Source organism: Nocardia salmonicida (assembly GCF_036142455.1).
Taxonomy (GTDB): domain Bacteria; phylum Actinomycetota; class Actinomycetes; order Mycobacteriales; family Mycobacteriaceae; genus Nocardia; species Nocardia salmonicida.
In genome coordinates, this window is sequence record NZ_CP108014.1 from 1,433,745 (window position 1) to 1,662,887 (window position 229,143).

Genomic DNA, 229,143 nt, shown 5'->3' on the forward strand with positions numbered 1-229,143 from the left:
TCTTCGACTGGTCCTACGCTTTCGACTTCGCCGACAACGGCTGCAGGATTCTCGATGCCGACTACGCCACCGAGCTGACCGACGAGGACGTGTTCTCCGTCGGCGCCGATGGCGGCGGCAACCTCTATGTCGTGCTCACCTCCGGTCAGGTCGCGGTGTGGTTCCACGAGGAGGAGGTGCTCGAGGGCGGCACCCGCTTCGACAACCTCGACGTCTTCCTCTGGTCATATGTGCGCTACCGAGCGGTGCGCGCGGGCAAGCTCGCTCTCTCCGACGTCGAGGCCGACTTCGCCGCGCTCGGCCAGGACGGCGCGCTGGCCGAGGACCTGGGGTTGCTGAGTCTGATGGCCTAGGGCACGGTTGACCCTGACGTAGGGTAAACCCCGCAGCATGGTCGGCATGACTACGACAACCGATCACTTCACGGTCCGCCACGACGGCATCACGATCCCGGTGTCTCGCGGTGGCGAAGGGCGACCCTTGGTTCTGTGTCCTGGTCTGGCTTCGACACAGGCCGACCTACACGAACTCATCGACCTGTTGCGGCGCGACTTCGACGTGGTGACCTTCGACCTACGGGGCCACGGCCTTTCCTCCGCCGGGGACCGCTATTCCTTCGAGGCGTTCTTCGGCGATTTCGTCGCCGTGATGGCGGAGCTGGGCCGCCGCGGCCTGCCCGCTGCGCCCGTGCTCGCCGGTCACTCGTACGGTGCGGATCTGGTCGTGCACTACGCCGGCGAATATCCCGACGCTGTCAGCGAACTCGTTGTCATCGACGGGGCGAATCCGATCCCCGAACCGTTCATCACCGAGATCGACCTGCCGGAATTTCGCGTGCTCTGGGAGGACCTGGCGGCCTGGCTGGAGACCGTCGAAGGCACTGCGCGCCAAGTGCTGCTCACGGCACAGGAAATCCTCGACCTCAATCTCGAGCTCGATGTGATCCGGTCCGGAATTCTCGACCGGTACCGCCGGATCGACCGTCCGATCCGCGTGATCATGTCGACCTCGATGGCCGGTGACAGCGTCGAGGGGCGAGCGCCGCGGCACAATCTGCTCTGGCGGACAGGCATCGACCGGCTGGTCCGCGAGCGGCCGGACATCACCCCATCCTGGCTCGATGCCGGTCACGCGCTGGTCCTCACGCACGCTCCGGACATCGCCCGGATCATCCGGAGCGGGCGAACTCCCGCCGACCGGGCGGCTACTTGAACTGCTGCGTGCCGAGGAGACTGGTCCGATGCTGACGATCGGCGAGCTCGCATCGTATGCCGGAGTGACCGTGCGTGCTGTGCGGCACTATCACGCCAAAGGGCTACTGCCGGAGCCTGAACGAGACCACTCCGGATATCGCAGGTACGACGCGGGCACCGTGGTGGAGCTGATAAGAATCCGGACCCTCGCCGGGGCGGGGGTTCCGTTGGCGCGCGTGCGACAACTGCTCCAGGCCGACGCCGAAGAATTCGCGGCGGCGATCGCGGACATCGATACGCGGTTGCGGGCGGAGATCTGGCAGCGGCAGCGACACCGCGAACGGATCGCCCGCCTCGCCGCGGGGGACAGCCTGGCATTGCCGCCGGAGGTAGTGGAGTTTCTCGATCACCTGCGGGCACTCGGTGTCGACGAGCGGATCGTCGAGGTCGAACGCGACGGCTGGATCCCGCTGGTCGCGCACTCACCCGAGCGAGTTCCGGAGTTGATGGCACGCAAGCGGGCGCAAATCGCCCATCCGCAGCTCGTCGACTTCTACCGCACCCTGGGCGAAGTCCTCGACCGAACCGACAACGACCCGATGCTGATCGAACTGGTCGACAATATGGCCGCCTACCTCACGCAGCTCGCTGATGAGCAGGGCGAGGACTACGTCGGCGGCGGCTTCGAGCCGTCCCTGGTCGACTTGCTCGACGCGCTGGCGCTCGACGCCGCGACGCCGACCCGTCGACTGATCGAGTTGCTGAAGCAGCGGGGCTGGACCGGTTGGACCAAGCTCGAGCGCGTGGATCCGAGACGGAGCGGTGTTCCAGTCACTGAGAGCGCTCGATAGGCGGCCGTACAGCGCATCGGAGCCGGTCCGGGCGAAGCTGCCTGTGCCACTTGTGATTGCGCTGGCGCGGCTCCCGTGTTCGAGCCCCTGAAGCGCCTAGAGTGAACCTTGCCCCGCGACGTGGCGGCGGAGTGTGGGTGCATGGGGAAGGGTTCGCCTCGGTCGGCTGGCCGGTCGAGGCGAACCGCATCGCCATGCGCGACCGAGCCCGATCATGTCGGCGGTCTGGTCGATTACCGCGTCGCGGTCCATGCCCTCTTGTTCCATCTTGACCGAGCGCAGCGCGGTGGAGAAGCCCGCGTTGAGCACGATGTAGGCCATCGTGTCGACGTCGAGACCCATGGGTCGGGCCGAGGGACTGGATCAGGTAGAGCTTGATGAGCATGCGCAGCCGCGGTTCGAATTCGGGGATACCGCTGCCGTAGAACTGCAGATCGGCCACCAGAGCCCGCACGAACAGGCTGTCGGTGAGCTCGGCGTGGATCGGCATCAGGCGGGAACTCGATACATCATCATCACGCCGACACCGAATCGGTCAATCCCCCATTGTCGCGAGAGTCCCGGGCGGATCGACGCGTCGGCGAAGTGCATGTCGTGACAGATGTCATGCCGCATCTGTGGCGTTGTCACTCGAAACGGTGTTCAGGCGCACTGTTTTCCGGCCTCTGCAGCGACGAACGTTGGAAGTGCGCCTCGCGCAACACCTTTCTCTCGCAACAGCTTGGAGAACACCATGCTTCAGCCCGAATCCCACCGCACACTCGGCAGCGTCGACGAGACCGCAGCCCCGCGCGTAGCGACGACCGATCCGACGCAGAGCCTGATCGACCAACTCGGCGGTACGACAGGCATGATCTACACTGCCATCCCAGTCGTTGCCTTCGTCGTGGCGAACGCGTTGGTGGCACTACCGATTGCCATCGGGTCGGCTATAGCGATCGCCCTCGGCATCATGGGGCTCAGGATCGCTCGCGGTGAGCCGGTGGTGCAGGCGAGCGGCGGGCTCGCCGGGGTCGTCGTCGCGGGCGGGGTCGCCGCGTGGACCGGCTCGGCGGGCGGGTTCTTCCTGGTCGGCATCTGGGCCAGTCTGGCCGGTGCCGTTGTCACACTCGTCTCGCTGCTGGTACGTCGGCCGCTGACCGGGTTGCTGTGGAACATATTGCACGGCAACAAGTTCGACTGGCGACACGACCGTCCGTCACTGCGCGGGCACGATCTTGCCACGCTCGCTCTCACCGTGATGTTCGCGGCACGCTACTTCATCCAGGACTGGCTCTACGACATCGAAGCCACCGGCCGACTGGCCACCGCCAGGATCGTCATGGGAACCCCACTGCTGGCGCTGGCTCTAGTGGTTGTCGTCTGGGCGTTTCGTCGCTCGACCAAACGACTGGCCGCATGAGCGATGCGAACGGTTGACATCACTCCGATTGTAGTACTACGTTCTTGTCACTACGACCGCAGTGGTTTGGTTGACAGCTAGGAGACGCAATGCGAGCCGTGACTATCTGGAGTGAAGAGTTCGGACTGGAAACGGACGCGCCGGTCCTGTTGATCATGGGGTCGATGTCCCAGGGAGTCCTGTGGCCGGACGAGTTCGTGGACCTGATGGTGGCCGGGGGTCGCCGGGTGGTGCGTTACGACCATCGCGACACCGGAGAATCGGAGACCGTCGACTTCGCGGCGCAGCCGTACACCTGGCACGACATCAAGGACGACGTCTACCGCGTGCTCGACGCGCACGGCATGGGGAGCGCGCACCTGGTGTGTCATTCGGCGGGCGGGTTGCTCGGCCAGTTCGTCGCGGTGGAGCGACCTGAGCGGGTGCGCTCACTGACCGTCATCGGATCTTCGCCGCTGGGTGGCGGCGAGGGGCAGGTGCTCATGCGGGCACTGCTGGGTCAGCCGCAACCGGAAGGCAGTCTGCCCGAACCGACACCGGAATTCGTGGCCTTCTATCGCACGCTGATGGCCGCCGCTCCGCCGACGGAGCGAGAAGCACGCATCGAGGGCATGATCGCCGAACAGCGTTTGCTGCACGGTGCCGAGTTGCCGTTCGACGAGGACTCGGCACGCGCGCTGCAGGAGCGGATCCACGATCGGGCCCGCGACCTGTCGGCGGTGGTCAACCACCGACTGGCCGCGGCGGCCGACCCCGACTTCGAACCGGTGGGCGTCCTGTCTCGGATCCAGGCGCCCACGCTGGTCATCGAAGGCACTCAGGAGCCCGTCAAGCGTGGCCACGGTGTGTTCATCGCCGAACAGATCCCCGACGCGCGCTTGAGGATGGTGGCGGGCATGGGTCACACGCTCCCGAGCGAAGTGCTCGCGGAACTGTCCGCCGCCGTCCTCGCGCACACTGCCGGATGATCCTTGCTTCGGGCGGCACCAGCGGATCGTTAGGGTCAGTAGCGGGTAGGGGAGCAGGGATCCGGAAGGGCCGAGAACGTGGCCAGATCGCAGATGCCGCCGGTCAGCATGTGGATCGGGGTGATACCGAGCAGGACTATCAACCCGATGATGTCGCCGCGCTCGACGAAACTGCCGGCCGACTGCACTGCCGACGAGCCGTAATCGACTGCCGCCGAGCCGGTTTGCCCTTCGGCGACAGCGGTAGCGGTGCCGACAAGCGCCGCTGCCGCGACAGTGACGGCGGCGATATTCAAGGTGGTACGCATCATGTGGTCCTTGGTTACAGTGGGTGAGGCGAACGGTGGATGGGGTCCTCGGTCACGGGCCCGAGCAGATGTCGTCGGCTAGCGGTGACACCACGTCAAGGATCTGGGCCAGCAACTCCGACCGGACTCCGGCGACAGTCATGGCCTCGGCGAGGTGCCCTGCGACGAGGTCGAAGTGAGCCTTCGTGATGCCGCGGCCACGGTGTACCTGCTTCATCGCAGCGCCGATGTAGGGGTCAGGACCACCGAGGGCGGCGGAGAAGAACTCGACCTGACGACCTTTCATGCGAGTCATGTTGGTGCCGGCGAAGAATGGGCCGAGCGCCTCGTCGGCGAGTACTCGCGTGTAGAACGCGTCGACGACAGCCTGTAATGCTTCATAGCCGCCGACCTGCTCGTAGATCGACGAGGCCTCGCACGGTTCGGGGGTTTCGGATGGTAGCGGGTAGAACATCATTGCAGCGCCTGCCGTAGTTCAGCGGTGGGGTTGGTTCATGTCGCGGTTCATCGTCGGAATCTCGATGCTGATCGGCATCCGCAGTTCGGCCAGATAGACCAGGGCGGCCTTGCGCAGGAATTCGTCGAGGAGCCAGTAAGGGTCGCCCAGGGGCGGGACCGCGGTCAGCAGACCCTCGCGAACGGCGATGAACGGACCCCAACTGAACCGCAGTAGCGGGTCCCAGACCGGTTCCCGCGGAATCGCGAGTCCGTCGGCGATGGCGTCGCCGAGCAGGAAGCGGGTGAACGCGCCGAGGATCGGCTTGCTCAGCAGCGCGAAGTCGATATTGGCGCCCAATCCCAGCAGTCGGTCGGCGAGCTTCGCCCCTTCCGGCGTTGCCTCGATGATGGGGTCGAGGACCTGTGCCGCTTGGGAATTCGCGTCGGGCCACGTCTTGGGGATGTATTCGTTGCGGACACCGAGCAGATGCGCGGCCACCTGCCACGAATGCAGGAACGCCGCCGATTCGTGCGCCGGGATCGGCACGTTCCAGGCGGTCAGGTGCTTCATGACGGTGGTGGGCAGGCTGTGCCAGGTGACCATGATGTCGTTCTGGCTGATCGGGATGTCCTCGGTGGCCGACTGCACCCAGTGCGGTGACTGCGGCAGCAGGTGGCGCACCGCGGCATGAACGAGCCGGGTCTTGACGCAGGTGACGATCATTTCCCCGTCGGCGGCATAGGCATTCGCGCTACCGATGTCATAACCGAGTTTCGCGGTCTTGGTAATACGGTCTTTGAGGTCGTGGCCGCCCTTGGAGTAGTAGACCGCTCGCGCTTCCTTCGGGATGACGGTGCTCATCATGCCGCTGGCGAACCCGTAGAGGACACCGAGATACAGTCCGCGCTTCTTGTTGAACTCGATCGCGGTCCCCAGTGCGCCCAGATCGGTCCATTGCGGCAGTTGGCGGGCGTACTCCATGAAGTCGCGCAGCTCCGTCGGTAAACCGTCCGGCAACGATTGACCGTTCCTGGTCCAGGTCCGCAACAGTTCGTTGACCCTCGGCACTTCCCCGCGATCGATCAGTCCGGCGACGAGCTCGTCGGCTTCGGGATCCCACACGGTCATCGGGTCGACGCCGGACCCGCTCCCGGCCACCGACCCCTGTGGCGACCAGGTCCACGGCTCGGCTCGCACGGGCGTCACGATCGACAGCGCACCGATCGCGCCCAGGATTCCGCCGGTTTTCAACGCGTTGCGTCTATTCAGGCCTTCCATGAAATTACTCCTCATTGAGTATGCGCAGGCCCGGCGGTGTGATGAAACTATCCCGTGTCTCAGCTGGTCGAGCCTCAGAATAGCTAGTAACTTAGCAAGTTTCCATGGATGCGGTCGAGGTTTTTGCCGAACCCGCTGGGCTTCGCTGCTCATGCTGGCGGCATCGTCGCTGGTTGGCAGGAAACTGACTGGACAGCGTATTATTCAGTCCCCTTGTCGTCCGCTGTCCTGCGCTCACATACGCGGCGCGCGTGTGACCATCGAAGCGATTCGTTGGAGAGAATCGTCAAAATTATGAGTAACTTACGAGCTGGCCGCCGCGTGGTTGTGGACGGCGAAGCGTGTCCGTTTGTTGTTGCTACAGAGGTCGCCAGTGGGTCGCGACGAGCTCGCCCGCCGTGGAGCGATCGGCGTCAGCGCTTGTTCGAGGTCACGATGCGCACCCTCGGTCGCGCGCTGTCAGTGCTTTCCGAACGTCGGCGGCTGTATCCGTTCGAGTCGTACCTGGCGGGAATGCGCCGCCGCCGTGCCCTCGGTCGGTCGCTGGTGTGATGACCGTGCCAGCTCGAAAGCGCGGGCGATCACCGCGGACTTCAGCTGCCACAGGCCGGAAGCGTGCATCGCGTCGAGCCCGGTCAAGCTCGCGATGCGGTGCAGTCGGTAGATGATGGTGTTCGTATGGATGTGCAGGAGTCGGGCGGTGCGCTGGCGGTTCATGTCATTGGCGATGAGGATCTGCAGTGTCTGATAGAGATCGGGATGGTTGTCCAGCGGCGCGAGTAGCTCGCCGAGCTTGGTCAGGCCGGGGCCGGGCCGCGTGAGCTGGTATTCGAGCGCCAGGTCTTCGAATCGATAGAGGCGCGGGGCGTAGCCGAGCCGCGCGATGATGTCGAGAAGGTCATGAGCGACCTGCGCGGTGTCCGGGATCTGGCCCGTTGTGGTCGTTATCAGGGTCGCCGTGATGTCGACCCTGGCGGCGCGGGAGAGCGCCTCGATCAGGATGTCGAGTCGGGTGACGTCGGTATCGGCACCGGGAATCAGGATGGTCCCGCCGTCGACCGACAGCATGGCGAGAGCGTCGTCGCGGTGCTCCGCGAGTGCGGTGTGGACTCTGCGGAGCTTTCGCCGTGCGACGATGTCGTCGTCGATCCGTGGGTCTTGATCGTCGGGGTCTCGGGGGATCGACACCGCCAGCACCGCATAGGTATCGGCGACGCTGACGCCGCAGTCGCGGGCCATGCTGGTCGTGGCTCGGCCTGCGAGGAGGGCCGCGGTCAATGCGCGCGTCGCGGTGAGGTGTTCGCTGACCACCCCGCGGTACTCGCGGAGGTAGGCATTGATCATCGTGGTGGACATGAGGTTCGAAATCGCCATGGTCGTGCGGAGTCTGTCGATCAGCGCGTCGCGATCGTAGGCCGCGTCGGAAGTGCAGATCCGGTCGACGCTCACGCGCAGCGATTCGTAGAAGGCATCCAAGATGGTGTCGATCGGCACGGCTTCGCGCGCCCAGCCCGCTGCGGCAGCCGAGAACCAGTCCAGTTGTTCGGAGACGTTGCGGCCGGCGATGACACCGTCGCCGATCTCCAGGCACTTCTTCGTCACCGTGGCGATGTCTTCGTGGATCGCGTCGCCCAATTGGGTGTCGCGGGTGGCCACATTGTCGATGAAGTGGCTGACGAGCTGGCCTGCGAGGCTTGCCGTATCGGGCAACGGCGACCGCATCGGCGAGTAGTCCAGTTCGATCGACATCGTGGCTCCTTCGGGTCGCAACCCACACGGCATCGGTCGTCGACCGCCTGCGTCGAGCGAGGACGTCCGCAGCATCCTTCTTCGTCGAGAGCCCACGGACCCCGATCGTGCGGTCGACGACCTCGTAGGCCGTTGTGCGTGGATCTAGAATTAATAGTAACTTATCAAGCCCGCTTGCGAGTTGTCCCCGGTTCGCCCATCTGAGTACGGCTCATATCGAGGGGATAGACCGGTCAGTGCTCGCCATGCCTGCTGGCTGCTAGCCTTTGCGAAGAAGAACCACAAGTAACTTCTGTTCGTCCTGCAGTGTAACCTCAGCGGCCCGTAGTGGTCGGTCCGGCAGGGCTGGTGGGCGAGGTCGTCGCGCCGGTGCTCGGTGCGGCGGGATTGCCCGGCACCGCCTCGGGACCGTAGAAGGTCGGCAGCATGCCCTTGACCAGTACCAGCGCCGACCCCTCGCCCGACGGCACCGTCGCGAGGTTCGTGGCGACCACGATCGTGAGGTCCGAGGCGGGGTCATGTCCCATGAAGGTCATGAATCCCGGCATCTGACCGTCGTGCCCGAACAGATGCAGACCGAATCGGACGATGCCCAAACCGTATCCGGCGACATCGGGAGCGGCGGGATCGATCGGCTGGATGCTGTCCATGCGAACCCGCTGCAGCTCGTCATCCAGGAGGTCGCCCTCGACGAGTGCGCGCACATACGTGGCCACATCATCGACTGTCGATATCGCGGCGCCCGCGGTCCAGGTCCACGACGGGCTCTGGTCGGTCGCGTTGCTGGGTTGGAGCGTGCCCGCGAGTGCGGCCGCCTGTTCTTCGGGCGGCAGGGCGTAGGTGTCGATGGTGGAGACATTGGTGCCGAACGCGTACCCCTGCGGGTGCGGATCGGGGATCGAGGGGTCCGCCGCCGCGGGCAGCGAGGTGTGCTTCAGGCCCAGCGGCTCGAAGATCCGCTTCTGGAAATTCTCGGCCGCCGACATCTTGGTGATCTTCTCGATGACGAGGCCGAGCAGGATGATGTTGGTATTGCAGTAATCGAATTTCTCACCCGGCGCGAAATCGACAGGGTGCGAGAAGGCGATCGCGAGCAATTCCTCCGGCGTCCACACCTTGTTCGGGTCACTGTCGAGCAAGGCGTTGAATTGCGGGTCGAACGTGTAACTGTATAGACCGCTTCGCATTTCGGACAGCTGAGCGATGGTGATGCGATCGCCGTTCGGAACTCCGGGCCAGTATTTGTCGATCGTGTCATCGAGCGCGAGCTTGCCCTCCTGCACCAACTGCAGGATCACCGTCGACGTCATGGTCTTGGTGTTACTCGCGATGCGGAAATAATCGTCCACCGACATAGGGTCGTCGGTCCCGATGACGCGAGTGCCGAATGTCTCGGTCCAGTTCCCCTTCGTCGGCGATTTGACGACCACGACGGCGCCGGGAATGACATTGTCCTTCATCAGCTGGGTGATCACCGGCCGGAGAGTGGCGGCGTACGCGGGCTCGGCCTGCGAGGGGGCCGGGGTGCTCGTGGCGCTGCCGCCGGAGTCCGACGACGTGCCGCAGCCCGTGGCGATCAACAAACCCGCGGTCGCGACCAACACTGCGATACTCGTCCGGTGTCCCATGATTCTCCGATCGGCGTTTGCTCAGGAGGGGAAATGCCGCGCGGTGCAACTCTAACCCGGCTCATGGGAATTCAGAGGTAATGGCTGAGGTGAAAAAGTGCGCTTCACCGGTCTTTACTGTCGGCCCTCGCGTCCACGTACCCGCCCTCGGTGAGATCGGCGAGCCGTGACAACGACTCGCGATTACGTGGCGCGAGTAGCAGCGCCTGCGCCGCATGCGGAATGAATCGACTCGGTCCGCGAACGGCTCGCTCGGTCATCACGACCTCACACGAAGTAGGGCCGAGGGTGCGTAGTTCCAGCCGAACAACTGCGCTGCCGAATGGCCAGAGTCTGGCATCGAGTTCGATGCTGTGCGGCGAATCGACGGCGCGAACCGCGGTCGTGTCCTGGATCGTGCCCGGCCACGGCCCGACGCTGTGATGAATGCGAGCTCCCGCGGCCGGCCACGCGTCGTCCACTCCGCGGATATGGGAGGCACCGACGACCCAACTCGCATAGGACCATCCGTCGGCGAGCACAGCGAACACTTCGTCCACCGGGGCCTCGATCGTGCGCGTCACCTGAACCATGTCGTGGATCGTCTCCTCGGTTCGGTCATCCTCGCTGGTCACATCGGCGCTTACCCGGTCCCGCGACTCCGAACCGGCAATCGATCACTGACCTCGCACAGTGGGGGCTCGCCACGGATCACGGCTGTCCGCGGGCGCGGCCCATCGCGCACCCTATTCCGGGTCGTTTTCCCTTGACGACGGACGGTCCGGCGGCTTTTTGGTGCGGTTGCTTCTCAGCAGGACAACCGCGACGAACACGACCAGGGCGACGATCACGAGGAGTTCCATACGGCGCGCGTACCCACGCTGGGGGAGGTCAATCTCGCGTAGTCCGCGGAAGACGACAGAACCGTACGAGCGCTGCGGTGTATCGAGCGCTCGTACGGTTCTGTGGCAGATACCGAGGTCAGGCGGTGGGGGTCAGCAGCTGGTCGAAGAACGCGCGGTAGCTGCGCAGCGCGCGCCGCAACGACTCGGTGTCCGGGCTCTCCGACCACCGGCCCGCGATGATCTTCTGGCGTTCGGCGTAGGTGCTGGTCAGCTCGTGGATCAGTTCGGCGACCAGAGTGTCGGCCTGGGACACGGCATCACGGGGATCGTCGACGAAGGAGCCCTGCAGATCGCGCCAGCGACCGCGCAGCTGTTCCAGGGACTTTTCGTCGAACAGCGGAACGACGTCGTCCTCCACCTCGGTAGCCGGGCTTTTCTGCGCTACTGCCGGCTCGTGCCCCGCGTGAACGGAGTCGGTCTCATCGGCGATCGCGTCGCGTTCGGTGCCGACCTCTGGCCGGGTACCGGTGAGATCCGCATCGGCCTCGCCTGAGGTGGAGGCCGCCACGGGAGCGTGCTTGCCGTCTGCGCGCTTCCCGGCGGCGGTTTCGTCGGGACGGCGATCCGGCCGCGTCTCGTCCACGGTGCCGGAGGCCTTCGGATCCCGTCCGGAATCCGGATCGATGACCTCGGCGTCGATCACCTGGTGATCGACGTGCTTGCCTGCCGTGAGGCGATCGCGTTCGCCGAGAGGGGCGTGCTCGACATCGTCGGTGCGCGCATCGGTCTTGATTCGGTCGTTTTCGGTGCTCATGACACTGTGTCCTTCTTGTGCGTGGTGTGGCCGTTCGTCAGATCGAGGAACAGCGCGCGGTAATGCACGAGGGCGGTCCGAAGGTCTTCGGTGCTCGCCTTTCCGTCCGCGTGCTTGATCGCGATGTCGTGGGCGTCGCGGTAGTGACCGAGGGTCGCGGCATGCTCGACGGAGAGGTCGGCGGCCTGCTGGTCGAAACCCTCGGTGGGATAGCCGCGTTCGGCCATCACGGTCGTGACGAGCCGGTCGGCCTCGCTGACAGCGTCGGCGGGCTTGTCGACGAAGCGTTCCTGCACGTTCGTCCAGGCCGCGGTGAGCTCTTGCTTGCGTTCGGAGGTCAGTTCACGCAGCTCGAGCGAGTGGTGCCTGCGCTCACGTTCCACCAGTTCGCGTTCGGCGGCGCGACGATCGTCGGTCTGTTCGAGCGCCCGGTCGTATTCGGACCCGAAGCGGCCTCGCAGACGCCTCCGGCGTAGGTACGGCTGGGCCAGAAAAGCCGCACCGGCGAGTACGACCACGATGACAATGACAGCTACCAGAATTCCGGAAGTCACAAGTTCTCCTTCTACGAGCCTCTTGTCCCGGAATGCCTCGACAATCGATTCTCAAACAGGCCGAGCACCCGGATGATCAAGGAGAGCAGCAGATTCGGGCTCGCCGCCGCGATACCCGTGGGCCGGAATCCCGATCTCGCGGCGGCGTGCGGCGCGCTGCGTATCCTGGTCGAAACCCTTTCGAGCGGAGGATAATTCGTGATCAGCGCGCAGGTCGGATCGTCGCCGGAGTCGGGCGAACAGGAGATCCTGGATCGGGTGACCGAACTGGCGGCGGGTTTCGCCGCCGACGCGGCCGACTACGACGAGCGGGCCGAGATTCCGGTAGAGGAGCTGACCGCCCTGCATGATGCTCAGGTCGATCGGGCGGTGCTGCCTCGCCGACTGGGTGGGCTCGGATTGAGCTATCAGTCGTTCGGGACAGTGGTCCGGATACTGGCGAAGGCCGATCCGTCCATCGCCACGATCTGGGTGATGCATGCTGGTGCGGGCGTCGCGTTGGCGGAGTTGACCGGCGATTCGGCGGGGTCGTTTTTCGCCGACGAGTTCCTCGCGGGTAAACGGTTCGCCAATGCCTTGTCCGAACCGGGCAGCGGGAACCGCTTTCTGCAGCCGCAGCAGGTGGCCGAACCCGCGGTGGGCGGCTGGTCGCTCTCCGGTGCGAAACGGTTTGTCTCCGGTAGCGAGATCGCGGACTACTTGCTGGTGAACGCGCTGGTCTCGGGAGTGCCGACGTTCTTCGGGGTGATACCGGACGAGTCCGTATCGATCATCCCGATCTGGGACACCCTCGGTTTGCGAGCGACCCGTAGTCAGCTGCTGGCCTTCGACAACACCGTGTTGCGCGCCGAATATCGCGGTCGCGCACCCGGACCTGGCGATTTCGCCGTGATCCCGGCCGGGTTGCCTGCCATTTCCCTCGGTATCGCCGACGCGGCGCTTGCCGCGTTGGTCGCGCACGCGCGCTCGCGACTGATCCTCGGCAATCCGCTGGCCGACCAACAGTGGGTGCAGCACGAGGTCGCCGACGTGCAGATCCGGCTCGCCGCCGCGCACGCCCTCTACGACCAGGGTCTGCGCGAAGCCGACAGCGCCAACCCCGCCTTTTTCGCCACTCTGTCGCGGGCGAAGTACCTGGCGAACAAGGTGGCCGTGGACGTCGCGCAATTGGGCGTGCGCGTGGGTGGAGCGTCGGGCTATCTGCGCGGGTCGCCGATCCAGCGACACCTACGCGACGCCGAGGCCGGGCAGCTCATGGCGTACTCGACGGAGGTACTGGCCGGCGAGATCGGCCGGGAGGTGCTCGGCGTCGCTTCGCCGCCGCCGAGCCCTTGATCGACGTCGAGCTGTCGGCGGTCACCAGCCCGCCATCGCATCCCTGCGCCGTGCGGTGCGGTAGGCGGCGGGGGTTACCCCGTACTTGGCGCGGAAGGCTCGCGAGAGTTGGTCGACCGTGCGGAAACCGCAGCTGTCGGCGATATCGCGGAGCCCGCGGGTGTCGTCACTGAGCGCGCTCGCCGCGGCAGCCAGTCTGCGGGTGCGGATGAGCCGCCCGACGGACATGCCCTGGAGTTCGAACGCCCGGAACAGGGTTCGTCTGCTCACGTGCAACCGAACCGCGACCGCATCCGGGTTCACGGCCGGGTCGGCGAAGTTGCGGTCGATGAAGTCGGCCGCGCGGCGGCGCAGCACATCCTCGGCGGTGAGTTCCTTTGTCGCATCGGCGAGATCCCGTTCCAGCAGAGCTACTACCGCCGCCCGGAACAGGATCTCGTCGATGCGCGCGACTATCCGCAAGCTGCCGGGAATCGTTGCGCCACAGGCTATATCGCGAGCAACCATCAGGGCAGACACTGCCGCCCGCGACAGCGGCCACGACCGGCCGCCCGCCGCGGCGGCGTTCAGACCCCACGCGGTCAGCGAATCCACCGGGAGGTAGAGGTAGAGCACGTCGGTGGCGGGGGTTTCGCATCGGGCGAGAGTCGAGCGGAACGGGCTGTCGAGGCACAGCGCGAAAGCCTCCCCGGCGACCGCGGTCGATCGATGGCCCCGTTGCTCGAGCGTGGCTCGTCCGGCCAGCACCACACCCAGTTGTAGGTACTGGCTGTAGTGGTCGTCGTCGACACCGATACCGCGCTCGGCGGTGATGTCCGAGGACCGCAGCCGGGCGACCAACACCGACCCGGTGCTCGAGGTCCACAGCGTGGCAGCGAAGTCCTCCCGGGCGCGCAGGTCGCAGCCGAACCCCACCCGCTGGAGATCGCGCGATCCGCGCAGGGGCACACCCTGGTCATCGGCGGGGCCGGGGCGTTCCAGCGGACAATTTGTTTCCGGTCGGATCAATTCGCTCGTCGATTGCCCCAATCCGAACAAAGCGGACTTCTCTCGGGTCGAGGTCTTCGGATCGACCTTGGCCCGGGCTGGGCGCTGTCCGCCGGGCTCGGTCCGCCGTCCGGCCTCGATCTCGTGCGCGTCCATCTCGCTGTGCATATCCCACCTCCGCGCAGGGGTGCGCGGTCGCCGGGAACGGGTAGGACGCGGATCCGTCACCGGTTGCCTGCACCTGTCGACAATCTGGAATCGCTCTCGAAAGGTCAAGGATAACAGCGTAATTCGGTGCCTCTGTGCGGTCGGGTCGATCTCGGTATCGACGCGTGGACGACACTCGCATTCCGTGCCAGGTTCGCCGGGATGTCGTGCCAGGACCGTCTGCGAGAGTCGCGCGGTCGACTGCCTCGAAGGAGGGTCCCGCCTGCCGATTTCGGTCCTGCGGTGGTCGGTGCGGGAGCTCGTCGACGGTTTGCTTGGTCATTGCGGCACTCGTGCCCGCGGCCTAATCTCGACACCGTTGGCCCCCTTGCTATTCCGTGGTTGTCGGTCGCAGGATTCCTCATCGTGTCCTCCCTTCCTCGGAGGTGGTCCACACAAATCTTCAGTGATTTCCGGCGCGCATCATCGCCCACCTCGACGACGAAGGACTACCGAGACATGCTCTGGGAAGCACTGCTGTGGGTAATCGTGGCCGCCGGATCGGCCGGGACCGCCGCCTACTTGCTGCGCAGGCGCGGCAAGGGCCGCGACGGCGAGGCCACCAACGAGTCGGTGGGGCAGGTCTTCACCCTCGTCGGCGGTCTGCAGGTGGTGCTGGCGTCGTTCCTGCTCATCGGCGTGCTCGATACCAACGCGAGCGCGGCGAAGGCCGCGTCCGACGAAGCGGACCGATTGCTCGCCCTGCAGTGGGCGGGCGACGCGTTGTCCGAACCTGCCCGCGGCACCGTCACCAGGGCCGTCCATGCCTACACCGGCCAGGTGATCGAGGTCGAGTGGCCCGCCATGACCTCCGGCGAAGATGTCGACGACAAGGCGTGGAACCAGCTGTCGACGGTGCGCGCCGCCATTGCCGCCACCCCCGCCGCCGACGAATGGCAACGTTCGCGCCAGATCGCGGCAGCCGATCGGCTGTGGGAGGTCTACGAGGCCAGGCAGTCCAGGATCGAGGCCGCGGGCAGCGCGTTGTCGCCGATGATGTGGCTGGCGCTGGCGCTCGGTGCGATTCTGTCGGTGGGTTTGTCACTGCTGTTCTCCGGCACCAGCGCGCGCATTCATGTCGTCGTGGTGGCCAGTTTCGCGGCGGTGGTGACGTTCATGATCTTCACCATCTTCGAACTGCAGAATCCCTACGGCCGGGCCGCTGCGGTGGCACCGACGGCCTTCGACGCCGTGCTGGCGCAGCTGAGGTGAAAATGACTGTGCGGAGGGGGATCTGGGCTGCTCTGCTGTCGGGGGTCGGTCTGTTCGCGCCGGGGTCGGTCGGTGCGACTCCGATGTCCCCGTCGAACGAGCCGCCGAGTGTCGTCCTACCCCGAAGCACGCCGCGAGCTGGAACGCTCACCACCGCCCCGGCGGAACCCGTTGATACGCCTCGCGTGCCACCCGGCGCCACGACCGTGCAACCGACACCGGGCGGGATTCCTCGATCGGTGCCTCGGTTCGAGGAACCGGATGCCCCTGACACCCGGCGACCGTTCGCGGAACCCCTGCTCCCCGGTCAGAGTGAACGGCCCGATCGACCGGAGACAACCACGCCGAGAAGGGCATTCGAGAAGCCGGTCGTTCCCCCGTTCGGCGGGCTGGAGATTCCTGTTCCTGAACGCTCGTACGAGGTGCCGGTTGCTCCGGAGCGGGTACCGCCCTTCGGGGGTCTGGAGTTACCGGCTCCGGCCCGCCCGTTCGATGGACCGGAAGTGCATGTTCCGGCGCCCCGACCTCCGCTCCCGCTGCCTGTTCCGGCGCCCCCACCCTTTCCGTTGCCTTCTCCCGCGCCGCCCCCGCTGCCCGTACCGATGCCATTGCCCTCGGCCCCGCCGCCGATAGTGCCGCCTGCACCTGAACCGTCACCGGTCCGAGAACCACCCCCGGCACCACCGCCGAGCGTGTCGGTCGGTCCCGCGCCGCCGCTTCCGTCACCCGCGCAGGAGGCGCCAAGCACACCCGTCCCGGTCTCCATGCCGATGAGGTTTCTTGCGCCCCCCGAGCAGGAACCGGAGGCGGTGGTTGCCCAGCCGGTGGCCGTCGAACAGCGGCGCTGGGCGCTGACCGCCTTGGTGCTCATCATGGGAAGCGCGGGTGCGGCCAGGGCGGCATTGCGACGTTCGTGAGCAGTGGCAGCAACTATTTCGCAGCCCTCGTGGCAGTGCCACGAGGGCTGCTCCGACCCGGGTTGCCGCATGCCGCGAATCAGTCCATGGCTTTGAATCTTGTTAGCGCACAACAGAATTCAGCTCAATTTCCCTCGAACACCGCACGCTTTCCGCTACAGTCGTTTTGCCGCTATTGATAGCCGGTGGATAACTGATTCGTTCGTTCCCCCGTGGTGTGTCATCTCGTTTCTCCCATGTCTCTAGAAGCAGGAAGAACTCATGACTGAACTGGCTGAACCTTTCTCTGGAACCATTGCCGCCGCCCAGCTGAGCCTCAGCACTGTGGCCGCGCGAAACCTGGCAACCACCACCAAATCCGTGCCGCAGATGCAGGGCATCACCTCTCGGTGGCTGCTGAAACTGCTGCCGTGGGTGCAGGCCGACGGTGGTGTGTACCGCGTCAACCGTCGCCTCACCTACACGGTCGGCGACGGCTTGATCACCTGCTACGACACCGCGGGCCAGGCCCGGGTTCTCGCACCCGATCTGCGTGAGCTGCGCCATCTGCGCCAGTACTCCGATGACGCTGCCTTGCAGGTGCTTGCGGACTCCTTCGTCGAACGGCAGTACGCGCCCGGCGACATCATCGCCGAAGCCGGTCAGCCGGCCGAAGAGCTGGTGGTGCTCGCCCACGGCAAGGCCGACAAGCTCGGCACCGGCGCCTACGACGAGTCGACCGTTCTCGAGATCATGACCGACGGCCGGTTCATCGGAGAACGGATCCTCGGTGCCGACGCACAGCCGTGGGACTTCACCGTCAAAGCCGTCACCGCGTGCACCTGCCTGGTCCTCACCTCCCGCGCTCTGGCCGAGGTCAGCGCACGGATCGAAGGATTGCGCGAGCACGTGCGGGTGGCCCAGCTCGACGATGCCGTCGCCGATGAGCGGGCAAACCCCCACGGCGAGAGTTCGATCGAGCTCGCCTCCGGCCACGACGGCGAGCCGCAGTTGCAGGGCACCTTCGTCGACTACGACCTGTCACCGCGCGAATACGAATTGAGCATCGCGCAGACCGTGCTGCGGGTCCACAGCCGAGTCGCCGACCTCTACAACAAGCCGATGGACCAGATCGAACAGCAGCTGCGGCTGACCATCGAGGCCCTGCGCGAGCGCCAAGAAGACGAGATGGTCAACAACCGCGACTTCGGTCTGCTGCACAACGCGGCACCACGTCAGCGGATCAGCACCCGCACCGGCCCGCCGACACCGGACGACCTGGACGAATTGCTGGCCCTGGTCTGGAAGGAACCCACGTTCTTCCTGGCCAATCCGAAGGCCATCGCCGCCTTCGGCGCCGAGTGCAGCCGGCGCGGCATCTACCCGACGAGCACCGAGCTGAACGGGCATCGGGTGCCGTCGTGGCGCGGCATACCGATCCTGCCGTGCAACAAGATCGGCACCTCGGCCAGCCGCACCACCTCGATCATGCTGATGCGCACCGGTGAAGCGGCCCAGGGCGTGATCGGCCTGCGCCAGATCGGGATTCCCGACGAGTACGAGCCCGGACTGAATGTGCGCTTCATGGGCATCGACGACAAGGCGATCATCTCCTACCTGGTCAGCACCTACTACTCGGGCGCCGTGCTGGTGCCCGATGCCCTCGCCATTCTCGAGAACGTGCAGCTCGGCGCCGAGGGCTGACATCGTGCAGCCCTTCGAGCTGCCCGAGTTCTACGTCGCTCATCCCGCGCGGCTGAACGCGCACGTGGAACAAGCACGGGCACATACCAAACAGTGGGCCTACGAGATGGGAATGCTCGGCGACACCGTCGGTGGCGATGTGGTGTGGGAGGAGGCGAGTTTCGACGGCATGGACTATGCCGGCCTGTGCGCCTATACCCATCCGGAGGCGAGCGCACCGGTGCTCGACACCGTCACCGACTGGTACACCTGGGTTTTCTACTTCGACGACCACTTCCTCGACGCCTTCAAACGCACCGGCGACATGGACGGCGCACGGCGATATCTCGACCGCCTGGCCACGTTCATGCCGCCCGACGGTGCCGCGATGCCCGAACCGACCAACCCCGATGAACGTGGTCTCGCCGACCTGTGGACGCGGACAGTGCCGTCGATGTCGCAGGGCTGGCAGGAACGGTTCCGCGAAAGCACCCGGAACCTGCTGCTCGACTGCGTCTGGGAGATCGGCAACATCAATACCGCCCGGATTCCGAACCCCATCGACTACATCGAGATGCGGCGCAGGGTCGGCGGCGCACCGTGGTCGGCCGATCTGGTGGAGTACGCCCGCGGCACCGAGATCCCCGAAGCCGTCGTCGGCACCCGGCCGATGCGCGTGCTCAAGGACACCTTCTCCGACGCGGTGCACCTGCGCAACGACATCTTCTCGTATCAGCGCGAGACCGAGGAAGAAGGTGAGGTGAACAACGGAGTCCTGGTAATGGAGCGGTTCTTCGACTGTTCGCCGCAGCAGGCCGCCGACATCGTCAACGACCAGCTCACCTCGAGGATCCACCAGTTCGAGAACACCGTGCTCACCGAGCTGCCCCTGCTGTTCGACGAGCACAGGCTGGACGCGGTGCAGTGCGCGGCGACGCTGTCATATGCGCAAGGTCTGCAGGACTGGCAGTCGGGTGGCCACGAATGGCATCTGCGGTCCAATCGGTACATGAACGGCTCCGCGGCGGCGGGACCGATGTCGTTCGGTCCCGCGGGGCTCGGCACCGAGCTGGCCAGACCCGGGTTCTGGAAGGGTCTGGCCGGGCCGGGCGGAGCGCGTAGTCACCGCCAGATTCCGTTGCGCCGCACCGGGCAATTGCCGTTGCCCGACTTCGACGTGCCATTCGAACTGAGTCTGTCACCGCATTTGCCCGTAGCGCGCGCGGCCAGTATCGAGTGGGCGCAACAGGTCGGATTCCACGACCCGCTGCCCGAGCTCGGTGGGCGGCAGTTGTGGGCTCGCGAGGATACGGTCGGATTCGATTTCGCGCTGTGCTCAGCCGGTTTGGATCCCGACGCCGATATCGAGGCGCTGACACTGTCGGCCGAATGGCTCACCTGGGGGACCTGGGGCGACGACTACTTTCCCACCGTCTTCCCGCCCACCCAGGGTGCCGCCGCGATGGCCGGGGCGAAAGCCTGCAACGCCAGACTGTCGACGTTCATGCCGTTGGACCTGAAAGCCGTTGGTGCACCGGCTAATCCGTTGGAACGGTCGCTGGTTGACCTGTGGTCGCGCACCGCGCGGCCGATGTCGCCGGCCGCTCGGCGTACGTTCCGGCAGGCGGTGGAATCCATGACCGAAAGCTGGTTGTGGGAGCTGGCCAACCACATCCAGCATCGGGTCCCCGACCCGGTCGACTACCTGGAGATGCGCCGTCGCACCTTCGGCTCGGATCTGACGATCGCGCTGTCGAAGATCGCCCGTGGCGGCCTGATACCCGATGCGGTGTTCGAGTCCACCACCATGCGCGGCATCGAACACGCCGCGCAGGACTACGGCTGTTTGATCAACGACTTCTTCTCCTATCAGAAGGAGATCGAATACGAAGCCGAGTTGCACAACGCGATCCTGGTGGTCGAGTCGTTCTTCGATTGCGACCGCGACATCGCCGCCAAGGTCGTCGACGACCTGATGCGGGCCAGAATGCGACAGTTCCAACGACTCGTCGACGACGAATTGCCAGTCCTGTTCGAACACCACGGGCTCGACGCCACCGCTCGCGCGGCGCTGACCAGCTACATCGACGAACTGCGTGATTGGATCGCGGGCATCCTGCACTGGCATCGCGGCACCAGCCGCTACAGCCCGGAGAACCTGCACTACCCGGTCGGCAGGCAACCACACACTGCCGCCCGCCCGGTCCACACGTGGGGACCCTCGGGTATCGGCACCGCCGCCGCCCGCATTCGTCCGCGCGTCGCCACCCATGCCACCTCGCCGGGAAGGACTTCCTTGTGACCAACACCGCCCAGAACCCACCGACCGCCTTCGGTGTCGCCGCCGCCCGCACACTGGCGACCACCACCAAATCTGTTCCGCAGATGCAAGGAATCACGCCCCGCTGGCTGCTGCGCATGCTGCCCTGGGTCGAGGTCGACGGCGGAACCTACCGGGTCAACCGGCGCCTGACCTACACCGTCGGGGACGGCTACGTCACCTGCACGCTGGCCAACGGCCGCTATCAGGTGATCCCGGCCGAACTGCGCGAATTGCGGGCGCTGCGCGATTTCGACGACGACGACACCCTGGTCGAGCTCGCCCGCCTGTTCACTCAGCAGGAGTTCGCGGCGGGGGAGACGATCTGCGAGTTCGGCAACGAAATCGATGCGGCCTATGTGCTCGCCCACGGCCGGGTCGTGCTGACCGGCCCCGGCGAATACGGCCAGCAGGTACAGCTCGACGTGCTCGACGACGGCAGCCACCTCGGCGCCGCCACTCTTCTCGGTGGACAGGCCATTTGGGAATACACGGCGACCGCGAACACCGCCTGCACGGTATTGGCGTTGCCGCGCGCGGTGTTCGACGCGTTGTGTGCCCGTGAACCCCGTCTGGCCGCCCACGTCGCCGACCTCGGAACCGCGGTCGCCGCCGAACGGACCGGTGCCGACAAATACGGTCAGGCGGCGATCGGACTGCTGTCGGGTCAGCAGGGCGAGCCGACCCTGCCCGGAACCTACGTCGACTACGACCAGCAACCGCGCGAACTCGAGCTCAGCATCGCGCAACTGCTGCTGCGCGTGCACACCCGGGTCACCGACCTCTACAACAAGCCGATGAACCAGCTCGACCAGCAGCTGCGCCTGTCGATAGCAGCGCTGCGGGAACGCCAGGAACTCGACCTGCTGACCCACCACGACTACGGCCTGCTGCACAACGTCGACCCGAGTCAGCGGTTGTGCTCTGCCACCGGCCGCCCGACACCCGACGACCTCGATCGCCTGCTGGCTCGCCGTCGTAAGACCGCGTTCTTCCTCGCCCACCCCCGCGTGATCGCCCAGTTCGGCCACGAGTGCACGGCCCGAGGCATCTACCCGGATCCCATCGAAATCGAGGGAAAGCTGGTGCACGCGTGGCGCAATGTGCCGCTCCTGCCCTCGGACAAGATCCCGATTTCGCCGAGCGGGACCAGCACGATATTGGCGATGCGGATCGGTGAATCCGACGACGGGGTGATCGGCCTGCGCCAGACCGGCCTGCCCGACGAAGTCGAGCCGGGCATCAACGTCCGCTTCACCGGCATCGACGATCGGGCGATCGCCTCCTACCTCATCAGCGCCAATCACGCTGCGGCCGTTCTTGTTCCGGACGCCCTTGGTGCACTGACCGAAGTGCAGGTGAATCGATGAGCACTCCGCAGGCCGCGAGCACGCCGATCCTGGCGCAGACACCCGTGACAGCACCCGCGGTGTCACCGAGCCCACGCACGGCCGCCGACGTACTCGATCAATGTCGCGAGGCCTGCTCCGCCACCCTGCACGCCGCCGTGCAGATGATGCCCGCCACGGTTCGCACTATCGTCGGGTACCACTTCGGCTGGTGGGACCCGACAGGGCGGCCGGAAAAGCACGACGGTGGCAAGGCGATCCGCCCCGCGCTTGTTCTGTCGGCCGCCCGGTTGACCGGCGGTGACGTGGCAGCTGCCGTGCGCGCGGCCGTCGCGGTCGAACTGGTGCACAACTTCTCGTTGCTCCACGACGATGTGATGGACCGAGACACCACCCGACGGCACCGCCCGACCGCGTGGACCGCTTTCGGTATCGGTCCTGCCATCCTCGCCGGCGACGCGCTGGTCGCCCAGGCCTATTCCCTGCTCGCGGCGGAGCCGACCACACCGATCGTGGAAGCGACGAACCTGATGAGCCGCTCGGTGCTGCACCTCGTCGAGGGCCAGTGCGCCGACCTGGGATTCGAGCGGCGCACCGATGTCGAGGTCGACGAATGCCTCACCATGGTCGACCAGAAAACCGGGGCGCTGTTCGGATGTTCGGCCGCCCTCGGTGGCCTGTTCGGAAACGCGGACTCCGGTGAGCTCCTGCACCTGCAAGAGTTCGGCAGGCGCCTCGGCCGTGCCTTCCAGCACACCGACGACCTGCTCGGCATCTGGGGCGACCCGCACGTCACCGGCAAATCGGTGTTCTCCGACCTGCGCAGTCGCAAGAAGTCGCTGCCGGTGGTGTTCGCACTGCGCTCGAACACCCCCGAAGCGGGCGCGCTCGCTGACCTCTACCTCCGCGAAAAGCCGCTCGACGACAGCGAATTGGTTCACGCCGCCGAGCTGATCGAAGCCGCAGGCGGGCGGGAATGGAGCCGCCTGCAGGCGAGACAGCTGTACGAGGAAGCGATGTCGGCGATCTCGCAGGTCGGGTCCGACGCAGAAGCCCTGGCAGATCTTGACCTGCTCGCGGCACTGGCCGCGGACCGAGACTGCTGACGCCGCGCACGATCGGGTTGCATGCCACCGCCCGGCCACGGCTACGGCCCCGGCCGGGCCGTGGCCGGTCTGGCGGACCGTCAGACCGCCGTAGAGCTGACGGAAGTCTTCGAGGGTGCCCGTGTAGTACTCATAGTCTCGGGCCCTGAGGCGGCTGCGTGTCTGTGACGGTTGTGTCCGGGAAAGAATGGTGTTCGTGGGCGACAACCCAGCGTCCGTGGTCCTTGCGAAGGCCCAGAGTAAGGCGCAAGCGCGTATCCGGTTGTGCGGCAAAGTCTTCTGGGGTGCCGCAGCGCAGCAGAGCGTTCGCGTAAGCGACATCGGCTCCTGCGGTCACGTCGAGTTCGACGATGTCGAACTCCGCGCCGCGCGCCAGCCATTGAAAGAAGGGCGGCCAGGTTTCCCGGTAGGCGTCGATACCGCGGACCCCGTTCTGTGGCGGCGGAACATCGAACATGACGATGTCAGCGGTGTGGTCGGCCAGCACGCGGTCGAGGTCGCGGTCACGGACGGCGCTCGCCCATGCATGCACCAGTGTGCGGATCTCGGCATGGTCTTCCGACATGTCGGTCTCCCTTCGATGTGCCGAGGCTCTCGGGTCTCGGCCGGTGGGAACGTCCCACTGCCGATATGACCCTGCGGTGGGTGTCGAAATAATCGTCGGGCGGGAAATCAGTCGGACACAGTGCTCGGAAGTGCGAAACGGGGGAAGAGCGTCGGATCGAGGAACGACACCACGTCGGTGATCGCGCCGTCGCGCACCACCAGCACATCGAGTGCCATGGCAGTGAAAACGTGGCTCTCGGTATCCCACGAATAGGTGCCGAAGGCTGGTTGGCCATTGGCCACGGTGGGCAGGAAACGCCAGCGCCAGCGCAAGGGCTGGGCCACCAGGAAGTCTCGGATGGCTGCCTGCCCGGCATACCATTGGGGCAGCGGTGGCATGGCGTACCTGGCATCGGCGGCGAGCAGTTCGATGATGCCGTCCACGTCGGCAGCCTCCCACGCGGCCGCGTAGCGCTGGGCGAGGTGACGAGTCCGCGGATCACCCGGGTCTTGTGACGGAGTGGAAGCGTTTTGTTCGGCGTGCGCTCGAGCGCGTTGCAGGGCGCTGTTGGCCGACGCGACAGTCACGTCGAGCAATTCGGCTGTCTCGTGTGCTGTGAAGCCGAGGACATCGCGCAGGATCAAGACACCGCGCTGGAGTCCTGGCAGCTGCTGGATCATGGCTACAAAAGCTAATTCCACGGCCTCCCTCGCCGTGTAGCGAGCTTCCGGTCCCGGCTCGCCCGCGCGCCGAGACCGGGAAAGGGATCGAGCCAGATCCGTTCGGCCGCAGGCTCATTCGGTGCGCTGTCCATCGGCAGTTCGCGGCGTCCGCGCTGCTCGAGCATGGTCAGGCACCGGTTCGTAGCGATCTTGTACAGCCACGGCCGGAACTTCTGCGGGTCGGTGAGATTCGCACGGGAACGCCAGGCGCGCAGCATCGCCTCTTGCAGGGCGTCGTCGGCGTCGTGCACCGAGCCGAGGAGTCGATAGCAGTGCATGTGCAACTCCGCGCGCAACGAGCCGACGAGCTGATCGAACTCGGCTCGATCGAATGCGGAATCGCCCACATTGTTCACCCTGCCGATCATGGCACACGGCCGCCACCTCGACAGTCCCCGAACGCGGGCTCGGAACAGGAGGCAGTACCGGCTCAGGCGTGGGGCGCTTCGGGGTCGGTCAACAGCGAGCGGGTCCATGCGTCGACAATCCAGTCGCGGAAGCGCTCTGCCGTCCAACGGCGTTCGCCGACAAGGAGCACCCAGTATTCGGTCGCGTTCATACTCCAGAGGATGTCGGCTACCTCGTCGTCGGACAGATCCTCGCGCAGCTGCCCCGTGCTGCGCAGATCGGCCGCGAACTCACGCATGTTGGCGGCCCGCCGATCGCCGATTTCGGCCCACACCCGGGCGCAGGACGCGTCGGTCGTCGCGGCATCGCGCAGGGCGAGGAAGATCGGCGCGAGCCGTTGCTGGATCGCGGCCAGCGCGTGGGCGTAGATCGCGATCTTGTCTTCGGCCGATGTCGCCTCGCCGATCGCGCGAACGTACTCCCGCTGCCGGGCCGGAATCGCTTGGTCCGTGCCGGAGAGCGCGGTCTCGACGAGTTCTCGGAGCAGCACGGGCTTGCGACCGATGGACGCATAGACAGTGTCGACGGAAACGCCGGCGTCCGTGGCGATCTCGCTCACGGTGGTGGCGGCGTACCCGTTCTGAACGAACAAGCGCCGCGCGGCGTCGAGGATCGCATGACGCGTATCCGCCGCCTGCGCGGCGCGCCGCGGAGCGTTGTATCGACGCTTGCCGACCTTGACGTTCTCGTCCATGGGCGCTTATCCTACCCAATATTGATCCGAACCTTATTCGGATCAATTCAGAAGGGATACGGCCATGGTCTACGCCTACATTCAAGACGTCCCTATCGGTGAGGAGCTCTACCGCCGGATCATCGAAGAGCTCGGCCCCGAGCCGCTCGACGGCTCGCTCCTCCATCTATGCGTGCGCCGCGCCGACGGCGGGCTGCGCTACATCGACGTGTGGGAATCCGAGGCGCACTGCTCTCGTGCCTTCGAAGATCGCATCCATCCCGCCGTCGACACCGCCTTCGCCGGTCACCGCCCGGGCGAGCCGGTGGTAGAGCATCTCGATGTCGTACACGCGACCGGCACGCTCATCGACGCGCAGACCATGTGATGAGCAGTCCCTACGATGCGTTGCGATGGTTCGTTGTCTGTGCGGCACTGGGCATGTCGGCCGCGTGCGCGAGCACATCGGACACCTCGACCGGGGTACCGGCATCTACCGCGAGTCTCCAGCCGACCGGCGACGGGTGCGGCGACGTCGATCAGATCAGGAACGCAGTCTCCGAGTTCGCCATCACCGGAGTCTCGATAACCGGCCAATGTACCGCCGTCACCATCGAGACTAATCTGGCCGACGATCCGACCAGTGCTCAGACCGCACTCCGAATCTGTACTGCGGCAGCGACTGTCGCCTACACCGAGGACGTGAACAGCGTCTCCGTTGTCTCCGCCGACGGGTCCGAACTCGCCGTCGGTATCAAAGGAGCACGCTGCATCGGAGATTGATCAGCCCATCGAGCAATGAGTTTTGCCGACCCTCGACGATCTTCGTGTAGAGGGCAAGCGGCTCGTACGGGTCGCGAGCCTGATCTCTGACATTCAGCATTTCCTGAAGTCGTTGTCAGCGAGTTATCTCATCCATGAGCATTCGTAGTGTGAGCGAATGCTTTTCGGGTGGCAGAGCGTCCAGCGCTGTCTGTGCGTAGACCACCCCGGCTTCGTGATCGCCAGCGCGGACGAGCATCAATCCGCGATGCATCTCCAGGTGGGTTTGAAAGCGTGGGAGGGTGGTCGGAAGCTCTCGCCGGGCTTCGTCCTGTGCGTTGACGGCTTCGGTCTCGTCACCGAGACGAGCGCGCAACAGGGATCGGAAAACACCTAGCCGCCAATGCGGCACGGCGTAGTCGGAGGCTTCGCCGTCTTCTGAACCGGCTCGGTCGAAGACCCTGCGACCCTCGAGGTCGAGGGCTCGCGCTGTGTCGGCGTCGCCCATGATGGCGGCGGCGTGAGCCTTGCCGTACAACGCGTTCAGCCGTCCCAGTGACGGCTGGTCGGAGATGGCTAGGGCTTGGTCGGCGAACATGTCAGCGCCGGGAAGCGACGCACCTTCGTAGCCCAGAGCGATAGCGGCCCGACCTCGGACCCAAACCCGAGTGTCGACGTCGCCGGAATGGTCGGCGGACTCAGCCGCCATCCGATACCAAGTCACCGCTTTCGATCCGTCCGAACCCGGAAAGGTTTTGGCGAACAACGTCATCAGCCGTGCGGCATGAGTCCACATCTGCGGGGTATCGCACTGCTGCTGAATCACCGCAAGGTCAATCGCTAGCCGCTGTTGAATCTCGGCTGCCCCGGATGTCATGTAGTCAGCTCCGTACCCGGTGAGCGTGTGGGCCCACCGGTCGACCGAGGGACCCGCGCCCCTCAGGCGTGCCGAGAACCCCTCGGCGAGCAAGTCGGAGGCGACAAGGGGGGCCACCGCGGTAGCGGCCATCGTGGATAGGAACTGTCGGCGTTGCACGGTATCGGACTCCATTACAGCAAGGGGCACATCTAAGACGGCGGCTAGGTGCCTGAGCCAGAACGGCGACGGCACCGACTTACACGACTCCCACCGACGCGAAATGTATTCCCGCGTAATCGGTTGCCCCGAGTGCTGCCCGAGTTCGTACGCAAGCAGGCTTTGCGACCACCCGCGCGCGTCTCGCAGATCGCGAATGAGCTTGCCCGTGTGCATGAACTCATGATGCCCCGGTACGGATCGGTTCGCTTGTGTGCCACTAGGAATGCCACCCCGTGGCACCAGCAATGCCACTGCCGCAAAACATCACTGAGCGGAACTCTGGACATCGGAGCGGGGAGAGGTCCCGTAGCCAACGGGCCGCCCAGGTAACTCGATCCCAGCCGGTTACCTGGGCAGGCTCGCCACCGAGCAGGAGGGGAATCGTGCTCCCACAGCGACAGCCCGATACGACGCGCCTACGCCCAGCCGAGGTAGCACCCCCGGCCGTGATCCGGCGGTTGCTCGAAGCGCTGGAACGGTTCGAGTGCCGGGAGCGGAAGTCGTCATGACGGAGCCAGTTCGACCTACGGTCGAGTCGTTGAACGAACGAGCCGCGCTCCGCTCTATGCGTGTTCGCTCATCCCCTGGAGGGTTCCAGCTGGAAAGCCCGTGGCGGGTTGTGGTCACGGGGACGTTGGACAACCTGGACGCCTATCTGACAGCCGAAGAGGAACGTGACGTTCAGAGCGTCGCACCTCCGGCTGTCGGTTTCAGTGCGGACCTTTGATGACGGTCGGCCTGGCGATCGCCTTCGCCGTTCCTGCGATTGTGCTCATAGCGGCAATCTTCTGGCCTGGCGACTAGCTGCGGTGTTTTTGCGCGCATCGAGGGCACCGACAAAACCATCGATTGCACGGAGTACGAGGACTCCGTCGCACTCGATACCTACGTCGACAGCCGGGTGGTCAGGTCGTCGATGTAGGTGCGGAAGAGCTCTGCCATGTCGACGCGCTCGGGGTCGAGGAGCCATTGCAGTTGGAGGCCGTCCATCATGGCCGAGATCTGGCGGGCTACGGCGCGGGTATCGATGTCGGGGCGGAAAGTGCCGTCGGTAACACCGCCATCGAGGGCGCCGGCCAGGTAGGTCTCCAGGATGCGGTAGCGATTGACTACCCAGGCGCGGGCGGGGTGGTCGCTGGTGACTGCTTCGCTGGTGACGACCGTGAAGAGTTGGACAAGGCCGGGGACGTGCATGTTGTGCTCGACCAGCTGGACCAGTTGTTGCAAGGCTTCTTTGCCGCGCAGTTGGCGGTTCATGCCGAGGCGGTCGTAGTCGAGGCGATCGCGGTAATCCAGGACCGCGGCGAGGAGGGCCGCCTTGTTCGGGAAGTAGTGCAGCAGGCCGGGCTGGGAAAGTCCGCAGCGCGTGGCGATGTCGGCGATGGAGGAGTTGTGGTAGCCGTTCTCGGCGAAGCTCCCGAGGGCCTGGTCGATGATCTGCGCGCGGCGGTCCTCGCCCCGTCTCCGGCGTTGGGGATGCGGCGTCATGAGCAGCGACAGTAGTCGAACGGGGGGACCAGCAAAACCGGCAAGATAACGAACAGATCACAGTACCGAGTGACCACTCGGTAGACTGGTTGTCCGCTGGCACACTCGTGCCAGCCGTACCGAGACGGGACGTGCGAGGAAGGACAGCCGATGACTCAGGGCACCGAGATGCCGATCGAATCGATCACGCTGCGAGGGGGTGCGGGTGCGCTCGCCGGATGGGAGGTCAACCCGCCCCTGGGTACGCCGAACCTCGGCACCGTGGTGCTGGTGCCGGGCTTCACCGGTTCCAAGGAAGACTTCGAACTCATGCTCCCGCTGCTCGCGGCCGCCGGTTATCGCGCGGTCGCCTACGACCAGCGCGGCCAATGGCAGTCCGAGGGGCCCGACGATATCGCCGGCTACACGATGGCCGATTTCGTCGCCGACCTGCGCGGTGTTGTCGATCAGGTCTCGCCGGACGCGCCCGTGCACCTGGTGGGGCACTCCTTCGGCGGCTACGTCTCCCGTGTCAGCGTGGTCGACGAGCCCACGCGATTCCGCAGCCTCACGCTGCTGGCCTCGGGCCCCTCCTCGGTCGAGGACATCAAGTTCTCGCCGCCACAGCTCGTGGCGCAGGTGGTGGAGTCCGCCGGCCAGGAGTTTCTCTGGCAGCAGATGAGCGATGCCATGGACGCCGCCGGGCAGACGCCGTCGCCCGAGCGCGCCGAATTCCTGCACAACCGGCTCGTGCAGACCAAGAAGGCGAACATCCTCGGCATTCTGAAATGCATGGAGACCCCGCCGCTGGCTGATCCCACCGCGCTGCGCGATGCCGGCCTGCCGTTGCTCATCGCCTACGGCGACACGAACGATCTGTGGGACCCCGAGGTCCACGAAAACTTCGCTCGCCAGCTGCGGGCCAAGACCGCGGTGTACCCGGGTATCGGACATGTGCCGAACGAGGATGTCCCCGCACAGGTAGCCGCCGATCTGGTGAACTTCTGGAAAGAGCTGGCATGAGCGACAACATCGAAGAGCTGCTGGAAAAGCTGGACCTGGAGGCCAAGATCCGGCTCATCTCCGGATCCAATGTCTTCCGCTTCGCCGGTGACGAGAGCATCGGCCTGACCGAGATGCCTGTCTCCGACGGACCCTCCGGTGTGCGCGGCGAGACCTGGGACGAGCGCGACCCCTCGGTGAGCCTGCCGTCCGGTTCGGCGCTGGGCGCCACCTGGGATCGCGAGCTGCTCGCCGAGATCGGTGGGCTCATCGCCGCCGAGGCGCGCCGCAAGAATGTGTACGCAGTGCTCGGCCCGACCATCAACCTGCACCGATCCCCGCTCGGCGGAAGGCATTTCGAATGCTTCTCCGAGGATCCGATGCTCACCGGTGAGATGGCAGCTGCCTATGTGACCGGCGTCCAGGATCACGGCGTCAGCGCGTGCCCGAAGCATTACGTGGCCAACGACTCCGAAACCGAGCGCTTCACCGCCGACGTGATCGTCGACGATCGCACCCTGCGCGAGCTGTACCTCTACCCGTTCGAACGATCCGTGGACGCGGGCGCGTGGATGATCATGGACGGGTACAACTCCGTCAACGGCGCCACCATGACCGAAAACCCGTTGCTGGACGAGCCTTTGAAGGGCGAGTGGGGCTTCGACGGCGTGGTGGTCTCGGACTGGACCGCCGTGCGCTCGACCGAGGGCGCCGCCAAAGGCACCGACCTGGCCATGCCCGGCCCGTGGGAACTCTGGGCCGCGCCACTGATCGAAGCGGTCCGTCAGGGTGAGGTTCCCGAGGCGGCCATCGACGAAAAAGTGCGCCGCATACTGCGATTCGCGCGGCGCGTGGGTGCGCTGAACGGGACCCCGCAGCAGCCACCGGCTTTCACCGAGGAGACCGCGCGTCGGCTCGTGCGTGACGCCGCAGCCAAGGCAATGGTGCTCGCCACCAACGACGGCGTGCTGCCGCTGGGCAAGCCCACCCAGGTCGCCCTGCTGGGCGCGGCCGCCGCGGAGCCGCGCTTCGGCGGCGGTGGCAGCTCGACAGTCGTTCCATCGCATACGAGTTCGCCGCTGCAGGGCCTGCGCGAGGTGCTGCCGGTGGTGTACACGCCGGGCGTTCACCTCAACGAGAACATGATCGCGGTGCCGCTGGATCTGGTCACCGATCCGGAGACCGGGACGGCGGGCGTGAACCTGCGCTTCCTCGACGGTGGGACGGTCCTGAATTCCGAGCACCGCACCGCGGGCAATCTCATGCTCTTCGGCACGCCCTTCGCCGTGCAGGCCAAGTCTTTCGAGATCCGTGGTCGCCTGCGCGCCGATGTGGCGGGGGAGTGGCGGATCGGCTATGCGGGTGTCGGCACGCTGCGTCTGGAGCTCGACGGTGAGACCGTGCACAACGAGACCGTCTTTCCCGAGGGCGGCGATCCGGTCGAGATGTTGCTGAATCCGCCGCAGCGCTGGGTCAGCCGCACCCTCGCCGAGGGCGAAGAAGTTGATGTGCTCATCGAACTGGTTCCCGCGCTCGATAAGGGTCTGCCCGCCATGGGCCTCACCTTCGGCATCGGTCGCCCGCGCCGCTCCGCCGACGAAGAGTACGCTGCCGCAGTGGAACTGGCGCGCACCTCCGAAGTCGCTGTGGTCGTGGTCGGAACCACCGAGGCGATCGAATCCGAGGGTTACGACCGCAAGGATCTGTCGCTGCCCGGCCGCCAGAACGAACTGGTGGCGGCGGTGGCCGCGGTGAACCCGCGCACGGTCGTTGTCGTCAATGCCGGTGCGCCGGTAGAGATGCCGTGGCGCGACGATGTCGCCGCCGTTCTGCTTTCGTGGTTCCCGGGCCAGGAATTCGGTGATGCGCTCGCCGATGTCCTCACCGGTGCGACCGAGCCCGGCGGCCGTCTGCCCACCACCTGGCCCAAGGTCATGACCGACGTGCCGGTTCTGGACACCAAGCCCGCCGCCGACAACTCCCTGCCCTACACCGAGGGCATTCACATCGGCTATCGCGCCTGGCTGAAATCCGGGGTGGCTCCGGCCTATCCGTTCGGGCACGGGCTCGGCTACACCAGTTGGGAACTGGTGGACCTGACCGTGAGCGGTCACACCGCCACCGTCATCGTCCGCAATATCGGCGAGCGTTCGGGCCGCCAGGTGGTGCAGGCGTACCTGTCGCGCGCGGACAGCGCCATCGACCGTCCGGTGCGGTGGCTCGCGGGCTTCGCCGCGGTCGAGGCCGGTGCGGGCGAAACCGTCACCGCCACCGTCGAATTGCCGCAGCGCGCCTTCGAGCACTGGACCGACCAGGGCTGGGACATCGAACCGGGCGCGTTCACCCTGCACGTCGGCACGTCGGTATCCGCACTCCCGCTCACCGCTGAAATCAGCTGATACACCCCCTCGTCTCTGTGGCGAGCCACCTCGTCGTCCCGGCCACGCAGTCCCGGGATGACGAGGTGGGCTGAGGCGAGGGACCTTCGCGTCGATCGTTCTCGATGAAGCCGCGGCGAACTTCCTGTTCACGCTTTCTCTCACACCCTGGATTTCACCGTGGCGAACACTGATGCCAATTTCTCTGTCGACGAAACACCTTCTACTGCAAACGCTCCCACCAAGGGCTTGCTGCCTCTTCTCTTCGTCGGCAATGCCGCGATGTACGCGCTGTACTCCGGTGTCGGTGGTGTGCTGCTGCCCCTGCAGATCGAGCACATCGACCCGGCGAACAAGATCGCCAACCTCGGACTAATCGCCGGTGTCGCCGCGGTCTTCGCCACCGTGTTCAACCCGGTCGCGGGTGCGCTGTCGGATCGCTCCGGCCGGCGCAATCCGTGGATTCTCGCCGGTGGCCTCGGCACGACCGCCGCTATGGCACTGCTCGGCAACATGCACACCGTGCTGCTGGTAGCCATCGCCTGGTGCGTGGGGCAGGCGGTGATGAATGTCTATCAGGCCGCCATCACCTCGGTCGTCCCGGATCGAGTGCCCCTCGAACGCCGTGGAACGGCCTCGGCGGCAGTCGGTCTCGGCGTCCCGCTGGGGTCGGTGATCGGCGTGGTGCTGGCCTCTGTCGTCGCCGACCGTTACAGCGCCGGTTATCTCGCCCTCGGCGTGCTGGTCGCCGTGGCGGCGGTGATCTTCACCGCCGGTGCGCGCGAACAACGAATGGCACCCAAACAGTCTGCGCCCCTGCGTGATCAGGCAACTGCCTTCTTGAGCGTGTTGCGCGAGCACGACTTCCGCTGGGCGTTCATCGGCCGTGCGCTGCTCGTCCTCGGTTACTTCTGCGTGGTCGGCTACCAGCTCTACATTCTGCAGGACCACATCCGGCTGCCGGAGGGCATGAGACCCGCTACCGCGGTAGCCATCCTCACGCCCATTTCCGCGGTGGGAATGACGCTGTCGACGATCGTCGGTGGCGTGCTGTCCGACCGGCTGGACCGGCGCAAACCCTTCGTGGCGATCTCCTCGCTGCTGGCGGCGGTGGCGCTGCTCATTCCGGTGTTCAGTCCGACCTGGGGCGGCATGCTCGCTTTCTCCGTGCTCAACGGCGTGGCCTTCGGCTGCTTCATGGCCGTTGACACCGCCCTGGTCACCATGGTGCTGCCCAAGGCCGAGGATGCCGCTCGCGACATGGGCGTGCTGAATATCGCGAGCGCGGGCCCGCAGATTCTCGGGCCGTTCGTGGCGTCGGCGGTGGTCAGCCTGGTCGGCTACGCACCGCTGTTCGTTCTGGGTGGTGTGCTCTCGGTGCTGGGGGCGCTCGCCGTCGCTCCGATTCGCTCCGTGCGGTGATCTGCGCACGGGCTTTCCGCCGACACTGCACGGCCCCGACCTCGTGGTGGGCGCGTTCGGCGGCGTCGAACAGCTCGCGAGTCTGAGCCGATTGAGCTCCGTGGAGGCGTAGATTCGGCATCGCTGCTGATCGTGAGCGTTCCTCGACGAAGGGATCTCTGTCATGAGCAAGTCGCCCCGGCATCGCCGATGCCGCAGAGCAGGTGCGGTGCTCGCGGTCGTGCTCGCCATCGCCGCGGGCGGCTGCTCTACGCAGGAGAAGTCCGACGGCTCCTCGCCGGTCGACAGTGCCGAAGCGGCGAAGATCGCCGACATCGTGCGCGCCAAGATGAGCGAACTCGACCTCAGTTCCGTGGTCTACGGCGCATGGCGAGGCGAGGATCGGATCGCTTTCGGGGCGCTGGGCGGATCACCGCTCGGTGTGCCCGCGACCACGGATATGCGATTGCGGGTCGGCCAGCCGATGGAACCCATGCTGTCCACGGTCCTGTGGCGACTCGACGGACAGGGCGTGCTGAAACTCGACGAACCCATCGCTCGCTGGCTACCCGATTTCCCCCGCGCCGACAAGATCACCCCGCGGATGCTCGCCGACAGCACCTCCGGGATCTCCGACTATGTGACCGAACCGGAGTTCCTGAAGATCTTCGGCGAGAACCCGATCCGCGAATGGACCGCACCGCAGCTGCTGGAGCGCGCCAACGCCCGCCCACCACTGTTCGAGCCCGGCACCAGCTTCGGCTACGCCCACAGCGATCTGGTCGTGCTCGGCGAAGTCCTGCAGAAGGCGGCAGGCAAGCCGCTGGGTGAGCTGATCGCCGAACACATCACCATCCCGCTGGGGATGCACGCCAGCACAGTAGTACTCAACCCGCAGATCGACGAACCGATCCTGCACGGCTACACCAACGAACGAAACTTCTTCGAAGACTCCACCTTCTGGAACCCCACCGCCTTCCTGCACAGCGGCAACATGAACTCCACCGTCGCCGATGTCGGGCGCTGGGTCCGTGCCCTCGGCACGGGCGAACGACTCACCCCCGACCAGTTCCAGCAGATGATGGGCCCGTCGACCGCGGGCCTCGGCCCCTTCACCACAGAGAAATACTTCGCCTTCGGCGTGGTCCATCTCGCCGACTGGCTGTTCATGAACCCGTCCTACGGCGGCTACGACGGCGTCGCCTTCTACGACACGAAAACCGAGACGACCGTCGTCGTCTACGCCACCCTGGGCCCGACGTCCAACTCGAACCAGAACAACGCCGTCGGCATCGGCACGGCGATCAGCACCCTCCTGGTCCCCGAGCGCCCACCGGCGGTTCCCTGAGCAGTCACCTGCTCGGATCCGCGCGCACGGTGGCCAGAACCTTCCACGCCTGCAACGCCGCACCGAGGTCGCGCACCGCGGCGGGATCGGTGAGGGAGCGGCCGGTGAGTTTCTCGATATGGCGAAGGCGATAGCGCACAGTATTCGGGTGCAGATAGAGGCGTTCGCCGGTGGCGGCCGCCGAACCTCCTGCGGCGAACCAGGTTTCGAGGGTTTCCAGCAGTCGGAGGCGGTCGTCGTGGGGGAGGGCGAGTAGCTCGCGAAGGCGCATGTCGACCATGTGCGCCGCCTCCAGTGGCGCGGCGGCGACCACCATGCCCAGCGGGTTGTCGTCGAATCGGGCGACACCGGCGGTGCGATCACCGAGACCGACCACCGCCAGCCGGGCGAAGTGCAGCGCCTGCGGGGTGTCGGTGAGCGACTCGTACGGTGGGCTCATACCGATGCGCGCCTGGTATTTGCGCAGCGCGGCCAGCGTGGTGGACTCCCGATTCGCCGGGAGCGCGAGGACGCCGATCTGCTGATCCGGCCGGAGCCGCCAGGCGGAGGTGATCTGCGCACGACGCAGCGTGGTCTCGATGCCGGGCAGTGCCTCCCGCCCCGCGACGCTGACCTCGGCGGCGACCACCACGTAGCGCCCACGCGGCGGCAACCCGAGGACGCGCGTGGCCTCACCGAGCGTGGTCGGATCGGCGATGACGCCGGTGAACAACGCCTCGACCAGCACCGACCGCTCGTGCTCACGCTGCAGCATGAGCTCCGAGCTCATCTCCCGGTACGCGGCCGCGACAGCGACGGAGTACTCGCCCGCCAACGCCCACACCTCGGCCGCCAGGTCGACCAGGACCGCGTCGGTGACCGCCGGATGACGTCTGGCCTCGGCGACCAGCTCCGACCACAGGAATTCGAACCCGATCCGGAAGGCGTGCAGGGTCTCGGCCAGTGGCACGCCCTGCTGGGCGCGCAACCTACCGGTCTCTTTCGGCGGCTCGGGATCCACCGGTTCGGCGGTGGTGAAGTGCTGCACCATCAGCGTCAGATTCCGGGTGCAGGAGGTGCGGATCGTGTCGAACGGCACCTGATTCTCGTTGCGGTAGGTCTCGAGTTCGTCGAGGAAGCGCTCGGCCAGCTGGAGCCCGAGTTCGTCGATGCGCGCGAGCAGCGCCGCGGCGACGTCGACGATCGGGCCTGGCGGCGACTTTCGAACCATTTCCGCAGCTTACCGGGGGTGCGATTGTTCCCGGGGACAATGCTCTCGCGGCGATGCTGTCCGGCGATCCATGGGATCGGCGTCACAGCGGTGCGACGATTTTCGCGATGTCGACCGCTATCGTCCCGAGGATCTGCCGATGCCCGCTCTGAGCGAGAACCTGCTGCACTCCGCGCTGCGCCACCCCCACCGGCCCGCGCTTCGCTCGGACACCACCGTGCTGAGCTACGACGAGCTCGAGGAGCGCACCGCGCGGGTCGCCGCGTTCCTGCACGACCGTGGCATCGAGCCGGGGGATCGGGTGGCACTGATGCTGCCGAACGTGCCGGAATTCGTCGTGCTGTACTACGGCATCCTGCGCTCCGGTGCGGTGGTGGTGCCGATGAACCCGCTGCTCAAATCCCGCGAAGTTGCCTATTACCTGCGGGATTCGGCGGCGGTGCTGCTGTTCGACTGGGTCGACGGACCCGGCGAGGGTCCGCATGGCGCGCGGGAAGCCGGGACGAAAGCGCTCACGATCGACGTCGACCTCCTGGCCGAACTGCTTGCCGGACACGACCCCCGCCGTGCCGATCACTCGAGCACCGCCGAGGAACCGGCCGTCATCCTCTACACCTCCGGCACCACCGGCACGCCCAAGGGCGCCGCGCTGTCGCACGCCGGATTGGTCCACAACGCCGACACCTACTCCACGACCGTGCTCGATATCGGCACCGACGACGTGATCCTGGGCTGTCTGCCGCTGTTCCACACTTTCGGCCAGACCTGCGCCATGAACGCGGCGATTCGCAGCGGCGCCTGCCTGACCCTGGTGCCGCGCTTCGAGCCCGCGGCGGTCTTCGAGGCGATCGCGCGCGATGGTGTCACCGTGTTCGCCGGTGTGCCGACGATGTATTCGGCGCTGCTGCACGACCCGGGCGCCGCCGAGGCCGATGTCTCGACGCTGCGCCGCTGTGTCTCCGGCGGCGCCTCGCTACCGGTGGAGCTGTTGCACGGCTTCGAAAAGCGTTTCAGCTGTGAGATTCTCGAAGGATACGGGTTATCGGAGACCAGTCCGGTGGTCGCGTTCAACCACGCGGGCAGGCCACGCAAGCCGGGCTCGATCGGCACACCGATCCGTGACGTCGAGGTCGAACTCGTCGACAGCATCGACGGAATCGGCGAGATCGCGGTGCGCGGCCCCAACGTGATGCTGGGGTACTGGCGCCGTCCCGCCGACACCACCGCGGCAATCCCCGACGGCTGGTTTCGCACCGGTGACCTCGCCCGCCGCGACGAGGACGGCTACCTCTACATCGTCGACCGCAAGAAGGACATGATCATCCGCGGCGGCTACAACGTGTACCCCCGCGAGATCGAGGAGGTGCTCTACGAGCACCGCGAGATCGCCCAGGCCGCCGTCATCGGGATCGCCGACGCGCATCTGGGCGAGGAGATCGTGGCCGCCGTCGCCCTCCGTGTCGGCGCGACCACGACCGGCGAGCAGATCCAGGAATTCGTCCGCGACCGGGTCGCCGCTTACAAGTACCCGCGGCAGGTGTGGGTTCTCGACGCCCTGCCGACCGGGCCGACCGGCAAGATTCTCAAACGCGCCATCAGCCAGCGCATCACAGAGGAGTGATTCATGTTCTGCTATCTCAGCAGTGACGGCACGACCATCCACGTCCGGTCCTGGCTGCCCACCGGCGACGATGTCACCGGCGTGGTCCAGATCGCGCACGGCATGGGCGAACACAGCGCGCGCTACAGCCATCTCGCCGAACGGCTCGTAGCGCTGGGCTACGCCGTCTACGCCGCCGACCATCGCGGACACGGTCACAGCATGGCCGGCGCGCCCGGCGACCTGGGCGACAACGGCTGGAATCTGCTCGTCGAGGACATGGCCGCGCTCACCACGATCCTGCGCGAAATCCACCCCGAGCGGCGAGTGCTGTTGTTCGGGCACAGCCTCGGCTCGTTCGCGGTCCAGCAGTACCTGCTCGATCACGACGCGCTGGTCGACGCCGCGGTCCTGTGTGGCACCACCGCGGTGGACGAACTGTTCGTCGAGATCGCCGCCGCCGAAGGTGATCTGCTCGGCCTGTTCAACCGTCGGTTCCAGCCGACCCGCACCCCCGCCGACTGGCTCAGTCGCGACGAGGCTCAGGTCGATGCCTATCTGGCCCACCCATGGTGCGGATTCGAGATCGATGCGGTCAATATGGCCTTGTTGGCGAAGCTGGGCAACGAACGGCTCGCCCGGCCTCGCGGCATCAGGACAGACCTGCCGCTGTATGTCATGGTCGGCGGCAGCGACCCGCTCAACGACGGTGCGCGACTGAGTGATCTGCAGGTCCAGCGCTACCGCGATGCCGGGCTCACCGACATCACCTACCGCATCTACCTGAACGCGCGCCACGAGATCCTCAACGAGACCAACCGCGACGAGGTGGAGAACGAACTCCTCGCGTGGATCTCACGGGACTCTGTGCAGGCGGTCTAGGCGTCACGCCGGCCGGTGATGTGCCTCGATCCGCACCGCTACGGCACCTCGGTGTCGATACCGGAGTGCCGTAGCCGGTCACGATCGCTTTCGTCGCGGAACTCAGTGCACAGCAGCGACTTCCGGCGCGGAAACCAGGCTGAGCAGTGCGTCGACGAGGGTGTCGATCAAGGCGTCCGCGCGTTCGGACGACAGCAGTCCCTCGATATAGCCGAGGTTCAGCGACAATTCGTCGGTGCCGTGGCCGACGGTCAGCATCATCAGGCCGCTGATCGACATGCCGGAGACGACCTCGGCGCCGGAGACCTCCCACTCACCGATGCGGGCGGGAAAGTCGCGGGTGTCGACGAAGGTCAGGCACAGGTTGCCCGGTCCACGAGCGTCCAGCAGGCCCACGACCTTGTCCGGTTGCGCCGGTGTTTTGGGCAGCATGAAGCCGATTCCACCCAGGTTGGCCAGGTGCTGACGCTGTTCGATACGACTCGCGAAGTCGGTGGCGAAGTCGGTGGCGGTCTTCCAGAGCGGCTGTCCTGCCGGTGTCGGCAGCGCGATCATCGCCTGGTAGGCGCCGGTGTGGGTGGCGTCGAGCGGTCGCTCGAGTTGCTCGCGGAACAGCACCGAGACACCGACCGGGAAGTGGGCGTCCGGCGCGCCGGCATCGTTTCCCGCCGCGCGGGCGAGTGCGGCGGCGACCACACTCGACAGCGGTACGTCGTGTTCATCGCAGGCGGTCAGGAGCGCTCGGTACTGGCTTCCGTCCACTACCCGCCGCGTGAGCGAGGTGAAACGCTGCGTGGGTGCGACTTCGGCACCGGCACCGACCCGCACCGGCTTGACCCGCAGATCGCGCAACCCATCGGCCGCCAGCCGGGCGATGGCCTTGCGCTTGCCCCGCCAACCTTGGAAAGGCCGGGGGAACAGGGCTTCTGGGGAGGGTGGCGCGGGCACCTCGGCGACCCAGCCATCAGCTTCGGCGGCGAGTTCGAGCACCTGCCGGGCGAACGACAGCACGGTTACCGCGTCGGCGATGGTGTAGGTGGAGGTCAGCACCAGGTCGTGGACGCCGGGCGCGGCGGTGACCAAGGTGGCGCGCAGCAGCGGTGCCGCCGGGTCGAATCGTGTCCGCAACTCGGTGTCTGCCTCGGCGGTCCAGTCCCCGGATGTCACTTCGCGCAACGGAATCGGTCGCATCGCGACCGGAACGAAGCGTGGCCGGCGGCCGTCCTCGCTGCGCACCACGGCGCGCAGCATCGGATGCCGCCGAGTCAGGGCGGCCAGCCCGGTGCGGACCGCGTCCGCGTCGAGATCGCCGGTGACGCGCACCCGCGACACGATGTGCAGCGGCGCCACCTGGTCCACGGTCCAATGCCAGCGTTCGAGGGTGGACAACGGCCGGGGCAGCGTGGCGACCGGTTCGGGATCGCCCAGGCCGGGCCAGGTCATCGGTTCGGCCAGACTGGCCTGCAGCTTCGCCTCGTTGCCCTTGGCGATGAAGCCGTCGCGAACGACGATCAGCGCGCGATTGCGGGTCTGTTCGAGGCGGCCCAGCTTGCGGGATCCGTCGACGAGCATCGTGGTGCGCGGAATCCGCCGCTGTTCGTAGACCCGCAGCGCGGTGCGGGCGTCGTCGTGGGTGGCCAGCGCGTGCGCGAGCACCACCGCGTCCTCGATCGCCGAGTTCGCGCCTTGGCCCAGGCTGGGCAGCATCGGGTGGGCGGCGTCGCCGAGCAGGGTCACCCGACCGCTGCCCCACTCGGTCAGCGGCGGCCGGTCCTGAGCGGGCAGCGCGAGAATGTCGGATTCCGGCGTGGCGGTGATGATGTCGATGATCTCCGGTGCCCAGCCCGCGAATCTGCTGAGCAGATCGTCCTTGCCGTGCTGCCAGTCGGCGGCTTGCTCGGCGGTGGTGGTCAGGGTGGCCCACCAGTAGACATTGCCGTGCCCGATGTCGTGGATGCCGAAGCGCATGCCCCTGCCCCAGTAGTGGATCGAGGCGCCCGGCTCGATCGCCGGGTGTGCGAACGGCACCAGCGCCAGCCAGCACACGAACTTGCCCGGCCGTGGCGCCTCGGTGCCGTGCAGCTGGGCGCGGATCGCGGAGTTGATGCCGTCGGCGCCGATGAGTACATCGGCGCTGAGGGTGCGGCCGTCGGCGAACTCGACCTGCACCGCGTCGGCGGTCTCGGTGAAGCCGACCGCCTCGGCGCCGAGTTCGACCCGTAGATCGTCGCCGCATGCCGCCAGCAGCACATCGTGGAGGTCCTTGCGGGCGAGTGCGACTGCGGGAGCGCCCAATTCGGCGTCGATCGCGGTTACGTCGACCCGTCGCATGTCCGAACCGTCGGGTCGGCGGAAGGTGAACGATCGAGCCTGTCCGCCGACGCGCAACAGCTCCTCGTCGATGCCGAGGTCGAGCGTGCGCAGTGCGTTCATGGCGTTGGACTGCACCGACAGGCCGAATCCGGCCGCGCGCAGTTCCGGGCCGCGCTCGCACAACACGACATCGATTCCGGCCCTGCGCAGGGCCGCGACGGCCGTGAGACCGCCGATGCCTGCGCCGACCACCAGTGCCGATTTCACGGGAGAGTTCACTGAAATTCCTTGCTGTGTAGCGGGATTCGACAGGGTCATGATGCGGTCGCCGCCGCTTGTTCGAGCAATCGAGTGAGTCGGTCGGCTACCTCGGCGACATGAGGGGACTGGATCAACGTCAGGTGATCACCCGGCACCTCGATCACCTCGAGATGGCCTGTCGCGTAGGCCTCCCAGCCGTTGGTGGGATCGCGATGCAGGGTGCCCGCCCGGTCGTGGGCGGGACGGAGCACCTGCGGCAGCGGCTCCGCGGCGCGGAGCAGGGTGATGTCACCGTCGTAGGCCTGTGGCCGGTAGGCGTCGATCGCTCGCCACCCTGCCACGAACACCTCGAACAATCGTCGGACCAGCGCACGGGACCCGGTCGGCGGTAGCACGCCTGCTTCGACGGCGGTGGCGAGGATGAAATCGAAGACGGCGTCGTCGGTGTCGAGCTCCTGCGGGATCTCGATCACGGCGGTGTCGGCGCCGCGCGCCAGCCACAGCAACTCCCACAGGAAGAACTCGTAGAGCGCGTGCTCGGGCACCGGCATGCCGTCGCCGTGGCGCACGGTCATCGTGTCGATGAGTGCCAGCGTGCCCACCTCGTGACCGGCCTCGGCCAGTTGGCGGGCCATTTCGAAGGCGACCATCCCGCCCAGTGACCAGCCGCCCAGGTGGTAAGGCCCCGACGGTTGGACGCGGCGCAGCGCGGCGATGTAGTTGCTCGCCATCTCCGCGATGGACTCGGCCGGGGTGCTTCCCGTCTCCAGACCCGCGGCCTGGAGGCCGTACAGCGGCTGGTCATCGGGCAGGTATCTGCTCAATTCGAGGTAGCAGAGCACATTTCCGCCGATCGGGTGCACGAGGAACAGCGGCGTCCCGGTACCCGGTCGCAGGGGCACCAGCGGATCGAATCCCACCTCGGCCCGTTCGTCGAGCTGCGCGGCCAGCGCGGCCACCGTGGGACCGGTGGCCAGGGTGGAGACCGGCAGGGACACTCCGTAGCGCTGTTCGATGGACACGATCAGCCGCATGGCGGTGAGGGAGGTGCCCCCGAGAGCGAAGAAGTCGTCGTGCACGCCGATCTCGGGCAGGCCGAGCGCTTCGGCCATCAGTGCCGCCAGCCCTGATTCGGCGGGTGTGCGCGGGCGAACCCGACCCGCCGAGGTAGCGGCGGGCAGTGCCATGCCTGCCAGGACGGCGTCGGCGCGCTTGCCGCTCGGTGTCAGCGGCATCGCGTCGAGCCAGACCAGACGATTGGGAATCATGTAGTCCGGCAACCATTCCCGCAGCGCGGCAGCGATCTCCGATTCGTCGATATCGCCGCGGGAGCCGACCAGGAAAGCCACCAGCAGCGTCTGTGCGCTGGAAGTCCCCGCAGCGGTGTGCGCCACTACGGCGACCTCGCTGACGCCGGGTAATTCCGCGGTGACGCGGTGCAGCGCCAGCTCTACCTCCATCGGCTCCACCCGATGGCCGCGAATCTTGACCTGGCCGCCGCGCCGGCCGTCGCTGATCACCGCACCGCTGGGCAGCCTGCGGCCGATATCGCCGGTGCGATAGAGCCGACTCCCCGGCGCGAACGGGTGTGGCACGAAGGCTGCCTCGGTGAGATCGGGCCGGTGCTCGTAGCCGTCGGCGAGTGCGGCTCCACCGAGATAGATCTCGCCGGGCACGTTGTCGGGCACCGGGCGCAGCCGGTCGTCGAGGACGAGGATCTCCACCCCGTCGATGGCGGTGCCGATCGGTGGCAGCGCCGGGAACAGCGCCGGGTCGCCCGTCATGGTGTATCGGGTGGCGACATGGGTTTCGGTGGGACCGTACTGGTTCTCCAGCAGCACGTCGGTACCAGCCGCGCACAGCGCCCGGATCTCGTCGGTGACGCGCAGTTGCTCGCCGGCGGAGATGATCACCCGCAGCCCGGCCGGTGCCGTGCCGAGCCGGATCGCGGCCTCGGCCAGCTGCTGCAGGGCCACGTAGGGCAGGAAGATCCGTTCGGCGCCGGTGCTCGCCAGCAGTCGTGTCAGCGCGGGCAGATCGCGGCGCTGCTCCTCGCTCAGCAAGATGAGGCGTCCGCCGCCACACAGCGTCGAATAGATCTCCTGAAACGACACATCGAACGACAACGGGGCGAATTGTGTTGTCGCCGGTGCGGGCAGAGAGCCGCTGGCGGTCGAGAGCTGCCAGCGGATCAGATTGGCCAGCGCGCGATGTGGCATGGCCACGCCCTTCGGCGTCCCGGTGGAGCCGGAGGTGAACAACACGTACGCGGTGGCGTCGAGATCGCCCGTCGGCAGTGCGACGGTGTCACCCGGAGTGATCAGTTCGTCGACGGTGAGTCGCGAATACCGTGGTGGCACCAGGGTTTCGTGGCCCGCGCCGGTGATCACCGCGAACGGCCGCGCCTGTTCGAGCATCGCGTGCAGACGCGAGGGCGGATATCTGACATCGAGCGGTACGCAGGCCGCGCCCGCCTTGGCGATGCCGAGCAGCGTCGCGATCTGTTCGGGCGATCGGTCCAGTGCTATCGCGATGCGATCGCCCCGGCGTGCCCCGCGTGCCACCAGGCTCGCCGCGACGCGGTCGGCAACCGACAGCAATTCCGCGTAAGTCATGGTCCAGCCGCAGAATTCGACGGCGACCGCATCAGGGGTGCGGGCCGCGCAGGCATCGAACAGTTCGATCACCGTGCCGGGTGCGGGCGCGGCGACCAGTGGTTGCGGGGCAGGGCCCAGCGAGCCGAAGTCCACCGTGGCCGAGGGTTCGCCGGTGAGCAGGTCGAGGACCCGCAGGTAGGTCTCGCCGATGCTGACCAGTTGATCGCGGGTATAGGACGCGGGGTCGCCGTCGACGCGCAGCGCCAGCGTTCCGTCGAGCGGGTTGCGGACGGCGTTGATCAGCAGGGCGAAATTGGTGTCCTCGCGAATGTCGATGCCGAGCAGGGTCACGTCCAGCGCGTCAATGGCCGCGCCCGCGGCATGGAAATGCACGTAGTTGAAGGCGGTGTCGAGGACGACGCCCACCTCTCGCTGGATGTCGGTGAGCGGGAACCGCTTGTGCTGTGCGCTGTTGCGCTCGCGCTCGAAGACACCGGTCAGCACCTCGCGCCCACTGCGGCCGGTGAAGTTCAGCCGCAGTGGCATCGTGTTCAGGAACAGCCCGGCCATGCGCTCGGCATCGATGCGCTCGGGCCGCCCGTGGGTGACGACGCCGGTGGTCACATCCGTGCGACCGGACAGCAGGCCCACGGTGCACAGGTGCGCGGCCAGCAGGACCGCCTTGACCGGGATATGCGCGGCGGCGGCCACCGCGTCGGCGCGGGCCAGCAGATCGGCGCCGACCGGAACCGACACCGAAACACGCGCCTGCGGCGGACCCACGGGCGGCGTCGCATCGACGGGAACGTGGGGACGCGATCCGGGGACGCGGATCGTCTCCGCGCCCTCCAGTTCCCTTGCCCAGTATTCCCGGTCGGCCGGATCGCCCAGCGAATCACGCTCGGCACGAACGTATTCGGCGAAGGAAGGGAGTTCGGCGGGGAAGGTGCCCGCGCCCCGATAGTCCGCCAGCAGTTCCGAGATCAGCGTCGCCACACTCCAGCCGTCGAGGATGGCGTGGTGGAACGAGAGCACCAGCTCGACCCGGTCGGCGAGCCGGAACACCGCGAGATCGAATAGGCCCGGCTGCTCGAAGACGTACCGGCGCAGGCGTCGTTGCTCGACATGGTCGCGAATCGAGGCGCCGGCCTCGTCGGCGTCGGTCGTGCGCAGGTCGATGATCGTCAGTGGCGGATCGAGGTGGGCGTGCACGAGTTGCAGTGGCTCGGAGTAGTCGGCGAGCTCGAAGGAGGTGCGCAGCATCGGGTGCCGGGCGACCGATCGCCGCAGTGCGGCGCACAAGGCGGCCTCGTCCCACGGCATCCGTAGCGAATACCGGAAGACATCGTGGTAGAGCGATGATTCGGCGCGTTCGCGGCTGTGGAACAGCATGCCGAGCTGCAATCTGGTCAACGGGTACGCGTCCACCACGTGCGGTAAGCGGGCCCGGTCGATACCGGCCACCAACTCGAACGGTGCGAGGGCCGCGGCGGCGACAGCGCCGGTGCCCGCCCGCTCGGCCAGTTCGGCGATGGTGGGGCATTCGGCGATGTCACGGGCGCTGATCACCAGCCCCCTGGCCTCGGCCCTGGCTCGCACGCGCAGCAGCAGGATCGAGTCGCCGCCGAGGTCGTAGAAGTTGTCGAACACCGAGACCGACTCTCGGTCGAGCACCTCGCGCCAGATGAGCGCCAACTGTTCCTCGACCGGTGTCCGTGGCGCGGTGTGCCCGCCGGTCGGGTTCTCGGCGGTGATCGCGGCGAGTGCGGCGCGGTCGGCCTTCCCGCTCGGGGTCAGCGGAATCGCGTCGACCCGAACGAACAGCGACGGAATCATGAACTCCGGCAAGGTCTTCGCCAAGGCCGCACGCAGCGCGGCGGGCTCCGGTGCGGAGGCCGCCACACAATAGGCGGCCAGATAGGTGGCACGCTCCGGCGACTGACGGTCGATGACCGTGGCCGCGGTGATGCCGGGCAGTGCGGCCAGCGCGTTCTCGACCTCGCCCAGCTCGACCCGGTTCCCGCGGATCTTCACCTGCCGGTCGATGCGGCCCAGATACTCCAGTTCTCCGTCGGCGAGGCGGCGAGCCAGATCGCCGGTGCGATACATCCGCTCGCCCGGATGGAAGGGGTCGGCGACGAACTTCTCCGCCGTCAGTTCCGGGCGGTCGCGGTAGCCGCGCGCCAGACCGGCTCCGGCGATGCACAATTCGCCCGCGACGCCGACCGGCTGGGGCTGGTCGGCGGGGCCGAGCACATACAGGCGGGTGTTGTCGATCGGTCGGCCGATCGGCACCCGGGTCACCGTGTGGGCCGGGTCGACGGGGCAGTCGTAGTAGGACACGTCCACGGTGGCCTCGGTCGGGCCGTACAGGTTGACCAGCCGGGGCGCGGTGGCACCCAGTCCGGCGAAAGTCTGATTCCACCGGTTGACCTGATGGGGGAGTAGCGCTTCACCGCTGCAGAACACCGTCCGCAGTCCGGCGGCCCTGTCCACCGCGGTCGGGTCGGATTCCAGCAGATCCAGAAACGGCGTCAGCATCGACGGCACGAAATGCATGACCGTGACGCCGAAGTCGGCGACAGCGGCGAGTAGTTCGCGGGGATCCTTCTCGCCACCGGGCCGCAGCAACGCCACCTGAGCGCCCTCGACCGCCCACCAGAACAGCTCCCACACCGACACGTCGAACGAGGACGGCGTCTTCTGCAAGATCACATCCGTGGGGCCGAGCGGATACTGCCGCTGCATCCAGCCGATGCGATTGAGCACCGAATGATGCTCGACTACAACACCTTTGGGTTTACCGGTGGAGCCGGACGTGTAGATCACGTAGGCCGGGTCCGAGCCGGTGGGGACCGGAGTCCGCGCCGGTGTGTCCGTCGACCAGTTCTCCGGTGACAGCACGACTGCTCCGCTGGACAGCTCGGCGTCGGTCAGCACCACCTTGGCGGCGCTGTCGGCCAACAGGTAGGCGATCCGGTCGGCGGGGTAGCCGGGATCGATCGGGACGTAAGCGGCTCCGGCGTGCAGGGCGGCCAGGATCGCGACGAGCATGTCCGGACCGCGCTCGAGCAGCACCGCGACCAGATCGCCCGCCTCGACGCCGGAATCGCGGAGCACGCCGGACAGGGCGGCGACACGCTCGGTGAGAGCGCGATAGGTGATCGTGGCACCGGTCGCGGTGTGTACCGCGACCGCGTCCGGCGTGCGCTCGGCCTGAGCGGTGATCCGGGCGATGACGGTGCTCTTGTCCGCGTAGGGGCGCGCCGTCGCGCGAGCGCGGTCGACCAGCAGGTCGTGCTCGGGCGCCGACACCATCGGCAGCAGCGACGGATCGGTGTCGATGGCGTCGATCCCGGCCTCCAACAACGCGATCAGGTGATCGGCGACCGACTCGATCGGGTAGTCGACATCGAAGATGTCGGCGGCGTGATCGAGCCGGATCAGCAGCGGCCCGTCGTCATCGATCTCGGAGATCGTCCAGGCCATGGCCAGTGGGCTGTACCCCTGCGAGGGTGTCCGCACCTCCTCGAGCCCGTCGATCAAACCGGCGGCCGAGGGCAGGCGCGGATAGGCGACCGTCACATCGAACAGCTGTCTCGCCGGGTTGCCGAGGCGACGCAACTCGCCCATGAGATCGCCGAGCGGATAACGCTCGTGCTGCTTCAGTCGGCGCACATCGGCTTTCACCGTGGACACCAATTCGCGCAGGGTGCGATGGCCCGCTGTGCGGATGGGCAGCGGAAGAGTGTTGGCGAAGTTACCGATGGTGGCCTGCTCGGTGGGGTTGACACGATTGCCGAAGGGGATGCCGATGGCGATCTCTTCGGCGCGCAGGGTCCGCGACAGGTAGAGGCCGAGCATCGCACAGAAATACGGGTACAGCGACAGGCCGGCCTCGCGAATTCGGTTGACCAGCGAGCGATCCAACGTGAACTCGTAGGCTGTGACCGGTGCCAGCCCATCGGTGGCGCGGGGCCGGTCGAACAGTGCGGGGGTGACGGTGTTCAGCCCACCGACCACAGCGTCGCGGTCGAGGAGGTACTGATCGCTCGCCCGATAGTCACGTTCGAACGGTAGGCACCCCAGAAACGACGACCCCGGCAGTTCGATCGGATTGCCCGCCATCGTGGTGGCGTAGTCGGTGAGGATCTGGGCGCCGATGTGGAACAGCCCGGTCGCGTCGGCGGCGACGTGGTGGGTGGTCAAGACGAGGTAGGAGGACTCCGCGCCGGCGCGGATGACGTGCGCCCGGAAGGGCACCGCCCCGGTGAGGTCGATCGCCGAACCGGTGAGGAGCTCGATTCGACGCTGCGCCTCGGCCCGCGGATCGGGGGCGTCGCCGACGTCGATCACCTGGACCGGCGGCATCGGTTCGGTCGAGAGTTCCTGGTAGGGAACACCGTCGAGGACGCGGTACCGCAACCGGAGGCCGTCGTTGCGTGCCCAGGTCCGCTCGATCGCGGCGACCATCGCGGCGACATCGACGGCGAGGGAGAAGCGGCCGACCACGTTGGAGAGATAGCTGGGCAGACCGGGAAAATGTTCCACGATCGTCCAGATGTCGCGCTGATAGGCGGTGAGCGGATAGCGCATGGAAACGGACATGGATGTACCCCTGAGGTGAAGAGCTGAAATGTGCTCGATCGCGCGGCGCTGCTGCGATCCGAATTCCGTCCGGTGGCGATCTTCGCCCGGCTGATCGGGCGATTTCACGAGTGGTCCGTGCGCCCAAACGGCGCTCCGATCACTGTGTCATTCGGGCTATTCGATAGCCAATGTTGTTGTGCCGTAACGGAAGTCACTTACACGCATAATCGACCGGCCCGACGTCGAATTGTCCGGAAAATTGGTTCCGTGAAACGAATGCGACGACGAAAAACTGCATCGGGAACCAAACCGTCGCGCAGGCGATGAGTCAGTTCTCACGCACCGCGATGTGACGGTGGACTCGTCGCAGGAATGCCGGTGCCCACCAGTTCGCGGTTCCCAGTAGGCGCATGAAGGCGGGTACCAACACGCCACGGACCACCGTGGCATCCATCAGCACCGCCAGCGTCAGGCCCACGCCCATCAATTTGGTGAAGGCGACCTCTGAAAATGCCAGTCCCACACAGACAATCGCCATCAGCGCGGCCGCGGCGGTGACGATGCGGCCGGTGCGCTCCAGCCCGTAGGCGACCGCGTCGGCCGTCACGCCCCGCGCCCGGTGCTCCTCGGCGATCCGGGACAACAGGAACACCTCGTAGTCCATCGACAGCCCGAAGGCCAAGCAGAAGACGAGCACCGGCACCGGGGCGGCCAGATAGCCGGTTTCGGTGAAATCGCCGACCAGCCATTTCAGGTGCCCGTCCTGGAAGATGTAGACCATCGCGCCGAAGGTCGCCGACAAGCTCAACGTGTTGAGCAGCACCGCCTTCAGCGGGATCGCCACGCTGCCGGTGAACGCGAACAACAGCACGAGGATCGCGATCACGATGAGTGCTACGACCAACGGAAGTCGCCCCGCCAAGCCGGATTTGGTATCGGCGTTCTCGGCCGTGGCGCCGCCGACCAGCAGTGGAGCGGGCGAGTCCGTTCGCCGGATGTCGTCGAGCAAGGTTTCGGCGGCCAGCGAGTACGGGTCGAGGTCCGGGATCACCGTCAGATGCGCGCCCTCGGGCCCGGGCAAGCTACGAACCAGCCGTACGTGGTCCAGGTGTTGGATGCGCTGTGTCAGGTCGGCCAGTTCGGTCGTGGTGATCGGCCCGTCGACGATCACGTCGAACCGGCCCGCCGCGGTCGCGGGGAACTCGGCGCGCAGGACGTCACCGACCTGACGGCTCTCCACCGTCACAGGCAATGCCCGGTCGTCGGTCAGTCCCAATCTCAACCCGGCGAACGGCACGCCCAGCAAGATCACCACCAGCAACGCGGCACCACCGAAGGCCCAGGGGCGCGCGGTGACTCGCCGGGCGGTGCGATACCAGAACCCCTCTTCGGGCCGGTGGGGTGCGGGATCGGGTCGGCCACGCAGCCGTCGCACGCCTCGGCGTAGGTCGAGCGCGTCGATGCGGTGCCCGAACAACATCAGCAGAGCCGGCAGCAGTGTCACGGTGGCGAGCGCGGCCAAGAGCGTCACCGAGAGGCAGGCCGCGGCGAGGGAACGCAGGAACGGCATCGGGAACAGCAGCATCGCCAGCATCGCGATGAGGATCGTCGCGGCGGAGAACAGCACGGTGCGCCCGGCGGTCGTCACCGTCACCCGCACCGCGGTCGGCACGTCGCGGCCCCCGCGCCGTTCCTCCCGGAATCGGCTGACCAGGAACAAGCTGTAGTCGATGCCGAGACCGAGACCGAGCACGGTGGTCAGATTCAGCGCATAGCTGGAAACCTGGGTGAACTCGGTGAGCAATCGAAGGATTCCGAGCGTGCCGATGATCGAGACCAGGCCGAGCACCAGCGGCAGTCCCGCGGCGACCAGACTGCCGAAGACCAACACCAGCAGCACCAGCAGGATCGGAATCGTCACCGCCTCACTGACTTTCATGTCGTACGAGAGTTGTTCGGTCACGTCGTGATAGCTCACCGCGGCCCCACCCAGGCGCAGGTGGAGCTCGGCGTAGTCCCGATCCCGGTAGCTGTCGACCAGTCGCGACACCACCGCGTCCACCGTGATCTCGTCACCGGGAACATCCACGGCGACCAGCGCCTTGCCTCGATCGGCACTGCGCAGGAACTCCGGTGATCCGGTGGACCAGTACGAGCTCACCGAACGCACGCCCGCCACCGCGGCCAGTTCGGTGGTCAGCCGCAGGCCGGTCGTGGCGACCGCGGGCGTATCGACGGTTCCCGACGCGGCCGCGACATCCACCAGCACAATGACGTTCGGTGTTCCGGTGGTGTATTTCTCCGCCAGTACTCGGGCGGCGCGCGCGGATTCGGCGTCCGCGTTCCAGAACCCGCCGCCGGAGAGTCGCTGCTGCAGCGAGGCCCCGCCCGCGCCCGCGAGGACGAGCACCAGCGCAATCACCGCGACCACGGTTTTCGGTCGACCCACAGCCATCCGCGCGAGTACTCGCACCGTCCCTCGTTTCATTGCGGGCACCGCACGTGGACTCCGGCGCCGTTTCGGCGCGACGGACATCTCCACCGCCGCGGCTCGGGCAGGTAGGGTCGGCGCCGGTGCCATCCCGCAACCCGGGTCGGTGCAAGTATCGACGCAACGAATGGCTTGTGTCACTGCATCATTCGGAGAATTTTTCCCTTCCAATTTGTCTCGCGGACAGAACGCCTCGGCCTGTCGGACGGCGTGATCACCGGTGGCGCCGGACCTCGAGCCGACCGTTGACCGGTACCAGGCTGCACCCGGCCCTGCTACCGAGCAGCAGGACGTTGGCGACTTGGAGCAGCAGAACGAGGTACGGCTTGCCCGGATGGGCCTCTCGGGGCCATTCGTGCCAGTAATGCGGTGGGTCGAGGCGGCTGTCGGGTCCGGTGGGGAGCCGTAGCCGATCGCCGGGCGCGAGGACGGTGACGTGGAGATCGGCGAGGACTCCGGTGGCTTCGTCGGACAGGGGCGCGGTCCTGGTGAGCATTGCCCACCGGTGCAGCGGAACATACGGTGGCGCCGTGGCGAGGGTGGGGACCGCCAACGCGTTGTGGTCGTAGGTCGCGGCGGCGAGTCCGGCGGGGACGAGCAAAGCGGTGACGGTGTCGTCGCATACCAGCTCGACCCCGGACCCGTCGGCGGTGATGTCGGTAGGTAGACCTCGCTGTCGATAGGCATCCATCCAGTCCCGGGGGTTCTGGAGGTGGGGTGCGTGCGGCCACGGGATGCCACGGGATCCGGTCAGGACCTCCCACGCGGCGGCGCCGAGATCGCAATCGTGGCGGCTGTGCGCGGACCGATACCGGCGGGCCTGGTCGGGGGAGATCGCCAATGGTGGGCTGTCACAATCGAACTCCTCGTTGTCGAAACCCATCGGTGTTCCTTCGGTGTCGGGCCGAGCGGCTAGGCGAGCGTCGACTACACGGTAAGCGTGCGGATCAGCGGCGCGCCCGGGCGTAGCGTCTGGCGTTATGGCTGCGAGAACCAAGCACACCCCGATCTCGGCGGGTACGAGGCGGTTGGTGGCTGCGTGCCGAACCGATATCCCGGTGCTGACTCGGCAGCTGATCGCCGCGATCTTCACCGACATCCCGGAGTGGACGGATTACTCGCCGGTCAGCCGGGATGACCTGCACACCGCGTGTTGCCGCTATTTGACCAGGGTGCTGGACCTGGTGGCCGGTGAGGTGAGCGTCCCCGGTCGCGATGATGTCGCCGCTGCCATCGGCCGCAATCGTGCGGCGCAGGGCGTGCCGCTGGAGGTGATGTTGCGGACGTTCCGGCTCGGCGGTCAGATCGTGTGGGAGGCGCTACTCGACAAGGCAGGCGAACTCCCGCCCGCCGAGGTCCGCAAGATCGGTGTGGCCACATGGTCGGCTATCGACGGCATGTCGTCGGCGCTGGTCACCTCCTATCGCAGCACCGAATTGGAGCAGGTACGCCGTGACGAGCGTCGCAGGCACGGCTTGATCGAGGATCTGCTGGCGGGCAGTGCCCGCGACGCGACATTCGCCGCGCGTGCCGCGCGCGAGCTGAACGTGCCCGCCCACGGCGGGTATCTGGTGGTCGCGGTACGCGGAGAGCGCCCGAACGTGGAGATAGGCACCGAGGCCGCGTTGGCGGCCTTGGGCATCAGGTCGGTCTGGCACGACCGCGTCGAGACCGTGGTGGGACTGGTCTCGCTCGAGCAGCGCGACGGTGCCGCGGTACTGGACCAGGTACGGAATCGCATCCGAGGTCGAGCAGCGGCGTCACCCGTGGTGCAGGGACTGGCGCAGATCGAGACCGGCCACGCGCTGGCGATGCTCGGCTTGGAGACCTTGCCGGACACAGAGCGGGGTCTGGTGTCGTTGGAGCAGCGCTACCCGGAAGCGCTGTTGCTGCGCTCGCCCGACCTCACCGCACTGATGGTCGCTCGCACCCTCGGCCCCGTGCTGGAACTGCCGACGAAGGAGCACCAGATCTTGTTGCGCACGCTGGCGATCTGGCTGGAGGAGAACTGTTCGGCGGCGAATGCCGCGCCCCGACTGCACTGCCATCGCAACACCGTGATCAACCGGCTACAGCGGATCTCGGCCCTGTTGGGTCGACGACTGGAAGGACAGCGGTCCTACCTGGAGCTTTCCCTCGCCTTGGCCGCGCTGGAGATGGGCGCGCGGACACCGGTCTGAGTGCACACCGCCAGGACCGATTGGGCGCTGCGCCCATTTTCGAGCCCATAATTCTGGGCTGTCGGTAGATTGTTTGTGCAATTGTGGACCGTGAGACTCGACAGATGATCCAACCCACGACCGTGGATGGGTCGATCGTCGAGCTGAGGAGCACCACGAGTGCCGGAATTCGATCTATTGGTGATCGGTGGTGGACCGGGCGGATATGTGGCCGCCATCCGCGCCGCGCAACGTGGCCTGAAGGTCTGCGTTGTGGAGAAGGAGCGCCCCGGCGGTGTCTGCCTGAACTGGGGTTGTATCCCCACCAAGGCGATGCTCCGCTCGGCGGAGGTTTTCCACACCCTCGCGAGCGCAGCTGAATTCGGGGTATACGCCGACAATGTGCGCTACGACTTCGCCGCGGTCAGGCAGCGCAAGGACGCCATCGTCAAAGAGCTGACCGACGGTGTGGCGGGTCTGCTGAAGGCCAACGGGGTCACGGTGATCGAGGGTCACGCTCGGTTCCTCGAGCCGACCGTGGTGGAGGTGCACGAGGTCGGCGCCTCGCCGATCTTCGACGGCGGCCCCCGCTACGCGGCCGCCGCGGGAACCGCGATTCGCCGGGTGAGCGCACGCGACGTGATCATCGCGACCGGTTCGGTGCCGGTTCAGGTGCCGATTCCGGGCGCGGGATTGCCCGGCGTCGTCACCTCCGACGGCGCGTTCGGGCTGACCGAGGTGCCGCAACGGTTGGTCATCATCGGCGGTAGCGCGGTCGGGGCGGAGTGGGCCAGCCTGTTCGCCACGTTCGGCAGTCAGGTCACCGTCGTGGAGATGCAGGATCGCCTGGTTCCGTTGGAGGACAAGGAGATCGGCGACGCGCTCGGGCGCTCGTTCCGCAAGCGCGGCATCACCGTCCTGACCGGGGCCACGGTCACCGCTATCACCGAGGGCGACGTACTGCGGGTATCGGTCGGCGGTTCGGCGGCAGCCGACCTGGATGCCGACGTGGTGCTCGTCGGAGTCGGGCGAGCACCCAATACCGCGGAGCTCGGGCTCGATATAGCCGGAATCGCCACGGACGCACGCGGTTTCATCGAAGTCGACGATCGACTGCGGACCGGGGTCGAGCACGTGTACGCCATCGGCGACGTGACCGGTCGGGCGTTGCTCGCCCACGTCGCCTCGCACCAGGGCATCACCGCGGCCGAGGTGATCGCCGGGCACGAGGCCCACATCGATTACTCGGTCATCCCGGCCGCGACCTTCACCCACCCGGAGATCGCGAGCGTCGGGCTCACCGAAGAAGCCGCCCGCGCGGCCGGACACGAGGTGATCACCGCCAAGTTCCCGTTCGCGGCGCTCGGCCGGGCCAAGACCTTCGGCGAGACCGACGGCTTCATCAAAATCGTTGCGGGACAAGCACATCAGGAAGTGCTCGGCGTGCACATCATCGGCCCGTCCGCCAGCGATCTGATCGCCGAGGGCGCACTCGCGATCTCGCTGGAAGCCACGCTCGACGAGCTGGCCGACACCATTCACGCCCACCCCACACTCGGCGAGATCGGTATGGAGGCGGCCATGGCCGGACTCGGACTGCCGGTGCACATCGCGCCACGCAAGCGTTGAGGAGCTAGACCATGACCACGACCACCGCGCGGAGCGCGCCCGCCCGCGAGCAGACCGAGACCGCTTCGGACATCGACTCCGCTGTCGCGGCCGAGAATCCCGAGATCCTGCGTGGTCTCTACCGCGACATGCTGTTCATCCGGCGCTTCGAGGAGCGCACCGCGCAGAGCTACCAGCAGGCCAAGATCGGCGGCTACTGCCATCTCAACCTCGGCGAAGAAGCCACCGTGGTCGGCCTCGGCGCCGCGATGCGTCCCACCGACTACCTGTTCACCAACTATCGCGAACACGGCTACGCACTGGCCAAGGGCATCGAACCCGGTCGAGTGATGGCCGAGCTCTACGGCCGCTCCACCGGCACCTCGAAGGGCTGGGGCGGCTCGATGCACATGTACGACACCGCGACCCGGCTGCTGGGCGGCTACGCCATCGTGGGCGGACAGGTTCCGCTGGCCATCGGTGCGGCGCTGGCCATCGACTACCGCGACGGTGACGACGTCGTGGTGTGTCAGATGGGGGAGGGCACCACCAACATCGGCGCCTTCCACGAGTCGCTCAATATCGCGGCGCTGTGGCGGCTGCCGGTGGTGTTCCTGGTGATCAACAACCAGACCGGCATGGGCACCACAGTCGAGAAGTCCTCGGCCGAACCGGATCTGTGGAAGCGCGCCGCCGCGTACCGCATGCGGGGCGAGCGGGTCGACGGCACCGATGTGCTGGCCGTGCGCGACCTGGCGAGCGAGCTCATCGAAGACGCCCGCCGCGATGGCAAACCCGCGCTGCTCGAAGCGGTGAGCTACCGACTCAAGGGCCACTCGGTGGTCGACCCGGCGAAGTACCGCAGCACCGATACCGTCGCCGCGGCACGCGAGCACGATCCGATCGAGCTGTGGCAGCGGCGATTGCTCGCCGCCGGGGTGCTGACCGAACAGGCGCTGGCCGATGTCGACCGCGAGGTGGCCGACGGAGTCGCCGCCGCCGTCGAATTCGCCGATTCGAGCCCGCATCCGGAGCCGTCGAGCCTGTTCGACTACACCTACGCCACTCCCGTGCCGGGCGATTCCCGCCGTCTGCCCGCCGATCCGCTCTTCACCCACTGAGGACTTCCACTGTGCCTGTCATGACCTATCGCGAAGCGCTGCGCGAAACCCTGCGCGAAGAAATGCGCCGCGATGACGATGTTTTTCTGATCGGTGAGGAGATCGGCGTCTTCGAAGGCTCCTACAAGATCACCGCCGGTCTGCTCGAGGAGTTCGGCGAGAAGCGGGTGCGCGACACCCCCATCGCCGAGGAAGGGTTCGTCGGTGCGGCGATCGGCGCCGCGATGCTCGGTTTGCGCCCGGTCGTGGAGATCATGACGATCAACTTCTCGCTGCTGGCGCTGGATCAGATCGTCAACCATGCCGCGAAGATCTACGGCATGTTCGGCGGGCAGACCAATGTGCCGATGGTGATCCGGACGCCCGGTGGCGGCGGCCAGCAACTCGGGGCGACGCATTCGCAGAATATCGAGTTGTACTACGCCTTCGTGCCCGGTCTGAAAGTCGTGGCGCCCAGCACTCCCGCCGATGCGCGGGCGTTGCTCAAGGCCGCGATCTCCGACGACGATCCGGTGTTGTTCCTGGAAAACCTGTCGCTGTACAACACCAAAGGCGAAGTCCCCGAGGATCTTCCACCTGTCCAGATCGGCAAAGCGGCGGTCACCCGAGAGGGCACCGACATCACGCTGATCGGCTACTCGCGGATGGCCACTGTCGCGACCGAGGTCGCGCAACGTCTTGCCGGCGAGGGCATTTCGGTGGAGGTGATCGACCTGCGCAGCCTGCGCCCGCTGGACCGCGACACCATCGTGGCATCGGTGCGCAAGACCGGTTGCGCGGTGATCGGCGAGGACGACTGGCTCACCTACGGCATCGGCGCGGAGATCGCGGCGTCGATCTCCGACGGCGCGTTCGACTACCTCGACGCGCCGGTCCGTCGCGTCGCCATGGCCGAGGTTCCGCTGCCCTACGCCAAGCCGCTCGAGAAGCTCGCCTTGCCGTCCGCGGAATCGCTGTACACCGCGGTGACGGAAACTCTGGCGGCCGTCGGCCGGCGGCGCTGAGAACCAGGAACAGGACGGACGCAATCATGCCCGAAATCGTCATGCCCCGGCTCTCCGACACCATGGAGGACGGCGTCGTCTCCGCCTGGCTCAAGCAGGTCGGCGACCAGATCACCCGCGGCGAGATCGTCGCCGAAATCGAGACCGACAAAGCCCTGATGGAACTCGAGGCCTACGACGACGGGGTTCTCGAGAAGATCCTCGCCGAGCCGGGTGTTCGTGTCCCGATCGGCGAACCGATCGCGATCGTCGGCGATGGCACCACATCGACTGCGGCACCAACGGATCCGAAAAGTGTTGCGGTGACCCCCTCGACTGCCCCGACCGCTGCGCCACAGCCCGGTGCGCACGCGGGCCTGCGCCGGACCGGGGTGGTCAAGTCCTCGCCGTTGGCCCGCAAGATCGCACGCGAGATGCGGGTCGATATCGACGCTGTCGTCGGCACCGGTCCGGGTGGGCGGATCACCAAACGTGACGTGGAGGCGGCCCACAGCGCCGTCACCACTGCGCCCGCTGAGATCGTGACGCCGTCACGTGACGCGAGCGTGGCTGCTGTGCAACCTGTTCCGGCGTCAGGGGAGTTCGAGGAGGTTGCGCTGACGAACATCCAGCGCGTCTCCGCGATTCGGCTCACCGAGAGCAAGCAGCAGGCGCCGCACTTCTATCTGACCAGCGCGATCGATGTGACCGAGTTGTTCGCCTTCCGGGCGCAGATCAACGCGACGTTGGACGCGGCGGGCGAGAGCAAGGTCAGCGTGAACGACCTGCTCGTCAAAGCGGTCGCCGTCGCGCTGCGAAAGGACGGCTCGGTCAATGTCAGCTTCGCGGGCGACAAGCTGTTGCGGCACAAGGGAATCCACCTCGGTGTCGCGGTAGCGACCCCGGCCGGGCTGCTCGTTCCGGTGATCAGGGACGCGGACCGCAAGAGCGTGTCCGAGATCGCGACCGAGAGCCGTGACAAGGCGACCCGCGCCCGTGATCGCAAGCTGCGCGCAGAGGAGATGTCGGGCGGCACCTTCACCATCTCCAACCTCGGCATGTTCGGCATCGAGCAATTCACCGCGGTCATCAACTCGCCCGAGTCCGCGATCCTCGCGGTCGGGGCGGCGGCCGACGAGCTACGCCTCGACGGCGAGAAGGTGGTTGCCCGCAAGATTCTGCGCGTGACCCTGTCCGCGGACCACCGCGCCATCGACGGCGCGGTGGCAGCCCAATTCCTGGCGAACCTGAAGATCCTTCTCGAGAGCCCGCTCAGAATTGTGGCGTAAGCGGCTGGGGAGCGATGGTCAATGGTGTTCCGGTGGCGCGGCGTACCTGCTCGACGCTCACACCGGGTGCGGTCTCGCGCAGGATCACCTGGTGGTCGGCGATGTCGAGGACAGCGAGGTCGGTGATCACCCGCTGCACCACGGCTTGGCCGGTGAGCGGCAGGGTGCACGCATCGACGATCTTGGGTGCGCCGTCGCGGGTGGTGTGCTCCATGAGCACGATCACCCGGCGGGCGCCGTGGACGAGGTCCATCGCGCCGCCCATGCCTTTGACCATCGCACCGGGCACCATCCAGTTCGCCAGGTCACCGTGACGTGAGACCTGCATCCCGCCCAGGACCGCAGTGTCGATGTGTCCGCCTCTGATCATGCCGAACGAGAGCGCCGAGTCGAAGAACGAGGCACCGGGTTCGACCGTCACGGTCTCTTTGCCCGCGTTGATCAGATCGGGGTCGACGTCGTCGTCGTAGGGGTAGGGGCCGGTGCCGAGGATGCCGTTCTCGCTGTGCAGCACCACCGCTACGCCGTCGGGCAGGTGGTTCGGGATCAGGGTGGGCAGGCCGATGCCGAGGTTGACGTACTCCCCGGGCGAGAGTTCCTGCGCCGCGCGGGCGGCCATCTCGGTGCGTGTCCAGCTCATCGGGTGCTCTCCTGTCGAACGGTCCGCTTCTCGATGCGTTTGTCCTGGGCGCCGGTGTGCACGACGCGCTGGACGAACACCCCCGGCAGATGAACGTGTGCCGGGTCGAGTTCACCGGCTGGGACGAGCCGCTCGACCTGGGCGATGGTGATCCGACCGGCCATCGCGACCAGGGGGTTGAAGTTCAAGGCCGACTTCTCGAAGACCAGGTTTCCCTCGGTGTCGCCGACGGCGGCGTGCACGAGGGCGAAATCGGCGACGATGCTTTCTTCGAGGACGTAGTGGCGGTGTCCGAACTGCCGGACTTCTTTCGGTGGTGAGGCCAGCGCGACCGACCCGTCCGGTGCGTAGCGCCACGGGAGGCCGCCGTCGCTGATCGGAGTCCCGACCCCGGCGGGGGTGTAGAAGGCGGGGATGCCCGCGCCGCCGGCCCGCAGTCGTTCGGCGAGGGTTCCCTGCGGGATCAGTTCCACCTCGAGTTCTCCGCCGAGATACTGGCGCGCGAACTCTTTGTTCTCACCCACATAGGAGGCGGTCACCCGTGCGATCCGTCCGGCTGACAACAAGATTCCCAGGCCGTAGTCGTCGACGCCGCAGTTGTTGGAGAACACTGCGAGGTCGGTGGCTCCGCTCTCGGTGATCGCCGCGATCAGCGCGTCCGGGACACCGCACAACCCGAATCCGCCGACTGCCAACGTCGCCCCCGAGCCGATATCGGCGACGGCGGCGACTGCCGTATCCACCACTTTCGAGTTCATTCGATGACATGCCTTTCGTGGAACCGTTCATTATTTGGACGCTTGTTTTCGTCGTGCTCACAGAACACTCCAGCGGCTCTTACTGGCAAGATAGAAATCCATGGGAAGCTGAAATTGCTCGGCGAGTGGACAGGTTGGCGTCATGTCGTCCACTGAGTGGACGTAGGATGCGGGCGTGAGTGGAGAGCCGAATCCATCTGTGCTCGGGCGCGCGGCGTCACTATTGCGTGCGGTTGCCGCCGGTGGCGATGTGGGCGTGTCGACCAGTGATCTGGCACGTCGGGCCGATCTCGCGCGGCCTACCGCGCATCGGTTGCTCTCGTCGCTGGCCGAGGAGGGCTTTCTCGACCGCGACGCGGGCTCGGGTCTGTGGTTTCTCGGACCGGAACTGTTCCTCATGGGTTCGCTCGCGGCCGAGCGCTACGACATCACCGATGTGGCGCGTCCCGTGCTGCGCGAGCTCGCCCGTGAGACCGGGGAGAGTGTGTTCCTGTCCGCCCGGCGTGGCGACGAGACAGTGTGCCTGGCGGGCGAGGAAGGCAGCTTTCCCCTGCGCTCGCACGTGCTGCACGTCGGTATCCGCTTCCCGCTCGGTGTCGCCTCGGCAGGCCTGGCGATCCTCGCCCACCTACCCGACCGCGATATCGAGGACTATCTCGGCCGCACCGATCTGAGTGTGCAGTGGGGTGCGAGTCATACCCGTGCCGAGCTCGTGCCGCGTATGGACGCGACCCGAGAAACAGGCTGGTGCGTGAATCCGGGCCTGCTGGTCGAGGGAAGCTGGGGAATGGCAGCGGCGGTGTTCGACCGCCGCGACGAGCCACGGTGGGCCTTGAGCCTGAACGGGGTCGAGAGCCGTTTCCGCGCCGAGCGTCACGAGGTGCTGGGTACGCTGTTGCTCCGCCACGCTCACAAACTCTCTCTGACGCTGAAACGCCGTGGCTCCGGACCCTTCAATCGATGAACGCATGTCATGCCATTCTGCGACCGGATAAGCGGGCTCGGACCCGGGTGTTCGTTGTGATGCGCTGCGCTTCGTTCGGCCCGCCGTTGTGATCGAAAACAGGCGCGGGCCTATTCCTGTCACCTCACAGTGGGACAGGGTTCGATATCGATGACCGTGAATGAAGGAATGTTCGTATGCGACTTCGGCGAAACAGCGTCTCGGCATTGGTGACAGCAGTGGTGATGGCTGCGATCGGGGTGTCTGCCGCGACACCGGTCGCGAGTGGTGAGGTGCCCGGCCGCACGGAAACGGTGTACCCGACTTCGTCGCCGGTAACGTCGGTCGTCGCATCGAAAGTCACTCTCGCGGTGCCGTTGCCGCCGGGCAGCCTGCCGCATCCGCAGGCGTGCGACACCCTGTCGTATCTGCGATGGCGAGCGGTCGACGGACCGCGGTCCTCGGCCGAGGCCGAGCGTGTCCTGGTCGCGCAACCTGGTGTCTTCGAGGGTGCGGGTGCCTTCGACAGCGTGGCGCGAAACACCGTCGCGCTGGCCGCCGACTCGGGACGATATATCGAATTCTGGGCACTGGATCGTCGGTCCAACTGTTTGGAGGACCACACCGGGGTCGCCGCGGCCTTGCGGACCGGATCGTTCGATACCGCGGCGGACTACTATTTCGGCGGCGCCGAGGCCGACGGTCGCCGGTTCGGCGGGTACGCCGAGGGCGCGGAGACAGCGTGGTTGCGCGATCAGGGACTCGCGCAAACCCTGCGCGACGAATACGACGTGCTGCGGATCGAATTCCCCGACCAAGCGGTGCGCCAGCGAAAGGTACTGTGCGGCGGGCATTCGCTGGGCGGCTTCGTCACCGGCTATTTCGCGGAGTGGGACTTCGACGGGAATCCGGCAACCACCGAGGACGCCGGATACAACCAGTGCTCCGGCTATTTCGCGCTCGACACCACCATTCAAGCCGGACTGAGCCTGCGTGGCCTCCAGGTCCCCGAGCTTCCCGCACCGATCGCCGGAGTGGTGGAAGCCGGTTCACTGCAACTCGATACCGCGCTGCCGGTCTTACGCCTGCCCGCGGTGATCAACCCCGAAACCACCAACCTCCTCGCCCTGGCGGGCCTCGCGGCCAGACTGAGTCCCGACGGCGTCAACGACCTCGTCCGACGACTGCCCGACAACCCCAACGTCGCCGCGACCCTGCGAACCCTGCTCTCCCAGGACGCCGCGATGTTCGTCACCGGACAACCGGATGTGCGGGATCTGAACGCCACCAACGAAGCCGTGCTCGGCGCGATCCTCGACGACAATTCCCAACCACTCGGATTCCTCCAAGCGAGTGTGGGTTTCCCCACCGGCGGCCCGATCGGCCCGAAAACCTTTCCGCTCCCGGACTCGATCGCGCTGAGTCCACTGGCGATGGGCATGTTCGGCGACGCACCGAAGGTCTCGCCGACCGTCTACCACCCCGACACCCTCTACCGCTGGGCGGATTACGACGACACAGCGGAACTGACCGCCCCCTACACATCCCCGACCAGCGAAGTGACCGCCATCGGTGAACTGGCCCGCAGTCTCTGCGAACCGCCCCTCGACTTCACCGAATGGTATTTCCCCACCCGGCTCAGCCTCGACCTCCAACAGACGACAGCACCGTCGTTCGCCGGTCAGCACATCCGTCTCGACGGCGTGGATCGCAACCCCATCCTGACTTTCCGTAGCAGCGGCGGTATCCCGGTCGCCGACTCGGGAAGCCCCCGCGACGAAGTGATCCACCTCCCGGGCTACAACCACATCGACGTCCTCACCGCCGCGGCTCATCAGAACGACGGCCGACCCGAGGTGGTCTCCACTCGTCTCGCCGAATTCGCCACCGGGGCTTCCTAGTACAGGTGCGGTGAGGGCGCTGTCGATCGACGGGGGGTCGACGGCGCGGTTCAGCCGTGCCAGCGCCGGTAGACCTCGACCGCGCCCGGATGTAGCGGGACGGTTCCGGTGCCGATCAGGGATCGACCGTCGAGGAACTGGGTGCCCGCGGCCTCGTCGGGGACGAGGGTGTCCGCGTGCCGGACCAGCAGTTCGACGATGGCGGCCGCTGTCTCGTCGGGCAGGGTCGCGGCGGCGAGGAGCAGGTTGGCGACGCCGATGGTGTGGATCGCCGGACCGGCGGGATAGGCGTCGGCGGGGACGGCGACCCGGTCGTAGACGGGTCCGTACTGTTCTCGCATCGGTGCGGCGAGGGCGCCCAGGTCGATCAGTCGCATCGGGTCGGGCACGGTGAGTGCGGCGGTCGGCACGCCACCGGCCCACAGCAACGCATCGATGGTGCCGTCCGTCAGTGCCTGCGCGGCCTCGCGCAGGGGACGATGCTCGACCACGACATCGACGGCGGGATCGAGGCCGGCCGTCGCCAGCAGTCGCCGACCGGTGACCGCGGCTCCCGAGCCCGCGGCTCCGAGATTGACGCGACGTCCGCGCAAGTCGGCGACCTCGTTGACCGGGCTCTCGGTGCGGACCGCCAACTGCAGGTAGTTCTCGTACACGCGGCCGAGCGCTACCACTCGACCCCCGAAGTCGCTCGCCGAATCCGCCAGCGCCAGCGCGGTTTCGACATCACCGTCGGCGACCATTCGCAGATTCTGTTGCGAGCCTGCGGTTTCCACCGTTTCGACGCGCAGGGTGTCGGTTTCGCGCGCGGCCGCCGCGGCCAGTAGTCGACCGAAAGCGAAGTAGAAGCCGCCGTCCTCGCCCGAGGCCAGCCGCACCGTCGCCGAGCCGTTCGTGCCACATCCGAATACGCCCGCCGACACGAGCGCGGCCAAGGTCAGCATCCGGCGACGCGACATCGGCGCACCGCCCCTCATCGCGACACCGTGGGCACCCGGACCGCCACCGCGAGGCCGTGCGGCGGTATTGCCTCGACCGTCAATGTCGCACCCCACGCCGTGGCCAATGCCTGCGCGATCGACAGTCCCAGCCCTGTGCCGCCAGAGGCCGCGGTCGACCCGCGGAAGAACCGGGCGGTGAGTTTGTCGAGTTCATCCGGTGGGACGCCTGTCCCGTCATCGGCGACGCGGACCGTCACCCATCTCGGCTCGACCGTCACACCGACCACCGTGCATGCGCCGGATCCCGCATACCGGCACGAATTGCTCAGCGCCACATCGAGAATCTGGGCGAGAGCCGCCGAGCTGATCGCGGCCTGGGCGCGAGGGCCGGAAACCGCACCTTCGCCGGGCGGGGGAGTGCGAATACGCGTCGCCGAGCCGCCCTCGCCGGACCGCGGTGTGTGGTCGGTGGGCGCTGCGGTCAGCTGTACTCCTGCCTCGTCGAACGCCGATGCCCAGGCATCGATCCGGTCGGCCGCGACCTGCGTCGGGTCACAGTGTTCCTCGGCGGATGCCGCGGCACCGAAGGATGCGGGTGCTTGTGCCACGGCCAGCTCGAGCAGATCGTCGAGGAGAGCGGTCAGCCGCTCCACTTCCGCGCTCGCACCGCGGAAGGTCGCCGATGCACTCTCGGAGACGGCCGATTCCAGGGAGTCGAGTCGAATCGTCAAGGCGGCGAGGGGATTGCGCATGGCGTGCGCGGTATCGGCGACGAGTTGATGTTGTGCGTCGGTGGAATCGGCGACGGCCGTCGCCATGGCGTCGACGGATTCGGCGAGGGCTCGGATTTCGGGTGGCCCGCCGTATTTTCGGGTGATCGCCGCCGGGGTACGGCCCCGTGGCTTCGGCAGTGTGGCGGTGAGTTCGGCGACCGCGCCCGACATCGCGGCCAGTGGGCGCAGCACCCATCGGCTGAGGACCAGTGCCAACAGCATGAAGACGACCATCGCAGCGAGCGCGCCCAGCACGATCACCGCCCACGTCCTAGCGATCGCCGAGCGTGCCTCCGTGGTCGACGCCTCGATCACGACCGCGCCGTTCACCTGCACGCCGGTGCCGACAGGGCGCGCGATGAGCATGATCGGGTCGCTCCACGGCGTCAGCCGATCCACCTGCTGCGGGCGCTGGTTGCGGCGAGCCGCGGCCACCGCGGCCCTGATCCGCGGATCGCTCACCTCGACCCCGGCATTGACGATCGGCGCCCCGCGAGCATCGACGACCAGGACGTTCTCCCCGTACAGCTCGTGATAGCGGCCGACCTCGTCGGCCAGTGCCCGCACGCCGCTCGCCGACCCGGCCGCGTCGGCGAGGGTCGCGAAGCGGTCGGCGTCACCGGAACGGCCTAGCACGAACTGCTGCGTACGGCTGGTGGCGGCGGTCAGCGACAACGGAACCGCGAAGGCCAGCACCGCGAGTGCCGCGAAGACGGTGAGCGCTGTCAGCAGTCTGCGGCGCATGCCCGTGCTCCGGCCCTCACGCGCCCCACCGATATCCGTAGCCGCGGATGGTGGTGATGAGTCCGGGCCGGTTCAGTTTGGCGCGCAGCCCGGTCATGTGGACATCGAGCGATCGCGAGACCGCCACGAACGCGTCGCCCCAGATGCGGTCCATGAGCTGTTGCCTGCTCACGGCGGCGCCGGGCCGTTCCACCAGCACCTCGACGAGCTCGAATTCCTTCTGGGTGAGCGAGATCGGGCTGCCTGCCACCTCGACGGACCGGGCGCGCAGATCCACCCGGACATCACCGGTGACGACTTCGGTCCGCGCCTGCTCGGCGGCGGCCGCCGAGCGGCGTAGCACGGTCTCCAGCCGTGCCATCAGCTCGGCGATTCGTGGTGGCTTCACCACATAGTCGTCGGCTCCGCCACGCAGGCCGCGCACGATGGAGCGTTCGTCACTGCGGGCGGTCAGGATCAGCACCGGGATGGTGCTGATCTCGCGCAGCTGTCGCAGGATCTGCAGCCCGTCGGCATCGGGCAGGCCGAGGTCGAGAAGCACGGCGTCGAAGTCGCGGTGGGCGATGAGCAAGTCGGCCCCACGGCGGAAGCGCTCGGCTCGGTAGCCGCGCGCGGTGAGCGCCTCTACCAGGGCGTCGCCCACTCCGTCGTCGTCCTCGACCACCGCCAGCCGCACGCGCCGATCCTCCCATAGCCCGAGGACCGGCGCGTGCTCCGGACGGTCAGCCACGCACGGTGGCCATCGTCGGCTCCGGCTCGACCGCATCGACGACGGCTTCGGCATCGATGGTCGACTCGGCCGACGTCTCCCGCATGAAGTAGTAGGTGACCAGCGAGACGGCGATACATCCGGCGACGTAGAAGAAGTACAGGGACTCCAGGTCGGCCTTCTTCAGAGCGAGGGCGATCATCTCGGCGGTACCACCGAACACGGCGACGGTCAGCGCGTACGGCAGGCCCACACCGAGCGCACGGATCTTGGTGGGGAACAGCTCGGCTTTCACGATCGAGTTGATCGAGGTGTAGCCGGTGACGATCACCAGCGCGACCATCATCAGGCCGAAGGCCGCGAGCGCGTTGGAGGTATGCGCGAGGGCGGTCATGATCGGCACCGTCAGCAGCGTGCCCGCGACACCGAAGAAGATGAGCAGTTTGCGGCGCCCGATCCGGTCCGACAGACCTCCCGCGATCGGCTGGAGCACTACGAACACCAGCAGCGCGACGAAGTTGATCCAGGCCACGGTGTCCTTGGAGATGCCCGCGGTATTGATCATGAACTTCTGCATGTAGGTCGTGTAGGTGTAGAAGGCCACGGTTCCGCCCATGGTCAGGCCCACCACCAGCAGACATTCCCTGGGGTATTGCAGCAGCACCCGCAGCGAACCGCGGGAGCTGCTCGCGGTCGCCTCGCCGGTCGTACTCGTGTTCTCCATGGCCTTGAACGAGTCCGATTCGTCCATGCCGCGCCGCAGCAGCATCACCACGATCGCGCCACCGGAGCCGATCAGGAACGGAATGCGCCAACCCCAGCTGTACATCTGCTCGGACGAGAGCACCTGCTGCAGCACGATCTGCACCCCGAGCGCGACGAGCTGGCCCGCGACCAGCGTCACGTACTGGAAGCTCGAGTAGAAACCACGTCGACCCGGCGACGCGACCTCGGACAGATACGTCGCGCTGGTGGCGTATTCGCCACCCACGGACAGTCCCTGCAGCAGCCGGGCCATGAGCAGCAACACCGGCGCCGCGATGCCGATGGTCTGGAATCCGGGTGTCACCGCGATCATCAGCGAACCCGCGGCCATCACCGTCACCGAGAGCGTGAGGGCGGCGCGGCGGCCGAACCGGTCGGCGTAGCGCCCGAGCGCCCAACCGCCGATCGGGCGCATGATGAACCCGACCGCGAACACCGCCGCGGTCGACAGCAGTTGCGCCGTGGGGTCGCCGTCGGGGAAGAACGCCTTCGCGAAGTACACGCTGAACGCGGCATAGACGTACCAGTCGTACCATTCGACGAGATTGCCGATCGAGCCGCGCAGCACGTTCGCCACTACTCGCCGTTCACCACCGGCCTGTGTCGTTGTCACCTTGGACCCTCCTCTATCGGCGCGGCATTGCGCCGTCGGAGACCACTGTGTCGGCTGTCACAAGTCGAAGGAAGCCACACGGGCGGTTCCTAACCTTCCCTTAGGACGATCGCCGCGCCGGAGACTCGGGCTGGTGCGGACCACACACGGCGGCGGTGCGTTAACGTCGGCGCTGACCTGGCAAGCCGTATCAGGGAGGAATCGTGGACATTACCGAGCTGATCCTCGACGACCACCGCGAGCAGCGCCGACTGTTCGCGATCTTGGAACAGATCAACCGCACGGACACCGGCGCGCTGTCGGCGATCTGGGACAGGCTCGCGGCCTTTCTGGAGCTCCACGCGCAGGCAGAGGAGGAGATCTTCTACCCCGCGTTGCTGCAAACGGGGATCGCGGCGAAACGCACGAGCGCGGTGGAGGACGAGACGCTCGACGCCATCCATGACCACAACGACATCAGGGACGCGGTGGCCGACGTAGCGCGTCATGGAGTCGGTACCGACGACTGGTACGCCGCCGTGGCGGCAGCCAACCTCGCCAACAGCGACCACATGGCCGAGGAGGAACGCGAGGGCCTCACCGACTTCCGGCGCCTGGCCGGACTGTCGCAGCGCCATCAGCTCGCCGTCACCTTCGCCACCTACGAAGCCCGCAACTATGCCGGCGTGCGGGCTGTCGACAAGGATCCCGACAGCTACGTCCGCGCGGCGGAGAAGGGGCAAACCCCGGCGAGCGGATCGCTCACGGTGGGCAGCCTGAAACAGAACTGACCATCGGTGCGGGCGGCCGGTCCGAACCGGCCATTCCGTGATGCAAAGAGAGAGTTAGCGATACATTGCATCAATGGTGGATGCACATGACCCTCGTCGGTTCGTCGTCATCGGGGGAGGCCTGGCGGGCCTGGCCGCCGCGGTGTGGCTGGCGGAGGCAGGCAAACAAGTGACCCTGCTGGAGCGGCGCGCCCGATTGGGTGGACGCACGCAGGCCATGCACGTCGCCGAGGTGAACGATCTCCCCGACAACGGCCAGCACGTGGTGGCCAGCGGATATCGCAGCCTGTGGCGGTACCTCGACAGCGTCGGCACCCGCCAGTACGTGGAGTTTCCCGGCGCGGGGAGTCTGCGCTGGCCGGGTGGGCGCGCGGTGATGTTGTACACCAAGGGGTTCGGGGCCTGGCGCACGCTGATGGGCGCCCATCCCGACGCGAGCCCGCTCGAGAAGCTGCGTGCGTTGCGGTCGGCGCTGCAGTTGGTTCGTCAGGCGCTGTGGCAGCCGAAGGACCTCGCCGACATCACCACCGAACAGTGGTTCCAGCGCGTCGGCATGCCCGCGAAAGCCCGTGAGGCCCTGTGGGATTGGCTCGCACTCGGCATCGCGGCGGAGCCGGTGCACATCGAGTCGGCGAAGGTGTTCGCCGATGTGCTCGCTACCGGGGTTCGGATCGGGATGCAGGACCGGTCGGGGGTCACGATCGGCTATCCCACCGTGGACCTGGACACCCTCTATATCGACGGGGCGAAGAAGGTCTTCGAGCGCTATGGGGTCGACGTGCGCTATCGGGCGGTGGCCCGCAAGGTCGTGATCGTCGACGGTAAGGCGACCGGTGTGCAGCTGGCGGACGGCTCGGTGATCGAGGCCGACGCGGTGATCTGTGCCGTCCCGAACTCCACTATCGGCGGCCTCCTCGACGACCTGCCCGAGCATGCCGACATCTATGCCGCCGCAGACAAACTGGGCGTCACTCCGATCGTGAGCACGAACCTGTATCTGGACCGGCCGCTGAAGACGAAGTCGGCCATGGAGGCGCTCATCGGCGGCACCGGTGTGATCGATCAGGTCTTCGACCGTCAGCGCATGCACAACCGCACCCCCGACGGAACCTGGCTGTACTGCCTGACCACCAGTGGCGCCTACGAGCAGATCCACAAGAGCAACGACGAGATCGTCACCGAGCAGATGGATCTCATCCGCCGCTACTACCCGGAAGCCGCCGACGCGAAAGTCGTGACCGGCCATGTGGTGAAGATGCCGAAGGCGACCTTCTCGCAGGTTCTCGGCACCGACGATCTGCGCCCCGGGCAGCGCACCTCGGTCCCGAATCTGATGCTCGCCGGCGACTGGACTCGCACCGACTGGTCGGCCACGATGGAAAGCGCCGTCCAGAGCGCCGAGCGTGCCGTCGAAGCGCTTCTGGGGCCGTCGAAGTAGACCCTGTGGGCGTCGGGGGAGGGGTGTGCGGCGGCGGGTGACCGCCCCGTGGCGGTTTCTACGGCGTCTTGTGGCGCGGGTGCCCGTACTCTGTTGAGTGCGTGCATGTTTGGTGACCGTAGACCGTAGGATGGAGCCTGATGGACCACACGGACCCTTTCCCCCGCCCTATTCCAGTCACGGTGCCGAAGCTGCTAGTGGGCTTAGGGTCAGCGTTGGTTGTCGCTGCCGCGATCGCATCCTTCACCTTCACCTCCACCCTCGCGCGGGTGGCGGGCGTCGCCGAGCACCTGACCTGGTTGTGGCCGGTGGTGGTCGGTCTCACCGTCGCGCTGGTCGCCTGCACCTTCATCACGCTGGTAGGTATCCGCGACGAGAAGGCCACCTCCCTGGTGCGGGTCTACGAGTTGCTGCTCGTCGCCGCCGTGCTGTCCAGTATCTGCGGAAACCTCCTCGCCATCTCCCGCGATCCGATCGAGATGGGAACCCTCGGGACCGCGATCGTGGTGTCCATTCCGCCGATCTGTCTGATGATCTGCGTGGGTAACTACCTGCTGCTCACGGCAGTTGTTCCCGTCCGGATCGTGGCCGCGATCCGTGAGGACGACTGGCGACTGCGGGTCCTGGGCATACCGAGCACGTCGATGCCGCCGAAGGACCCGATCCCCTCCCACGATGACGGCCCCTCCTGGTGGGACCAGCATCGCAGCGAAGCACGGACTCCGTCGGCGACACCCACGGCACCGAGAACCCGGCAATAGCGGAACGGCCCGTTCAGCTCGCAGAGGTGGCCGGGCGGCGGGTCCAGCCCGCGTCGAGGGCGGCGGTGTAGAGCGCGTCGAGGCCGAACGCGTCGACCGGGCCCAGCGCGCCGGAGCGGAGCAGGCCGCCACCCAGCGCCGTATCGGCCGCCCAGGCCAGGATCGCCGCGGTGAAATCATAGGGGTCGCCACCCTCCAGGGTGACGCTCGCCAGAGTCTTTCCGGCGTCGTCGCGCGCTTCGGCGACGACCCAGGTGCGGTTGCGGCCGCGAGTCTCGGTGCCGGGACCGCCGGTGGAGCCCTTGACGATTCGGGCCAGGGCTTCGTCGAGTCCTCGCTTGAGTGGCGGCACCTTCGCGACGACCGCGGTCAGTCGCGAGCTCGCGCGCAACCCCTGTGCGGCAAGCGGAGGCAGGCCGAGGAAGACGTCGACCTCACGCAGGTTCGGGTAGGAGCGAGTCAGCGCGAAATGCTCCGAGCCCGGGATCGAGGTACCGGTCAGGCTCTTTCCCGCCACATCGAAGGAACGCAGACGTGCGCCGGTGCGCTGCGCGACGACCTGACCGGCGCGCAGGGCGAAGCCGGGTTCGAACAACATTCCCGCCATGGACGCGCGGGTCCCGCCACTGGTACTCGGCTTCTCCATGAAGTAGCCGACGTCGACACGAACAGCGGTCGGCGCCTCACGCAAGGCCAGCCCGGCGGCCAGATTGCCCGGCACGTAGTCGAACCCGAACGCGCTCAGCAGACCTGACCCGACCGCGCGGGCTTGCTCGTCGTGCTCGAACACGGTGCGGATGAAGGGACCTTCGCCGGTGGAGTCGACGTAGTGCGCGCCGGCGGCGATCGCCGCGTCCAGCGCTGGACGGCCGTGGCGCAGGAACGGGCCGACCGTCGTCACCAGAACATCGCCGCGACCGAGCAGAGCCCGCACGGAAGCAGGGTCGGTGACGTCGGCGACCGCGGTCTGCGCCCCGCCGAGGTCGGCGGCGAGCTTGTCGAGCGCGGCCCCGTTGCGTCCCGCCAGCACCGGCGAAGCGCCGCGTGCGGTGAGGACTTCGGCTGTCAGGCGTCCGGTGTACCCGGTTGCCCCGAACAAAACAATCTTCGGCATCGCCGTCGTCTCCTCGTAGTTGGCCACTTGCCAACGTTACCGACCTACCCGTGTCGATGGGAGTTTCCAGCCGACCGAAAATGCGCCCGCGTCCAGTTCAGCCCACCAGGGACGGAAGGACCAGATCTCGGTAGCGCTGTTTCATCGTCTCGATCACTTCGTGGCCGTCGGCGGCCCAGACCGCGGCATTGAAGATTTCGACCTCGACGTCGCCGCGGTACCCGGCGCTGCGAACCCACCGACCGATAGTCGCGAAGTCGATGACGCCCTCGCCCATCATGCCCCGCGACAACAGCGGATCGGCGGTCATCGGGTTCAACCAGTCACACACCTGATACGAGCTGATCCGCCCGGACGCGCCGGCGTGGGCGATCTGTTGTTCCAGGGTCGGATCCCACCAGAGATGGAAGGTGTCGACCACGACACCCACGGTCTGCGCCGAATACCGCTGCGCCATCGACAATGCCTGTGCCAGTGTGGAAATCACCGCACGGTCCGCGCAGAACATCGGGTGCAGCGGCTCCAGGGCGATGCGCACGCCGCGTTCGGCGGCATACGGAACCAGCACGGCGAGCCGCTCTTCGACCCGTGCCCGCGCGGCGGCGAGGTCGCGGTCGGGAATGCCGCCCATCACCATGACCAGTTCGCGCGTGGCCAGTGTCGCGGCGTCGTCGATGGCGCGGCGGTTGTCGTCGAGTGCCGCCCGGCCGTCGCCCGGCTCGGTCAGGAAGCCGCCGCGGCACAGACTGGACACCCGCAACCCCGCGTCGGCGACGATCTTCGCCGCCGCGGCGACCCCGATCTCGTCGACCCGGTCGCGCCACAGTCCGACCGCGCCCAGCCCGGCGCGGGCTGCCCCGTCCACCGCCTCGGCCAGGGTCCACCTCTTGGTCGTCGCCGTGTTCAACGACAACGACCGATACGGATCGGCCAGGTCGTATGGCATGTGCTGTGCCGCAACCGATGTCATGAGCCGAGTCCGTTCAGTTCGAGGTAGATCCGCATGCGGTGCGCGGCCAGTTCCGGGTCCGACAGCAGCCCGGCCTTGTCCGCGAGCCGGAACAATTCGGCCAGATGCGGCACGGATCGACCGGTGGACAGCCCCGCCACCATCGAGAAGCCCGCTTGCTTACCGTTGAGCCACGACAGGAACGCGATCCCCGTCTTGTAGTAGTACGTCGGTGCGGCGAAGATATGGCGCCCGAGTTCCTGTGTGGCGCCGAGGATCTGCGACGCGCGCGCCGCATTGCCGTTGTCGAGTTCCTGCAACGCGGTGGACGCGACCGGGTAGATCGCCGCGAAGATGCCGAGCAGGGCATCCGAATGTCCCTGTGCGTCACCGATGATCAGCTCGGGGTAGTTGAAATCGTCGCCGGTGTAGAGCCGGACCCCGTCGGGCAGCGCGCGTCGCAGTGCGATCTCGTGCTCCGCGTCGAGCAGGGAGACCTTGACTCCGTCGATCTTCGACCTGTTGTTCTCGATGAGCGTGCGGAAGGTCTCGGTGGCGGTGTCGATATCAGCGCTGCCCCAATAGCCGTGCAGCGCGGGATCGAACATGGTGCCGAGCCAGTGCAGGATCACCGGACGATCGACACCGGCCAGCAGTTTCTCGTAGACCTGGAGGTAGTCGGCCCTCGACTGCGCGACCTGCACGAGTGCCCGCGAGGCCATCAGGATCACCTGCGCGCCCGCCTCGGTCACCACGTCGATCTGCTCGCGGTAGGCATCGACGATCCTGGCCAGCCCCGCCGATCCGGACGGGAGTCCGGCGAGGTCGAGTTGATCGGTTCCCGCACCGCAGGCGAGTCTGCCGCCCACCGAGGCCGCCTCGCCGCCCGATCGGCGGATCAATTCCGCGGTCGCCCGCCAGTCCAGGCCCATCCCGCGCTGTGCGGTGTCCATCGCATCGGCCACACCGAGTCCGTAGGACCACAATTCGTGCCGGTAGGCCAGCGTCGCTTCCCAGTCGACGGCAGCGGGCGCGCCCGGCGTGTTGTCGCCTGTCGCACGCGGAATCACATGCGCGGCAGCGAAAGCCACGCGCGAGGTGATCGGTCGTTGCGGTCGCGTCCACACACCTGGCGCCCCGAGAACGTACGGTTCGAGCCTGCCGTCGATGGGCAGCACCACCGACACACCCGTGGATGTCGCGGTCACAGCGTGACCTCCGGGATCTCGATCCGACGGCCTTCGGCGGAGCTGCGCAGTCCCAGTTCGGCCAGCTGAACCCCGCGTGCGGCCGACAGCAGCCCGTAGCGGTGCGGCCGTTCGTTCACCACGTCGGCGAGGAACTCCTCCCACTGCAGCTTGAAGCCGTTGTCGAGCTCCGCGTTCGCGGGGACCTCCAGCCATTGATCGCGGAACGGCTCGGTGACCGGGAGATCGGGATTCCAGACCGGCTTGGGCGTATGCGAGCGGTGCTGGGCAACGCACTTGCGCAGCCCGGCGACGGCGGAGCCGTGTGTTCCGTCGATCTGGAACTCGACGAGCTCATCGCGGTACACGCGCACCGCCCACGACGAATTGATCTGGGCGACAACGCCGTTCTCCATCTCGAAGATCCCGTAGGCGGCATCGTCGGCGGTGGCCGGATAGGGCTTGCGCTGTTCGTCCCAGCGGGTGGGGATGTGGGTCGTCGCCTTCGCGGTGACCGCCTCGATCTTGCCGAGCAGGCCCTCGAGCACGTAGTTCCAGTGACAGAACATGTCCACGACGATGCCGCCGCCGTCTTCGGCCCGATAGTTCCAGCTGGGTCGCTGGGCAGGTTGACCGTCGCCCTCGAAGACCCAGTAACCGAATTCGCCGCGCAGCGAGAGGATTCGACCGAAGAAGCCTTCGTCGACGAGCCTGCGCAATTTCACCAGGCCGGGTAGGTAGAGCTTGTCGTGCACGACCCCCGCGGTGATGCCCGCGTTCGCGGCGACCCTGGCGAGTTCGACGGCCTCGGCCAGTGTTTCGGCGGTCGGCTTCTCGGTGAAGACGTGCTTGCCCGCCTTCATCGCCGCGGTAAGTGCCTCGGCGCGACGCGAGGTGACCTGCGCGTCGAAGTAGATATCGATCGACGGGTCGGCGATCACCGCGGCGGCGTCGGTGCTCCATTCGGCGATGCCGTGTTCTTCGGCGAGTTCGGCCAGCTTGGCGGCATTGCGGCCGACCAGGATCGGCTCGACCTGGACGCGGGTGCCGTCCGCGAGCAGCAGGCCACCGCCGTCGCGGATCGGCAGGATCGACCGCATCAGGTGCTGGCGGTAGCCCATGCGACCGGTGACGCCGTTCATGGCGATGCGGAGCGTGCGCGGGGGAGTGGTGGAATCGGGCATTGGTATGTGCCTCTTCTGATTTGCGTGGCTGACGACCGCAGAATGGGTCGTGGACGGTGCGGATGGACCCGCACACATCGAGTGGACAAGTCAGCGTCGGAATGCGCTTTCCAAGCTATGCTAGTCACGAAGTTCGGTCAACCCCCGCGCACCGAGAGAACGAGGCACCAAGCCATGGCGGCTGTGAGATTGCAAGACGTCGCGACCCGGGCCGGCGTCTCCCAGGCGACCGCGTCCCGCGTGCTCAACGGATCGTCGCGGGTGCCCGGCGAAGGCGTCGCCGACCGGGTTCGCGCGGCCGCCGCCGAATTGGGTTATGTGGCAAACGCGCAGGCCCAGGCGCTCGCGCGGTCGTCGACCGGGCTCATCGGACTGGTCGTGCACGATATCGCCGATCCCTACTTCTCCTCGATCGTGCAGGGTGTGCAGACGGCGGCGCGCCGGGCGGGCAAGCTCGTCCTGCTGGCCAGCACGCAACGCGATTTCGATATCGAACGCGAATCCGTGAGCACCTTCATCTCGCACCGCGCCGATGCGATCATCCTGGCCGGTTCACGCCAGAGCGGCGATCTCGACCGCGATCTCGAGAAGGAATGCGCGCGGTATCTGGACAACTGCGGCAAGGTGGTCGTGATCGGCCAGCCGCTGTCCTTCGGTGCGGCCGTGGAGCCCGAAAACCGGGTGGCATCAGCGGAATTGGCGCATGCGCTACTCGCGCAGGGGCACCGGGACTTCGCCCTCATCGGCGGGCCCGGCCACATCAGAACCGCTGTCGACCGGCGCAACGGCTTCGTCGAAGCGCTCGCGACGCAGGGCGTGACGCCGCTGGTGGAGATCGCGGGCGACTTCTCCCGTGACGGTGGTTTCAGCGCCGCTCGGCGCCTCTCCGCGGCGTTGGAACTGCGTCCCGGCCAGGTCGACACCGCCGCGCCCTGTGTCTTCGCCGTGAGCGACGTGATGGCGATCGGGGCGATCGCGGCATGGCGTGAGCTCGGCCTCGCGGTCCCCGACGACGTCTGCGTTGCCGGGTTCGACGATATCCCGACGCTGCGTGACCACGTGCCCGGCCTGTCGACCGTCGCGCTGTCGCTGGTCGACATCGGCGAGCGCGCCGTCGCGCTCGCGCTCGACGACTCGGCAACGGCCTCGCAGGCACACGAATTCGCGCCCGGTCGCGTGATCCTGCGCGACAGCACCGTTTTTCGGCCTGCCTGACCTGCGACAATTCGAAACCCTTGACACTGTGTGGCCGGTCACACTAGCCTCGGTCCCAGCTTCGGAAAGCGCATTCCCAGCGGGTGCAGTTCGAACCCCGCTCCACTACTAGCTTTAGGACTCCAGATGGCGGTAATCACGTCCGTCGAGGCCAGTTCCTCCGCGCCGAAAGCGACGCAACCCGTCCGCACTCGGCGCCGAAAGCTCCCATCCCTCGCCACTCTGTGGTCGACCGTGTGGCGGCCGCTCGCTCTGGTGGTAGCGCTCATCGCCGCATGGTGGGCCGTCACGAAGTTCGAGCTCGTCGAGCCCTACATCCTGCCGTCGCCGGCGGATACCTGGCGCACCACCGTCGACAACTCGACCTACCTGCTCGAGAACACCTGGGTCACCACCTACGAGACCGTGGTCGGGTTCGTCATCGCCGCGCTGATCGGCGAAGCCGTCGCCCTGGTGATGATCTACTCACGCGGCATCGAGCGAACGATGTATCCGCTCATCCTCTTCGCCCAGGTGATCCCGAAAATCGCGATCGCACCTCTGTTCATCGTCTGGCTCGGCTTCGGCACCAGTCCCAAGATCCTGGTGGCCGTGCTGATGGCGTTCTTCCCGATCGTCATCTCCGGCATGGCCGGGCTTCGCTCGGTGGATCCGGAAATCCTCGAACTCACCTCCACCATGGGCGCGAGCAATTGGAAGACCTTCGTGAAGGTGCGCTTTCCCGCATCGCTGCCGCAACTGATGTCCGGGCTCAAGATCGCCGCCACCCTCGCGGTCACCGGCGCCGTCGTCGGCGAATTCGTCGGCGCCAACGAGGGACTCGGCTACGTGATCCTGCAAGCCAACGGAAATATCGACACGGCGATGCTGTTCGCCGCCCTGATCATCATGTCCATGCTGGGCATCATCCTGTTCGCGATCATCGAAATCGCCGAGCAGTTCCTCATCCCATGGCACGCCTCCCGTCGATCCACGGCCTCGGTCGTCGGTGGCGCATGAGCAACTGGAGAACTCGCATGAAATTCCGAACTCGCACACTCACGATGATCGGCGCCGCCGCGGTGGCCTCGATGGTGGTATCGACCGGCTGCGGAGGCGGCGGCAACGAGGCCAAGGATCCCGGGACCGACGGGAAGACCACCGCGGTGTCGCTGATGCTCAACTGGTACCCCTACGGCGAGCACGCCCCGTTCTATTACGGGGTGCAAGAAGGCATCTTCGCCAAGCACGGCATCGACCTGAAGATCTCGGCCGGGCAGGGCTCGACCAAGACCGCGCAGGCCACCGGTTCCAAGCAGACCGACTTCGGCTGGGCCGATACCCCGGCCGTCCTCAGCAATATCGACAAGGGCGTCAAGATCAAGAGCGTCGGCGTCTTCCTGCAGACCACGCCGTCGGCGGTGCAGGTGTTCGCCGATTCGAATATTCGGACGCCGGCCGATCTGGCGGGCAAGACCATCGCCGTCTCCGCGGGCGACGCGCCGACCACCACCTTCCCGGTCTATCTGGACAAGGCGGGCGTCCCGGCTGATCAGGTGACCCAGCAGAGCCTCGACTCGGCGGGCAATGTCGGCGATGCTCTCGGGTCGCGTCGACGGGCTGATCGGCTTCGCGCACGACCAGGGCCCCACCATCGCGAACAAGAGCGGCAAAGAGGTTCGCTACCTTCGGTATTCGGACCAGGGGCTGAACTTCTTCAGCAACGGCCTGATCGCCAACCAGGCCACCATCGAGTCCTCGCCCAAGCTGGTACAGGCCATGGTGGACGCGACGAGTGAGGCCTTCGCCGCCGCGGTCGCCAAGCCTGAGGCCGCCGTCGCGGCGATGGAAGGCAAGGATCCGCAACTGCCGCCGCAGCAGGTACTGCTGCAGCAGTGGCAGCAGACCATCCCGCTGCTGAGCACCCCGGAAACCGCGGGAAAGGCGCCGGGAACCAATGTCGAAGCGAATTGGCGCGCCACGGTCGCGGTTCTCAGCCAGGCGAAGCTCCTCGACAAAGCCGAGGACCCGGCCAAGTATTGGGACTCGAAATTCACGCCGACCAGCAAGCCGTGACCGGAACAGGTGACGATATGAGCACACCCACCATCGCCCACACCGATACCGCAGTCGCGGTCGATGATCTGACCGTACGGTTCGCGTCCAAACGCGGCGAGGTCACCGCCCTGCACAATGTGGATCTCCAGGTCCGCCCCGGCGAATTCGTGTCGATTGTCGGCCCGTCGGGCTGCGGCAAGTCGACGCTGCTGAAAGTCGTTGCCGGTCTTACCGAAGCGAGCGGGGGCAGCGTCGAACTCCGCGGCGCCCCCGTGCGCGGGCCGCAGCGCAATATCGGCTACGTCTTCCAGCGAGCCGCACTGCTGGAATGGCGGACCGTCCGCAAGAACATCCTGCTCCAAGCCGAGATGCGGGGCATGAACAAGCGAGCCGCCGAGGCCGAATGCGCGCGTCTGATCGAGATGACCGGACTCAGCGGGTTCGAGAACGCCCTACCGCACGAACTCTCCGGTGGTATGCAGCAACGGGTTTCGCTGTGCCGGGCCCTGCTGCACGAACCGGAAGTGCTGCTGATGGACGAGCCGTTCGGCGCACTCGACGCGCTCACCAGGGAACGGATGAACGTCGAGCTGCATCGGATCTGGCGGGAAACGGGCACCACGGTACTGCTGGTCACCCATTCGGTGGCCGAGGCCGTGTATCTCGCCAATCGCGTGGTGGTGATGAGTCCGCGGCCGGGCCGGATCATCGAATTGCTCGACGTCGACCTGCCCGCGCACCGGGACTACGCCACGACGATGGAGACGCCGGAATTCATCACGGTCGCCAACCGGGTCCGGGATCTGCTCGGCTCGGTGGCGCAAGCGGACTGATAGGAAGTCATTCGCGTGAGGGTTCTGGTTGCCCCGGACAAATTCAAAGGAAGCCTGACCGCCGCCGAGGTGGCCGACCGGTTGGCGGAGGGCTTGGCGTCGGCGGGCGTCGACAGTCATCGAATGCCGCTGGCCGACGGCGGTGACGGGAGCGTAGACGCCGCGATAGCGGCCGGTTTCGCTGCTCATCCGGTGACGGTGGCCGGGGCCGCTGGTACCCCGAGGTACGGGCGGATCGCGGTCGCCGGCGGCACCGCCGTGGTCGAGGTCGCCGGTACCTGCGGCTTCGCCACCCTGCCGAGCGGTCGCCTGCTGCCGCTGGATGCGAGCAGTCTCGGGATGGGACAGGCCATCTCGCAAGCTTTGCGGTTTCGGCCGCGGCGGCTGGTGCTGGCCCTCGGTGGCAGTGCCAGCACCGACGGTGGAATGGGACTGCTCGCCGCGCTCGGCTTCACCTTCGTCGATGCCAACGGTCGGCAACTGCGCGCGTGCGGACGGAATGCGGCCCGCGTCCACACCGTCGACTGTTCCCGGGCGGTGAGGCTGACCGGGGTCGACATCGTGATCGCCAGTGATGTCACCAATCCCTTGCTCGGACCGGACGGTGCGGCGGCCGTATACGGGCCGCAGAAGGGGGCGACCGACGCCGAGGTGGCGTTCCTCGACGCCGCTCTGAAGAATCTCGTCCGAGCGTTCGGCCGTAGTGGCTACCCGGACGCGATGGCTGTCGCGGCCGCCGCCGGGGCGGGCAGCGCGGGTGGGATCGGTTTCGCCGCGCTCTTGCTCGGCGGCACGATCGTGTCCGGCGCCGAGTTCTTCCTCGAATTGTTCGAGTTCGATCGGCACCTGCCCGGTTTCGACCTGGTGATCACCGGGGAGGGAAGTATCGATGAGCAGACAGCGAACGGAAAACTGCCTGCGGTTCTGGCCCGGCGCGCCCACCCTGTTCCGGTGGTCGCCGTAGCGGGTCGGAGCACGTTGTCCCCGGATCGATGGGACGCGGCGGGATTCACCGGCATCTATTCCCTCGGTGACTACACCATCAGGGATACCGCCGGTGACCCCGAACTGACTCGACAGCTGCTGACCCGGATCGGCCGCCAGATCGGCCGCGCCACAGCCGTGTCGGCGGTTCCCGTTGCGCGCCCCAGCAATTCGGGGCGTGCGCGGCGCGAGGACGCACGGCACGGTTGAGCCATGAACAAGCTCGTGGCGTCGTCCGCCCTCGCTCTCTTCTTGCTCGCATCCGCCGTCGGCGCGAGCTCCGCGCATGCCCAGCAGCCGGTGGCAGACAGCGGCTCGTCGAGTCTGGACGTGCTCTGCAGCCCGGTCGGCGGCCTGTTGGTCGCGGCGGGCAGTGCCGAGAATCGGTATGGTCCGCTGCTCGTCATGGTGTGCCTGAACCGATAACCCGGACTCGGTGACGGCGCGGCCGGCTATCCGCCGAGCTGTCCGACGACGAATGCCGCGGCGTGGTCGCGGGTGTCGTTGAGGAAGTACGCGACATGGCCGTAGCTCGCGGCATTTCCGAACCCGGCGGCCGGGTCGCCGCCCTGGCAGACGCGGTCACCGGCATTGCAGAAGTCGCGCAGGCGGTCGGCGAATTCGGTGAGCGCGCCGCCGCGCAGCGCACCGGTCCCGGACAGGGCCGGATCGAAGTTGCCACGGTTGTAGGGCTCTGCGCCGTTGAACAGAGGGCTACCGAACAGTGCGATGGCGTCGATTCGCGCGGCCGCCTGGTCTGTCAACGCGGTTCGCGCGGCGAGGGAGTTGCCGATAACGCGCGCACCTTGGGAGTAGCCGAGTAGGACGAGCCGCTGGTCAGGGCACGCGGCGGCGGTCTCGTTCAGCAGCGCGGTCAGATTCTCGACACCGCGCACGGCGCTGTCGGGGGCCGTCGAGGCCGGATACTCGAGTTCGGTCACTGTGGTGCGGCGGCCGGATTCCTGGGCGATCCGCCCGCCCAGTGGAGTGAGCAGGAGGCTGCCGAACTGCGGTTCGAGGGTGCCCCGCACGGTGACGACCCGGACCTCCGCGCAGCCGTCGGGCTGGGGGGCCGGCTCGGCTGCCGCAATCGGGAGGGTAGGCAGCGCTAGTGCTGCGGTGACTGCTGCGGTCGAACACAGCAGAATTCGACATTGTCCACGCACCCGGCCACTGTATTGCGCCCACAGGCCGCATTCAGCGGTTTCGAACTGTTCGGTCAGGACGCGGTTCCGCCGACGTCGTCGAGCCTTTTCGGATCGGGGTGATCGGTAGCAGGCATCACGACCAACCCCTCGGCGATCTCATCCCAAAGGGGTGAGGACTTTCGGTTATTGCGGGTTGAGACTCGAATCGAGCACCGCTGGGGTCAAGGACGGGCTGCACCTGACGGGGTTCGTCGGCACGACGGTTCAGCGCTCACCGAAGGTCCTCGGCATCGCGGTCTGAAGCGGAGTACCCCCGAAATCTACCGAGCAGAACCAGGAGCCGACCATGGCGGAAGAACCGAAGGCAGGTCGGACGAACTTACCGATACCCGATCGCCAACACCTGGGTTTGGTGACCTATGACGCCAAAGATCCCCAGACGTCCTTTCCGCCGATCGAGACGTTGCTGCCGCCAGAAGGTGCACCGAATGTGCTGGTGATCCTGCTCGACGATGTCGGGTACGGTGCCAGCAGCGCCTTCGGCGGGCCCGCGGCGACACCGACAGCCGAACGCCTGCAGCGCGGTGGCTTGACCTACAACCGCTTCCACACGACAGCGCTGTGTGCCCCGACCCGCGCGGCGCTGCTCAGTGGCCGCAACCATCATTCGGTCGGCATGGGGATGATCACCGAGACCGCGACCGCGGCACCCGGGTCCTCCGGCCTGCGACCGAACACCAAGGCCGCGCTGCCGATGACGTTGAAACTCAACGGTTACTCGACTGCGCAGTTCGGCAAGTGTCACGAGGTGCCGCCATGGCAGACCTCACCGGTCGGCCCCTTCGACTCGTGGCCGACCGGCGGTGGAGGCTTCGAGCACTTCTACGGATTCATCGGCGGTGAGAACAACCAGTACTACCCAGCCCTCTATGAGGGAGTCACCCCGGTTGAAGCGGCCAAGACGCCAGAAGAGGGCTACCACCTCACCGAAGACCTCGCCGATCGCACCGTCGACTGGATACGAACCCAGAAAGCGCTGGCACCGGAGAAGCCGTTCTTCGTGTACTTCGCACCGGGCGCCACGCATGCGCCCCACCATGTCCCTGCCGAATGGGCCGACAAATACGTCGGCAAATTCGCCGACGGCTGGGATGCCCAGCGCGAAGCGATCATTGCCCGGCAGAAGGAACTCGGGGTGGTACCGACTGATGCCGAGTTGACGCCCCGACCAGACGTGATCCCGTCGTGGGCGGAGATGAGCGACGAGCTCAAGCCCGTCCTGGAACGGCAGATGGAGGTCTACGCCGGATTCCTCGAGCACACCGACTTTCACATCGGCCGTGTCATCGATGCGGTGGAATCCGTCGGTGCTCTCGACAACACGCTGATCTACTACATCATCGGCGACAACGGTGCTTCGGCAGAAGGCACTGTCAACGGTGCCTTCAACGAAATGGCCAACTTCAACGGGCTGGCCGCTATCGAAACTCCGGAGTTCATGGCCGAGGTCAAGGACAAACTCGGCGGGGCCGATGCCTACAACCACTATTCAGTGGGGTGGGCGTGGGCGATGTGCACGCCCTTCCAATGGACCAAACAAGTCGCCTCACACTGGGGCGGCACCCGTAACGGCACCATCGTGCACTGGCCCGACGGGATCACCGGCAAAGGTGAGATCCGCTCTCAGTTCACCCATGTCATCGACGTGGCGCCCACGATTCTCGAAGCGGCGCGGATTCCTGAGCCGATGTTCGTCATGGGCGTTCAGCAATCGCCGATCGAGGGCGTCAGCATGAACTACAGCTTCGATGACCCCGATGCCCCGGAACGGCACGACCTGCAGTATTTCGAAATGGCCGGTAACCGGGGCATCTACTTCCAGGGTTGGAGCGCGGTCACTCGACACAGCACACCGTGGCTCCCCGACGAAGAACTCCCGGCCCTCGACGACGACGTCTGGGAACTCTACGACGGGAACGTCGACTGGACTCAGGCCAGGGACCTCGCTGAACAAGACCCGGAGAAGCTCGCCTACCTCCAGCGATTGTGGTTGATCGAGGCCGTCAAATACAACGTCCTGCCCATCGACGACCGTCGGTTCGAACGGCTGAATCCGACCATCGCCGGACGCCCGGAGCTGATCAAAGGCACCACGCAAGTGCTGTTCCCTGGGATGAAGCGACTCAGCGAGCACAGCGTCATCAATATCAAGAACAGGTCCTTCAGCGTCACCGCTTCGATCGAAATACCCCGAGAGGGTGTCACCAGCGGTGTGATCATCGCCCAAGGTGGCCGATTCGGTGGTTGGGCGCTGTATTTCACAGACGGACATGCGGCGTTCGTCTACAACCTACTCGGCATGGCCGAGTTCACCACTGTCGCAACCGAACCCGTCACCTCCGGGGTCCATCAAGTTCGCGCCGAGTTCGCCTACGACGGAGGTGGGCTGGCGAAAGGTGGTGATCTGACTTTGTTCCATGACGGCGTTCCGGTCGGAAACGGCCGAATCGAGCAGACTCAGCCTATGATTTTCTCCGCGGACGAGACCACCGATATAGGCGAGGACTACGGGATGCCCGTCAGTGCCGCCTATGCCGGTGCCAGCAAGTTCACCGGCCGAATCGATGTCGTCCAGATCGACGTCGGCGACGACGACCATTCCCACCTCATCGATCCCGCTGATATCTCCCGGGTCGCGATTTCGCGGCAGTAGTCCACTGATCTCACCTTTCGCTCTCACCTTTCGCACAGTGGGGATTCGTCCGTGGACGGGACGCCACATCGAAGGAGCATCGTGAATGCCTCATCCGGAGCTGATGAACCTCTGAACGCTTCCGAGCGCGAGGAACTCGAGCGTCTGCGGCGGGAACGCGCGGAGCTACTCGGCAACGAAACCTCGACCGCGGGCCGCACACAAGCGTCCGGCCATCGGAAGTTGCGGTGGACGGGTGCGGCGATACTGCTGGTGCTGGTCGTCGTCCTGTCTTTTTTCGCGGTCCTGGCCCGCTACACCCACAACGAGGTCCTCGATTCCGACCGCTATGTCCAGAAGATGGCGTCGCTGGGATCGAATCCGGTGCTGCAGGGCGAACTCACCGATCGGATCACCAAGGAGATCGTGACCCGCCTCGACGTCGAGGCCGTCACCGCCGACGCACTGCGGTCGATCGCCGAAGAGGCTCCTCGGGTGCCGCCCGCCGTGGTCGGGCTGGCGCCGGTGATCGCCGATCAGGCCGAGACGTTGGTGCACCGGACGGTGGAATCGTTCGTGGCCTCGGACCGATTCGAAGCCCTGTGGATCGAGGCCAACCGGCGGGCGCACGAGCGGCTGGTCGCGGTGTTGACCGGGCATACCCGACCTGGTGTCGAGATCAGTGACAAGGGCGTGGTCAGCATCTCGCTGGCCCCGATCATCGACCGGGTCCGCGCCGCGTTGATCGATCGGGGATTCGCGTTCGCGAACGAGATCCCCACGATCGACAAGTCGTTCGTGCTGTTCGAATCGTCCGAACTCGCCACGGCACAGCGGGCGACCTCAGCGTTGGACAAGGCCTCCTCGGTACTGCCCTGGTTGGTGCTGTTGGTTGCCGCGGCTGCGGTGTGGGTGTCACCGAAAGGCGCACGCCGACGGGCCATTTCGCTGGTGGGAGTCAGTATCGCGGTGGCGATGGCGCTGCTGGCCGTGGCGATCGCGCTCGGCCGGTCGCTGTATATGGGGGCCATCCCGGCGGAGGTCCTGTCCCAGCAGAGTGCCGCGGTATTGATCGACACGATGCTGGTCCCGCTGCGAACTATGTTGCGGGCGGTTTTCGTGCTGGCGGTGGTGGTCGCTGTCGTCGGCTATCTCACCGGATCGTCGGGATCGGCGGTCGCGGTCCGTGGCGCGGGTGTGAAGGCGCTCGACGCGCTGCGTGTACCGAAGAACGGTCGGGCACCGTATCCGTTCGAGTCCGCGGTCGCGCGGTTCAGGGTTCCGCTGCGGGTGGTCATCATCGTGATCGCGGTGGCGACCCTGGTGTTCTGGCCGTACCCGTCGGGCGTGGTCGTGGTGGTGACCGTGCTCGTCGCGGTAGCGGCCCTGGTGGTGGTGGAGTTGATCGCTCGACCGGCGCTGGTGGAACACGACACACCGGATGCGGCGGCGGTGCTCACCCGCAACGAGTGAGCACCACCGACGTCACGAGATCGGCTTCATCGCCCCCGCCTCCAATGCCGAACGGATCACCGTGGCTCCGTGCTCGACGGATTCGGCGATCGGTGCGGCGAGCGCTTCGGGAAGAACATCGGTGTGCCAGATGAACCGCGTCCTGCCGTCGGCCTCCGGTACGGCCTGCATCCAAGCATGGTGATGCGAGGGGTGCAGACTCCCGCCGACCACGGTGTAGGCGACACGCCTGCTCACCGGATCGAGGTCGACGAGCCGTTCGGCGACGACGGTGCCGTCGGCGAAGGTGACCGTGCGGGTGTCGGCGTCGAGCCGGGTATCGGTGACGAAGCCGGGAGCGAGTCGTTGATGGACAGCGCCGAAGTCGCGCAGTACATCCCAGACCGCGTCCGGTGCGGCGTCGACGAGAAACTCTTTGTGAACAGATGCCATGGTGTCCTCCTGGTCAGGCCGCGGGGTTCGTGCCCACTCAGCTTTCAGTCCCGACCGGTCCCCGGTCTTGAAGATCTTTGCGGGGTCGATGTGTCGTAGCTTCGGCGTACGGTCAGCCCATGCTGTGCGCCGTACCCCTTGCCGCCCGGCCGGATTTCACCGTGACCACGGTGACCTGCCACGCCGACCACACCCGATGGTCGGCGCCGGAGGCTTGCGGGGAGCACCGCCTCGTTCTCGTGCGGCGCGGTAGATTCCGGCGTCGAGCCGACGGCGTCGAGGCAGACCTGGATCCGACTTTCGGCTACCTGGGCGCACCCGGGGAGGAAGAACGGTTCGCCCATCCGGCGGGTGGGGACGTCTGCACCTCGGTGAGTATCGCGCCCGAGTTCTGGGAGGGACCGACGGCCGCGCGAGCGGTGTACATCGACGCGCGCGTCGAGCTGGCCCATCACCGGTTGCTCGGTGCCGCCACCCTCGGCGATATCGATTACGCGCTGACCGAGGAGCTGCTCCGGCTCGTCGCTGTCGCCACCGGCCGGTCGGCCCCGCGTCCCCGTCCTGCCGACCAGGCGATGGTCGCCGCCGCGCGCCACGCGATCCTCGCCGGTGCACCCGAAGCCGCTGGGTTGCGGTCGCTGGCCGAACTGCTGATGGTCTCGCCGTACCGGCTGAGCAGGGTGTTCTCCCACCGCATGGGTGTCTCACTGACCCACTATCGCAACCGGGTACGCGTCGGCCAGGCACTCGATCGGCTCACCCACGGCGACACCGGCCTTGCCGATCTCGCCGCCGACCTCGGTTTCGCGGACCAACCCCACCTGACTCGAACCGTCCGCGAGCACCTCGGCCACACCCCGGTCGCGCTGCGCCGACTACTGACTCGGCGAGCGGCCGGGCTCGACGGGTAATGATTTGCAGTTTCTGAAATATTGCAGTTTGTGCTAATTTATTGACGTGACTCAGGAGTCGGCCAAACAGGCCTCGATCGGGCTGCGCGAACAGAAGAAGCAACGGACTCTGCTCGATCTATGCCTGGCGGCACGGCGGTTGGCGGTCGAGCACGGGCTGGATGCGACGAACATCGACGACATCGCCAAATCGGTGGGTGTCTCCTCGCGCACCTTCTTCAACTACTACGACACCAAACTCGACGCGGTGGTCGGCCCGATCGAGGAGATCGGCACGCCCGAAGCCAGGCAGCAATTCGTCGCAGGCGGTCCGACCGGTGTGCTCATCGAAGACCTCACCTGGCTGCACGCTGCGGGCTTTCAGCCGGAAAACGAAGTGCGCGAGGGTATCTCGCTGATCACCAAGCTGGTGATGGCCGAGCCGAGGGTGCTCGCGGCGTTCATCGCCTCCGGCGCTCGGATGGAGGCCGCCACGGCCGAACTCCTCGCGGCCAGGCTCGGGGCCGACGTCGCTCCCGAATTCGCCTCGCTCACTGCGGGAATCATGACCACCATCACCACGCGGGCGGCGATGTCGCTGGCCGCGGACCCGAACGGGTCGCTGGCCGCAGCGCTGCACGAGCACTGCGCCATGGCCGCCCGGCTGTTCGATCGGCCGGACGACAGCACAAGGGAGACGCTCCGATGACCACGACGGCCGACTCGCCGCCCACCCCGATCGTCCTGACGCAGAAGCGGATCTGGCTGATCTTCTCCGCTCTGATCGCGGGCATGTTCCTGGCCAGCCTCGATCAGATGATCGTCGGCACCGCGATGCCGACGATCGTCGGCGAACTCGGTGGGGTCTCCCACATGGCCTGGACCGCCACCTCGTATCTGCTCGCCACCACCATCGTGATGCCGATCTACGGAAAACTCGGCGACATGTTCGGCAGGCGCTGGCTGTTCTTGTTCGCGATCGCCGTGTTCACCGCCGCCTCCATCGGCGCCGCCGCGTCGACCGGGTTCTGGGAATTCATCGCCTTCCGCGGCCTGCAGGGCGTCGGCGGCGGTGGTCTGATGATCCTGGCGCAGGCCATCATCGCCGATGTGGTGCCCGCCAAGGATCGCGGCAAGTACATGGCTCCGATGGGCGCGGTTTTCGGTATCACCTCGGTCGCCGGACCGCTGCTGGGCGGTCTGTTCGCCGACCACCTCGACTGGCGGTGGTGCTTCTGGATCAATGTGCCGATCGGCCTGGCCGCGCTCTTCATCGCCTTCCGCTACCTGAACATCCCCAGCCATCGCCCCAAGTCCCGGCCCGACTACCTCGGCATCGTGCTCATGTCGAGCGCGACCACCTTGCTGATCCTGATCACCGACTGGGGCGGCAAGCAGTACGACTGGGGCTCGACGGTGATGGTGTCGATGCTCGCCGCCTTCGTCGTGGTGGTCGGAGCCTTCGTGTTCGTCGAGTCGCGCGCCGCGGAGCCGATGCTGCCGCTGTGGCTGTTCCGCAATCGGACCTTCGTGCTGACCTCACTGATCGGTTTCCTCGTCGGCCTGGTGATGTTCGCGGCGATCGGCTTCATCCCGACCTACCTGCAGATGGCCAGCGGTACGTCCGCCTCGGTGTCGGGCCTGCTGCTGATCCCGATGATGATCGGCATGATGCTCACGCTGATCACCTCGATGAACGCGATCACCAAAACCGGTCGCTACCGGGTGTATCCGCCGATCGGCGCCGCGCTCATCGCGATCGACATGCTGTGGCTGACGCGTCTGGACGCCAACACCTCGATGTGGCTGGTCTCGGCCATGCTGTTCGTCATGGGCGCGGGCCTCGGCCTGATCATGCAGATCATCGTGCTCGTGGTGCAGAACGCGGTGGCTCCCGACCAGATCGGCACGGCGACCAGCGCGAACAACTACTTCCGCGAGATGGGTGGCGCACTGGGCATCGCGATCTTCGGCTCCATCTTCACCAGCAGGCTGACCGAGAATCTCACCGGCGCGTTCCAGGCGAACTGGCAGGAGGCGATGGCGGCGAAAATCGACCCGAGCGCGCTGATCCCCTCGGTGGTCAAGAACCTGCCGGACAAGCTGCACGACGCGATCGTCGGCGCCTACGTCGACGCGCTGGTCCCCGGATTCTGGTACCTGATCCCCGGCGCGGTGCTCGCCTTCGGACTCGCATTGTTCATCCCGCACCTGACGCTGTCCGACGAGGCGGGCATGGTCGCGCGCGGTGAAGCCGTCATGGAAGAGCCGGAACCGGAACCGGAACTGGTCAAGGAGGGCTGAGCACGCCGAAAAGCGCCCGTCACACCACCTGGTGTGACGGGCGCTTTTCGTGGGTGAGGTCGGTGATCAGGAATTCTGATGTGCGGCGTCGAGCAGGGGCTGCCCGATGACGCCCATCGCTTGCGAGGCGCCACCGAGCACCCAGCCGCCGTCGGCGGGCAGCACGACGCCGGAGATGAAGTCGGCGAGCGGGGAGGCGAGGAATCGGCAGACGTTGGCGACGTCGCGGGGGGTGCCGTAGCGGCGCAGCGGGACGCTGTCGGTGACCAGGGCCCGATCCTGCTCAGTCGGCGCCAGGCGGGCCATACCCTCGGTTCCATCGATCGGGCCGGGGATCACGCCGTTGACGCGGACTCCCTGCGGACCCCATTCCAGCGCCAGGACCTTGGTGAGCATGTCGACGCCTGCCTTGGCGGCACATACGTGCGCCTGGGTGATCGTCGGCAACTCCGACTGCGGTGCCGAGATGTTGATGACCGAGGCGCCCGGCTTGCGCAGGAATGGGTAGCTCGCGCGCAGGACGTTGAACGTGCCGAGCAGATCGATGTCGACCACCGACTTGAACCCGTTGGCGGACATGCCGAGGGCGGCGGCGGGGAAGTTGCCTGCCGCACCGGAGATCATCACGTCGAAGTCGCCGAACTGCTGATGCACCGATTCCAGGACCGCCTCGGTCGCGCTGTAATCGCGGACATCGGCGCTCCCGCCGATCGCCTCGGCGCCGAGCGCGCGCAGCCGTTCGACGGCCGCGTCGACCTTGTCCGCGGAGCGACTGAGCACCGCGACCCGAGCGCCCGCTCGCGCGAAGTCCTCGGCCACACCGAGATTGATGCCGCTGGTCCCGCCCGCGACGACGACGACCTTGTCGGTCAGGTCGATCTTCTGGATGAATTCTGACTCCATGCGAGGCAGACTATCAGTAGTACGAACTATTACTTCTCGCGATTATCGGCCGTGGTGGCCGATGCAGGGGTCCGTCCCGACTACTATCGGTCTGCTGTCCAGTCCAGAAATCGAGGTTTCCGCCAGTGACCGAACCGTTGATCCCGGAGATGGTCGCCGACCACACCACCTGCCTGCTGATCAAGCTCGGACAGGTGATGTTCCGAGTCAGTGAGGATCGGCTCGCCACGCTGGGGCTGCGGACGCGGCACTTCATGATCTTGAAGGTGCTGGCCGGCGACAAGGCCAGCTCTCAGCTCGAGCTGGGCACGCGCTTGCGCATCGACTCGACCACGATGGTCGCCGCGATCGACCATCTGGAGGCAGCCGGGCTCGCCGCCAGGATTCGCGATCACCGCGACCGCCGACGGTTTCTCATCGAGATCACCGAGAAGGGGATGCGCGCGGTCGAGCAGGCCGACGAGCTGGTCGGCACACTGAACAACGACCTGCTCGACGGCCTCGATCCCGATGAGCGCACCAACCTGCACCGAGCGTTGCTGGCGCTGAATTCCGGCGATGCGCTGTCGCTGGCCTACGACGCCGTCCGGCAACGCTGACATCTGAGACGGCTGGTGCTGTCGGCCGCGAAGCGTAATCAGTGCCGGCTCATCCGGTCCCGACCAGGTAGGCGAAGGTGAGGACGCCGAAGACAGCCGTTGCCCACAGCCCGCATGCCAGTCGCAACCACAGCGGAGCCCGGCCGACCTCCATGTAGGAGCCGATCACCAGGACGACTTTGCCTGCTGTGAGCACGAGGACCACGGCGGCAACGATTCTCGAAGTGCTCGCCGCCGAGCTCTCGGACCAGGAGGCGATCGTGCACGTGATCAGGGCGAGCCAGACGATCATGTTCTGTTTCGACACGAACCGCTCCCTAGAGTAGGTAGATCAAGGCGAACAGGACGATCCACAGCACATCGACCATGTGCCAGTAGACGCCGATTCCTTCCAGGACCGCGATGTCGTTCGCGCGGGAATCGCGGTGGCATCGCCGCACGGCGACGGTCAGTCCGAGCAAGCCGACCAGTACGTGTACCAGGTGGATCCCGGTGAAGACGAAGTAGTACATGTAGAAGTCGCGCAGATCCGGGCTTGTCCCGGCGTGCAGATGCTGGTGGTATTCGAATGCCTTGAGCGCCACGAACATCCCACCCAAGGCCATCGCGGCGAGATACCAGCGCCGCGCGGCGCGCAGTCCGCCGCCGCGGGCGATCGTCAAACCCATCGCCACGGCCGCGGAACTGGTGATCAGCGCCACCGTATTCGCCAGCCCGACAACCTGATTCATCTGAGATCGGCCCAGCTCGAACAGCTCGGGGCTCTCCCGGTGATTCCAGCCCCACACCCCGAAGAAGATGCCGAACACCGTCAGATCGCCGAGAACGAACAGCCAGAGCTCGGGTTCGCCGGGGACATGGCGCGCCGCCTTCGCCTCGGTCGCGGTGAGCGTCATGCGCCGTGTCCCACCGGTTCGGGTTCCTCGACGGCGAAGTGCTTGTCGACGATCGGCAGCAACACGAACGGTGAGACAACGAAGAAGACGATGAACAACACCGCGGGAATCCAGAATCCGATCAGGCCGTTCCAGGCGAAGGGTCCGTCGTGGAAGAAGAAGACGAGCAGCTCGGGCAGATACAGCACGGCGATCCACAGGTTGAGGTAGCCGAACCAGCGCGGCGCGATCGGATCCTCACGCGGGCTCATCACCAGGACGCCGTAGGCGATGAGGACCCATACCAGCACGAACATCGGAATGCCGCCCATGAACTGCAGGAACCCGTAGTCGCTGGCGTACTGCACGAGGTCGGGGTCGCGATCGGAGCGGAACGCGGCCATCGCGAACGAGAACGGGGTGTAGAAGTTGAAGACCAGATAGGTCGCGAGAGTGAACCCCATCATGAGGGTCAGCATCCCGGTCTGCCGCTCGATCTTTCGGGTCACCAGCACCAGCAGTGCCGATACCGGGAACAGGAAGAACGTCGAGCACATCATGAGCACGGCGGCCAGCATCAGCGGCAGATGCCGATCCTGGAACTGAGCGGCGACCTCCTCCGGCCCGGCGCCGGGCGGGATCGGGGGGAAGAAGCGCGCTACCAGCAACCAACCGGTGCCGAACACCGCCAGATAGAGCACACCGCACCACGCGCCGAAACGTTCCAGCAGTCGATTGTTCATGGCATCTCCTCGGCCGAACCAAGTTGGCGTTACGAGTAGTAACAGAAATTATTGACCAATTGGTAATATAGATTGCGCAGGTGGGCGCGTCAATAGGCGTCGGAGTGGCGTGCGATGAATTGAACGGATACGCGGTTTTGGTAAATTGACCGTTCGCGCGACGAAAGGCCACGGCATGCCTCGGACGGCGGGCACGAAGGGGATGCCGCGAGCCCAGCGGGAGGACCAGATCATTGCCGCCGCCGCCGAGCAGATCGCTCATCTCGGATACGCGGGGCTCTCGCTCGGCGTCGTCGCCGAACACGTCGGGGTGTCGAAACCGCTGGTGTATTCCTACTTCGGCACGAAGGACGGCCTCTACTCGGAGTGCGTGACGCGGATCGGCAACGCCATCGCCGACGCGATCGAACCGGTGCTCGCCGGACCGCCCGAGCTGGCTATGGCCGACGCGACCCTGGCGGCGATCTTCGGAGTGCTCGCCCAGCGCCCGTACGAATGGAATGTGCTGACCGACCGTACGCACCCGGCCGACGGTCCGGCTGCCGACGCCGCCCGTGCCGCCCGCCGCCGTATCGCTGAGCAGGCTGCCAGGGGATCCGCGGCGGTCGCGATCTCCCGCGGCGTCACCGACCCCGCTGATCTGTCCGCCTTGACCGAGGTCTGGATGGGCATGGTCGGCGCGATGGTTTCCTGGTGGCAACGCCACCCCGAGGAATCCGCGGAGGCGATGGCCGCACGTGGTCGACGCCTCATCACTGTGCTCGGGTGACCTGTCGGGCATCGACGAGCTCGGCGCAGCCAACAGCCCCAGCCGGAATCGGCTGGGGCTGTTGGCGTTTCGGCTGACGTGGCCCGGCTACCCGACGTTGACGATGTCGGCGGCCGGGTGCTCGGCGTAGAGCTCGTCGATCTGCGCGGAGTACTTCTCGGCGATCACCTTGCGCTTGAGCTTCAAGGTGAGCGTGACCTCGTCGCCGCCCGCCTCCCAGAACGTGGGCAGAATGCGGAAGCGCTTGACCTGCTCGACGCGCGAGAGCTTGCTGTTTCCCGCTGCCACACCGGCTTCGATCGCGGCGAGCACCGTGGCGTCGACAGCCAGCGCGGCGGCGGAGGCATCGGGCAGGGCGTGTTCGCGCGCGTAGGGCTCGACGGATTCGGCGTCGAGCACGATCAACGCGGTGTTGTAGGACCTGCCGTCGCCGAGGACGGCCATGGCGCCGATCAGTGGGGTGGCGGCCTTGATCGCGTTCTCGATATTGGTGGGCGACATGTTCTTGCCCGCCGCGTTGATGATCATCTCTTTCTTCCGGTCCACGACCCGGAGGTAGCCCGCGTCATCGATGCTGACGATGTCACCGGTGTGCAGCCAGCCCTCGGCGTCGATCGCCTCGGCGGTCTGCGTGGGCAGCCCGCGGTAGCCCTTCATCACCAACGGTCCGCGCACGTGCAGTTCACCGTCGTCGGAGAGCCGTGATTCCATGCCGGGCAACAGCTTTCCGACCGCGCCGAGCTTGGCGTCGCGGGGATGGCTGACGCTGCAGATGCACGACAGCTCCGACATGCCCCAGATCTCGGCGATCGGAATGCCGAGTCCGGCGAAGAAGGCCAGCGTCTGGGGTGGGATCGGGGCCGCGCCCGACATGGCCCACCGCACCCGGTCAAGACCGAGGGCGGCGCGCAGCTTGCTCAGCACCAGTTCGTCAGCGCGCGCCCATTCGGCGGCGAGCTCGGCGGGCACCGATTCGTCCGCCAACTGGTGGGCGCTGCGGGCCGCGGCGACCGACAGCGCCCAGGCCATGGCTTGGCGGCGGGTCTCGTCGGGTTCGGCCGCGACCTTGAATTCGATGGCGGCCTTGAGCTTTTCCCACACGCGCGGCACCGCGCCCCAGATCGTCGGATGCAGGTCGGCGAGAGCGGCGGCGATCAGCTTGGGGTCGCCGACGCTGGTCACCTGGGTGCCGAGCACCTCCTGGACATAGAGCCCGGTCAGGCGGTCGGCGATGTGGGCGGTCGGCATGAACGAGGTGATGGTGTCACCGAATTCGATGCCGAGGATCTCGGCGATGCCGTACACCTGGAACAGCAGTGCGGCGTGGGTGGTCTCCACACCCTTGGGTGCGCCGGTGGTGCCCGAGGTGTAGATCAGCGTCGCGACATCGTCGCCGCGCACCGCACGCCAGGCGGCGTCGAAATCGAAATCGTCGCGGCCTGCCGCCAGCAGTTCGGCCACCGACAGGGTGCCCTCGGGCGCCTCGTCCACACAGACGATGTGGTCGAGGTCGACACCGGAGGAGGCGATCAGCTTCGCGTACTGCGGCTCGCAGATCACCACGCGCGCTCCGGCATTGCCGAGCACATAGGCGAGCTGATCGGGGGAGAGGGTGTTGTACACCGAGAACGAGGTGGCGCCCAGATGCTGTGCGCCGACCTCCAGGGGATAGAACTCCACCCGGTTGCTCATCATCAACGCGACGGTGTCGCCGCGGCGTACCCCGAGACCGGCCAGCCCGGCGGCGACCGCGCGAACCCGGGCCGCGTACTCGCCCCAGGTGATGGTCTCGGTGTCACCGGGGGTGCGCAGAGCGACCGCGTCGGGATAGCGCGACGCGGTGTGCTGGAACGCTGCGGGCAGGGTGTCGAAACGGGAAATGCTCACGAGGCAGGAACTTTCTGGGTCATGACCGCGGGGGCGGTGTCGAGATGGGCGGCGACGAAACGCGCCGCCGCGCGATAGGCCGTTCTGGACTCGGGGACGACGGCGGGCAGCGTCTGGAAGGCATGCATCTGATCCGGCCACACCTGCAACTCGCAGTGCGCCCCGGTGGCCCGCCAGCGGCGCGCCAGTTCGGTCGCGTCGGCGCCGAAATACTCGGTGTCGCTGGCGTGGATCAGGGTGGGCGGCAACCGCATTCCGTGGACGGGCTGGAGCTCGAACGGTTCGGCGGTGAAGGCGGCGATCGCCTGCCTGGCGATCTGGGTGGACAGCAGACCGTCGCGGTGCTCGTGCTTCTCGTGGTCGACCGCGATGGCCAGACTCAGGTCGGTCATCGGGGAGAACAACACCAGCGCACCCGGTTCGGGCCGCCCCGCGCGGGCATTCTCGACGGTCAGGTGAGCCGCCAGGAAGCCACCGGCCGAATCTCCGGCGACGACGATCCGGTCGGCGCTGTAACGCCGGGTCAGCCACTGGAACGCCGCGGCGACATCGGACGGCGCGGCGGGGTAGGGGTGCTCGGGGGCGAGCCGGTAGTCCAGGGTGAACACCGGAAGCTTTGTCGCGGTGGACAATCGGGACGCGACGCCGCGATACCCGAGGGCCGAGCCCGCGACGAACCCGCCACCGTGGATGTAGAGGACGACCGCGTCGGTGCGGTCGGCTCGCGGCCCACGCACCCACTCGCCGTGGATCCCGTCGGTGTCCGCGCGCTCGGTGATCGTCGCGCGCAACGGCGGCGCGCCCGCCCGCATGGCCTGCTCGATGAGCAGCCGCGACGGCGGCAGCGTGTAGGCGTTCACCGGCGTGAGCGCGGCCAACTGGCCCACAGTGAACGCCGACATCTGCCGAAGCGTGCGAGCCCGCAGCGACCCGCGTTCGGCGCTCATCGGCGTCGCTCGATCGCCCGGATCAGCTCGTGCACCGTGGTGTCGGCAGCGAGCCGGTGGTCGAGGACGACATTGATCGCCCCACGCAGCAGGGCGTAGGGCTCCCACCCGCTGGGCGCGATGGTGCGAGGCGCCCTGCGGCCGATGCCGTCGGCGATCGTGCGGGCCGCGTACTCGGCGGTGATCCGCACATTGAGCGGCCACGGCAGCATCCCGTCGAGCTCTTTGCCCAGATCGTCGGAATCGAGCATGTCGTGGGTCATCGCGGTGTCGACGATGCCGAAATAGGCCACACCCGCACTGGCCCCGCTCGCGGCGAGTTCCACGCGCAGTGCCCGTCCCAACTGCTCGACCGCGGCCTTGCTCACCATGTACGGCGACCCGCCCATCCCCGGCGCGAAGGCCGCGCACGAGGACACCACCACGACGTGTCCGCGCGCGGACACGATGTGGTCCAGCGCCGGATGCACGGTGTTGAACACACCGGTGAGATTGATCCCGATCACCCGGTCGAAGTCCGCGGGGTCCATCGTGCGCACGGTGGCGGGCACGGGAGTCACGCCCGCGTTGGCGACGACCACGTCGAGCGCGCCGAACAGCCGCACCACCTCGTCGACCGCCGCTGCCATCTGTGCTCGGTCGGCGACATCGGCGCCGATACCGTGGGCATCCAGCCCCAACTCGTCGGCAGCCCGGCGGGCCGCGACCGCATCGATGTCGACCACGACGACCCGCGCATCACGGCGGGACAGGATCGCGGCCAGCTCTCGGCCGATGCCCTGAGCGGCGCCGGTGATCAGGACGACCTTGCCCGCCACGTCATAGGAGGGCGCGAACCAACTGGACGGCGCGAGATCGGGCAGACGCATCATGCCGACACCTCGTAGGACTCGATGTCGAATCGACGGGTGCGGCGGCGGTATTCGAAACTCCAGTTCGGATACAGCCCGGCGTTGCCGCCTTCGGCGGTGGTGTAGTAGCTCTCGCAGCCGCCGGTGAGCCAGACGGTGTCGGCGCTGCGTTTGCCCATCTCCTCCACGAAATCGCGCTGCACCTGCGAACGGACCTCGACCCTGGTCTCGCCGCGGGCGCGCAGCGTGCTCAGCGCGTCGACGATGTAGGCGATCTGCGACTCGATCATGAAGACCGCCGATTGGTTGCCCGCCGCACCGAACGGACCGAGCGTGCAGAAGAAATTGGGGAATCCGGCCACCGCGGCGCCGAGATAGGTCTGCGGCCGCTGCTGGAAGACCTGCGCGATCGAGCGCCCGTCGTGGCCGACGATGCGGTCGAAAACACTGGGTGTGGTGGTGAATCCGGTGCCGTAGATGATGGTGTCCACGGGGATCTCGTCCCCGGCGCGGGTGAGGATGGAATGCGCGCGTACTTCGGCGATGCCGTCGGTCACCACCGCGACATTGTCCTTGTCGAGGGCGGGGAGGTAGGCGTCGGAGAAGATCGCCCGCTTACAGCCGATCATGTAGTCCGGCGTCACCTTGGCGCGCAGTTCCGGGTCGCGGATCTGACGCCGCAGCTGGATCCGGCCGAGCAGCTCGAAGGGATGACGGAACCGGTTGTCGACGAACCCGACCAGGCCGAATCCCTCGATCAACGAATACCAGGTACCGCGAACGGCCTTCTGCGCCAACGGGATCTGCCGCAACAGTCGACGTTCGAGCCCGATGGTCGCCCGGTCCATCCGCGGCACGATCCACGGCGCCGATCGCTGGAACACCGTCAGCGCGTCGACCTTCGGCTGGATCTCCGGCACGAACTGGACCGCGGAGGCGCCGGTACCGATCACCGCGACCCGCTTGCCGGTCAGATCGTGGTCGTGATCCCAGTGCAGGGAGTGAAAGGCCGTGCCCTCGAAGTTCTCGATGCCGGGCAGCGACGGGTACTTCGCCTCGGCGAAAATGCCCGCCGCGGAGAGGAAGTAGTCCGCGGTGAGCTCGCCACGCGAGGTCTCGATCCGCCACAGCGACTGCTCGTCGTCCCAGCGCGCGTCCAGCAGTTCGGTGCCGAGGCGCACGTGCCGGATCACGTCGTTGTCCTGGGCGACCGCGCGCAGGTAGTCGAGGATCTCGGGCTGCTTGCCGTAGGTGCGCGACCAGTCCGCGTTGGGCGCGAAGGAGTAGCTGTAGAGCTGGGAGGGGACATCGCACGCACAGCCGGGGTAGGTGTTCGCCTGCCAGGTGCCGCCGAGGTCATCGGCGCGTTCGAGCACGACGATGTCGTCGAACCCGGCTTCGCGCAGTTTGATCGTCAGCCCGATTCCGCCGAATCCGGCGCCGAGCACGACGATGTGCGTGTGTTCTGTGGGCATGGGTCAGCCGATCCTTCCGTGCAGCACCGACACCAGGCGATCGACGACGGTGTCGATCCGGGTGCTGCGGGTGAACGTCGTGAGCGCCAGCGGCGAGGAGAACCGTTGCCGGGTAGTCGCTTTGGCGTAGGTGAACTCGCGCAGGCCGTCGGGACCGTGCACGCGGCCGAAGCCGGAGGCGCCGACCCCGCCCAGCGGCAGCGCGGGGATGGTGGCGTGCGCGACGAACGCGTTGATCGAGGTGGCGCCCGCCTCGATGCGGTCGGCGATCGCGTCGCCGTCGCGCTGGGCGAACACGGTGGCGCCGAGTCCGTATTCGGAATCGTTGACCAGCTCGATCGCCTCGTCCATGGACGCGACCCTGGTCACGACCAGCGTCGGGCCGAAGGTCTCCTCGGTGACCGCCGCGCTGTCGTGCGGCACGTCGACCAGGATGGTCGGCTGCACGAACTGACCGTCGATGGCGTCGGGCCCGCCGAGCAGTGCCCGGCCGCCGCGCGCGAGGGCGTCCTCGATATGGCGCCGGATCACCGCGAGCTGCTTGGGCATGGTGATCGGACCGATCTTCGCCGCGCCCGTCCCGGCGCGCAGGTCGGTCGCGCGGTCGAGCAGTTCGGTGAGGAACGCGTCGTAGACGTCGGTGTGGACGTAGATCCGTTCCACCCCGAGGCAGGTCTGCCCGGCATTGGACATGCCGCCCCACAGTGCCGCGTCGGCGGCGGCGCCGAGGTCGGCGTCGGCGTCGACGACGAGTGCGTCCTTGCCGCCGCACTCCATGAGCACCGGGGTGAGCCGTTGCGCGCAGGCGGCCATCACGCGCTTGCCGGTCTCGGTGGAACCGGTGAACCCGATCTTGCCGACCCGGCTGCGGCACAGCGCCGCGCCGGTCTCACCGCCGCCGGTGATCACCTGCAGGACAGGCTGTTCGGGGACGGCGCGGGCGAACGCCTCGGCGAGCCAGATGCCGACCCCCGGGGTGTATTCGCTGGGCTTGAACACGACCGCGTTGCCTGCGGCCAGGGCGAACGAGATCGAGCCGAGCGGGGTGAACACCGGGTAGTTCCACGGGCCGATCACCCCGACCACGCCGAAGGGGCGGTATTCGACCCGACAGGCCTGGTTGACGGTCAACAGACTGGGTGGGACCGAACGCGAGCCGAGCACGTCTTTCGCGTTGTGCGCGGCCCATTTCAGGTGTTCGAGCGCCATCACGATCTCGAGCGCGGCATCGGAGTGCGGCTTGCCCATCTCCTGGCTCATGATGCGGGCCAGTTCGTCACGGCCGCGGGTGATCTCGGTTCGCCAGCGATCGAGCCGACGGGCGCGCTCGTCGAAACCCGCTGCCCGCCACCAGGTCGCGGCACCGTTGGCCCGGTCGACGGCCGCCTCGACGGCACTCTCGTCGTGGCTGGGATACGAACCGACCAGGGCGCCGGTCGCCGGACTGTGGACGTCGAAGGTGAGGGTGGTGGTCATGGGACCATGCCTTTCGCGGTCAGAGATCCAGCGTGAGCGCGCCACCGGCGGAACGGGACACGCAGGTGAGCATCTGGTCGGCGCGCTCGCCCGCCGGGAGCAGTCGGTCGCGGTGGTCGATCTCGCCCGCGACGACCTTGGTCTTGCAGCTGCCGCAGAAGCCCTGTCGGCAGGAGTAGGCGACGTCGGGGCGGGCCCGGCGGATCGCGTCGAGCGCGGTCTCGGTGCTGCCCACGCGCAGGGTCTCGCCGCTCCGGGCGAGGGTGACGTCGAATTCCTCGCCGTCGGTCACCGGCCGCGCCGAGAACAGTTCGGTATGCAGCGAGGCTGTCGGATTCAACGCGAACAGGCTGCGTTGGGCGGCATCGAGCACCGGGGCGGGCCCGCACACGTAGACCGCGGCGCCACCAGCGGCGGTGGCGAGCAACGCGGGCAGGTCGGGTGTGCCGAACTCGTCGTCGGGGCGCACGTCGGTGCCCGCGGGGAGCTCGCCGAGGAACGGCATGGTCTCGCGCGATCGGCCCAGGTAGACCAGCCGTCCGCGAGCACCGGCGGCGCGCGCCATCGGCAGGATCGGGGTGATCCCGATACCCCCGGCGATGAACAGGTACGACGGGGCGGTCTCGACGAAGGTGAACGCGTTGCGCGGACCGCGGATGCGCAGCCGATCACCCGAGCGAAGGGCGTGCATCTCCCGCGACCCACCGTCGCCGTCGTCGAGGCGTCGCACCGCGATGCGGTAGCGGTGACGGTCGCGCGGATCGCAGCACAGGGAGTACTGGCGTTGGCGACCCGAGGCCAGGAAGACGTCGATGTGGGAACCCGGCCGCCACGACGGCAGGGACCCTCCTTCGACGCCGGCCAGGGTCAGGCTCACCACGTCGGCGGCCTCGGCGTGTACCGCTTCTACCCGGACGTCGAGGTCGAAGCCGTTGTGTCGCACCGGACGTGGCGGCGACAGCGTGGGTTGGGTGAACACCTTCTTGTAGACGTCGACGGCGGCACCGATGACCCGCAGGCTCGGTGTCGCGGCCGCGGTGGAAGGGTTCACGCGCGCGCCGCCGGCGAATGCGCCAGGTACCGCAGGGCGTTGTCCATCGAACCCAGTTGGGAGGGATGGAAACTCGGCCGCAGGTAGCGAGGCATCTCGGTGACGAAGGTCGTGAAGCTCGGGATCACTCCGCGCACGGTCGCGCTCACGAACTGCCTGGCCCAGGAACGGCCCTTGTCCTTGCTCGGATCCTGGCGATACAGGTACGCGGTCGAGATGATGAACAGTGGCAGCAGGGTGCCGCTGGCGAGCAGCCCGGTGCGCAGTCGTCGGGCGTAGCCGCCGTCGACGTGCATGTAGGCGTCGAACACCACGCTGCGGTGCTCGACCTCTTCGGCGCCGTGCCAGCGCACCAGATCGAGCATGGTCGGATCCATCCCGAGCTCGGCCAGCACATCCGATTCCAGCAGCCACTCGCCGATGACGGCGGTGAAGTGCTCCATCCCGGCGAACAGGCCGAGACGTTCCTTGAGCCATTCCTCCTTGGCGCGGCCGGTGAGGCCCTGGTCGCCCAGGGCCCGGTCGACCAGCCAGGCGATCTTGGCGACATAGGACTCGACATCGAGTCCGATCGACTGCAGATGCCGTCGCGCGCCTTCGTGGCTGCTGGCGTGCATCGATTCCTGGCCGATGAACCCGGTGACCTCCTCCCGCAGCCGCTCGTCCTCGATATAGGGCAGGGCCTCGGCGAGGCAGGTCGCCATCGCTCGTTCGCCTTCGGGAAGTACGAGATGCATCACATTGGTGACATGTGTCGCGAGTACTTCGCCCGGGATGTAGTGCATGGGCACCGACGAGAAGTCGAAATGCACATCCCGCGCGTGAATTGCGTGCGCTTCTTCCTGATAGGAGCGCGCCGTTGCACTGTTATCAGCCATACCGGAACCGTACAGTGCAACAAATAGCATCGCAATGTTGCAGACGAATCCGGTCCGTGGTTGTGCTCGGCACCCCGCCTCGCCTGCTACCGTCGAAGCGTGCTCTCCACCGCCGCGACCTCGGGGAATTCGCCCACCGCCGACTCGGTCGAAGAACGAATTCTCGATGCCGCCCTCGTGCAGTTCGAGCGGGTCGGCGTGCGCAAAACGACGATCGAGGACATCGCCAAGGCCGCCGACGTCGACCGCGCCACCGTCTACCGGCGCATCGGGTCGCGCGACGATGTCGTGAGTGCGGCCTTCGAGCGGGAAGTGCGCAGGCTGCTCGTCGATCTGGGGGAGATCCCGGCGCGCCACGACACCTTCGACGACATCGTCGTCGACGTCTTCACCACCGTGATCACGCGCTGGCGCGCACACCCGCTGGTCGAGCGGCTGTTGACGCTGGAGGCCGACCGCCTGCTGCCCCAGCTCACCGTCGACGGCGCGTCGTTCTTCCTGCTCTCGGTCGCCGCGTCCACCGAGATCATCCGAAAGGTGCTCGCGGACAATCGATTCCCCGACATCCCCGATCTCGGCGCCCGGGTGGAAGTGGTCTGCCGGGTGGTGCACTCGCTGATCCTGCAGCCGGTCGGCACCATCGATACCGGCTCGGAGCAGGCCCTGGCGGCGTTCGCCCGCACCTACGTGCTCCCGATTCTGGTACCCGGGTCGTAGCCGCAGGTCGACGCATCAGAGGAAGCGGGCGATCAGGTCCTTCATGACCTCGTTGGCGCCCGCGTAGATGCGCCACCGATCAACAGTCCCAGGTGATCGATCGGTGCGTCCAGCTCCACGGGCGGCTACGGCTACATGGCGGAGTACCCGATCGCGCGCATGTGGGCCGACGGGCGCATCTCCCACACCTTGTTGGCTATATGTCAATAGTGGGATCCGCTGTTGACAAAGGGGCAACGGTCCTGCGATCGTACCAATTGCTTGGACGTCCAACTATTGGACAACCTTCCACTGTGCGCGGCGCGCACCGACCTCAACGACTAGGACTGGCATGGCTCGCGAACTCACGCACTTCATCGGCGGTAAGCACGTCACCGGCACTTCCGGCGCCTTCGGCGACGTCTTCGATCCGAATCTCGGGCAGGTGCAGGCCAGGGTTCCGCTGGCGAACACCGCCGAGGTGACCGCGGTGATCGACAACGCGGCCGCGGCTCAGCCGGTGTGGGCAGCGTTCAACGCGCAGAAGCGCGCCAGGGTGCTGATGAAGTTCGTGACCCTGGTCAACGATGAGATCGACAGCCTGGCCGCCCTGCTCTCGTCCGAGCACGGCAAGACCATCGCCGACGCCAAGGGCGACATCCAGCGTGGCCTCGAAGTCATCGAGTTCGCCATCGGCATCCCGCACCTGCTCAAGGGCGAGTACAGCGACAGCGCCGGCACCGGCATCGACGTGTACTCGATGCGGCAGCCGCTGGGCGTCGTCGCGGGCATCACGCCGTTCAACTTCCCGGCGATGATCCCGCTGTGGAAGGCCGGACCGGCGCTGGCCTGCGGCAACGCCTTCGTGCTCAAGCCGTCGGAGCGTGATCCCTCGGTACCGCTGCGCCTGGCCGAGCTGTTCCTCGAGGCCGGTCTGCCGCCGGGTGTGTTCAACGTGGTCAACGGTGGCAAGGAAGCCGTCGACGCGATCCTGCACGATCGTCGGATCAAGGCGGTCGGCTTCGTCGGTTCGACTCCGATCGCCCAGTACATCTACGAGACCGCCACCGCCAACGGCAAGCGCGCGCAGTGCTTCGGCGGGGCCAAGAACCACGCGGTGGTCATGCCCGATGCCGACCTCGACGACGTCGCCGACCAGCTCATCGGCGCGGCGTACGGGTCGGCGGGAGAGCGCTGCATGGCGCTGTCGGTGGCCGTGCCGGTGGGGCAGGAGACCGCTGATCGGCTGGTCGCCAAGCTGACCGAGCGGGTGCACAAGCTCAATGTCGGGCGCTCCGACGACGCGGGCGCGGACTTCGGGCCGCTGGTCGGGCTCGACGGGGTGAACCGGGTCAACGACTACGTCCGGATCGGTGTCGAGGAGGGCGCGCAGCTGGTGGTCGACGGGCGCGGGCTGAGTGTCGAAGGCGCCGAGAACGGCTTCTTCGTCGGCGCGAGCCTGTTCGACAATGTCACCGCCGACATGCGGATCTACAAAGAGGAGATCTTCGGCCCGGTGCTGACCGTGGTGCGCGCGAGCGACTACCAGGAGGCGCTGCGGTTGGTCGACGAGCACGAATACGGCAACGGCGTCGCGATCTTCACCCGCGACGGTGACACCGCACGCGATTTCTCTTCCCGCGTGCAGGTCGGCATGGTCGGTGTGAATGTGCCGATCCCAGTGCCGATCGCCTACTTCACCTTCGGTGGCTGGAAGGGCTCGGGCTTCGGCGATCTCAACCAGCACGGCCCGGATTCGATCCGGTTCTACACCAAGACCAAGACGGTCACTCAGCGTTGGCCTGCCGGGCTCAAGGAGTCCAACGCGTTCGTGATCCCGACGATGGACTGAGGCGGCGATGTTCACTCTCGATGCGGACGAGCGCGCGATCGGTGACACCGCGCGCCAATTCGCCGACGAGTTCTTGGCGCCCGACGCGCTGGATTGGGATGAGCGCAAACACTTTCCGGTCGATGTGCTGCGCAAGGCAGGCCCGCTCGGACTCGGCGGCATCTCGGTACGCGCCGATGTGGGCGGCTCCGAACTGCGCAGGCTCGACGCGGTGCGGATCTTCGAACAGCTCTCCACCGGGTGCCCCTCGGTGTCGGCGTACATCTCCATCCACAACATGGCGACCTGGATGATCGATGCCTACGGCACCGAGCAGCAGCGGCACCGGTGGGTGCCGGGGATGGCGTCGTTGGAGTTGCTCGGCAGCTATGCCCTCACCGAGCCGGGCATCGGCTCCGACGCGGCGGCCTTGGGCACCAAGGCCATTCGCGACGGTGAGGACTACATCCTCACCGGCGCCAAGCAATTCATCTCCGGCGCGGGCTCCAACGACGTGTACGTGATGATGGTGCGTACCGGTGGGGAAGGCCCGCGCGGCATCTCGGCGCTGATCGTCCCGGCTGACACACCGGGTCTGACAGTGGGACCGAACGAACGGAAGATGGGCTGGAACGCCCAGCCGACCCGCCAGGTCCTGCTCGACGGCGCCAGGGTGCCGGTCGCCAATCGCCTCGGCGAGGAAGGCGAGGGTTTCTCGATCGCGATGAACGGCCTCAACGGCGGCCGACTCAATATCGCCGCGTGCTCGCTCGGCGGTGCGCAGGCCGCGCTCGACAAGACGGTCCGCTACCTCACCGAACGCCACGCCTTCGGTAAACCCCTGGTGCGCAACGAGGCCCTGCAGTTCCAGCTCGCCGATATGGCCACCGAACTGGAGGCGGCGCGGACGCTGCTGTGGCGGGCCGCGGCCGCGCTCGACGCGGACGCGCCCGACAAGGTCACCCTGTGCGCGATGGCGAAGCGATTCGCCACCGACACCGGTTTCGAGGTGGCCAACAAGGCGCTGCAATTGCACGGCGGCTACGGCTACCTGCACGAATACGGCCTGGAGAAGATCGTGCGCGACTTGCGCGTGCACCAGATCCTCGAGGGCACCAACGAAATCATGCGGGTGGTCGTCGCCCGCTCGCTGATCGGAGCAGCATGACCGACGAACCCGAAGTGCTGATCGCTGTCCGTGACGGCCTCGGCCTGATCACCTTGAACCGGCCCAAGGCCATCAACGCGCTCAATCACGCGATGACACTGGCCATCACCGACGCGCTGCGCTCCTGGGCCGACGACGACGCGGTGCGCACTGTCGTGGTCACCGGCGCGGGCGAGCGCGGACTCTGCGCGGGCGGCGACATCGTCGCCATCCACGCCGACGCGAAAGGCGGTACGGCGGGCGCCGATTCGCCGACCGGACGGTTCTGGCGCGACGAGTACCTGCTCAACGCGCTGATCGGCAGCTATCCCAAGCCGTACGTGGTGATCATGGACGGCATCGTGATGGGCGGCGGCGTCGGCCTGGCCGGGCACGGCAGCCACCGCATCGTCACCGAACGGTCCAAGATCGGGATGCCCGAGGTCGGCATCGGTTTCGTCCCCGACGTCGGCGGCACCTACCTGCTCTCGCGGGCACCGGGCGAGATCGGCACCCACGTGGCGCTGACCACGGCGCGGATGAACGCGGGCGACGCGATCGCGGCCGGTTTCGCCGACTACTACGTGCCTTCCGGCGACATCGACGCCCTGCTCGACGCCCTGCGCACGGCAGACGCCGACGAGGCGATCGCACAGTTCACCGCGGCCGCTCCTGCGTCGGAATTGCTCGCTCAGCAGAGCTGGATCGATGCCTGCTACCGCGCGGACACCGTGGAGGAGATCGTGGCCGGGTTGCGCGCCGACGCATCACCCGATGCCGCCAAGGCCGCCGAGGACCTGCTGGCCAAATCGCCGGTGGCGCTGAAGGTCACGCTTCGTTCGCTGCGGGCGGCACGTGAACTGACGAGCCTCGAGGCGGTGCTCGACCAGGAATACCGGGTCTCGGTCGCCGCGCTCAGCTCCAACGACCTGGTCGAGGGCATTCGCGCCCAGGTGATCGACAAGGACCGCAATCCCCAGTGGCGGCCGACAACCCTCGCCGAGGTGACCGATGATCAGGTGGCGGCCTACTTCGCTGATCTCGGTGCGGCGGAACTGGATTCGACGACAGCGAAGGCACAGTGATGACGAAGAAGATCGGTTTCCTCGGGCTCGGACACATGGGCGGCCCGATGGCGGCGAACCTGGTGCGCGCGGGGTACGACGTGCTCGCCTTCGACCCGGTGCCCGCCGCACAGGAGCAGGCGCGCACCGACGGCGCGAGGGTGGTGGCCACCGCCGCCGAGGCCGCCGTCGACCGTGACGTGGTGATCACCATGCTGCCCAACGGCAAACTCGTGCTCGACGTCTACGCCGAGTTGCTGCCCGCCGCCACGGCGGGCACGCTGTTCATCGACTGTTCGACCATCGATGTGGCCGACGCGAAAGCGGTTGCCGCTCTGGCTGTTACGGCCGGACACCGCCCGCTGGACGCGCCGGTATCCGGTGGTGTGGCCGGTGCCACCGCGGGCACCCTCACCTTCATGGTGGGCGGCTCGGAGCCCGACTTCGCCGACGCGGGCGATGTGCTCGCGGTGATGGGCGGCAAGGTGGTGCACTGCGGTGGCGCCGGTGTGGGTCAAGCCGCCAAGATCTGCAACAACATGCTGCTCGGGATCTCCATGATCGGGCTGTCGGAGGCGCTGGTGCTCGGTGAGCGGCTCGGCCTGAGTCATCAGTCGTTCTTCGACGTGGTGTCCACCGCGTCGGGCCAGAGCTGGGCGCTGACCAGCTACTGCCCCGTGCCGGGTCCGGTGCCCGCCAGCCCGGCCAACAACGACTACCAGCCCGGCTTCGCCACCGCGCTGATGTCGAAAGATCTCACCCTGGCCGCGAACGCGTTGCAGGCCAACGGGATCGACGGTCAGCTCGGCGAACTCGCCGCCGCGATCTACGCGCGGTTCAACCAGACCGACGCCGGGCGGGACTTCTCCGCCATCGTCACCGACATCCGCGACCGTTCCGGCGAGGTTTCGGAATGACCGACTACGAGACCATCCTGGTCGAGACCAAGAACCGCGTCGGCTGGATCACGCTGAATCGACCGAAGGCGCTCAACGCGCTCAACAGCGCGGTGCTCGACGACATCGTCGCCGCGCTCGACGCGTTGGGTCGTGACGACGAGGTCGGCGCGGTCGTGATCACCGGCTCCGCCAAGGCTTTCGCGGCGGGCGCCGACATCAAGGAGATGGCGCCCAAGTCGTACATGGACATGTTCATGGACGACTACTTCGCTCGCTGGGACCGGCTCGCGCAGTTCCGCAAGCCGACCGTCGCCGCGGTCGCGGGGTACGCGCTGGGCGGTGGCTGTGAGCTGGCCATGCTCTGCGACATCCTGATCGCCGCCGACACCGCGCAATTCGGCCAGCCCGAGATCAAGCTGGGCGTGATCCCCGGCATCGGCGGCTCGCAACGGCTCACCCGCGCGGTGGGCAAGGCCAAGGCGATGGACATGGTGCTGACCGGTCGCACGATCGGCGCCGAGGAGGCCGAACGCGCCGGACTCGTCTCGCGCATCGTGGCCGCCGACGAGCTGCTCGATGTCGCCGCCGAGGTGGCTGAGACCATCGCGGCCAAGTCGCTGCCGGTCGCGATGATCGCCAAGGAGGCGGTGAACCGGTCCTTCGAGACCACCCTCGCGGAGGGAATCCGGTTCGAGCGCCGCGTCTTCCATTCGCTGTTCGCGATCGAGGACCAGACCGAAGGCATGAACGCCTTCGTCGACAAACGGCCACCGAACTTCACCCATCGCTAGTGATCGGTCTGCGATGACGACGATGCGCGGCGACACTCGGCACCCGGTGACCCCGGGTGCCGGGGGAGCGGCCACGTCTGTGGCAGGGCTTCGGGGGCCGGTGGCACGGGCCCACCGGCGCCAGATGGTGTTGGACGCGGCGCAAGAGGTGTTCGTCGCCCACGGATTTCACGGCGCGAAGATGGACGAGATCAGCGCGCGGTCCGGGATCAGCAAGCCGGTGCTCTACGATCATTTCGCGAGCAAGCTGGATCTGTATCTGGTTGTGCTGCAACTCAATCTGGACCGGATGGTCGACGGTGTCCGGGTGGCCGTCGCGGCGGACACCGAGCCGCGCAGCCGGGTACGCGGGGCGGTGCAGGCCTACTTCGACTTCGTCGAATACGACCTCGGCGGGTATGTGCTGGTGTTCGAATCGCCGGTGCCCAGCGAACCGTGCGTCGAATGGCGGGTGCGCAACGCGATGCGTGACTGTGCCGTCCTGGTGAGCGCCGAACTGCGGGCGGTGGGCGTGGATGCGACCAGGGCCGACATCCACGCCTGGGGACTGGTCGGGCTCAGCCGCCTCGCGGCCAGCCACTGGCTGGAAGCGGGGCGGCCCATCTCGAAAAAGGACGCGGTCGACACCGCGTCCGCCCTGTGCTGGAACGGACTATCGACAGTCGATCGACAACAGGAAGAACACCGATAGCTATGGCTCAGGCATTCGCATTGACCGAATCCGACGACGAATTCCTCGCGAGCGCGTCGAACCGCTACGTCCACGTCCTCGATATTCCCGCGCCGCCGTCGGAGGTCTGGGCGGCCCTGATCGCCGACAACGCGCTGGTGTCGTGGTCCGGGCTGGTCACCGGCATGCGGTGGACCACGCCGCGACCGTTCGGCGTCGGCTCCGGCCGCATCGTCACACTCGGGCGCATCGCCGCGCTCACCGAACGGTTCTACCGCTGGGACGACCAGCGGCGCATGACCTTCACCGTCGACTTCGCCTCGATCCCGGGACTGCGTCGCTTCGCCGAGGACATCGAGCTGGCGTCGACCGCCACCGGAACCAGGCTGACGTGGACTTTCGCCGTGGAGGGCAAGCCCGCCCTGCAACTGCTGTTGCGCTCGACGAGCGCGGTGACCGAGCGGATCACCGGCTCCATCGCCAAGGGCATCGTGGGCCGCGTCGCCGCGACGGCACCGACCGCAGGCGAGTAACGTCCGACCGCGTGGGGTTCTGCGGTTCACCCTTTGAGCCGCAGAACCGCCAGCACCCTGCGGTGGCGGGTATCCGACGGCGGCAGATCGAGTTTGGTGAAGATATTGCCGATGTGCTTCTCCACGGCCCGCTCGGTGACGGTGAGCGAGGCGGCGATGGCGTTGTTGGTGAGTCCCTGGGCCATCAGCTCGAGCACCTCGCGCTCGCGCGGGGTGAGCCGGGCCAGCGAATCCTGTTGCCGGGACGCGCCCATCAGCTGACTCACCACCTCGGGGTCGAGGGCGGTGCCGCCGGTGGCGACCCGATGCAGTGCGTCGACGAAATCACCCACGTCGGCGACGCGGTCCTTGAGGAGATAGCCGACGCCGCTGGCTCCTGCGGCGAGAAGTTCTGTCGCGTACCGGGTTTCGATCCACTGGGAGAAGACGAGCACGCCGGTGCCCGGATGCTTCCTGCGCAGTTCGATGGCGGCCAGCAGGCCCTCGTCGGTGAAGGTGGGCGGCATCCGCACATCCACCACCGCGACGTCGGGCCGGTGGGTCTCGACGATCTCGCTCAGCGACGTCGCGTCGCCGACCATCGCCACCACCGCGTGTCCGCGTTCGGTGAGCAGCCCGGCCAGCCCGTCGCGCAGGATGGCGCTGTCCTCGGCGATCACTACCCGCAGGGGTCCGTGCGATGCACTGCCCGCGGTCACTGCGGGCCCTCGTTCGGCAGGATCATGGTCACCACGGTAGGCCCGCCGACCGGACTGTCGACGGTGAGCGTGCCGTCGACGGCCAGCGCACGCGCGGCGAGCCCGGCCAACCCGCTACCGGTCACGGTCGGCGTGCCGGGGTGGGGCGCACCACCGATTCCGTTGTCGCGCACGGTGACCGCGAGGCGGCGCCCGCCCTCTGGCAGCACCGACACGGTGGCCCGGTTCGCGTGCGCGTGTTTGACGACGTTGGTGAGTAGCTCGGCGACCGAGAAGTAGGCGATCGCCTCGATGGCCGGGCTCGGCCGGCGGGGGATCTGCACCCGCAGGTCGACCGGCACCGCGCAGCGGGCGGTGAGCGTCTCCAACGCCGGGCCGAGGCCGAGCTCTAGCGCGGGGGGATGGATGCCACGGACCAGTTCGCGCAGTTCGGTCAACGCCTCCTTGGAGTTGGCGCGCGCCTCGGCGACGAGGTCGCGGGCGTCGCCGCCCGCGGCCAGGCGTTCTTCGGCCCTGCCCAGCGCCATGGCGATGGTGACCAGCCGAGCCTGCGTGCCGTCGTGCAGGTCGCGTTCGACCCGGCGCAGTGTGGCGGTCGCATCGTCCACCGCGGCCCGTCTGCTGGCCCGCAGTTCTGCCAGTTGCCGGTCGCGCGGTGTCGCCGCCAACAGGCCGACGATCAGCATCCGATGCAACCAGCAGACGCTACGGATCAGCCACGGCAGTGCGAAACACAGCAGGACACCGATCCCGGACAGGGCGAGCGCGCGCGGCCAGGTGTCGATGTAGAACGTGCCGAATTGCGCCAGACTGTGGTGCTCGACGCCGTTGTCGTCCACCTGGACCGGATCCAGCAGCACCCACGGGATGGGCGAGAGCGCCGTGAACCCGACCATCGCGATCACCACGAGCACGACATAGCCGACCGCGACACCGAGCACCGATTGCGCGATCAGGAACAACACGACCCGCCAGCTGGGCCGATCGGTGAACGCGCCCTTCAGGAAGCCGAACAGGCCGCTCGCCCTGGTGAAATCCGGTGGCGAGTCGACCCGGGTCCCGAGCAGTGCGCCGCCGAGGAACCGATAGATCCTGCCCCACACCCGCCCGCCGAGCAGCACGGTCGCCAGCAACGGAATGCCGATGAGCAGGATCGACGCGTACAGTCCGCCGCCGAACCCGAAGAACAGGTAGCACACGGCCACACAGCCGAGCACGAACGACAGGACCAGGTAGGCGAGCTCCTTCCAGGTCCTTGCTTCGAGCGGCGCGCGCAGCACCGCGGTCAGCGGTCCGGTGCGGCGTCGCGGTTCATCCTGTGGTGCGTCGAGCGCGACGGTCGGCTCGTCGGCGAGGTCGACCACGAGGGTCGACTCGGCTGGTTTCTCGGTCATGACCCCATGGTTGTCGTCGCGACGCGGAAATTCGATCGAGCTGCCCACCGAGTCGATGGTGTGGTGAGCTACACCATGGATGCGGCGCAACCACATTCACAGCCGGAGGAGGGCGCTATGGGTCAGGATGTCGACTTTCCGGGGCTGTCGGACGGAGTCAGGTCTCGCTTCCTCGACGATGTCAACGGGTTGCGGGTTCATATCCTCGAGTCCGGTCACGTCGGTTCCGGTCGTCCGCTGGTGTTGCTGCTGCACGGATTTCCCGAACTGGCGTACTCCTGGCGCAAGGTCTTGGCGCCGCTGGCCGACGCCGGATTCCACGTGGTGGCCCCTGACCAACGCGGCTACGGCCGGACCACCGGCAGCGATGTCGCCGACCTCGCATCCTTCCGCACCGACAACCTGGCCGGGGACGCCCTCGAGCTCATTCGCGCGCTCGGCTACGACCGGGCTCATCTGGTCGGGCACGACTTCGGCTCGGTCGTCGCGGGCTGGGCCACGCTCGGCGACCAACGTGTCATCCGATCGTTGACGTTGATGAGCGCGCCGTTCGCCGGGGCGGGCGTCCCCAAGTCGTCGGCCGAACTCGACACCGCGCTGCGGGCGCTGTCACCGCCACGCAGGCATTACCAGCACTACTTCGCGGGAACGACGAGTGCTTCCGATATCGCCGACGCCCCGCAAGGGATCGCCGACTTCTTGCGCGCGTATTTCCACATGAAGAGCGCGGACTGGCCGGGAAACGCGGACGCCGGGGAACTACCGGGATCTACCGCGCACGACTTGGCGCTGCTGCCGCGCTACTACGTCATGGATGCTGGCGTCAACATGCCGGAAACCGTAGCGCCGCACCTTCCTTCCTCGCAGCAGCGGGCCACGTGTGAATGGCTGACCGACGAAGAACTGAATTTCTACGCACGGGAATTCGGTCGAACCGGATTTCAGGGCGCACTCAATTGGTACGCGGCCCTGACGCTGCCCAACCCCGCAGCGCAGCGCGCCTCGCGAATAGAAGTGCCCACGCAATTCATCGCCGGACGGTCTGATTGGGGTGTGTGGCAATCGCCCGGTGCGCTGCGCACGATGGCGGACGTCGTCTGCGCACGATTCGCCGGCTCCGTGTTGATACCCGATGCCGGTCACTGGGTCCAACAAGAGCAGCCATTACCCGTCATCGAACAGATCTCGAGATTTCTCGGCGACAGCGAGATCGGCCGAAGCTGATTCCGTTTTCGGCGCAAGTGCGTAATCGGGATGAGGCGGGGTAAGCGCTACCTGGTTCTGTTCTCCGATGATGGAGGCTCATGATGGATGCCGACGAGAAAGTCTCGACCAGGAACGGCGGACGATTTCATATTCCGCGTAGCAGGGGCGCGCTGGGCGGGCTCGTGGTGCTGCTTCTCGGTATCTGGGGCGCGCTCATCCCGTTTGTCGGCCCCTATTTCGATTTCGCGTACACCCCCGACGAGGCGTGGGTCTGGACGTCGGCTCGCGGCTGGCTCGAGGTTCTGCCGGGCGCCGTCGCGATCGTCGGTGGGCTGCTCATGCTGCTGAGCCGCAACCGGCTGGTCGCCAGTTTCGGTGGCTGGCTGGCGGTGGCGGCGGGCGTGTGGTTCGTGATCGGGCCGTTCCTGGCCGCGGTGCTGCGACTCGGGGCCATCGGCGAGCCGGTCGCCACCTCGGATCTGAAGCGTGCGCTGCTGGAGCTGACGTACTTCTACGGACTCGGCGCGCTGATCCTGTTCTTCGCCGCGAGCTCACTAGGACGCCTGTCGGTGCGCAGTGCGCGAGATATCGCCTTCGCCGAACGCACGCGTGGCGTCGACCAGCGGCGTGTGGTCGAGGAAGAGGTGGTGGTTCCCGCCGACGGGAAGCAATCGAACACCCGCCGCTTTCCTCCCCCCACCGACGTCCGGCACCGGCCGGTCTGACGGACTACGCCGCTTTGACGGTGACCATCGTGTCGGCGCTGGGGAAATCGAGCACGCGCAGACGTCCGGTGACCAGGTCGACCGTGTCGGCGACCACACGGCCCGCGCGACGCGCGTCGTCGGCGAAGCTGGTGCTGACCACCCGGTAGCTGCGCTTGGCGGTGAGCACGACATCGCCTGCCCGCAGCGACCCGGCCGCGGTGGGGGGCTCGGTCGGGATCGTCGACTGCGCCGGTCTGCGTATGAGCTCGATCAAATTCAGCAACCTGGTCTCCACACTGTGAAACGCCTGCTAAGACGTCCCGTTCGCCCGATTCGCGAACGGTATCGACATCTTTTTACCCAGGGACGTCGTGTTTGAACCCTCGGTTTCGAGCACGGAATCGACTGCCGGTGCTGTGGGGTTGCCCCGCGATATCACCCCGCAGTCCGATTCCGTCTCATACCAAGGGATTACGGCCGACGAGAATCTCAGCGATAGCTTCGGGATCATGACAAAACCTGCCCTGGTCCCGGAGTCTTCTCCACGGTCGCCGCGGCGCGGAGCGGAGGGCGATTACGCCCGCCTGTTGCGCCGAATCTCCGAGGCGGGGCTGATGGGCCGACGTCCTGTCTACTACGCCGTGCGGCTCAGCCTCGTCGGGATCGCGTTCGTCGGCGGGTGGGCGGCGTTCGTCCTCGTCGGCGATTCGTGGTGGACGCTGCTGGTCGCGGCGTTCATGGCCGTGACGTTCGCGCAAGTCGCACTCGTGATGCACGACGTGGCGCACCGCCAAGTCTTCCGGCTGCGGCAGCCGACCGAGCTCGTGGGAAGACTCGTCGGCAACGCGGGCATCGGTCTCGGCTACGGCTGGTGGCAGGACAAGCACACCCGTCATCACGCCAATCCGAACCACGAGGAACTCGACCCCGATGTCGCGCCCGACATCCTGGTCTGGTCACAGCGGCAGGCCCGGTCCAGCCGCGGTCTGCCCCGGCTCATCGGACGGGCCCAGGCGTTCCTGTTCTTTCCCCTGTTGCTGCTCGAGGGCCTGAACCTCCATGTGGCCGGCGTCCGCGCGCTGCGCAATCGGTCGGTCAAACACCGCGGATGGGAGGGCGCGCTGCTGTTCGGCCACTTCGCCCTCTACCTGACCGCGGTGTTCGCGGTTCTGCCCGCCGACAAAGCCCTCGTGTTCCTTGTCGTCCACCAGGGCCTTTTCGGCCTGTACATGGGCTGCATCTTCGCCCCGAACCACAAGGGCATGCCGACCTCGACCGGCGACGACCGCCCCGACTACCTCCGTCGCCAGGTCCTGACCTCCCGCAATGTGCGCGGTGGCGCGGTGACCGATCTCGCCCTGGGCGGACTCAACTATCAGATCGAACACCACCTGTTCCCGAGTATGCCGACGCCGAACCTGCGTCATGCCCAGGTGATCGTCCGCAACTACTGCGCCGAGATCGGCGTGCCGTACCACGAAACCGGACTCGTCTCCTCCTATCGCGAGGCGCTGACGCACCTGCATCACGTCGGCGCCCCGCTGCGCCACTCGGATACCGAAGCGCCACAACGTAATCAGTGAAAAGTGCCCGGGTCAGGCTGTCGGGAGGGGTTCGACCCGGGCGGGTACGTGTTTGTGCCAGGGGGTGGCGGAGTACTCGTCGCGCCGTCGCAGATCGGTGAGGTCGTTGGGCGCCACGCCGGTGCGCTGGTCAGTTCCGGGGAGGTCGAGCCCGAGGCCGTTGGGTAGGGAGATGTGGCCGTTCTGCATTCGGTCGTTGAGTTCGACGGTCGCGGTCGCGGAGCCGCGATTGGTGGTGATCAGTGCTCGACCGCCGTCGGCCAATCCGAGCCGCTCGGCATCGGCAGGGCTGATCCGCAGTGCGCCGGTGGTGTCGCGGCGTCGCCAACTGTCGTCACGGAAGATCGTGTTCGCGGTGAACGCGCGGCGCTCGCCCGCGGAGAGGACGAAGGGGTATTCGTCGCTGGTGTGCGCCCATTCCCTGCGGTCGAGACCTCGCAGGGATTCGAGCAGGGGCGGGATGGTCAGGTTGATCGGCAGATTGCGTGCGGGCACGTAGGTCCAGCAGCCGCCGTCGAGTTCGTCGGCGGTCACCGCGACGCCGGATCGTTCGGTGAGCATCGCGGAAAACAGTGCCTCGGCGTTCCGGTGGCCGGCGCGGCGCATGGATTTCGGATGCAGATGCGCGACTCGCTGGGCGAGCGCCCACAGCACTGCCGCTGACCGTGCGCCGCCGGGCAGGGTCGGGCCGAGCGTTTCGTAGAGCAGGAAGGGGGCCAAGCCCGCGGCCTTCTTGTCGAGTGCGAGCAACGCGAGAAACGTCAGACCATAGACTTTGCGGCCGAGGCGCAGCGCGCCTTTGAGTACCGACAATGCCAGCGGGCGGGCGGCACCGAGCTCGCGGACGAGGCGGGCATAGATTTCCGGTTCGGCCAACGTACCGGGCAGCGGCTCGAGCAGCGGGGCACGGAGTTGGAAGGTGTTGATCGGGAATTCGAGGTTGAAGAAGGTCGCTTCCCACTTCTCGAATTGACTCGCCGCCGGGAGAACATAGTGGGCGCGACGAGCGGTCTCGGTCATCGCGACATCGATCACGACGCTGAGTTCGAGGGACTCGAATGCCTCACGGAAGCGCTGCGAATCCGCCAGCGAATGCGCCGGGTTCGAGGATTCGACGATCATCGCGCGGAACCGCTGCGGATGATCGGTGAGAATCTCCTCGGCGATGACATTTCCGGGCACGAGACCGCCGGGCATCGGCACCCCGGTCACCGGCGTGGCCTTCGTCTGCACCGAGTAGTTGATCAGCGGGACGACCCAGGAGTGCATCTGCATCGCGCCGCGGGTGGCGAAGTTTCCGGTGAGCAACCAGGTCAGCTTGTTCAGGTATGACACCAGGGTGCTGTTCGGGCTCTGCTGCACACCCAGATCCTCGTAGGTCGACACACTCTCCGCGGTCCCGATCAACTGCGCGGCCTTACGGACCGAGGCGGGATCGACGCCGCTCAGGTGGGCATACGCGTCGACATCGATGGTGCGCAGGGCGGCGAGCACCGGCTCGGCCTCGGTCGTGTGTGCGGCCAGGAACTCGTGGTCGACCAGATCCTGCGCAACGATCACACCGAGGATCGCGGCCAGGCACCACGCGTCGGTGCCCGGTTTGATCTGCAGGTGGATGTCGGCCATATCGGCGGTCTCGGTACGCACCGGGTCGAGCACGATCATGGTGCGGGCGGGGTCCTTGGCGATGTTCTGGAGCACGGTGCGGGCGCGCGAAACGCCGTGCGACTGCCACGGATTCTTACCGACGAACACGCTGACCTGCGCGTGTTCGAAGTCGCCGTGGGTGTGTCCGCCGGTCAGATGGGCGTCGACCCAGGCCTCGCCGAGTTTTTCCTGAGCGAGCGCGTTGGAGCGATAGCGTCCGCCGACGGCACGCAGCAACGCGCTGCTGTACGCGCCGCCCAGGTGGTTGCCCTGTCCGCCGCCACCGTAGAAGAAGATCGATTCCCCACCGTGGGTGTCGCGCACCGCGCGCAGTCGGTCGGCGATCTCGGTGATCGCGGCATCCCAGCTGATCTCGGTGTAGGTGCCGTCGTTCTCGCGCCGCAGCGGTGAGGTGATCCGGGTGCCGCCGTTTTGATAATGGTCCAGCCGCAACGCCTTGTTGCAGGTGTACCCGGCGGAGCCGGGATGGGCCTTGTCGCCGCGGATTTTCGCGAGCCGCCGTCCTTCGACCTTGACGGTTATCCCGCAGTTGTTCTCACACAGAATGCACGCGCTGGCCTGCCATTCCCCGCTGTCGTTCGTCACGTGAGCCTCCTCGACCGGCATCGACTTCCCCCCGTCAGCGATGGATGATGCAGGTGGTGGTGGCGTGGGCGACGAGTTTGCCCGCTTCATCGTGCACCTTGCCTTCCGCGGTCGCCGTGGTGCGGCCGACGTGCAGCGTCGAGCCGGTGGCGATGAGACGGCGGCCGTGGATCGGCACGGACCGGATGTAGTTGACCTTCAGCTCCAACGTGCCGTACCCGACCCCCGCGTCCAGCGCGGAATGAATCGCGCAACCCATCACCGAGTCCAGCAAGGTCGCGCAGATTCCGCCGTGGGTGGTGCCGAGTGGGTTCGCGAAATCGGGTCGGGTGACGAGGCTGAACGACACCCGGCCGAACTCGAGTTCCTCGATCGTCATTCCGAGCAGCGAGCCGATTCCTACTTGATCGGGCATCGCGGCCGCGGCGCGGAGCAGGTCGAGGCCGCTCATGGTGGCGAAATCCGGCGTTTCGGGGTGGTGCGTTGTGGTGGTCATGGTGCCCTCTCTTGATAGACCGATCGTTCTATCATCGGTGACGATACCGTATGATGAACTGATCGGTCTATGGCGAAAGGGGTGCCGATGAACCCGGTAGCGGGACCACGAGAACGCCTCATCCGCAGCGCGATTCTCATGATGCGCGAACACGGAGTCGCGGCGACCGGACTGACCGACCTGCTCGCCCACAGCAAGACCGCCCGAGGCTCGATTTATCTGCACTTCCCCGGCGGCAAGAGCGAGCTCATGGAGCAGGCGACCCTGCACGCCGGGCAGCAGATCACCGCGATGATCGAGGCGCTGATCGCCGCGTCGTCGTCACCGGCGGAGGTGGTCGTCGGACTCGTGGAAGCCTGGAAGCAGATCCTCGAGACCTCGTCGTTCACCGCCGGATGCCCGATCGTGGCCGCCGCGCAGAGCGGCAGCGACTCGCCGACCGTGCAAGCGGCGTCGGCCACTGTGTTCGGCGACTGGACCGGTCGGCTGGCCGAGTTCCTGAGATCGGCGGGGATGGACTCCGTTGCGGCCGCCTCGATCGGCGGCGTCATCATCAGCACGGTCGAAGGCGCGATCATCCAATGCCGAAGCACGAAATCCCTGCAGCCGCTCGATGACGCGGGTACCACCCTCGTCAAACTTCTCGAACTCTGACAGCTCACCTCACCTGGAACAGAGAGGCCGACAACGATGACCGAGCAGATCGACCAGCGCGCGCGGCGCAAGTTTCTCTTCGAGCGCGGCGTGGGTCGCTACGTCGCCAACCCCACCGTGCGCGCGCTGCGCCGCCTGGGAATAGACACCGCGCTCGCCACCGAATTGGAAACGATCGGACGAAAGAGCGGCGCACTGCGGCTGGTCCCGATCGCGGCGGCCTTCGACGAGTCCGGCGCGTGGGTGATCTCCCAGCACGGCACCCGCTCGGGATGGACCGCCAACATCACCGCCGACCCGCAGGTGCGAATTCGGCAAGGGGGCGCCTGGCGCACCGGTACCGCGCAGTTGGTGCCCGACGACGATGTCGACGCTCGGGCGCGCACCTTCGCGTCGCATCCCGCGTTCGCCGGCTTGACCGCCGCCACCTTCCGAGCGCTGCAGAGTGCGCCGATCTCGGTCCGGATCACCTTCACCGATACCGATCGGCACTGACCCGGGGCAGGCGCTGCGAGATTCTCACGGCAGGCTGTCGAGCCGAACGTCGTGAGCTACGGCGGTGACGTGCAGGCCGTCCGCGCCGGGTTGGATGGCGGTCAGGCGCGCGCCGAGTGGTAATTCCTGGAGCGGCACGACGAAGGTCAGGGACTGGCGGATCAGGGCAAGGGAGATCGTCGGTCCGCCTGCCGCGGACTGGACCGAGACCGGGGTGACCTCGATGCCCGCCTCGGTCGGTGCGACGGTGACGAACACCGTTGCCGGCACCGAGATGCCCGCCACCGAGAACCTCCCGGTCACGCGCAGTCCGTCCGGACTGTCGGAGATCGATTGCACTTCCGACGGCGCGAAGCCCTGCACGATGTCGTAGGGAACCACGGCGGTCGCGGTCGCCGTGGCCGCGACAAGGTTCGAGCTGCGGTTGTTGAGTACGTCGGTCAGCGGTGCGGAGACGTCGGCCAGTGCGACATCGAGGTTGTGGACGGAGATGTCGTACCCACTCCAGTCGCCGATCCGGATATCGATGTCGTGATAAGTGCCGTTGACGGCCTGGGTCAGGAACGGAAAGCCGCCGATTTCGACCTCGGGCTGATGCGCGAGGTCGTACTCGGCGGCGATCTGGCGTCCGATCTCGTTCTGCGCCATGACGACCCCGACTCGATCGCCGACGACCAGTGCGATCATCAGCACGACGATCAGTATCAGCAGTGCGCGCATGCATTCATCATCTCGGCCATCCCACCATCATGCTGCGGATCGTGGCCGGTGGGTAGTTTCGACCCGCTCGGTGGGGGTGTGGTCCCGCACCATCTCGGCGGTGAGCCACATGGCCGCGACCGCCACCATTGCGCCCCAGGCGATTCGGCCGGTGTGGGGCAGGAAGTACTGCGGCAGCATCGTTGCCAGAAGTACCGCGAGCGGGACGGCGCTCCAGCGGTGCAGAGTGCCCGAACGCCACACCGCCACCGCGGCCAGTACCGCCGCGACCGCGATCAGCATGAGGCCGATCGCGAAAACGCTCATCGCGGTCGGGTCGTACCGGAAGGCGTTGCCGACCTCGGTCAGCGTGGCGTCCCGGTCGGCAACGGCGCGCTGTCCGATTGCTTTGAGGCCGTAGACCTCCGCGCCGTAGTAGGAGATCGTCAGGGCCGATCCGATGTAGCCGATCGTCGCGGCCGCGGCAGCGGTGCCCTCGTGAGGAGTGCCTCGGAGTCGATCGCGCAACGCACTGTATCCGAGCGGGATGAGGATGAGCCCGGCGATCGCGGCGATGTGTGCCAGGGACCAGCCAAGGCTTGTCCATGACTCGGCGCTGTCGAGCGTGGTCTGGTCGGAAACGCGCGGGGCGGCAGCCTCGTAGATGACGAACAGGATGCCCGCGAGTGCGAAGGCGAAGGCGCCCCAGCGGGCGCGGTTGTCGGGACGCGATGCGAGCGAGGGAAGGGACATGACACTCCTTTGGGGGCGCACCGCCCAGTTTCGAGAGCGGTGCTCTTTCTTGAGATCGATGGTCACACAGTCACGTCGGCAAAGCAAGAGCAGTGCTCTTGTTTTAGTGGGGGCATGGGTCGCGTCCGGGCCGAAAGTGACCTGAGATGATCTGCTGTGGTGCGGCCCGACCGGGGGCGGCCTTGTTGCGGACGGGATCTCGTGACCTCGGTGGTGCTGGTGATAGTGGTCCTGCTGGTTCCGGCGGTGATGTTCGTGGTCCCGTGGTGGACCCTGGTTGCCGCGCCGACGGGGCGTAGCGGGACTCTGTTCCGGGTCGGCACAGCGGCCTGCGTGGTCGGGTATCTGTGTTTGCTCGTCGCTCTGTTCCTCGGGCACGGGCCGCCGCAGTTCGATCCGGCGGCGATCGTCGGTGACGTTCTGCTCGGGGTCTTGTGGGTGGTGTTCGTCTGGTCGCTGATCGGTTCGATCGTCCGGGGCGCGCTGCGCGTCGCCGGGGTCGATCGGATGCGCGCGAGTCGGGGCGCTCGCTGTGGTGGTGGTCTCGGCGGTGCTCACCGGGTACGGGGTGTACGAGGCGCGGCGGGTGCCGCAGGTTCGTACCGTCGACGTCGCGATCCCGGGCCTGGCCGAGGGTCTCGACGGGCTGCGCGTCGTGGTGCTCACCGACACCCACTTCGCCGCGATCGACCGGGAGCAGTGGTCGCGAGACGTTGTCGACGTGGTCAACGCGCAGCGGCCCGACATCGTGGGTCTCGCCGGGGATCTCGTCGACGGGTCGGTGGCGAAACGGGCCGATCAGGTCGCCCCGCTCGCGCGCGTCGAAGCGCCGCTCGGCCGGTTCTACATCACCGGCAATCACGAGTACCTCGACGATGCCCAGAGCTGGATCGACTACATGGCCTCGATCGGCTGGCAGCCGCTGCACAATGCGCACCGCACCGTCGAGCGCGACGGTGGCCGGCTGGTTGTCGCCGGAATCGACGACCCCACCGCCGATGTGCCCGGCCACGGTCCCGACCTGTCCGCCGCGCTCGCGGGCACCGACCCCGACCTGCCGGTCGTCCTGCTGGCCCACCAGCCCAAACAGGTCGCCGACAGCTCCGCGGCGGGGGTGGAACTACAAATTTCCGGGCACACGCACGGCGGTCAGATCTGGCCGTTCCACTACCTGGTCCGGCTCGACCAGCCGGTGGTCGCGGGACTGAGCAGACACGCGAACGGCACCCAGCTCTACACCAGCCGCGGCACCGGCTATTGGGGTCCGCCGATGCGGGTGTTCGCGCCCAGTGAGATCACCGTGTTGGTGTTGCATCCGGAGCGGTGAACGCGGTCGGCTCGAGGCGGACGATGCGGTCGTCACCAGCGGCAGGTTCGCCGCGACCATCGGTGTTGTTCGTCAGTACCCACAGCGATCCGTCCGGGGCGACGGCGATGTCGCGGAGGCGCCCGTACTCGCCGACCAGAGACTCGGTCGACTGGGTGAGGTTGTCGAGGGGGATTCGACGCAGTCGCTCGCCGCGCAGATTCGCGATGTAAAGGGACCCACCGATATTCGTCATCCCGCTCGGGCTGGCCTCGGACGGTTTCCACTGTTGAAGTGGGTCGATGGAACCGGTTCGGCCTGCGATGCCTTCGACCTCGGGCCAGCCGTAATTGCCGCCGGGTTCGATGAGATTGAGTTCGTCCCAGGTGTTCTGGCCGAATTCACTGGCGAACATCCTGCCGTCCGCCGCCCAGGTGATGCCCTGCGGGTTCCGGTGGCCGTAGCTGTAGACGAGTGAGCCCGGGACGGGGTTGTCGGCGGGTGCCTGCCCGTCCGGTGTCATGCGCAGGATCTTTCCGGCGAGGGCCGCGCGATCCTGGGCGGCGGGCCGGTTGCCCGCGTCGCCGACGGTGGCATACAGCATCCCGTCGGGACCGAAGGCGATCCGGCCGCCGTTGTGGTTGGCCGCGGCGGGCAGTCCGGTGAGGATTGTTCTGCCGCCGCCGAGCGTGAGGTTGCCCGGTTCTCCTGTGAGGTCGAATCGTTCGATGCGGTTGTCGTCGGCGGCCGTGTAGTAGGCGAACAACTGCGCCCCGCGCACGGCGATGCCGAGGAGGCCGCCTTCGCCTGAGGGCTCGACATCGTCGACGGTGCCCACCTCGTGTTGTGTTCCGGCGGTACCGATTTCGAGGATGCGACCTCTGTCTCGCTCGCTCACCAGCGCGGTGGCGCCGTGGAAGGCGATCGACCACGGCGCGTCGAGCTCATCGGTGACGGGCGACTCGTGCGCTGAGGAGTAGGACGGGGTGCTCGACCGATCGGGACTCTCGCCCGGAGAGCACGCGCACAGCAGGGTGAGAGCGAAAGCGGGCGTGACGAGAAACGCTGTCTTGCGGAACTCCATGCTGTCGAGGTTAGGCCCGCCGGCCGGTGGTTCAGCCCACCTTGTATGTGCCCGCGCCCGCGGCGATGAGGCGACCGCCGTCGGTGGCGACGATGTCGACCCGGCAGGTGCTGAGGTGGCGCCCGGCGCGCAGGCGAGTGCCGATGATGTCGATGCTTTCGGCATTGGCCGGCTGGATGAAATCGATGGACATCGAGACGGTCACCCCGCGCAATTGCTCGGGGAGCCGAGCTCCGGCCCAGGCCGCGGCCATGATGCCGATATCGATGCAGCCTGCGAGGGCGCCGCCGTGGACCATGTCGCCGACCGTGACGAGTTCTTCGCGGAAGGGCATCCGGAGACGGGCCGAGCCCTCCTCGATGTCGACGAGTTCGATGCCCATGTGCCGGACGAAGGGTGATTGGGGCAGGAACAGGGCCATGGCTTCGCTGCCGGTGCGGGGGAGCTGCGGGGAGAGGGTCATCGGGAGTCCTATCGGAAGTTGACTACGATATCGGAATCAGACTACGGTATTTGATATGACGTTGGAACCCCCTGCCGACCGACGCAAACGGCGAACCCACACCGCGGTGCTCGATGCCGCGCAGGTCTTGTTCCTTCGAGAGGGTTACCGCGGCACCACCATCGACATGCTCGCCGCCGAGGCCGACGTGGCGGTGAGCTCGATCTACGCCAATTTTCGCGAGGGCAAGGCCGACGTGTACGCCGCGCTGGCCTGGCGAACAGCGACCCTGCACGCCGCGGCGATGTCCGCGCCGATCGGCGCGGAATCGACCCCACGCGGCGAGGTCGCCGCCGTGTGCGACCGCTACGTCGCCTTCCATCGAGAGAATCCGCTCGCATTGCGAATTCTCGCGCTGACCGACATCGACGTCAGCGAATCCGAACTGGCGACCGAAGCGAAGGTGCGCATCGACGCCGTGCTGGGCGGCTTGGTCGAATCCTTCGCCGCCGCAGTGCGACTGGCGGGCTGTGATGTCGAACCCTATGCGCTGGTGATGGTTTCGTGGGCCACGGTGAACGGGGCGTACTCGCTGTTCCAGCGCAGGATCGTCGACGAATCAACCCTGGCGGCCATGCTCGCCATCGCCCGAGCCGATCTGCTTTCCCACGTAGGAGATGACCACGATGCGTGACGGCGAATTGAGTCTGATGCAGCAGATCCGCACCGTAGGTTCGGCATTGGGCATACAGGCCACATCCTTGCCTCATTTGGTCCGAGGGCTGCGTCGCGAGGGGGACGGCTCGGGGTGGGCGGCGCCGGTACCGCCGGATTCGCGACTGTGCCGGTCCGCCCTGGACGAGGCCACCCAGGTACTCACGCCCGCGCTGCTCGCCCACAGCTTGCGATGCTGGGAATTCGGCATGGCCTTGGCGCAGGTGGACAACCTACGGCCCGACCCCGAGGCGCTCTATGTCGCCTGCGTGCTGCACGATGTCGCGGTGGGGGAGTCGGCCGATCCCACGGTGGGGTGCTTCGCGCTGCTCGGCGCACGGCGTGCTCGCGCGTTCGTCCTCGACCGCGGCGCCACGCCCGAACTGGGTGAGTGCGTCCACACCGCTATCGCACGCCACATGGACCCGGCGACACCGCGTGATCATGGGGCGGAAGCGGCATTGCTGCACGACGCCGCCCATCTGGACGTCACGGGTTTACGCGCCTACCAACTGGATTCGCGTCAACTCGCCGCCATCGATGCCCGCCACGGCAGGGCCGGATTCGCCGCCGAGTTCACCGCGACCATGCGCGACGAGGCGCGCATCCGGCCGCGCTCGACGGCCGCGACGCTCTGGCGCTCGGGAATGCGGGTCGCCATCACGCTGAACCCGCTGGATCGCTGATTCGCGACAGCTCCCGGGGGTTTGCCGGGTCAGTGCGCCCCGACGATGCGTAGCGCCATGTCGGCATAGGCGGCGGCGATGTCTTCGGGGCTCCATTCGCCCTCGTCGCGGTACCAGCGGGCGATATCGATGCCCAGCGAGAGCAGGGCGACCGCCGCCATCCGCGGACTGGCGGTGTCGAAGACGCCCGCCGCGACGCCGCGCTCGACGAGTCCGCGAATCTCCCGGTCGATCCGGTGGCGGATGTCGAGGATCTCGGCGTAGTGCTCGGGGGTGAGCGCGGACAGCTCGTAGTTCACGATCCTGGCGCCGGTGTGTCCTCTGGCGTGGTGAACAGCGAAGGCGTGCACCACATTTCGCAGCGCGGTGGCCGGCTCGTCGGACGACTGGACCCCCTTCAGCACGAGGTCGAGTGTTTCCTCGTGCCCGGTCCGCGAGATCAGATAGAGCAGCTCTTCCTTCGATTTGTGATGCACGTACACCGCGGCGGGGCTCAGGCCCGCAGCCGCGGCGATGTCGCGCGTGGTGGTGCCGTTGAAGCCCTTCTCGGCGAACGCGGCGATGGCCGCGTCGAGTAGACGCGCGCGGGTCGCATCGGAGCGGGCTTCTGTCATGTCGGTCATCGCCGGGTCATTATCTCGCCCCGGAACCGCCCGCCTCGGACCAGGTGGTGTGACGTGGATTACAAGGATGCGCGTATTGACGGCCGTGGGCGGGCTGTTGCACCATGCTGACTAAGCAAGCGCTTACTTAATTGAGGAGATTCGATGCCGGAAGCCGTGATCGTCGCCGCCGCCCGTTCCCCGATCGGCCGGGCAGGCAAGGGGTCGCTCAAAGACATGCGCCCCGATGATCTGACTGTTCAGATGGTCCAGGCGGCCTTGGCACAGGTACCGGCGCTTGACCCCGCCGAGATCGAGGACCTGGTACTCGGCTGCGGGCAGCCCGCGGGGGAGTCGGGCTTCAACATGGCCCGGGTGGTCTCGGTGCTGGCGGGGCTCGACGGCGTCCCGGGTACGACGGTCAACCGCTACTGTTCGTCGAGCTTGCAGACCACCCGGATGGCGCTGCACGCGATCAAGGCCGGCGAGGGTGATGTCTTCATCTCGGCCGGTGTCGAGACAGTGAGCCGCTACTTCAAGGGCAATGCCGACGGCCTGCCCGACACACAGAATCCCTACTTCGCCGACGCCGTGGCTCGCACCGAGAAGCGTGCCGCGGGCGGCTCGACCTGGGGTGATCCGCGCGTCGACGGACTGGCTCCCGATGTGTACATCGCGATGGGGCAGACGGCGGAGAACGTCGCCCAGTTCACCGGGATCACCCGCGCGGAACAGGACGCCTTCGGCGTGCGGTCGCAGAACCTGGCGGAGAAGGCGATCGCCAACGGCTTCTGGGCCACCGACATCACACCGGTGACATTGCCCGACGGCACGGTTGTCGGCACCGACGACGGTCCGCGCGCGGGGGTCACCCTGGAAGCGGTCTCGGCGCTGAAGCCGGTGTTCCGTCCCGATGGCACCGTCACCGCGGGCAACTGCTGTGCCCTCAACGACGGCGCGGCCGCCCTGGTGATCATGTCCGACACGCGAGCCAAGGAGCTCGGCCTCACCCCGTTGGCCCGGGTCGTCAGCACCGGAGTCTCGGCGTTGTCGCCCGAGGTCATGGGCCTGGGCCCGATCGAAGCGTCGAAGAAGGCGCTGCTGCGCGCCGGTCTCACTGTCGACGACATCGACCTGGTGGAGATCAACGAGGCCTTCGCGGTGCAGGTGATCGGCTCGGCCCGCGAGCTCGGCATCCCCGAGGACAAGGTCAATATCAACGGCGGCGCGATCGCGGTGGGACACCCGTTCGGCATGACCGGCGCGCGGATCACCAGCACCCTGATCAACTCACTTCGCTACCACGACAAGCAGTTCGGCCTCGAGACCATGTGCGTCGGCGGCGGCCAGGGTATGGCGATGGTGCTGGAGCGTCTGTCGTGACCGGCCGATTCGCGGGCAAGACCGCGATCGTCACCGGGGCGAGCCGGGGCATCGGCTTCGGCATCGCCGAGCGCCTGGTGGCCGACGGGGCGAAGGTCGTGATCACCGCACGCACACAGGACGCGCTCGACGACGCGGTCGAGCAGTTGGGCGGCGCCGAGCACGCGCTCGGGGTGGCCGGACGCGCCGACGACATCGAGCACCAGGCGGATGCGGTCGGTCGGGCGATCGCGGCGTTCGGCAGCGTCGATCTGCTGGTGAACAACACCGGAATCAATCCGGTGTACGGGCCGATGATCGAGATGGATCTCCAGGCCGCCCGCAAGATCATCGAGGTCAACTGCCTCGCGGCGTTGTCGTGGGCTCAGCAGGCGCACAAGGCGTGGATGGGCGAGCACGGCGGCGCGGTCGTCAACGTCTCCTCGGTCGCCGGCGTACGGCCCGCGCCGGGCATCGGCTTCTACGGTGCCAGCAAGGCGATGCTGACCTACATCACCCAGGAATTGGCCGTCGAGCTCGGCCCGAACATCCGGGTCAACGCGGTGGCGCCCGCCGTGGTGAAGACGAAGTTCGCCACCGCGCTCTACGAGGGTCGTGAGCAGGAACTCGCCGAGACCTACCCGCTCAAGCGGCTCGGAGTGCCAGAGGACGTCGCGAGCGCGGTGACGTTCCTGCTCTCCGCCGATGCCGCCTGGATCACCGGCCAGCTGCTGGTCGTCGACGGCGGCATGACCTTGACCGGCGGCGTCTGAAATATCCGCTCGCCCAGACGAACACACACCGAACACACAGGAGTGACTCCCATGAGTACCACCAACACCGCGATCGTCACCGGTGCCGCCCGAGGAATCGGCGCGGCCGTGGCCCGCCGTCTGGCCGCGGACGGATTCGCCGTCGCCGTCATCGATCTCGACGAGGCCGCGGGCAAACCCGTGGTGGCCCAGATCGAGGCCGCCGGTGGCCGGGCGATCGCGATCGGCGCCGACGTCGCCGACGAGGCCGCCGTCGACGCCGCTGTCGAGCGGGTCACCGCCGAACTCGGCGCGCCCACCGTTCTGGTCAACAACGCGGGCGTCCTGCGCGACAACCTGATCTTCAAGATGACCGCCGACGACTGGGACATCGTCATGAACGTGCACCTGCGCGGGTCGTTCCTGATGACCCGGGCGGTCCAGAAGCACATGACCAAGGCCGGTTTCGGACGCATCGTCAACCTGTCGAGCACCTCGGCGCTCGGCAACCGAGGACAGGCCAACTACGCCGCCGCCAAGGCGGGGCTGCAGGGATTCACCAAGACCCTCGCCTTCGAGCTCGGCAAGTTCGGCGTCACCGCGAACGCGATCGCGCCCGGTTTCATCGAGACCGAGATGACCGCGGCCACGGCGGCGCGCGTCGGTGTTCCGTTCGAGGACTTCAAGGCCGGGGCCGCGGCCGAGATCCCCGTGGCGCGCACCGGCGTGCCCGACGATATCGCGCACGCGGTGTCGTTCTTCGTCAGCGAGGGCGCCGGTTTCGTCTCCGGACAGGTGCTCTACGTCGCGGGCGGGCCGAAGGCATGAAGACCTTCCACGGCATCGACGAACTGACCGAGGCTGTCGGCACTCATCTCGGCTACTCCGAGTGGCACACCGTGGCCCAGGCACAGATCGACACCTTCGCGGACGCGACCGGCGATCACCAATGGATTCATGTCGATCCGGCGAAGGCGGCCGACGGCCCGTTCGGAACGACCATCGCGCACGGCTATCTGACGCTGTCGCTTGTCCCGGATCTGGTCGGGCAGGTCTATCGGATCGAGGGCGTCCGCATGGGTGTCAACTACGGCGCCAACAAGCTTCGGTTCCCGGCGCCGGTACCGGTCGACTCGAAGGTTCGCGCCGGTGTCGAGTTGCTCTCGGTGAAGCCCGGCGGTGGCGGACACCTGGTCACCGCGCAGGTCACCGTCGAGCGCGAGGGCGGCGACAAGCCGGTGTGCGTGGTCGAGACCGTGTCGCTCGTGGTGGTGTGATGGGCATCCGGACCGATCTTCCCGGGCTCGATCTCGGTCGCTTCGCGGCGTGGTCGCGGACCGAGATCCCCGGTGCCGACGCGCCGATCAGTGGTCGGCTGATCGCGGGTGGGAGGTCGAACCTGACCTACGAGGTCACCGATGGCACCCGGCGGTGGATCGTTCGTCGTCCGCCGCTGGGCCATGTGCTGGCGACCGCGCACGATATGGCGCGCGAATACCGGGTGATGGCGGCGCTGCGGCCGACCGCCGTCCCGGTGCCCGAGATGTACGCGCTGTGCGGTGACGTCGATGTTCTCGGCGCGCCGTTCTACGTGATGGAGCGCGTCGAGGGCACGCCGTATCGCAACGCCGCGGAGCTGGCGGCGCTGGGACCCGAACGGACCAGGGCGATCTCGACCGGTCTGATCGACACCCTCGCCGCGTTGCACGCTGTCGATCCGGCAGCGGTCGGCCTGTCGGACTTCGGTCGCCCGACGGGTTTTCTCGCGCGCCAGGTGAACCGGTGGCGCAAGCAGCTCGACGCCTCGCACACCCGCGACCTGCCCGCGGCCGTCGAGCTCCACGCGCGCCTTGCCGCCGACGTGCCCGCCGAGTCGGCGGTCGGGATCGTGCACGGCGACTTCCGCCTCGACAATGTGTTGACCGACGCCGATGACCGACTCGCTGCCGTCATCGATTGGGAGATGGCCACTCTCGGCGACCCACTCACCGATCTGGCGTTGATGGTCGTCTACGGCCGCCTCGCCGCCGCGACCTCGAGCAATACGAATGTGGCCGACGCCTCCCTCGCGCCCGGGTTCCTGTCCGAAGCCGAGATCATCGCGCGCTACACCGCGCGCAGCGACCGCGACATGTCGCGTTTCGGCTTCTACCTGGGTCTGGCGGCCTTCAAGCTCGCCGCGATCCTCGAGGGCGTGCACTACCGCTACCTGCACGGCCAGACCGTGGGCGAGGGCTTCGAGACCATCGGCGCCTCGGTCGAATCGCTGCTCGAAACCGGCCTCGCCGCACTACGTTTCGAGGCCGACGAGATCGCTCCAGCCGGCGCCGAGCCGCACAGTCAGGAGGCACGATGACAGTCGACGAACTGACCCGGGCGATCGAGGAGTTCCTCGCCGCCCATGATCCGGCCACGACCGAGCGCCTGGAGTTCCTGCGCGCCCGCTACGACGCGGGACTGGCCTGGGTGTACTTCCCGCACGGCCACGGTGGGCTGGGTCTGGCGCCTGCCCGGCAACTCGAGGTGGACCGCGCCTTCGCGGAGGCGGGCGCACCCGACAACAACCCCGAGGGCAACGGCATCGGGCTCGGCATGGCGGCGCCGACGATCCTGGCCTACGGGACCGACGAGCAGAAGCGGCGCTTCCTGCGGCCGCTGTGGACCGGCGAGGAAATCTGGTGCCAGCTCTTCAGTGAGCCGGGCGCGGGCTCCGACCTGGCCAACGTCAGCACCCGTGCGATCCGCGACGGCGAGGACTGGGTCGTGAACGGGCAGAAGGTGTGGACCTCGGGGGCGCACCTCGCCCAGTTCGCGATCCTGCTGGCCCGCACCGACACCGGGCTGCCCAAGCACCGCGGCATGACGTACTTCCTGTGCGACATGACCGATCCCGGCGTGGAGGTCAGGCCGCTGCGTCAGATCACCGGAGAGGCCGAGTTCAACGAGGTCTTCCTCACCGGTGTCCGCATTCCCGATGCCCAGCGTCTCGGTGGCGAAGGTGACGGGTGGCGGGTGGCCAACGCGACGCTCAATACCGAGCGGGTCGCGATCGGCGGCAGGGCCAGTGACCGCGAGTCCGGGATCGTCGGCGTGGTCACCGAGACCTGGCGCGCGCATCCCGACCGGCGCACCTCCGAGTTGCACGACCGGCTGTTGCGGTTGTGGGTCGATGCCGAGGTAGGCCGGATCACCGGCATGCGGCTGCGACAGAAGCTGGCTCAGGGCAGGCCGGGTCCGGAAGGGGCGGCGATGAAGCTGACCTTCGCCCGGGTCGCCCAGCAGCTGTCCGGCCTGGAACTGGAGATCCTCGGCGAAGAGGGCCTGCGCTACTCGGACTGGACCATGGTGCGGCCCGACCGGGTCGATTTCAACGCCCGCGACGCGGGCTACCGCTACCTGCGGGCCAAGGGCAACTCGATCGAAGGCGGCACCTCCGAGATTCTGCGCAACATCGTGTCCGAGCGGATTCTCGGCCTGCCACCCGAGTCGCGAACCGACAAGGACCGACCATGGAACGAGGTTGCCCGATGACCGAGCTGGATCTGCTCTACACCGAGGTCGAGGACGACCTGCGCAATGTCGTGCGCGCTGTGCTCGCCGCACAGTGTGATCCGGGCGCGGTGACGGCGCTCTACGACGGGGACCGGTCGCTGGTCGAAAGCCTGTGGAAGAGCATCGCCGTCGACCTCGGTCTGGCCGGGCTGCTGGTCCCCGAGGACCGCGGCGGCGCGGGAGCCTCGGCACGGGAGGCCGCGGTCGTGCTCGAGGAACTCGGCCGCTTCGTCGCGCCGGTGCCGTTCCTGACGAGTGCGGTAGTGGCGACCACCCTGCTGCTCGACACCGACGGTCCGCTGCTCGGTCAGTTGGCGGCGGGGGAGCTGACCGCGGCGCTCGTGACACCGTTGTCCACGTCGGCCGACGGGACGTTTCCCACGGTGTCCCTGGGGTCGGACGGCCTGACCGGCACCGTCACCAGCGTGGCCGGTGCGCTCGAGGCCGATGTCCTGTTGGTTCCGGTCAGCGGGCCCGAAGGCATTGCGGTGTACGCCGTTTCGGCCGACCGTGTCGACATCAGCCCGGTGATCTCGCTCGACATGACTCGGCAGTTGGCCGACATCACCTTCGCCGCCGTCGCGGGTGAGCAGGTCGTCGCCGACGGAAAGGCCGCGGTGCGTCGCGCGCTCGAGGCGGGCACCGCCCTGCTGGCTTCGGAGCAATACGGCCTCGCCCGGTGGTGCCTCGAAGAGACTGTGGCCTACTTGAAGGAGCGACGCCAGTTCGGTCGGGTGGTCGGCGGCTTCCAGGCGATCAAGCACCGGCTGGCCGATCTCTACACCGCGGTCGAGTCCGCCAACGCGGTTGCTCGATACGCCGCGGCCACCCTTGCCGCAGACGACGCCGACGCCGCCGTGGCGGCCGGTGTGGCCCAGGCGTTCTGCGGCGATCTCGCGGTATTCGCTGGCGAGGAAGCCGTGCAGTTACACGGCGGTATGGGTATGACCTGGGAACATCCGGCGCACCTGTACCTCAAGCGGGCCAAAGCTGACCAGATCGCCTTCGGCACGGGTGGTCTTCATCGGTCCCGGCTGGCCGAGCTGGTCGACATACCCGGCCCGCGACAGGACTGATTCGCCGCCGCCTGTGCCCTCACCGGGCCTGTGTCACGAGGTCATGGGCGGCAGCGACCGGTGCGTTGGTGACGTTGCCCGCGTGGGTGTTCAGGCCCAGTGCCAGGCTCGGGTCCTGCGCGCAGGCGCGTTCCCAGCCCTCGTCGGCCAGCGCCACCACATAGGGCAGGGTCGCGTTGGTCAGTGCGTAGGTCGAGGTATGCGGCACGGAGCCCGGCATGTTCGCCACGCAATAGAACGTCGAGGCGTGGACCGGATAGGTCGGATCCGCGTGGGTGGTCGGGTGGGTGTCTTCGAAGCATCCGCCTTGGTCGACCGCGATATCGACCAGCACCGATCCCGGTTTCATCTGCGCGACCAGGTCGTTGCTCACCAACTTGGGTGCCGCGGCGCCGGGGATCAGGACGGCGCCGATCACCATGTCCGCGGCGCGGACCTGCTCGGCGATCGCCAGCTTCGACGAGGCCAAGCCGCGCACGCGATTGTTGTAGCGCCAGAACGACATTCGCAGTTTGTCGAGGTCGGTGTCGAGCAGCGTCACATGCGCGCCCATGCCCAAGGCGATATTGGCCGCGTTCTGTCCCGCGACCCCGGCCCCGATGATGACCACCTTGGCCTGGTCGACGCCGCCGACGCCGCCGAGCAACACCCCGCGACCGCCATAAGGCTTCATCAGCGCGTGCGCGCCCACCTGCGGCGCCAGACAGCCCGCGACCTCCGACATCGGATACAGCAACGGCAGCGCGCCGGACGGCAACTGCACGGTCTCGTAGGCGATGGCCGTAACCCGCTGCGCCAGTAACTGTTCGGTCAACGGCCGGTCCGCCGCCAAATGGAGGTAGGTGAACAGGACCAGCCCTTCACGCAGGCGGTGATACTCCTGTGCGACAGGTTCTTTCACCTTCAACACCAGATCCGCCTCGGCCCAGACGTCGTCGGCTTCGGTGAGGATCTGCGCTCCTGCCGCGAGGTATTCCGAATCGGGAATCGACGATCCCAGCCCGGCGCCCGCTTCGATGACCACGTGATGACCGTTCGACACGAGTTCGTGCACACCGATCGGTGTGATCGCTACGCGGAATTCGTTGTTCTTGACTTCCTGTGGGACACCGACGCGCATGGGAGCTGCTCCTTCAGGATGATCGGGTTCTGCTACAAGCATCGAGAATTAGTGCGGTAATCGGCGATAACACCTGCACAATCGACGGAATTCGGCGTCGAAGCTGAGTATCCTGCGGTGATGGCGTCGCGAGAGCAACACCGACCGCAACCCGTGCAACTGTTCCGTGGGTCCCCGACGAACCTGGACGACATCGACCGCAGGCTCCTCGCCGAACTCGCCGAGGACGCGCGCGTACCCAACAATGTCCTGGCGGCGCGGGTGGGCATCGCCGCGTCGACCTGCTCGCTGCGGCTACGCAGGCTCCGCGAACTCGGTGCGATCCGTGGTTTCTACACCGACATCGCCCCGGAGGCGCTGGGGCTGCCGATCCAGGCGATGATCTCGGTCCAGGTCCAACCGGCGGCGCGGGCTCGCATCGGTGAGCTCAGCGCCAAGCTCGCCGCACTGCCGGGTGTGGTGAACGTGTACTTCCTCGCCGGAACGGTCGACTTCTTGATCCAGGTCTCGGCGGCCTCGCCGGACGCGCTGCGCGAGTTCGTGACGCAGGAGCTCAGCGCGACCCGCGAATTCGCCTCGACCGAGACCAGCCTGGTCTTCGAGCACATCCGCAGTCCGCAGCCCATGCTCTGACATCGGATCATGCCGAGTCCGTGCGCTGTGCTGGGGCGAACTCTCTGCGACGATGTGCCCATGAGCACCACCACCCGACCGGGTGTGATCACGGCAGGCACGCTGGTTCTGTTGTCGTCGCTGTACTTCGCGCAAGGGTTGCCGTTCGGCTTCTTCACCCAGGCGCTGCCGGTGGTACTGCGCGAATCGGGCTATTCGCTGGTCGTGATCAGCGCCTCGGGTGTGCTGTACCTGCCCTGGGCGTTGAAGTTCCTCTGGGCGCCCTATGTCGATCGGTACGGCACTCGGCGCACCTGGCTGCTGGTGTTGCAACTGCTGTCGGCCGCGGTCGCGATGGTGTTGGCCTGCCTGGATCTGTCGTCCTCGCTGCGCTGGTTGTTCGTCGGCATCGTGGTGGTGAATCTGCTCTCGGCGACCCAGGACGTGGCCACCGACGGTTCGGCCGTGCGGTTGTTGGGTCCGCGTCAGCGCGGGCTGGGCAACGGCATCCAGGTCGGGGCCTACCGGGTCGGGATGATCGTCGGCGGTGGGGCCCTGTTGTGGTTGTACGCGCTGGCCGGGTGGCGGGCGCTCTTTCTGGCGATGGCGGCCGTGATCGTGCTCACCACGGTGCCGGTGTGGCTGATGCGCGAGCCGGTCGCGGACCGGCTGCCGAGTCCGAAGCCCGCACAGCTGCTCGGCGCCTGGTGGACCAGATTGCGTCGACCCGGCGTTCTCGCCTTCATCGCGTTGATCGGCGCGTTCAAATTCGGTGACTCGATGGCCGCCGCGCTCACCGGTCCCTTCCTGTCCGACGCCGGACTCGACCTCAGCGAGATCGCCCTGATCAAAGGCGTGCTCTCCTCGGCGGGCGCACTGGCGGGCGCGGCCCTCGGCGGTTGGCTCGCCTACCGTTTCGGTCGCCGCAAGGCCCTGCTGATCGGCGGTGTCACCCAGACCGCGAGCATCGCGCTGTACCTGTTCGCCGCCCTCGGCCTTGGTGGTTTCGAACTTCTCGTCACCGCGAGCCTCGCCGAGCACGTTTTCGGTGGTGCGGCCACCGTCGCCGTCTTCGCGCTGATGATGGATGCCTCCGAACCCGACTACGCGGGCAGCGACTACACCCTGCTCGCGTGCGCGATCGTCGTCGTCCAGGGTGTGGCCGGGATGGCCGCGGGCGTCGTCGGTGAACTGGCCGGTTATCCCACGCTCTTCGCCACCGGGCTCGTCCTCTCCGGACTCGGTTGCGCCGCAATGATTCTCGGCTTGTCCAAGGGTCTCGGCCCCTCGAACCTGCGCCGAGCCCTTGCTCCGACGGACAATCGGCTGCGTGACGCCGCCGATGGCGGCGATCGCCGCGTCGACAGGTAGTCGCGTGTCGTCGTCGGCGGTCCGCCCGGTCGGCCGACAAAGCCGGAGCGCGGCATCGGCCCCGATCAGGCGCCGGACCCGGTTCGCTCGGCTATCTTGAGTCCGATGTGTTCGCCCGAGATCGTTCGTCTCGCCCACGAGAGCGCGCCGCAGCCGAGTCGGCGGGCGCTGCTCGGCCTCGCCGGGCTCACCGCACTGGCGGCGGTGGCCCCCGCGCCCGCCGTTGCCGCGCCGCGCTCCGGCGTTGTCGACCTCACCCACACGCTGACGCCGCACCTGCCGGTGTGGCCGGGTAATCCGCCGCTGGTCATGGTCCCGGTGGCCACGCACGCATCGGGTGGGTTCGGGCAGTTCGCGCTCGGGTACTGGGAGCACACCGGAACCCATCTCGACGCGCCCGCGCACCGGATTCCCGGCGCCGCCACGACCGATGCCCTCGTCGTGGACGACCTCGTCGCGCCGCTCGTCGTCATCGATATCAGCGCCAAGGCCGCCGTCGACGCCGACGCGGTGGTGACCGTCGCCGATATCGACAACTGGCGATCACAGCACGGCGACCTCCCGGAGCGGGCATTCGTCGCGATGTACTCCGGGTGGGAACGCCGCATCGACCGACCGTCGACCTTCCTCAATCTCGACGAACGCGGAACCCCCCACGCACCGGGGTTCTCCGCCGACGCCGCGGAATACCTTGTCGCGCGCTGCGGAATCGTCGGCGCCGGTGTCGATACGCTCAGCCTGGATTGCGGTGCCGATCCCGAATACGGTGCGCACACAGCCTTTCTCGGTGCCGGTCGCTACGGCGTGGAGATGCTCGCCAACCTCGCCGCGGTCCCGCCGAAGGGCGCGACGGTCGTCATCGGCGCACCGAAACACGCGGGCGGCACCGGCGGACCGTGTCGGGTGCTCGCGCTCACGTGAATGTCATCACCAGTCCGGCCGGCCGATCGAAAGCCGGTGCTGGAAAACATTTCTCGGATCCACCGCCGCTTTGACTCGCAGTAGCCGCCGATAGTTGTCACCGTAGTAGAAGGCGTGCCACGGCAGGCCGGAGGTGTTCCAGGCGGCATCGGCCAGATCCGGGTCCGGGTAGTTGATGTAACTGCCGCCGTAGGCCGCGTTCGGCACCGGAACACCGCCGGTATCGGCATGCACCTCGCGATACATCTCGCGCGCCCAACGCAGATACCGTTCGTCGTCGAAGGGCAGTCGCCACGACGCGTGGATCAGCATCTTCATGAACGAATCCCGTGCGGGCATCGCCGTAGCGTCGGCGGCGACGGCGTTGATCGCGCCGCCGAACGGCAGGAATTCGAGCTGGGATTCGCCGAGGAAGCCGAGATCGGTGATGTAGCGGTAGAAGATTCGGAGTTGTTCGGGGGAGTACGCCTTACGCAGATAGGCGGCTTTCACTTTGACCCGTGTGGTGTTGACGCCCTTCGCGTAGTACACCTGGTTCACGGTGTCCGGGTAGGACAGCTGTGTGACCGGAGTCAGGATGGGCGGCGGGAACACCCCGTCGCTCACCGTGGCGACGAATTCATCGAAACGTTTTCGCGCGTCCGGTGTTTCGGCATCGAAGAGGATCAGCATCTCCGCCGCGCCGGTGCCGGTCGTCCTGATCATCAGCGGCGCGTAGAGCCCGGCGAATTCATTACCCGGCGCACTGTGGCGTTCGAAGAACCCGAGGTAGTTACCGAGCAACCGGACGAACGAATCCTCGGTGGTGATCGGCAGGATCAGTCGCGCGTTCAGCATGCTGACCGGTGGTTTCGGCAGTGCGCGCCTGGGGTCCGCGCCGTCGGAATCGGGAGATCGCAGCAGATACCGGGTCACCACACCGAAATTGCCGCCGCCGCCACCGGTGTGCGCCCACCACAGGTCGCGGTCGGGGCCGTCTTCGGTCGCCACAACCACTTTCGCGGTGCCGTCGGCATCGACGGTGACCACTTCGACCCCGGCCAGGTGATCGGCCACGAGCCCGAATCGCCGCGACAACGGACCGTAGCCGCCACCGCAGACATGACCACCCATCCCGACGCCGAGGCAGATCCCACCCGGCACCGTCACGCCCCAGCGGTGCAGTGCGTTGTAGACGGTGCCGATATCGGCGCCCGCGTCGACGGAGAACGCGCGGTGGTGCTCGTCCCAGTACACCGCGCCGAGTCGGCCGAGGTCGATGATCGAACGGGTCCGCGCGTTGTCGACGAAATCGTCGAAGCAGTGCCCGCCCGAGCGGGCCGCGATCCCACCGTCTCCGCCCACCGCCTCGGCGACCGCGCGGCGAACCTCTTCGGCGCTGGTCGGCACATAGATCTTCGCCGGTCGTGCCAGGAACCGCCGGTTGTACCCGCGCGAGGCCAGCGACTCGACATCGCCCGCACCGAGCACCCGCTCCTCGGCGCGCCCCGCGGGCATTCCGAGCGCGGCCATCGCGCCGCCCGCCGCGGCCGCGGTGATCAACTTCCGACGTGAGAGCGCCACCGGATTCCTTTCGCGCCACACTGTTCGAGATGAACCTGCTCGGACAGTAGCGGAATCGCCGATGCGCGGATGGCGGAAATACCCAGAGGTCGCAGTGGTTGTGAGTTCGATATCGAGGCAGCCCCGGCCGAGGACTAGGTGGCGGCCGGGTGGCGTCCCTCGGCGAACTCTTCGACGATCTTGGCGCAGAACGCGGGCAGATCGTCGGGGTTGCGACTCGAGACCAAGCCCCGGTCGACGACGACCTCCTCGTCGACAACGGTGCCACCGGCATTGCGGATATCGGTGCGCACGCTGGGATAGGAGGTGAGCGTGCGGCCGCGCACGGCGTCGGCCTCGACCAGCGTCCACGGTCCGTGACAGATCACGCCGACCGGTTTGCCGGTGCCGACGAATTCCTTGACGAAGCGGACCGCCGCGGGATCTTGGCGGAGTTTGTCGGGGTTGGTGGTGCCGCCCGGGAGCAGTAGCGCGTCGAAGTCGGCCGGGCTCACGTCGGCGACCAGCTCGTCGACGGTGAAGGTGTCACCCTTGTCGACGTCGTGGTTCATCGCCTGGATGGTGCCGGAGGCGAGGGATACCAGCGTCGTGACGGCGCCCGCGTCTTCCACCGCCGCGCGGGGTCGGACGAGTTCGACCTGCTCCACCCCGTCGGTGGCGAGGATCGCGACGCGCTGTCCTGTCAGCGTCCGGTCAGTCATCTTCGGCTCCTTCCTGGCTCTGGCGCCCAGCAGGCGATGTCAGTGTGGCGGTACCGCGGAATCCGGGCACTAAACAGGATCGGGCGGGTGGGCAGGGCGTCGTTCACACCTGTCAGCGTCAGGCCGGTGGATCGGTGGGGCGGAGGTAGACGGGGTGGCCGCCGGTGAGGCTGTTGTACAGCACGCTGAGGTCGAGTGAGTCCGTGCTCGGCTTCGGCTTCGGATGTGCGCTGCGGTCGACCTGGCGGTGGAGGGCTTCCATCTTCTCGTCGAGCTGGGTGGCGACCTCGGCGGCCTGGGCGAGGTCGGTGCGCAAGTTCGGGGGGACCTCGCCGCGGTACTTGTAGTAGATCTTGTGCTCGAGGCTGGCCCAGAAGTCCATCGCGATCGTGCGGATCTGGATCTCGACCGGAATCCGCTCGGTGCGGTCGGAGCGGAACACCGGGATCGAGACGATCAGGTGCATGCTCTGGTAGCCGTTCGGCTTGCGGTGGGTGATGTAGTCGCGCTCCTCGATCACCGTGATGTCTTCCTGACCGGCCAGCATGTCCCTGATCGTGCCGATATCGGAGATGAAGCTGCACACCACCCTGACCCCGGCGATATCGAGCACGTTGTCCCTGATCGCGGCCAGATTCATCGCGTAATTCTTGCGACGGACCTTCTCGAGAACACTCTCGGGCGACTTGAGTCGCGATCCCACATGCTCGATGGGGTTGTACTCGTGGGTGTTGTTGAAGTCCTCACGTAAGATGTTGATCTTGGTCGTCACCTCGTCGATCGCGAACTTGTAGCCGAGCATGAAGTCGACGAATTGCTCCCGCAGGGCCCGCAGGTCATCGATACCGACGCCTTCGCTGTTGCCGAGGGTGCTGTCATCGGTGCCGGGATCGCGCTGCCAAGGTTTCATCGACTCCATTGTGCCGTTCGCGTGGTGAATGCCTCGTCCGGCGGCTGCTGGGAGATATTGGCATCGGTCACAGTTACCGGGGGTTGTGTTCGTTCGGTCACCAGAATCCGTAGATATTTCGTTCGCCCACGCGCGGGCAGACCGATGATGACTTCTGGTGCAGTGCCTCACGACGGGCACCGTCACGGCACGGGGGCCGAGGCGAGCAGGCACTACCCGGCAATGTGGCCGGGCCGAGGAAGGCGCGCAGCAATGCCGAGTGATGTCGTCGACGTTTCCGTGGAGTTCTCCGTCTCGCGCCGGTCGCTGTGGGATGTATTACTCGAGCCGCAGAGCTACCCGCGGTTGTGGGCCGGGATCGGGGGTTGTGATCGGGTGTCGAACCCCGACGGGAGCACCGTCTGGGAGGTCAGGATCGGGGACAGGGCAGTCGGCGTGCGGCGCACCGGCCTGGTGCTGACCATCGGGCGCTGGTACGAGAGTTTCGAATTGCACAATCCCGAATCCGGCAGTTTCGCCATGATCCGGCTCACCGGGGACGAGCAGCGCACGAGGGTGAGCGTCACCGTCTTCGCCGCGCCGCGGCTGCACCCCACGCTGGCCGGTGTCACGAACTCGGTGATCACCGGGTGGGTCAAGGACGGTCTGCGTCGCGCGGCCGATGTCGTGGGTGGAGCCCGCACCTCGGTGGTGGCCAATGGCAACCGGGCGCCGATCCGGCGAAAATCCGAACTCGTGCGCTGGTGGGTGAACTCGGGTCAGGTGTCGCCGCCGCTGACCTCGGCCAGACAGTTGCGGTCGCTGTACCGATGGGGATTCAATCTGGCGGGCGGATACGCCGCAGGCGCCGCGCACAGCCCGGACCAGATCGCGCTGATCGACGACACCAGCACCGCCAGCTTCGCCGAAACCGACAAGCGGACCACCGCGTTGGCGGGCGCGATGTACGAGGTGGGTCTGCGTGCGGGTGACGCGGTGGGCCTGCTGGCCGGAAACCATTGCGGCATGGTCGAATCCATGGTCGCGGCGGGCAAGCTCGGTGTCGACGTCGCACTGCTGAACTCAGGACTCTCGGGGCGGCGGATCGAGGAGATCGTGCAGCGGCACCGGCTTTCGGCGTTGTTCGTCGACACCGATCTGGCTCACCTCGTGCAATACCTGCACACCGATCTGCCGCGCTTCTTCACCGACGACGCCCCCGCAGACCCGACGCGGATCACGATCGAAGACCTCATCGCGACCCGCGACTCGAAGTTTCCCGTCCCGACGGTGCCAGGACGGCAGATCGTGCTCACCTCGGGCACCAGCGGCACCCCGAAGGGAGCGCGGCGCCCGCACCCGAAGGGCTTCGACACCCTGGTCGCGCTGCTGTCGCTGATCCCGATCCACGCGGGCAGCACCATGATGATCCCGGCGCCGCTGTTCCACACCTGGGGGTTGTCGGCGCTGCAATTGAGCACCGCGGTGCGGGCCACGGTGGTGCTGACGCAGGGCTTCGACGCCGAAGACTGCCTGCGCCGGATCACCGAACACGGAGTGAACACGCTCATCGCGGTGCCCACCATGGTGCAGCGACTGGTCGACCTGCCCGCCGAGGTGCGCGAGCGGTACGACCTGAGCAGCCTGCAGCATGTGATCAGCTGCGGCGCACCACTGACTGCGGTCACCGTCGACCGGTTCCTCGACGACTACGGCGATGTCCTCTACAACCTCTACGGTTCCACGGAGGTCTCCTGGGCCAGCGTGGCCGGGCCCGACGACCTGCGCGCCGCGCCCACTACGGCAGGACGCCCGCCACTGGGTACCAAGATCGCGATCCTCGATGCCGAGCACAAAGCAGTGCCGATCGGCGTGGTCGGACGGATCTTCGTCGGCAACCACATGCTCTTCGACGGCTACGTCAGCGACGCACCGCCCGAGGAATCCGACGGCATGATGGATACCGGCGATCTCGGTTACCTCGACGCCGAAGGCAGATTGTTCGTGGCGGGGCGCGACGACGAGATGATCATCTCCGGCGGCGAGAACGTCTTCCCTCGACCGGTCGAGGAAGCGTTGGCGTATCTGCCGCAGGTCACCGATGTCGCGGTGGTCGGCGTGCCGGACCGCGAATTCGGCCAGCGACTGGCCGCGTTCCTGGTCAAGAACGAGGGCTCGGGGCTCGACTCGGACATGGTGCGCACCTACGTCCGAAACCGCCTCAGCCGCTTCTCTGTCCCGCGCGATGTCACCTTCCTCAACGCGCTGCCGCGCGGCGAGACCGGCAAGGTGCTCAAGCGGTTGCTGGTCGACCCGGAAGGGCTGGTCGGCTGAGCCGGGGCGCGGCGACCAGCCCTTGCACCGGGGGCGCTACGGGCGCGGGTTGTCCTGGAACAGTTGCCACATCCGGTTCATCATCTCGGTGCGCCGCGCGCCCGTCGGCCAGGTATGGCTGCCGCCGTTGTAGACCCGCCACAGCACCTCTGTGCCGGACTCGCAGTCCCAGTGCCTGGAATCCTTGACGTCGGTGCCGCCGCCGGGCTGCTCGTTCTGGCACGGACGGTTTTCCCAGCTCCAGTACATGACGTGGCCGTAGGCGATGGGCTCGAGGACGATGGGATCGCTCGCCGAGGCGAACACCCCCCACGAGACCGCGCGGGCGGGATTGCAGCCGGTCGGCGGGGGCGCGGGTGCGTACACGGCGCCCGAGGCGAACACCTCCGGTGCGGTACAGGCCGCGCGCGAGGCCATCTGGCCACCGTTGGAGTGGCCGGTGAGATGGACCCGATCGCGGTTCACCCCGTACTGCGTGGCGACCGCGTTGACGACGTTCTTGATATGCGTGACGTCGGCCGCATCGGCGTTCCAGCCCCAACCAGGGGAGCCGTCCGTCTTGCACTCCTTCTTGGTACCCCGGGGGTAGACGACGATGAACTTGTGCTGATCGGCGAGGGCGTTCCACCCCCACGCCGCCTCGACGCTTTCGGGCGAGTCGTAACCACCGTGGATGGCGACCACGAGCGGTGCCCCCGCCGGCACGCCTGACGGGACGTGAACGCGGTAGTGCCGACCTTCGAACCCGATGTTGCCGGGGTAGTTCGGCGGTGTCGGGCATTCGTCGGCCGGGCTTTCGAGAACTGCCCGGTCGGCATGGCCGGGCGCGGCCGCCGGTACCGCGAGTAGTAGGGCTGCGCAGGACGCGCCGAACAGCGCGAACAAGCGCTTCATCAGTGAGGACGCCACGGAAACTCCTTGTGTGCGAACGGTATTGCACGTCGCACACTACGCGTACAGTGGTGTTCTTCGATGCCGATTGCCCCCGTGGGGGATGAGACGGGAAAAACTACGCTCGGGCTCAGAGGTCGAGAACCAGGCGCTTTCCCGCGCAGCGGGAGACGCAGGCCAGCGTCACTCCGGCGGCGTGTTCCTCGGGGGTCAGCGCGCCGTCGCGGTGGTCGGGTGTGCCGTCGGTGACGCGGACGACGCAGGTGCGACAGAAGCCCTGGCGGCACGAGTAGGGCTGGTCGGGGCGCACCGCCAGTAGTGCGTCGAGCATGGTCTGGTCCGCGCCGACGGCGATGACCTCACCCGTGCTCGTCAACTCCACCTCGAACGCGGTGCCGTCGACAACCGGTGCGGGAGAAAACCTTTCGGAGTGGAACTCGATGCCGGGCATCGTGCGCACAGCGGCGACCAAGACGGCTGTCATCGGAGTGGGTCCACAGCAGTAGATCGCCGTGTCGTGGTCGACGCCGTCGAGAAGATCTGTAGCACTGGGTGTTCCGTGCTCGTCATCGGTGCGCACCACCACGTGTCCGCGAAGTTCGGCGAGCTCGTCGAGGAAGGGCAGGGTGTCGCGGCTTCGCCCGCAATAGACCAGGGTCCAGGCGATGCCGAGCCGGTCGGCGGCCCGCGCCATCGCCAGGATCGGGGTGATGCCGATGCCGCCCGCGACGAAATGCAGGCGTTTCGCCGACGAGCCACGACCAGGAGGTGCGAACGGGAACGCGTTGCGCGGCCCGCGGATCACCACCGCGGTGCCGACCGGCAGCTCGTCGTGGATCTCGATCGACCCGCCGCCGCCGTGCGGGATGCGGCGCACCGCGATGCGGTACTCCGCGGTTTCGGCCGGGTCGCCACACAACGAGTACTGCCGCAGCCGCCCGGACGGGAGCTGGATGTCGATGTGCGCGCCCGGCGCCCACCGGGGCAGCTGAGCGCCATCGGGTGCGCCCAGCCCCAGAGTGATGACGGCCTGGTCCTCGGCCACCAGCGCCCGGTCGGTGACGACCACCGGGAAGCGGGCGTCGTCGGCCCTGGTGAGCAGGGGGCGGCGGTTGATCAATGTCGACCAGCGCACGCGCAGGTTGGCGACCGTGTCGAGCACTCTGGTCGTCGGGTCGTGCTCGTGTTTGCCGTACAGATCCGGCGGGATCACCGTGGGTGCGGGGTAGACGGTCACCGGTCCGCCGCCCTGGCTGCCGGTGACTTGGCCAGATAGGCGATCGCCTGTTCGGTGGAACCGACATTCGCCGGGTCGTAGCGCGGGTTGAACGTGGACCCGGCACTGATCAGCAGGGCCGGAATGCCGGGCAGCGCGCCGCGCCACATCGCTCCCAGAATCTTCCAGATCAGCCGCGGGTAGCCGATATTCGGCAGCTCCGGATCCTGATTGACCAGGTACTTCGTGCCGCGCACGAGCAAGCTGAGCAGGATCGGGATGACGAGCAGCATGATCCCCGCCCGCCGGATGTACCCGGCCCCGAAGTAGATCGCGACATCGTGGGCGACGCTGCGATGCTCGACTTCCTCGGCGCCGTGCCAGCGGAACAGGTCGAGCACGCGTGGCTCGGCGCCGTGGGATTCCAAGTCGGCGTTGAGGATCCAGTCACCGAGCCAGGCGAAGAAGTGCTCGAGACTGGCGATGAATGTCAACCGTTCGACCAGGCGGGTCTGGGCCGCTTGCGGGCTGCCCTCGCGCGCGCCGAGCGAGTTGCGGAAGACGTACTCCATCTGGCGGGTGTAGGGCGCGGTGTCGATGTGGTGGGCGGCGAAAACCTGATCGAGCACCTTGGCGTGGGTTTCGGCGTGCATCGACTCCTGGCCGATGAACCCGAGCATCGCCTCGCGTACCTTCGCGTCCCGCACGTAGGGGAGTGCGTCGCGGTAGGTGGCGCAGAACATCCGCTCGCCCTCGGGCAGCAGCAGGTTCAGCGAGTTCACCACGTGCGAGGCGATCGGTTCGGACGGCATCCAGTGCAATGGTGCCGAGGTCCAGTCGAACTTCACATTGCGTGCCTGTAAGGCGACATCAGGTGTGCGCGGGGTCTTGGCCGCACGACGGTTCGAAAGTTTCATCGGGTCTCCTGTGCGAGGGGAGCGGAGTCGGCATGTCCTGCGCGCAGGAACCGCCCGGTTCCCCAGTCCGTGCCGATACCGGGTGCTACTTCGCCCGCGCCGAAAACGCGGCGGCCGTTGACGACGGTCGCGACGACGGCGCGGTCGTTGCGGTTGACCATCCGGTCCAGGCCGAATTCGGGCAGCGGCGCTTCGTGGAGCTGGTGTACCTGCTCGTCGAGTCCGGCCGGGTCGATGACGACCAGGTCGGCTCGACCGCCTTCGCGCAGGTGACCGGCGTCGATCTGATACCAGTCGGCGAGCTCGCCGGTGAGGCGGTGGACGGCACGTTCGGTGCTCAGGAAGGGCTTGCCGGATTCCTGGGCGCGCAGCACTCTTTCGAGCAGACGCAGCGGGAAGTTGTAGAACGACATGTTGCGCAGGTGCGCGCCCGCGTCGCCGAATCCCATCTGCACGCCCGGGCTCGCGGCGAGCTTGTTCAGGTAGTCGGGGCGATCGTTGGCGATCGTCGTGCGCCACCGCAGCGCCGGGCCGTATTCGACAACCATGTCGAGGTAGGCGTCGACCGGGTGCAGGCCACGGTCCTTGCCGACCTGGCCGATCGACTTGCCGACCACCGACTCGTCGGGGCAGGCGATGATCTCGGCGTCGAAGAAATTGCGATGCCAGATGCGGGGGGTGAACTTGTTGTCGTACTGCTTGCGGAACCAGCGACGGTACGGCTCGCTCTGGAGCAGCTCGTTGCGTTCGACCTGGTCTTTGAGGTGCAGGGCCGCGGCGCCGGCGCCGAACTCCTCGAACACCACCAGGTCGATACCGTCGGCGTAGACGGTGAACGGCACGGGCAGATGCTGCCACCGAAAGTTGGTGCGGGCGAAGCGATTCAGCAGCGGCGCGGCGTAGAGCATGAACCACACCAGCGGCGGATAGGCCTTGGAGTCGGCCGCCGACAGCAGCGAGGTGCGCAGCCGGGGTCGGCCGATGCCGGCGCTGGCGAGGAAGAACTTGGCGATGTTGGGGCTCAGACTGACCGTCGGGGCGCTCTGCAGCACCCGGTCCCGCTTGCGCAACACCTTGTTGAGCGCGCGCACCTCTTTGCCGCGGGTGTAAGTCGACGGCAGCGACCGCGACCGGTATTCGTCGCCGTCGATCTTGTCGAGCTTGTTCGTCATCGACGACAGCCCGAGGAACCCGGCGTCGACCGCCGCGTCGAGCAGGGTGGTCATCTGCTCGATCTCGGCGGCGGTGGGTTTGGTATCGCGGGTGACCGCGCGGCCGAGCCCGAGCACATGCGTGCGCAGATCGGAGTGTCCGAGGAACGCGGCGACGTTGGGGCCCAACGGCAGCGCGTCGAGCGCCTTGGCGTACTCGCCCGGATCCGACCAGGTGCGGTGCTTGTCGAGGGCACCGTGGACCGCGTCGCGGGGCACGGCCTCGACGCGACTGAACAGATCCGCGCAGTCGGCGTTGGAGGCAAGGACCGTCGACAGCGAGCAATTGCCGACGACGACGGTGGTGACGCCGTGGCGCAGCGACTCCGATAATTCGGGCTTGATCAGCATTTCGGCGTCGTAGTGGGTGTGGACGTCGACGAAGCCGGGCAGCACCCATTTGCCCGCGGCGTCGATCACCTCGGTATCGGCGCCGATCGGCAGCGGGTCCACCGAGACGGCCTCGACGATGCCGTTGCGGATGCCGATAGTGCGCTGTGCGGACGCGGCTCCGGTGCCGTCGAACCAGCGACCGTCGGTAATGACGATGTCGAAATCGAGCATTGGCTTTTCTCTCATTCGTCGTTACTTGGGCTGAGCCTGGATGAACGCGTCGGCGTATCCGGCGATCGCGGCGGGGTCGGAGTAGGGCAGCCAGTGCCCGCGCGACAGGTCATGGCGCACGACCTGATCGGCCCATTTCGCGGTGTCGTCGTAGCCCGCGGGGCGCACGGCGATGTCACGGGTGTTCACGAGCAACTGCACCGGAACGGTGGTGCGTCGTTCCCGTGGTCCGAACATGCGGGCGATGATGTTGGCCTTGTAGAAGCGCAGCCCCGAGATCATGTCCTGTTTCAGGGTCGGCGCCAGTGAGATCTGCTCGGCGGGGGTGCCCTCGATCACGCGGAGGAACAACTTCCAGCTCTTCTCGGTGCCCACGAGCCGGAAGAACAGGCCCGGCAGGATCGGCAGCATGAAGAAGGTCGTGTAGGCCGAGGACAGGCACTGGCTGAGCGTGCCCCAGATGCCGCGCGGGGTACCCGACAGCACGCCACGACGCATCCAGGTGGCCAGGTGGTCGAGGTTCGGGCCCGAGATCGAGGTGAACGACGCCACGTACTGGTCCGCGCCCGGCTCGCACACCGCTTCCCAGACCTGGACCGAGCCCCAGTCGTGGGCCACGACGTGCACGGGTTCGGTGGGGCTGACGGCCTCCACCACGGCGAAGAAGTCGGTCGCGAGTCGGTTCAGCTCGTAGGCCGATACCTCGGTCGGCGCGCTGGATCGGCCGTACCCGCGAGTGTCGTAGGAGATCACGCGATATTTGCCCGACAGCAGCGGCACGACGCCGTCCCACAGATGATGGGTATCGGGCCACCCGTGGACCAGGACCACCGGAATGCCGTCTTCGGGACCGAATTCGTAGACAGCGAGCGATATGTCGCCGTTGCGCACCAGATGCGATCTGGATGACGCTGCCCCGGGACTGTCGGTGCCGGTTTCGCGCGTCATACGAGACTCCTTCCGCACGGGGCTTCGTTGCTCCGCGCACAATCGATAGTACCGACGGTACCGATATGCGGTACGCGGGGTATCGGGAATATCTTGAGGATCTCGCGGCCCGCTGTCAACAAGACCGCCGAGACTGCCCGTGACAGGGCGGCGGAGCCGTTGCCGCACGCCGCTATCCTGGCCGTACGCGAAGGGCGGATCAGGGAGAACAGTGACTACATCGTCGAGGCCGGTGCGCCGGTCGCCAGTACGGTTGCTCACCCGCGAACAAGTCATCGCGGGTGCGGTGCGGTGCATCGACCGCGACGGACCCCAGGTGAGCATGGAAACGTTGGCCAGGGAGATGGGCGTGGCCAAACCGCGTCTGTACCGGATGTTCGCCGACAAATCCGAACTCGACGGCGCGGTGTCGGATTGGCTCGTCGCGCAGGTCTACGCCGCCGTCGCGCCGGATCTTTCGCTGATCATGCAGCCGCCACGGGCCACGATCCATCGGTTCCTCACCGCCTACGCCGGGGTCATCGCCGAGCATCCCGATGTGTTCCGTTTTCTGGTGCTCACCCAGAGCGTGTCGAGCGCCGACCCGTCCGCTCGGCCGTTGGACATCGGTCGTCGCCTCTCGCACGATCTCGCCGAGCGCAGCCGCAGTGTGCTGTCCTCGGTCGCGCTCGATACCGACGGTATCGATCATCTGCTGCGCGGCATCGTCGGTTTCGTCATGGCCGTCACCGATCTCTGGCTCGACACCGATCCTGTCCCGCTGCCGGAACCGACGGCATTGTTCGTCGATCGGACGACCAATGCCGTCGTCCAGTTGTTCGACGGCTTTCTCCGGGAGAAGGGCGTGGTCATCAAGCCCGATATGTCGGTGGCGGCGACGCTGGCCACCATCACCGAAACCGCGCCGCCGCCCGACTGACTCCGGTTGCCGGGTCAGGCCTTCATCTCGTACGTTCCGGCCAGCGCGCGCGCTGTGCCGAGTACACGCTCGAAACGAGCCTGGTCGAAGACCGGCCGTCGCACCAGGTCGAGGGCCCGGCGCTGCTGAGTGGGGGTGGCGGTCGGCTTGTTGTGCAGGTTGAGCGCGTTGGCGGAGAAGGCGCGCACGAAGCCGTCGAAGATCTGATCGATCACCGCCGGATCGGTGCCGTCGATGACCGCTTGCTCCAGCACCAACTGCGCGTAGGGCACGGCGGTGAACAGCTCACCGAACGCGAACAGGAAGTCCACGTCCTGCTGCTGCGACGACGTCGGTGAGGCCACCGCCAGCAGAGCCTGCAGCGCCAGTACCTGCTCGAGGAACACCGCCACGTTCGGAATGTCGCCGAAGCTCTCGAAGACCGGGCGCCAGTCGGCGAAGCGGATGCGACCCAGGCCGCTGCTGGGGCCCTGCCGGAACAGGAACTCGTCGTCGGCGGTGTCGTGGCGCGACGGCACCGGAGCGTAGGCGGCACTGGCGAATTCGGCTCGCAGCGGCTTCACGACCGCGCCGAGACGCGGGGTGATCTTGCGACTGGACCAGGTCAGCGCACCGGCGACCGCGCGGGTGGCCCCCTTGGATGCCACCGCGGCGCCCGGCAGCGACTGCATCGCGGCCAGGCCGGCATCGGCGGGGTGGAACATGTAGTTGGCCATGAACTTCAGTGACAGCGCCATGTTGACGTGGACGGTGCCCTCGAGTCGCGGGAGGCCGAACATGGCCGTCATCGCGACCGGGAAGTACATGTCGTTCTCGAACCCGCGCGCGGCGATCACGTCGGCGAGGTCTTCGATGACGCGCTGGCCCTGCCGGGTCACCGACATCTTCTCGATGGCGTTGAACAGCAGGTAGCGACGATCGTCCGGCGATGCCGAACGCATGTAGTCCACCGCGCGTGCGCTGTAGAGCTTCATCGCGGCGATGCGCGCGTAGGAATCGGTGATCAGCGCGCGAACCTGCGGGAACTCGGTGACCCTGTGCCCGAACAGAATCCGGTTCTCGGCGTGGTCGATCGCCTCGTAGAAGGAGTGCTCACACGCGCCGACCGCGCCGAAGCCGAGGTTGAACTTGCCGACGTTGACCGTGTTCATCGCCGCGTGGAACGCGTCCTCGCCGCGGTGGAGGATGTCCTCCTCGGCGACGGGGTAGTTCTCGAGATCGAACGCCGCGACATAGATCTGGCTGTTGACGACATTCTTGCGCAGCTTGTACGCGTCGTGCTGGGAGTCGGCGACAAAGAAGAGATACCCCTCGTAATCCTCCTGGGTCGGCTTGCCCCGCAACGCCGCGGCGCTGTCGATGATCGGCTTGTCCGACCGACGGCCGAAGACCGAGACCATCGAGGCCAGGTTGCCGTTGCCGATGTAGTACTTGCCGCCGGTCGCGGTGTAGCCACCGTCGGGCTGCGGGTCGACGATCATGTCGGTGGAGTACACGTCGGCGCCGTGTTCCTTCTCCGACAGCCCGAACGCGAAGATCTCGCCGGATTCGAGCTGGGCCGCCGCCTTCTTCTTGGCCGCGCTGTTGCTGCTCTGCCAGATCGGGCCGAGGCCGAGGATGGTGACCTGCCAGACGTACCAGTAGGTCATGCCGTAGAAGCCGAAGATCTGGCTCAGCATGGCGTTGCGCGCGGTGTCCCAGCGCTTGTTCGGGTCACCGCCCGCCTCGGCCGCCGGGGTGAGGAAGGTGGCGAACAGGCGCTCCTTCTTCGCGAAATCGAGGAACTCCGCAGGCCAGACACGGGACCGATCGTCATCGAGCAGTTGAGTCTTGCCGCGAGTCTCGAACCAGTCGACCATCGCGCGCAACAGCCTGCGCGTGTCCGGATCGAACTGCGCGAAGTCGGCGGTGTTCGGGTTGAAGAAATCCTGGGGCATCGTCGCTCCTCCTGCGGGGCGTCCTGCACGGTCGGACGCTTCATTCGCCACTGTAGCATTTTCGTACATCGGTGTAGGAACGCCGGGTGGGTTGCTATTGTGGCCGCATGGCGAGCGAGACGGCAGTGCAGCGGCGAGGGCGGGCCGCGCACCTCGGCCCCGAGCGGCGCAGACCACAGGTACTCGACGCAGCGCTGGCCATCGCCGCCGACGACGGCGTCGCCGCGGTCACGATGGGCGCGGTCGCCGACTATATGAAGGTCACTCGCCCGGTGATCTACGCGTGTTTCCCTGACCGGGTCGAGCTGATCGACGCGTTGATCCGGCGCGAGGAGAGCTATCTGATCTCCGGGGTCCTCGACGTGCTGCCGCCGCGCGCGACCGATGCCGACGAGACGGTGTTCGTCGAGGGTTTCCGTACTCTGCTCAACAAGGCGGCCGAGCGGCCCGACGCCTGGCGGCTGATCTACGGCAACCCCGACCCCGCGGTCGCCGGTTCCTTCGGACGAGGTCGACGCCTGGCGGTCGAGCGCTGCACGGCGTTGCTGCGTCCGACCTTGCAGGCCTGGGGAATCGACGACGCCGAGCGCAAGCTGCCCGCGCTGGTGGAGTTGTGGGTCTCGGCCGCCGAAAGTGCGGTCCGAACCCTGTTCGCCAACCAGGACGAGTGGAATCCCGATGACCTCGGTGCCTTCGTCGGCTCGGCCGTCTACCGAGCCATGCGCAGCGCGTGATGTCCGCGCCGTAGGTGATCCGTCCCGATGAACGGGGGCGCGGCTGCTCGACCCCGGTTCGTCGGTCGTTCGGTCAGTGGGTGGGCGACGGTGTCCGGGCGGACAGCCGTGCGCTGTTGAGGAATTCCGCGATCGTCGCCCAGGTGGTGTCGCGGGCGGTCGGCCCGGCGATGATGCCGAGATGGCTTCCCGGCACCTCGGTGAAGCGAACCTCCGCCGCGCCGGAGAGGACCCCGGTGCCCGCCGCGACGGACGCCGACGAGGCCAGCGCGTCCTTGGTGCCGCCGATCAGCTGCGTCGGCGCGGTGAGTCCGGTCAGATCGATCGCGCGCTGCGGGCCCAGATGCACGGTGCCCTTGAACATTTCGTTGCGGATGATCAACTGCCGGTAGGCCTGGCGATAGAACCGGCCCGGATAGCCGGGCATGGTGTCCATGAACCGATCCACCGATTGCATACGGGCCAGCGCTTCGGTGTCGGCGATATTGCGGGCGATGTACCAGGGCTTGGTGAGCTCGCGGTCGATCGACTGGATCCGGAAACCGGCGCGCACCCCGTACTTCGGGACGCCACCGGCCACGCGCACGGGCAGGGTGACCTCGCGTCCGCCGGTGAGCTGTCCGAGCCTGCGGGCCAACGAGATCTGACCGTTGCGGCGCTGATCGAACGGGGTTCCCACCGCCGTGACCGACCCGATCGGCAGGTCGGCGTGCCCGGCGGCGGTGAGCACGCTGATGGTGCCGCCGAACGACCAGCCGATCAGCTCGACGGGGGAGTGCTCGTTGTCCGCGCTGACCGCCTCGATCGCCGTCGGCACGATGTCGTCGACCCACTCCTCGAAGCCGAGATCGCGGTCCGCGTAGGTGATCTCGCCGTAGTCGAGTACATAGACCTCGCGCCCCAGCTCGAGCAGGAATCGCACCAGGCTTTGGCTGGGCCGCATGTCGTAGCAGGAAATCGTCACCGCCAGCGGTGGCACGAGCAGTACGGGATCGCCGGTGGCGGGGGTGGAGCGGCGGTAGCGCAGCAGCCTGCGGTGCGGCTGGTCGTAGACGATGTCCGACGGCGTCGGCGCGTACGGCTCGACACCGTCACTGAAGAGCGCGACCACGTTGCGTAGTGCAACCGACAGGGTGCCCATGTAATTCTCCGGAACGTCGAGGCGGCGGGAGAAAACTAGCTGTAACTCCCTGTAGCACCTTATCTGCTCCCGTGGAGTCGTCCGAATCCGCAGGTGAACCGCCGCTCCGTATTACCTTGAACAACGTCGACGCCCCGTTCGAGTACGAACGGGGCGTAGTGCTGTGCTTGCACGGCAGCGGTGACCGCTGCCGTCCACGGCGTGCGTCAGGGTTTGCGGGCGACCGCGCCGTAGGCCGAGATCGGGAGGACCTGGCCTACCTCGGTGGTCTCCGGGCGCCACTGGGTGATCGAGACGACGCCCGGTTCGACTACTTCCAGACCGTCGAAGACGCCGCGGACCTGGGCCTGCGTGCGCGGGATGTACGGTGTGCCGCCGGTGCCGGTGTAGTTCTCGCACAGGGTGACGTAGGCCTGGCTGTCGTCGGTGCCGTCCCAATAGATCAGGTGGCTGCCCGACGGCACCGCGCCGATGACGGTGTGGACGATGCGCAGCAGGTCGTCGTAGGTTTGAGCGTGTCCGAGCACGCCCATGAACATCACGGCGATCGGCTCGTTGAAGTTCAGGACGTTGCGCGCGTCGGCGAGGATCTGTTCGGGATTGTGGAAGTCGGCGTCGATGTAGGTGGTGACGCCTTCGTCGGTGGTGCTGGTGAGCAGTGCGCGCGCGTGGGTGAGCACCAGTGGGTCGTTGTCCACGTAGACCACCTTGGCCTCCGGGGTGACGCCCTGGGCGACCTCGTGGGTGTTCTGCATCGTGGGCAGGCCCGTGCCGATGTCGAGGAACTGCTTGATCCCGCGTTCCTTCGCCAGAAAGCGGACGGTCCTGATCAGGAACTGTCGGGACTGCACGGCCATGGTCGAGATGTCGGGGTCGACCGCCAGTCCCGCGTCGCCGGCGATCTTGTCGATCTCGTAGTGGTCCTTCCCGCCCATCCAGTAGTTCCAGATCCGCGCGGAGTGGGGGATGTCGGTCCTGATCACGGGTGTCTGCACGTCGGCCATAACCTTGCTCCTCTGCAACTTTGACGGTGGCGCGCCCCACCCAGGGGAGAACCACCAGCGACATAGCATCTGATCTGTTTGCGACAGTACAAGATTCATGCCGTAACGGTCGGTCCAATCCGCCGAACCCCTCGGCTGCGTTCATCGGCGGAAATCGGGTAAAGCCGTCACATGACGACACTGCGCAGAAATGCTGTGGCCACCGTGCTCACCGCGGCCGCGATCACCCTGCTCGGCACCGGGTGTGACCAGGTGGAGAAGGCGATCAACAAGGGCGGCGATACCCCCTGTAGCGAGTACACCGCCCAGAGCTCGGACGACAGGCGGACAACGGTGACCAAGTTCCTCGAACAGGAGCGTGGTGAGGACGCGAAGCCGGATGCGAGCCAGATCGACCTGTCCGTCGCCGCCATCGATCTCATGTGCGGGGCGCAGGCCAACCCGGACACCCCCATCCGGGAAGCCGATCTGACCGGGGTGCTCGTGCCCAAGTGACCCCGCCGCAGGTCGCTGGGTATCCCCTCCAATGGCGACGATAACTCCGATCTCACCGCGTGCCTGGCATTTCACATGTTCACTGCGACGGACACGTTCGGCCGGTAGCATCGCTAACGGACCGTAAGGTCTAGTCCAGCAAGATGTTTCGTTGCGATCGCGGAGAACCGGGGTCCGCGGGGCACCGGGTGATCGAGAGGTTTCGCAGTGGAAACGGTGACGAATCGGGTCGTAATGGATCCGACTGGGCAAGACATTCAGGGCGAGCTCGTCGAGATCAGGGCCCACGGTCCCGCCGCCAGGGTCGAGTTGCCCGGCGGGGTGCAGGCATGGTCGATCACCGATGCCGCGCTGCTGGAGAAGCTGCTCGTCGATCCGCGGGTGTCCAAGGACGCCAGCCGGCACTGGCCCGCCTTCGTCGCCGGTGAGATCCCCCCGGATTGGCCGCTGTACCTGTGGGTTTCGGCGCCGAACATGTTCACCGCCTACGGCACCGAGCACCGAAGGCTGCGCAAGCTGGTGGCGCCGGCCTTCACCGCGCGGCGCACCGAGGCCATGCGCGCACAGGTCGAGCGCATCACCAACGAACTGCTCGACGAGTTGGCGCGGACCCCGGCCGGTCAGACAGTGGACCTGCGCGAGCAGTTCGCCTACCCGCTGCCGATCCAGGTGATCTCGGAACTGATGGGCGTGCCCGAGTCGCTGAACCCGGGCCTGCGCACGTGCGTCGACGGCATCTTCGACACCACGCTCACCCCGGAGCAGTCACAGGCCAACTACATGGAGATGTACCGGATCCTCGGTGAACTGGTGGCGCTGCGGCGCGAGCAGCCCGGCGACGACATCACCAGCCTGCTGATCGTCCAGCGAGACGAGGACGAGGGCCAGCTCACCGAGGAAGAGCTCGTCGGCACGCTGCTGCTGGTGATCTCGGCGGGTCACGAGACCACCGTGAACCTGCTCGACCAGGCCATCACTGCGCTGCTCACCCGGCCCGATGTGCTCGAGGGCCTGCGCGCGGGCACGATCACCTGGCCCGATCTGGTCGAGGAGACGCTGCGATTCGAGTCGCCGGTCGCGCACCTGCCGTTGCGCTTCGCGGTGGAGGATATCGACATCGACGGTGTGCAGATCGCCAAGGGTGACCCGATTCTGGCGAGCTACGCCGGTGCCGCGCGCGATCCGAAGCTGCACGGCGACACCGCCGACGAGTTCGACCCCACGCGAGAAAAGCAGTCGCACATGGCATTCGGCTACGGGGCGCATCACTGCCTCGGTGCGCCGCTGGCCCGCTTGGAGGCGCTGGTGTCGCTGCCCGCCCTGTTCGAACGGTTCACCGACCTCCGACTGGCCGCTCCCGTGGCCGACCTCGGCACGGTGCCCAGCTTCATCTCCAACGGTCACCGCCACCTGCCCGCCTACGTCCACGGCGGATAGCGTCTCAACGTGCTCGGCCGACCCGTTCGGTCGGCCGAGCACGGCGATCAGAGGCCGGGTACCACCAGGGGTGCGGTGCTCGGAAACACCACCGGCAGGCCGGCCAACGCCCGGTGGAAAGGCCCTGGCCGCCAGACCAATTCCTCCGCCGGGACCGCCAGCTCGAGTTCCGGCAACGCGTCGAGGAGCTGGTCGATGGCCTCCTGGGCGATCAGGTAGGCCGGGGACTTCGCCGGGCAGCCGTGCGGGCCGGTGCTCCACGCCAGGTGCGCGCGGTTGTCGAGGAAATCGCCGGTCCCGATCGCGGGATCGTTGTTGCACGCGGCCATGCTGATGACGACCGGCTGATGCGCGGGCAGCCACACATCGTCGACCAGGATCGGCTGACGCGGATACGTGGTGCAGAAATTTGCCATCGGCGGGTCGGTGTAGAGCACCTCGTCGAGGGCGTCGCGCGTGGACAGGCTGCCGCCGAGCAGGCTGCCCGCGAAACGCTGATCGGTGAGCATCAGCCGCACCGTATTGAGAACGAGATTGAGCATCGGCTCGATCCCCGCGCCGTAGAGCGTGAGCACCTGGTTCATCAACTCTTCGTCGGTGAGCCGCTGCGGATGCTGCACCAACCGGGTCGTCACATCGTCGCCGGGTTCGCTCTGCTTGAGCCGCACCAGGTCGTAGAGCGCGTCTTCCATCATCTGCGTGCCCGCGGCCGCGGTGTCGCCACCCTCGAACATCTGCCCCATCCCGGTCGCCACCCGCCCGCCGATGTCGGCCGGGACGCCGAGCATCGCGTTGATGGTGGCGAAGATGACGGGAAAGGCATACTGGCTCAACAGATCCGCGCTGCCGTCGGCGCAGAAGGAGTTGATCACCGGCATCGCGATCTGCTCGACGGTGCGATGCAGCTGGTACAGGTCGACTCCCGCCAGACCCGCGACGGTGACCTGCCGGTGGCGCGTGTGCTCCGCGCCCGCGGTGCGAATCGCGTTGGGGCGGTAGCGCATCATCGGAAGCACCGGGCAGTCGGCGGGGATGTCGCGCTGCCACATCTTCGGGTCGGCGGGAAAATGGTCGGGATCGTTGAGAATCTGCACCGCGGTGCGGTAGCCGATCACCAGGGTGGCCGGGACCCCAGGCACCAGCTCGACCGGCACCAGCGAACCGAAGCGCTGCCGCATATCACGGTAGGTGCTCTGCGGGTCGGCCGCGAATTCCGGCGAGTACAGCGGCACCCGATCCTGGCCGCTGCGCGAGTCCGGCGAAACATCCAGTGTCACAGCGAGTACTCCTGAGTCGAGGATCGGTGCCTCGGCGACGCGCCGAGTTCGTGGCCGACCCTGGCGGCCAGCTCGTTCATGCGATGGGCGATGAGCGCGAGATCCACATCGCCGGTCGTGGCGACCCCGAGCAGGGTGCCCGCGCCCGCAGCCGTGATCAGGACCATGCCCTCGTCGTACTCGGTCATGTTCTGGCGCACTGTGTTCGCGAGTCCACCGCAGAACTCGCCGAGCACCTTGCCCAGCGAACGCAGCCCGCACGCGGCGGCCGCGAAACGCTCCGCGTCATCGGTGGAGATGTCGCCGGAGTGCGCCACGCGTAGGCCGTCCTCGGATAACAACACCGCGAAGCGGACGCCGTCCAGAGCCAGGTCGTCCAGCAGCCACGCGAGGCGGTTGGTGCTGTTCACGATCGGAGTACCCATCAGCTGTCGTGCCCTTTCGTCGAGCGAGCGGCCGCGGCGCGACCGTGTCTGGAGCCGCTGTGCCAGGCCGCCGCGAGCTCAGGGCGGGCCAGTACCTCGCCGGTGTCGACGCGCTCGTCGGCCGGGGCGACGGTGCGGCGCGTGCGTTTGGGCAGCCCACCGGTGGTGCGGTCGAGCTCGGCCACGTCCAGCTCGGGCGCCGACGCGCTGATCTCGGAAACGGGTGGCGGCGGTGCTACCGGTTCGGGCGCCTCGGCATGCTTGGGGCGGTGCGCCTCGGTGGCCGTGACGAGCAGGGCGGCGGGAACGAACACCATCGCTCTGGTGCCGCCGTAGATATTGGGCCCGTCGACATAGGCGGCGAAGCCGTAGCGGCGCGCGAGCGCGGCGACACCGGGGAACCCCACCCGAGGGGACGGGCCGAGCGCGTTGATGTCGACGAGGCGCTCGCCCGAGAGCACCTGGCGGGCCTCCTCCATCTGTTCGCGGCTCATCCGCACACCCGCGTCGTCGATGATCACGGTGACGCCGTGGTGGCCCTGCTGGTAGGAGATGTCGACGAACGACGACGGCGGCGAGTAGCGCAGCGCGTTGTCGAGCAGGGTCGCGACCGTGTGCACCAGCGGTTCGACCGCCCGGCTCATGACCACGAGATCGCAGTTGCCCGTGCGCACGCGCAGATAGTCGCGCACGCGGCCGGTGGCGCCGCCCACCACGTCGCCGACGGTCTGCTGCGGCCAGCGCCTGCCGGGCAGCCCGCCGGAGACGATGACGTAGGCCTGCGCCTGGCGGATCATCTGCTGGACCGTGTGATCGATGCGGGTCAGCGTCGCGTAGACCTCGTCGTTGCGGTTCTCCCGCAGCGCGTTGCTCACGACCTGGCCGACGTCGGCGCCGAGACTCACCACGGTGGTGCCGAAGGCGCGGACCGCGTTACTGGTGGCGGATCGCGCGTCGGCGGAGACCTGGGCGCGCGTTTGTTCCTGTGCCGCCTCCACCTGCGCCGCGGTGCGCTCGTCGGCCGCCCGCTCGGCCAGTACTGTCTCGTGTTCTCGCGCACGCAGTTCCTCGGCGTGGGCGAGCGACATCTGTTTCATCGCCGCGTCTTTGGCGTGGAGATCGCGCTCGGCCACCACCAGGCGGCCGCGGATCTGACGTTCGTTGCGCAGGGCCTGTAGCGCGACAGCGACCGCGCCGAGCAGGACCAGTGTTGCTAGGGAGAACAAGAAGACCGCGAGCGTCGGAGTCATCGGTTCCTTTGTCGTTTGTACCGACCGAAGAGCCGTGGTGGCCGGGTCCTCGCCGGTCTCTCCGACGAGACTTCTCGCCGACGCCCTGCCCTCACGAGAGCTGCGCCGCACCACAATTCGGCACCGCGCGCGTGAGTTCGGTCGATTCCGGGCTCGCTGCCCGGCGTTTCGGCGATGCCGGACACGTTAGCAGTGCGAATTGCCGAGTGCACCAAAGGGGTTGCCGCAGAACGTGACTCGCATTGTGGTGTAGGGCTCGTGAATTGATACCGGCGGTCTACCCTCGCCGTGTACGGTTGAACACATACAGGTCGGCCGTGACCAGCGGCGACCAACGCGTCGTCGCCGCACTCGGCCCCGAGTCACCGGCTCTCATTCCTTACCCTCGTCTGCCGCAGCGGCGCCGTCGATCGATCCGAGGAAGAGCCCTGCATGACCAGCGATCTCGACGACGACCCGCCCGATATGACACCCGCCGACCCCGAGGAAGAAGACCCGACCGTCCACTGGCCCGAACCGAGCCCGCTGCAATCGTGGTGGACCGACATCATGGGCGCGAAGAAACCACGCCGTTTCGGCCAGCAGAGCTGACTCAGCCGATATGACCCCCCAGGGCCGCACCGTCACCGGTGCGGCCCTTGTCGTGTTCGAGCTGTATTCCCCGGGGTATTGACCTGGACGCCGTGTCCAACATAAATTACATGGACACCGTGTCTCAGGTATCCGGGACACACGGCACACGGGAGTGCGTACATGACACAGAAGGTGTTCGTCGTCGGCGTCGGCATGACGAAGTTCGAGAAGCCGGGTTCGCTGGAGTGGGACTATCCGGAGATGGCCCGCGAGGCCGGGACCAAGGCGCTCGCCGATGCCGGTATCGACTACGACCGGGTCGAGCAGGCCTACGTCGGCTATGTGTACGGCGAGTCCACCTCGGGCCAGCGCGCGGTCTACGAGCTGGGCCTCACCGGCATTCCGGTGATCAACGTCAACAACAACTGTTCCACCGGATCGACCGCGCTCTACCTCGCGGCGCAGGCGATTCGCGGCGGCCTCGCCGAGTGCACGCTCGCACTGGGCTTCGAGAAGATGCAGAAGGGCTCGCTCGGGTCGACCTACGACGACCGTGAGCAGCCGATGATGAAGCACCTGCTGGCGCTGGCTGAACTGCAGGAGTTCGCCATGCCGCCCGCGCCGTACATGTTCGGCGCCGCGGGCAAGGAGCACATGGAGCTCTACGGCACCACCGCCGAGCAGTTCGCCAAGATCGGCGTCAAGAACCACAAGCACTCGGTGAACAACCCGTACGCGCAGTTCCAGAAGGAATACAGCCTGGAAGAAGTGTTGGACGCCAAGCAGATCTACGGTCCGCTCACCAAGCTGCAGTGCTCGCCGACCTCCGACGGCTCCGGCGCCGTGATCCTGGCCAACGAGGACTTCGTCGACCGGCACAACCTGGCCGACCGCGCGGTCGAGATCGTCGGGCAGGCCATGGTCACCGACCTGCAGACCACCTTCTCCACCAACAGCGCGATCAACCTCGTCGGCGCCGACATGTCGCGCACCGCGGCGCGCAAGGTCTACGAGCAGGCCGGGATCGGCCCCGCCGACATCGACGTCATCGAACTGCACGACTGCTTCTCCACCAACGAACTGCTGACCTACGAGGCCCTCGGCCTGTGCGCACCGGGCGAGGGTGGTCGGCTCGTCGACGACAACGCCACCACCTATGGCGGCCAGTGGGTCGTCAACCCGTCGGGCGGTCTGATCTCCAAGGGCCATCCCCTCGGGGCGACCGGGCTGGCCCAGTGCAGCGAGCTCACCTGGCAGCTGCGCGGCGACGCCGACGCCCGTCAGGTCGCGGACGCGCGCATCGCCTTGCAACACAACATCGGTCTCGGTGGCGCGGTCGTGGTGACCGCCTACCGTCCCGCCGTTCGCTGAACTTCCCCCACCGAATCACACCAGGAGAAACCCCATGGCATCAGTATCCGTTTCCACCGCGCTTCCCGTCGCCCCCGAGCTGGCGTGGGCCCGTCTCAGCGATCTCGCCAACTGGGAGGAATGGCTGACCATCCACCAGGGCTGGCGCGGCGATCTGCCCGCCGAGCTCGCCGCGGGCTCGCGTTTCACCGAGGTCGTGTCGGTGATGAACATGGCCAACAAGATCGAGTGGACCGTCGCCGAGGTCGTCCCGAACTCGTTCCTGCGCATCACCGGCGCCGGAATGGCCGGTGTCACCATCGAATTCGCGCTGAAGGTGGAGGCCACCGAGACGGGCTCGGAGGCCGCGTTCGACGCGAGCTTCAAGGGCGCGATGATCGTGGGCCCGATCGGCAAGGCCGTGGCCAAGCACGCCGAAGCCGATCTGAAGGAGTCGATGGAGAAGTTCACCGCGCTCGTCGGCTCGGCCGCATGACCACCTCGGAATCGGCCGGAGTCGTCTTCGACGGCTCCGGCCTGGGGGAGTGGACCGACGAGGAGCGATTCTCGGTCACCGCCGAGCGGATCGCGCAGTACGCCGCGGCGACCAATGATCCGATCGCCGCGCACCTGTCGGGCGAGATCGCGCCGCCGGTGTTCGCGGTGGTGCCGGTCTTCACCTCGATGGCGCCGGCCGCGCTGTCGGTCGCGCCTGTGGAGCTGCTGATGAAGCTGGTCCACGGCGAGCAGGACTTCCTCTTCCATCGGCCGATCCGGGCCGGTGACGAGCTGGTGGTACGGGCCAAGCCGATCGGCTACGTGGGCCGACCCAACGGTTCGACGGTGGTCGTCTACGCCGAGACCAGGGACGCGGCAGGCGAACTCGTCAACGAGCAGTGGATGACCGCGTTCTTCCGCAAGGTCGACGCGGGTCCCGGTGAAGGCGAACTCGCCCCCGCACACCGGATCACCGACGAGGACCGGGCCGCTGAACCGGCCGCGAAGGTCACCGCCCATATCGACGAGGACCAGACCTTCCGCTATTCCCCGGCCTCGGGTGATCCGATGCCGATCCACCTCGACGACGAGATCGCCCGCATGGCAGGGCTTCCCGGCATCATCAACCACGGTCTGTGCACGATGGCGTTCACCTCGTGGGCCGCGCTGACCGAACTCGCCGACGGCGACACCGCGCGCCTGCGCAGGCTCGCCGTGCGGTTCGCCAAGCCGGTGCTGCCCGGCCAGGACATCACCAGCACCTTCTGGCCCACCGAATCCGATGATCCCGGCGTGCGGGCCTACGCCTTCGAGACCGAAGCCGCGGGCCAGATCGCGATCACCGACGGCCGCGTCGAAATCAACTAGGAGACAAGACTCATGGGAAAACTCGACGGTCGCGTCGCGGTCATCACCGGTGCCGGTCGCGGCATCGGCCGCGAACACGCGCTGCTGTTCGCTCGCGAAGGCGCCAAGGTCGTGGTCAATGACCTCGGCGGCGCCAACGACGGCACCGGCACCGACGCGGGCCCGGCCCAGCAGGTGGTCGACGAGATCGTCGCCGCCGGCGGAACCGCGGTCGCCAACACCGACAACATCGCCACCTGGGACGGCGCGAAAGCGCTGGTCGACCAGGCGATCAGCGAGTACGGAACCCTCGACATCGTGGTGAACAACGCGGGCATCCTGCGCGACGCGTTCATCGCGGGCATGGACGAGTCGCAGTGGGACTCGGTCATCGCGGTGCACCTCAAGGGCCACGCCGCCACCCTGCATCACGCCGCGGCGTACTGGAAGGCACAGTCCAAGGCCGGTACCCCGGTGTCGGCCTCGGTGATCAACACCGCGTCGGCCTCCGGCACGTTCATGCCCAATGCCGGTCAGGGCAACTACGGTGCGGCCAAGGCAGGCATCGCCGCGCTGACGCTGGTCGCCGCCGACGAGCTCGAACGCTACGGCGTGCGCGTCAACGCGATCGCCCCGATCGCACGCACCCGACTGACCCTCGCGACTCCCGGTATGGGTGCGCTGTTCGCCGCCGAGGTGCCCGAGGGCGAGTTCGACGCGTTCGCCCCGGCCAACATCTCACCGCTGGTCGCCCACCTCGCCGCGGCCGACTGCGCGCTCACCGGCAAGGTGTTCGCCGTGCAAGGCGGTGCGATCGTCGAGCTGGCCGGTTGGCACGACGTGCGCACCGTGGAAACCGACGGACCGTGGACCATCGACGAGGTGGCCGCCCAGCTGAAAGAGACCAACTAGCCATGGCGCGCAACAGTTATGAGCTCGGGGTCGGCGTCAGCGAGGACCATCTGGCCCTCGCCGACTCGGTCGCCGGATTCGTCGAGCGAACCGTCACGGCCGATGTCGTGCGGGCCGCGGTCGAGTCCACCGACTCGGGCAAGGTACTGCCGTACTGGGACGCGCTCGTCGCCCAGGATCTGCTGAGCCTGCATATCGCCGAGGACCTCGGCGGTCAGGGGGCCGGTCTGCTGACCCTGGCCGTCGCACTCGAACCACTCGGGCGTGGCCTGCACACCGGCCCGTTCGTCCCGACGGTTCTCGCCGGCGCGGTGCTGGCCGCCGCGTCCGGCACCCGCGCCGAGGGCACGTCGGAATCGGCTTCCGCACGGCTCGCCGGGCTGGCGGACGGATCGCGCACCGGTGCGGTGGCCTTGACCTCGAACCTCACCGGAACGCTGACCGATGGCACGTTGACCGTCAGCGGAACCGCCGATGGCGTACTCGGGGCACTGTCGGCCGATGTTGTCATCGCGCCGGTCACCGTCGCCGGCGAACAGCGGTGGGTCGTCTTCGAGAACATCGATCTGACGATCAGCGCGCAGGACAGCATCGACGTGCTGCGTGGTTCGGCTCGCCTACACGCGGATTCGGTCGCGGTCTCGTTCGATGCGGTCCTCGATGTGACATCGGCGCGCGTGCGTTCGGTGGCCGCGGTGGTGCTCGGCGCCGAGGCGGTCGGCGTGATGTCGTGGTGTGTGTCGACCGCGTCGGAATACGCCAAGACCCGGGTGCAGTTCGGTCGGCCGATCGGTCAGTTCCAGGGTGTCAAACACAAGTGCGCCCAGATGGGCATCGCGCTGGAGAAGGCGCGCGCGGTGCTGTGGGACGCCGCGTACGCCCTCGATCGCGACGACGACACCGCCGACTACGCGGCGGCCGTCGCCGCGCTGATCATTCCCGACGCCGCGGTACAGGTCGCCCAGGAGTGCATCCAGGTGCACGGCGGCATCGGCTTCACCTGGGAACACGACGCGCACCTGTACTACCGGCGGGCCCTGGCGTTGCGTGGCCTGCTCGGTGCGCGCGACGAACGTGCCGAGGCGGTAGCCGGTTACGCGCTGTCGGGGCTGACCCTGTCCAGTGAACTGGAACTGCCCGCCGAGGCCGAACAGATCCGTGCCGCGGTCCGGGCCGAACTCGCCGAGATCGCGGCGATCGACGACGAGGACGACCAGCTCGTCGCCCTCGGCGACGGCGGCTGGAACCTCCCGCACCTGCCCCGCCCCTACGGCCGCTCGGCGTCCCCGCTCGAGCAGGTGGTGATCGCGCAGGAGATCAAGGCCTCCGGCATCCAGATGCCGCAGCTGCTGATGGGCACCTGGGCGGTCGGTGCGATCGTTCCGCACGGGGACGACCGCCAGAAACAAGAACTGGTTGTGCCGACCTTGCGCGGCGAACTGGTGTGGTGCCAGCTGTTCAGCGAACCGGGCGCGGGCTCGGATCTGGCGAGCCTGACCACCAAGGCCACCAAGGTCGACGGTGGCTGGCGGGTGAGCGGACAGAAGATCTGGACCACGGTCGCGCAGTTCTCCGACTGGGCGATGCTGATCGCGCGCACCAGCCCCGACAAGCCCAAACACGAAGGCATCACCTACTTCGTGCTCGATATGTCCTCGCCCGGGATCACGGTGCGCCCGCTGCGGGAGATGACCGGATCGGCACTGTTCAACGAGGTGTTCCTCGACGAGGTGTTCATTCCGGACGAGAACGTGGTCGGCGAGGTCGACGACGGCTGGCACGTGGCCCGCACGACCCTGGCCGGTGAGCGGGTGGCGCTGAGTCAGAAGATGGAGGCCTACGCCACCGACACCGACCTGCTGCGTTTCGCGATCGGCCGCGACCTCTCGCCGGTGGCGCGCTACCGGCTCGGCGAACTCATGGCAGAGAGCCGAGCGGTGGACGTGATCAGTTCGCGGGTGGTGCTCAAGCAGCTGTCCGGCATCGACGTGTCCACCACGTCCAGCGTCGGCAAACTGCTGGGAATGGCGCTGGGACAGGCGATTTCGGAGTACGTCGTCGCCGAACTCGGCGTCGCCGGTGTGGTGTCGGTGCCCGGTGAGCGCAGCGACCACGCGATGGAACAGCTGATCGCGGGCCGTGCCACCACCATCTACGGCGGCACCACCGAGGTCCAGCTCAATGTCATCGGTGAACGGATGCTCGGCCTGCCACGGGACGCGGCGGTGAACGGGTGAGTACTCCCGGCTCTCGGACGAGCGGACCCCTCGCCGGTCTGCGGGTGATCGAGATCGCCAGTCTCGCACCGGGTCCCTTCGCGTGCATGGTGCTGGCCGATCTCGGCGCCGAGGTGATCCGCGTGGATCGGGTCGGTGACTCGGCGGGGCTGCTCGCCCCGTCGGGTGTGCTCGACCGCGGCCGCGCCTCCATCGCGGTGGACCTGAAATCGACCGAGGGCCGGGAGGTCGTGCTTCGCCTGGCCGAAACCGCCGACATTCTCGTCGAAGGGTTCCGGCCGGGCGTGGCCGAACGCATGGGCATCGGGCCCGACGCCTGCGCCGCCCGCAATCCCGGACTGATCTACGGCCGGATGACCGGGTGGGGCCAGGACGGACCGCTGGCCGACGCCGCCGGTCACGACATCAACTACATCGGTGTCGCCGGCGCGCTGGATCTGCTCGGCCGGGCCGGACAGAATCCGACTCCGCCGGTGAACCTGCTCGGCGACTTCGGCGGCGGCGGAATGCTGCTCGTCGTCGGTGTGCTCGCCGCGCTGCAGGAACGGACGCGATCGGGCCTCGGCCAGGTGGTCGACGCCGCCATGGTCGACGGCGCGGCCCTGTTGACGGCGTTCGTGCACGGCATGCACGCCGCGGGCCTGTGGGAAGGCGAACGGGGCGAGAACCTGCTCGACGGCGGCGGCGCCTACTACGACACCTATCGCTGCGCCGACGGCGGATATGTCGCGGTCGGCGCCGTCGAGCCACACTTCTACGCCGAACTGCTCGACCGGCTCGGCTTGGCGTCGGCCGAGTTGCCCGCGCAGTACGACCTCGACAGCGCCGAGGAACTACGCACGGCGCTGGCCGAGGCCTTCGCCACCAAGTCGCGCGACGAGTGGGCCGCGGTGTTCGCGGACTCGGATGCCTGCGTGTCACCGGTGCTGTCGCCGTGGCACGCCCACGAGCACCCGCACAACAAAGCCCGTGACACCTTCATCGAGGTCGGCGGCATCAGACAGCCGGCGCCCGCCCCCCGTTTCGGGCGCACCCCCGCACCGGTGCCGCGCCCTGGCAGCGCCACCGGCGCCGACACCGGCGCGGTATTGCGCGAGCTCGGCTACAGCGACGACAAGACCGACCGTCTGCGCCGCGCCGGGGCGATCGCCTGACGCCCGCCGCTCACCGGTGCCCTCCGGGCCCGACCCGCTGCACTACAGTTCGTCGTTGTATTCGGTAAACCGCCTCTCCGGTCTCGGCAAACCCGATGGGTCTCTTTCCGGAGGGGCCCGCCCCGATCTGGACTGAGTGGAGGGTGCGACGAAGGAGTACCCGGAGGGAGGGAAGATCGGGGGCCCGAAGGGCCCCGCTCGAGCGCGCCAGCGCTCCAAAAAGACAGGAGGAAAGTGACCGCACAGCGCACCGACGGTAGAGCCAGCCGCTGGGACCGCCACCGCGCCGACCGCCGTGAACTGATCCTCGCCGCCGCCCTCGCGGCCGTGCAGTCGCAGGGCGCCTCGGTCGGCGTCCAGGAGATCGCCGACCTCGCCGGCGTCCCTCGCTCGGTCCTGTACCGCCTGTTCAAGGACCGCCAAGACCTCGACGAACAGCTGCGCACCCGCATCATCGACGACTTGATGGCAGTACTCGCGCCCACCCTGAATCCCGAGGGCACCGTCACCGAGGCGATCGCACGTTCCGTCGACGCCTATGTGGGCTGGATCGCGACCAACCCGCGTCTGCACTACTTCCTCGGGGCCGGATCCGGTGCCAGCAAGGATCACAACTCACCGATCGTGTCCGGGACCAAGATCGCCATCGCGGGGACCGTGCGCGAGGTGTTCGCGAGCGCATTGCGGGCACAGTCCGCGCCGGAGGCAGTCGCCGAACCGATGGCCTTCGGCCTGGTCAGCTTCGTCGACGGCAGCGTCAACCGGTGGCTGAGCCGGTCGATGCAGCCGATGGACGCCGCCGAACTGTCGTCCTACCTGCAGGTTGCCATCTGGGCGATCATCGACGCCAGTCTGCGCGAGGTCGGCGTCACCCTCGATCCGCAGACGTCGATCGCCGAACTGACGGCGGAGAATTAGATGTAACACGCGGTAGCGTCAACCCTTGTGTGGTACCGCTGGTACCACTAAACTGGGTAGTGGAATCGTACCGAGGAGACACCGATGACGCTGTCCAGCTACCACGAGGTCCTGCAGAGCCTGTCCGAAGGCTCGGTGACCAAACACTTCGATCCCTACGTCGATATCGACTGGGACTCGCCCGAGTTCGCCGTGCACTCCGACGACCCGCGCTGGATCATGCCCGAGGAAGACCCACTGGGCCGTCACCCCTGGTACAAGGCGCAGCCGGTCGAACGGCAGATAGCGATGGGTCTGTGGCGCCAGGCCGGGATCGCCAAGGTCGGCATCGACTTCGAGCAGTTGCTGATCCGCGGGCTGATGCAGTACCTGACCTCGGTACCCAACGGTGACCCGGAATTCCGCTACGTCACGCACGAGGCCGCCGAAGAGTGCAACCACACGATGATGTTCCAGGAGATGATCAATCGCATCGGCTATCGCGATGTGGTGGGGATGGGCCCTGTCGATCGCACACTCGCCTTGGTCATCTCGCCCGCGGTGAAGTTCTTTCCCGGGTTCTTCTTCACGATGGTCCTCGGTGGCGAGGAGCCGATCGATCATCTGCAGAAGGCGCTGTTGCGCAGCGGCACCGACCTGCATCCGATGGTCCATCGGGTGATGGAGATCCACGTGGCCGAGGAGGCCAGGCACATCTCGTTCGCGCACGAGTATCTGCACCGCAACGTGCCTTCGATGAACCCGGTATCGAAAACCGTGCTGTCGGTGGCCTTCCCGATCACGATGCGGGTGATGCTGGCGATGATCGCGACCCCGCCGAAGCAGTTCGTCGACAAGTTCGGCATCCCCGACGAGGTGATGCGAGACGCGTACTGGCGCAGCCCCGGATCCCGACACATCAAGCGTGACGTGTTCACCGATGTGCGCGCGCTGGCCACCGACATCGGCCTGATGAACCCGGTCGCCAAACGGGTGTGGCAGCTGCTCGGCATCGACGGACCGGTATCGCGCTACCGCAGCGAGCCCGCGCGCAGGCTCGCATGAGGCCCGAAAGCTGGCCGGCGCCCACGAAGGCCGTGCTCCCGGACAAGGATCCGTTCTTCGCGCCCCGGCCCGGATTCGAGAGCCTCGCCGAGGGCACGATCCTGCGTTCGCGACCGGTCGAACTCGCCGCGTTCGGTCTGATCGGGCTGAAGGTCGAGGCGTGGCAGCTGCTGTACCGCACGACCGATCTCAACGGCGTGCCCGAGGCATCCGTCACCACCGTGGTGGCGCCGGTCGGCGGTGTCGCACCCGGTGCGCCCCTGCTGTCTTTCCAGTGCGCGATCGACGCCATCTCGCCGCGCGCCTTTCCCTCCTATTCGTTGCAGCGCGGCTCCCGCGCCATCGGCACGTTCGCGCACGTGGAACTCCTGTGTTTCGTCGACGCGCTGTCCAAGGGCTGGGCGATCTCGATCCCGGATCACGAGGGCATGCTCGGCGCGTGGGGAGCGCCACGCGAACCGGGCTACCGCGCCCTCGACGGCATCCGTGCCGCGTTGGCCTTCGAACCCGGCGGGCTCGACCCGTCGGCGCAGGTCGGCCTGTGGGGCTACTCCGGCGGCGGGCTGGCCACGGCATGGGCCGCGGAAATGGCGCCGACCTACGCCCCCGAACTCGACATCGTCGGTGCGGTGCTCGGTTCCCCGGTGGGCGATCTGGTCTCGACCTTCCATCGACTCAACGGCGGCCTGCACGCCGGACTGCCGACACTCGTCGTCGCCGCGCTGCGCCGGGTGTATCCGGCGTTCGAGGAGCTCGTCACCACCCATTTCAGCGACGAAGGTCGCGCGGTGCTCGACAGGGCCGCCCAGTCGACGACCGCCGCCGCGGTAGTGCGGCTGGCTCGCTACAACGTCGACCGGCACAGCGGTACCCCCATCGCCGAGCTCCTCGCGATGGAGGCGATGCTGGCCGTCTTCGCCGATCTCACGCTCGGCGACCGGGCGCCCGCGGTGCCGCTGCTGGTCGTGCAGGCCGTGCACGACCAGATCATCTCGGTGGCCGATATCGACGCACTCGTGCAGCGCTATCGCGAGCACGGCGCGCACGTGACCTACCTGCGTGACCGGGCCAGCGAACACCTCACCCTGCTTCCGCTGTCGACACCGTTGAGCCTGAACTGGCTCGACGACCGATTCGCCGGAGTAGCGGTGACGCCGTCGCGAACCCGCACGGTGCGCAGTGTGCTCGCGCTCCCCGCGGGTCGTCGGGGTCTGGTCGCCCTCGCGCTCGCCGCGCTGCGGGTCCTGTTCGGGCGGCCCATCACGGCCTCGACGGCCGGTTACGGCACGGAACGCACGACGAGCAGGGCCCATCGCGCAGCATGAAGCAATAACTTACTCACTGGTAAGATATGGAAATTGTGGGTCTGCCGGCAGGCAGTGACTGGTGAGGTAAGGGGTTTACCGATGGGGATCGTTGCCGAGCTGCCGCGCGCGGTGCGCAATGTGTGGTCGGTGTCGTTCGGTGGTGGACTCGAGTCCTACCGCCCCGCGCCGTCGACGACGGTGTACGACGGGGCGCACCGCCACCTGAAGCGCTACGACCGCGCCACGTCGGCGAAGGGCAATCCGGTGCTGCTCGTGCCGCCGCTCGCGGTGACCACGGCGTGCTTCGACCTGCGTCCGGGGCAGAGTCTGGTGCGCTATCTGCTCGACCAGGGCAGGCAGCCCTACGTCATCGACTACGGCGAATTCGGTTATGCCGATCGCGATCTCGGCCTCGAGGACTGGACCGATGACATCCTGCCCGAGGCGATCTCGCGCGTCTCCGAAGAACACGACGGCCGCGGCGTGGACATCATCGGCTGGTCGCTGGGCGGTGTGCTGGCCCTGCTGACGGCGGCCTCCCATGCCGACCTGCCGATCGCCTCGATCACCTGCCTGGCCGCACCGATCGACCAGGCCCGCACCGCGTTCCTGATCCCGCTGCGCCTGGTCGCCAAGGTCACCGGTGGTCGGGAGATGGCCGTGGCGACCAAGGTCATGGGCGGCATCCCGCAGGAATTTGTGCGGCTGGGGTTCCGGATCCAGGCCTTCGACCGCGAGCTCGCCAAACCGATTTACCTGGCCCGCAATGCCTTCGACACCGAGGCGCTGGCCAAGATGGAGGCGACCGACCGGTTCATGGCCACCATGCCCGGCTACCCCGGCCGCTCGTACTGGCAGATCTACCGCAGCCTGGTGCTGCGCAACGAACTCGCGACCGGGTCGATCCGATTGCGGTCGGACCTGGTGATCGAGCTGTCGAAGGTCACCTGCCGGGTATTGCTGGCAGGCAGCCGCAGCGATGTGGTGGTGCCCGCCGCCTCGGTGCGCCGCGGCCTCGAGGTGCTGCCCAACGCCGCCGAGGTGGAGTTCGTCGAGGTCAGTGGCGGTCACCTGGGCATGGTGTCGGCCGCAGACACGACCTGGCCCGCGATCGAGGAGTTCCTCAGCCGCTGACCGCCGTACCCGAATCGGCAGAATTTCCGCCCTCCACCAAACCGCGGGCCGGGGCAGCCCGAACCTCTCTACATGCCTCACGTCGACCGTGGGGTGACCCGCACTGCCTCGACAGTGCACCCGGTAGACGAGAGGTTTTGTCAGTGAGAAGAACACGGCGATCGATCCGTACGGCGAGGGTGCACGCGGCGTTGGTGAGCGCGCTGACCCTGGCAGGTCTGGCGCTGCCCGCGAATGTCGCGGTCGCCGCGCCCGACGCCGCGCGTGTGGTCTCGGCGGTCGACATCGACGACAGGCGCCAACTGGTGACCGTCTTCTCTCCGGCGATGGACAAACCGATCCCGTTGCAGGTCATCCGGGCCGCCGACACCGCGAACCCGCGGCCGACGATGTACCTGCTCAACGGCTCCCAAGGCGGCCCGAATCAGAGCGGCTGGGACGCGCAGACCGACGCCGTGAGCTTCCTTCGAGACAAGGACGTCAACGTCGTGACCCCGGTCGGGGGCGCCAGCTCCTACTACACCGACTGGGTGCGCGACGACGCCGTGCTCGGTCGCAACAAATGGCAGACATTCCTCAACGAAGAGTTGCCCTCGGTCATCGAGGGGTTCCTTCGCGCCGACGGAAACCGCACCGTGGTCGGTGTGTCGATGAGCGGCACATCGGTGCTGAATCTGGCGATCGCCAAGCCCGGCTTCTGGAACAGCGTGGCCTCCTACAGCGGGTGCGCGCAGACGTCGGACCCCATCGGCCAGGAATTCGTCCGGATCACGGTGGAGAACTGGGGCGGCGGCCAGAGCATCGAGAACATGTGGGGACCGCGCAACGGCCCGCTGTGGCGAGCCAATGATCCGCTCGTCAACGCGGAAGGACTACGAGGCACCGAGGTCTATCTGAGCACCGGCACCGGCATCCCCGGCGCACCCCACGACACACCGGCCGACCCCCGTGTCCAGGACGGCAGGATCCCGCTCCCCGTTCAGATCGCGTTCGGCGGCCCCATCGAAGCGGCAGTGCACTTCTGCACCGTGAACCTCGCCAACCGACTGCGCGAGTTGAACATTCCGGTCACGTTGGACGAGCGTCCCGTCGGCACACACTCGTGGGGATATTGGGAAGACGACCTGCGATCCTCCTGGCCTTTCCTGGCGCAGTCGCTCGGCAGCCGGACCAACTGAAGCCGACCGCGTCGACCCTCGTCGCCACTGCCGGGGCGACGAGGGCGACGGTCAGGCCTTCGTGGCGACGACCAGGATGTTCTTTCCGAAGAGCTTGCCGGTGACGACCTGAAGGAGCTTGCTGAGCGGAAACACCACCCGGTCGTAGAGCTTCAGCGCCCGCGTGTTGATCGTGCCGTCGTCGCTGCCCGCGAATTTGTACGCCAAGGTGGCGAAAAAGCCGATCGGGTCGCAGTAACGCGACTCCACGATCTCCAGCCCGGCGTTGCGCAGTATGCGATTGAGCTGGGTCCGGCGGTAACGACGGTAGTGCCCGACCTTCGTGTCCATGGACGTGAACAGCATCTCGAGCGCCGGCACATAGATCACGAGCGTCCCTCCCGGCCGCAACAGCGAGGTGAGGTGTTCCGACGCTTCCTGGTCGTTCTTGATGTGCTCGAAAACGTTGAAAGAATAGATGAGACTGTACAGTTCGGATTCGGACGGCTCGGCCTCGCAATCGACGACCTTGTAGCCCTTCGACAGCAGCAATTTCTGCAACTCGGCGTCGGGTTCGAGACAATCCGGGATGATCCCACGCTCGGCCAACATATCGGCATAGGTGCCTCTACCAGCGCCGAAGTCGAGTAGGCGCAGATCTGGCGACGTGACATGTTTATCTACGCAGTCGATCAGAAACTTGTTGTAGTTGACCGCTTCGGTCATCGCCTCCAGGTTGTCGCACCCGGTGTACGCGAATTCGCTGCTGGTCACGCTTGATCCCCTCAATGCATCGATGGGCGGCAATGGCGGTCAGCGTAGTCCGACTACATTGCGGTGCCGCGACATCGGGCAACATTGCCTGCGCGTCTCGGAAGGCGTAAGGCGTGGCCGAGAAGGCTGCCCACCTGAGAAGGGGACCAGATCATGGTGGGAGGCAACTGATTCGGCGCATCGGGTGTGGTGCTCACGCCCGATGCGCCGAACCGGTTTCTGCGGCATCACGTCGTCGGTGTGCCGTCAATCCTGCTGATCGAACCGGCGGCGATCAGTCATCGTGGTGAGGGCGACCGGTCCGGACCAACCGCAGGGTGACTCGCACATGCCGCTTACCATCGCGGTGGTCGATCCGTCGCTGTAATAGACGGTGTGCGTACTGGCCCGCGCCGGATAGCCGCACGACGGGCACTTCCCGAAGTAGTCGAGCACCTCGCGAACTCCGGACGCAGCTACCGGTTTCGGCGTCCAAGGCATTGAATCTGTGCGTTCGACTGCACTGTCGCGCATTTCGGATATCCCCCGTTGTCGCGACGACGATGGGTCCGCCGTCGCGACAATTCGAGACAAGAGCCTTTCAGTAGTGCTTGGCTCCCGGCGTGCACGGGCTCGCCGAACCTGTCAATGTCGCCACATCACAGATGCCACCGGTCAGGATCTGAAACGGAGTGACGCCGAGCAGGACGATCAATCCGATGATGTCACCTTGCCCGGCCAGCACTGCGGCCGAGTTCGCCGCGGCCGAGCCGGCATCGGCTCCCGATGAGCCTGTCGAGGGTGCGGCTACTGCCGTGCCCGCCGCGGCTCCGACGAGGCCGGCTACTGCGACCGAGGCTGCGGCGATACGAAGGGTGTTGCGCATTTCATGCTCCTTGCTGGGGAGTGGGAACTCCCTGGAAATGGGGTTCGTGGGAGAACTTCGCCGACGGGTCAGCGCGGCGGCTTGCTCATGTCGCGGTTCATCATCGGGAGTTCGATGCTGATCGGCAGGCGCAGTTCGGCCAGATAGATCAGGGCGGCCTTGCGCAGGAATTCGTCGAGGAGCCAGTAGGGATCCTCGAGCGGCGGGACCACGGTGAGCAGGCCCTCGCGCACGGCGATGAACGGACCCCAAGCGACCTGGAGCAGGGGATCCCAGACCGGTTCCCTCGGAATCGCGAGCCCGTCGGCGATCTTGTCGCCGAGCAGGAAGCGAGTGAACGCGCCGAGTACCGGCTTGCTCAGAATCGACAGATCGATGTTGGCGCCCAGGCTGAGGAGTCGATCGGCCAGCTTGGCGCCTTCCGGCGTCGGCGCGAGGATGGGATCGAGGATCTGCGTCGCTTGGGAATTGGCGTCGGGCCATGACTTGGGGATGTATTCGTCGCGGACACCCAGCAGGTGCGCGGCGACCTGCCAGGAGTGCAGGAAAGCGTCCGATTCGTGTGCCGGGATCGGCACCTTCCACGAGTTGAGGTGCTTCATCACGGTCGTCGGCAGGCTGTGCCAGGTGACCATGATGTCGTTCTGGCTGATCGGGATGTTCTCCTCCGCGGAGTTCACCCAGTGCGGGGACTGCGGCAGCAGATGACGCACTGCCGCGTGCACCAGCCGGGTTTTGACGCAGGTGACGATCATCTCCCCGTCAGGGGTATAGGCATTCGCGCTACCGATGTCATAACCGAGTTTCGCGGTCTTGGTAATACGGTCTTTGAGGTCGTGGCCGCCCTTGGAGTAGTAGACCGACCGCGCTTCCTTCGGGATGACGGTGCTCATCATGCCGCTGGCGAACCCGTAGAGGACGCCGAGATACAGTCCGCGCTTCTTGTTGAACGCGATCGCGGTATCCAACTTGCTTTGATCGGTCCACTGCGGCAGTCGGCGGGCGTACTCCATGAAGTTGCGCAACTCCGTGGGCAAACCGGCAGGCAGTGCCTGACCGTTCCTGGTCCAGGTCCGCAACAGCTCGTTGATCTTGGGGACTTCGCCGCGATCGATGAGTCCGGCGACGAGTTCGTCGGCTTCGGGATCCCATACCGTCAACGGGTCGACACCGGCTCCGGAGCCGGCTATCGATCCTTCTGGCGACCACGTCCACGGATCGGCCCGTGCGGTCGCACCCAATCCGATAGCGCCTGCGACGCCGAGCATTCCGCCGGCCTTCAGCGCGTTACGCCTGTTGAGACTATCCATGACATGACTCCTCATTGAGCACAATCAGACCTCCAGGCCAGCTCGGGAGCACTCGATGTGCCTCGCCGGGACGGCCTAGAATGTGCAGTAACTTAACAGACAGTCTGCGCGGTGTCCACGTTCTGCGGACCTGCGCCGTGCAGTCACGCGGATTCGACAGGCGTGACACGGTACGGATCTCTCGAAAGAAGGCTCTGACCTGTGTAATCCCTGACCTTTCGGCGGGGGCGCGCACGCGGGAGGGCGGTCGAACCGGCGACCCACTGCTCCGATCATCACTTGAAGTATGGTCGGTAACTTAGCCGGAAGGGCTCGAGGATTACTGGATCGCTCGCCTAGGCCGTCGCGTGCAGAATCTCGTCGTCTGTAACCGATGTCGATTCGCGAACACCGCCGTAAGAGGCACATGCCGAGCGCGGCGGGCCGAAATCGCCGCGTCACCATGGCCGATCTGCGGGCGAGCGGCGATTCGCCCCGTGGCGACAGGTCTCCAGCTGGGAACAGGTAATAACATAGTGCCGTAAACTCGACGATGCGTCTCGCTTTCGGCGCACAAGAACCGTTCCGATTCGAAGAGAATCATGATTAACTTGCGGACGTTGTCGCCGACCGTCGGCGACGACGCGCGAGGAGAGTCAAAGATGTTCGCTGTCATCGTCGACGTGATTCGAACACCGCCCGATGAGGGGAAGTTCGGTGGGGGACTGTCGCACGTGCGCCCGGCTCCCCTGCGTGCCGGTGTGCTGGTCGATCGTTGCCGCTCGACGATCGTGGCGTCCCCCGGCGCGGGATCAGCGCTGCGATGACGAATCGACGATGCGCCCTGATCACCGGCGGCTCGCGCGGGATCGGCGCCGAGGTCGCGCGGCGCCTGGCCGACCTCGGCTACGACCTCACACTCGCCGCCCGCGACAATGCCGTGCTGGACAGCACCGCTGAAGAGCTGCGCAACGACCACGGCGTCGACGTGGCGACCGTGATCGCCAATATGAACGATTCCGAGCAGCTGGAGCGGCTCGCCGATGTCCACGCCGACCGATTCGGTCGCCTCGACGTGTTGGTGCACTGCGCCGGCACCGGCACCGCCGGACCGGTTGCGACCATGAGCGCATCCAGCTACCACCGCATGTTCGACATCAACGTCCGGGGTCCCCTGACCCTTGTGCAGCACTGCCTGCCATTGCTGCGCAAGACGGCGAAGGACAATCCCGGCGCAGGCGCGAAGATCGTCGCGCTGGCCTCGATCACCGGTGTCGCCGGCGAGCCGGGCTTGGCCGCCTATGGGGCGTCGAAAGCCGCCCTGGTGTCCCTCTGCGAAACCATTTCGCTGGAGGAGTCCACGAACGGTGTCAGCGCGACAGCCATCTCACCCGGCTACGTCGACACCGATATGACGGCGTGGAAGCGCGAGGAACTCGACCGCGCGGCGATGCTCACTACCGGCGACATCGCGGAACTGGTTTTGGCCATCACTCGCCTGTCCGCCAACGCCGTCGTCCCCAATATCGTCGTATCCAGATCGGGAAGCCAGCTGTGGCGAGCATGATCGGCTGTCCGTCACCGACGTGGGCTGACGAATCGAGCACTGCCCGATGACCGCCCTGCGCGGCGAAGTGGGGAACGTGCACATCTCTCCCCACGCAGCTCGCGGCGCCGCCCGTGCGCGTCGCCGCGAGGTCGTCATCGACGCCGCGCGTGACGTCTTCGTGAATCACGGTTTCCACGGCGCCAGCATGGAAGAGATCAGTATCAGGGCGCAGGTGAGCAAACCGGTGCTCTACGACCACTTCATGGGCAAGGTGGACCTGTATTCCACTGTGCTGCAACGCTGTCTGGACCACATGACCGATGGGATCCGGCACGCGCTCCGCACGACCACGGGGTACGAGAACAAGGTCCGGCGCGTGGTATCGGCCTATTTCGACTTCGTCGACGAAGACGACGGCGCGGGATACACACTCGTCTTCGACACCCCGGTTCCGAGTGAGCCGAGTGTCGAGGGTCGGGTGCGTGTCGCGATGGCCGAATGCGCCGCACTGGTCGGTGCCGAACTCGACGCGGCGGGGATGGATTCCTACCGCGCCCAGGCGTGCGCGTTCGGTCTCGTCGGCGCCAGCCATCTTGCGGCGCGCTACTGGTTCGACGCCGGTCGCCCGATCCCCAAAATCGACGCGGTCGACACCACCGTCGCCCTGTTCTGGACAGGCCTGTCCGGACTCGGCTAGTGCGAAGACCGGTGGCTTGCGGTCTTCTAGGCGTCTGTGTGGCGCAACGAGGTTCGACGCCGATGCCGCCCGCGTTCCAACGCCGTCATTCCACCCCAGATTCCGTGCGTCTCACCGGCTTCGATCGCGTAGGCGCGACAATGGGTGAGCACCGGGCACGCTCGGCAGATCTTCTTCGCGTGCAGAACCTGGGTGCGGACTGATTCGAGGCGTTCCTCCGTGCTCGGAAAGAACAGCTCGTGGTCCATCTGCCTGCACCGGGCGGTCAACTGCCAGTCCCATGCTGCGGCCGTCGGCCCAGGGAGGACGACGCGCGCGCTGCGATCAGGTCGTCGACTATCGGCAGCCATTGGTGTTCTCCTGTTGATCGTGCGTAGGAATTGTCGAGTGCGTCCGCATACGCACGGGTCAGTGCGGGATCTCGTCGATCAATCGACGTGCGCCCTGACGCAGCAGGTTCGACCCGATGAAGAATCCCAAGGACTCGGGATCATCGTCGACGCCCCAGTCCTGGGCATCGAGCCATCGCGATCCGTCCGCGGAGAAGACTGTGCCGCGCAATATGATTCGGCCGCCCGGAGCGTCGGTCGCCAAGCCCGCGATCGGAGAGTTGCAATGTCCTTGTAGGGCGTGCAGCAACGCTCGTTCGGCCGTTGCCTGGCGGCGGGTGCCAGGATGGTCCAGCTGAGCAGCGAGCTGCTTCACCTCGTCGTCATCGTCGCGACACTGCAGCACGATGATTCCCGCACCGATCGGCGGGCACATGTGCTCGACGGTGAGGGTTTCGGTGATTCGGTGCTGCTGATCGACCCGTCGAAGGCCCGACACCGCGGCGATGATCGCATCGAAATGGCCCTCGTCGAGGCGAGCCAGCCTGGTGTTGACGTTGCCCCGCAGCGTCTGGATATCGAGGTGAGGGTGATGCAGTCGCAGCTGCGCTGTTCGGCGGACCGAACTCGTGCCGACGATGGCGCCGGGGGAAAGGTCGGACAGTGCGGCGCCGGTGCGGCTGATCACGGCATCGCGGACATCTTCGCGGGCCAAGTAGGCGGCGAAGGTCGAACCCGGTGGAATAGGGACATCGCCGGGAATATCCTTCAGGCAGTGCACCGCCACATCGGCCTCGTTGTTGAGCAACGCACTGTCGATCTCCTTGACGAACGCGCCCTTGCCGCCGAGCACCGCCAGGTCGCCCATCCACCGATCACCCGCCGTCGTGAGTTTGATCAGCTCGGTTTCGGCGCCGAGCCGATTCAGGCCCGCTGCCACTTGTTCGGCCTGATGAACAGCCATCGGGCTCGACCGTGTTGATATCCGAATTCTGCGTGAACGAGGCATAGTGGACCCTTGCTCTTGGTCTGGTGATTCCGATTACATTCCACTTGACGGCCAGTGGGCCTCGATGACGTTGCTCGGTGGCGAGGAATGGTAGAGCGACTCGATTTCCGCACCGTATTTCTGCTCGATCACCCGGCGACGCAGGCTTGATTTGGGAGTGACTTCCGCGCTACCGAGCCGCCAGGCATGGTCGAGCAACGCGAACCGCCGGACCTGCTCGGGCCCCGACACCGCGGAATTCGCTGCGCGAACGGCTTCGGACACCGCTGCGCGAACCCCGGGTCGTGTGCACAGAACATCGAGCGTCGCCGGCTCGATGTTCGCCAGTCGAGCATCGGCGGCGATGGCCTCTTCGTCCAGAGTGATCAGCGCTGTCAGATATGGCCGCTGCTCACCGATCACCAGCACATGGCCGACCAGGAAAGACGCAGCGGCGATGGCATTCTCGATGATGGCCGGAGAAACGTTGTCTCCCTCATCGGTGATGATCATCTCGCTCTTGCGACCGACGACACGGAGTGTGCCCTCGGCATCGATCTCTCCGAGGTCGCCCGTGCGCAACCAGCCCTCGGCATCGATGGCTCGGTAGGTGGCCGCCTGGTCCTGATGGTATCCGCCCATGACGGTCGGTCCGCGCAGGAATATCTCGCCGTCGACACCGAGTCGCATGTCGACGCCGACCACCGGCTTCCCCACCGACCTTGCCGACAGATCGTTCGGCGAGGTCGTGGTGCAGACGCCGGTTGCCTCGGTCAGCCCCCAGACTTGGGTCAGGGGGATTCCGAACGCATGAAAGAACTGGGTGGTATCCCTGGACAACGGCGCGGCGCCCGACACCGCGAAACGGACGGCGTCCAGGCCCGCTGCGCGCAGAACCCGGCGCAGCACCAGCCGATCGGCCACTCGAGACCGAAGCCGCAATCCTGGGCCAGGTCGGCCCCCTTCGATGCGCACGTTCGCGCAGCGCTGCCCGGCAGTCAGTGCCCAACGGCCGATCCTTCGGGCGGCCGCGTTCGGGTGAGTACCGATTCCACGTTCGATCGCGGATGCGGTCTTCTGCCACACTTGGGGAACCCCGAACACGATCGTCGGGCGCGTGTCCGACAACGCCTCTGCCAACTTCGTCGGTTCATGGAGCGTTGTCACCTGCACACCACGGACCATGGCGCCGTAGTGAGCGGTTACCCGGTCGGCGATATGGGCGGCCGGCAGGTACGACAGGATCCGATCCTGGGGACCTACGGGCAGATGTTCGGCGAGACCCACCAATTGGGCCAGGATGTTGGCATGCGATAACTCCACGCCCTTCGGTGAACCGGTCGTACCGGAGGTGTAACTGATTGTCGCGAGGTCGTCAGGGCGGACATCGCGCCAGACCGAGTCGAAAATGTGCGCCTTCGCTTTCATCTCGGCGAGTTTTTCCAGCGGTAGCGTCCCGCGTATCGGATCGTCTACGCAGACGATGACCTCGAACATCACCCCCGCCTGCTTGAGAACGGGCAGGAACCGGCTCTCGGTGACAATGATTCGGTTTTCGGCATTGGCGCACACTTCGGCGATCTGCTGTGGTGACATCGTGTTGTAGATCGAGAACGGAGTCGCGCCGACGTGCAGCGCGGCAGCGTCCACCAGGTGGAATTCCGGCCTGTTCGACAGCATCAGGCCGATCGTCTCCCCCTTTTCGACCGACAGTTCGAGCAGTCCGCACGCGATGTCACGCACAGCCTCTCCGTATTCACGCCAGGAGAACTGACTCGTGCGGTCATGGCTCCGCAAGGCCGTCGTGTCCCCTCCCATCGCGACGGTCGCTTGAAATGCTTCGGGCAAAGTGAAGACGAAATTGCCGCAGCGATGCGGGAAAGCGACCGAGGATCTGGCCCGATGCACCCTGTGCCCGCTCAGATCAAATTCTTGCCCTGGGATCGACGCTCACGCATGTCTTCCAGGTAGCGCTCGAAGGGTTGAGCTCGCCAGGCGTCCGGCAGCACCTCGAGCAGTCGACCGACGGTGCGCATCACGATTTCGAACACCCGCTGCCTGCGAGGGCTCCACCGCAGGCCCAACGCGTCACGGAACTGCTGTGGCAGAAACCCGGTGGTGAAGAAGCGATTCGGCCGACCGAGCAGCACGCGGGTGCTTCGACTCCATGCCGCCAGCTCGACAACGTAGTTGAGCAGATAGGTGCGGACTTCGTCGTCGAAGGACAGATCACCGAGCATCGAGTCCCAGTACAGATCGAAGGCTGCGCGGTCGGCAGGCCACAGTTCGGCGGGCATCTGCAGAGTTGTCCCGAACCTGGCGGCATCGTGATACATCTCGTCGGCATCCTGCTCGTTCATCCCGCCGTACAGCAGGTTCACCGTGTCCAGGACGCCGCGGTACAGGCAGGCGGCGACCCACAGTTGGAGCCGGGGGTCGAAGGCGTTGTACCGAACAGGGCTGTGCGGGCCCGAGCGCACCTGGCGGTGCGCGGTGCCCACCGCGGCACGGTATGCCGCCTGATCTTCGTCGGTTCCGATCATCGCCACCGCGAGATAGGTGAGCGTGGTTCGACCGCGCTTGGCCGGTCGCGTTGCGTAGCTACCTGATTCGACGACGCTTTCCACCACACCGCGCCCCACCGGCGGCAGGCTCAGCTGCATGATCACATTCGCCGGGCCGCCGAGCAACGCGCCGACGCCGTTGAGGTAGCGGTGGCGGCGCGCGATGTCGTCCGAGACATCCTGCGGCCGACCAGCCCTTGCTGAACGGGTCATGGCCGCCCTCCGGTTCGAAAGGATGAGAGATTCACGCGCTCATGTTCTCACCGGGACCGGGCATCCACAATACTTTTCCGCACTTTCGACAGCATTAAGTTACCAACGATTCCTCGACAGGCTACGATCGCCATCGGCTGTCGGTGTGTAGATTCCGATCGCTCGTCCCGAGTACCCGAGCCCTTCGGAGGTGTCCATGTCGGCGATCCCGAGTATGCCCGCAGCCCTGGTCAGAACCATGTCCGACGGCCTGTCCGCCGTCGGGGTTCTGCGCAGGAGCGGCGCGATCGAACTCCAGAACCCGGTGGAACTGCTCCGCACCGCCAAGGATGCGACAGTGCTCGGTCCTGTCGTCACCGCATTCGCGCACGCGGCTCGCCACAACGGCGCCGCCACTGCCATCGTCGACGAGCGGGGGCCGCTGACCTTCGAAGAGCTCGACCGCAGGTCGAACGCGGTGGCCAACGGCCTTGCCGCGCGGGGGATCACGAGTCACACCGTGCTGGCCGCACTGTGTCGCGACCATCGGGGGATGGTCTTGTCGCTTCTCGCCGCAGGCAAGCTGGGTGCCCGAATCGTGTTGCTCAATACGGGAATGGCGGGGCCGCAGCTGGTATCGGTGGCCGAGCGCGAAGGCGTCGGCGCGATCCTGCTGGACGCGGAGTTTCTCGACCGCTTCGGCAGTCTGCCCGATAAGTTACCCATTATTCTAACCTCGGATGACGGATGGGCGAGTCATGGACAGCTCACTCTGGATGATGTTCGAGCGGGTCAGAGCACCCGACCACCGGCGAGTCCCAAACAGCCCGGCGGGATCGTGGTCCTGACCAGCGGCACGACCGGAACACCGAAAGGTGCACCGCGCGGCAAAGTGTCGCCATTGCAATCGGCGCAGTTCCTCGACCGGATCCCGTTGCCGAGGGCGAGTACGACTGTGCTCGCGGCGCCGGCATTCCACGGCACCGGTCTGTCCCAGCTGATCCTGGGCTGGGCACTGGGAAGCACGATCGTCTTGCAGCAGCGGAAATTCGACCCGCGCCGCACGCTCGCCGATATCGAACACCATCGCGCGGGCACGCTGGTACTGGTACCCACGATGTTGCAGCGCATCGTCGATCTGGGCGAGTCCGTACTGGCCGAATACGACACCTCCTCGCTGAAGGTGATCTTCGCGGCCGGATCCTCCATTTCGCCCGATTTGAGCAGGCGTACCGCGCTGGCGTTCGGTGAGGTGCTCTACAACCTGTATGCCTCGACGGAGGTCGCGGTGGCGGCCGTCGCCACACCCGACGACATGCGTGAAGCGCCTGGCACCGTCGGTCGTCCACCCGTGGGCTGTCGGGTCGCGATCTACGACGAAGCCCGCCGTCGGGTCACCGAACCGGGCGTGGTCGGCACCATCTTCGTCGCCAGCGCACTCAGTTTCGGCGGTTACACCGACGGCACGGGTAAGGAGATCGTCGACGGAATGCAGTCCAGTGGCGATGTCGGCCATTTCGATACGGCCGGAAGGCTGTTCATCGATGGTCGAGACGACGACATGATCATCTCCGGCGGAGAGAACGTCTTTCCGCTCGAGGTCGAAAACCTGCTCGTAGAACGACCTGACGTCCTCGAGGCGGCGGTCGTCGGGGTGGACGATCGCGACTTCGGAAAACGCTTGCGCGCGTTCGTCGTGCCCGCACCCGGTGCTTCGTGCGACGCGCAGCAGATAAAGGACCACGTCAAGGCGGCCCTCGCGCGGCACAAGGTCCCGCGGGACGTGGTGTTCGTAGACGAGTTGCCACGCAACGCCACTGGCAAACTGCTTCGTCGCAAGCTCGAGAACGCCGACCCGTGGTGAGGGCCGAATAGATGGCTCGAAATATAGAGATCCACCTTGTCGACGACATCGACGGTCGCGCGCGGACGAAACCGTCTCCTTTGAGTAGGAATACACAGTAACTTAGGCCGAGCTTGCCTGCCCGCCTCGCTCTCGATGTAGTTCGCTAGGGTGTCTGGTGCTGTGATACGAGCGGCGTTGAGCAGCCAGAACCGTTGCTTTGAGTCATGTTTGAGGTGGAACTCGATGTGGCAGGCGCGAGGGTAGGGGTGTCGGAGCGGTGAAGGGTGGAGGCGATTCGAGCCTCAGTTGGCTGGAATGAGGACTAACATAACCTTGTGCTGGAGTGCCCGCCGTGGGAGACTGCTTGCCAGCCATCGCCGCCGAGAGGCGACGTTGAACGCAGTGAGGAAGTCATCGATGACTACCGACTATTCACCAAGAATCGATTCTGTACGGCCCCGTGCGGCCACGGCAGAATCCTCCATCAGAGTCCGAGTGCTTGCCGACGAGCTGGTCGCCCGCATGCTCGAGAGTGTGGCCACGCGGCGCGGTGGCGTCAGCGATGGCGCCTTGGCTACCGTTGATGTTCTACCATCCGGTTCCACGCTGGCCGCAGTTCCGGTCCGTGGGCGAGGCGACAGCGTTCGACATCGCATCGCCGCGTCGCCGCCGGCGCGTATCGAGGTGCCGAGCGAGGTGATCGATCGCGCGATCGATCAGGGTTTCGAAACCAGTCTGGAGCAGATCGCCTCGAGTCTGGTCGGCACCGACGAGCAGAAGCTGACGGTAGTGCGCCAACTCGCGACCGAGATGCTGGACAGCGTCACGGCGGCGATATCGCTGGCGTACGCCGACCACGTCGAGTCAGACGTCGTCGAGGATCAGCGGACCAGAAACGCGCTAGCGGTCGCGTTGCTCGGCGGGCAGGACACCTCGGCGATCACGCGGTGCAGTGGCTTCGAGATCGCCGAGAGCTATTCCGTGCTGGCGGTGCACTTTCCAGCCCGTAGCGACGGCAGATCCGGCACCTTTGTTACCCAGATGGACGTCCGGCGGATGATACGCAATATCCGGTCGGCCCTGGATTCGCAATGGTCGGTGCGTTCATTGTCGCGACTCGACGTGCGCGGTGGTGTCGTACTCATACCGTCGGCCGAAGCCGGGGATCTCGACAACCTGTTGGCTGATCTGTCTGCTGTGGCCGGACTCGAGATGACCGCGACCTGTGCGGAGGCCTCGCCGACGGAAATTCCGGAGACCGTTGACCAGCTGTACGAACTTTTGGACCTGACGCAAAGAATGCAGCGTCCACCTGGCCTGTTTCGTTTCGCTGATCTGGCGGTCGAATATCAGTTGACCAGGCCATCTCCTGTACGCCGACACCTCGAAGCGATACTGAACCCGCTCGATGATCACCCTGTTCTGATGCAGACCTTGTGCACGCACCTCGACAACAATCTGAATCGTCGCCGAACCGCGCGACAGCTCAGCGTTCACATGAATACTATCGATTATCGACTGAAAGGAATCAGCAAGCTCACGGGCTTCGATCCTTCATCGGCCGACGGGCTCTGGTATCTACAGTCGGCGCTGGTCGTGCGTAAAGCGAACTATCAGGAGAACGATATCGGTCGCGGTGTCATCGCATAGCCGGTAGTGCTGCAAAAGCGGTACAGCATCGTCCGCGATTCGGCGGCTGATTATCAGAGTTTTGGTGGTCGAATTGATGGAACCAACGGAATACTCCGGCGGGGAACGATCGGCTGCCGCTCCGCTGGTCTGCACGGCGACAATTGTCGCGGCACTGCTCAGGATGCCGTCCGGCGCCACCGACGATGGCGTTTCAGCGATGCGACGACGCACTCGCGCGGTGACGAGCGGTGGTCCTCTGGTCGTGCCGAAGTTCGAATTCCACGGGCCGAATACGGCGATCGTGGTACTCGGGCGCGGGGTGCCACCAGGTGGTGCCATGTGTCGGGATTCGATCAGCCGGTTGCGCACGGGATATGTGCAGGCGTTGCTGGCCCCGGCATCGCCGATCGTTGTCGCCGGTGGGCACCCTGCGCGGGGAAGCGTCGAAGCGGCGGCTATGGCGTGCTGGCTGATCGCTGTCGGGATGGTGGCCGAGCGTGTGCACGTGGCGCCGCCGGACGTCGACAACGACGACGGTGCCGCCCGGTCGTCGGCACGGCTCCTGCGTGCGATCGGCATACGAGAAGCGGTGGTCATCAGCTCTGCTGATCACATCGAGCGCGCTGCCGAGGTGCTCGCTGCGACAGGGATCGAGGTGGTCGGCACGGTAACGCCTGACCAGGTGCCTGCGCTCGCGTGGAATACGGTCTGAGCCGGTAGGCAGCAGTCATTTGCTTTGATTGTTCATAGGCCGTATCCAGAATTTGTGAAGAAATTCCATTGATATCGGCAACGTGTCTGGCTCACAGCAGTGGCTGTGCGAAGTCACACCAGCATTTTTACGACATGTGAAGACACGGCATGTTGTTCTTGGAATACGCAGAAGCGAATTGCTTTTCATTGCAGCATGGCCTGCGTGTGTACTCGAGATGGAGTTGACATGGACAATATGAGTAGGCGTAACGTTTTCAAATCGAGTAGGGCTCTGGGTGCGGTCGGAGCGATCGCGAAATGAAGGACCGCATCTCCGCAGACCAACCGGCCGAAATGAGGTGGATCTTCTGAGCTGAATCTCGGAATTCCCCGGCTCGCAATCGGATTGATTCCGAGCCGACATGTCGAATGCAGGAGGTAAAGATGGGTCAGTTCAGCGCCTGGCATTGGTTGATAGTCGCTGCTGTCTTCGTGCTGTTCTTCGGTGCGAAGCGTATGCCGGATGCCGCTCGCGGCCTCGGGCGGTCGCTACGAATCTTCAAGAGCGAGGTGAGTCAGATGCAGTCCGAGGACGCGGACTCGGCGAGCGAGCGGCCGCGTGAGCCTGAAGGGCTGCCTGCGTCGGCACAGCCGACCACAGCACCGTTCAGTGAACCGATGGCTTACCGATCGAAGACGCTCTGAGCGTTGTGTCGGTACCGAAGTGGGCGACTGCTCACTTCGGTACCCCACTGTCGTCGACCGAGCCGCGCTCTCGAAGGGCCGACCGTTATGCGCATTTCGATCGGCCCGCTACGGGGCAAGCGTCGGACCAATCCTGACGGCACGATGTCGATGGTCCAAGATCTACAGGAGCTGCGTTCCAGGCTGCTGATCTCGATGGCCGCTGTCGTGGTCACGACACTGCTCGGAGTCTATTGGTACGCGCATGAAGTTCTCGGAATCCAGAGCCTGGGCGATGTATTGCTCGGGCCGTACTGCGCGCTCGACCCCTCGACGCGCGCGGCGCTCACACCCGACGGATCGTGCCGGTTGTTCGCGACGGTCCCTTCGAACAGTTCATGCTCCGGCTGAAGGTCGGGTTCACCGCGGGGGGTGGTGTTCGCCGCGCCGGTGTGGCTGTATCAACTCTGGTCTTTCATCACGCCGGGGCTCTATGCCAAGGAACGTCGGTACGCCATGTGGTTCGTCACCGCGGGGACGATCTTGTTCTCGACAGGCGTGCTCGACGACGAGACGGCTTCGGACCTGAGTGCGCCCGATCCGTTGATCTCGGCGGAGCCGATCTCGCCGCAGCCCCAGAATTAGATCCTCGTCCCCGGGGGGCCTTTCAGGTGTAGTCGGTGGCTTGCCACCCGTGCGGCGCCGACGATGAAGGCGGTTCGGTCGCTGGGGGGCCGGGAACCGGCTTACTGACCACATCGAGATCTCCGGTGGTGGGTAGCGCACCCTCGATGTCACGCAGCATCGAATCGTCGCCATCGAAGAGATGTTGGGTGAGCAGTGATCGAGGCGACATGCCGCGCATCTTGTTGAGCTCGGCGAGGGGTTTGCGGAGTTCTTCGAACTCCGGGCCGATTTCCTGCTTCAAGTGTGTTGTCGCGCCGCCGGCGAAGTCTCGCAGTTGGCGCATGCTGTCGATCGTCCAGCGCAGTGCGCCGGGCAGGCGCTCCGGGCCGATGATGATGAGGGCGGCGACGACGAGAATGATCGTCTCGCTCCACCCGACGTTGCTGAACATCTACGTGGGCTCCATCAATTCTCGAGGCCGTCATCGCGGCAGTCTCGGGCGACCATCGCCGACCGCAACTGCCACAGCTCCGATGCCCGTGTCGGGTTGAGCCCGGTGAGCCGGGCAATTCGGCGAAGTCGGTAGTCAACGGTATTGGCGTGGATATTCAGGATTCGCCCGGTCTCCGCCCGGTTCAAGTTGTTGGCGATGTGCACCCGCAATGTTTTCCGCAATTCGGGATATTCCTCCAGCGGCGCCAACAAGTCGCCGAGCCGGGAAAGGCCTGGTCCTGGCCGCGAAAGCTGGTACTCCAGCGCCAGCTCACCGAATCGGTAGAGGCCAGGTGCGCAGGCGAGTCGCTCGACGACTTCGAGTATTTCGTGTGCGGTTTTCGCTGCTGAGGCGATATCGGCGGTGGGCGCCGACACCACTGCTGCGACGATTTCGACCTGTGCCGCCTCCGCCAACGCTGCGACCAGTGCATCGAGTTCGTGCTCGGCCACCGCCTCGGCTGGGATGAGAACCGTCCCGCCGTCGACAGACAGCCGCGCCAAACCCTGGCCGTCGCTGTGTCGGTTCAGGGCTTTCCGTAACCTGCGTAGGTAGTGCAAGGCGATCCCGGCGTCCGGGTTCTCTCGAATCGCGATGGCGAGCACCGAGTAGTTGGCAGCGATGGTGATGCCGCATTTGCGGGCCATGGCGGGTGTCCACTGTCCGGCCAGCAGGGCGGAAGTGAGAGTCCGCTCTGCGTCCGGTCCAAAGTTCGCTCCGCCGTGCTCGCCGATGTACGCGTGAGCAACGGTCATGCAGAGCTGATCACTGATCGTCATGGCGATCTGGAATCCATCGATCACAGTCTCGCGGGTGCAGTCCTGGTACTGGACGAACATCTGGCCGACAACGAGCCGTATGCCTTCATGGAAACCGTGCAGGACGAGGTCGATGGGTACGCCTTCGCCCGCCAATCCTGCGGCGATGATCGCGAGTTCTCCGAGTTCGTGCGTGATGTCGCTGCCCTCGAGCATCCCTTGCGCGACCTGGAGAGAAGTCCGGGTGATTGCTCCGAGTCTCGTCGCGATCGGCGTGCCGGGCGAAATATCATATGTCGCTACATCGTCGATGAAATGGATGACGAGTTGATCGGTCAACGATGCCACATCGTGCAGTGTTCGCCGCCATGCGGCATTGTCGGATGGGATTGTCATCGTTGGTACCCCTTTCCGCGATCCTCGACCGACTCGGCGGGTGAACCCGAAATCAGCACTCTGCGACTGATATCGGCCTCGCATGAGGATCCGTCGCTGTGCTCGAGCTGAGTCAGTCGGCAAGCGGGGCCCGCACAGGCGAACCGACTACGTCAGCGGCAGCTCGTGCGGTGCATCGCTTTCCGAGCAGTCGATGCAGAATTAACAGTAACATGACTTCCCGTGAACACACTATAGTGGTAATACACAGTCGAATTCCGGCAATCCATAGCGAAAATGGCTGGTAACTTAAGGTTGTTGGGTCGGCGATGGTCGGCGACCGTGCGGGAGGATCATGGTGTCCGCGGAGTCGGGCCGCTCCGTTGTCGCGGACCTGGCCATGCGCACCGAGTTGCTGGTGCGCGACGTTGTGATCGACGTCGAAGATCGATTTCACGGCATTGCTTCCGATTTGCCCGATGACGTCCGAGCGGCGCTGCACACGGCTGCCAGAGCGGCCGGTGTGTTCGCTCCTCAGGTAGGCACCGAATTCGGTGGTTCGGGCCTGAACATGCGCGAGCGTCTTCCGATTGTCGAAGCGTCCGGGTATTCGCTGTTCGGGCCGCTCGCGCTGAATTGCGCCGCGCCCGACGATGGCAACATCTTTCTGCTCGAACAGCTGGCATCGGCGGCACTACAGGATCGATACCTGATCCCGCTGGCGGCCGGACGCATCCGTTCTTGCTACGTATCGACCGAATCGGCGGTCGTGGCCAGGACCGGGCGATCGGGGCTGCCCACCATGGCCGAGCGCACCGGTGCCGGATGGGTGATCAACGGCCGGTCCAGGTTCGTCCGCGGTGCCGTCGGCGCCTCCGTCGCGATCGTGACCGCACATACCAGCGCTGGTCGCGGATCTCGCGGCGGTACGACGATGTTCGTGGTGGACGCCGACACTCCGGGCTACATGCTGCGTAGCGATGTCGATTCCCGTCGGACACGGACGTTCGGTGGCGACGGCGAGTTGGTGTTCGAGGATCTCGAGGTCGGCGAGGATGCGGTGCTCGGCGAGGTGGACCGTGCCGTCGACTATGCCCTGGCCAGGGTCGGACCGGTGACGTTGACCGCCTGCATGCACTGGATGGGATCGGCGCGTCGCGCCGCCGACATCGCCGTCGAACGGTCGACCGCGCGCACCTCGGTAGGACGCGGCGCAGGTATGGTCGAGCAGTTCATCGTCGACAACGAGGTCGATATTCTGGCCGCTCGGGCACTCGTGGACCGGGCCTGTCTGCTGTTCGATGTCGGGGAGCCCTCGGCACAGGCGATCGCGATCGCGACAACGTTCGTCGTCGAAGCGGTGGGCCGGGTGGTCGACCGCTCGCTACGGATCTGCGGTGTGCTGGGGGTTACCGATGACGCGGTCCTGTCGAGATTGCATCGACAGGTTCGTTCGCTCTGATCTCGGAACACGGCCGAGCAGAGACTGATGTCGTCGGTGTCCTCGACGGCCACGATAGCGACCGGGACCTCGCCCCACTTGTCGTCGACGCGGCCGATCACCGCTGCCTCCCTGATCCGCGGGTGGGCGAACAGGACGTTCTCGACCTCGGCACAGTAGATGTTCTCGCCGCCGGAGATGATCATGTCCTTCTTGCGGTCGACGACGTAGGCGAACCCCTCCTCGTCGAGGCGAACGAGATCACCGGAGTGGAACCAGCCGCCCGCGAACGCATCTCTCGGTCTGCCCGAAGACTGCCACGTTGAGCGCGTTCGGGAAGGTCTGCGCCATGGCTCGCAGCACGGTGTCGGAGGCTGGGGCCGCGCCCCAGCTGATCACCCGCAGCCGTAGATCGCGCTGTGCGACAGTCGGATCGGCGCACACCACCTGCCACTGGGCGGGCACGAGGAACACCGAGGTCGCGCGTTCGCTTTCCCAAGCGTCGAGCACTTCGCTCGCGTCGAAGGCCTCGAGCGGATGGATCACCGTCAACGCACCGAGGACGAAACACGACGCGATGCTGCCCGAACCGGCGATGTGGAACAGCGGCGAGGCGCAGAAGGCGATGTCGTCGGGGCTGTAGCGCATGGCGCGAATACAGGTGAGCGCCTGCGAATTCGCCCTTGGGGTTTCCGGTGGTGCCGGAGGTGTACATGATCAGGGCGGCAGTGTCCTCGGTGCCATCGCGCGGCTCGTGCGGTTCGCCGTTCTCGGCGATGAGGTCCTCGTAGCCGAGCACCCCGTCGTCGGTCGGTGCGCCGACCACGATATGAGTACGCAGATCATCGCACTGGACGGCTACCGCGGCGGCGAGAGGGGAGAGCGCCGTGTCGGTGATGATCACGGCGGCGCCGCTGTCGGCGACCAGGTAGGCGATCTCCGGCGGCGTGAGCCGGAAGTTCACCGGCACCGCGATAGCGCCCAGGGTGTTGATCGCGAACACCGATTCGGTAATCGGGGTTGTTGAGCATCAGGATCATCACGCGGTCGCCGGGCCCGACGCCGCGGCGAGCGAGCGCGTCGGCGAAACGCCCACCCGCCAGTGCAATTCACCCCAGCTCAGGGTCTTGCCCAGGTAACGCAACGCGGGAGCGTCCGGGATGGTGGTGGCGTGGATCGCGATCTGGTTCATTCAGTGATTGCGTCGCGAGCGCAGGGGTTCTGTCGACAACATCGTCTCCTCGAAGGCGCGGAAGGGTTAGGCCGGTTCGGCGACCGGATGCACGGCGCCGGTGAAGTTCGGCGCGCGACGGGTCAGCATCGCGGTCATTCCTTCGAGGAAGTCCGCGGAGGTGAGCAGCTCGATCTGTCCGTCCTTCTCCCGCACGAACGCGGCATCGAGTTCGGTCAGCGTCGCCGCGTCGATGGCCGCCTTCGTCAGTTGCAGCGCTCGGCGTGGACCCGCCGCGAGTCGGGCGGCGACAGAGTCGACCTGATCGTCGAGTTCGGTGGCGGGTATCGCGTTCAGTCGTGGTTGGCGGTCGATCGTCAGGCGCAGGACGCCGCCTGCTTCCTCGACCAGAATGCCCTCGCTCATCGGGCCACCGTTTCGACGATCGACCCGGACAGACGTCCCGCGATGAGCGCCTCGGCTTCGCGCACGATCCGCGCCACCAGGTCTGCGCAGGTGGGAATGTCGTGGATCAGGCCCTGACACTGGCCCACACTCCAGATGCCCGCGTCGAGGTCGCCGTCCTCGTAGACCTTGCGGCCGCGAGCACCTGCCACGAGTTCGCGGACATCGTCGAACGTGCCGCCACCGCGCTCGATCTCGACAACCTGGCGGCTGACGGCGTTGTCGGCGACTCGGGCAGTGTTGTTCAAGGTCCGGAAGATCAGCTTGGTGTCGAGCTCGGTGTTGGCGACGATCTGTTCCTTGACCACATGCGCGATCGGCGATTCGACAGTGCACAGGAACCGGGTGCCCATATTGACGCCGTCCGCGCCGAGCGCCATCGCGGCGACCAGTCCACGAGCATCGGCGATGCCGCCGGAGGCGATCATCGGGATCTCGATCTCGCGAGCAGCGGCGGGAATCAGGACCAGGCCCGGTGTGTCGTTCTCGCCGGGATGACCGGCGCATTCGAAGCCGTCGATGCTCACCGCGTCGACGCCGACCTGCTGGGCCTTGAGCGCGTGCTTGACGCTGGTGCACTTGTGCAGCACCTTGATGCCCGCGTCCTTGAGATAGGGCAGGTGGGTGGCCGGGTTGCCACCGGCGATCTCGACGATCGAGACGCCGCCGTCGATGATCGCCTGGCGGTACTCCGCATAGGGCGGCGGAGTGATCGAAGGCAGGATCGTCAGATTCACCCCGAACGGCTTGTCGGTGAGGTCCCTGGTCCGGGCGATTTCCTCGCGCAGCGCTTGCGGGGTCGGCTGGGTCAACCCGGTGATGATGCCGAGACCACCCGCCTCCGAGACCGCGGCCGCGAGTTCGGCACGGCCGACCCACATCATCCCGCCCTGCACGATGGGGTGCTCGACACCGAAGGCCTCGGTGAATCGGGTGCGCAGCATGGAGCCTCTCTCCGCTCAGGAGTTCCGCGCCGATGGCAGAGAAGCCCATGGGCTCTTTGCATCCGGCTAGAATCGTGATTAACTTATTGAGAATGGTTGTTAACTTAACCGAGCTGGAGCGTTCCTGTCAACGAACTCGGGGCAAGTGCGAAACCGCTGGGTCCACCCTGGTCGACCGATGATCGGGTGTTCGGTGAACAGCACCGGTAGCTGATCCTCAACTCATCGAAAAACAAGGGAGAACTTCACTATGGGCGTCGAATTCAGCCCGGAACAGCAGGATTTCGCGGCGGCGGTCGCCGCGTTCGCCAAACGCGAGGCAGGTACCAGGGAAAAGCGTGACGCGCTGACCGAACACGACGCCGAGCAACACAACCCCGGCCTCTACGCCAAGATGGCCGAACTCGGCTGGCTGGGCCTGACCGTGCCCGAACAATACGGTGGCTCGGACGCGACGATGGTCGACATGTGCATCCTGCTCGAGGAAGCCATGCGTGGGCTGCTCCCGATCGGTGCGATCGGACCGACCCTGATCACCGGTGGCGCCTACGCCAAGTTCGGTACCGAAACACAGAAAGACACCGTGTTGCGGGGCATCGTTCGTGGTGCGTCGCAGTCGATCTCGATGTCAGAACCCGAAGCCGGTTCCGACGTCGGTAACATCACCACCCGCGCGGAGAAGACCACCGACGGGTGGTTGATCAACGGGCAGAAGACCTGGTGTTCCAACGCCCATATCTCCGAGAACATCCTGCTCGTGGCCCGCACCGACCGCAGCGGCGGCAAGCACGAGGGCTTGACCATGTTCCATGTGCCCGCCGGCACCCCGGGGTTGAAGATCAACCCGATCGAGTTGATGGGCAACCAGAAAGAAACCAACGACCTCTACTTCACCGACTGCCTGCTCCCGGCGGACGCGGTCGTGGGTGAGGTCGGTAACGGGTGGCGGCAGTTGATGACGGGGTTGAACTTCGAACGGCTGATCCTGGCCGCGATGAGTTTGGGTGCGGCCGAGCGCGCTTTCGACGACACTGTGCAGTTCGTCAGTGAGCGTAAGCAGTTCGGTCGGCCGATCGGGACGTTCCAGGCGTTGCGTCACCAGGTCGCTGACCTCGCGACCGAGATCGAGTGCACCAAACTGTTGGTTTACAGCGTCGCTGCCGCGGTGGATGCGAATCCGTCCAAGACCTTCGCGCGGGAGGCGTCGATGGCCAAGCTCAAGGCCACCGAAACCTCTAAACAGGTCGCGTTGGCGGGGATGCAGATGATGGGTGGTTACGGGTACGCCCGCGAGTTCGACATGGAAAAGCATGTCCGTGGTGCTTTGGTCTCGACCATTTTCGGTGGTACGAGCGAGATCCAGCGTGACATCATCGGCAAGACATACGGTCTCTGAGACGCAGAATGAGGGGAGCGTCCGACCGGTCATGGTCGGACGCTCCCTGAATTACGGCGTGAGTCGGTGCCTACCGCGGTAGGGGCTGACCGAGCAGAATGGTCTCGAGCAAGCGGATCACAGTCTCCTGTGGACTGATTCCGTGGTCGCCGAAGGTGCGCCCGAGGTCGACCACGAGGCTGAACGCCGCGTGCACGAGGATTCGGGCCTCGCCGATGGACAGGTCCGGTCTGGCCTCTACGACCAACTTCGCCCATTCGGTGATGATCAATTGTTGAAGATGGCGCAGGGTTACCTGATCGGGTTGGTCGACATGGCTGAACTCGGCGTAATAGACGAAGGTCAGCGCGCGCTCGGCGAAAGAACCGGAGACATAGAGGTCGATCAGGGTGCCGAGTGCCTCAGCGGGAGTATCCGCAGCGGCCACCGCAGGCGCGATCGCTCCCGACACCCGATCAGCGGCGCGCCGGAAGGCCGCTACCAACAGGTCGCTCTTGCTGCGGTAGTAGCGATACACCGCCGATGCGGCCGACAGATCCGCGGCGGCGGCGATATCTTCCATACTGACATTCGGATAACCGCGCTCGTGGAACAGCTCGACGGCCTTGCCCAGCAGCAGATCATGCTTGAACGGCTGCGTGTGCTCGCTCTCGCGACCGGCAGGCTTCGTGCTGTCGAGTCCGCTGAGATCAGCATCGATCAGCGTCCAGCTGGTCGTATGGAGCAGCCGGGCGAGAGCTTTCGCCGGTACGGTGGCGTGGTGGTCGCCGATGCTGCTCACCACAGCGAAGATCGAGACCGCGCGAACCGCCCGGTCTCGACCGTCCAACTCGGGTCTTACCTCGCCGATCAGCTTGCGCAGCGTAGCGATGGCCACGGCGAACTGATCGGTGAACTCCTGAAGATCGGCCGGCTCGAGATAGCGCCGCTCCCAGCGGGCCAGCGCCACGGTCGGCCGATTGGCGATGGTCAAGCCGATGATGGCGTCGAGCACATGATCCACGCGCTGGCGTGGCGTCCAGTCCACGGCCTCGCCGGGTAGCTCGACCGCGCCGACGGCTATCCCGGACAATCGCAGAAGTTCTTCCCGGAACAACGCGTATTTGCTCGGGAAGTGCCGATACAGCGCGGTGGAACTGATATCGAGGCGCCGCGCGATGTCGTCCATGCTCACACCGTGGTACCCGTGCGCGCCGAAGGCGGCGGCCGATTCCGCCGCGATCTGGGCACGACGATTCTTCGGCCTGCGCCTGACCTGGCGGGTCGGCGCATCCGCGGGGGATTCGTCTGCCTGGTTGCTCGTCGTCCTACCCTTTGTTCCGCGCGGGGACAGTGAGTTCCCGATGATCTTGCCTGTCATGCTATCGCCTAGGGGAGTGAGATCGATCCGCCGGATCGAGTCATGGGGTGGGCGGCGAGGTCAACGGGGAGTTCACCTTCTCGACGAGCCAGCGGCCGTCGTCGTTGCGCAGGTCGAACACCATCGACAGTTGACTCGGCTTGGCCTTGTGTTCGGTGCCGAGGCTGGAGATGGTTGTGCCGATCACCACGATCGCCTCGGCGGAGTTCTCGTCGCCGGAGCGCAGCGCGCACTGGGTATCGGTGACCTTCGAGACGACCTCGCCCTGGGTGAGGGCGTCGCGCAGCTCGGTGCTGGTGGATTCGAACTGCTTCTTCCAGTCACCCGTCGCGCCCGCGAGAACTGCCTTGAAGTAGGTGTCGAGGCTCTTGCTGTCGTAGTCGGCCAGTGCGGGCGCGTAGTGGCACGCGGCCTCGCGGGCCTGCTGTTGGGCCTCGAGGAGATCGGTGTTGCTCTTGTTCTCCACGAACAGGAACACCGAGGTCGCCAGCGAGGCGCCGAGGACGATCGCGGTAGCGCCGCGCAGGCCGAGAGTCTTGCGGTCCATCGCCCACCACTTGACCTTGGTGGCCGACTTCGCATCGACCGTGGCCGCGAGCCCTTCCGATGGTGCTGTGCTGGTGGATGTTTCGTCGTTGGTCATTGCTTTTCGTGCTCCTTATCGTGGTGCGGGCACCGAGGGCTGGGACAATTCGTCGCCGGTCACACCGGGCGGTGGTCCCGCACCGTTGTCGGGTCCGGCGGGCCGTGGCGCGTTCGCCGACCCACGGACCTGCAGCGCGGGATTGTCGGTGACGCAGTAGTTGTAGAGCCGGACCCTGGTATCGGCGGTGGCCTGCGTGGGCAGAATCGGGACAGTGTCGTAGTCGCAGGTCGGTCGCGGCCACGGGTCGACGAGGGTGTAGAAGGCGTTGTCGTGAGCCGGGATGCCGACCGCCTCGGAGAAGCGGCTCAATGTCGGAAACAGCAGCTCGATCGCGGGCTGACGCAATTTCGCCGCCCGGGTGATCGCGACGAAGTTCGTCACCAGGTCCGTGATCGGGTTCTGGGTGCGGGAAATGAAGCCCCCGAGCGTGGCCAGCTGCCCCGGCCCTTCCTGGAGCAGGTGCCGCAATTCGGCATCGGCGGCGGAGAACTGCTGGAACAGGGCACTACCCGCGTTGGTCAGAGTTCCGAGGTCGGGTTGCGCGTTCGCGGTCGTCGAGGCGATGACCTCGAGATTGCGCAGCAGATGCTCGGTCTGCGGAAGCAGATCGTTGAGCCCTGCCATCGCGCGGCTGATCCCGGAGATCATGTTGCGCAAGCCGTCCGGACCGCCCGCGAGCGCTTTGTCGAGTTCGTTGACGATCACATTGAGGCGTTCGGGGTTCAATCCACTGACCAGGCCCGACATGTTCAACAGCACCGACTGCACCTGCACGGGCACCCCGGTGTCCGCCCGGGCGATGACGGAGCCGTCGCGCAGATACGGCCCGGTATCGGTCTCGGGTCGGAAATCCAGGTACTGCTCACCCGCGGCCGACAAACGGGCGACGGCGACCGTGCCGCCGAGCGGAATCCGGGTGCCCTCCTCGATCTCGGCCACGGCCGCGATCCCGTCGCCGGCGACCCGCACGTCATCGACCCGGCCGACCCGAACGCCACGGAACGTCACGTCGCTGCCCTTGGTGAGTCCACCCGAGATGGCCAGTTCGACGGTGACGGCGTAGCGCTTGTTCGTCGGGTCGATCCGCAGGACCGCACCGCCCAGGTACCCGCTGCCCAGCAGTAGGACGACAACCAGGCCGGCATTGGCGACCGCGATGCGACGGCGAACCAGCCATTCCCACAACGGTGAATTCATCGGGGCCCCTCTTGGGTCGGCTGCTGCGGTGTGCTGTTGAGGCGGCCGGTCACCTTGGCGATCACGTCGGTGATGCTGCCGATGAACGCGGGAATATCGGTGCCGTCGGGCCAGCGGCTGCCGGCCGGATCGGTGATCGCACCGACATCGAGGTAGGACAGGATCGCCCCGACGGCCAGGGTCGGCCCCTGCATGGTGTTCATGACCGAGGGGTAGACGCTGTGCAAGCCCTCGAGCGTGCCGGTGAGGTCATCGCCCATCTGCGCGAATCCGGACATCAGATTCTGGATGCTCTGGAACAGGCTGACGAACTGCGGCCCGTTCGTCGCGCTGAAGTCGCCGAGGGCGTCCATCGTCACCGCCACCTTGTTGATCAGGTCGACGATGGCCTGGTTGTTCTCGGCGAACAGCCCGATCAATTGCGGGAAGTCGTCGGCCGCGGCACCGAGTTCGGCCTTGCGCCTAGCCAATTCGCCGGTCAATACCGACAACCCGGTGAGCGTCGCGTCGAGGTCGCCGGTACGTGCGTTGAGCGCGGCGATGACCGAGGTCATTTCCCCGATCACGTGCTGCAGTTGGGGTGCCTTGCCCGCGAAGATGGAGTTGAGTTCGGAGGTGACCTTGGCCGCCTGATTGAGTCCGCCGCCGTTGATCAGCATCGACACCGACATCATCAACTGCTCGACCGAGGCGGCCGATGCGGTGAGCTCGGCGCCGATGGTCGCGCCCTCGCGCAGCGGTGGTCCAGCGGCCTCGGTGCTGGGCAGGGTCATGGCGACGAAGATGTCACCGAGCGGGGTCGCCTGGCGCAGCTCCACGGTGGTGCCCTGCGGCAGTTGGATGTCGGTGCGGATCAGCATCTCGACATCGGCGAGGAACGACGTCGTCGAAATTGCGGTGACGACACCGATATCGGTGCCGCCGATCTTCACGTGGGCGCGGTTGGGCAGGTTGAGCGCGTCCCGGAAAGTGGCGTGCAAGGTATAGCCGGGCCCGCCGATGCCCGGTTCGGGCATCGGCAGTTCGGCCACGGTCATCGAGCAGCCGCTGCTCGATGCGGCAACGGCAGCGGCGCAGAAGGCCGCGGCCAACGTGGTGCGCAGAGTCATTTCGTCAGTCCCAACAGCGCGGCGGTCAGCCCGAAGTCCGGGCCCATATCGGAGATCTTGCCGGTGCGGCAGCCGTCCAGACGCATCTGGACGCGCTCGCAGAACTGCGAGACCACCTCGCTGTCGAGCACGATCTTGTCGAGCAGACCGTGCAGGCGCAGAGCCTGGTGTTCCCGGCTGATCGCATTGTCGAAGTTCTGGAACATCAGCGGACCGACATCGATGATCTCGGTCAGATTGCGGGCATTGGCCCGCATCTGGGCTGCGATCGCGACGAACTTGGTGAGCGCGCCCGCGAGCTGATCCTGATTCTGCCCGACCACCGAGGAGGTATTGGTGATGAAGTCGTCGAGCTGGGTCAGCACCGCCTGCAGACCGGGGGACTGCTGTCCGAACAGCGCGACCAGCTCGGTGATGCGACCGCTGAAATCGCGGACGGTCTGATCGTTGTCGGCGATGATCTGGGTGATCTCGCCGAGTTCGATGACGGTATTGGCGATCTGATCCTTGTTGGCGAAAGTCAGCTCGAAAGCCGCCGACAGTTCGTCCAGCGTTTCGCGCAACCGGTCACCGTTGCCGTCGAGCAGTGGGAAGAGCACCCGACTTGCCATGGGCCCGCTCTGGCTGTTGCCCTTGAGCGCCTCGCCCAGCTGGTCGAAGTTGGACAGGATCCGGTCCAGTTCGACGGGTGTCCTGGTGCGAGCCAGCGGCAGATGCGCACCGTCGGCGAGCTCGGGCCCTGAGCCGGTATAGGCAGGGGCGAGCTCGACGTGGCGGTTGGTGATCAGCTGCGGCGACACCAGCGCCGCCATCGCTTCGGCGGGAATGCGAACATCGCGGTCGACCGACATCACCACCTCGACGTAACTGCCGCGCGGTGTCACCGAATCGACGACACCGACCGGCACACCGAGCACGGAGACCTCGTTGCCCGCGTACAGTCCGGCCACGTTCTCGAAGTCGGCGCTGATGCGCTTCTGCGCGCCCAGCACCTGGTTACCCAGTCCGGTCACGCTGTCGGGCAGCAAGGAGCAGCCCGCGGCGAGCGTCGCGGCAAAGCAGACCGCTACGAGCTTGCTCGTGCGTTTCGTCCTCATCAGTTGCACCCCTGAATAGCCTGTGCGAAGCACAGCCAGTTGTCCGGAAGAATCCACGGTGCCCAGATCTCGCCGTAGGGGCCGTTGCCGAGCAGATTGTTGAACTGGCGCAACGTGATCGGGGCGTACTCGTAGATCCGGTCCAGGTTCTCCTTGTTCTTGGTCAGGCCGTCGGACATCGTGTTGAGGTTCGCGATCAGCGGTCCGAGTTCACCGTTGTTCTCGATGCCCATGTCCTGCAGCAGCCTCGACATGTCGGCGACGTTGTCGAGCAGCTGGGTGAGCAGGGTCTGGCGCTTCTGCACAGCGGCCCCGATCGCTTCGCCCCTGGTGAGCAACACCAGCACGCTGTTGCGGTTGTCCGAGACCAGTTGGGAAACCTGATCCATGCTCTTGAGCAGGGTGTCGACCTCGTCGCGCCTGCTGTTGATCACCTGGGCGAGCGCGCCGATGCTGTCGAGGGCCTGCACTGCCATGGCGGGCGAATCGCCCAGCTGGGCACTGAACACATCGAGCGCGGTGCGCAGTTTGTTCGGGTCGATCCGTTCGATCCGCTCGAACGAGGAGGTGTACTGCGGATCCTGGATGACCTTGCTCAGGTTGTACGGAACCTCGGTGTTGTCGACCCGGATCCGGTTGTCGGGGAGCTCTTTTCCGTCGCCGGGCCGCAGCACGATGTGCAGCCTGCCGAGGATGGTCGACATCTTGATCGCCGCGTGGGCGTTGGCGCCGAGGCGGATGTCCTTGCGGATCCGCAACGCCACCTCCACCCGGTCGTTGACCAGCTTCACCGCCTGGACCTCACCGACCTCGATGCCGGAGACATCGACTGTCGCGCCGGGCCGAAGGCCGGCGGCCTGGGCGAACTCGGCGTGAACGGTCTTGTCGCCGAGTTGGACCTGGTTGATCAGACTCGAACCGCCGAGCAATACCAGGACCGCGAGGGCCGCGATCAGGCCGAGTCGCAGGTGCCGGTTGTCCCGCAGAAATGCTGGAACGCGTGGTTTGATCATCGGCACACTTCCGATTGTGAGGTGCCGCCGACCTGCGAGAACAAGCCCTCGGGCAGGAGAACGCCCCACAGCGAGACGTCGAGGCGGCAGATGTAGGCATTGCCGTAGGTGCCGTATTGGGTGAACCTGGCTACGCCGTTGAGGAAGTCCGGGAATTCGACCGCAGCGCGATCGAGGGCGGCGCCGTTGTAGAGCAACATCATCACGCCGGTAGTGGCGTTGCGTTGCGCGTCGGCCAATCCGGGCTTGACCTGCTCGATGAGCGAGACAAGGCCGTTCGTCGCTCCTGCCACCCGTTCGACCGAACTCTTCAGCGATTCGCCCTCGGTGTAGAGCCCGTCCATCAAACTGCGAGTCTGCGTGATCAGCGTTTCCAGCTCGTCGCTGCGGTTGGCCAGACCGGCCATCACCGAGCTGAGATTGCTCAGCACATCGCCGATGATCTGGTCGCGTTCACCGAAGGTGCTGGCCAACTGGGCAGCCTGGGTGATCAGCGCCGCCAGCGACACCTCGTTGCCCTGCAGTGCCTGGATGAGCGTTTCCGACAGCGAATTGATCTGGTCGGGTTGCAGCACACTGAACAGTGGTTCGAATCCGGACAGCAGCGCCGAGACGTCGAACGACGGCTCGGTCCGGTCGAGCGGGATCTGCGAGCCGGCGGGGACGACGGCGCCCTCGCCGGTGCCCGGCGCCAGCGCCAGGTAGCGCTGACCGATCAGATTCTGGTATCGCACAAGGGCTTTGGTGGTATCGGTCAGGTGCTGGCGCGCCTCGATCTGGAAGTCGACCTTGGCGATGTAGTTGTCGGTGAAATCGATCTTGTCGATCCGGCCGACTCGCACACCCGCCATACGGACGTCGTCGCCGATGCGCAATCCGAGAACATCGGTGAAGACCGCCGAATAGCTCGTGGTGTTGCCGGGGACGCTGCGTTGCAGGGTCGACCAGATCGTGTAGGTGAGCAGCGTCGCCAAGACGGCGAAGAAGCTGAACCCGAGCAGCGCTTTGCTGGATTTCACTGTTGGACACCACCTTCGGCGTCGGGGACGATGGCAATGTTGCCCAGGATCGACCCGAGCAGGAGCAGCTGACTGAACGTCGGTTTACCGCCGACCAGTGCCGACACCGCGGCGATGCCGCCCAGCCGAGACTGCGCCGCCGGGGTGGCGGCGGGCGCGGGATCGCGAGATGCGGCGGGTGCGGTGATCCCCGGGATAGCGGGCAGTCCCGGAATGGCAGGCAGACCCGGAATCGTCGGCAGGCCGGGAACAGTCGGCACGGTGATGCTCGGCAGTGTGGATAGCCCGGGAATCGGCAGTGCCGGTGCCGGGCCGGCGGACTCGAGTCGCTTCGGCAGCATCTGTGCCGGATACTCTTGCGGCGGTGCGACTTCTGGCACGGTAGGGCCACCGCATCGGGGTCCGGCCATGTCGCCGTAGTGCGGGCAGTCCTTGGCGGTGTACTGCTGGAACGGTGTGAACGTCACATCCATGCGCCAGGTCATCTGCTTGCTGGGGCCGAAGTTGAATGTTTGCTGCAGCCTGCGCAACGAGTTGTTGAGGTTGGCCGCCGTCAACTGCAGCGCGCTGGGATCCTTGGCGATGCCACCGAGTAGCTGGTCCAGGCCGGAGACCAATTCTTTGCCCGAATCGGGATTCGCGGCGAACAGGGCGTTGACCGATTCGATGGTGGAGTTGCCCTGGGTGAGCAGCTCCACCATTTGGGTGCGGTGTTCGTTGAGCGTGCGCGCAGTCGTCACCGAATCGGCCAGTACGCCGACCAGTTCCGGTGCCGACTGGCTCAGCGCTGTCGCCGCCTGACCGAAATTGCCGAGCAGGTGACCGATTTCGGGGATCTGGTGGATGGTGGTGAGCCAGGTGTCGAGGCGCTCCACCGTCGAACCCGGTACGCGACTACCCGGATCGAGCGCTGCGGACAGGGTGGCCAGCACCCGGCCGAGCTTTTCGGGCTGGATGGTGTCGAGCACATCGCGCAGGGTGTTGAGCGTGGTCTGCAGCTGGATCGTGGCCTGGCTGGTGTCCTCGCGGATAGTCGCACCCTCGCGCAACCCCTCGGCGGTCCCCTCGTTGTCCACGAGCTGGAGCGAGGAGACACCGAAGATGTTGTCGGGGATGACGCGCACGGTGACCGTGTTCGGAATCGTCTGCGCCAGACCCGGCTTCAGTTCCAAGGTGGCGTGCTGGCGTTCGCCCTTGGCGACCATCTCCACCGAGCCGACCGAGCCGACCAGCATGCCGCGGTACTTCACGTCGGCGCGCTGAGGTAGCCCGTCACCGGTACTGGTGAGGTCGGCACCGACCACCACCGTGTCCTCGAACTCGCCGTTGTAGCGCAGTGCGAGCAGATACAGAGCGACCGCGAACGCGGTGATCACCGCCAGTCCCGCGAGCGTGAGCTGCAGGGGTTTGGGGCCGCGGCCGCTGAGATCGAGAATCATTCGATCGACCTATCCCGAGATCCGGAATCCGGGGTCGATGCCCCAGATCGCAAGCGTGAGAAACAGATTGGTGAAGACCATGACGACGATGACCATCTTGATGGCCTGGCCCGCCGCGACGCCGACGCCTTCGGGGCCGCCGGAGGCGACGAAGCCGTAGTAGCACTGGATGAACGCCGCGATGAGAACGAACACCACCACTTTGAAGATCGAGAAGAACACGTCCCCGCCGATCAGGAACTGGAAGAAGTAGTGGTCATATGTGCCCGCGGTTGTCCCGCCCAGGAACAGCACCGACAGCTTGGTCGCTATGTAGGCGACCGCGAGGCCGAGTGTGTACAGGGGGATGATGGTGATCGTGGCCGCGATCATTCGGGTGGTCACCAGGTAGGGCAGCGGCCGGATCGCGATGGATTCCAGCGCGTCGATCTCTTCGGAGATCCGCATCGAGCCGAGCTGCGCGGTGAATCGGCAACCGGACTGGATGGCGAAGGCGAGCGTGCCCAGGATCGGCGCGATCTCACGGGTGGTGGCGAAGCCGGAGATGGCCCCGGTCAGCGGTCCCATAGTGAGCAGGTTCAACGCGGTATAGGACTCGACTCCCACGGTGATGCCGCCGAACGCGCACAGCGCGATGACCACGCCCACTGTGCCGCCGCCGACGATGAGCGAGCCGTTACCCCAGCCGACATCGGCGACCAAACGGGCGACTTCCTTGCGGTAGTGGCGCAGCGTGAACGGAATGGCGATCAGCGCTTGGAAGAACACGATGGCCTGGTGACCGAGGCGCTGATTGGCGTGAACGGGGATCTTGGCGGTCGCTTTGATCGCGCGCACCGGACGCAGTGCCGGTGGGATGTACTCGGCGGCCATCTCACACGACCTTCGCGGGGAAGAAGATGTTGTACAGCTGGGTGACGATGATGTTGGTGGCGAACAGCATCAGGATCGAGGTGACCACCGCCGAGTTCACCGAATTCGCGACACCGCCCGGACCGCCTTTGGTGTGTAGGCCGATGTCGCAAGCGATGATCGCGGTGAGCAGGCCGAAGATCGCCGCCTTGAACAGCGCGGCCACGAGGTCGTTCGCGACCGCGAACGAGGCGAACGAGCTGATGAACGATCCCGGTGTGCCCTGTTGGGCATAGACGTTGAACATGTAGGCGGTGGCGAAGCCGACGAACACGATGAACCCACACAACAGCATGCTCACCAGTACGGCGGCGACCAGTCGCGGGACGACCAGTCGGCGCACCGGGTCCACGCCCATCACCTTCATCGCGTCGATCTCCTCCCTGATCGTGCGGGAGCCCAGATCGGCGCAGATGGCCGAGCCGACCGCGCCAGCGATCATCAGTGAAGTGACCAGTGGTGCGCCCTGGCGGATGATGCCGAGGCCGGCGACCGCGCCGATGAAGGTGGTGGCGCCGACCTGATTGACCAGCGCGCCGACCTGGATCGAGACCACCACCGCGACCGGAATCGCGACGAACACGGTCGGCAACGCCGAGACGTTGGCCATGAACGCGCACTGCTTGATGAACTCCTGGAACGGAAATCGCCGTTGCACGAGCGACAGGAACAGCTGCGCGATCGTTGCCCTGCCGAGCAGGACCTGCCTGCCGAGGGTCTCGAGCGACTGCTGGGGATGCCGTCGCCAGAGCCCGGTGGCGCTGTCGATGAGCCGTCCGATCTCGGACGGTTCGGTGGCCGGTTGCGGCGTCACGCTGCACCGATCCTTTCTTGCTGCGGGGGATTGTGTTCCCGGCTGCTCAGAGCGAGCTCAGCCAGTGTTCGAGGAGGACGACGAGTGCGCCGACGGCCGCCAGACACAGGGCGATGACGCAGAGCAGCGCGATCCACATGCCGAATCGGAGAACAGGATTTACCTGTGTCCGCCCGCCCAGGATCTTGACGATGATCACGACGATGTCGATGACCCAGACCAGCGCCATCATCAGGTCATCGTCACATTCGCGAAGATGAGGACCGGCCAACAGATGATCGATCCGATGAACGAGACGATCAGATCGACCCCGTGAAGGTCACTCAGATGACTGGTGTGGGTGAATGTCCAGATGACTCCCACCAGTCCGTAGGGGATGCCGATGATGATGAGGGTGCCGAGGAATTCGGACACCTTCATCTCATAGCTGAGAAACCTGTCCAGCCGTCGCAACATGGTGGTACCGGTGTCCTTCCTCGGGACCTTGGACGACATCCGGCCTGCTGGCCGCCGTCGTTGGCGGTGCGATGTTGTTGTCGAGCGTTCTTCAGGGGTGGACCCGAAGAGTGGTCGCCTTCCCGCGAGTCGTTCCAGAAGCACGACGCTTCTGTGGCACGGGAGGCCGACCATCGAAGATCAAGTTACTACTCATTCTCATCGCTGTGATGAGAATTACCGGTAACATATCTCATAGATTCGGGATTGCCTATAGGGCGTCGAATCGTAGGCCGTCGCAGGTCGCGCCCGCGGCGTCCCGACTCGCGGGTCGTCCGACGTGACCGATGGCGAGTGGAGGGGTCACCGCATCGGCACCGGACGCCACTGAGGGGTGTGTGCCGGTGCCGATGCGGTCCGCGCATCATGCCCCCAACCCGTGATGCTGCGGAATCGACGGTAACATAATGTGTCAATAGGGGGCTAATGGCTGGTATTGGCCATGATTCGGCGGCAAGTGATAAGAATGAATATTAACTTACTTGAGGGATGTCGTCGTATGGTCGGCGACTGTGCAGGAGGTTCATGATGTCAGCTGTCATCGTCGATGTGGTTCGTACACCGTCGGGTCGGGGTAAGTCCGGCGGCGGACTGTCGTCGGTACATCCGGCCACGCTGCTGGCCGGTGTGTTGGCGGAGTTGGTCGCGCGCACCGGGATCGACCCTGCCCTCGTCGACGACGTGATCGCCGGCTGCGTCACCCAGAGTGGTGAACAGGCCAACAACATCGCCAGGACCGCGGTGCTGGCGGCGGGATTCCCGGAGTCGGTGCCCGGCACCACGGTTGACCGACAGTGTGGTTCGAGCCAGCAGGCCGTGCATTTCGCCGCCCAGGGTGTGCTCGCCGGCGCGTACGACGTAGCGATAGCCTGCGGCGTCGAGTCGATGAGCCGCACCCCGATGTTCTCCAACACTCAGGGCAAAGACTCCCTGCGCGGCCCGCTCGCCGCTCGCTACCCGGCCGGCCTGATCGGACAGGGGATCGCGGCCGAGATCATCGCTGCCCGCTGGAAGCTGGACCGCGCGGTCCTCGACGAGTTCGCGGCGCGCTCGCATCGGCTGGCTGCCGCCACCGCGGCATCGGGCGGCTTCGACGCCGAGCTCGTTGCCGCCGGAGAGCTCGTGGCCGACGAGACGATTCGGACCGGCACCACTGTCGAAGGTTTGGCGAACCTGCGCCCCGCCTTCACGGATTCCGCTCTCCTCGACCGGTTTCCGGAGATCGACTGGTCGGTGACCGCGGGCAATTCCTCGCCGCTCACCGACGGCGCGTCGGCGGCGCTCATCATGAGCGAGGCGATGGCGGCGAAACTGGGGTTGACCCCCCGCGCCCGCTTCCACTCCTTCGCCGTTGTCGGCGACGATCCCACACTGATGCTCACCGCCGTCGTCCCCGCGACCCGCAAGGCGCTCGAACGGGTCTCGCTCACCGTCGACGACATCGATACCTTCGAGGTGAACGAGGCGTTCGCCCCGGTCCCGCTCGTCTGGCAGCACGAGCTCGGCGCCGATCCGGCCAGGGTCAATCCGCGTGGCGGCGCCATCGCGCTCGGCCACCCACTCGGTGCTTCCGGGACCCGTTTGCTCGCGACGATGGTCAACCATCTCGAACAGACCGGTGGTCGCTACGGGCTCCAGACCATGTGCGAGGCGGGCGGCCTGGCCAACGCCACCATCATCGAACGTCTCTGAGGCTGCGCCGAGAGACGAGTGCCCGCCGGACGCGACGAGCGATCGGCGGGCTGGTTCGTGAAGAGCTGGGACACAGGACTCGCGGCAGTGGGGACAACAGGGCCTGGACACCCCACGCCGCGAGTCGTGTGCTCCGGGAGTGAACTCCCGGTCGTGTCCACCCGGCGCCGCGGTGCATGCCCGCTTCGCAGCTAGGGTGAATGGCCATCAACTTAATGATCGCGCGCGACGCTGTCAATCACTTGTGAACACTCTTCAGGTTCCTGGATCACGTTTCTTAAGTTGCGGAATAGCCAGTAACATAAAGGGCATGTCGGTGTACCCTTGGCACCGAACCGCGTTCGCGAGGTGCGTCGGGCTGCTGTGCGTCGCCTCGGCTGCTCGGTCGCGCGGCACATCTGGGAAAGGATGACGATGAGCACGGCAATCAGGCCTGGCGAACCCAATTACGTAGACCCACACAGTGATTCCTACGTCGACGAAGGCGCGGCCCCGGTGTGGCGTGGGTCAGCCACCCCGGCGGCGGAATTCACGGCGCCGGAACATGCGCTGACTCTCGATCGGGTTCGCCTCCATATTCCCGACACCCACCGGTCCCCGCGCAAACGGCCCGCTCAGTTGGCCGATGCTTTGGACTTCTGGATGTTCGCGGGTGCGGCGGCGAACGTGGCGATGCAATTCGCGCACCAGGGCGTCGCGGCGGGTGTGATGGAAAGTCAGGTCGAATCGGGTGCGCTCATGGTGCATCCGTGGAAGCGGCTGCGGACCACCTCCGCCTATCTCGCGGTGGCCGTGCTCGGCACCGACGAGGACAAGCTGGCCATGCGGCAGGCAGTCAATGTCGCGCACCGCCAAGTTAGGTCGCGGCCGGATTCGAAGGTGAAATACAACGCCTTCGACCGGAACTTGCAGATGTATGTGGCCGCGGCGATCTACATCGGTTTCGAGGACACCCACCAACTGCTGTGCGGCAAGATGACCGCTGACGAACTCGAGGCGTTCTACCAGGGCTCGGACACCTTCGGCACCACGCTCCAGGTACACCCCGATATGTGGCCTAAGACGCGCGCCGAGTTCGACGACTACTGGCTGGAGGCGTGCACGGGGGTGGTGTGCGACGACGAATTCCGCGCCTACATCGACGATCTGCTGCACCTGCGGATGGTCCACTGGTCCATCCGGGTGATGTTCGGCAGCCTTCTGCGGTTCCTGACGGCGGGCTTTCTGCCGCCGCATTTCCGCGAGCAGATGGCCGTCGAATGGAGCACCTCGGATCAGCGCCGATTCGAGCACCTTTTCCAGTTCGTCGGCTTCGTCAACCGCTTCATCCCGAAGTTCATCAGGTTCGCCGGCACCAACGCGATGATGCGCGACGTGCGCAACCGCATCAGGAAGCAGCGGGGCCTCGTCTGATCGAACGGGGCCGATGACCGCGGCGGGTGAGGCGTTCGCCTCGCCGCCGCGTTCGAGCCGTTATGACGTAGTCGGCGCGGGGGTGTCGATCGCCCGCAGTTGCTCGGGGTCGACGGCTCGCAGAACCGCCAGTGACGCTGTGATCGCCAGATCGCAGGCCGTGCTGATGTCGGCTCCCGCGAGGATGACGGCGCGGTAGGCAACGTCCAAGCTGATGCCGAGGAGCATCGTGGCGAGGGTGTCCGCGCCGCCGTCGATGGGAGTTCCACGCTCGGCGTAGTTGGCTCGCAATCGTTCGGCGATACGCGGTTCGAGAGCGGCGGACAACCGACGCCCGGGGTGGCTGTCGTCGTATCGGTTGTCGAGCAGGACGCGGAATCCTTCGGGGTGGCGGCGGGCGTAATCGAAGAGCGACTCGATCGAATAGCGAGCCCGCTGCCCGTAGCCCATCGATTCGCCGTTGTCATAGATCTCGAACATCCAGGTGGTCAACGCGGCGAGCTCTCGTTCGATAACAGCGTCGACGAGTGCGTCGCGGGAGCCGAAGTGGGCATAGAGGGTCACCCTGGAGGTATCGGCGCGCTGAGCGATGGTGTCCATCGTGGCTCGATCGACACCCACCTCGGCGATCACCGCGCACGCCGCATCCAGGAGTACGGAGTCGGTCGGTCGATTGCGGGTGCTGCGGCGCGTTGGCGCCTTCGCGCCGCGATCAGGGTGCCCGGTTCCGGCCAACCTTCCTCCTCGATGCTGTCCCACGTTCCGTTCGTGGCGGTGTCAACCTTCGGTGTTACCGAAGTAGGCCGCCTCGACCATATCTCGGCGACCACGGAGCTCGGCCGCGGAGCCGGACAACACGGCCCGGCCGTGATGGAGCACGACCGCCGTATCGGCGATCGACAACGCCAGTTCGATGTGTTGTTCGACCAGTACTACGGCCATGTGCTGGTCGTCGGCGATCTGACGCAGCCGGGGGAGCAGGCCCTCCACGGCGATCGGCGACAGCCCGAGGCTGAGTTCGTCGACGAGCAAAATCTTCGGTGCGCACAGCAGTGCTTTCGCCAACGCGAGCATCTGTTGCTCGCCGCCGGAGAGAGTGCCACATCGGCGCGACCGCATCGATCGCAGCGCGGGGAAGTAGTCGAAGACGTCATCGACGGAGGGGCCGTGCTTGCGGCGGGCCAGGCGCAGGTTGTCGTCGACCGACAAGCGGTGGAAGACGCCCCGGCTGTCGGGGACCAGGATGACGCCGCGGCGCGCGTTGGCTTCCACCCGGCGGTCCAGCCGTTCGCCGAGCGCGGTGATGATGCCGGACAGTGCAGGCAGCGCCCCGACCGACGCGAGCAGAGTGGTGGTCTTGCCTGCCCCGTTCGGACCCAGGAGTGCGAGGATCTCACCCGCTCGCACCTGGGCGTTCAGATCGCGTACGGCGGGCACGCCACCGTATCCGACAGTGAGCCCTTCGATGTTCAGGGCGGGCTTCACCTCGATCAGCGGTGTTTCCGGCATCGCGGATGTGGTCATTTGCTGTCTCCTACCGGTCGGTCCTCGTCGTCGGCGTCGGTGCGGGCGGTGCCGAGATACGCGGCGATCACCCGTGGGTCCTCCCGGATTCGGCCGGGCTCGCTGTCGGCGATGACGACACCGAAATCCAGCACGTAGAGCCGCGAACAGGTGTCGAGTACCAGAGACATGTCGTGGTCGATGAGCAATACACCGACACCCGCGGTCGCGATACGCCGCAGATGCCGACCGAAGTCCTGGCTCTCGTGAGTGTCGAGGCCGGCGGCGGGCTCATCGAGGAGCACCACCTTCGAACCGCCGACCAGCGCGCGCGCCACCCCGACCAATTTCTGCTGGCCCAGGGTCAATTCGCCGGGGCGCTGGTCCGCGACGCCGGGTACACCCACCAATTCCAGGGCTGCGTCGATGGTCTCGCTCGGCGGCGCCGAACCACCGACGATGTCGGCGAACAGCATGCGCAGACCGGTCGGCTGTATCGCGACCGCGAGATTCTGCGCCACCGTGAGGTCGCCGAAAAGCTCACCCGCCTGCCAGGTTCGGGCCAATCCGGCGCGTCGTCGTCGATGCGTGCCGAGTCGGTCGAGCGTGGTGCCTTCCAAGGTGACGTTTCCGGTGTAGGGGGTGAACCCGGTGACCGCGTCGACGAACGTCGTCTTTCCCGCCCCGTTGGGTCCGATCAGACCCACGATTTCTCCGGAGCCGACGGCGATGTCGATGTCGGTGTTGGCCGCTACACCGCCGTAGCGAACCGACAATCCGTGGGTCCGCAACAGAGGTTGCACGCTATCGGACATGCGCTACTGCCTTCTTTCCCGGCTCAGCGGCCTCGTCGCCGGTGATGTCACGGCTGCTCCGGCGTGGGATCGTCGCGCTGAGCCACTCGAATGCCGAGGTCATCGCCCCCGCGACGCCGACCGGGTTGAGCACGGCCATCAGCAACAACACCGTCGCGGCGATGACTTCGTAGTATTCGCCGAGTTCGAGAGTCTGGTTGAGGAATACGTAGCCGACTCCCAGTGGGCCGAGGGTGCCTGCGATGAACGCGCCCGACACCGAGGTGATGCCGCCGACGTACGTCATCGCCAACAGTGTCAGGCCGATCATCACGGTGAACGAACCCGCCGAGAGCTGCCCTCTGCTGTAGCCGATCAGGCAACCGCCGATGCCGGCCAGGAACGCCGAGACAGCGAAGCCGAGCAATTTCGTTGCGGCGACGTCGATTCCGACCGATGCCGCGGCCCGCTCGTTGGACCGCACGGCCAACATCGCCCGACCGGTCGCGCCCGCCATGATCCGCATCACCGCCAATGTGCAGAGCGCGACGACCACCAGGACCATCAGCGAAAATTGCAGCGTGACAAGGTTGGTGCCGTCACGAACCCCCAGGTCGATACCGAACAGGGTGGGATCGGTGATGATGTTGCCCTGCGCGGGAGTCAACGAGGGGTTGTTGAAGACGAAGCTTTGAATAGCCAATGCGGCAGCCAAGGTCACCACCGCCAATTGGGCGCCACGGATACGCAACGCCGGCACCGCGACCAGAATGCCCAACGCGGTGGCCGCCAAGGCGGCGGCGATGATGCCGAGCGGAAAGGGAACGTGCCATTCGGTGGACAATTTCGACAAGGCGAAGCCCGCCGTGCCGGCGAAAGCCATACTGGCCAGCGAGATCTGACCGAGGTATCCGGTCAGCAACACCAGCGACAGAGCGATCAGCGACAGAATGATCGAGGTCACGACGCCGTAGCGCCACGTCCCCGTCGTCGCGACGATCGCGAGGACCGCGACTGCCAGCATCGTGATGGTGAGGGTGATCTTGACCCGGGGGATTCGCACGGCGGGCATCTTCACTGCCCCGAGTGACCCGCGAGCCGGTATCCGGCCACCGAGCAGGAACAACGCCACGACAACGATGACGAAGGGCACAGCGTCGGAGAGCCCGGACTGCGCCCAATTCGGCCACCAGTCCTTGGTGTCGATCCAGAGGATGACCGCCTGGAACGAACCCAACGTCAATCCCGCCGCACAGGCAACGCCGAAGGACGACAGTCGCCCGACCAGTGCAGCCGCCAGCGCCGGGATCACATAGAACGTGTAGCTCGTCTCGTTCAATCCGATGGTGAAGGCCGCGAGCACCCCGATCAGCCCGCACGCGGCGCCGGTCAGTGCCCAGACGATCGCGGCCAGCCGGTCGGGCGAATACCCGGTCAGGCGTGCGGCGAGTTCGTCTTCCGAGCCCGCGCGAGTCGCGATACCGACAGTGGTGAGCGTGAAATAGGCTCGCAGACCGACGGCGATCACGATCGCGATCGCGGCCAATACGAGATCGGACACGTTGACCAGCGCACCGGCCACTGTCACCGTGCTCTCCGGCAGAATCGGGGTGGCGAAGAGGTTTTCGGTATCGAACCGCAGTCCCACCAATGCCTGGATGAACAACATCAGTCCGACCGAGGCGACCACCTGTGCCAGCACCGGCGCGTGACGCAGGGGCCGGAACACCACCAGATGCGCCAGCAACGCCCACACCGTCGCGGAGGCGATCCCCAGTGCGATCGCCGCTGCCATGGGCGTCGGGTGATCTTCACTGCCGAGCGCGATACTGCCGAGCGGCAGGACGAACGTCCCGTCGGTGCGCAGGGCGGCGACGACATAGACCGCCCACAGGGCGAACGCGCCCTGTGCGAAATTGATGATTCCCGTCGCGGCGTGCACGCCCACCAGTGATGTGGCCAAGACCGCGTATACCGCGCCCGTCGACAGACCTAGGAAGACGAATTGCAAGAACTGGCCCATGTGCCCTGTTTTCTGTGGATAGCCCAGGCCCCGGTGGACAGGTCGCTGATAGTGCGAGCGCCCTGTCCGCCGAGGTCATCCGGATCGGTTACGCCGCACCGGGAATCAATTTGAGGACCTCGGGGCTGGGCGTGATGTACCCACCGGAGACCGGTGTCGTCTTCTTGTCTCCGGTCACCTCGAACAACAACAGGTCGGTGGTGCAGTTGGGCGTCGTGGCTTTGCCGCAGTTCAGTTTCGGGCCGAGGAAACTCTGGTAGTCGACGAGTCCCTTGAGCGCGGTGAGGATCGCCGGACCGGTGAATTCGGCAGGCGGGGTGGAGGTGAGTGCCTTGGCGAGATCGACGAGTGTGGCGAAGGTGCCGTACGCGTAGAACCCGGCCGTTCCACCGGCGTTGTCGATGAATTGTTCGGCTGTCTTCAGATTCGATTTCGCGGGTTCGGGAGCCGAGTCGATGGCAGGCGGCAGCCACACCGGCGAATAGGACTGAGCACCGACGGCCTGTGCGCCCATCACGTCGACATATTCCGTGCACGCGGCCAAAAACACAGTGCCCGAATACTTCACGGACTTCAGTGCTTGGGCCAGCTTGTTGCAGGTGTTGTCGTTGGGCGCGGTCATCAGACCGCCCGCGGCGGGAGAACCGTCCGCGATCGTGGACGCGAGGGCGGTGAAGTTCGGTCCCGCCGGCGGGTAATAGGCACTCTTGACTTCGATTCCCAACTGTTTGCCCAGCGGGGTCAGGAGACCGTCGAACACCTGATGCGCTTGGGGCAGATCGGAATTGACCAAGGTCAACGAGTTCTTCCCTGCCTGCTTCAGTGATTGCAGGAATCCGACCAGGAACGCCGCGGGCGGCGGACCGAAGAACACACGGTTCTCGGGAACCGCACCGGTCGCGGTATTGAAGGGAATCTGGCCGATCAGCGGAATTGCCGCTGACGTCAAAATCGGCATCGCCGCGGCCGATTCGGCGTTGTAGCCGTCGACCGCCGCCACCACGCCTGCCTGCACGAACTGGTTGGCGCACGAGATCGTGGACTCCGGCGAGGTGTTGTCGATACCGCAGTCGACGATTTCGATCGGGCGGCCGTTGATCCCGCCGATCTGGTTGTTGATGTACTCGACCGCCGCGTTCCTGCCGGTGGTCACACCCGCCTGGGTAGCCGGGCCCTTCGAGGGATTGAACAAGCCGATCTTGATCGGGGCGCCGGCCGCCTTGACTCCCGGCGCGATGGCGGACGTACTGCCGCCCGCCTCGGAACTGCTGTCGTCACTGCACGAAGCAACGGAGAACACACACGCTGCGGCCACCGCAGCCGCGGCAATACGGCGAGAATTACTGGCCATTCTGAATGCCTTTCCAGGCCGGTTGTCCTGGCGAACAGCGCCGGTCAACCCGTCGATCTCATGTTCGACGCCCGATCGCCCGTTGGCGATTCCAGCGACCCGACCGCTACTTGTGATCTGGGCCACTAGAAGCTAACCCAGCCTTACACGCGTGTCAAGCTGAATTCGGCACCTCTTCGCCAGCGTGAAATGCGAGGTGAGAAGCCCTATCTCGCAGGTTTCAACCTCTGGGCACGCCCCGCGAATCGGGGGTTGCTGATGGTCGAAGGGCGTGTGGATCCGCCTACCCGGGTTCGGCCCATTCGGTTAAGAGTGCGCCGCGAGGTGATGGCGCCGGAGGTGTCGACGTGGTCGGGCGCCCTCGGCGTTGACTACGTGATCGACTACGTCGCCGAGGCGGGTGTGCGACAACCACAAAGTTACCTCTAATTCTGGTCATGGTACAGGCTGGCCGAGGCTGAGCGTGGTGGATCATAAGGGCGCATCGACCTCGATCGCACCGGCTGCGCGCTGTGATTACCATCTGTTCGGCGCACTTCCAGTTAGGTTTCACCCAGCATATGGCGCCCCCCTTTTTCGGTGATCTAGAGCTATCCGGCCGTTCTGCTTGTCGGCGACGCATCGGGGCGGTAAGTTATTGAGAATTCCGATGAGATTCAGGCGAGCGACATCGGAATCGGTTCCTGTGCTCAACCGCCAGGTCGTCCTATCGCCTTGTCACGCGAGGGTTACCGCTCCCGTGGCACACGGCTCAGCCTCTCCGCTGTCATTTCCATGCCGATCATCTTCTGTGCCCTGGAGGAATCGTGAATTCCCGATCAACGTATCGTCGGCGGCTTTTCGCCACCGCGACAGCCTTTTTGGCCATCACCGCGATAGCCGCCGCGCCGGTCGGTGCCGCGCCCGCGGCGCCTCCGACGGTCGTGCTCGTGCACGGGGCCTTCGCCGACTCCAGTAGTTGGGTGAAGGTCGCCGAAGAGCTCAGCGCGCAAGGGATCCCGGTCCGCACCTTCGACAACCCGTTGCGCAGCGTATCCGGGGACGCGGCCTCGCTCACCGCATTCCTCGCGACCATCGACGGCCCGATCGTGCTGGTCGGTCACTCCTATGGGGGGGTCGGTCATCAGCAACGTCCACGACCCCGATGTGACGGCCGATGTCTTCGTCTCCGCGTTCGCGCCCGCCGAGGGTGAAATCTTGCAGCTGATGCTGAATCCGTTCCTGTACCCGGGCAGCCTGCTGTTGCCGCCCGCCGTACTGGTCACTCCGGTGCAGGACCCGACCAGCCCTGTCGGCATCGGCATCGACGGGTTCATTCCCGAGGTCTTCTTTCATCAGGTCTTCGCCCAGGACGTCACGCCTGCGGTTGCCGCCGACATGTACACCCACCAGAAAACGGCTGCGCTGCAAGCCAATCTCGAACCCAGCGGCCCGCCGTCCTGGGCACGGACTCCGAGCTGGTATCTCGTCTCGACCCAGGACCGAGTGATCCCGCCCGCGCTACAGCGAATGATGGCGGGGCGCGCCGCACCCGGACGTACGGTGGAGGTCGACTCCTCCCACGCCTCCCCGGTCTCGCGGCCCGACCGCGTCGCCGCGGTGGTGCGCGATGCCATCGCGGCAACGTCCTGAACTGGTGGTAGACGACCGCCGACGTTGCTCAGTGGGTGCCCGCTGAGTTGGCGAAAACCTAGGCGCCATCATGCGGTTCGCGGCGTGGCGCCGTGGTCAGATCGGGCAGCCGCCGCTGCGCTCCGCGGGGACCGAGAAAGTGTCCAGTGCGTACTTGCGATGAACGTGGACGAGCTTCTCGTACTGGAGTCGGTTGTACGCGAGTGGCGCCAGCAGTAGCCGGTCCGGCAGAAGTCGCCACGCCGCCTGCAACACCGTGGTGTAGACGGCGAATTCCACATCGTGGCGCGGGCGCAGCCGGAAACCGGTGAGTGCCTGCATCTCCGGAACCATCGCCTTGGACGAGCAGACTTGAATGACGTGACCGACGATCGGCCGAATGAGCAACCACATCGGCGACAGCGCTGCTCGCGCGGGCGCGGAGATCCCGATCGTCGGCAGCGGTAGCCTCGTGAGCGCGGCGAACTGTTCCACCAAGAAGGGGTTGGTCTGCAATTCGGTGTCGACCATCCGGTCGTAATAGGCGGTCGCCTCCGCCAGCGTCGCGGGCAATTTCCCGGATTCGGCGCGCAGTTCCAGGTCGGAGAATGATTCCCGCAGCAGTTGATAGGCTGCTTCCTGCTCCGCGGGCCGCAGCACGGTGCCGGTGCAGTAGGTGAAGGTTCGCAACGCGAGGTAGACGCCACTGAGGCCTACCCACACCCAGGCATCCGGATTCAGTGCGCTGTACCGGATCTCGGAATAGTCACCCGTGCCGCGGCCGTGGACGTCCTGGTGTCGCGTCTTGAGCCAGTCTGCCTCGGCGGCTCTATCGGCCGGGTCGCCCCAGATGGCCAGGATTGACGAGAACCCGCTGCGCACACCACGATTGGCGAAGTTGTCCGCGAATCTGCCGGTTCGATCCACCGCGGCCGCGACGGGCATCAGGGCTACTTGATCGAACGCCGCGCCGGCGAAGACGGCGGACAGGGCGCTGGCGGTGTGTTTGCGGAACTCGGTCATCACCTCGGGGCGGATCGAGTTCTGTGTGGCCGGGGATTGTTGAGAGTCCAGGACCTCTCGAATCTTCGCGTCCCGAGTCACTTCGCCACCTCATTGTGATAGTAGTACTGCGATCAGACTATCATTCAGGCCCGGTTATCGGCAGTGGCGCTTTCCGTCTCTTCGCCCGCTCACGGGTGGCCGCGCTCCGCTCGAGATGACCTGATCAGCCGGTAGGGTGTCAGCGGTGAACGACCACCCAGCCCCCTTGCCCGAATCCTGGGCCGAGCTGAGTCGACTGGACGCCAAATCCCGGCGCATCGTCGATGCCGCTCGTGAGTCCTTCGTGCAGGTCGGCTTCGAAGAAACGACGATGGTGCACATCGCCGACGGCGCCGAAGTGGGCGTCGCGACGGTCTATCGCAGGTTCGGAACCAAGTCGGCGATCGTCCGATACGCGCTGATGGCCGAGGCCGAACGGGTCGGCGACATCATCTACGAGGCCATGCGGAAATCGGCGGGCCCGGTCGGCGCGCTCGCGGAGATGTTCTCGGCCTTCGTCAGTGAAGCTTCCGCACCACGGCTGCTGACACGAAACCTGCGCACCTCGGGCGCGGCCGAGCAGATGGCCGATTTCGTGACCGGTGACGAATTCGTCGATCACGGGCGCATCGGTGTCGCCCGTTTCATCGCGTACTGGCAGCAACGCGGCGAGCTCGGTGACTTCGACCCCGACGTCGTGGCCGAGCTGTTCGTCCGACTGACCATGTCCTTCATCTCGAATCCGGGTGGGGTACTTCCACTCCATGATGCCGATGCCGCACGCGATTTCGCCCGGCAGTACCTCGCCCCGCTGCTGTTTCCGCACGCCATTCGATAGCGGGCGGGCGGGGCGGGTTACTGCTTCGGACGCACCTTGTACGCGGCCGATTTCAGCTCCCGCTTCTTCATCCGCTCGATGGACTGGTGGTGCTTTCGCGCATGGTAGGCGATCGGAAAATAGGTCAACCTTTCCGGTAGCACGCGGTAGGCGAACCGGATCACCGTATAAATTCGCTCCAGGCTGCGCTGTTCGGCGCGGCTCCATTCGACGCCGATCATGGCTCGCAGTCGCGGGTCGAGGAGACCGACGATGGACAGGTAGTTGAATCGCAGCATGGGCAGCAGCGCCAACCGCAACACCCGATCCGCTGGAAACGGCATCTTCGCCAGCTGTTCGATCTCGCCGTCACGCAGCTGCCGGAACTGTTCGCGCACATCGTCGGTGGCGCACAGGACGTCGCGGACCATGTGCTCGTAATAGGTGTCGAACTCGGCCCTGGTCTGTGGGTAACCCCTCATCGGCACCTGCAATATCCGCGCGATGCGAATATTGTCGGCCAGCAACTCGTCCAATTCCGCAGCGGTGAACTCGCGCCCGATCAGCAGTGGTCCGGCCTTGGCGGTGGTGACGTAGGCGGTGGCGATAACCCATTGGTAGGCATCGGGATTCAGGGCGCTGATGGATTTCCCGTCCGCGTTCTTCATTCGCAACGGTTCGTGCAGCGAACGCAGGCGTTGGCCTTCCTTGATCGCTTCGGCACCGCCGTAGGTCCAGCGCAGCACCGAGTCGACCGACCGAATGGCGCGTCCCGCCGGATCGGTGCGCGAGACCGAGTACTTGTCGACGACGTCGCGGATGGTCGGGTGCAGACCCTGCATGGCGAAGGCGGCGCCTTCGACCATGAGGTAGGTCCAGTGGCCGACCATCTCGGCGGTCATCGAATCGATGGCGACCAGTTCGATCGGGTCAGCGGGATCGATGCCGACTCTCGCACTTCGCGGTTCGGATTCGTTGCCGGAGTCGGCATTTCGGTGAGTGGTGGTCATCGTCTTCCTTCTGTCTCCGGAGATCGGCGTGTTCCCGGTGGTGGCGGCCCGGATGCGGATCTTGCCGCGGCCGGGATCGCACACGATCAGCGCGAAGACCGGATGACGTACAGACCGCTGTGATAGTTGAACTGCTACGAAGCTATCAAAATGCCTCGGTTTGTGGCCTAGTATCCAGAGTTTGATCGTCAAAGAAGCGATAGGCGCTCGGCAGGTGCGCTCGGTCGAGCACGCAGGATCACCAGCGCGAGGCACGCGCTCACGCCGACTCCGATGAGGACGCCTAGCGGCACGAGCATGCGGGTGCCGATGCCGGTGCTCGCGGCCTCGGTGAGACCGGTGATCGCGTACCCGCTGGGGAGCAACCGGCGAACCAGATCGCCGATCGCGCCTTCGCTGCTGTCGATGCCACCCTCGAACATCACCGTCGCACCGATCACGAGCATCCACACCGCGACGCCCCATCGCTGCGAGCAGAGCCGCAGCACCGCGACGGCCGCGGCGGCGAGGACCAGCGAGACCAGGACCAGGAACGCGAAAGCCGCGTCGGCACGCGACACCGAGTGCAGCACGGTCGAGGCCAGAGCGGCCGATGCCACCGCGGCGGCGACGCAGAGGGCGAGTACGTGTGCACGCCGACGGGTGCCTTCGACGAGTCGGGTATACAGCAGTGCGATGAGCAGTGCGCCGGCCACCGTGAACACAATCGCGCGCGCCACCGCCGGATCGGACCAGGGCGAGGTCGGGTCGGCCACACTCACCTGGGCGGCGGCGGGGTCGACACCCGTCGGTAAGGCCTTGGACGAGGCATCGATCGACACCACCAGTTGAGAGGTGACCTGCTTGAATGTGGTGAGCAGCGTGCGGATTTCCGTTTGCATAGCGGTGACCTGGTCGATGGTCGAATCGACACCGGTGAGCAGTTGTTCGCTCTGGCTGAGGATCGAACCGAGCCAGCGGAGCCGGTTGGCGCCGAGGGTGAGCACATCGCTTACACGGGTGCTGTCCTCGACGGTGACATCCAACAGCCCGGACAGTCGGTTGAGCAACTGTGGCACCGCGTCGGCGCCGAGACCGAGGACCTGCGCACTGTTCGTTGCCGCGGTGTCGGACGCGCCGCCGATCAGGTGGCTCAGGCTCGTCAACTGGTCTGCCAATTCTTCGGCCTGCGGCAGGCCGGAGGTTCGCAGGATCGCCGCCAGTGGTTCCAGTGCCTCACGTGCCTGCGCGCGAGCCGCCGCGGATTCGCGTACCGCGTTCGCGACGGTGTCGGCATTCGCGCGTGCCGAGGCCGCTCCCGCTCGCAGATCACCCAGGCTAAGGTCCGAATCCCCCAGTGCGGTCGCTACGCGGGTGAGGAGGTCGACCGTTTGGTTCACGGTGTCGGGCAGTTGGCGCAGGGCGGGCAGAATCGAGTCGAGGTCGGCCAGCAGCGGTCCGGCTTGCGCCTGGATGGTGTCCACTGATTCGAACGCCCGGGCGAGCATGTCGCCCGCCTGCCCCACCGCGGCATCGACCAGGGCAGCGCTGAATTGGGCGGAGTTGAGGTTCTTTCGCGCCGCCGAGACGCCGACCAAGAGTTCCTTTACCCCGACTGTCGCCGCGGCGGCCGACACCGCCTGCACCAGGTTCGCGTAGGTGCTCGCGTCGAGGCCGCGACTGCCGGGCGTGATGGTCACCTGGCGGTCGACCTCGCCTGCCCGCCTGCCCCAATCGGACGGCACGACTACGGCGGCGGCCACGGTTCCGTCGGCGAGGTCGGTTCCGGCCGCGTCCGGATCGCGTGTCTGCCACCAAAACGTGTCCGACGAGCTCAATGCGGCGATCAGTGCCGCCGCGGCGGATTCCGGTCTCGGCTCCTGGTCGGAGACGATCGCGATGGACGGAACCGCTCGTCGGCTCGTCGGCTCTACCGGGAAGAGGGCGGCGAGAACGGCCCCGGCGAGGAGTGGAACTACGAGGACGAGCGCGGCGAGTGCGCGGGTGACCATCTCGGGGGCTCCTGATGATTCGCTCAGCAGCCCGCCAGCGTGAGGGCTTGGTCCTGGTCGACGTCGCCGCCGGTAGTGATCTGGCCGGATCCCTGGATGATCAGGCTGCACACGGTGGACTTCTCGATCTTCCAGGTTTTGTTGTCGTAGACGATCGGAACGGTCAGCGGAATACCCGGCTGGTTGTTGACCGTCAGGTTTCCCTCGGCCGACGCGGTGCCGCAGTTGTCGACGATCTTGTCGACCTTCCAGGCCATTCCGAGATTGGTCATACTCGCGCTGTTGCGCAGGCGCGCCTGCTCGATCGGACCCGGATCGACGTTCTCCATGCCCTGAACCATCGCGAGCAGTTCCGCGACCGGGGTGTTCGGATTCACCGCTTTGCTCACCAGCGCATCGATATCCGCGGTGGAGGGCACCGCTGGGCAGCTCGCCCCGGCCTTTGTGGTCGAGGTCGGCGGTGCCGCTCGGTCATCGCTGGAAGCGCATGCGGTGAGGGTCGCCGTCACGATGATCGAGATTCCCATCGTGAGGGCGCGGACAGCGGAACGGCAATTCATGGGGTGCCTTTCGATGGGGTGTCAGACGCACGAGGATTCGTCGGGGGCCGTTGGGGGAGTGCGGGATTCGTCGCTGTGTATGTGCCCGTCACGCAGCGTGATGATCCGATCGGTGCGTTCAGCGGCCTGCTGGTCGTGGGTGACCATCACGACGGCGCGCTCCCCGGAGGTGTCGTGAGCGATGGTGGCGAGCAGGTTCATGATGTCCGCGCCGGTGCGGGAATCCAGGTTGCCGGTGGGTTCGTCGGCCAGCACGAGCGGCGGATCCATCATCAGGGCGCGGGCGATGGCCACTCGCTGCATCTGGCCGCCGGACAATTCGGAGGGACGGTGTTCGGCGCGGTCCGCCAACCCGACCAGATCCAGCAGCTCGGTGGCACGGCGGCGCGCACCGCGATGCGCGCCGGTGGCCAGCAGACGTGGTATCGCGACGTTCTCCCACGCCGACATGGTGGGGAGCAGATTGAAGAACTGGAAGACGAATCCGACCTGACGCAAACGGAATTCCGACCGTCGGTCGTCGGTCAGGTCGCTGATCTCCTGGCCGCGAAAGGTGATCGAGCCCGAGGTGGGTGAATCCAGCGCGCCGAGCAGGTGCAGCAGCGTGCTCTTGCCTGCACCGGACGGGCCGACGATGGAGACGAAACGGCCGGGCTCGATCGTCATGGCGGCGCCGTTGAGCGCGCGTACGGTCTCTCCGCCGAGTCGGTACTCACGGACGACATCGGTCAAGGTCAACATGGTTTTTCCTTTCGGCTGCTGATCGCGCGTTACTCACTCCAGATCGCGGCGACGATATTCATGCGCGCGGCCCGCACGGCCGGCACGACGGCGCCGATCAGGCAGATCAGCACACCCACGGCCGCGAAGCCGAGAATGCCGGGCGCGACGGTGAATTGCACTGCGATGCCCAGTGTTTCGACGCTGACCAGCGTGGCGAGGTACTGCACCATGACGCCGAGCACGATGCCGAGGACAGCGCCGACCACCCCGACCGAGAATGCCTCGACCAGGATGAACCGTGACACCAGCCGCCGTGTGGCACCCATCGCGCGCAGCACTCCGAGTTCGCGTCTGCGTTGCAGCACAGCCAAGGTGAAGGTGTTCATGAGCGCGACCGCCGCCACCAGCGCAACCGTCCACTGCAATCCGCCCGCGAGTACGCCCGCCTGCCGAATGTTGTGTGTGGAGGCGTTATAGGACTCCTCGCCCGAATACACGTAGGCCGAGTCCGGCGTGATCTGCTCGATCGCAGTCATGACGGCCGATCGGTCGGCGCCGGAGGCCAGACTCACCGAGAGATAGGTGGCACCCGGGCGGTCGAACCAGTCGCGCATGTCCGCGACGCTCATGGCGATCGTTCCGGAATCGATGGACAGAATATCCATGATCCCGATGATCGTGGTCGAGCGGAGGCCGGCGGGTGTGCCGATGTCGATCCGCGACCCCACCTCCCACCTCTGCCTGCTGGCCATCTGACGCGATACCGCGACGCCGGTCCCCGCGCGAACCTGTTGCAGTGTCTGGGAATCCAGGAGTGCCCCGGTGGTCCCGGAGTTGTCCGCGCCGAGTCCTTCCACCGCCACCCGCTGTTCGCCGATGGTGACGTAGGCCCACTGGCCGACACCCACTGTGGCGACCCCGGGTACCGCGCGCACATGAGCGGCGAGATCGTCGGGCAGCGTCGCGCCGGAGGGTAGGGCGCTGCTGGGCGAACTCGAGACGAAGACATCCGTAGCACGAAGGCCGACAAAGGAATGGGACCCGGAGTCGATCACATCTGCCAGCGCACCGTGCACGCCGATACCGAGGGCGACCGCGATCCCGGCGGTGACGGCGGTAGCCCAGGACCGGCGCGGCGTCCGTTCGATCGCCGCCGCCGCCAGTCTGCCCGGCACCCCGAACCGGCGCGCGAGCGCCGAGGCCCACGTCGAGATCCGGGACATGCCCGCGACACCGAGCATGATGCCTCCGACGGTGTACACCGCCACCGACAGGAACACGACCGGCCCCCTGACCAGCGTCGCCAGCGCGAAGGCGGTGGCCATCAAACTCACGCCGACCACGGCAGCGAGCACGGTCCAGCGGCTGGGCAGCGTTTCGGTGGTGGCCAGTTCGGCGCTCTGCAGGGCCTCGAGCGGGGAGATGCGGTGCACTTGCCTGGCCGCGCCGACGGTCGCGGTCATCGAGGCGAGCACACAGGCCACGACCACGATCGGATAGGTGAGCGGCGGCACCGAGTAGACCAGTTGCGCGGAGACGGACTGCACCAGGAATGCCGGAACTTCCTGTATGGCTCGGCGACTGAGCAACCAGCCCAGCGGGATCCCGATCGCCGCGGCGAGTAACCCGGTGGCCGCCGACTCGAGCACGAGGTCGGCGACGACCGTCGAACGCCTGGCGCCCATCGCGCGCAGGATGGCCACCTTCTGGCGACGTTGCATGACGAGCATGGTCATCGAGTTGTAGACCAGGAACGCCGCCACGACGAGGGAGATCGCCGCAACCAGCAGGGTGGAGTTGCGACTGATCGCGACCGCGTTCTCTGCCTGGGCACTGCGGATGTCGGTGTCGGAGACCACGGCTCGGTTGTCCACGGCGCCGACGATCGCGGCCCGCAACGTGGCCAGATCAGTACCCGGCTTCGTCGCGATGGCGACGGTGTCGACCCGGTTCTCGTGGTCGGTGAGCCGCTGTGCCAGCGCAAGCGGCGCCACGACGAACCTGCCCCCGTTCACCTTGGCGCTGTCGGCTTCCCCGGCGACGACGGCGACGGTCACGGTGTGCTCGCCGATCCGCAGCCGTTCGCCCTGTGCGAGACCGAGTCCAGGCCCTGCCACCACGCCGTCGCGCAGCTTCAGCAGCGGCGAATTCGGGCCGAGTCCGGTCTCGGCCAGTTGGCCGAGGTCGGAGCCGAGCCCCAAGACGCTCACGTCGACCCCGAGGATGGTGACCGCCGCACCGCCGATCTCGCGCTGCTGCTGCACGATCGGCGCCGCGACGCTCACGCCGGGCAGAGCCGCGATGCGCGGTACGACGGCCGTGTCGAAACCGGTGTCGGTGTAGCCGCTCACCACTACCTGCGCATCACCGGCGATGCTGTCGGTCAGTTGCTTCACCGAGTTGGTGAGCGATCCGTAGATGGCCAGCACCGCGACCAGCAGCGCCGCCGAGACGGCGATGACCAGAACCACGGCCGCCGAACGGCCTGCACCGGCGGCGATCTCGCGCAGCGTCAGCACCCGGAACCGATTGATACCCGATCCGATCACTGACCATCACGCTCCCCCGTGGGACCGAGCCCGGTGACGATCGCCCGCCCAGTACCATCGAAAATGGTAGCAGCCGGGCCGTTTCCTCGCGGTGACCGCGAATACTGCTCTGCGACGCGATCTCTGAGGCGCACCGCGATGCGTCCCATCGCGACGGTGGCCAGCGATTCCAGTTTGGCGGCCAATGCCCGTTCGGCGGCTCCCTCCGGTTCCGGATAGCCGACGACGATGTCGACAGCGGTATCGGTCGGGGTATCGGCGGCGAACCTGAACTCGATCCGCAGCTCTCGTCCGCTCGTGGACCGCATGATGATCAGCTGGTTCTGCGTCCACTCGGTACACCGCAGCGGGATGCGTCGCTTCATCGGCCCGAACGAGATCTGCATCTGCCACAGCGATTCCACACCCCGATTCGGCCCACCGGTGTGGGTGAACGCGGAGACGCCGATCACCCACTCCGGCAGCCGTGCCGCGTCGTCGACGAAGGCGAAGGTGATCGGCAGGGGAGCCGCGCACACACAGCGCTGTACGTACTCGCCCATCGGTCAGTCCAAACTCGCTAGGATGAAATCCTTGTCCACCGGCACATCCGGGCAGAGCAGGCCGAGTTCGGTGAGCCCCGTGACGTCATAGTCGCGGCTGATGGTGGCCCAGTTGATATATGCCCCGAAGTCGTCGAACAGCCCGAAGTCCTGCAGCATCGTGCGCTCCTGCTCGGAGAACACCTCCAGACCCTGTTCGGCCAGATACAACGGGATCCCGAAGTAGTCGGAGAATGCCTCGGTGAGCGTGGTCAGCGGTGTGTCGACCTGGTTGACGAGGTGATAGAACGACAGCGCTTCCGGCGGCCGACGACGCACGATCTCCAGCATGGCGAAGGCGGCGTGGTCCACCGGAATCAGGTTGGTCTTGCTCTCCTTGGTCACCAGCGGAATCGGTACCGCCTCACCGTCGTCTCCCATTACCATTTGGAACACTTCGAACAGTGATTTTCCGGCCCTGGCGGCCGTCTGTAGTGGATGCATCGGACAGCCCGGATACTGCGGAGTGCGCGCGATCAAGCCGCTGGGACGGAAGATCACCGCCGGCCGCCCGGTCTTCCTCGACCAGTCGCAGACGATTCGTTCGGCCTCGAACTTGGATCGTTCGTAGATGGAGTTGAATTCGGCCGGTTCCACCAGCACCTCCTGTTCCAGGACGACGCCGCGTTGCTGGGAACCGACGACGGAGACGGTGCTGGTGTGACACAGCAGGGGTCGGCGCTCGCCAGCGGTGGCCAGTGCCGTCACGCTCTCGGCACCGACGACGTTGATGCGATACACCTGCTGGTCGTCTCGGAAAGAGGTGCTGCCGCCGCAGTGCCAGATGATGTCGACCGAGTCGGCCAGTTTCCGGAAAACCCGCTCCGACAGTCCCATTCTCGGCTGTTCCAGGTCGGTGTCGATCACCCGCAGACCGCGCAACAGTCGGGTGCGCTCGTCCTCGCCGACCCCGGAGTGGAGCAGGAATTCGGCTATTCGATCGGCCGCCGGTCGCTGCCCGCGACGCGCGAGCGCGATCACCTGCTCGTCGCGCGCGAGCAGCTGATGGATCAGGCGCAGGCCGAGGAACCCGGTGCTGCCGGTCACCGCGGCGGTCATCGGGTCACCGCCGCCGACTCGGGGCGGGCGAGCATAACGTGATTGGCCCCGGTCCAGCCCAGATGACAACCGACCGAGCCGGTGGCCAGGAAAAGCTGCCAGGCGCGCGTCTTCTCGATGCCGACTGTCAGAACCGCCGCTTCCCAGTTGGCCTCGAGGTTGGCCAGCCAGGCGTCGTAGGTCGGGGCGTAGTGCGCGCGCAGGCTTTCCACCTCGACCACTTCGAGTCCCGCCCGTTCGTAGGACACCACGGATTCACCGAGTGAACGCAGGTTCAACTCGGGAAAGATGTAGCGGCGCAGGAAGGGTGAATCCCGGTATTTGCGACCGGTTTCGGAGACGCACACGTCATGGCTGAGCGCCAGACCACCGGGTTCGAGCAGATCGTGCAACATCTGCGCGTAGCGACGCTGCTCCTTCCTGTTCAGATGCTGGCTCACCGCGATGCCGGCGATGGCATCGAATCGTCCGTCGGTCACATCGACGGCATTGCCGAGCCGGATCGAGATGCGATCACCGAGCCCGGCGGCTTCGACGCGGCGACGGGTGTACTCGGCCTCGTCGCAGGACAGGGTGACGCCCACCGATTTCGTGCCGTAGTGCTCGGCCGCGTGGACGAGCAGACTGCCCCACCCGCAGCCGATATCGAGCAGTGTGGTGCCGGGGCCCAATCTCAATTTGCGACAGACCTGGTCGAGCTTGGCGGCCTGGGCCGCCTCGAGATCCTTCGGCTGCTCGGGATCGGGCCAGTACGCGCTCGAATAGACCATGGACGGGCCGAGGATGAGTCGGTAGAAGTCGTCACCGAGGTCGTAGTGGTGCCGTACCGCTTGCGCGCGGCTGCGGAGTCGACAGCGCGCCAGCTCCACCGCCGGGTGTGGCAGCGGACGCCATGTCCGTCCGGTCCGCAGCGCCCACGTCGTGAGTGACAGCGCGCCGCGGGCCCTGGCAGGCAGATCCCGCCAGGGGCCCTGAGCCCAATCGGCGTCGTCGGCGGTGAGCGCTCCGGCCTGCAGGAATTCTGTCACCGACCCTTCCACCTGCAGTTCACCGGTCACGAAGGCGCGGGCGAGGCCCAGGTCGTCGGGCCTCAATATCATTCGTCGTAGGGCATTCGGTGAACCGAGTAGCGCCGTGGGCGCATCCGGGCGGCCGGCCCGACTGCCGTCCCACAGACGCAAACCGAACCTGGCTCGGGTGCCGGTGAGCCGTTCGAATCCGTCCAACAGGATCGAGGCCGATCCGCGCGAACCATCGCTGTCCGCGGGCGCTGTGCTCGGAACCATCGGTGTGTCCTCCTTTGTCCGTGGCAGCTGCCGTGTCGTTACTGGTCGTCGCCGTCGAGCAGCGCGATGATCGCGTCGTCGTCGGCGGTGTCCAGATCGGTGGTGGTCAGTGTCAGTGGCTCCGAAACCTGGGGTGCCGTGTGCAATCCGCGCACTCCGGCCAAGATCCGGTCCACCGCTGTCGAGGGGACCGTCCGGTTCGGATGCACTTCGGCCAGACGGCCGAGCAGCAGGTCGATCTCGGTCAGGATGGGCTCGGTGAGTTCGTCGTCCTTGGGCGTGATCTGTCCGCGGATGAATTCCGCCAGCGAGGCAGGCGTCGGGTAGTCGAAGATGACCGTGGTGGACATCTTGGCTCCTCCGGCCGTCGCCTTGAGTCTGTTGCGCAGTTCGACCGCGCTGAGGGAGTCGAAACCCATGTCCAAGAACTTCTGATCCGCGTCGACCACGTCCGCGCCACTGTGCCCGAGCACGGCGGCGATATGTCCTTTGATCAGGTCCAGTACCACGGTGTACTGCTCCTTCTCCGACAAGCCGACCAACTTCTTGGCCAGCGCGCCCGCGTCGAAGCCGCGGGTGTCCACGCGCCTGCGGGTGGTCAGCAGCCCGCGCAGCAGCGGTGGCAGTTCCGCCAGGCCCGACGCGGTGCGCAGTGCCCCGATATCGATCTTCGTGGTGAGGGTGTGCGGCCTGCCGAGCAGCCGTGCGGCGTCGTACACGGACAGGGCCAGCGGTGTGGGCATGGCCTGGAAACCGCCGCGGTTCATGCGGGACAGGTCCGCTGCGTTGAGGGTTCCGGTCAGGCCGGTGGCTTGCTCCCACAGTCCCCATGCCATCGACGCCGCGGGCAGGCCCCGGTGCTGTCGGTGCTGGGCGAGCGAGTCGAGGAAGGTGTTCGCGGCCGCGTAGTTCGCCTGAGCCGGCGCACCCAACGCGCCTGCTGCAGAAGAGAACACGATGAAATCGGTGAGATCGAGATCGTTGGTGAGACGATGCAGGTTCCACGCACCGTCCACCTTGGCCGGCAGCACCGACTCCAGCTGTTCGACGTTCATCGTGGTGAACAACCCGTCGTCGAGCGTGCCCGCGGCATGCACGACAGTGCCGAGTGGATGCTCGGCCGGGATCGCCGCGAGCAGGCTCCGCACGGCTTCGCCGTCGGCGGTGTCGCACGCCGCGACCGTGACCTGCGCGCCGAGGTCGCTCAGTTCCTGTACTAGTTCGCTGGTGCCGGGAGCGGAGGAGCCACTGCGACTGGTCAGCAGCAGGTGGCGGATTCCGTGTTCGGTCACCAGATGCTTGGCGAGCAGACCGCCTATAGTGCCGGTTCCACCGGTGATCAGGGCGGTGGCCGCTGGGTCGCGCGGGGCGGGCCAGGTCATGATCACCTTGCCGATGTGGCGCGCCTGGCTCAGGTAGCGCAGGCCCTCGCGGGCACGGCGGACGTCCCAGGAGGTGATGGGCGGCGGGGTGAGCACACCGGAGGCGAACAGCGTGGAGAGTTCAGTGAGGATCTCCCCGAGCCGATCCGGTCCGGCTTCGAGCAGGACGAAGGACCGGTAATCGACGCCCGGATGTGCGGCCGCGACCACGTCGGGTTCACGGACGTCGACCAGTCCCATTTCGACGAACCGCCCACCGTTGGGCAGCAGTCGCAAGGATGCGTCGACGAATTCACCTGCCAGACAGTCGAGCACGACGTCCATGCCGACGCCGTCGGTCTGCACCAGGAATTTCGACTCGAACTCCACGGTGCGCGAGTTTCCGATGTGGGTGTCATCGAATCCGTTGTGGCGCAGTGTGTCCCACTTGGGCGTGCTGGCGGTCGCGTAGATCTCGGCGCCGAAGTGGCGCGCCAGCTGTACCGCGGCCGTGCCGACGCCACCGGTGGCCGCGTGGATCAGCAGCTTCTCCCCGGCGCGCAGTCCGGCCAGGTCGTGCAGGGCGTAGTACGCGGTGAGGTACACTGCGGGCACCGAGGCGGCCTGTGCGAAACTCCAGCCCCGTGGCACCCCCGTCACCAGCCGTCGATCGGTGACGACGGTGCTCGCCATCGTGGCGAACATGCCCATCACGCGATCGCCGGGCGCGAGATCGGTGACGTCCGAGGCGACTTCGAGAACGACGCCTGCGCCCTCGCCGCCCAGCGTGGCGTTCTCGTCGGGGTACATGCCGAGGCAGATGAGCACATCCCGGAAGTTCACACCCGCCGCGCGCAACGCCACCCTGATCTGACCGTCGGCCAGCGGCGTCGTGGCGAGTTCGGGGGCAAGGTCGACAAGCTCGACGTTGTCGAGGGTGCCCCGCTCGGTGATGCTGAGCTGCCATTGCTGTTCGGTGATGTCGAGGGTCGTGGGCGGTGCGTCCACCCGCGCCAAGCGTCGCCCATACAGGACGCCGCGCCGCAGCACCGCCTCGGGTTCGTCGCAGGCCAGGACCGCGGCAACGGTTTCCACCGTGCACGGCTCTGTTCCGACATCGAGTTGGGTGATCCGCCCCGGGTTCTCGGTCTGCGCGCTGCGCATCATGCCCCATGCGGTCGCCGCTACCAGATCGACGATGTCCTCGCTGCTCTCGACCGCCACCACCGAGCGTGTCGTTACGACCAATGTCGCCCCGCTCAGCGTGCCCTCGGCGAGCACGGCCTGTGCTTGTCCGAGCACCCAGGCGAGTTCGTCGCGGATCTCGCGCGCGAGGTCGCCATCGCTCTCTCGCCCGCCGACGGGCAGGATGATCGCTTCTGGCGCGGGTCCGTCATCGAGGGCCGCCACCAGTTCGGCGACATCCGGATACGCCGGAATCCGCACGCCGTCGGCGGATTCGAGCAGGCCGCGCACCGGATCCTCGGCGCCACTGCCGAGCACCACCCACGCACCCGAGCGAGCCGGAACTTTGAGGGTGCGCGCCGACACCGGCACCCATTCGATGCCGAACAGCGAATCCTGGGGTCGTGTCGCGTCCTGCTCGCCACGTAGCTTGTCGGCCGAAACCTCCAGCAGGACCAGCGAATCGACCGTGGCGACGGTCATGCCGGCGGCGTCGGCGAGGGTGACCGTCACCCGATCGGGCCCGGCCATCCCGAGGCGCACCCGCAGCGCCGTCGCGCCGACGGCGTGCAGGGTGACGCCTTCCCACGCGAACGGCAGACGCAGTGTGTTCGAGTCGCCGGTGGGAAGGAAGGCTTCCAGCCCGCCGCATGCCTGGATGGCGGCATCCAGCAGGGCCGGATGCAAGCCGAACTGCGCGACCTCGGCATCGCGCTCCTGCGGCAGCGCCACTTCGGCGAACACGTCGTCGCCGCGTCGCCAGACCGCGTTGAGACCGCGGAACAGCGGACCGTACTGGTAGCCGAGCTCGGCGAGGCGCTCATAGGAGCCGGTCAGGTCGATCGCGGTGGCACCAACCGGCGGCCATACCGAAAGGCCTTGTGCCGCAGTGGCCTGGCCGATATCGACGGGAGTGACCGCACCTTCGGCGTGGGTCGTCCATGGTCGGGTCTCGTCGAGCGCATCGGCGTCGGTGTCGAGCCTGGAATGGATGGAGATACCCCGGTCGCCGGACTCGCGCGGTTCTGTGACCACGATCTGTACCTGGACACCGCCCTGTTCGGGCACCATCAGTGGAGCCATCATGGTGAGTTCCTCGACCTTGGCGCAGCCGAGTCGCTCACCCGCGTAGAGCGCCAGCTCCACCAGCGCCGCGCCCGGCACGAGGACGGTACCGAGCACCGCGTGGTCGGCCAGCCAGGCGTGAGTTCTCAGCGACAGGCGGGCGGTGAACACGGTGCGGTCGCCGTCGGGCAGGCCCAAGACCGCGGCCAGCAACGGATGACCTACCTCGCCGACACCGAGGCTGCCCGCGTTGCCCGCGGGGGCGAACATCTCGACCCAGTAGCGTTCCCGCTGGAAGGCGTAGGTGGGCAGTTCGACCCGTTGACGAGGTGCGGGGTAGAGCCGGGTCCAATCCACCGGCACGCCACGCACGAACGCCTCGGCCAGCGAGGTGAACAAGCGGGCGGGCCCGCCTTCGTCGCGGCGCAGCGAACCGGTGACGACGAACCCGTCGGGATCTGCCTCCGCGACCTCGATGGTGTCCGCGATGGCGGGGACAAGGACCGGATGCGGGCTCATCTCCAGGAACGCCCGGTATCCGCGCTGATACATCTCGCGGGTGGTGCGTTCGAATTTCACCGGCAGCCGCAGGTTGCGGTACCAGTAGTCGGAGTCGAGGCCTTCGGTGTCGATCGGTTCGGCGATGACCGTCGAGCAGAACTCGATGCCCGTGCTGTGCGGGGTGATGTCGGCCAGATCGGACACGATGCAGTCGCGCAGGGCCTCCACCTGCTGCGAGTGCGAGGCGTAGTCGACGGGAATCCGATGGGTGCGGATCTCGAGTGGCTCACAGGCGGCCATGAACTCACCCAGCGCGGTGGGTTCACCGGAGATCACCGTGGCGGTCGGGCCGTT

General features: G+C 66.5%; 205 protein-coding genes and 7 pseudogenes (2 of these 212 running past the window's edge). 104 read left to right on the top strand and 108 right to left on the bottom strand.

What is annotated here, in order from left to right:
- The 3 genes in view from OHS03_RS06860 to OHS03_RS06870 are tightly spaced (at most 46 nt apart) and all read left to right on the top strand, a layout consistent with a single transcriptional unit that may run on beyond the window.
- Positions 1-353, top strand: partial view of a hypothetical protein gene (locus tag OHS03_RS06860; RefSeq protein WP_328661651.1) — the 3' portion only. 214 nt of this gene lie to the left of the window's left edge; 353 of the gene's 567 nt are visible here — the last part of the coding sequence; its start codon lies off the left edge, out of view; its stop codon occupies positions 351-353.
- A gap of 46 nt (positions 354-399) precedes the next feature.
- Entirely contained in the window at positions 400-1,212 is an 813-nt protein-coding gene (locus OHS03_RS06865; RefSeq protein ID WP_328661652.1) for an alpha/beta fold hydrolase, read from the top strand.
- A gap of 28 nt (positions 1,213-1,240) precedes the next feature.
- Positions 1,241-2,044, top strand: coding sequence for a MerR family transcriptional regulator (locus tag OHS03_RS06870; RefSeq protein ID WP_328661653.1), 804 nt, complete (start codon positions 1,241-1,243; stop codon positions 2,042-2,044).
- Positions 2,045-2,140: 96 nt separating this feature from the next.
- Here OHS03_RS06870 and OHS03_RS06875 read toward each other — a convergent pair whose 3' ends face one another.
- On the bottom strand, positions 2,141-2,386 hold the full coding sequence (locus OHS03_RS06875; RefSeq protein WP_328661654.1) for a hypothetical protein: 246 nt from the start codon (positions 2,384-2,386) through the stop codon (positions 2,141-2,143).
- 391 nt (positions 2,387-2,777) lie between these two features.
- Here OHS03_RS06875 and OHS03_RS06880 point away from each other — a divergent pair, with 391 nt between their 5' ends.
- Both OHS03_RS06880 and OHS03_RS06885 read left to right on the top strand, forming a co-directional pair.
- Entirely contained in the window at positions 2,778-3,446 is a 669-nt protein-coding gene (locus OHS03_RS06880) for a DUF3159 domain-containing protein (RefSeq protein ID WP_328661655.1), read from the top strand.
- 89 nt (positions 3,447-3,535) lie between these two features.
- A complete protein-coding gene (locus tag OHS03_RS06885) occupies positions 3,536-4,414 on the top strand; it encodes an alpha/beta fold hydrolase (RefSeq protein ID WP_328661656.1) in 879 nt (292 codons plus the stop codon).
- Positions 4,415-4,449: 35 nt separating this feature from the next.
- Here the strand turns inward: OHS03_RS06885 and OHS03_RS06890 are convergent, their stop codons facing one another.
- The 8 genes from OHS03_RS06890 to OHS03_RS06925 all read right to left on the bottom strand — a co-directional run bounded on the left by OHS03_RS06890 (position 4,450) and on the right by OHS03_RS06925 (position 12,008).
- Positions 4,450-4,722 carry a hypothetical protein gene (locus OHS03_RS06890; protein WP_131816546.1) on the bottom strand — a complete coding sequence of 91 codons (273 nt, stop codon included), beginning with the start codon at positions 4,720-4,722 and terminating at the stop codon, positions 4,450-4,452.
- A 52-nt stretch (positions 4,723-4,774) separates the two neighbouring features.
- Positions 4,775-5,176 (bottom strand): group I truncated hemoglobin, encoded by a 402-nt coding sequence (locus OHS03_RS06895; RefSeq protein WP_328664112.1) that lies wholly within the window; start codon positions 5,174-5,176, stop codon positions 4,775-4,777.
- 21 nt (positions 5,177-5,197) lie between these two features.
- The gene (locus tag OHS03_RS06900) at positions 5,198-6,439 is read right to left on the bottom strand and encodes an oxygenase MpaB family protein (RefSeq protein WP_328661657.1); all 1,242 of its coding nucleotides are present in this window, start codon (positions 6,437-6,439) and stop codon (positions 5,198-5,200) included.
- Positions 6,440-6,898: 459 nt separating this feature from the next.
- Positions 6,899-8,188 (bottom strand): PucR family transcriptional regulator, encoded by a 1,290-nt coding sequence (locus OHS03_RS06905; RefSeq protein ID WP_328661658.1) that lies wholly within the window; start codon positions 8,186-8,188, stop codon positions 6,899-6,901.
- Between the two features lie 314 nt (positions 8,189-8,502).
- The gene (locus tag OHS03_RS06910; RefSeq protein WP_328661659.1) at positions 8,503-9,792 is read right to left on the bottom strand and encodes a serine hydrolase domain-containing protein; all 1,290 of its coding nucleotides are present in this window, start codon (positions 9,790-9,792) and stop codon (positions 8,503-8,505) included.
- 128 nt (positions 9,793-9,920) lie between these two features.
- Positions 9,921-10,430, bottom strand: a complete 510-nt coding sequence (locus OHS03_RS06915; RefSeq protein ID WP_407942462.1) for an SRPBCC family protein — start codon at positions 10,428-10,430, stop codon at positions 9,921-9,923.
- A gap of 346 nt (positions 10,431-10,776) precedes the next feature.
- Positions 10,777-11,454, bottom strand: a complete 678-nt coding sequence (locus OHS03_RS06920) for a hypothetical protein (protein WP_328661660.1) — start codon at positions 11,452-11,454, stop codon at positions 10,777-10,779.
- Positions 11,451-12,008, bottom strand: a complete 558-nt coding sequence (locus tag OHS03_RS06925; protein WP_056820787.1) for a hypothetical protein — start codon at positions 12,006-12,008, stop codon at positions 11,451-11,453. Before OHS03_RS06925 ends, OHS03_RS06920 begins: the two co-directional genes overlap by 4 nt.
- Positions 12,009-12,206: 198 nt before the next feature.
- On the opposite strand from OHS03_RS06925, the gene OHS03_RS06930 reads away from it, so the two are divergent.
- Positions 12,207-13,343, top strand: coding sequence for an acyl-CoA dehydrogenase family protein (locus OHS03_RS06930; RefSeq protein WP_328661661.1), 1,137 nt, complete (start codon positions 12,207-12,209; stop codon positions 13,341-13,343).
- A 21-nt stretch (positions 13,344-13,364) separates the two neighbouring features.
- Here OHS03_RS06930 and OHS03_RS06935 read toward each other — a convergent pair whose 3' ends face one another.
- The gene (locus OHS03_RS06935) at positions 13,365-14,498 is read right to left on the bottom strand and encodes a helix-turn-helix domain-containing protein (RefSeq protein WP_328661662.1); all 1,134 of its coding nucleotides are present in this window, start codon (positions 14,496-14,498) and stop codon (positions 13,365-13,367) included.
- Between the two features lie 498 nt (positions 14,499-14,996).
- Here OHS03_RS06935 and OHS03_RS06940 point away from each other — a divergent pair, with 498 nt between their 5' ends.
- The 6 genes from OHS03_RS06940 (at position 14,997) to OHS03_RS06965 (ending at position 23,103) form a co-directional block, all read left to right on the top strand.
- Positions 14,997-15,749 carry a bestrophin-like domain gene (locus OHS03_RS06940; protein ID WP_328661663.1) on the top strand — a complete coding sequence of 251 codons (753 nt, stop codon included), beginning with the start codon at positions 14,997-14,999 and terminating at the stop codon, positions 15,747-15,749.
- Positions 15,750-16,519: 770 nt separating this feature from the next.
- Complete coding sequence (locus OHS03_RS06945) at positions 16,520-16,666, top strand: hypothetical protein (protein ID WP_328661664.1); 147 nt, start codon at positions 16,520-16,522, stop codon at positions 16,664-16,666.
- 261 nt (positions 16,667-16,927) lie between these two features.
- Positions 16,928-18,349, top strand: a complete 1,422-nt coding sequence (locus tag OHS03_RS06950) for a family 2B encapsulin nanocompartment shell protein (protein ID WP_328661665.1) — start codon at positions 16,928-16,930, stop codon at positions 18,347-18,349.
- Positions 18,350-18,353: 4 nt separating this feature from the next.
- Complete coding sequence (locus tag OHS03_RS06955) at positions 18,354-20,630, top strand: terpene synthase family protein (protein ID WP_328661666.1); 2,277 nt, start codon at positions 18,354-18,356, stop codon at positions 20,628-20,630.
- Positions 20,627-22,018 (top strand): family 2B encapsulin nanocompartment shell protein, encoded by a 1,392-nt coding sequence (locus OHS03_RS06960; RefSeq protein WP_328661667.1) that lies wholly within the window; start codon positions 20,627-20,629, stop codon positions 22,016-22,018. The genes OHS03_RS06955 and OHS03_RS06960 overlap by 4 nt, the downstream gene beginning before the upstream one ends.
- Positions 22,015-23,103 carry a family 2 encapsulin nanocompartment cargo protein polyprenyl transferase gene (locus OHS03_RS06965; RefSeq protein ID WP_328661668.1) on the top strand — a complete coding sequence of 363 codons (1,089 nt, stop codon included), beginning with the start codon at positions 22,015-22,017 and terminating at the stop codon, positions 23,101-23,103. Before OHS03_RS06960 ends, OHS03_RS06965 begins: the two co-directional genes overlap by 4 nt.
- A gap of 130 nt (positions 23,104-23,233) precedes the next feature.
- Here the strand turns inward: OHS03_RS06965 and OHS03_RS06970 are convergent, their stop codons facing one another.
- The 4 genes from OHS03_RS06970 to OHS03_RS06985 form a co-directional block, all read right to left on the bottom strand.
- A complete protein-coding gene (locus OHS03_RS06970; protein WP_328661669.1) occupies positions 23,234-23,668 on the bottom strand; it encodes a YybH family protein in 435 nt (144 codons plus the stop codon).
- A gap of 107 nt (positions 23,669-23,775) precedes the next feature.
- Positions 23,776-24,330, bottom strand: a complete 555-nt coding sequence (locus OHS03_RS06975; RefSeq protein WP_328661670.1) for a nuclear transport factor 2 family protein — start codon at positions 24,328-24,330, stop codon at positions 23,776-23,778.
- 11 nt (positions 24,331-24,341) lie between these two features.
- The gene (locus OHS03_RS06980; RefSeq protein WP_328661671.1) at positions 24,342-24,719 is read right to left on the bottom strand and encodes a sigma factor; all 378 of its coding nucleotides are present in this window, start codon (positions 24,717-24,719) and stop codon (positions 24,342-24,344) included.
- Positions 24,720-24,802: 83 nt separating this feature from the next.
- Positions 24,803-25,474, bottom strand: a complete 672-nt coding sequence (locus tag OHS03_RS06985) for a TetR/AcrR family transcriptional regulator (protein ID WP_328661672.1) — start codon at positions 25,472-25,474, stop codon at positions 24,803-24,805.
- Between the two features lie 64 nt (positions 25,475-25,538).
- Between OHS03_RS06985 and OHS03_RS06990 the strand changes: the two genes are divergently transcribed.
- Together OHS03_RS06990 and OHS03_RS06995 are read left to right on the top strand one after the other, a co-directional pair.
- Positions 25,539-25,841, top strand: a complete 303-nt coding sequence (locus tag OHS03_RS06990; RefSeq protein ID WP_328661674.1) for a hypothetical protein — start codon at positions 25,539-25,541, stop codon at positions 25,839-25,841.
- A complete protein-coding gene (locus OHS03_RS06995; protein ID WP_328661676.1) occupies positions 25,841-26,236 on the top strand; it encodes a hypothetical protein in 396 nt (131 codons plus the stop codon). The genes OHS03_RS06990 and OHS03_RS06995 overlap by 1 nt, the downstream gene beginning before the upstream one ends.
- A 115-nt stretch (positions 26,237-26,351) precedes the next feature.
- Here OHS03_RS06995 and OHS03_RS07000 read toward each other — a convergent pair whose 3' ends face one another.
- Both OHS03_RS07000 and OHS03_RS07005 read right to left on the bottom strand, forming a co-directional pair.
- Positions 26,352-27,092, bottom strand: coding sequence for a DNA-binding protein (locus OHS03_RS07000; protein ID WP_328661678.1), 741 nt, complete (start codon positions 27,090-27,092; stop codon positions 26,352-26,354).
- Between the two features lie 1,086 nt (positions 27,093-28,178).
- Complete coding sequence (locus OHS03_RS07005; RefSeq protein ID WP_063003825.1) at positions 28,179-28,781, bottom strand: TetR/AcrR family transcriptional regulator; 603 nt, start codon at positions 28,779-28,781, stop codon at positions 28,179-28,181.
- Positions 28,782-28,877: 96 nt separating this feature from the next.
- Between OHS03_RS07005 and OHS03_RS07010 the strand changes: the two genes are divergently transcribed.
- From OHS03_RS07010 to OHS03_RS07025, 4 genes are all read left to right on the top strand, one after another.
- Entirely contained in the window at positions 28,878-29,783 is a 906-nt protein-coding gene (locus tag OHS03_RS07010; RefSeq protein ID WP_328664116.1) for an alpha/beta fold hydrolase, read from the top strand.
- The gene (locus OHS03_RS07015) at positions 29,780-32,161 is read left to right on the top strand and encodes a beta-glucosidase family protein (protein ID WP_328661680.1); all 2,382 of its coding nucleotides are present in this window, start codon (positions 29,780-29,782) and stop codon (positions 32,159-32,161) included. The genes OHS03_RS07010 and OHS03_RS07015 overlap by 4 nt, the downstream gene beginning before the upstream one ends.
- A gap of 228 nt (positions 32,162-32,389) precedes the next feature.
- Positions 32,390-33,562, top strand: a complete 1,173-nt coding sequence (locus OHS03_RS07020) for an MFS transporter (RefSeq protein ID WP_328661682.1) — start codon at positions 32,390-32,392, stop codon at positions 33,560-33,562.
- Between the two features lie 163 nt (positions 33,563-33,725).
- Positions 33,726-34,889 (top strand): serine hydrolase domain-containing protein, encoded by a 1,164-nt coding sequence (locus OHS03_RS07025; protein ID WP_328661684.1) that lies wholly within the window; start codon positions 33,726-33,728, stop codon positions 34,887-34,889.
- 4 nt (positions 34,890-34,893) lie between these two features.
- On the opposite strand, the gene OHS03_RS07030 is transcribed toward OHS03_RS07025, so the two are convergent.
- Positions 34,894-36,099 (bottom strand): PucR family transcriptional regulator, encoded by a 1,206-nt coding sequence (locus tag OHS03_RS07030; RefSeq protein WP_328661686.1) that lies wholly within the window; start codon positions 36,097-36,099, stop codon positions 34,894-34,896.
- Between the two features lie 139 nt (positions 36,100-36,238).
- Here OHS03_RS07030 and OHS03_RS07035 point away from each other — a divergent pair, with 139 nt between their 5' ends.
- Positions 36,239-37,720, top strand: a complete 1,482-nt coding sequence (locus OHS03_RS07035) for a long-chain-fatty-acid--CoA ligase (RefSeq protein ID WP_328661687.1) — start codon at positions 36,239-36,241, stop codon at positions 37,718-37,720.
- Between the two features lie 3 nt (positions 37,721-37,723).
- Positions 37,724-38,581: an alpha/beta hydrolase gene (locus OHS03_RS07040; RefSeq protein ID WP_328661689.1), complete on the top strand. Its 858-nt coding sequence runs from the start codon at positions 37,724-37,726 to the stop codon at positions 38,579-38,581.
- 102 nt (positions 38,582-38,683) lie between these two features.
- Here the strand turns inward: OHS03_RS07040 and OHS03_RS07045 are convergent, their stop codons facing one another.
- The 4 genes from OHS03_RS07045 to OHS03_RS07060 all read right to left on the bottom strand — a co-directional run bounded on the left by OHS03_RS07045 (position 38,684) and on the right by OHS03_RS07060 (position 51,716).
- Positions 38,684-41,173, bottom strand: a complete 2,490-nt coding sequence (locus tag OHS03_RS07045; RefSeq protein WP_328661692.1) for an FAD-dependent monooxygenase — start codon at positions 41,171-41,173, stop codon at positions 38,684-38,686.
- Between the two features lie 35 nt (positions 41,174-41,208).
- Positions 41,209-48,360 carry a non-ribosomal peptide synthetase gene (locus OHS03_RS07050; RefSeq protein ID WP_328661693.1) on the bottom strand — a complete coding sequence of 2,384 codons (7,152 nt, stop codon included), beginning with the start codon at positions 48,358-48,360 and terminating at the stop codon, positions 41,209-41,211.
- 310 nt (positions 48,361-48,670) lie between these two features.
- On the bottom strand, positions 48,671-50,830 hold the full coding sequence (locus OHS03_RS07055) for an MMPL family transporter (RefSeq protein ID WP_328661695.1): 2,160 nt from the start codon (positions 50,828-50,830) through the stop codon (positions 48,671-48,673).
- 217 nt (positions 50,831-51,047) lie between these two features.
- Positions 51,048-51,716 (bottom strand): hypothetical protein, encoded by a 669-nt coding sequence (locus tag OHS03_RS07060; protein ID WP_328661697.1) that lies wholly within the window; start codon positions 51,714-51,716, stop codon positions 51,048-51,050.
- 97 nt (positions 51,717-51,813) lie between these two features.
- Between OHS03_RS07060 and OHS03_RS07065 the strand changes: the two genes are divergently transcribed.
- The 5 genes from OHS03_RS07065 (at position 51,814) to OHS03_RS07085 (ending at position 57,993) form a co-directional block, all read left to right on the top strand.
- Positions 51,814-53,013 (top strand): PucR family transcriptional regulator, encoded by a 1,200-nt coding sequence (locus OHS03_RS07065; RefSeq protein ID WP_328661699.1) that lies wholly within the window; start codon positions 51,814-51,816, stop codon positions 53,011-53,013.
- Between the two features lie 159 nt (positions 53,014-53,172).
- A complete protein-coding gene (lpdA, locus tag OHS03_RS07070) occupies positions 53,173-54,621 on the top strand; it encodes a dihydrolipoyl dehydrogenase (protein ID WP_328661701.1) in 1,449 nt (482 codons plus the stop codon).
- Between the two features lie 11 nt (positions 54,622-54,632).
- On the top strand, positions 54,633-55,721 hold the full coding sequence (gene pdhA / locus OHS03_RS07075; protein WP_328661703.1) for a pyruvate dehydrogenase (acetyl-transferring) E1 component subunit alpha: 1,089 nt from the start codon (positions 54,633-54,635) through the stop codon (positions 55,719-55,721).
- 20 nt (positions 55,722-55,741) lie between these two features.
- A complete protein-coding gene (locus OHS03_RS07080; RefSeq protein ID WP_200950501.1) occupies positions 55,742-56,725 on the top strand; it encodes an alpha-ketoacid dehydrogenase subunit beta in 984 nt (327 codons plus the stop codon).
- Positions 56,726-56,751: 26 nt separating this feature from the next.
- Positions 56,752-57,993 (top strand): dihydrolipoamide acetyltransferase family protein, encoded by a 1,242-nt coding sequence (locus OHS03_RS07085; RefSeq protein WP_328661705.1) that lies wholly within the window; start codon positions 56,752-56,754, stop codon positions 57,991-57,993.
- On the opposite strand, the gene OHS03_RS07090 is transcribed toward OHS03_RS07085, so the two are convergent.
- Positions 57,977-58,633 carry a 3-oxoacid CoA-transferase subunit B gene (locus OHS03_RS07090; RefSeq protein WP_328661707.1) on the bottom strand — a complete coding sequence of 219 codons (657 nt, stop codon included), beginning with the start codon at positions 58,631-58,633 and terminating at the stop codon, positions 57,977-57,979. The genes OHS03_RS07085 and OHS03_RS07090 overlap by 17 nt on opposite strands.
- Positions 58,630-59,391, bottom strand: a complete 762-nt coding sequence (locus tag OHS03_RS07095; protein WP_328661708.1) for a CoA transferase subunit A — start codon at positions 59,389-59,391, stop codon at positions 58,630-58,632. The genes OHS03_RS07090 and OHS03_RS07095 overlap by 4 nt, the downstream gene beginning before the upstream one ends.
- 175 nt (positions 59,392-59,566) lie before the next feature.
- Between OHS03_RS07095 and OHS03_RS07100 the strand changes: the two genes are divergently transcribed.
- Both OHS03_RS07100 and OHS03_RS07105 read left to right on the top strand, forming a co-directional pair.
- Complete coding sequence (locus OHS03_RS07100) at positions 59,567-60,355, top strand: IclR family transcriptional regulator (protein WP_328661710.1); 789 nt, start codon at positions 59,567-59,569, stop codon at positions 60,353-60,355.
- Between the two features lie 176 nt (positions 60,356-60,531).
- Positions 60,532-62,235 (top strand): hypothetical protein, encoded by a 1,704-nt coding sequence (locus tag OHS03_RS07105; RefSeq protein WP_328661712.1) that lies wholly within the window; start codon positions 60,532-60,534, stop codon positions 62,233-62,235.
- 50 nt (positions 62,236-62,285) lie between these two features.
- On the opposite strand, the gene OHS03_RS07110 is transcribed toward OHS03_RS07105, so the two are convergent.
- Genes OHS03_RS07110 through OHS03_RS07125 form a run of 4 tightly spaced genes read right to left on the bottom strand, consistent with a single transcriptional unit; the run spans position 62,286 to position 66,780 of the window.
- On the bottom strand, positions 62,286-63,212 hold the full coding sequence (locus tag OHS03_RS07110) for a TAXI family TRAP transporter solute-binding subunit (RefSeq protein WP_328661715.1): 927 nt from the start codon (positions 63,210-63,212) through the stop codon (positions 62,286-62,288).
- On the bottom strand, positions 63,209-64,693 hold the full coding sequence (locus OHS03_RS07115) for a sensor histidine kinase (RefSeq protein WP_328661717.1): 1,485 nt from the start codon (positions 64,691-64,693) through the stop codon (positions 63,209-63,211). Before OHS03_RS07115 ends, OHS03_RS07110 begins: the two co-directional genes overlap by 4 nt.
- Before the next feature lie 16 nt (positions 64,694-64,709).
- Positions 64,710-65,369, bottom strand: coding sequence for a response regulator transcription factor (locus OHS03_RS07120; RefSeq protein WP_056820966.1), 660 nt, complete (start codon positions 65,367-65,369; stop codon positions 64,710-64,712).
- A 46-nt stretch (positions 65,370-65,415) separates the two neighbouring features.
- Positions 65,416-66,780, bottom strand: coding sequence for an MFS transporter (locus OHS03_RS07125; protein ID WP_062982006.1), 1,365 nt, complete (start codon positions 66,778-66,780; stop codon positions 65,416-65,418).
- Between the two features lie 203 nt (positions 66,781-66,983).
- Here OHS03_RS07125 and OHS03_RS07130 point away from each other — a divergent pair, with 203 nt between their 5' ends.
- From OHS03_RS07130 to OHS03_RS07140, 3 genes are all read left to right on the top strand, one after another.
- A complete protein-coding gene (locus OHS03_RS07130; RefSeq protein WP_063003809.1) occupies positions 66,984-67,550 on the top strand; it encodes a hemerythrin domain-containing protein in 567 nt (188 codons plus the stop codon).
- Between the two features lie 73 nt (positions 67,551-67,623).
- Positions 67,624-68,988, top strand: coding sequence for a hydroxysqualene dehydroxylase HpnE (hpnE, locus tag OHS03_RS07135; protein ID WP_328661719.1), 1,365 nt, complete (start codon positions 67,624-67,626; stop codon positions 68,986-68,988).
- Positions 68,989-69,170: 182 nt separating this feature from the next.
- Positions 69,171-69,749: a hypothetical protein gene (locus OHS03_RS07140; protein WP_328661721.1), complete on the top strand. Its 579-nt coding sequence runs from the start codon at positions 69,171-69,173 to the stop codon at positions 69,747-69,749.
- Between the two features lie 13 nt (positions 69,750-69,762).
- On the opposite strand, the gene OHS03_RS07145 is transcribed toward OHS03_RS07140, so the two are convergent.
- The 4 genes from OHS03_RS07145 to OHS03_RS07160 form a co-directional block, all read right to left on the bottom strand.
- On the bottom strand, positions 69,763-70,863 hold the full coding sequence (locus OHS03_RS07145; protein ID WP_328661724.1) for a saccharopine dehydrogenase family protein: 1,101 nt from the start codon (positions 70,861-70,863) through the stop codon (positions 69,763-69,765).
- Positions 70,864-70,960: 97 nt separating this feature from the next.
- Positions 70,961-71,833 carry a sugar phosphate isomerase/epimerase family protein gene (locus OHS03_RS07150; RefSeq protein WP_328661726.1) on the bottom strand — a complete coding sequence of 291 codons (873 nt, stop codon included), beginning with the start codon at positions 71,831-71,833 and terminating at the stop codon, positions 70,961-70,963.
- On the bottom strand, positions 71,830-73,020 hold the full coding sequence (locus OHS03_RS07155; protein ID WP_328661729.1) for a dihydrodipicolinate synthase family protein: 1,191 nt from the start codon (positions 73,018-73,020) through the stop codon (positions 71,830-71,832). The genes OHS03_RS07150 and OHS03_RS07155 overlap by 4 nt, the downstream gene beginning before the upstream one ends.
- Entirely contained in the window at positions 73,017-74,183 is a 1,167-nt protein-coding gene (locus OHS03_RS07160) for a Gfo/Idh/MocA family protein (protein WP_328661730.1), read from the bottom strand. The genes OHS03_RS07155 and OHS03_RS07160 overlap by 4 nt, the downstream gene beginning before the upstream one ends.
- 174 nt (positions 74,184-74,357) lie before the next feature.
- On the opposite strand from OHS03_RS07160, the gene OHS03_RS07165 reads away from it, so the two are divergent.
- The 8 genes and pseudogenes from OHS03_RS07165 (at position 74,358) to OHS03_RS07200 (ending at position 79,678) form a co-directional block, all read left to right on the top strand.
- Positions 74,358-75,398: a LacI family DNA-binding transcriptional regulator gene (locus OHS03_RS07165; RefSeq protein WP_062981991.1), complete on the top strand. Its 1,041-nt coding sequence runs from the start codon at positions 74,358-74,360 to the stop codon at positions 75,396-75,398.
- Between the two features lie 126 nt (positions 75,399-75,524).
- Positions 75,525-76,397, top strand: coding sequence for an ABC transporter permease (locus tag OHS03_RS07170; RefSeq protein ID WP_062981989.1), 873 nt, complete (start codon positions 75,525-75,527; stop codon positions 76,395-76,397).
- Between the two features lie 155 nt (positions 76,398-76,552).
- Positions 76,553-76,891 (top strand): annotated as a pseudogene (locus tag OHS03_RS07175) (ABC transporter substrate-binding protein); the annotation flags it as partial.
- Positions 76,892-76,973: 82 nt separating this feature from the next.
- Positions 76,974-77,153: pseudogene (locus tag OHS03_RS07180) on the top strand (ABC transporter substrate-binding protein); the annotation flags it as partial.
- Between the two features lie 3 nt (positions 77,154-77,156).
- On the top strand, positions 77,157-77,453 hold the full coding sequence (locus OHS03_RS07185) for a hypothetical protein (RefSeq protein WP_328664540.1): 297 nt from the start codon (positions 77,157-77,159) through the stop codon (positions 77,451-77,453).
- Between the two features lie 17 nt (positions 77,454-77,470).
- The gene (locus tag OHS03_RS07190; RefSeq protein WP_063003930.1) at positions 77,471-78,268 is read left to right on the top strand and encodes an ABC transporter ATP-binding protein; all 798 of its coding nucleotides are present in this window, start codon (positions 77,471-77,473) and stop codon (positions 78,266-78,268) included.
- Positions 78,269-78,283: 15 nt separating this feature from the next.
- The gene (locus OHS03_RS07195) at positions 78,284-79,462 is read left to right on the top strand and encodes a glycerate kinase (RefSeq protein WP_328661733.1); all 1,179 of its coding nucleotides are present in this window, start codon (positions 78,284-78,286) and stop codon (positions 79,460-79,462) included.
- A 3-nt stretch (positions 79,463-79,465) separates the two neighbouring features.
- Positions 79,466-79,678, top strand: coding sequence for a hypothetical protein (locus OHS03_RS07200; protein WP_328661735.1), 213 nt, complete (start codon positions 79,466-79,468; stop codon positions 79,676-79,678).
- 26 nt (positions 79,679-79,704) lie between these two features.
- Here the strand turns inward: OHS03_RS07200 and OHS03_RS07205 are convergent, their stop codons facing one another.
- Positions 79,705-80,418, bottom strand: a complete 714-nt coding sequence (locus OHS03_RS07205; RefSeq protein ID WP_328661738.1) for a cutinase family protein — start codon at positions 80,416-80,418, stop codon at positions 79,705-79,707.
- A gap of 328 nt (positions 80,419-80,746) precedes the next feature.
- Here OHS03_RS07205 and OHS03_RS07210 point away from each other — a divergent pair, with 328 nt between their 5' ends.
- Entirely contained in the window at positions 80,747-83,113 is a 2,367-nt protein-coding gene (locus OHS03_RS07210; protein WP_328661740.1) for an arylsulfatase, read from the top strand.
- Positions 83,114-83,194: 81 nt separating this feature from the next.
- On the top strand, positions 83,195-84,565 hold the full coding sequence (locus tag OHS03_RS07215; protein ID WP_328661743.1) for a hypothetical protein: 1,371 nt from the start codon (positions 83,195-83,197) through the stop codon (positions 84,563-84,565).
- 12 nt (positions 84,566-84,577) lie between these two features.
- On the opposite strand, the gene OHS03_RS07220 is transcribed toward OHS03_RS07215, so the two are convergent.
- Positions 84,578-84,997, bottom strand: a complete 420-nt coding sequence (locus OHS03_RS07220; protein ID WP_328661745.1) for an SRPBCC family protein — start codon at positions 84,995-84,997, stop codon at positions 84,578-84,580.
- A gap of 119 nt (positions 84,998-85,116) precedes the next feature.
- Here OHS03_RS07220 and OHS03_RS07225 point away from each other — a divergent pair, with 119 nt between their 5' ends.
- From OHS03_RS07225 to OHS03_RS07235, 3 genes are read left to right on the top strand one after another with little or no spacing between them, the layout of a single operon-like run.
- Positions 85,117-85,908, top strand: a complete 792-nt coding sequence (locus OHS03_RS07225) for a helix-turn-helix domain-containing protein (RefSeq protein ID WP_328661747.1) — start codon at positions 85,117-85,119, stop codon at positions 85,906-85,908.
- A 46-nt stretch (positions 85,909-85,954) separates the two neighbouring features.
- The gene (locus tag OHS03_RS07230; protein ID WP_328661749.1) at positions 85,955-86,596 is read left to right on the top strand and encodes a TetR/AcrR family transcriptional regulator; all 642 of its coding nucleotides are present in this window, start codon (positions 85,955-85,957) and stop codon (positions 86,594-86,596) included.
- The gene (locus tag OHS03_RS07235) at positions 86,593-88,191 is read left to right on the top strand and encodes an MDR family MFS transporter (RefSeq protein ID WP_328661751.1); all 1,599 of its coding nucleotides are present in this window, start codon (positions 86,593-86,595) and stop codon (positions 88,189-88,191) included. Before OHS03_RS07230 ends, OHS03_RS07235 begins: the two co-directional genes overlap by 4 nt.
- Before the next feature lie 66 nt (positions 88,192-88,257).
- Here OHS03_RS07235 and OHS03_RS07240 read toward each other — a convergent pair whose 3' ends face one another.
- Positions 88,258-89,094 (bottom strand): SDR family oxidoreductase, encoded by an 837-nt coding sequence (locus OHS03_RS07240; RefSeq protein WP_328661753.1) that lies wholly within the window; start codon positions 89,092-89,094, stop codon positions 88,258-88,260.
- Positions 89,095-89,219: 125 nt separating this feature from the next.
- Here OHS03_RS07240 and OHS03_RS07245 point away from each other — a divergent pair, with 125 nt between their 5' ends.
- Complete coding sequence (locus OHS03_RS07245; protein WP_328661755.1) at positions 89,220-89,693, top strand: MarR family winged helix-turn-helix transcriptional regulator; 474 nt, start codon at positions 89,220-89,222, stop codon at positions 89,691-89,693.
- 49 nt (positions 89,694-89,742) lie between these two features.
- Here OHS03_RS07245 and OHS03_RS07250 read toward each other — a convergent pair whose 3' ends face one another.
- Genes OHS03_RS07250 through OHS03_RS07260 form a run of 3 tightly spaced genes read right to left on the bottom strand, consistent with a single transcriptional unit; the run spans position 89,743 to position 91,146 of the window.
- Entirely contained in the window at positions 89,743-90,000 is a 258-nt protein-coding gene (locus OHS03_RS07250) for a cytochrome C oxidase subunit IV family protein (protein WP_328661757.1), read from the bottom strand.
- A gap of 10 nt (positions 90,001-90,010) precedes the next feature.
- Positions 90,011-90,589, bottom strand: coding sequence for a cytochrome c oxidase subunit 3 (locus tag OHS03_RS07255; protein WP_328661760.1), 579 nt, complete (start codon positions 90,587-90,589; stop codon positions 90,011-90,013).
- Entirely contained in the window at positions 90,586-91,146 is a 561-nt protein-coding gene (locus tag OHS03_RS07260; RefSeq protein WP_328664118.1) for a hypothetical protein, read from the bottom strand. The genes OHS03_RS07255 and OHS03_RS07260 overlap by 4 nt, the downstream gene beginning before the upstream one ends.
- A 340-nt stretch (positions 91,147-91,486) precedes the next feature.
- Here OHS03_RS07260 and OHS03_RS07265 point away from each other — a divergent pair, with 340 nt between their 5' ends.
- Positions 91,487-92,080, top strand: coding sequence for a TetR/AcrR family transcriptional regulator (locus OHS03_RS07265; RefSeq protein ID WP_328661762.1), 594 nt, complete (start codon positions 91,487-91,489; stop codon positions 92,078-92,080).
- An 87-nt stretch (positions 92,081-92,167) separates the two neighbouring features.
- Here OHS03_RS07265 and fadD11 read toward each other — a convergent pair whose 3' ends face one another.
- From fadD11 to OHS03_RS07300, 7 genes are read right to left on the bottom strand one after another with little or no spacing between them, the layout of a single operon-like run.
- Positions 92,168-93,967: a fatty acid--CoA ligase FadD11 gene (gene fadD11, locus OHS03_RS07270; RefSeq protein WP_328661764.1), complete on the bottom strand. Its 1,800-nt coding sequence runs from the start codon at positions 93,965-93,967 to the stop codon at positions 92,168-92,170.
- Positions 93,964-94,869: an alpha/beta hydrolase gene (locus OHS03_RS07275; RefSeq protein WP_328661766.1), complete on the bottom strand. Its 906-nt coding sequence runs from the start codon at positions 94,867-94,869 to the stop codon at positions 93,964-93,966. The genes fadD11 and OHS03_RS07275 overlap by 4 nt, the downstream gene beginning before the upstream one ends.
- 41 nt (positions 94,870-94,910) lie before the next feature.
- Complete coding sequence (locus OHS03_RS07280; protein WP_328664119.1) at positions 94,911-95,783, bottom strand: short-chain dehydrogenase/reductase; 873 nt, start codon at positions 95,781-95,783, stop codon at positions 94,911-94,913.
- A complete protein-coding gene (locus OHS03_RS07285) occupies positions 95,783-97,240 on the bottom strand; it encodes a flavin-containing monooxygenase (protein WP_328661768.1) in 1,458 nt (485 codons plus the stop codon). The genes OHS03_RS07280 and OHS03_RS07285 overlap by 1 nt, the downstream gene beginning before the upstream one ends.
- A gap of 3 nt (positions 97,241-97,243) precedes the next feature.
- Positions 97,244-98,716, bottom strand: coding sequence for an aldehyde dehydrogenase family protein (locus tag OHS03_RS07290; protein WP_328661770.1), 1,473 nt, complete (start codon positions 98,714-98,716; stop codon positions 97,244-97,246).
- Positions 98,717-98,735: 19 nt separating this feature from the next.
- Positions 98,736-99,767 carry a PDR/VanB family oxidoreductase gene (locus OHS03_RS07295; protein ID WP_328661771.1) on the bottom strand — a complete coding sequence of 344 codons (1,032 nt, stop codon included), beginning with the start codon at positions 99,765-99,767 and terminating at the stop codon, positions 98,736-98,738.
- Positions 99,764-100,645 carry a metal-dependent hydrolase gene (locus tag OHS03_RS07300; RefSeq protein ID WP_328661773.1) on the bottom strand — a complete coding sequence of 294 codons (882 nt, stop codon included), beginning with the start codon at positions 100,643-100,645 and terminating at the stop codon, positions 99,764-99,766. Before OHS03_RS07300 ends, OHS03_RS07295 begins: the two co-directional genes overlap by 4 nt.
- A gap of 99 nt (positions 100,646-100,744) precedes the next feature.
- Here OHS03_RS07300 and OHS03_RS07305 point away from each other — a divergent pair, with 99 nt between their 5' ends.
- The 9 genes and pseudogenes from OHS03_RS07305 to OHS03_RS07340 all read left to right on the top strand — a co-directional run bounded on the left by OHS03_RS07305 (position 100,745) and on the right by OHS03_RS07340 (position 108,276).
- Positions 100,745-101,362: a TetR/AcrR family transcriptional regulator gene (locus tag OHS03_RS07305; RefSeq protein WP_328661775.1), complete on the top strand. Its 618-nt coding sequence runs from the start codon at positions 100,745-100,747 to the stop codon at positions 101,360-101,362.
- Positions 101,363-101,454: 92 nt separating this feature from the next.
- Positions 101,455-101,572 (top strand): annotated as a pseudogene (locus OHS03_RS34660) (acyl-CoA dehydrogenase family protein); the annotation flags it as partial.
- 121 nt (positions 101,573-101,693) lie between these two features.
- Positions 101,694-103,193, top strand: a complete 1,500-nt coding sequence (locus tag OHS03_RS07310) for a CoA-acylating methylmalonate-semialdehyde dehydrogenase (protein ID WP_328661777.1) — start codon at positions 101,694-101,696, stop codon at positions 103,191-103,193.
- Positions 103,194-103,200: 7 nt separating this feature from the next.
- The gene (locus tag OHS03_RS07315) at positions 103,201-104,340 is read left to right on the top strand and encodes an acyl-CoA dehydrogenase family protein (protein WP_063003791.1); all 1,140 of its coding nucleotides are present in this window, start codon (positions 103,201-103,203) and stop codon (positions 104,338-104,340) included.
- Positions 104,337-105,404, top strand: coding sequence for an enoyl-CoA hydratase/isomerase family protein (locus OHS03_RS07320; protein ID WP_328661779.1), 1,068 nt, complete (start codon positions 104,337-104,339; stop codon positions 105,402-105,404). Before OHS03_RS07315 ends, OHS03_RS07320 begins: the two co-directional genes overlap by 4 nt.
- Positions 105,404-106,300, top strand: a complete 897-nt coding sequence (mmsB, locus tag OHS03_RS07325) for a 3-hydroxyisobutyrate dehydrogenase (protein WP_328661781.1) — start codon at positions 105,404-105,406, stop codon at positions 106,298-106,300. The genes OHS03_RS07320 and mmsB overlap by 1 nt, the downstream gene beginning before the upstream one ends.
- Positions 106,297-107,073: an enoyl-CoA hydratase gene (locus OHS03_RS07330; RefSeq protein ID WP_328661783.1), complete on the top strand. Its 777-nt coding sequence runs from the start codon at positions 106,297-106,299 to the stop codon at positions 107,071-107,073. Before mmsB ends, OHS03_RS07330 begins: the two co-directional genes overlap by 4 nt.
- Positions 107,074-107,152: 79 nt before the next feature.
- Positions 107,153-107,764, top strand: a complete 612-nt coding sequence (locus tag OHS03_RS07335) for a TetR/AcrR family transcriptional regulator (protein ID WP_328661785.1) — start codon at positions 107,153-107,155, stop codon at positions 107,762-107,764.
- A 2-nt stretch (positions 107,765-107,766) separates the two neighbouring features.
- Positions 107,767-108,276: an SRPBCC family protein gene (locus OHS03_RS07340; protein WP_328661788.1), complete on the top strand. Its 510-nt coding sequence runs from the start codon at positions 107,767-107,769 to the stop codon at positions 108,274-108,276.
- Between the two features lie 26 nt (positions 108,277-108,302).
- On the opposite strand, the gene OHS03_RS07345 is transcribed toward OHS03_RS07340, so the two are convergent.
- Both OHS03_RS07345 and OHS03_RS07350 read right to left on the bottom strand, forming a co-directional pair.
- Positions 108,303-108,944, bottom strand: a complete 642-nt coding sequence (locus tag OHS03_RS07345) for a response regulator transcription factor (RefSeq protein WP_328664121.1) — start codon at positions 108,942-108,944, stop codon at positions 108,303-108,305.
- Positions 108,945-108,970: 26 nt separating this feature from the next.
- On the bottom strand, positions 108,971-110,368 hold the full coding sequence (locus tag OHS03_RS07350) for a sensor histidine kinase (protein WP_328661790.1): 1,398 nt from the start codon (positions 110,366-110,368) through the stop codon (positions 108,971-108,973).
- Between the two features lie 117 nt (positions 110,369-110,485).
- Between OHS03_RS07350 and OHS03_RS07355 the strand changes: the two genes are divergently transcribed.
- Positions 110,486-111,592 carry an alpha/beta hydrolase gene (locus OHS03_RS07355; RefSeq protein WP_328661793.1) on the top strand — a complete coding sequence of 369 codons (1,107 nt, stop codon included), beginning with the start codon at positions 110,486-110,488 and terminating at the stop codon, positions 111,590-111,592.
- 80 nt (positions 111,593-111,672) lie between these two features.
- A complete protein-coding gene (locus OHS03_RS07360) occupies positions 111,673-112,299 on the top strand; it encodes a hypothetical protein (RefSeq protein ID WP_328661795.1) in 627 nt (208 codons plus the stop codon).
- A 4-nt stretch (positions 112,300-112,303) separates the two neighbouring features.
- Here OHS03_RS07360 and OHS03_RS07365 read toward each other — a convergent pair whose 3' ends face one another.
- On the bottom strand, positions 112,304-112,555 hold the full coding sequence (locus OHS03_RS07365) for a hypothetical protein (RefSeq protein ID WP_131816541.1): 252 nt from the start codon (positions 112,553-112,555) through the stop codon (positions 112,304-112,306).
- Between the two features lie 235 nt (positions 112,556-112,790).
- Between OHS03_RS07365 and OHS03_RS07370 the strand changes: the two genes are divergently transcribed.
- Positions 112,791-113,864: a fatty acid desaturase family protein gene (locus OHS03_RS07370; RefSeq protein ID WP_328661797.1), complete on the top strand. Its 1,074-nt coding sequence runs from the start codon at positions 112,791-112,793 to the stop codon at positions 113,862-113,864.
- Positions 113,865-113,876: 12 nt separating this feature from the next.
- Here the strand turns inward: OHS03_RS07370 and OHS03_RS07375 are convergent, their stop codons facing one another.
- A complete protein-coding gene (locus OHS03_RS07375) occupies positions 113,877-116,117 on the bottom strand; it encodes a molybdopterin-dependent oxidoreductase (RefSeq protein WP_328661798.1) in 2,241 nt (746 codons plus the stop codon).
- A 34-nt stretch (positions 116,118-116,151) separates the two neighbouring features.
- Positions 116,152-116,613, bottom strand: a complete 462-nt coding sequence (locus OHS03_RS07380) for a PaaI family thioesterase (RefSeq protein ID WP_328661800.1) — start codon at positions 116,611-116,613, stop codon at positions 116,152-116,154.
- Between the two features lie 87 nt (positions 116,614-116,700).
- On the opposite strand from OHS03_RS07380, the gene OHS03_RS07385 reads away from it, so the two are divergent.
- Together OHS03_RS07385 and OHS03_RS07390 are read left to right on the top strand one after the other, a co-directional pair.
- Entirely contained in the window at positions 116,701-117,267 is a 567-nt protein-coding gene (locus OHS03_RS07385; RefSeq protein ID WP_328661802.1) for a TetR/AcrR family transcriptional regulator, read from the top strand.
- 51 nt (positions 117,268-117,318) lie between these two features.
- Positions 117,319-117,762: pseudogene (locus tag OHS03_RS07390) on the top strand (nitroreductase family deazaflavin-dependent oxidoreductase); the annotation flags it as partial.
- A 24-nt stretch (positions 117,763-117,786) separates the two neighbouring features.
- On the opposite strand, the gene OHS03_RS07395 reads toward OHS03_RS07390, so the two are convergent.
- Together OHS03_RS07395 and OHS03_RS07400 are read right to left on the bottom strand one after the other, a co-directional pair.
- A complete protein-coding gene (locus OHS03_RS07395; RefSeq protein ID WP_328661803.1) occupies positions 117,787-118,482 on the bottom strand; it encodes an LmeA family phospholipid-binding protein in 696 nt (231 codons plus the stop codon).
- 27 nt (positions 118,483-118,509) lie between these two features.
- Positions 118,510-119,214 (bottom strand): hypothetical protein, encoded by a 705-nt coding sequence (locus OHS03_RS07400; protein WP_328661805.1) that lies wholly within the window; start codon positions 119,212-119,214, stop codon positions 118,510-118,512.
- Positions 119,215-119,746: 532 nt separating this feature from the next.
- Here OHS03_RS07400 and OHS03_RS07405 point away from each other — a divergent pair.
- A complete protein-coding gene (locus OHS03_RS07405; protein WP_328661807.1) occupies positions 119,747-120,541 on the top strand; it encodes a metallophosphoesterase in 795 nt (264 codons plus the stop codon).
- Here OHS03_RS07405 and OHS03_RS07410 read toward each other — a convergent pair.
- Entirely contained in the window at positions 120,510-121,604 is a 1,095-nt protein-coding gene (locus OHS03_RS07410; RefSeq protein WP_328661810.1) for a PQQ-dependent sugar dehydrogenase, read from the bottom strand. The two genes, OHS03_RS07405 and OHS03_RS07410, sit on opposite strands and share 32 nt — an antisense overlap.
- Before the next feature lie 31 nt (positions 121,605-121,635).
- Positions 121,636-122,067 (bottom strand): PaaI family thioesterase, encoded by a 432-nt coding sequence (locus OHS03_RS07415; RefSeq protein ID WP_328661812.1) that lies wholly within the window; start codon positions 122,065-122,067, stop codon positions 121,636-121,638.
- 55 nt (positions 122,068-122,122) lie between these two features.
- On the opposite strand from OHS03_RS07415, the gene OHS03_RS07420 reads away from it, so the two are divergent.
- Both OHS03_RS07420 and OHS03_RS07425 read left to right on the top strand, forming a co-directional pair.
- Positions 122,123-122,740, top strand: coding sequence for a TetR/AcrR family transcriptional regulator (locus OHS03_RS07420; RefSeq protein WP_328661814.1), 618 nt, complete (start codon positions 122,123-122,125; stop codon positions 122,738-122,740).
- The gene (locus OHS03_RS07425) at positions 122,724-123,446 is read left to right on the top strand and encodes an HD domain-containing protein (RefSeq protein ID WP_328661816.1); all 723 of its coding nucleotides are present in this window, start codon (positions 122,724-122,726) and stop codon (positions 123,444-123,446) included. The genes OHS03_RS07420 and OHS03_RS07425 overlap by 17 nt, the downstream gene beginning before the upstream one ends.
- Before the next feature lie 29 nt (positions 123,447-123,475).
- Here OHS03_RS07425 and OHS03_RS07430 read toward each other — a convergent pair whose 3' ends face one another.
- The gene (locus OHS03_RS07430) at positions 123,476-124,069 is read right to left on the bottom strand and encodes a TetR-type transcription factor C-terminal domain-containing protein (RefSeq protein ID WP_328661817.1); all 594 of its coding nucleotides are present in this window, start codon (positions 124,067-124,069) and stop codon (positions 123,476-123,478) included.
- 144 nt (positions 124,070-124,213) lie between these two features.
- On the opposite strand from OHS03_RS07430, the gene OHS03_RS07435 reads away from it, so the two are divergent.
- Genes OHS03_RS07435 through OHS03_RS07465 form a run of 7 tightly spaced genes read left to right on the top strand, consistent with a single transcriptional unit; the run spans position 124,214 to position 130,790 of the window.
- On the top strand, positions 124,214-125,431 hold the full coding sequence (locus tag OHS03_RS07435) for an acetyl-CoA C-acetyltransferase (protein ID WP_328661819.1): 1,218 nt from the start codon (positions 124,214-124,216) through the stop codon (positions 125,429-125,431).
- Positions 125,428-126,183 (top strand): SDR family oxidoreductase, encoded by a 756-nt coding sequence (locus OHS03_RS07440; protein WP_328661821.1) that lies wholly within the window; start codon positions 125,428-125,430, stop codon positions 126,181-126,183. Before OHS03_RS07435 ends, OHS03_RS07440 begins: the two co-directional genes overlap by 4 nt.
- A gap of 51 nt (positions 126,184-126,234) precedes the next feature.
- Positions 126,235-126,990, top strand: coding sequence for a 3-oxoacyl-ACP reductase FabG (gene fabG / locus OHS03_RS07445; RefSeq protein ID WP_328661824.1), 756 nt, complete (start codon positions 126,235-126,237; stop codon positions 126,988-126,990).
- Complete coding sequence (locus OHS03_RS07450) at positions 126,987-127,439, top strand: MaoC family dehydratase (protein WP_328661826.1); 453 nt, start codon at positions 126,987-126,989, stop codon at positions 127,437-127,439. Before fabG ends, OHS03_RS07450 begins: the two co-directional genes overlap by 4 nt.
- A complete protein-coding gene (locus OHS03_RS07455; protein ID WP_328661828.1) occupies positions 127,439-128,518 on the top strand; it encodes a phosphotransferase family protein in 1,080 nt (359 codons plus the stop codon). The genes OHS03_RS07450 and OHS03_RS07455 overlap by 1 nt, the downstream gene beginning before the upstream one ends.
- Entirely contained in the window at positions 128,515-129,693 is a 1,179-nt protein-coding gene (locus tag OHS03_RS07460) for an acyl-CoA dehydrogenase family protein (RefSeq protein WP_328661830.1), read from the top strand. The genes OHS03_RS07455 and OHS03_RS07460 overlap by 4 nt, the downstream gene beginning before the upstream one ends.
- Positions 129,690-130,790: an acyl-CoA dehydrogenase family protein gene (locus OHS03_RS07465; RefSeq protein ID WP_328661832.1), complete on the top strand. Its 1,101-nt coding sequence runs from the start codon at positions 129,690-129,692 to the stop codon at positions 130,788-130,790. Before OHS03_RS07460 ends, OHS03_RS07465 begins: the two co-directional genes overlap by 4 nt.
- A gap of 19 nt (positions 130,791-130,809) precedes the next feature.
- Here OHS03_RS07465 and ald read toward each other — a convergent pair whose 3' ends face one another.
- Positions 130,810-131,910, bottom strand: a complete 1,101-nt coding sequence (ald, locus tag OHS03_RS07470; RefSeq protein ID WP_328661834.1) for an alanine dehydrogenase — start codon at positions 131,908-131,910, stop codon at positions 130,810-130,812.
- 120 nt (positions 131,911-132,030) lie between these two features.
- Here ald and OHS03_RS07475 point away from each other — a divergent pair, with 120 nt between their 5' ends.
- From OHS03_RS07475 to OHS03_RS07485, 3 genes are all read left to right on the top strand, one after another.
- Positions 132,031-132,543: an Lrp/AsnC family transcriptional regulator gene (locus OHS03_RS07475; RefSeq protein WP_328661837.1), complete on the top strand. Its 513-nt coding sequence runs from the start codon at positions 132,031-132,033 to the stop codon at positions 132,541-132,543.
- A 60-nt stretch (positions 132,544-132,603) separates the two neighbouring features.
- Positions 132,604-133,893: an MFS transporter gene (locus OHS03_RS07480; RefSeq protein ID WP_328661838.1), complete on the top strand. Its 1,290-nt coding sequence runs from the start codon at positions 132,604-132,606 to the stop codon at positions 133,891-133,893.
- A gap of 105 nt (positions 133,894-133,998) precedes the next feature.
- Entirely contained in the window at positions 133,999-134,814 is an 816-nt protein-coding gene (locus OHS03_RS07485; protein ID WP_328661840.1) for a cyclase family protein, read from the top strand.
- Positions 134,815-134,820: 6 nt separating this feature from the next.
- On the opposite strand, the gene OHS03_RS07490 is transcribed toward OHS03_RS07485, so the two are convergent.
- From OHS03_RS07490 to OHS03_RS07500, 3 genes are all read right to left on the bottom strand, one after another.
- Positions 134,821-136,377 (bottom strand): FAD-binding oxidoreductase, encoded by a 1,557-nt coding sequence (locus tag OHS03_RS07490; RefSeq protein ID WP_328661842.1) that lies wholly within the window; start codon positions 136,375-136,377, stop codon positions 134,821-134,823.
- A gap of 134 nt (positions 136,378-136,511) precedes the next feature.
- Positions 136,512-137,078, bottom strand: coding sequence for a type 1 glutamine amidotransferase domain-containing protein (locus tag OHS03_RS07495; protein WP_056820661.1), 567 nt, complete (start codon positions 137,076-137,078; stop codon positions 136,512-136,514).
- A gap of 118 nt (positions 137,079-137,196) precedes the next feature.
- Positions 137,197-137,988, bottom strand: a complete 792-nt coding sequence (locus OHS03_RS07500) for a GTP pyrophosphokinase (protein WP_328661844.1) — start codon at positions 137,986-137,988, stop codon at positions 137,197-137,199.
- Positions 137,989-138,240: 252 nt separating this feature from the next.
- Here OHS03_RS07500 and OHS03_RS07505 point away from each other — a divergent pair, with 252 nt between their 5' ends.
- A complete protein-coding gene (locus tag OHS03_RS07505; protein ID WP_328661845.1) occupies positions 138,241-140,301 on the top strand; it encodes an AMP-binding protein in 2,061 nt (686 codons plus the stop codon).
- Positions 140,302-140,337: 36 nt separating this feature from the next.
- Here the strand turns inward: OHS03_RS07505 and OHS03_RS07510 are convergent, their stop codons facing one another.
- From OHS03_RS07510 to OHS03_RS07530, 5 genes are all read right to left on the bottom strand, one after another.
- The gene (locus OHS03_RS07510) at positions 140,338-141,210 is read right to left on the bottom strand and encodes a CE1 family esterase (protein ID WP_328661848.1); all 873 of its coding nucleotides are present in this window, start codon (positions 141,208-141,210) and stop codon (positions 140,338-140,340) included.
- Positions 141,211-141,322: 112 nt separating this feature from the next.
- On the bottom strand, positions 141,323-142,429 hold the full coding sequence (locus tag OHS03_RS07515; RefSeq protein WP_328661850.1) for a PDR/VanB family oxidoreductase: 1,107 nt from the start codon (positions 142,427-142,429) through the stop codon (positions 141,323-141,325).
- Positions 142,426-143,325 (bottom strand): metal-dependent hydrolase, encoded by a 900-nt coding sequence (locus tag OHS03_RS07520; RefSeq protein WP_328661851.1) that lies wholly within the window; start codon positions 143,323-143,325, stop codon positions 142,426-142,428. Before OHS03_RS07520 ends, OHS03_RS07515 begins: the two co-directional genes overlap by 4 nt.
- Positions 143,322-145,100 carry an N-acyl-D-amino-acid deacylase family protein gene (locus tag OHS03_RS07525; RefSeq protein WP_328664123.1) on the bottom strand — a complete coding sequence of 593 codons (1,779 nt, stop codon included), beginning with the start codon at positions 145,098-145,100 and terminating at the stop codon, positions 143,322-143,324. Before OHS03_RS07525 ends, OHS03_RS07520 begins: the two co-directional genes overlap by 4 nt.
- 21 nt (positions 145,101-145,121) lie before the next feature.
- Complete coding sequence (locus tag OHS03_RS07530) at positions 145,122-146,048, bottom strand: alpha/beta fold hydrolase (RefSeq protein WP_328661854.1); 927 nt, start codon at positions 146,046-146,048, stop codon at positions 145,122-145,124.
- Positions 146,049-146,259: 211 nt separating this feature from the next.
- On the opposite strand from OHS03_RS07530, the gene OHS03_RS07535 reads away from it, so the two are divergent.
- A complete protein-coding gene (locus OHS03_RS07535) occupies positions 146,260-146,967 on the top strand; it encodes a TetR/AcrR family transcriptional regulator (RefSeq protein ID WP_328661855.1) in 708 nt (235 codons plus the stop codon).
- Positions 146,968-146,981: 14 nt separating this feature from the next.
- Here OHS03_RS07535 and OHS03_RS07540 read toward each other — a convergent pair whose 3' ends face one another.
- Positions 146,982-148,904, bottom strand: a complete 1,923-nt coding sequence (locus OHS03_RS07540) for an acyl-CoA dehydrogenase family protein (RefSeq protein ID WP_328661857.1) — start codon at positions 148,902-148,904, stop codon at positions 146,982-146,984.
- Positions 148,905-149,011: 107 nt separating this feature from the next.
- On the opposite strand from OHS03_RS07540, the gene OHS03_RS07545 reads away from it, so the two are divergent.
- Positions 149,012-149,638 carry a TetR/AcrR family transcriptional regulator gene (locus OHS03_RS07545; protein ID WP_062981879.1) on the top strand — a complete coding sequence of 209 codons (627 nt, stop codon included), beginning with the start codon at positions 149,012-149,014 and terminating at the stop codon, positions 149,636-149,638.
- 73 nt (positions 149,639-149,711) lie between these two features.
- Here the strand turns inward: OHS03_RS07545 and OHS03_RS07550 are convergent, their stop codons facing one another.
- Both OHS03_RS07550 and OHS03_RS07555 read right to left on the bottom strand, forming a co-directional pair.
- Positions 149,712-150,779: a polyhydroxyalkanoate synthase family protein gene (locus OHS03_RS07550; RefSeq protein WP_328661858.1), complete on the bottom strand. Its 1,068-nt coding sequence runs from the start codon at positions 150,777-150,779 to the stop codon at positions 149,712-149,714.
- Between the two features lie 206 nt (positions 150,780-150,985).
- Entirely contained in the window at positions 150,986-151,783 is a 798-nt protein-coding gene (locus OHS03_RS07555; RefSeq protein ID WP_328661860.1) for an SAM-dependent methyltransferase, read from the bottom strand.
- Between the two features lie 171 nt (positions 151,784-151,954).
- Between OHS03_RS07555 and OHS03_RS07560 the strand changes: the two genes are divergently transcribed.
- Together OHS03_RS07560 and OHS03_RS07565 are read left to right on the top strand one after the other, a co-directional pair.
- Positions 151,955-152,278: a hypothetical protein gene (locus tag OHS03_RS07560; RefSeq protein WP_062981873.1), complete on the top strand. Its 324-nt coding sequence runs from the start codon at positions 151,955-151,957 to the stop codon at positions 152,276-152,278.
- A gap of 234 nt (positions 152,279-152,512) precedes the next feature.
- Entirely contained in the window at positions 152,513-153,715 is a 1,203-nt protein-coding gene (locus OHS03_RS07565) for a cytochrome P450 family protein (RefSeq protein WP_328661862.1), read from the top strand.
- 47 nt (positions 153,716-153,762) lie between these two features.
- On the opposite strand, the gene OHS03_RS07570 is transcribed toward OHS03_RS07565, so the two are convergent.
- Genes OHS03_RS07570 through OHS03_RS07580 form a run of 3 tightly spaced genes read right to left on the bottom strand, consistent with a single transcriptional unit; the run spans position 153,763 to position 156,667 of the window.
- A complete protein-coding gene (locus OHS03_RS07570; RefSeq protein WP_131816562.1) occupies positions 153,763-154,986 on the bottom strand; it encodes a cytochrome P450 in 1,224 nt (407 codons plus the stop codon).
- 2 nt (positions 154,987-154,988) lie between these two features.
- Positions 154,989-155,417, bottom strand: a complete 429-nt coding sequence (locus OHS03_RS07575) for a roadblock/LC7 domain-containing protein (RefSeq protein WP_328661863.1) — start codon at positions 155,415-155,417, stop codon at positions 154,989-154,991.
- Positions 155,417-156,667 carry an ATP-binding protein gene (locus OHS03_RS07580; protein ID WP_328661865.1) on the bottom strand — a complete coding sequence of 417 codons (1,251 nt, stop codon included), beginning with the start codon at positions 156,665-156,667 and terminating at the stop codon, positions 155,417-155,419. The genes OHS03_RS07575 and OHS03_RS07580 overlap by 1 nt, the downstream gene beginning before the upstream one ends.
- Positions 156,668-157,099: 432 nt before the next feature.
- On the opposite strand from OHS03_RS07580, the gene OHS03_RS07585 reads away from it, so the two are divergent.
- The 12 genes from OHS03_RS07585 to OHS03_RS07640 all read left to right on the top strand — a co-directional run bounded on the left by OHS03_RS07585 (position 157,100) and on the right by OHS03_RS07640 (position 169,818).
- Entirely contained in the window at positions 157,100-157,258 is a 159-nt protein-coding gene (locus OHS03_RS07585) for a hypothetical protein (protein WP_156677555.1), read from the top strand.
- A 162-nt stretch (positions 157,259-157,420) separates the two neighbouring features.
- Positions 157,421-158,611, top strand: a complete 1,191-nt coding sequence (locus OHS03_RS07590) for a lipid-transfer protein (protein ID WP_328661867.1) — start codon at positions 157,421-157,423, stop codon at positions 158,609-158,611.
- Positions 158,612-158,645: 34 nt separating this feature from the next.
- Complete coding sequence (locus OHS03_RS07595) at positions 158,646-159,086, top strand: type II toxin-antitoxin system Rv0910 family toxin (protein WP_056820628.1); 441 nt, start codon at positions 158,646-158,648, stop codon at positions 159,084-159,086.
- Complete coding sequence (locus tag OHS03_RS07600) at positions 159,083-159,955, top strand: MaoC/PaaZ C-terminal domain-containing protein (RefSeq protein WP_328661870.1); 873 nt, start codon at positions 159,083-159,085, stop codon at positions 159,953-159,955. The genes OHS03_RS07595 and OHS03_RS07600 overlap by 4 nt, the downstream gene beginning before the upstream one ends.
- Before the next feature lie 12 nt (positions 159,956-159,967).
- On the top strand, positions 159,968-160,846 hold the full coding sequence (locus OHS03_RS07605; protein WP_056820622.1) for an SDR family oxidoreductase: 879 nt from the start codon (positions 159,968-159,970) through the stop codon (positions 160,844-160,846).
- 2 nt (positions 160,847-160,848) lie between these two features.
- Positions 160,849-163,083, top strand: coding sequence for an acyl-CoA dehydrogenase family protein (locus tag OHS03_RS07610; RefSeq protein ID WP_328661872.1), 2,235 nt, complete (start codon positions 160,849-160,851; stop codon positions 163,081-163,083).
- Positions 163,080-164,237, top strand: a complete 1,158-nt coding sequence (locus OHS03_RS07615) for a CaiB/BaiF CoA transferase family protein (protein WP_328661874.1) — start codon at positions 163,080-163,082, stop codon at positions 164,235-164,237. The genes OHS03_RS07610 and OHS03_RS07615 overlap by 4 nt, the downstream gene beginning before the upstream one ends.
- A 234-nt stretch (positions 164,238-164,471) precedes the next feature.
- A complete protein-coding gene (locus tag OHS03_RS07620; protein ID WP_328661876.1) occupies positions 164,472-165,155 on the top strand; it encodes a TetR/AcrR family transcriptional regulator in 684 nt (227 codons plus the stop codon).
- Between the two features lie 84 nt (positions 165,156-165,239).
- Complete coding sequence (locus tag OHS03_RS07625; RefSeq protein ID WP_328661878.1) at positions 165,240-166,199, top strand: AurF N-oxygenase family protein; 960 nt, start codon at positions 165,240-165,242, stop codon at positions 166,197-166,199.
- Complete coding sequence (locus OHS03_RS07630) at positions 166,196-167,524, top strand: lipase family protein (RefSeq protein WP_328661880.1); 1,329 nt, start codon at positions 166,196-166,198, stop codon at positions 167,522-167,524. The genes OHS03_RS07625 and OHS03_RS07630 overlap by 4 nt, the downstream gene beginning before the upstream one ends.
- Positions 167,525-167,605: 81 nt before the next feature.
- The gene (locus tag OHS03_RS07635; RefSeq protein WP_328661882.1) at positions 167,606-168,640 is read left to right on the top strand and encodes an alpha/beta fold hydrolase; all 1,035 of its coding nucleotides are present in this window, start codon (positions 167,606-167,608) and stop codon (positions 168,638-168,640) included.
- A 143-nt stretch (positions 168,641-168,783) separates the two neighbouring features.
- Positions 168,784-169,818, top strand: a complete 1,035-nt coding sequence (locus tag OHS03_RS07640; RefSeq protein WP_328661883.1) for an alpha/beta hydrolase — start codon at positions 168,784-168,786, stop codon at positions 169,816-169,818.
- Positions 169,819-169,869: 51 nt separating this feature from the next.
- Here OHS03_RS07640 and OHS03_RS07645 read toward each other — a convergent pair whose 3' ends face one another.
- The 3 genes from OHS03_RS07645 to OHS03_RS07655 form a co-directional block, all read right to left on the bottom strand.
- A complete protein-coding gene (locus tag OHS03_RS07645; protein ID WP_328661885.1) occupies positions 169,870-170,571 on the bottom strand; it encodes a class I SAM-dependent methyltransferase in 702 nt (233 codons plus the stop codon).
- Between the two features lie 580 nt (positions 170,572-171,151).
- Positions 171,152-171,436, bottom strand: coding sequence for a hypothetical protein (locus OHS03_RS07650; RefSeq protein WP_056820597.1), 285 nt, complete (start codon positions 171,434-171,436; stop codon positions 171,152-171,154).
- 68 nt (positions 171,437-171,504) lie between these two features.
- Positions 171,505-172,746, bottom strand: coding sequence for an oxygenase MpaB family protein (locus OHS03_RS07655; RefSeq protein ID WP_328661887.1), 1,242 nt, complete (start codon positions 172,744-172,746; stop codon positions 171,505-171,507).
- A gap of 641 nt (positions 172,747-173,387) precedes the next feature.
- Between OHS03_RS07655 and OHS03_RS07660 the strand changes: the two genes are divergently transcribed.
- Genes OHS03_RS07660 through OHS03_RS07670 form a run of 3 tightly spaced genes read left to right on the top strand, consistent with a single transcriptional unit; the run spans position 173,388 to position 174,971 of the window.
- Positions 173,388-173,552 (top strand): hypothetical protein, encoded by a 165-nt coding sequence (locus OHS03_RS07660; RefSeq protein WP_328661889.1) that lies wholly within the window; start codon positions 173,388-173,390, stop codon positions 173,550-173,552.
- A complete protein-coding gene (locus OHS03_RS07665; protein WP_328661891.1) occupies positions 173,549-174,292 on the top strand; it encodes an SDR family NAD(P)-dependent oxidoreductase in 744 nt (247 codons plus the stop codon). The genes OHS03_RS07660 and OHS03_RS07665 overlap by 4 nt, the downstream gene beginning before the upstream one ends.
- A 46-nt stretch (positions 174,293-174,338) precedes the next feature.
- Positions 174,339-174,971, top strand: a complete 633-nt coding sequence (locus OHS03_RS07670; RefSeq protein ID WP_328661893.1) for a TetR/AcrR family transcriptional regulator — start codon at positions 174,339-174,341, stop codon at positions 174,969-174,971.
- Positions 174,972-174,997: 26 nt separating this feature from the next.
- Here the strand turns inward: OHS03_RS07670 and OHS03_RS07675 are convergent, their stop codons facing one another.
- Genes OHS03_RS07675 through OHS03_RS07690 form a run of 4 tightly spaced genes read right to left on the bottom strand, consistent with a single transcriptional unit; the run spans position 174,998 to position 179,065 of the window.
- Positions 174,998-175,321 (bottom strand): WhiB family transcriptional regulator, encoded by a 324-nt coding sequence (locus OHS03_RS07675; protein WP_328661895.1) that lies wholly within the window; start codon positions 175,319-175,321, stop codon positions 174,998-175,000.
- A 58-nt stretch (positions 175,322-175,379) separates the two neighbouring features.
- Entirely contained in the window at positions 175,380-176,309 is a 930-nt protein-coding gene (hemC, locus tag OHS03_RS07680; protein WP_328661897.1) for a hydroxymethylbilane synthase, read from the bottom strand.
- A gap of 33 nt (positions 176,310-176,342) precedes the next feature.
- Entirely contained in the window at positions 176,343-178,196 is a 1,854-nt protein-coding gene (locus tag OHS03_RS07685; RefSeq protein WP_328661899.1) for an AMP-dependent synthetase/ligase, read from the bottom strand.
- 11 nt (positions 178,197-178,207) lie between these two features.
- Entirely contained in the window at positions 178,208-179,065 is an 858-nt protein-coding gene (locus OHS03_RS07690; protein ID WP_063003742.1) for an oxygenase MpaB family protein, read from the bottom strand.
- 196 nt (positions 179,066-179,261) lie between these two features.
- Here OHS03_RS07690 and OHS03_RS07695 point away from each other — a divergent pair, with 196 nt between their 5' ends.
- The 5 genes and pseudogenes from OHS03_RS07695 to tatC form a co-directional block, all read left to right on the top strand.
- Positions 179,262-180,908, top strand: coding sequence for an acyl-CoA synthetase (locus OHS03_RS07695; RefSeq protein ID WP_328661901.1), 1,647 nt, complete (start codon positions 179,262-179,264; stop codon positions 180,906-180,908).
- Positions 180,909-181,307: 399 nt separating this feature from the next.
- A complete protein-coding gene (locus OHS03_RS07700) occupies positions 181,308-182,540 on the top strand; it encodes a PucR family transcriptional regulator (protein WP_328661903.1) in 1,233 nt (410 codons plus the stop codon).
- 76 nt (positions 182,541-182,616) lie between these two features.
- Positions 182,617-183,234 carry a YdcF family protein gene (locus OHS03_RS07705; protein WP_328661905.1) on the top strand — a complete coding sequence of 206 codons (618 nt, stop codon included), beginning with the start codon at positions 182,617-182,619 and terminating at the stop codon, positions 183,232-183,234.
- A 425-nt stretch (positions 183,235-183,659) separates the two neighbouring features.
- Positions 183,660-183,920, top strand: coding sequence for a Sec-independent protein translocase subunit TatA (tatA, locus tag OHS03_RS07710; protein WP_328661907.1), 261 nt, complete (start codon positions 183,660-183,662; stop codon positions 183,918-183,920).
- Positions 183,921-184,007: 87 nt separating this feature from the next.
- Positions 184,008-184,463, top strand: a pseudogene (gene tatC / locus OHS03_RS07715) (twin-arginine translocase subunit TatC); the annotation flags it as partial.
- A gap of 103 nt (positions 184,464-184,566) precedes the next feature.
- Here the strand turns inward: tatC and tatB are convergent.
- A complete protein-coding gene (tatB, locus tag OHS03_RS07720) occupies positions 184,567-184,977 on the bottom strand; it encodes a Sec-independent protein translocase protein TatB (RefSeq protein WP_328661909.1) in 411 nt (136 codons plus the stop codon).
- A 14-nt stretch (positions 184,978-184,991) separates the two neighbouring features.
- Positions 184,992-186,173 carry a PucR family transcriptional regulator gene (locus OHS03_RS07725; RefSeq protein ID WP_328661911.1) on the bottom strand — a complete coding sequence of 394 codons (1,182 nt, stop codon included), beginning with the start codon at positions 186,171-186,173 and terminating at the stop codon, positions 184,992-184,994.
- Positions 186,174-186,507: 334 nt separating this feature from the next.
- Between OHS03_RS07725 and OHS03_RS07730 the strand changes: the two genes are divergently transcribed.
- Positions 186,508-187,614, top strand: a complete 1,107-nt coding sequence (locus tag OHS03_RS07730) for an acyl-CoA dehydrogenase family protein (protein ID WP_328661914.1) — start codon at positions 186,508-186,510, stop codon at positions 187,612-187,614.
- A gap of 44 nt (positions 187,615-187,658) precedes the next feature.
- On the opposite strand, the pseudogene OHS03_RS07735 reads toward OHS03_RS07730, so the two are convergent.
- The 3 genes and pseudogenes from OHS03_RS07735 to OHS03_RS07745 form a co-directional block, all read right to left on the bottom strand.
- Positions 187,659-188,785: pseudogene (locus OHS03_RS07735) on the bottom strand (AMP-binding protein); the annotation flags it as partial.
- A gap of 66 nt (positions 188,786-188,851) precedes the next feature.
- A pseudogene (locus OHS03_RS07740) lies at positions 188,852-189,112 on the bottom strand (enoyl-CoA hydratase); the annotation flags it as partial.
- A 74-nt stretch (positions 189,113-189,186) separates the two neighbouring features.
- Positions 189,187-190,173 (bottom strand): NAD(P)H-dependent flavin oxidoreductase, encoded by a 987-nt coding sequence (locus tag OHS03_RS07745; RefSeq protein WP_063003734.1) that lies wholly within the window; start codon positions 190,171-190,173, stop codon positions 189,187-189,189.
- A gap of 250 nt (positions 190,174-190,423) precedes the next feature.
- Between OHS03_RS07745 and OHS03_RS07750 the strand changes: the two genes are divergently transcribed.
- Positions 190,424-191,569 carry an acyl-CoA dehydrogenase family protein gene (locus tag OHS03_RS07750; protein ID WP_328661916.1) on the top strand — a complete coding sequence of 382 codons (1,146 nt, stop codon included), beginning with the start codon at positions 190,424-190,426 and terminating at the stop codon, positions 191,567-191,569.
- Between the two features lie 70 nt (positions 191,570-191,639).
- Here OHS03_RS07750 and OHS03_RS07755 read toward each other — a convergent pair whose 3' ends face one another.
- The 12 genes from OHS03_RS07755 to OHS03_RS07810 are packed head-to-tail and all read right to left on the bottom strand — an operon-like array spanning position 191,640 to position 202,631.
- Positions 191,640-192,929 (bottom strand): TetR/AcrR family transcriptional regulator, encoded by a 1,290-nt coding sequence (locus OHS03_RS07755; protein ID WP_328661918.1) that lies wholly within the window; start codon positions 192,927-192,929, stop codon positions 191,640-191,642.
- Positions 192,930-192,969: 40 nt separating this feature from the next.
- Positions 192,970-193,572, bottom strand: coding sequence for a hypothetical protein (locus OHS03_RS07760; RefSeq protein ID WP_328661920.1), 603 nt, complete (start codon positions 193,570-193,572; stop codon positions 192,970-192,972).
- Between the two features lie 15 nt (positions 193,573-193,587).
- Positions 193,588-194,772, bottom strand: coding sequence for an MCE family protein (locus OHS03_RS07765; RefSeq protein ID WP_056817271.1), 1,185 nt, complete (start codon positions 194,770-194,772; stop codon positions 193,588-193,590).
- A complete protein-coding gene (locus tag OHS03_RS07770) occupies positions 194,769-195,881 on the bottom strand; it encodes an MCE family protein (RefSeq protein ID WP_328661922.1) in 1,113 nt (370 codons plus the stop codon). Before OHS03_RS07770 ends, OHS03_RS07765 begins: the two co-directional genes overlap by 4 nt.
- Positions 195,878-196,978 (bottom strand): MCE family protein, encoded by a 1,101-nt coding sequence (locus OHS03_RS07775; RefSeq protein ID WP_328661924.1) that lies wholly within the window; start codon positions 196,976-196,978, stop codon positions 195,878-195,880. The genes OHS03_RS07770 and OHS03_RS07775 overlap by 4 nt, the downstream gene beginning before the upstream one ends.
- Positions 196,978-197,991, bottom strand: coding sequence for an MlaD family protein (locus OHS03_RS07780; protein WP_328661926.1), 1,014 nt, complete (start codon positions 197,989-197,991; stop codon positions 196,978-196,980). The genes OHS03_RS07775 and OHS03_RS07780 overlap by 1 nt, the downstream gene beginning before the upstream one ends.
- A complete protein-coding gene (locus tag OHS03_RS07785; protein WP_328661929.1) occupies positions 197,988-199,010 on the bottom strand; it encodes an MCE family protein in 1,023 nt (340 codons plus the stop codon). Before OHS03_RS07785 ends, OHS03_RS07780 begins: the two co-directional genes overlap by 4 nt.
- On the bottom strand, positions 199,007-200,449 hold the full coding sequence (locus tag OHS03_RS07790) for an MCE family protein (RefSeq protein ID WP_328661931.1): 1,443 nt from the start codon (positions 200,447-200,449) through the stop codon (positions 199,007-199,009). The genes OHS03_RS07785 and OHS03_RS07790 overlap by 4 nt, the downstream gene beginning before the upstream one ends.
- Before the next feature lie 9 nt (positions 200,450-200,458).
- Positions 200,459-201,322 carry an ABC transporter permease gene (locus tag OHS03_RS07795; protein WP_056817257.1) on the bottom strand — a complete coding sequence of 288 codons (864 nt, stop codon included), beginning with the start codon at positions 201,320-201,322 and terminating at the stop codon, positions 200,459-200,461.
- Position 201,323: 1 nt separating this feature from the next.
- Positions 201,324-202,175 (bottom strand): MlaE family ABC transporter permease, encoded by an 852-nt coding sequence (locus tag OHS03_RS07800; protein ID WP_056817255.1) that lies wholly within the window; start codon positions 202,173-202,175, stop codon positions 201,324-201,326.
- A 46-nt stretch (positions 202,176-202,221) separates the two neighbouring features.
- Positions 202,222-202,407 (bottom strand): hypothetical protein, encoded by a 186-nt coding sequence (locus tag OHS03_RS07805; protein ID WP_056817253.1) that lies wholly within the window; start codon positions 202,405-202,407, stop codon positions 202,222-202,224.
- On the bottom strand, positions 202,407-202,631 hold the full coding sequence (locus OHS03_RS07810; protein ID WP_056817250.1) for a hypothetical protein: 225 nt from the start codon (positions 202,629-202,631) through the stop codon (positions 202,407-202,409). The genes OHS03_RS07805 and OHS03_RS07810 overlap by 1 nt, the downstream gene beginning before the upstream one ends.
- Before the next feature lie 564 nt (positions 202,632-203,195).
- Between OHS03_RS07810 and OHS03_RS07815 the strand changes: the two genes are divergently transcribed.
- Together OHS03_RS07815 and OHS03_RS07820 are read left to right on the top strand one after the other, a co-directional pair.
- Positions 203,196-204,362, top strand: coding sequence for a thiolase family protein (locus OHS03_RS07815; RefSeq protein WP_328661933.1), 1,167 nt, complete (start codon positions 203,196-203,198; stop codon positions 204,360-204,362).
- 414 nt (positions 204,363-204,776) lie between these two features.
- Positions 204,777-205,775 carry an oxygenase MpaB family protein gene (locus OHS03_RS07820; RefSeq protein WP_328661935.1) on the top strand — a complete coding sequence of 333 codons (999 nt, stop codon included), beginning with the start codon at positions 204,777-204,779 and terminating at the stop codon, positions 205,773-205,775.
- A 60-nt stretch (positions 205,776-205,835) separates the two neighbouring features.
- Here OHS03_RS07820 and OHS03_RS07825 read toward each other — a convergent pair whose 3' ends face one another.
- The 5 genes from OHS03_RS07825 to OHS03_RS07845 form a co-directional block, all read right to left on the bottom strand.
- On the bottom strand, positions 205,836-206,510 hold the full coding sequence (locus OHS03_RS07825; RefSeq protein WP_328661936.1) for a TetR/AcrR family transcriptional regulator: 675 nt from the start codon (positions 206,508-206,510) through the stop codon (positions 205,836-205,838).
- A gap of 42 nt (positions 206,511-206,552) precedes the next feature.
- Positions 206,553-207,284: an ABC transporter ATP-binding protein gene (locus OHS03_RS07830; protein WP_407942505.1), complete on the bottom strand. Its 732-nt coding sequence runs from the start codon at positions 207,282-207,284 to the stop codon at positions 206,553-206,555.
- 11 nt (positions 207,285-207,295) lie between these two features.
- Entirely contained in the window at positions 207,296-208,093 is a 798-nt protein-coding gene (locus tag OHS03_RS07835; RefSeq protein WP_328661941.1) for an ABC transporter ATP-binding protein, read from the bottom strand.
- Positions 208,083-210,095: an ABC transporter permease gene (locus tag OHS03_RS07840; protein ID WP_328661943.1), complete on the bottom strand. Its 2,013-nt coding sequence runs from the start codon at positions 210,093-210,095 to the stop codon at positions 208,083-208,085. The genes OHS03_RS07835 and OHS03_RS07840 overlap by 11 nt, the downstream gene beginning before the upstream one ends.
- Before the next feature lie 88 nt (positions 210,096-210,183).
- Positions 210,184-211,446, bottom strand: coding sequence for an ABC transporter substrate-binding protein (locus tag OHS03_RS07845; RefSeq protein WP_328661944.1), 1,263 nt, complete (start codon positions 211,444-211,446; stop codon positions 210,184-210,186).
- Between the two features lie 962 nt (positions 211,447-212,408).
- Here OHS03_RS07845 and OHS03_RS07850 point away from each other — a divergent pair.
- Together OHS03_RS07850 and OHS03_RS07855 are read left to right on the top strand one after the other, a co-directional pair.
- A complete protein-coding gene (locus OHS03_RS07850) occupies positions 212,409-212,639 on the top strand; it encodes a lipase family protein (protein ID WP_328664125.1) in 231 nt (76 codons plus the stop codon).
- Positions 212,554-213,078 carry an alpha/beta fold hydrolase gene (locus OHS03_RS07855; protein WP_328661946.1) on the top strand — a complete coding sequence of 175 codons (525 nt, stop codon included), beginning with the start codon at positions 212,554-212,556 and terminating at the stop codon, positions 213,076-213,078. The genes OHS03_RS07850 and OHS03_RS07855 overlap by 86 nt, the downstream gene beginning before the upstream one ends.
- A gap of 96 nt (positions 213,079-213,174) precedes the next feature.
- Here the strand turns inward: OHS03_RS07855 and OHS03_RS07860 are convergent, their stop codons facing one another.
- Positions 213,175-214,161, bottom strand: a complete 987-nt coding sequence (locus tag OHS03_RS07860) for an oxygenase MpaB family protein (protein WP_328661949.1) — start codon at positions 214,159-214,161, stop codon at positions 213,175-213,177.
- A 145-nt stretch (positions 214,162-214,306) separates the two neighbouring features.
- Here OHS03_RS07860 and OHS03_RS07865 point away from each other — a divergent pair, with 145 nt between their 5' ends.
- Positions 214,307-214,939: a TetR/AcrR family transcriptional regulator gene (locus OHS03_RS07865; RefSeq protein ID WP_063816066.1), complete on the top strand. Its 633-nt coding sequence runs from the start codon at positions 214,307-214,309 to the stop codon at positions 214,937-214,939.
- 17 nt (positions 214,940-214,956) lie between these two features.
- Here the strand turns inward: OHS03_RS07865 and OHS03_RS07870 are convergent, their stop codons facing one another.
- From OHS03_RS07870 to OHS03_RS07910, 9 genes are all read right to left on the bottom strand, one after another.
- Entirely contained in the window at positions 214,957-215,928 is a 972-nt protein-coding gene (locus tag OHS03_RS07870; protein ID WP_328661951.1) for an oxygenase MpaB family protein, read from the bottom strand.
- 188 nt (positions 215,929-216,116) lie between these two features.
- Positions 216,117-217,919, bottom strand: coding sequence for a hypothetical protein (locus tag OHS03_RS07875; RefSeq protein WP_328661953.1), 1,803 nt, complete (start codon positions 217,917-217,919; stop codon positions 216,117-216,119).
- Positions 217,920-217,942: 23 nt separating this feature from the next.
- Positions 217,943-218,338, bottom strand: coding sequence for an MTB12 C-terminal domain-containing protein (locus OHS03_RS07880; protein ID WP_328661955.1), 396 nt, complete (start codon positions 218,336-218,338; stop codon positions 217,943-217,945).
- 162 nt (positions 218,339-218,500) lie between these two features.
- The gene (locus OHS03_RS07885) at positions 218,501-219,220 is read right to left on the bottom strand and encodes an ABC transporter ATP-binding protein (RefSeq protein WP_328661957.1); all 720 of its coding nucleotides are present in this window, start codon (positions 219,218-219,220) and stop codon (positions 218,501-218,503) included.
- 29 nt (positions 219,221-219,249) lie between these two features.
- Positions 219,250-221,751: an FtsX-like permease family protein gene (locus OHS03_RS07890; protein WP_328661960.1), complete on the bottom strand. Its 2,502-nt coding sequence runs from the start codon at positions 221,749-221,751 to the stop codon at positions 219,250-219,252.
- Complete coding sequence (locus OHS03_RS07895; protein WP_328661962.1) at positions 221,748-222,293, bottom strand: SRPBCC family protein; 546 nt, start codon at positions 222,291-222,293, stop codon at positions 221,748-221,750. Before OHS03_RS07895 ends, OHS03_RS07890 begins: the two co-directional genes overlap by 4 nt.
- 3 nt (positions 222,294-222,296) lie before the next feature.
- Positions 222,297-223,391, bottom strand: coding sequence for an SDR family oxidoreductase (locus tag OHS03_RS07900; protein WP_328661964.1), 1,095 nt, complete (start codon positions 223,389-223,391; stop codon positions 222,297-222,299).
- Complete coding sequence (locus tag OHS03_RS07905) at positions 223,388-224,677, bottom strand: class I SAM-dependent methyltransferase (protein WP_328661966.1); 1,290 nt, start codon at positions 224,675-224,677, stop codon at positions 223,388-223,390. Before OHS03_RS07905 ends, OHS03_RS07900 begins: the two co-directional genes overlap by 4 nt.
- Positions 224,678-224,715: 38 nt before the next feature.
- Positions 224,716-229,143, bottom strand: the 3' portion of a protein-coding gene (locus tag OHS03_RS07910; protein WP_328661968.1) for a type I polyketide synthase. It continues 2,151 nt past the right edge of the window; 4,428 of the gene's 6,579 nt are visible here — the last part of the coding sequence; the start codon falls outside the window, past its right edge; the stop codon is at positions 224,716-224,718.

What these genes read in the sequence shown, in the direction of transcription:
- OHS03_RS06865 (WP_328661652.1), top strand. Translation starts at nt 400, where the DNA reads ATGACTACGACAACCGATCACTTCACGGTCCGCCACGACGGCATCACG.
- OHS03_RS06870 (WP_328661653.1), top strand. Translation starts at nt 1,241, where the DNA reads ATGCTGACGATCGGCGAGCTCGCATCGTATGCCGGAGTGACCGTGCGT.
- OHS03_RS06875 (WP_328661654.1), bottom strand. Translation starts at nt 2,386, where the DNA reads ATGGGTCTCGACGTCGACACGATGGCCTACATCGTGCTCAACGCGGGC.
- OHS03_RS06880 (WP_328661655.1), top strand. Translation starts at nt 2,778, where the DNA reads ATGCTTCAGCCCGAATCCCACCGCACACTCGGCAGCGTCGACGAGACC.
- OHS03_RS06885 (WP_328661656.1), top strand. Translation starts at nt 3,536, where the DNA reads ATGCGAGCCGTGACTATCTGGAGTGAAGAGTTCGGACTGGAAACGGAC.
- OHS03_RS06890 (WP_131816546.1), bottom strand. Translation starts at nt 4,722, where the DNA reads ATGCGTACCACCTTGAATATCGCCGCCGTCACTGTCGCGGCAGCGGCG.
- OHS03_RS06895 (WP_328664112.1), bottom strand. Translation starts at nt 5,176, where the DNA reads ATGTTCTACCCGCTACCATCCGAAACCCCCGAACCGTGCGAGGCCTCG.
- OHS03_RS06900 (WP_328661657.1), bottom strand. Translation starts at nt 6,439, where the DNA reads ATGGAAGGCCTGAATAGACGCAACGCGTTGAAAACCGGCGGAATCCTG.
- OHS03_RS06905 (WP_328661658.1), bottom strand. Translation starts at nt 8,188, where the DNA reads ATGTCGATCGAACTGGACTACTCGCCGATGCGGTCGCCGTTGCCCGAT.
- OHS03_RS06920 (WP_328661660.1), bottom strand. Translation starts at nt 11,454, where the DNA reads ATGAGCACCGAAAACGACCGAATCAAGACCGATGCGCGCACCGACGAT.
- OHS03_RS06935 (WP_328661662.1), bottom strand. Translation starts at nt 14,498, where the DNA reads ATGCACAGCGAGATGGACGCGCACGAGATCGAGGCCGGACGGCGGACC.
- OHS03_RS06940 (WP_328661663.1), top strand. Translation starts at nt 14,997, where the DNA reads ATGCTCTGGGAAGCACTGCTGTGGGTAATCGTGGCCGCCGGATCGGCC.
- OHS03_RS06945 (WP_328661664.1), top strand. Translation starts at nt 16,520, where the DNA reads ATGAGGTTTCTTGCGCCCCCCGAGCAGGAACCGGAGGCGGTGGTTGCC.
- OHS03_RS06950 (WP_328661665.1), top strand. Translation starts at nt 16,928, where the DNA reads ATGACTGAACTGGCTGAACCTTTCTCTGGAACCATTGCCGCCGCCCAG.
- OHS03_RS06965 (WP_328661668.1), top strand. Translation starts at nt 22,015, where the DNA reads ATGAGCACTCCGCAGGCCGCGAGCACGCCGATCCTGGCGCAGACACCC.
- OHS03_RS06970 (WP_328661669.1), bottom strand. Translation starts at nt 23,668, where the DNA reads ATGTCGGAAGACCATGCCGAGATCCGCACACTGGTGCATGCATGGGCG.
- OHS03_RS06975 (WP_328661670.1), bottom strand. Translation starts at nt 24,330, where the DNA reads ATGATCCAGCAGCTGCCAGGACTCCAGCGCGGTGTCTTGATCCTGCGC.
- OHS03_RS06985 (WP_328661672.1), bottom strand. Translation starts at nt 25,474, where the DNA reads ATGGACGAGAACGTCAAGGTCGGCAAGCGTCGATACAACGCTCCGCGG.
- OHS03_RS06990 (WP_328661674.1), top strand. Translation starts at nt 25,539, where the DNA reads ATGGTCTACGCCTACATTCAAGACGTCCCTATCGGTGAGGAGCTCTAC.
- OHS03_RS06995 (WP_328661676.1), top strand. Translation starts at nt 25,841, where the DNA reads ATGAGCAGTCCCTACGATGCGTTGCGATGGTTCGTTGTCTGTGCGGCA.
- OHS03_RS07000 (WP_328661678.1), bottom strand. Translation starts at nt 27,092, where the DNA reads ATGACATCCGGGGCAGCCGAGATTCAACAGCGGCTAGCGATTGACCTT.
- OHS03_RS07005 (WP_063003825.1), bottom strand. Translation starts at nt 28,781, where the DNA reads ATGACGCCGCATCCCCAACGCCGGAGACGGGGCGAGGACCGCCGCGCG.
- OHS03_RS07015 (WP_328661680.1), top strand. Translation starts at nt 29,780, where the DNA reads ATGAGCGACAACATCGAAGAGCTGCTGGAAAAGCTGGACCTGGAGGCC.
- OHS03_RS07025 (WP_328661684.1), top strand. Translation starts at nt 33,726, where the DNA reads ATGAGCAAGTCGCCCCGGCATCGCCGATGCCGCAGAGCAGGTGCGGTG.
- OHS03_RS07030 (WP_328661686.1), bottom strand. Translation starts at nt 36,099, where the DNA reads ATGGTTCGAAAGTCGCCGCCAGGCCCGATCGTCGACGTCGCCGCGGCG.
- OHS03_RS07035 (WP_328661687.1), top strand. Translation starts at nt 36,239, where the DNA reads ATGCCCGCTCTGAGCGAGAACCTGCTGCACTCCGCGCTGCGCCACCCC.
- OHS03_RS07040 (WP_328661689.1), top strand. Translation starts at nt 37,724, where the DNA reads ATGTTCTGCTATCTCAGCAGTGACGGCACGACCATCCACGTCCGGTCC.
- OHS03_RS07050 (WP_328661693.1), bottom strand. Translation starts at nt 48,360, where the DNA reads ATGTCCGTTTCCATGCGCTATCCGCTCACCGCCTATCAGCGCGACATC.
- OHS03_RS07055 (WP_328661695.1), bottom strand. Translation starts at nt 50,830, where the DNA reads ATGAAACGAGGGACGGTGCGAGTACTCGCGCGGATGGCTGTGGGTCGA.
- OHS03_RS07060 (WP_328661697.1), bottom strand. Translation starts at nt 51,716, where the DNA reads ATGGGTTTCGACAACGAGGAGTTCGATTGTGACAGCCCACCATTGGCG.
- OHS03_RS07065 (WP_328661699.1), top strand. Translation starts at nt 51,814, where the DNA reads ATGGCTGCGAGAACCAAGCACACCCCGATCTCGGCGGGTACGAGGCGG.
- pdhA (WP_328661703.1), top strand. Translation starts at nt 54,633, where the DNA reads ATGACCACGACCACCGCGCGGAGCGCGCCCGCCCGCGAGCAGACCGAG.
- OHS03_RS07080 (WP_200950501.1), top strand. Translation starts at nt 55,742, where the DNA reads ATGACCTATCGCGAAGCGCTGCGCGAAACCCTGCGCGAAGAAATGCGC.
- OHS03_RS07085 (WP_328661705.1), top strand. Translation starts at nt 56,752, where the DNA reads ATGCCCGAAATCGTCATGCCCCGGCTCTCCGACACCATGGAGGACGGC.
- OHS03_RS07090 (WP_328661707.1), bottom strand. Translation starts at nt 58,633, where the DNA reads ATGAGCTGGACACGCACCGAGATGGCCGCCCGCGCGGCGCAGGAACTC.
- OHS03_RS07095 (WP_328661708.1), bottom strand. Translation starts at nt 59,391, where the DNA reads ATGAACTCGAAAGTGGTGGATACGGCAGTCGCCGCCGTCGCCGATATC.
- OHS03_RS07105 (WP_328661712.1), top strand. Translation starts at nt 60,532, where the DNA reads ATGCGACTTCGGCGAAACAGCGTCTCGGCATTGGTGACAGCAGTGGTG.
- OHS03_RS07110 (WP_328661715.1), bottom strand. Translation starts at nt 63,212, where the DNA reads ATGAGGGGCGGTGCGCCGATGTCGCGTCGCCGGATGCTGACCTTGGCC.
- OHS03_RS07115 (WP_328661717.1), bottom strand. Translation starts at nt 64,693, where the DNA reads ATGCGCCGCAGACTGCTGACAGCGCTCACCGTCTTCGCGGCACTCGCG.
- hpnE (WP_328661719.1), top strand. Translation starts at nt 67,624, where the DNA reads ATGGTGGATGCACATGACCCTCGTCGGTTCGTCGTCATCGGGGGAGGC.
- OHS03_RS07145 (WP_328661724.1), bottom strand. Translation starts at nt 70,863, where the DNA reads ATGCCGAAGATTGTTTTGTTCGGGGCAACCGGGTACACCGGACGCCTG.
- OHS03_RS07150 (WP_328661726.1), bottom strand. Translation starts at nt 71,833, where the DNA reads ATGACATCGGTTGCGGCACAGCACATGCCATACGACCTGGCCGATCCG.
- OHS03_RS07160 (WP_328661730.1), bottom strand. Translation starts at nt 74,183, where the DNA reads ATGCCCGATTCCACCACTCCCCCGCGCACGCTCCGCATCGCCATGAAC.
- OHS03_RS07165 (WP_062981991.1), top strand. Translation starts at nt 74,358, where the DNA reads ATGGCGGCTGTGAGATTGCAAGACGTCGCGACCCGGGCCGGCGTCTCC.
- OHS03_RS07170 (WP_062981989.1), top strand. Translation starts at nt 75,525, where the DNA reads ATGGCGGTAATCACGTCCGTCGAGGCCAGTTCCTCCGCGCCGAAAGCG.
- OHS03_RS07185 (WP_328664540.1), top strand. Translation starts at nt 77,157, where the DNA reads ATGGTGGACGCGACGAGTGAGGCCTTCGCCGCCGCGGTCGCCAAGCCT.
- OHS03_RS07190 (WP_063003930.1), top strand. Translation starts at nt 77,471, where the DNA reads ATGAGCACACCCACCATCGCCCACACCGATACCGCAGTCGCGGTCGAT.
- OHS03_RS07200 (WP_328661735.1), top strand. Translation starts at nt 79,466, where the DNA reads ATGAACAAGCTCGTGGCGTCGTCCGCCCTCGCTCTCTTCTTGCTCGCA.
- OHS03_RS07210 (WP_328661740.1), top strand. Translation starts at nt 80,747, where the DNA reads ATGGCGGAAGAACCGAAGGCAGGTCGGACGAACTTACCGATACCCGAT.
- OHS03_RS07220 (WP_328661745.1), bottom strand. Translation starts at nt 84,997, where the DNA reads ATGGCATCTGTTCACAAAGAGTTTCTCGTCGACGCCGCACCGGACGCG.
- OHS03_RS07225 (WP_328661747.1), top strand. Translation starts at nt 85,117, where the DNA reads ATGCTGTGCGCCGTACCCCTTGCCGCCCGGCCGGATTTCACCGTGACC.
- OHS03_RS07235 (WP_328661751.1), top strand. Translation starts at nt 86,593, where the DNA reads ATGACCACGACGGCCGACTCGCCGCCCACCCCGATCGTCCTGACGCAG.
- OHS03_RS07240 (WP_328661753.1), bottom strand. Translation starts at nt 89,094, where the DNA reads ATGGAGTCAGAATTCATCCAGAAGATCGACCTGACCGACAAGGTCGTC.
- OHS03_RS07255 (WP_328661760.1), bottom strand. Translation starts at nt 90,589, where the DNA reads ATGACGCTCACCGCGACCGAGGCGAAGGCGGCGCGCCATGTCCCCGGC.
- OHS03_RS07260 (WP_328664118.1), bottom strand. Translation starts at nt 91,146, where the DNA reads ATGCTGGCCGCCGTGCTCATGATGTGCTCGACGTTCTTCCTGTTCCCG.
- OHS03_RS07265 (WP_328661762.1), top strand. Translation starts at nt 91,487, where the DNA reads ATGCCTCGGACGGCGGGCACGAAGGGGATGCCGCGAGCCCAGCGGGAG.
- OHS03_RS07275 (WP_328661766.1), bottom strand. Translation starts at nt 94,869, where the DNA reads ATGTCGGCGTTCACTGTGGGCCAGTTGGCCGCGCTCACGCCGGTGAAC.
- OHS03_RS07280 (WP_328664119.1), bottom strand. Translation starts at nt 95,783, where the DNA reads ATGCGTCTGCCCGATCTCGCGCCGTCCAGTTGGTTCGCGCCCTCCTAT.
- OHS03_RS07285 (WP_328661768.1), bottom strand. Translation starts at nt 97,240, where the DNA reads ATGCCCACAGAACACACGCACATCGTCGTGCTCGGCGCCGGATTCGGC.
- OHS03_RS07290 (WP_328661770.1), bottom strand. Translation starts at nt 98,716, where the DNA reads ATGACCACCACCCTCACCTTCGACGTCCACAGTCCGGCGACCGGCGCC.
- OHS03_RS07300 (WP_328661773.1), bottom strand. Translation starts at nt 100,645, where the DNA reads ATGGCTGATAACAGTGCAACGGCGCGCTCCTATCAGGAAGAAGCGCAC.
- OHS03_RS07310 (WP_328661777.1), top strand. Translation starts at nt 101,694, where the DNA reads ATGGCTCGCGAACTCACGCACTTCATCGGCGGTAAGCACGTCACCGGC.
- OHS03_RS07315 (WP_063003791.1), top strand. Translation starts at nt 103,201, where the DNA reads ATGTTCACTCTCGATGCGGACGAGCGCGCGATCGGTGACACCGCGCGC.
- OHS03_RS07320 (WP_328661779.1), top strand. Translation starts at nt 104,337, where the DNA reads ATGACCGACGAACCCGAAGTGCTGATCGCTGTCCGTGACGGCCTCGGC.
- mmsB (WP_328661781.1), top strand. Translation starts at nt 105,404, where the DNA reads ATGACGAAGAAGATCGGTTTCCTCGGGCTCGGACACATGGGCGGCCCG.
- OHS03_RS07330 (WP_328661783.1), top strand. Translation starts at nt 106,297, where the DNA reads ATGACCGACTACGAGACCATCCTGGTCGAGACCAAGAACCGCGTCGGC.
- OHS03_RS07340 (WP_328661788.1), top strand. Translation starts at nt 107,767, where the DNA reads ATGGCTCAGGCATTCGCATTGACCGAATCCGACGACGAATTCCTCGCG.
- OHS03_RS07350 (WP_328661790.1), bottom strand. Translation starts at nt 110,368, where the DNA reads ATGACCGAGAAACCAGCCGAGTCGACCCTCGTGGTCGACCTCGCCGAC.
- OHS03_RS07355 (WP_328661793.1), top strand. Translation starts at nt 110,486, where the DNA reads ATGGGTCAGGATGTCGACTTTCCGGGGCTGTCGGACGGAGTCAGGTCT.
- OHS03_RS07360 (WP_328661795.1), top strand. Translation starts at nt 111,673, where the DNA reads ATGATGGATGCCGACGAGAAAGTCTCGACCAGGAACGGCGGACGATTT.
- OHS03_RS07370 (WP_328661797.1), top strand. Translation starts at nt 112,791, where the DNA reads ATGACAAAACCTGCCCTGGTCCCGGAGTCTTCTCCACGGTCGCCGCGG.
- OHS03_RS07380 (WP_328661800.1), bottom strand. Translation starts at nt 116,613, where the DNA reads ATGACCACCACAACGCACCACCCCGAAACGCCGGATTTCGCCACCATG.
- OHS03_RS07385 (WP_328661802.1), top strand. Translation starts at nt 116,701, where the DNA reads ATGAACCCGGTAGCGGGACCACGAGAACGCCTCATCCGCAGCGCGATT.
- OHS03_RS07395 (WP_328661803.1), bottom strand. Translation starts at nt 118,482, where the DNA reads ATGCGCGCACTGCTGATACTGATCGTCGTGCTGATGATCGCACTGGTC.
- OHS03_RS07400 (WP_328661805.1), bottom strand. Translation starts at nt 119,214, where the DNA reads ATGTCCCTTCCCTCGCTCGCATCGCGTCCCGACAACCGCGCCCGCTGG.
- OHS03_RS07410 (WP_328661810.1), bottom strand. Translation starts at nt 121,604, where the DNA reads ATGGAGTTCCGCAAGACAGCGTTTCTCGTCACGCCCGCTTTCGCTCTC.
- OHS03_RS07415 (WP_328661812.1), bottom strand. Translation starts at nt 122,067, where the DNA reads ATGACCCTCTCCCCGCAGCTCCCCCGCACCGGCAGCGAAGCCATGGCC.
- OHS03_RS07420 (WP_328661814.1), top strand. Translation starts at nt 122,123, where the DNA reads ATGACGTTGGAACCCCCTGCCGACCGACGCAAACGGCGAACCCACACC.
- OHS03_RS07425 (WP_328661816.1), top strand. Translation starts at nt 122,724, where the DNA reads ATGACCACGATGCGTGACGGCGAATTGAGTCTGATGCAGCAGATCCGC.
- OHS03_RS07430 (WP_328661817.1), bottom strand. Translation starts at nt 124,069, where the DNA reads ATGACCGACATGACAGAAGCCCGCTCCGATGCGACCCGCGCGCGTCTA.
- OHS03_RS07435 (WP_328661819.1), top strand. Translation starts at nt 124,214, where the DNA reads ATGCCGGAAGCCGTGATCGTCGCCGCCGCCCGTTCCCCGATCGGCCGG.
- fabG (WP_328661824.1), top strand. Translation starts at nt 126,235, where the DNA reads ATGAGTACCACCAACACCGCGATCGTCACCGGTGCCGCCCGAGGAATC.
- OHS03_RS07450 (WP_328661826.1), top strand. Translation starts at nt 126,987, where the DNA reads ATGAAGACCTTCCACGGCATCGACGAACTGACCGAGGCTGTCGGCACT.
- OHS03_RS07455 (WP_328661828.1), top strand. Translation starts at nt 127,439, where the DNA reads ATGGGCATCCGGACCGATCTTCCCGGGCTCGATCTCGGTCGCTTCGCG.
- OHS03_RS07460 (WP_328661830.1), top strand. Translation starts at nt 128,515, where the DNA reads ATGACAGTCGACGAACTGACCCGGGCGATCGAGGAGTTCCTCGCCGCC.
- OHS03_RS07465 (WP_328661832.1), top strand. Translation starts at nt 129,690, where the DNA reads ATGACCGAGCTGGATCTGCTCTACACCGAGGTCGAGGACGACCTGCGC.
- ald (WP_328661834.1), bottom strand. Translation starts at nt 131,910, where the DNA reads ATGCGCGTCGGTGTCCCACAGGAAGTCAAGAACAACGAATTCCGCGTA.
- OHS03_RS07475 (WP_328661837.1), top strand. Translation starts at nt 132,031, where the DNA reads ATGGCGTCGCGAGAGCAACACCGACCGCAACCCGTGCAACTGTTCCGT.
- OHS03_RS07480 (WP_328661838.1), top strand. Translation starts at nt 132,604, where the DNA reads ATGAGCACCACCACCCGACCGGGTGTGATCACGGCAGGCACGCTGGTT.
- OHS03_RS07485 (WP_328661840.1), top strand. Translation starts at nt 133,999, where the DNA reads ATGTGTTCGCCCGAGATCGTTCGTCTCGCCCACGAGAGCGCGCCGCAG.
- OHS03_RS07495 (WP_056820661.1), bottom strand. Translation starts at nt 137,078, where the DNA reads ATGACTGACCGGACGCTGACAGGACAGCGCGTCGCGATCCTCGCCACC.
- OHS03_RS07500 (WP_328661844.1), bottom strand. Translation starts at nt 137,988, where the DNA reads ATGAAACCTTGGCAGCGCGATCCCGGCACCGATGACAGCACCCTCGGC.
- OHS03_RS07505 (WP_328661845.1), top strand. Translation starts at nt 138,241, where the DNA reads ATGCCGAGTGATGTCGTCGACGTTTCCGTGGAGTTCTCCGTCTCGCGC.
- OHS03_RS07520 (WP_328661851.1), bottom strand. Translation starts at nt 143,325, where the DNA reads ATGAAACTTTCGAACCGTCGTGCGGCCAAGACCCCGCGCACACCTGAT.
- OHS03_RS07525 (WP_328664123.1), bottom strand. Translation starts at nt 145,100, where the DNA reads ATGCTCGATTTCGACATCGTCATTACCGACGGTCGCTGGTTCGACGGC.
- OHS03_RS07530 (WP_328661854.1), bottom strand. Translation starts at nt 146,048, where the DNA reads ATGACGCGCGAAACCGGCACCGACAGTCCCGGGGCAGCGTCATCCAGA.
- OHS03_RS07540 (WP_328661857.1), bottom strand. Translation starts at nt 148,904, where the DNA reads ATGCCCCAGGATTTCTTCAACCCGAACACCGCCGACTTCGCGCAGTTC.
- OHS03_RS07545 (WP_062981879.1), top strand. Translation starts at nt 149,012, where the DNA reads ATGGCGAGCGAGACGGCAGTGCAGCGGCGAGGGCGGGCCGCGCACCTC.
- OHS03_RS07550 (WP_328661858.1), bottom strand. Translation starts at nt 150,779, where the DNA reads ATGGGCACCCTGTCGGTTGCACTACGCAACGTGGTCGCGCTCTTCAGT.
- OHS03_RS07555 (WP_328661860.1), bottom strand. Translation starts at nt 151,783, where the DNA reads ATGGCCGACGTGCAGACACCCGTGATCAGGACCGACATCCCCCACTCC.
- OHS03_RS07560 (WP_062981873.1), top strand. Translation starts at nt 151,955, where the DNA reads ATGACGACACTGCGCAGAAATGCTGTGGCCACCGTGCTCACCGCGGCC.
- OHS03_RS07565 (WP_328661862.1), top strand. Translation starts at nt 152,513, where the DNA reads ATGGATCCGACTGGGCAAGACATTCAGGGCGAGCTCGTCGAGATCAGG.
- OHS03_RS07575 (WP_328661863.1), bottom strand. Translation starts at nt 155,417, where the DNA reads ATGGGTACTCCGATCGTGAACAGCACCAACCGCCTCGCGTGGCTGCTG.
- OHS03_RS07580 (WP_328661865.1), bottom strand. Translation starts at nt 156,667, where the DNA reads ATGACTCCGACGCTCGCGGTCTTCTTGTTCTCCCTAGCAACACTGGTC.
- OHS03_RS07585 (WP_156677555.1), top strand. Translation starts at nt 157,100, where the DNA reads ATGACCAGCGATCTCGACGACGACCCGCCCGATATGACACCCGCCGAC.
- OHS03_RS07590 (WP_328661867.1), top strand. Translation starts at nt 157,421, where the DNA reads ATGACACAGAAGGTGTTCGTCGTCGGCGTCGGCATGACGAAGTTCGAG.
- OHS03_RS07595 (WP_056820628.1), top strand. Translation starts at nt 158,646, where the DNA reads ATGGCATCAGTATCCGTTTCCACCGCGCTTCCCGTCGCCCCCGAGCTG.
- OHS03_RS07600 (WP_328661870.1), top strand. Translation starts at nt 159,083, where the DNA reads ATGACCACCTCGGAATCGGCCGGAGTCGTCTTCGACGGCTCCGGCCTG.
- OHS03_RS07605 (WP_056820622.1), top strand. Translation starts at nt 159,968, where the DNA reads ATGGGAAAACTCGACGGTCGCGTCGCGGTCATCACCGGTGCCGGTCGC.
- OHS03_RS07610 (WP_328661872.1), top strand. Translation starts at nt 160,849, where the DNA reads ATGGCGCGCAACAGTTATGAGCTCGGGGTCGGCGTCAGCGAGGACCAT.
- OHS03_RS07625 (WP_328661878.1), top strand. Translation starts at nt 165,240, where the DNA reads ATGACGCTGTCCAGCTACCACGAGGTCCTGCAGAGCCTGTCCGAAGGC.
- OHS03_RS07630 (WP_328661880.1), top strand. Translation starts at nt 166,196, where the DNA reads ATGAGGCCCGAAAGCTGGCCGGCGCCCACGAAGGCCGTGCTCCCGGAC.
- OHS03_RS07635 (WP_328661882.1), top strand. Translation starts at nt 167,606, where the DNA reads ATGGGGATCGTTGCCGAGCTGCCGCGCGCGGTGCGCAATGTGTGGTCG.
- OHS03_RS07650 (WP_056820597.1), bottom strand. Translation starts at nt 171,436, where the DNA reads ATGCGCAACACCCTTCGTATCGCCGCAGCCTCGGTCGCAGTAGCCGGC.
- OHS03_RS07655 (WP_328661887.1), bottom strand. Translation starts at nt 172,746, where the DNA reads ATGGATAGTCTCAACAGGCGTAACGCGCTGAAGGCCGGCGGAATGCTC.
- OHS03_RS07660 (WP_328661889.1), top strand. Translation starts at nt 173,388, where the DNA reads ATGTTCGCTGTCATCGTCGACGTGATTCGAACACCGCCCGATGAGGGG.
- OHS03_RS07665 (WP_328661891.1), top strand. Translation starts at nt 173,549, where the DNA reads ATGACGAATCGACGATGCGCCCTGATCACCGGCGGCTCGCGCGGGATC.
- OHS03_RS07670 (WP_328661893.1), top strand. Translation starts at nt 174,339, where the DNA reads ATGACCGCCCTGCGCGGCGAAGTGGGGAACGTGCACATCTCTCCCCAC.
- OHS03_RS07675 (WP_328661895.1), bottom strand. Translation starts at nt 175,321, where the DNA reads ATGGCTGCCGATAGTCGACGACCTGATCGCAGCGCGCGCGTCGTCCTC.
- hemC (WP_328661897.1), bottom strand. Translation starts at nt 176,309, where the DNA reads ATGCCTCGTTCACGCAGAATTCGGATATCAACACGGTCGAGCCCGATG.
- OHS03_RS07690 (WP_063003742.1), bottom strand. Translation starts at nt 179,065, where the DNA reads ATGACCCGTTCAGCAAGGGCTGGTCGGCCGCAGGATGTCTCGGACGAC.
- OHS03_RS07695 (WP_328661901.1), top strand. Translation starts at nt 179,262, where the DNA reads ATGTCGGCGATCCCGAGTATGCCCGCAGCCCTGGTCAGAACCATGTCC.
- OHS03_RS07700 (WP_328661903.1), top strand. Translation starts at nt 181,308, where the DNA reads ATGACTACCGACTATTCACCAAGAATCGATTCTGTACGGCCCCGTGCG.
- OHS03_RS07705 (WP_328661905.1), top strand. Translation starts at nt 182,617, where the DNA reads ATGGAACCAACGGAATACTCCGGCGGGGAACGATCGGCTGCCGCTCCG.
- tatA (WP_328661907.1), top strand. Translation starts at nt 183,660, where the DNA reads ATGGGTCAGTTCAGCGCCTGGCATTGGTTGATAGTCGCTGCTGTCTTC.
- tatB (WP_328661909.1), bottom strand. Translation starts at nt 184,977, where the DNA reads ATGTTCAGCAACGTCGGGTGGAGCGAGACGATCATTCTCGTCGTCGCC.
- OHS03_RS07725 (WP_328661911.1), bottom strand. Translation starts at nt 186,173, where the DNA reads ATGACAATCCCATCCGACAATGCCGCATGGCGGCGAACACTGCACGAT.
- OHS03_RS07730 (WP_328661914.1), top strand. Translation starts at nt 186,508, where the DNA reads ATGGTGTCCGCGGAGTCGGGCCGCTCCGTTGTCGCGGACCTGGCCATG.
- OHS03_RS07745 (WP_063003734.1), bottom strand. Translation starts at nt 190,173, where the DNA reads ATGCTGCGCACCCGATTCACCGAGGCCTTCGGTGTCGAGCACCCCATC.
- OHS03_RS07750 (WP_328661916.1), top strand. Translation starts at nt 190,424, where the DNA reads ATGGGCGTCGAATTCAGCCCGGAACAGCAGGATTTCGCGGCGGCGGTC.
- OHS03_RS07755 (WP_328661918.1), bottom strand. Translation starts at nt 192,929, where the DNA reads ATGACAGGCAAGATCATCGGGAACTCACTGTCCCCGCGCGGAACAAAG.
- OHS03_RS07760 (WP_328661920.1), bottom strand. Translation starts at nt 193,572, where the DNA reads ATGACCAACGACGAAACATCCACCAGCACAGCACCATCGGAAGGGCTC.
- OHS03_RS07765 (WP_056817271.1), bottom strand. Translation starts at nt 194,772, where the DNA reads ATGAATTCACCGTTGTGGGAATGGCTGGTTCGCCGTCGCATCGCGGTC.
- OHS03_RS07770 (WP_328661922.1), bottom strand. Translation starts at nt 195,881, where the DNA reads ATGACTCTGCGCACCACGTTGGCCGCGGCCTTCTGCGCCGCTGCCGTT.
- OHS03_RS07775 (WP_328661924.1), bottom strand. Translation starts at nt 196,978, where the DNA reads ATGAGGACGAAACGCACGAGCAAGCTCGTAGCGGTCTGCTTTGCCGCG.
- OHS03_RS07780 (WP_328661926.1), bottom strand. Translation starts at nt 197,991, where the DNA reads ATGATCAAACCACGCGTTCCAGCATTTCTGCGGGACAACCGGCACCTG.
- OHS03_RS07790 (WP_328661931.1), bottom strand. Translation starts at nt 200,449, where the DNA reads ATGATTCTCGATCTCAGCGGCCGCGGCCCCAAACCCCTGCAGCTCACG.
- OHS03_RS07795 (WP_056817257.1), bottom strand. Translation starts at nt 201,322, where the DNA reads ATGGCCGCCGAGTACATCCCACCGGCACTGCGTCCGGTGCGCGCGATC.
- OHS03_RS07805 (WP_056817253.1), bottom strand. Translation starts at nt 202,407, where the DNA reads ATGATGGCGCTGGTCTGGGTCATCGACATCGTCGTGATCATCGTCAAG.
- OHS03_RS07810 (WP_056817250.1), bottom strand. Translation starts at nt 202,631, where the DNA reads ATGTTGCGACGGCTGGACAGGTTTCTCAGCTATGAGATGAAGGTGTCC.
- OHS03_RS07815 (WP_328661933.1), top strand. Translation starts at nt 203,196, where the DNA reads ATGATGTCAGCTGTCATCGTCGATGTGGTTCGTACACCGTCGGGTCGG.
- OHS03_RS07820 (WP_328661935.1), top strand. Translation starts at nt 204,777, where the DNA reads ATGAGCACGGCAATCAGGCCTGGCGAACCCAATTACGTAGACCCACAC.
- OHS03_RS07830 (WP_407942505.1), bottom strand. Translation starts at nt 207,284, where the DNA reads ATGCCGGAAACACCGCTGATCGAGGTGAAGCCCGCCCTGAACATCGAA.
- OHS03_RS07835 (WP_328661941.1), bottom strand. Translation starts at nt 208,093, where the DNA reads ATGTCCGATAGCGTGCAACCTCTGTTGCGGACCCACGGATTGTCGGTT.
- OHS03_RS07840 (WP_328661943.1), bottom strand. Translation starts at nt 210,095, where the DNA reads ATGGGCCAGTTCTTGCAATTCGTCTTCCTAGGTCTGTCGACGGGCGCG.
- OHS03_RS07845 (WP_328661944.1), bottom strand. Translation starts at nt 211,446, where the DNA reads ATGGCCAGTAATTCTCGCCGTATTGCCGCGGCTGCGGTGGCCGCAGCG.
- OHS03_RS07855 (WP_328661946.1), top strand. Translation starts at nt 212,554, where the DNA reads ATGGGGGGGTCGGTCATCAGCAACGTCCACGACCCCGATGTGACGGCC.
- OHS03_RS07870 (WP_328661951.1), bottom strand. Translation starts at nt 215,928, where the DNA reads ATGACCACCACTCACCGAAATGCCGACTCCGGCAACGAATCCGAACCG.
- OHS03_RS07875 (WP_328661953.1), bottom strand. Translation starts at nt 217,919, where the DNA reads ATGGTCACCCGCGCACTCGCCGCGCTCGTCCTCGTAGTTCCACTCCTC.
- OHS03_RS07885 (WP_328661957.1), bottom strand. Translation starts at nt 219,220, where the DNA reads ATGTTGACCTTGACCGATGTCGTCCGTGAGTACCGACTCGGCGGAGAG.
- OHS03_RS07895 (WP_328661962.1), bottom strand. Translation starts at nt 222,293, where the DNA reads ATGGGCGAGTACGTACAGCGCTGTGTGTGCGCGGCTCCCCTGCCGATC.
- OHS03_RS07900 (WP_328661964.1), bottom strand. Translation starts at nt 223,391, where the DNA reads ATGACCGCCGCGGTGACCGGCAGCACCGGGTTCCTCGGCCTGCGCCTG.
- OHS03_RS07905 (WP_328661966.1), bottom strand. Translation starts at nt 224,677, where the DNA reads ATGGTTCCGAGCACAGCGCCCGCGGACAGCGATGGTTCGCGCGGATCG.